Source organism: Rhizobium phaseoli (assembly GCF_003985125.1).
In the GTDB taxonomy this organism is placed as follows: Bacteria; Pseudomonadota; Alphaproteobacteria; order Rhizobiales; family Rhizobiaceae; genus Rhizobium; species Rhizobium phaseoli.
Map to the genome: position 1 here is coordinate 1 of NZ_ML133571.1, position 224,039 is coordinate 224,039.

General features: G+C 61.6%; 219 protein-coding genes, 7 tRNA genes and 6 pseudogenes (1 of these 232 running past the window's edge). 91 read left to right on the plus strand and 141 right to left on the minus strand.

The annotated features are described in order from the left end of the window. Positions 1-292: pseudogene (locus EFD56_RS32925) on the plus strand (hypothetical protein); the annotation flags it as partial. 31 nt (positions 293-323) lie between these two features. Here the strand turns inward: EFD56_RS32925 and EFD56_RS13485 are convergent. Next, positions 324-977 (minus strand): invasion associated locus B family protein, encoded by a 654-nt coding sequence (locus EFD56_RS13485; protein WP_004680220.1) that lies wholly within the window; start codon positions 975-977, stop codon positions 324-326. A 288-nt stretch (positions 978-1,265) separates the two neighbouring features. Between EFD56_RS13485 and EFD56_RS13490 the strand changes: the two genes are divergently transcribed. From EFD56_RS13490 to EFD56_RS13500, 3 genes are all read left to right on the plus strand, one after another. Next, positions 1,266-3,068, plus strand: coding sequence for an extracellular solute-binding protein (locus EFD56_RS13490; RefSeq protein ID WP_126905520.1), 1,803 nt, complete (start codon positions 1,266-1,268; stop codon positions 3,066-3,068). Between the two features lie 63 nt (positions 3,069-3,131). After that, complete coding sequence (locus EFD56_RS13495) at positions 3,132-3,803, plus strand: DsbA family oxidoreductase (protein ID WP_004680222.1); 672 nt, start codon at positions 3,132-3,134, stop codon at positions 3,801-3,803. A gap of 7 nt (positions 3,804-3,810) precedes the next feature. Beyond that, a complete protein-coding gene (locus EFD56_RS13500; RefSeq protein ID WP_126905521.1) occupies positions 3,811-4,368 on the plus strand; it encodes a GrpB family protein in 558 nt (185 codons plus the stop codon). A 13-nt stretch (positions 4,369-4,381) separates the two neighbouring features. Here EFD56_RS13500 and EFD56_RS13505 read toward each other — a convergent pair whose 3' ends face one another. From EFD56_RS13505 to EFD56_RS13515, 3 genes are read right to left on the minus strand one after another with little or no spacing between them, the layout of a single operon-like run. Then, positions 4,382-4,849, minus strand: a complete 468-nt coding sequence (locus EFD56_RS13505) for an OsmC family protein (RefSeq protein WP_126905522.1) — start codon at positions 4,847-4,849, stop codon at positions 4,382-4,384. Positions 4,850-4,865: 16 nt separating this feature from the next. Continuing rightward, positions 4,866-8,369 (minus strand): transcription-repair coupling factor, encoded by a 3,504-nt coding sequence (gene mfd / locus EFD56_RS13510; RefSeq protein ID WP_126905523.1) that lies wholly within the window; start codon positions 8,367-8,369, stop codon positions 4,866-4,868. After that, positions 8,366-8,671 carry an FAD assembly factor SdhE gene (locus EFD56_RS13515; protein ID WP_004680228.1) on the minus strand — a complete coding sequence of 102 codons (306 nt, stop codon included), beginning with the start codon at positions 8,669-8,671 and terminating at the stop codon, positions 8,366-8,368. Before EFD56_RS13515 ends, mfd begins: the two co-directional genes overlap by 4 nt. A gap of 92 nt (positions 8,672-8,763) precedes the next feature. Here EFD56_RS13515 and recG point away from each other — a divergent pair, with 92 nt between their 5' ends. Further along, positions 8,764-10,869 carry an ATP-dependent DNA helicase RecG gene (gene recG / locus EFD56_RS13520; protein ID WP_126905524.1) on the plus strand — a complete coding sequence of 702 codons (2,106 nt, stop codon included), beginning with the start codon at positions 8,764-8,766 and terminating at the stop codon, positions 10,867-10,869. 80 nt (positions 10,870-10,949) lie between these two features. Here the strand turns inward: recG and EFD56_RS13525 are convergent, their stop codons facing one another. The 14 genes from EFD56_RS13525 to pcsA all read right to left on the minus strand — a co-directional run bounded on the left by EFD56_RS13525 (position 10,950) and on the right by pcsA (position 27,250). Next, positions 10,950-11,657: a DUF502 domain-containing protein gene (locus EFD56_RS13525; RefSeq protein ID WP_037118645.1), complete on the minus strand. Its 708-nt coding sequence runs from the start codon at positions 11,655-11,657 to the stop codon at positions 10,950-10,952. A 135-nt stretch (positions 11,658-11,792) separates the two neighbouring features. Beyond that, positions 11,793-13,619: a glutamine--fructose-6-phosphate transaminase (isomerizing) gene (gene glmS / locus EFD56_RS13530; protein WP_126905525.1), complete on the minus strand. Its 1,827-nt coding sequence runs from the start codon at positions 13,617-13,619 to the stop codon at positions 11,793-11,795. A 198-nt stretch (positions 13,620-13,817) separates the two neighbouring features. Beyond that, a complete protein-coding gene (glmU, locus tag EFD56_RS13535; RefSeq protein ID WP_126905526.1) occupies positions 13,818-15,179 on the minus strand; it encodes a bifunctional UDP-N-acetylglucosamine diphosphorylase/glucosamine-1-phosphate N-acetyltransferase GlmU in 1,362 nt (453 codons plus the stop codon). A 74-nt stretch (positions 15,180-15,253) separates the two neighbouring features. Further along, positions 15,254-16,039: a FadR/GntR family transcriptional regulator gene (locus tag EFD56_RS13540; protein WP_004680233.1), complete on the minus strand. Its 786-nt coding sequence runs from the start codon at positions 16,037-16,039 to the stop codon at positions 15,254-15,256. A 16-nt stretch (positions 16,040-16,055) separates the two neighbouring features. Then, positions 16,056-17,024, minus strand: coding sequence for a galactofuranose ABC transporter, permease protein YjfF (gene yjfF, locus EFD56_RS13545; RefSeq protein WP_126905527.1), 969 nt, complete (start codon positions 17,022-17,024; stop codon positions 16,056-16,058). 6 nt (positions 17,025-17,030) lie between these two features. Further along, positions 17,031-18,035 carry an ABC transporter permease gene (locus tag EFD56_RS13550; protein WP_016733027.1) on the minus strand — a complete coding sequence of 335 codons (1,005 nt, stop codon included), beginning with the start codon at positions 18,033-18,035 and terminating at the stop codon, positions 17,031-17,033. Next, positions 18,032-19,552 (minus strand): galactofuranose ABC transporter, ATP-binding protein YtfR, encoded by a 1,521-nt coding sequence (ytfR, locus tag EFD56_RS13555; RefSeq protein ID WP_012483773.1) that lies wholly within the window; start codon positions 19,550-19,552, stop codon positions 18,032-18,034. Before ytfR ends, EFD56_RS13550 begins: the two co-directional genes overlap by 4 nt. Positions 19,553-19,671: 119 nt before the next feature. Beyond that, positions 19,672-20,634, minus strand: a complete 963-nt coding sequence (gene ytfQ, locus EFD56_RS13560) for a galactofuranose ABC transporter, galactofuranose-binding protein YtfQ (protein WP_004673778.1) — start codon at positions 20,632-20,634, stop codon at positions 19,672-19,674. A gap of 144 nt (positions 20,635-20,778) precedes the next feature. Further along, the gene (locus EFD56_RS13565; RefSeq protein ID WP_004673779.1) at positions 20,779-21,855 is read right to left on the minus strand and encodes a BMP family ABC transporter substrate-binding protein; all 1,077 of its coding nucleotides are present in this window, start codon (positions 21,853-21,855) and stop codon (positions 20,779-20,781) included. Positions 21,856-21,908: 53 nt separating this feature from the next. Further along, positions 21,909-22,829: an ABC transporter permease gene (locus EFD56_RS13570; RefSeq protein WP_126905528.1), complete on the minus strand. Its 921-nt coding sequence runs from the start codon at positions 22,827-22,829 to the stop codon at positions 21,909-21,911. Beyond that, the gene (locus EFD56_RS13575) at positions 22,826-23,911 is read right to left on the minus strand and encodes an ABC transporter permease (protein WP_004673781.1); all 1,086 of its coding nucleotides are present in this window, start codon (positions 23,909-23,911) and stop codon (positions 22,826-22,828) included. Before EFD56_RS13575 ends, EFD56_RS13570 begins: the two co-directional genes overlap by 4 nt. An 11-nt stretch (positions 23,912-23,922) precedes the next feature. Further along, entirely contained in the window at positions 23,923-25,491 is a 1,569-nt protein-coding gene (locus EFD56_RS13580) for an ABC transporter ATP-binding protein (RefSeq protein WP_126905529.1), read from the minus strand. Positions 25,492-25,530: 39 nt separating this feature from the next. Further along, complete coding sequence (locus EFD56_RS13585; RefSeq protein ID WP_126905530.1) at positions 25,531-26,511, minus strand: quinone oxidoreductase family protein; 981 nt, start codon at positions 26,509-26,511, stop codon at positions 25,531-25,533. 10 nt (positions 26,512-26,521) lie between these two features. Further along, positions 26,522-27,250 (minus strand): phosphatidylcholine synthase, encoded by a 729-nt coding sequence (pcsA, locus tag EFD56_RS13590; protein ID WP_016733022.1) that lies wholly within the window; start codon positions 27,248-27,250, stop codon positions 26,522-26,524. Between the two features lie 337 nt (positions 27,251-27,587). Here pcsA and EFD56_RS13595 point away from each other — a divergent pair, with 337 nt between their 5' ends. After that, entirely contained in the window at positions 27,588-28,400 is an 813-nt protein-coding gene (locus EFD56_RS13595) for a ferredoxin--NADP reductase (protein WP_126905531.1), read from the plus strand. Between the two features lie 49 nt (positions 28,401-28,449). Here the strand turns inward: EFD56_RS13595 and EFD56_RS13600 are convergent, their stop codons facing one another. The 8 genes from EFD56_RS13600 to EFD56_RS13635 all read right to left on the minus strand — a co-directional run bounded on the left by EFD56_RS13600 (position 28,450) and on the right by EFD56_RS13635 (position 38,981). Next, positions 28,450-29,064 (minus strand): GntR family transcriptional regulator, encoded by a 615-nt coding sequence (locus tag EFD56_RS13600; protein WP_126905532.1) that lies wholly within the window; start codon positions 29,062-29,064, stop codon positions 28,450-28,452. Between the two features lie 389 nt (positions 29,065-29,453). After that, entirely contained in the window at positions 29,454-33,335 is a 3,882-nt protein-coding gene (locus EFD56_RS13605) for a beta strand repeat-containing protein (protein ID WP_126905533.1), read from the minus strand. 593 nt (positions 33,336-33,928) lie between these two features. Further along, the gene (locus EFD56_RS13610) at positions 33,929-34,684 is read right to left on the minus strand and encodes a helix-turn-helix transcriptional regulator (RefSeq protein ID WP_126905534.1); all 756 of its coding nucleotides are present in this window, start codon (positions 34,682-34,684) and stop codon (positions 33,929-33,931) included. A 249-nt stretch (positions 34,685-34,933) separates the two neighbouring features. Continuing rightward, positions 34,934-36,136, minus strand: coding sequence for an ABC transporter permease (locus EFD56_RS13615; RefSeq protein WP_126905535.1), 1,203 nt, complete (start codon positions 36,134-36,136; stop codon positions 34,934-34,936). Continuing rightward, positions 36,126-36,842: an ABC transporter ATP-binding protein gene (locus EFD56_RS13620; RefSeq protein ID WP_004673788.1), complete on the minus strand. Its 717-nt coding sequence runs from the start codon at positions 36,840-36,842 to the stop codon at positions 36,126-36,128. Before EFD56_RS13620 ends, EFD56_RS13615 begins: the two co-directional genes overlap by 11 nt. A gap of 12 nt (positions 36,843-36,854) precedes the next feature. Beyond that, complete coding sequence (locus EFD56_RS13625) at positions 36,855-38,147, minus strand: efflux RND transporter periplasmic adaptor subunit (RefSeq protein WP_126905536.1); 1,293 nt, start codon at positions 38,145-38,147, stop codon at positions 36,855-36,857. Between the two features lie 241 nt (positions 38,148-38,388). Beyond that, positions 38,389-38,763: a GFA family protein gene (locus EFD56_RS13630; RefSeq protein ID WP_037115182.1), complete on the minus strand. Its 375-nt coding sequence runs from the start codon at positions 38,761-38,763 to the stop codon at positions 38,389-38,391. A gap of 8 nt (positions 38,764-38,771) precedes the next feature. Beyond that, a complete protein-coding gene (locus EFD56_RS13635; protein WP_004673790.1) occupies positions 38,772-38,981 on the minus strand; it encodes a hypothetical protein in 210 nt (69 codons plus the stop codon). Between the two features lie 377 nt (positions 38,982-39,358). Between EFD56_RS13635 and EFD56_RS13640 the strand changes: the two genes are divergently transcribed. Further along, positions 39,359-39,541, plus strand: coding sequence for a hypothetical protein (locus EFD56_RS13640; RefSeq protein ID WP_004673791.1), 183 nt, complete (start codon positions 39,359-39,361; stop codon positions 39,539-39,541). Between the two features lie 67 nt (positions 39,542-39,608). Here the strand turns inward: EFD56_RS13640 and EFD56_RS13645 are convergent, their stop codons facing one another. The 5 genes from EFD56_RS13645 to EFD56_RS13665 form a co-directional block, all read right to left on the minus strand. After that, positions 39,609-40,688, minus strand: coding sequence for an ABC transporter ATP-binding protein (locus EFD56_RS13645; RefSeq protein WP_126905537.1), 1,080 nt, complete (start codon positions 40,686-40,688; stop codon positions 39,609-39,611). An 18-nt stretch (positions 40,689-40,706) separates the two neighbouring features. Beyond that, positions 40,707-41,756: a carbohydrate ABC transporter permease gene (locus EFD56_RS13650; RefSeq protein ID WP_012483760.1), complete on the minus strand. Its 1,050-nt coding sequence runs from the start codon at positions 41,754-41,756 to the stop codon at positions 40,707-40,709. Continuing rightward, a complete protein-coding gene (locus EFD56_RS13655; protein ID WP_126905538.1) occupies positions 41,753-42,790 on the minus strand; it encodes a carbohydrate ABC transporter permease in 1,038 nt (345 codons plus the stop codon). Before EFD56_RS13655 ends, EFD56_RS13650 begins: the two co-directional genes overlap by 4 nt. A 10-nt stretch (positions 42,791-42,800) precedes the next feature. After that, positions 42,801-44,060, minus strand: a complete 1,260-nt coding sequence (locus tag EFD56_RS13660) for an ABC transporter substrate-binding protein (protein WP_126905539.1) — start codon at positions 44,058-44,060, stop codon at positions 42,801-42,803. 169 nt (positions 44,061-44,229) lie between these two features. Then, on the minus strand, positions 44,230-46,749 hold the full coding sequence (locus EFD56_RS13665) for a hypothetical protein (protein ID WP_126905540.1): 2,520 nt from the start codon (positions 46,747-46,749) through the stop codon (positions 44,230-44,232). Positions 46,750-46,938: 189 nt separating this feature from the next. On the opposite strand from EFD56_RS13665, the gene EFD56_RS13670 reads away from it, so the two are divergent. Then, positions 46,939-47,991, plus strand: a complete 1,053-nt coding sequence (locus EFD56_RS13670) for a LacI family DNA-binding transcriptional regulator (protein WP_064818206.1) — start codon at positions 46,939-46,941, stop codon at positions 47,989-47,991. A 21-nt stretch (positions 47,992-48,012) separates the two neighbouring features. Then, entirely contained in the window at positions 48,013-48,540 is a 528-nt protein-coding gene (locus tag EFD56_RS13675; protein ID WP_126905541.1) for an NADPH-dependent FMN reductase, read from the plus strand. A gap of 28 nt (positions 48,541-48,568) precedes the next feature. On the opposite strand, the gene EFD56_RS13680 is transcribed toward EFD56_RS13675, so the two are convergent. From EFD56_RS13680 to EFD56_RS13700, 5 genes are read right to left on the minus strand one after another with little or no spacing between them, the layout of a single operon-like run. Further along, positions 48,569-49,312: an ABC transporter ATP-binding protein gene (locus EFD56_RS13680; RefSeq protein WP_126905542.1), complete on the minus strand. Its 744-nt coding sequence runs from the start codon at positions 49,310-49,312 to the stop codon at positions 48,569-48,571. Continuing rightward, the gene (locus EFD56_RS13685; protein ID WP_126905655.1) at positions 49,309-50,163 is read right to left on the minus strand and encodes an ABC transporter ATP-binding protein; all 855 of its coding nucleotides are present in this window, start codon (positions 50,161-50,163) and stop codon (positions 49,309-49,311) included. The genes EFD56_RS13680 and EFD56_RS13685 overlap by 4 nt, the downstream gene beginning before the upstream one ends. A gap of 1 nt (position 50,164) precedes the next feature. Next, positions 50,165-51,067 carry an ABC transporter permease gene (locus EFD56_RS13690; RefSeq protein WP_126905543.1) on the minus strand — a complete coding sequence of 301 codons (903 nt, stop codon included), beginning with the start codon at positions 51,065-51,067 and terminating at the stop codon, positions 50,165-50,167. Then, positions 51,064-52,092, minus strand: coding sequence for an ABC transporter permease (locus tag EFD56_RS13695; protein WP_037115188.1), 1,029 nt, complete (start codon positions 52,090-52,092; stop codon positions 51,064-51,066). The genes EFD56_RS13690 and EFD56_RS13695 overlap by 4 nt, the downstream gene beginning before the upstream one ends. A 20-nt stretch (positions 52,093-52,112) precedes the next feature. Then, entirely contained in the window at positions 52,113-53,708 is a 1,596-nt protein-coding gene (locus tag EFD56_RS13700) for an ABC transporter substrate-binding protein (protein ID WP_126905544.1), read from the minus strand. A 132-nt stretch (positions 53,709-53,840) separates the two neighbouring features. On the opposite strand from EFD56_RS13700, the gene EFD56_RS13705 reads away from it, so the two are divergent. The 3 genes from EFD56_RS13705 to kdgD all read left to right on the plus strand — a co-directional run bounded on the left by EFD56_RS13705 (position 53,841) and on the right by kdgD (position 56,554). Then, a complete protein-coding gene (locus tag EFD56_RS13705; protein ID WP_037138774.1) occupies positions 53,841-54,551 on the plus strand; it encodes a FadR/GntR family transcriptional regulator in 711 nt (236 codons plus the stop codon). A gap of 65 nt (positions 54,552-54,616) precedes the next feature. Beyond that, positions 54,617-55,591 (plus strand): mannonate dehydratase, encoded by a 975-nt coding sequence (locus EFD56_RS13710; RefSeq protein ID WP_126905545.1) that lies wholly within the window; start codon positions 54,617-54,619, stop codon positions 55,589-55,591. Between the two features lie 36 nt (positions 55,592-55,627). Further along, the gene (gene kdgD / locus EFD56_RS13715) at positions 55,628-56,554 is read left to right on the plus strand and encodes a 5-dehydro-4-deoxyglucarate dehydratase (RefSeq protein WP_126905546.1); all 927 of its coding nucleotides are present in this window, start codon (positions 55,628-55,630) and stop codon (positions 56,552-56,554) included. 79 nt (positions 56,555-56,633) lie between these two features. Here the strand turns inward: kdgD and EFD56_RS13720 are convergent, their stop codons facing one another. The 4 genes from EFD56_RS13720 to EFD56_RS13735 form a co-directional block, all read right to left on the minus strand. Next, positions 56,634-57,845, minus strand: a complete 1,212-nt coding sequence (locus EFD56_RS13720) for an ABC transporter ATP-binding protein (protein WP_425376306.1) — start codon at positions 57,843-57,845, stop codon at positions 56,634-56,636. Next, positions 57,731-58,579: a carbohydrate ABC transporter permease gene (locus EFD56_RS13725; protein WP_037138761.1), complete on the minus strand. Its 849-nt coding sequence runs from the start codon at positions 58,577-58,579 to the stop codon at positions 57,731-57,733. Before EFD56_RS13725 ends, EFD56_RS13720 begins: the two co-directional genes overlap by 115 nt. Further along, entirely contained in the window at positions 58,572-59,510 is a 939-nt protein-coding gene (locus tag EFD56_RS13730; protein WP_037115190.1) for a carbohydrate ABC transporter permease, read from the minus strand. The genes EFD56_RS13725 and EFD56_RS13730 overlap by 8 nt, the downstream gene beginning before the upstream one ends. A gap of 79 nt (positions 59,511-59,589) precedes the next feature. Continuing rightward, a complete protein-coding gene (locus tag EFD56_RS13735; protein ID WP_126905548.1) occupies positions 59,590-60,894 on the minus strand; it encodes an extracellular solute-binding protein in 1,305 nt (434 codons plus the stop codon). 199 nt (positions 60,895-61,093) lie between these two features. Here EFD56_RS13735 and EFD56_RS13740 point away from each other — a divergent pair, with 199 nt between their 5' ends. From EFD56_RS13740 to EFD56_RS13750, 3 genes are read left to right on the plus strand one after another with little or no spacing between them, the layout of a single operon-like run. Then, complete coding sequence (locus tag EFD56_RS13740) at positions 61,094-62,293, plus strand: ROK family transcriptional regulator (RefSeq protein ID WP_126905549.1); 1,200 nt, start codon at positions 61,094-61,096, stop codon at positions 62,291-62,293. Between the two features lie 34 nt (positions 62,294-62,327). Next, positions 62,328-63,428 carry a Gfo/Idh/MocA family protein gene (locus EFD56_RS13745; RefSeq protein WP_126905550.1) on the plus strand — a complete coding sequence of 367 codons (1,101 nt, stop codon included), beginning with the start codon at positions 62,328-62,330 and terminating at the stop codon, positions 63,426-63,428. 17 nt (positions 63,429-63,445) lie between these two features. Beyond that, on the plus strand, positions 63,446-64,087 hold the full coding sequence (locus EFD56_RS13750) for a ThuA domain-containing protein (protein ID WP_126905551.1): 642 nt from the start codon (positions 63,446-63,448) through the stop codon (positions 64,085-64,087). Positions 64,088-64,245: 158 nt separating this feature from the next. Here the strand turns inward: EFD56_RS13750 and EFD56_RS13755 are convergent, their stop codons facing one another. Next, the gene (locus EFD56_RS13755; protein ID WP_126905552.1) at positions 64,246-64,725 is read right to left on the minus strand and encodes a DUF2938 domain-containing protein; all 480 of its coding nucleotides are present in this window, start codon (positions 64,723-64,725) and stop codon (positions 64,246-64,248) included. A gap of 101 nt (positions 64,726-64,826) precedes the next feature. Further along, positions 64,827-65,339, minus strand: a complete 513-nt coding sequence (locus tag EFD56_RS13760) for a MarR family winged helix-turn-helix transcriptional regulator (RefSeq protein WP_016732996.1) — start codon at positions 65,337-65,339, stop codon at positions 64,827-64,829. Positions 65,340-65,383: 44 nt separating this feature from the next. Between EFD56_RS13760 and EFD56_RS13765 the strand changes: the two are divergent. Continuing rightward, positions 65,384-66,906: pseudogene (locus EFD56_RS13765) on the plus strand (FAD-dependent oxidoreductase). Between the two features lie 46 nt (positions 66,907-66,952). On the opposite strand, the gene EFD56_RS13770 reads toward EFD56_RS13765, so the two are convergent. From EFD56_RS13770 to EFD56_RS13780, 3 genes are all read right to left on the minus strand, one after another. After that, entirely contained in the window at positions 66,953-67,189 is a 237-nt protein-coding gene (locus EFD56_RS13770; RefSeq protein ID WP_064825228.1) for a hypothetical protein, read from the minus strand. Continuing rightward, entirely contained in the window at positions 67,189-67,359 is a 171-nt protein-coding gene (locus tag EFD56_RS13775; RefSeq protein WP_164517744.1) for a hypothetical protein, read from the minus strand. The genes EFD56_RS13770 and EFD56_RS13775 overlap by 1 nt, the downstream gene beginning before the upstream one ends. A 115-nt stretch (positions 67,360-67,474) precedes the next feature. Further along, positions 67,475-67,732, minus strand: a complete 258-nt coding sequence (locus EFD56_RS13780) for a DUF982 domain-containing protein (protein ID WP_012483739.1) — start codon at positions 67,730-67,732, stop codon at positions 67,475-67,477. A gap of 412 nt (positions 67,733-68,144) precedes the next feature. On the opposite strand from EFD56_RS13780, the gene EFD56_RS13785 reads away from it, so the two are divergent. Then, the gene (locus tag EFD56_RS13785) at positions 68,145-68,981 is read left to right on the plus strand and encodes a nickel-binding protein (protein WP_004671070.1); all 837 of its coding nucleotides are present in this window, start codon (positions 68,145-68,147) and stop codon (positions 68,979-68,981) included. Between the two features lie 190 nt (positions 68,982-69,171). On the opposite strand, the gene EFD56_RS13790 is transcribed toward EFD56_RS13785, so the two are convergent. Further along, positions 69,172-69,462, minus strand: coding sequence for a DUF982 domain-containing protein (locus EFD56_RS13790; RefSeq protein WP_126905553.1), 291 nt, complete (start codon positions 69,460-69,462; stop codon positions 69,172-69,174). A gap of 866 nt (positions 69,463-70,328) precedes the next feature. Here EFD56_RS13790 and EFD56_RS13800 point away from each other — a divergent pair. Next, positions 70,329-72,119 carry an ABC transporter ATP-binding protein gene (locus tag EFD56_RS13800; protein WP_126905555.1) on the plus strand — a complete coding sequence of 597 codons (1,791 nt, stop codon included), beginning with the start codon at positions 70,329-70,331 and terminating at the stop codon, positions 72,117-72,119. Between the two features lie 178 nt (positions 72,120-72,297). Then, entirely contained in the window at positions 72,298-72,582 is a 285-nt protein-coding gene (locus EFD56_RS33695; protein WP_406549984.1) for a hypothetical protein, read from the plus strand. Positions 72,583-72,744: 162 nt separating this feature from the next. Here the strand turns inward: EFD56_RS33695 and EFD56_RS13815 are convergent, their stop codons facing one another. Beyond that, positions 72,745-74,151, minus strand: a complete 1,407-nt coding sequence (locus EFD56_RS13815; RefSeq protein WP_085742472.1) for an adenylate/guanylate cyclase domain-containing protein — start codon at positions 74,149-74,151, stop codon at positions 72,745-72,747. Between the two features lie 265 nt (positions 74,152-74,416). On the opposite strand from EFD56_RS13815, the gene EFD56_RS13820 reads away from it, so the two are divergent. After that, positions 74,417-75,148, plus strand: a complete 732-nt coding sequence (locus EFD56_RS13820; protein ID WP_085742471.1) for a hypothetical protein — start codon at positions 74,417-74,419, stop codon at positions 75,146-75,148. A gap of 15 nt (positions 75,149-75,163) precedes the next feature. Here EFD56_RS13820 and EFD56_RS13825 read toward each other — a convergent pair whose 3' ends face one another. Then, positions 75,164-76,657 (minus strand): FAD-dependent monooxygenase, encoded by a 1,494-nt coding sequence (locus tag EFD56_RS13825; RefSeq protein ID WP_126905556.1) that lies wholly within the window; start codon positions 76,655-76,657, stop codon positions 75,164-75,166. Between the two features lie 341 nt (positions 76,658-76,998). Further along, positions 76,999-77,169 carry a hypothetical protein gene (locus EFD56_RS32605; protein ID WP_010009475.1) on the minus strand — a complete coding sequence of 57 codons (171 nt, stop codon included), beginning with the start codon at positions 77,167-77,169 and terminating at the stop codon, positions 76,999-77,001. Positions 77,170-77,436: 267 nt separating this feature from the next. Here EFD56_RS32605 and EFD56_RS13830 point away from each other — a divergent pair, with 267 nt between their 5' ends. The 4 genes from EFD56_RS13830 (at position 77,437) to EFD56_RS13845 (ending at position 79,876) form a co-directional block, all read left to right on the plus strand. Then, positions 77,437-78,060, plus strand: a complete 624-nt coding sequence (locus tag EFD56_RS13830) for an outer membrane protein (RefSeq protein WP_010009474.1) — start codon at positions 77,437-77,439, stop codon at positions 78,058-78,060. 248 nt (positions 78,061-78,308) lie between these two features. Continuing rightward, a complete protein-coding gene (locus tag EFD56_RS13835) occupies positions 78,309-78,590 on the plus strand; it encodes a hypothetical protein (RefSeq protein ID WP_064827521.1) in 282 nt (93 codons plus the stop codon). 362 nt (positions 78,591-78,952) lie between these two features. Next, positions 78,953-79,270 carry a hypothetical protein gene (locus EFD56_RS13840; RefSeq protein WP_085742469.1) on the plus strand — a complete coding sequence of 106 codons (318 nt, stop codon included), beginning with the start codon at positions 78,953-78,955 and terminating at the stop codon, positions 79,268-79,270. Between the two features lie 120 nt (positions 79,271-79,390). Then, entirely contained in the window at positions 79,391-79,876 is a 486-nt protein-coding gene (locus EFD56_RS13845) for an SOS response-associated peptidase (RefSeq protein ID WP_126905557.1), read from the plus strand. A 198-nt stretch (positions 79,877-80,074) separates the two neighbouring features. Here the strand turns inward: EFD56_RS13845 and EFD56_RS13850 are convergent, their stop codons facing one another. The 3 genes and pseudogenes from EFD56_RS13850 to EFD56_RS13860 all read right to left on the minus strand — a co-directional run bounded on the left by EFD56_RS13850 (position 80,075) and on the right by EFD56_RS13860 (position 82,015). Beyond that, on the minus strand, positions 80,075-81,010 hold the full coding sequence (locus tag EFD56_RS13850; protein ID WP_085742467.1) for a sialate O-acetylesterase: 936 nt from the start codon (positions 81,008-81,010) through the stop codon (positions 80,075-80,077). 184 nt (positions 81,011-81,194) lie between these two features. Continuing rightward, complete coding sequence (locus EFD56_RS13855) at positions 81,195-81,383, minus strand: hypothetical protein (RefSeq protein WP_004677932.1); 189 nt, start codon at positions 81,381-81,383, stop codon at positions 81,195-81,197. Between the two features lie 158 nt (positions 81,384-81,541). After that, positions 81,542-82,015 (minus strand): annotated as a pseudogene (locus EFD56_RS13860) (hypothetical protein). 318 nt (positions 82,016-82,333) lie between these two features. Between EFD56_RS13860 and EFD56_RS13865 the strand changes: the two are divergent. The 11 genes from EFD56_RS13865 (at position 82,334) to EFD56_RS13915 (ending at position 91,414) form a co-directional block, all read left to right on the plus strand. Further along, the gene (locus EFD56_RS13865; protein ID WP_126905558.1) at positions 82,334-83,671 is read left to right on the plus strand and encodes a site-specific integrase; all 1,338 of its coding nucleotides are present in this window, start codon (positions 82,334-82,336) and stop codon (positions 83,669-83,671) included. Further along, positions 83,668-84,342: a hypothetical protein gene (locus EFD56_RS13870; protein ID WP_126905559.1), complete on the plus strand. Its 675-nt coding sequence runs from the start codon at positions 83,668-83,670 to the stop codon at positions 84,340-84,342. The genes EFD56_RS13865 and EFD56_RS13870 overlap by 4 nt, the downstream gene beginning before the upstream one ends. A gap of 92 nt (positions 84,343-84,434) precedes the next feature. Continuing rightward, positions 84,435-84,665, plus strand: coding sequence for a helix-turn-helix transcriptional regulator (locus tag EFD56_RS13875; RefSeq protein WP_126905560.1), 231 nt, complete (start codon positions 84,435-84,437; stop codon positions 84,663-84,665). Then, a complete protein-coding gene (locus EFD56_RS13880; protein WP_126905561.1) occupies positions 84,658-85,107 on the plus strand; it encodes a hypothetical protein in 450 nt (149 codons plus the stop codon). Before EFD56_RS13875 ends, EFD56_RS13880 begins: the two co-directional genes overlap by 8 nt. Further along, positions 85,104-86,681 carry a TOTE conflict system archaeo-eukaryotic primase domain-containing protein gene (locus EFD56_RS13885; RefSeq protein ID WP_126905562.1) on the plus strand — a complete coding sequence of 526 codons (1,578 nt, stop codon included), beginning with the start codon at positions 85,104-85,106 and terminating at the stop codon, positions 86,679-86,681. Before EFD56_RS13880 ends, EFD56_RS13885 begins: the two co-directional genes overlap by 4 nt. Before the next feature lie 711 nt (positions 86,682-87,392). After that, positions 87,393-87,992: a hypothetical protein gene (locus tag EFD56_RS13890; RefSeq protein WP_126905563.1), complete on the plus strand. Its 600-nt coding sequence runs from the start codon at positions 87,393-87,395 to the stop codon at positions 87,990-87,992. A gap of 187 nt (positions 87,993-88,179) precedes the next feature. Continuing rightward, positions 88,180-88,926, plus strand: coding sequence for a phage terminase large subunit (locus tag EFD56_RS13895; RefSeq protein WP_126905564.1), 747 nt, complete (start codon positions 88,180-88,182; stop codon positions 88,924-88,926). A gap of 71 nt (positions 88,927-88,997) precedes the next feature. Next, the gene (locus tag EFD56_RS13900; RefSeq protein ID WP_245440587.1) at positions 88,998-89,639 is read left to right on the plus strand and encodes a hypothetical protein; all 642 of its coding nucleotides are present in this window, start codon (positions 88,998-89,000) and stop codon (positions 89,637-89,639) included. A gap of 11 nt (positions 89,640-89,650) precedes the next feature. Continuing rightward, on the plus strand, positions 89,651-90,376 hold the full coding sequence (locus EFD56_RS13905) for a hypothetical protein (RefSeq protein ID WP_126905566.1): 726 nt from the start codon (positions 89,651-89,653) through the stop codon (positions 90,374-90,376). A gap of 3 nt (positions 90,377-90,379) precedes the next feature. After that, positions 90,380-90,880: a hypothetical protein gene (locus tag EFD56_RS13910; RefSeq protein ID WP_126905567.1), complete on the plus strand. Its 501-nt coding sequence runs from the start codon at positions 90,380-90,382 to the stop codon at positions 90,878-90,880. A gap of 3 nt (positions 90,881-90,883) precedes the next feature. Then, entirely contained in the window at positions 90,884-91,414 is a 531-nt protein-coding gene (locus EFD56_RS13915) for a hypothetical protein (RefSeq protein WP_126905568.1), read from the plus strand. A 7-nt stretch (positions 91,415-91,421) separates the two neighbouring features. Here EFD56_RS13915 and EFD56_RS13920 read toward each other — a convergent pair whose 3' ends face one another. Together EFD56_RS13920 and EFD56_RS13925 are read right to left on the minus strand one after the other, a co-directional pair. Continuing rightward, complete coding sequence (locus EFD56_RS13920; protein ID WP_126905569.1) at positions 91,422-92,459, minus strand: PIN domain-containing protein; 1,038 nt, start codon at positions 92,457-92,459, stop codon at positions 91,422-91,424. Between the two features lie 185 nt (positions 92,460-92,644). Further along, positions 92,645-92,720 (minus strand) — tRNA-Lys (locus EFD56_RS13925). Between the two features lie 278 nt (positions 92,721-92,998). Here EFD56_RS13925 and EFD56_RS13930 point away from each other — a divergent pair. Then, positions 92,999-93,748: a cytochrome c biogenesis CcdA family protein gene (locus tag EFD56_RS13930; RefSeq protein WP_016732978.1), complete on the plus strand. Its 750-nt coding sequence runs from the start codon at positions 92,999-93,001 to the stop codon at positions 93,746-93,748. A gap of 46 nt (positions 93,749-93,794) precedes the next feature. After that, the gene (locus EFD56_RS13935) at positions 93,795-94,757 is read left to right on the plus strand and encodes an AEC family transporter (protein WP_085742465.1); all 963 of its coding nucleotides are present in this window, start codon (positions 93,795-93,797) and stop codon (positions 94,755-94,757) included. Here the strand turns inward: EFD56_RS13935 and EFD56_RS13940 are convergent. Genes EFD56_RS13940 through cysG form a run of 5 tightly spaced genes read right to left on the minus strand, consistent with a single transcriptional unit; the run spans position 94,725 to position 99,929 of the window. Next, the gene (locus EFD56_RS13940) at positions 94,725-95,936 is read right to left on the minus strand and encodes a UbiH/UbiF family hydroxylase (RefSeq protein WP_085742464.1); all 1,212 of its coding nucleotides are present in this window, start codon (positions 95,934-95,936) and stop codon (positions 94,725-94,727) included. The genes EFD56_RS13935 and EFD56_RS13940 overlap by 33 nt on opposite strands. A gap of 37 nt (positions 95,937-95,973) precedes the next feature. Further along, entirely contained in the window at positions 95,974-96,486 is a 513-nt protein-coding gene (locus EFD56_RS13945) for a DUF934 domain-containing protein (protein ID WP_085743628.1), read from the minus strand. 10 nt (positions 96,487-96,496) lie between these two features. Next, positions 96,497-98,167: a nitrite/sulfite reductase gene (locus EFD56_RS13950; protein ID WP_085742463.1), complete on the minus strand. Its 1,671-nt coding sequence runs from the start codon at positions 98,165-98,167 to the stop codon at positions 96,497-96,499. 8 nt (positions 98,168-98,175) lie between these two features. After that, positions 98,176-98,490, minus strand: a complete 315-nt coding sequence (locus tag EFD56_RS13955) for a DUF2849 domain-containing protein (RefSeq protein WP_004677892.1) — start codon at positions 98,488-98,490, stop codon at positions 98,176-98,178. Between the two features lie 2 nt (positions 98,491-98,492). Further along, the gene (gene cysG, locus EFD56_RS13960; RefSeq protein ID WP_085743627.1) at positions 98,493-99,929 is read right to left on the minus strand and encodes a siroheme synthase CysG; all 1,437 of its coding nucleotides are present in this window, start codon (positions 99,927-99,929) and stop codon (positions 98,493-98,495) included. A gap of 266 nt (positions 99,930-100,195) precedes the next feature. On the opposite strand from cysG, the gene EFD56_RS13965 reads away from it, so the two are divergent. Further along, entirely contained in the window at positions 100,196-100,783 is a 588-nt protein-coding gene (locus tag EFD56_RS13965) for a deaminase (protein WP_085742462.1), read from the plus strand. A 20-nt stretch (positions 100,784-100,803) separates the two neighbouring features. Beyond that, positions 100,804-101,643, plus strand: coding sequence for a nucleoside triphosphate pyrophosphohydrolase (gene mazG / locus EFD56_RS13970; protein WP_085742461.1), 840 nt, complete (start codon positions 100,804-100,806; stop codon positions 101,641-101,643). Between the two features lie 547 nt (positions 101,644-102,190). Here the strand turns inward: mazG and hflX are convergent. The 6 genes from hflX to EFD56_RS14000 all read right to left on the minus strand — a co-directional run bounded on the left by hflX (position 102,191) and on the right by EFD56_RS14000 (position 109,758). Then, the gene (hflX, locus tag EFD56_RS13975) at positions 102,191-103,516 is read right to left on the minus strand and encodes a GTPase HflX (protein ID WP_085742460.1); all 1,326 of its coding nucleotides are present in this window, start codon (positions 103,514-103,516) and stop codon (positions 102,191-102,193) included. A gap of 77 nt (positions 103,517-103,593) precedes the next feature. Continuing rightward, on the minus strand, positions 103,594-103,836 hold the full coding sequence (gene hfq / locus EFD56_RS13980; protein WP_003539403.1) for an RNA chaperone Hfq: 243 nt from the start codon (positions 103,834-103,836) through the stop codon (positions 103,594-103,596). Between the two features lie 111 nt (positions 103,837-103,947). After that, a complete protein-coding gene (locus EFD56_RS13985) occupies positions 103,948-104,811 on the minus strand; it encodes a D-amino-acid transaminase (RefSeq protein ID WP_085742459.1) in 864 nt (287 codons plus the stop codon). Positions 104,812-104,930: 119 nt separating this feature from the next. Further along, on the minus strand, positions 104,931-106,295 hold the full coding sequence (gene ntrX, locus EFD56_RS13990) for a nitrogen assimilation response regulator NtrX (protein ID WP_004674822.1): 1,365 nt from the start codon (positions 106,293-106,295) through the stop codon (positions 104,931-104,933). Continuing rightward, positions 106,285-108,555: a sensor histidine kinase NtrY-like gene (locus EFD56_RS13995; RefSeq protein ID WP_085742458.1), complete on the minus strand. Its 2,271-nt coding sequence runs from the start codon at positions 108,553-108,555 to the stop codon at positions 106,285-106,287. The genes ntrX and EFD56_RS13995 overlap by 11 nt, the downstream gene beginning before the upstream one ends. Positions 108,556-108,768: 213 nt before the next feature. After that, complete coding sequence (locus EFD56_RS14000) at positions 108,769-109,758, minus strand: potassium channel beta subunit family protein (protein WP_085742457.1); 990 nt, start codon at positions 109,756-109,758, stop codon at positions 108,769-108,771. Between the two features lie 304 nt (positions 109,759-110,062). On the opposite strand from EFD56_RS14000, the gene EFD56_RS14005 reads away from it, so the two are divergent. The 3 genes from EFD56_RS14005 (at position 110,063) to EFD56_RS14015 (ending at position 112,185) form a co-directional block, all read left to right on the plus strand. Next, positions 110,063-110,740, plus strand: coding sequence for a cupin domain-containing protein (locus EFD56_RS14005; RefSeq protein WP_085742456.1), 678 nt, complete (start codon positions 110,063-110,065; stop codon positions 110,738-110,740). Positions 110,741-110,846: 106 nt separating this feature from the next. Beyond that, complete coding sequence (locus EFD56_RS14010) at positions 110,847-111,941, plus strand: flavin monoamine oxidase family protein (RefSeq protein WP_085742455.1); 1,095 nt, start codon at positions 110,847-110,849, stop codon at positions 111,939-111,941. Between the two features lie 73 nt (positions 111,942-112,014). After that, positions 112,015-112,185 carry a hypothetical protein gene (locus tag EFD56_RS14015; protein WP_164736828.1) on the plus strand — a complete coding sequence of 57 codons (171 nt, stop codon included), beginning with the start codon at positions 112,015-112,017 and terminating at the stop codon, positions 112,183-112,185. A gap of 134 nt (positions 112,186-112,319) precedes the next feature. On the opposite strand, the gene ntrC is transcribed toward EFD56_RS14015, so the two are convergent. From ntrC to dusB, 3 genes are read right to left on the minus strand one after another with little or no spacing between them, the layout of a single operon-like run. Further along, positions 112,320-113,771 carry a nitrogen regulation protein NR(I) gene (gene ntrC / locus EFD56_RS14020; protein WP_012483696.1) on the minus strand — a complete coding sequence of 484 codons (1,452 nt, stop codon included), beginning with the start codon at positions 113,769-113,771 and terminating at the stop codon, positions 112,320-112,322. Next, the gene (locus EFD56_RS14025; protein ID WP_085742454.1) at positions 113,768-114,922 is read right to left on the minus strand and encodes a two-component system sensor histidine kinase NtrB; all 1,155 of its coding nucleotides are present in this window, start codon (positions 114,920-114,922) and stop codon (positions 113,768-113,770) included. Before EFD56_RS14025 ends, ntrC begins: the two co-directional genes overlap by 4 nt. Next, on the minus strand, positions 114,919-115,938 hold the full coding sequence (gene dusB, locus EFD56_RS14030; protein WP_085742453.1) for a tRNA dihydrouridine synthase DusB: 1,020 nt from the start codon (positions 115,936-115,938) through the stop codon (positions 114,919-114,921). The genes EFD56_RS14025 and dusB overlap by 4 nt, the downstream gene beginning before the upstream one ends. Positions 115,939-116,081: 143 nt before the next feature. Here dusB and EFD56_RS14035 point away from each other — a divergent pair, with 143 nt between their 5' ends. Further along, the gene (locus EFD56_RS14035; RefSeq protein WP_126905570.1) at positions 116,082-117,299 is read left to right on the plus strand and encodes a bifunctional 2-C-methyl-D-erythritol 4-phosphate cytidylyltransferase/2-C-methyl-D-erythritol 2,4-cyclodiphosphate synthase; all 1,218 of its coding nucleotides are present in this window, start codon (positions 116,082-116,084) and stop codon (positions 117,297-117,299) included. Further along, positions 117,296-117,799 carry a CinA family protein gene (locus EFD56_RS14040; RefSeq protein ID WP_183819584.1) on the plus strand — a complete coding sequence of 168 codons (504 nt, stop codon included), beginning with the start codon at positions 117,296-117,298 and terminating at the stop codon, positions 117,797-117,799. Before EFD56_RS14035 ends, EFD56_RS14040 begins: the two co-directional genes overlap by 4 nt. Positions 117,800-117,816: 17 nt before the next feature. On the opposite strand, the gene EFD56_RS14045 is transcribed toward EFD56_RS14040, so the two are convergent. The 15 genes from EFD56_RS14045 to EFD56_RS14115 form a co-directional block, all read right to left on the minus strand. After that, on the minus strand, positions 117,817-118,269 hold the full coding sequence (locus tag EFD56_RS14045) for a type II toxin-antitoxin system RatA family toxin (protein WP_037138625.1): 453 nt from the start codon (positions 118,267-118,269) through the stop codon (positions 117,817-117,819). A 9-nt stretch (positions 118,270-118,278) separates the two neighbouring features. Further along, entirely contained in the window at positions 118,279-118,857 is a 579-nt protein-coding gene (locus EFD56_RS14050) for an AAA family ATPase (RefSeq protein WP_010006876.1), read from the minus strand. A 244-nt stretch (positions 118,858-119,101) separates the two neighbouring features. Continuing rightward, complete coding sequence (lipA, locus tag EFD56_RS14055) at positions 119,102-120,073, minus strand: lipoyl synthase (protein WP_012483690.1); 972 nt, start codon at positions 120,071-120,073, stop codon at positions 119,102-119,104. A 46-nt stretch (positions 120,074-120,119) separates the two neighbouring features. After that, the gene (locus EFD56_RS14060) at positions 120,120-120,368 is read right to left on the minus strand and encodes a GlsB/YeaQ/YmgE family stress response membrane protein (protein WP_012483689.1); all 249 of its coding nucleotides are present in this window, start codon (positions 120,366-120,368) and stop codon (positions 120,120-120,122) included. A gap of 15 nt (positions 120,369-120,383) precedes the next feature. Then, complete coding sequence (locus tag EFD56_RS14065) at positions 120,384-120,638, minus strand: GlsB/YeaQ/YmgE family stress response membrane protein (RefSeq protein WP_003573335.1); 255 nt, start codon at positions 120,636-120,638, stop codon at positions 120,384-120,386. 96 nt (positions 120,639-120,734) lie between these two features. After that, positions 120,735-122,198 (minus strand): dihydrolipoyl dehydrogenase, encoded by a 1,464-nt coding sequence (gene lpdA, locus EFD56_RS14070; RefSeq protein ID WP_085742451.1) that lies wholly within the window; start codon positions 122,196-122,198, stop codon positions 120,735-120,737. Between the two features lie 17 nt (positions 122,199-122,215). Further along, a complete protein-coding gene (locus EFD56_RS14075; protein ID WP_085742450.1) occupies positions 122,216-122,797 on the minus strand; it encodes a GNAT family N-acetyltransferase in 582 nt (193 codons plus the stop codon). A 2-nt stretch (positions 122,798-122,799) separates the two neighbouring features. Then, positions 122,800-123,441, minus strand: coding sequence for an SGNH/GDSL hydrolase family protein (locus EFD56_RS14080; RefSeq protein WP_085742449.1), 642 nt, complete (start codon positions 123,439-123,441; stop codon positions 122,800-122,802). Between the two features lie 19 nt (positions 123,442-123,460). Further along, complete coding sequence (locus EFD56_RS14085) at positions 123,461-124,819, minus strand: pyruvate dehydrogenase complex dihydrolipoamide acetyltransferase (protein ID WP_085742448.1); 1,359 nt, start codon at positions 124,817-124,819, stop codon at positions 123,461-123,463. A 15-nt stretch (positions 124,820-124,834) separates the two neighbouring features. Beyond that, the gene (locus EFD56_RS14090) at positions 124,835-126,232 is read right to left on the minus strand and encodes a pyruvate dehydrogenase complex E1 component subunit beta (protein WP_085742447.1); all 1,398 of its coding nucleotides are present in this window, start codon (positions 126,230-126,232) and stop codon (positions 124,835-124,837) included. Positions 126,233-126,248: 16 nt separating this feature from the next. Beyond that, positions 126,249-127,295 carry a pyruvate dehydrogenase (acetyl-transferring) E1 component subunit alpha gene (gene pdhA, locus EFD56_RS14095; RefSeq protein WP_012483684.1) on the minus strand — a complete coding sequence of 349 codons (1,047 nt, stop codon included), beginning with the start codon at positions 127,293-127,295 and terminating at the stop codon, positions 126,249-126,251. A 145-nt stretch (positions 127,296-127,440) separates the two neighbouring features. Further along, positions 127,441-127,761 carry an FtsB family cell division protein gene (locus tag EFD56_RS14100; RefSeq protein ID WP_004678648.1) on the minus strand — a complete coding sequence of 107 codons (321 nt, stop codon included), beginning with the start codon at positions 127,759-127,761 and terminating at the stop codon, positions 127,441-127,443. A 136-nt stretch (positions 127,762-127,897) separates the two neighbouring features. Then, entirely contained in the window at positions 127,898-129,172 is a 1,275-nt protein-coding gene (eno, locus tag EFD56_RS14105) for a phosphopyruvate hydratase (protein ID WP_037138602.1), read from the minus strand. Between the two features lie 141 nt (positions 129,173-129,313). Next, positions 129,314-130,159, minus strand: a complete 846-nt coding sequence (gene kdsA, locus EFD56_RS14110; protein WP_085742446.1) for a 3-deoxy-8-phosphooctulonate synthase — start codon at positions 130,157-130,159, stop codon at positions 129,314-129,316. Next, a complete protein-coding gene (locus EFD56_RS14115) occupies positions 130,156-131,052 on the minus strand; it encodes a VOC family protein (protein ID WP_085742445.1) in 897 nt (298 codons plus the stop codon). The genes kdsA and EFD56_RS14115 overlap by 4 nt, the downstream gene beginning before the upstream one ends. Positions 131,053-131,247: 195 nt before the next feature. Between EFD56_RS14115 and lexA the strand changes: the two genes are divergently transcribed. Then, positions 131,248-131,967, plus strand: a complete 720-nt coding sequence (gene lexA, locus EFD56_RS14120; RefSeq protein ID WP_004678639.1) for a transcriptional repressor LexA — start codon at positions 131,248-131,250, stop codon at positions 131,965-131,967. Here the strand turns inward: lexA and EFD56_RS14125 are convergent. After that, a complete protein-coding gene (locus EFD56_RS14125) occupies positions 131,948-134,380 on the minus strand; it encodes a ComEC/Rec2 family competence protein (RefSeq protein ID WP_206513418.1) in 2,433 nt (810 codons plus the stop codon). The two genes, lexA and EFD56_RS14125, sit on opposite strands and share 20 nt — an antisense overlap. A 291-nt stretch (positions 134,381-134,671) precedes the next feature. Between EFD56_RS14125 and gltA the strand changes: the two genes are divergently transcribed. Continuing rightward, entirely contained in the window at positions 134,672-135,961 is a 1,290-nt protein-coding gene (gltA, locus tag EFD56_RS14130) for a citrate synthase (RefSeq protein WP_004678636.1), read from the plus strand. Between the two features lie 35 nt (positions 135,962-135,996). Here gltA and lpxB read toward each other — a convergent pair whose 3' ends face one another. The 18 genes and pseudogenes from lpxB to EFD56_RS14220 all read right to left on the minus strand — a co-directional run bounded on the left by lpxB (position 135,997) and on the right by EFD56_RS14220 (position 154,793). After that, positions 135,997-137,166, minus strand: a complete 1,170-nt coding sequence (gene lpxB, locus EFD56_RS14135; protein ID WP_126905572.1) for a lipid-A-disaccharide synthase — start codon at positions 137,164-137,166, stop codon at positions 135,997-135,999. Further along, a complete protein-coding gene (locus EFD56_RS14140) occupies positions 137,163-138,044 on the minus strand; it encodes an LpxI family protein (protein ID WP_037138587.1) in 882 nt (293 codons plus the stop codon). The genes lpxB and EFD56_RS14140 overlap by 4 nt, the downstream gene beginning before the upstream one ends. Before the next feature lie 3 nt (positions 138,045-138,047). Beyond that, complete coding sequence (gene lpxA / locus EFD56_RS14145; RefSeq protein ID WP_004678632.1) at positions 138,048-138,866, minus strand: acyl-ACP--UDP-N-acetylglucosamine O-acyltransferase; 819 nt, start codon at positions 138,864-138,866, stop codon at positions 138,048-138,050. Then, positions 138,863-139,330, minus strand: coding sequence for a 3-hydroxyacyl-ACP dehydratase FabZ (gene fabZ, locus EFD56_RS14150; RefSeq protein ID WP_004678630.1), 468 nt, complete (start codon positions 139,328-139,330; stop codon positions 138,863-138,865). The genes lpxA and fabZ overlap by 4 nt, the downstream gene beginning before the upstream one ends. Further along, complete coding sequence (gene lpxD, locus EFD56_RS14155; RefSeq protein WP_064827494.1) at positions 139,323-140,390, minus strand: UDP-3-O-(3-hydroxymyristoyl)glucosamine N-acyltransferase; 1,068 nt, start codon at positions 140,388-140,390, stop codon at positions 139,323-139,325. The genes fabZ and lpxD overlap by 8 nt, the downstream gene beginning before the upstream one ends. A gap of 50 nt (positions 140,391-140,440) precedes the next feature. After that, positions 140,441-142,780: an outer membrane protein assembly factor BamA gene (bamA, locus tag EFD56_RS14160; RefSeq protein WP_016732951.1), complete on the minus strand. Its 2,340-nt coding sequence runs from the start codon at positions 142,778-142,780 to the stop codon at positions 140,441-140,443. 196 nt (positions 142,781-142,976) lie between these two features. Continuing rightward, on the minus strand, positions 142,977-144,101 hold the full coding sequence (rseP, locus tag EFD56_RS14165; protein WP_064818156.1) for an RIP metalloprotease RseP: 1,125 nt from the start codon (positions 144,099-144,101) through the stop codon (positions 142,977-142,979). 37 nt (positions 144,102-144,138) lie between these two features. Beyond that, on the minus strand, positions 144,139-144,969 hold the full coding sequence (locus EFD56_RS14170) for a phosphatidate cytidylyltransferase (protein ID WP_016732949.1): 831 nt from the start codon (positions 144,967-144,969) through the stop codon (positions 144,139-144,141). Then, on the minus strand, positions 144,969-145,712 hold the full coding sequence (locus EFD56_RS14175) for an isoprenyl transferase (protein ID WP_037138581.1): 744 nt from the start codon (positions 145,710-145,712) through the stop codon (positions 144,969-144,971). The genes EFD56_RS14170 and EFD56_RS14175 overlap by 1 nt, the downstream gene beginning before the upstream one ends. A gap of 37 nt (positions 145,713-145,749) precedes the next feature. After that, positions 145,750-146,310 carry a ribosome recycling factor gene (frr, locus tag EFD56_RS14180; RefSeq protein WP_085742443.1) on the minus strand — a complete coding sequence of 187 codons (561 nt, stop codon included), beginning with the start codon at positions 146,308-146,310 and terminating at the stop codon, positions 145,750-145,752. Positions 146,311-146,380: 70 nt separating this feature from the next. Further along, positions 146,381-147,103, minus strand: coding sequence for a UMP kinase (pyrH, locus tag EFD56_RS14185; protein WP_004678616.1), 723 nt, complete (start codon positions 147,101-147,103; stop codon positions 146,381-146,383). A gap of 96 nt (positions 147,104-147,199) precedes the next feature. Next, entirely contained in the window at positions 147,200-148,126 is a 927-nt protein-coding gene (gene tsf / locus EFD56_RS14190; protein WP_126905573.1) for a translation elongation factor Ts, read from the minus strand. A gap of 239 nt (positions 148,127-148,365) precedes the next feature. Beyond that, complete coding sequence (rpsB, locus tag EFD56_RS14195; RefSeq protein WP_008526906.1) at positions 148,366-149,133, minus strand: 30S ribosomal protein S2; 768 nt, start codon at positions 149,131-149,133, stop codon at positions 148,366-148,368. Positions 149,134-149,366: 233 nt separating this feature from the next. After that, positions 149,367-150,473 carry a type 2 periplasmic-binding domain-containing protein gene (locus EFD56_RS14200; protein WP_085742442.1) on the minus strand — a complete coding sequence of 369 codons (1,107 nt, stop codon included), beginning with the start codon at positions 150,471-150,473 and terminating at the stop codon, positions 149,367-149,369. Then, complete coding sequence (locus EFD56_RS14205) at positions 150,473-151,090, minus strand: 5-bromo-4-chloroindolyl phosphate hydrolysis family protein (protein WP_085742441.1); 618 nt, start codon at positions 151,088-151,090, stop codon at positions 150,473-150,475. The genes EFD56_RS14200 and EFD56_RS14205 overlap by 1 nt, the downstream gene beginning before the upstream one ends. Before the next feature lie 7 nt (positions 151,091-151,097). After that, a complete protein-coding gene (locus tag EFD56_RS14210) occupies positions 151,098-152,666 on the minus strand; it encodes a substrate-binding domain-containing protein (RefSeq protein ID WP_085743626.1) in 1,569 nt (522 codons plus the stop codon). A gap of 14 nt (positions 152,667-152,680) precedes the next feature. Further along, positions 152,681-153,756, minus strand: a pseudogene (locus EFD56_RS14215) (toxic anion resistance protein). A gap of 200 nt (positions 153,757-153,956) precedes the next feature. Further along, positions 153,957-154,793 carry a cell envelope integrity EipB family protein gene (locus EFD56_RS14220; RefSeq protein ID WP_037138571.1) on the minus strand — a complete coding sequence of 279 codons (837 nt, stop codon included), beginning with the start codon at positions 154,791-154,793 and terminating at the stop codon, positions 153,957-153,959. 136 nt (positions 154,794-154,929) lie between these two features. Between EFD56_RS14220 and EFD56_RS14225 the strand changes: the two genes are divergently transcribed. The 4 genes from EFD56_RS14225 to EFD56_RS14240 all read left to right on the plus strand — a co-directional run bounded on the left by EFD56_RS14225 (position 154,930) and on the right by EFD56_RS14240 (position 157,875). Continuing rightward, positions 154,930-155,400: a RidA family protein gene (locus EFD56_RS14225; protein ID WP_004678601.1), complete on the plus strand. Its 471-nt coding sequence runs from the start codon at positions 154,930-154,932 to the stop codon at positions 155,398-155,400. Then, entirely contained in the window at positions 155,397-156,116 is a 720-nt protein-coding gene (locus EFD56_RS14230; protein ID WP_126905574.1) for a glycerophosphodiester phosphodiesterase, read from the plus strand. The genes EFD56_RS14225 and EFD56_RS14230 overlap by 4 nt, the downstream gene beginning before the upstream one ends. A gap of 78 nt (positions 156,117-156,194) precedes the next feature. Next, entirely contained in the window at positions 156,195-157,385 is a 1,191-nt protein-coding gene (locus EFD56_RS14235) for a GNAT family N-acetyltransferase (protein ID WP_126905575.1), read from the plus strand. A 58-nt stretch (positions 157,386-157,443) separates the two neighbouring features. Continuing rightward, positions 157,444-157,875: an HIT family protein gene (locus tag EFD56_RS14240; protein ID WP_126905576.1), complete on the plus strand. Its 432-nt coding sequence runs from the start codon at positions 157,444-157,446 to the stop codon at positions 157,873-157,875. Between the two features lie 76 nt (positions 157,876-157,951). On the opposite strand, the gene clpA is transcribed toward EFD56_RS14240, so the two are convergent. From clpA to EFD56_RS14270, 6 genes are all read right to left on the minus strand, one after another. Continuing rightward, positions 157,952-160,441: an ATP-dependent Clp protease ATP-binding subunit ClpA gene (clpA, locus tag EFD56_RS14245; protein WP_126905577.1), complete on the minus strand. Its 2,490-nt coding sequence runs from the start codon at positions 160,439-160,441 to the stop codon at positions 157,952-157,954. A 10-nt stretch (positions 160,442-160,451) separates the two neighbouring features. Beyond that, positions 160,452-160,805 carry an ATP-dependent Clp protease adapter ClpS gene (gene clpS / locus EFD56_RS14250; protein WP_012483661.1) on the minus strand — a complete coding sequence of 118 codons (354 nt, stop codon included), beginning with the start codon at positions 160,803-160,805 and terminating at the stop codon, positions 160,452-160,454. 276 nt (positions 160,806-161,081) lie between these two features. Next, the gene (locus EFD56_RS14255) at positions 161,082-161,453 is read right to left on the minus strand and encodes a phasin family protein (RefSeq protein ID WP_010021895.1); all 372 of its coding nucleotides are present in this window, start codon (positions 161,451-161,453) and stop codon (positions 161,082-161,084) included. 273 nt (positions 161,454-161,726) lie between these two features. After that, a complete protein-coding gene (locus EFD56_RS14260; RefSeq protein WP_010021897.1) occupies positions 161,727-161,930 on the minus strand; it encodes a DUF3126 family protein in 204 nt (67 codons plus the stop codon). Between the two features lie 139 nt (positions 161,931-162,069). Further along, on the minus strand, positions 162,070-162,903 hold the full coding sequence (gene cysE, locus EFD56_RS14265) for a serine O-acetyltransferase (protein WP_004675925.1): 834 nt from the start codon (positions 162,901-162,903) through the stop codon (positions 162,070-162,072). 128 nt (positions 162,904-163,031) lie between these two features. Then, the gene (locus EFD56_RS14270; protein WP_126905578.1) at positions 163,032-163,817 is read right to left on the minus strand and encodes an alpha/beta fold hydrolase; all 786 of its coding nucleotides are present in this window, start codon (positions 163,815-163,817) and stop codon (positions 163,032-163,034) included. A gap of 158 nt (positions 163,818-163,975) precedes the next feature. Here EFD56_RS14270 and EFD56_RS14275 point away from each other — a divergent pair, with 158 nt between their 5' ends. Both EFD56_RS14275 and EFD56_RS14280 read left to right on the plus strand, forming a co-directional pair. Then, complete coding sequence (locus tag EFD56_RS14275) at positions 163,976-164,221, plus strand: zinc-finger domain-containing protein (RefSeq protein WP_010024961.1); 246 nt, start codon at positions 163,976-163,978, stop codon at positions 164,219-164,221. Positions 164,222-164,249: 28 nt separating this feature from the next. After that, positions 164,250-165,398, plus strand: coding sequence for an FAD-dependent monooxygenase (locus tag EFD56_RS14280; protein ID WP_126905579.1), 1,149 nt, complete (start codon positions 164,250-164,252; stop codon positions 165,396-165,398). Between the two features lie 36 nt (positions 165,399-165,434). Here EFD56_RS14280 and EFD56_RS14285 read toward each other — a convergent pair whose 3' ends face one another. Continuing rightward, positions 165,435-166,625, minus strand: a complete 1,191-nt coding sequence (locus EFD56_RS14285) for a cystathionine beta-lyase (RefSeq protein ID WP_085742435.1) — start codon at positions 166,623-166,625, stop codon at positions 165,435-165,437. 353 nt (positions 166,626-166,978) lie between these two features. Between EFD56_RS14285 and EFD56_RS14290 the strand changes: the two genes are divergently transcribed. From EFD56_RS14290 to EFD56_RS14305, 4 genes are all read left to right on the plus strand, one after another. Further along, on the plus strand, positions 166,979-168,004 hold the full coding sequence (locus EFD56_RS14290) for an amino acid ABC transporter substrate-binding protein (RefSeq protein WP_012483657.1): 1,026 nt from the start codon (positions 166,979-166,981) through the stop codon (positions 168,002-168,004). Positions 168,005-168,098: 94 nt separating this feature from the next. Beyond that, positions 168,099-169,301: an amino acid ABC transporter permease gene (locus EFD56_RS14295; protein ID WP_085742434.1), complete on the plus strand. Its 1,203-nt coding sequence runs from the start codon at positions 168,099-168,101 to the stop codon at positions 169,299-169,301. A gap of 1 nt (position 169,302) precedes the next feature. Continuing rightward, a complete protein-coding gene (locus EFD56_RS14300; protein WP_126905580.1) occupies positions 169,303-170,457 on the plus strand; it encodes an amino acid ABC transporter permease in 1,155 nt (384 codons plus the stop codon). Positions 170,458-170,483: 26 nt separating this feature from the next. Continuing rightward, complete coding sequence (locus tag EFD56_RS14305) at positions 170,484-171,257, plus strand: amino acid ABC transporter ATP-binding protein (RefSeq protein WP_016732937.1); 774 nt, start codon at positions 170,484-170,486, stop codon at positions 171,255-171,257. 62 nt (positions 171,258-171,319) lie between these two features. Here the strand turns inward: EFD56_RS14305 and EFD56_RS14310 are convergent, their stop codons facing one another. Further along, entirely contained in the window at positions 171,320-171,952 is a 633-nt protein-coding gene (locus tag EFD56_RS14310; protein WP_126905656.1) for a hypothetical protein, read from the minus strand. A gap of 467 nt (positions 171,953-172,419) precedes the next feature. Between EFD56_RS14310 and EFD56_RS14315 the strand changes: the two genes are divergently transcribed. From EFD56_RS14315 to EFD56_RS33570, 6 genes and pseudogenes are all read left to right on the plus strand, one after another. Continuing rightward, positions 172,420-172,860, plus strand: a complete 441-nt coding sequence (locus EFD56_RS14315; protein ID WP_010015252.1) for a DUF3597 domain-containing protein — start codon at positions 172,420-172,422, stop codon at positions 172,858-172,860. Positions 172,861-173,009: 149 nt separating this feature from the next. Continuing rightward, on the plus strand, positions 173,010-173,321 hold the full coding sequence (locus tag EFD56_RS14320) for a hypothetical protein (protein ID WP_012483651.1): 312 nt from the start codon (positions 173,010-173,012) through the stop codon (positions 173,319-173,321). A 203-nt stretch (positions 173,322-173,524) separates the two neighbouring features. Continuing rightward, complete coding sequence (locus EFD56_RS14325; RefSeq protein ID WP_016732934.1) at positions 173,525-173,857, plus strand: hypothetical protein; 333 nt, start codon at positions 173,525-173,527, stop codon at positions 173,855-173,857. Between the two features lie 270 nt (positions 173,858-174,127). Next, positions 174,128-174,313: a hypothetical protein gene (locus EFD56_RS14330; RefSeq protein WP_126905581.1), complete on the plus strand. Its 186-nt coding sequence runs from the start codon at positions 174,128-174,130 to the stop codon at positions 174,311-174,313. A gap of 757 nt (positions 174,314-175,070) precedes the next feature. After that, positions 175,071-176,921: a M10 family metallopeptidase C-terminal domain-containing protein gene (locus tag EFD56_RS14340; RefSeq protein WP_126905582.1), complete on the plus strand. Its 1,851-nt coding sequence runs from the start codon at positions 175,071-175,073 to the stop codon at positions 176,919-176,921. Between the two features lie 222 nt (positions 176,922-177,143). After that, a pseudogene (locus EFD56_RS33570) lies at positions 177,144-177,212 on the plus strand (NIPSNAP family protein); the annotation flags it as partial. 4 nt (positions 177,213-177,216) lie between these two features. On the opposite strand, the gene EFD56_RS14350 reads toward EFD56_RS33570, so the two are convergent. The 4 genes from EFD56_RS14350 to EFD56_RS14365 form a co-directional block, all read right to left on the minus strand. Next, entirely contained in the window at positions 177,217-177,564 is a 348-nt protein-coding gene (locus tag EFD56_RS14350; protein ID WP_004675939.1) for a YciI family protein, read from the minus strand. 25 nt (positions 177,565-177,589) lie between these two features. Further along, positions 177,590-177,859, minus strand: coding sequence for a YjiS-like domain-containing protein (locus tag EFD56_RS33700; RefSeq protein WP_016732930.1), 270 nt, complete (start codon positions 177,857-177,859; stop codon positions 177,590-177,592). Between the two features lie 339 nt (positions 177,860-178,198). After that, positions 178,199-178,275 (minus strand) — tRNA-Arg (locus tag EFD56_RS14360). 57 nt (positions 178,276-178,332) lie between these two features. Beyond that, entirely contained in the window at positions 178,333-178,638 is a 306-nt protein-coding gene (locus EFD56_RS14365; RefSeq protein ID WP_004675942.1) for an ETC complex I subunit, read from the minus strand. A gap of 98 nt (positions 178,639-178,736) precedes the next feature. Between EFD56_RS14365 and EFD56_RS14370 the strand changes: the two genes are divergently transcribed. Together EFD56_RS14370 and EFD56_RS14375 are read left to right on the plus strand one after the other, a co-directional pair. Next, positions 178,737-178,973 carry a hypothetical protein gene (locus EFD56_RS14370; protein ID WP_126905583.1) on the plus strand — a complete coding sequence of 79 codons (237 nt, stop codon included), beginning with the start codon at positions 178,737-178,739 and terminating at the stop codon, positions 178,971-178,973. A gap of 339 nt (positions 178,974-179,312) precedes the next feature. Further along, positions 179,313-179,389 (plus strand) — tRNA-Pro (locus EFD56_RS14375). Between the two features lie 71 nt (positions 179,390-179,460). Here the strand turns inward: EFD56_RS14375 and EFD56_RS14380 are convergent. Together EFD56_RS14380 and EFD56_RS14385 are read right to left on the minus strand one after the other, a co-directional pair. Continuing rightward, on the minus strand, positions 179,461-179,943 hold the full coding sequence (locus tag EFD56_RS14380) for a DUF192 domain-containing protein (protein ID WP_126905584.1): 483 nt from the start codon (positions 179,941-179,943) through the stop codon (positions 179,461-179,463). 1 nt (position 179,944) lies between these two features. Further along, a complete protein-coding gene (locus EFD56_RS14385; protein WP_004675946.1) occupies positions 179,945-180,523 on the minus strand; it encodes a cold-shock protein in 579 nt (192 codons plus the stop codon). A gap of 194 nt (positions 180,524-180,717) precedes the next feature. Here EFD56_RS14385 and gloA point away from each other — a divergent pair, with 194 nt between their 5' ends. The 5 genes from gloA to EFD56_RS14410 all read left to right on the plus strand — a co-directional run bounded on the left by gloA (position 180,718) and on the right by EFD56_RS14410 (position 183,200). Continuing rightward, positions 180,718-181,158, plus strand: a complete 441-nt coding sequence (gene gloA / locus EFD56_RS14390) for a lactoylglutathione lyase (RefSeq protein WP_126905585.1) — start codon at positions 180,718-180,720, stop codon at positions 181,156-181,158. A gap of 167 nt (positions 181,159-181,325) precedes the next feature. Continuing rightward, positions 181,326-182,402, plus strand: a complete 1,077-nt coding sequence (locus EFD56_RS14395) for a YcbK family protein (RefSeq protein WP_126905586.1) — start codon at positions 181,326-181,328, stop codon at positions 182,400-182,402. A gap of 198 nt (positions 182,403-182,600) precedes the next feature. Beyond that, positions 182,601-182,675 (plus strand) — tRNA-Glu (locus EFD56_RS14400). A gap of 73 nt (positions 182,676-182,748) precedes the next feature. Further along, positions 182,749-182,823, plus strand: a tRNA-Glu gene (locus EFD56_RS14405). A gap of 302 nt (positions 182,824-183,125) precedes the next feature. Beyond that, a tRNA-Glu gene (locus EFD56_RS14410) sits at positions 183,126-183,200 on the plus strand. Between the two features lie 47 nt (positions 183,201-183,247). On the opposite strand, the gene recJ is transcribed toward EFD56_RS14410, so the two are convergent. From recJ to EFD56_RS14435, 5 genes are all read right to left on the minus strand, one after another. Then, positions 183,248-185,050: a single-stranded-DNA-specific exonuclease RecJ gene (recJ, locus tag EFD56_RS14415; protein WP_126905587.1), complete on the minus strand. Its 1,803-nt coding sequence runs from the start codon at positions 185,048-185,050 to the stop codon at positions 183,248-183,250. Positions 185,051-185,130: 80 nt separating this feature from the next. Continuing rightward, positions 185,131-185,373, minus strand: a complete 243-nt coding sequence (locus EFD56_RS14420) for a hypothetical protein (RefSeq protein WP_126905588.1) — start codon at positions 185,371-185,373, stop codon at positions 185,131-185,133. Between the two features lie 205 nt (positions 185,374-185,578). Next, complete coding sequence (locus EFD56_RS14425) at positions 185,579-186,904, minus strand: homoserine dehydrogenase (RefSeq protein ID WP_126905589.1); 1,326 nt, start codon at positions 186,902-186,904, stop codon at positions 185,579-185,581. A gap of 61 nt (positions 186,905-186,965) precedes the next feature. Further along, positions 186,966-188,183 carry an LL-diaminopimelate aminotransferase gene (locus tag EFD56_RS14430; protein WP_029531151.1) on the minus strand — a complete coding sequence of 406 codons (1,218 nt, stop codon included), beginning with the start codon at positions 188,181-188,183 and terminating at the stop codon, positions 186,966-186,968. Between the two features lie 221 nt (positions 188,184-188,404). After that, a complete protein-coding gene (locus EFD56_RS14435; protein ID WP_004671231.1) occupies positions 188,405-188,818 on the minus strand; it encodes an SHOCT domain-containing protein in 414 nt (137 codons plus the stop codon). A gap of 146 nt (positions 188,819-188,964) precedes the next feature. On the opposite strand from EFD56_RS14435, the gene EFD56_RS14440 reads away from it, so the two are divergent. Continuing rightward, complete coding sequence (locus tag EFD56_RS14440; protein ID WP_225881647.1) at positions 188,965-190,827, plus strand: PHA/PHB synthase family protein; 1,863 nt, start codon at positions 188,965-188,967, stop codon at positions 190,825-190,827. Positions 190,828-191,035: 208 nt separating this feature from the next. Beyond that, entirely contained in the window at positions 191,036-192,379 is a 1,344-nt protein-coding gene (locus EFD56_RS14445; RefSeq protein ID WP_126905590.1) for a DUF2778 domain-containing protein, read from the plus strand. A 39-nt stretch (positions 192,380-192,418) separates the two neighbouring features. On the opposite strand, the gene EFD56_RS14450 is transcribed toward EFD56_RS14445, so the two are convergent. Then, complete coding sequence (locus EFD56_RS14450) at positions 192,419-193,576, minus strand: pyridoxal phosphate-dependent aminotransferase (RefSeq protein WP_126905591.1); 1,158 nt, start codon at positions 193,574-193,576, stop codon at positions 192,419-192,421. Here EFD56_RS14450 and EFD56_RS32610 point away from each other — a divergent pair. From EFD56_RS32610 to EFD56_RS14480, 7 genes are all read left to right on the plus strand, one after another. Next, on the plus strand, positions 193,535-193,708 hold the full coding sequence (locus tag EFD56_RS32610; RefSeq protein WP_004671237.1) for a hypothetical protein: 174 nt from the start codon (positions 193,535-193,537) through the stop codon (positions 193,706-193,708). The two genes, EFD56_RS14450 and EFD56_RS32610, sit on opposite strands and share 42 nt — an antisense overlap. Positions 193,709-193,786: 78 nt before the next feature. After that, positions 193,787-194,545 (plus strand): DsbA family protein, encoded by a 759-nt coding sequence (locus tag EFD56_RS14455; protein ID WP_004671239.1) that lies wholly within the window; start codon positions 193,787-193,789, stop codon positions 194,543-194,545. A 151-nt stretch (positions 194,546-194,696) separates the two neighbouring features. Further along, positions 194,697-195,134 carry a type II 3-dehydroquinate dehydratase gene (gene aroQ, locus EFD56_RS14460; protein WP_004671242.1) on the plus strand — a complete coding sequence of 146 codons (438 nt, stop codon included), beginning with the start codon at positions 194,697-194,699 and terminating at the stop codon, positions 195,132-195,134. A gap of 20 nt (positions 195,135-195,154) precedes the next feature. After that, a complete protein-coding gene (gene accB / locus EFD56_RS14465) occupies positions 195,155-195,628 on the plus strand; it encodes an acetyl-CoA carboxylase biotin carboxyl carrier protein (protein WP_012483635.1) in 474 nt (157 codons plus the stop codon). A 4-nt stretch (positions 195,629-195,632) separates the two neighbouring features. Further along, complete coding sequence (gene accC, locus EFD56_RS14470) at positions 195,633-196,988, plus strand: acetyl-CoA carboxylase biotin carboxylase subunit (RefSeq protein ID WP_016732915.1); 1,356 nt, start codon at positions 195,633-195,635, stop codon at positions 196,986-196,988. Positions 196,989-196,995: 7 nt separating this feature from the next. Further along, complete coding sequence (aat, locus tag EFD56_RS14475; RefSeq protein ID WP_037138427.1) at positions 196,996-197,610, plus strand: leucyl/phenylalanyl-tRNA--protein transferase; 615 nt, start codon at positions 196,996-196,998, stop codon at positions 197,608-197,610. Between the two features lie 62 nt (positions 197,611-197,672). Beyond that, positions 197,673-198,617, plus strand: coding sequence for a DUF2167 domain-containing protein (locus tag EFD56_RS14480; protein WP_064818096.1), 945 nt, complete (start codon positions 197,673-197,675; stop codon positions 198,615-198,617). A gap of 86 nt (positions 198,618-198,703) precedes the next feature. Here the strand turns inward: EFD56_RS14480 and EFD56_RS14485 are convergent, their stop codons facing one another. From EFD56_RS14485 to gatB, 5 genes are all read right to left on the minus strand, one after another. Next, the gene (locus tag EFD56_RS14485; RefSeq protein ID WP_004671254.1) at positions 198,704-199,144 is read right to left on the minus strand and encodes a DUF2155 domain-containing protein; all 441 of its coding nucleotides are present in this window, start codon (positions 199,142-199,144) and stop codon (positions 198,704-198,706) included. Positions 199,145-199,257: 113 nt separating this feature from the next. After that, positions 199,258-199,656, minus strand: a complete 399-nt coding sequence (locus tag EFD56_RS14490; RefSeq protein WP_004671258.1) for an NADH:ubiquinone oxidoreductase subunit NDUFA12 — start codon at positions 199,654-199,656, stop codon at positions 199,258-199,260. Positions 199,657-199,758: 102 nt separating this feature from the next. Further along, entirely contained in the window at positions 199,759-200,232 is a 474-nt protein-coding gene (locus EFD56_RS14495; protein WP_126905592.1) for a GNAT family N-acetyltransferase, read from the minus strand. A 3-nt stretch (positions 200,233-200,235) separates the two neighbouring features. Then, the gene (locus tag EFD56_RS14500) at positions 200,236-200,739 is read right to left on the minus strand and encodes a GNAT family N-acetyltransferase (RefSeq protein ID WP_012483631.1); all 504 of its coding nucleotides are present in this window, start codon (positions 200,737-200,739) and stop codon (positions 200,236-200,238) included. Positions 200,740-200,741: 2 nt separating this feature from the next. After that, the gene (gene gatB, locus EFD56_RS14505) at positions 200,742-202,244 is read right to left on the minus strand and encodes an Asp-tRNA(Asn)/Glu-tRNA(Gln) amidotransferase subunit GatB (protein WP_012483630.1); all 1,503 of its coding nucleotides are present in this window, start codon (positions 202,242-202,244) and stop codon (positions 200,742-200,744) included. Positions 202,245-202,387: 143 nt separating this feature from the next. Here gatB and EFD56_RS14510 point away from each other — a divergent pair, with 143 nt between their 5' ends. Then, the gene (locus EFD56_RS14510) at positions 202,388-202,699 is read left to right on the plus strand and encodes a DUF1294 domain-containing protein (RefSeq protein ID WP_064821917.1); all 312 of its coding nucleotides are present in this window, start codon (positions 202,388-202,390) and stop codon (positions 202,697-202,699) included. Positions 202,700-202,703: 4 nt separating this feature from the next. Here the strand turns inward: EFD56_RS14510 and EFD56_RS14515 are convergent, their stop codons facing one another. Further along, positions 202,704-203,210, minus strand: a complete 507-nt coding sequence (locus tag EFD56_RS14515) for a GNAT family N-acetyltransferase (protein WP_126905593.1) — start codon at positions 203,208-203,210, stop codon at positions 202,704-202,706. A gap of 298 nt (positions 203,211-203,508) precedes the next feature. On the opposite strand from EFD56_RS14515, the gene EFD56_RS14520 reads away from it, so the two are divergent. After that, positions 203,509-203,766, plus strand: coding sequence for a YjhX family toxin (locus EFD56_RS14520; RefSeq protein ID WP_004671262.1), 258 nt, complete (start codon positions 203,509-203,511; stop codon positions 203,764-203,766). 50 nt (positions 203,767-203,816) lie between these two features. On the opposite strand, the gene EFD56_RS14525 is transcribed toward EFD56_RS14520, so the two are convergent. The 4 genes from EFD56_RS14525 to EFD56_RS14545 all read right to left on the minus strand — a co-directional run bounded on the left by EFD56_RS14525 (position 203,817) and on the right by EFD56_RS14545 (position 206,802). Then, positions 203,817-204,092 (minus strand): hypothetical protein, encoded by a 276-nt coding sequence (locus EFD56_RS14525; RefSeq protein ID WP_126905594.1) that lies wholly within the window; start codon positions 204,090-204,092, stop codon positions 203,817-203,819. 107 nt (positions 204,093-204,199) lie between these two features. Continuing rightward, positions 204,200-205,681 carry an Asp-tRNA(Asn)/Glu-tRNA(Gln) amidotransferase subunit GatA gene (gene gatA / locus EFD56_RS14535; protein WP_064831001.1) on the minus strand — a complete coding sequence of 494 codons (1,482 nt, stop codon included), beginning with the start codon at positions 205,679-205,681 and terminating at the stop codon, positions 204,200-204,202. A 59-nt stretch (positions 205,682-205,740) separates the two neighbouring features. Further along, complete coding sequence (gatC, locus tag EFD56_RS14540) at positions 205,741-206,028, minus strand: Asp-tRNA(Asn)/Glu-tRNA(Gln) amidotransferase subunit GatC (protein WP_064825188.1); 288 nt, start codon at positions 206,026-206,028, stop codon at positions 205,741-205,743. A gap of 69 nt (positions 206,029-206,097) precedes the next feature. Then, the gene (locus EFD56_RS14545) at positions 206,098-206,802 is read right to left on the minus strand and encodes a metal-dependent hydrolase (RefSeq protein WP_126905595.1); all 705 of its coding nucleotides are present in this window, start codon (positions 206,800-206,802) and stop codon (positions 206,098-206,100) included. A 116-nt stretch (positions 206,803-206,918) separates the two neighbouring features. On the opposite strand from EFD56_RS14545, the gene ruvX reads away from it, so the two are divergent. Further along, the gene (gene ruvX, locus EFD56_RS14550) at positions 206,919-207,413 is read left to right on the plus strand and encodes a Holliday junction resolvase RuvX (protein WP_037138415.1); all 495 of its coding nucleotides are present in this window, start codon (positions 206,919-206,921) and stop codon (positions 207,411-207,413) included. Here the strand turns inward: ruvX and EFD56_RS14555 are convergent. The 3 genes from EFD56_RS14555 to EFD56_RS14560 all read right to left on the minus strand — a co-directional run bounded on the left by EFD56_RS14555 (position 207,350) and on the right by EFD56_RS14560 (position 208,642). Next, a complete protein-coding gene (locus EFD56_RS14555) occupies positions 207,350-207,682 on the minus strand; it encodes a DUF6105 family protein (RefSeq protein WP_012483622.1) in 333 nt (110 codons plus the stop codon). The genes ruvX and EFD56_RS14555 overlap by 64 nt on opposite strands. Further along, complete coding sequence (locus EFD56_RS32615) at positions 207,679-207,852, minus strand: hypothetical protein (protein WP_164736829.1); 174 nt, start codon at positions 207,850-207,852, stop codon at positions 207,679-207,681. Before EFD56_RS32615 ends, EFD56_RS14555 begins: the two co-directional genes overlap by 4 nt. 130 nt (positions 207,853-207,982) lie before the next feature. Beyond that, entirely contained in the window at positions 207,983-208,642 is a 660-nt protein-coding gene (locus EFD56_RS14560) for a TetR/AcrR family transcriptional regulator (protein WP_126905596.1), read from the minus strand. 236 nt (positions 208,643-208,878) lie between these two features. Between EFD56_RS14560 and map the strand changes: the two genes are divergently transcribed. The 7 genes and pseudogenes from map to EFD56_RS14595 all read left to right on the plus strand — a co-directional run bounded on the left by map (position 208,879) and on the right by EFD56_RS14595 (position 216,388). Further along, positions 208,879-209,715, plus strand: a complete 837-nt coding sequence (gene map, locus EFD56_RS14565; protein ID WP_004673840.1) for a type I methionyl aminopeptidase — start codon at positions 208,879-208,881, stop codon at positions 209,713-209,715. A gap of 7 nt (positions 209,716-209,722) precedes the next feature. Beyond that, positions 209,723-210,547 carry a RadC family protein gene (gene radC / locus EFD56_RS14570; protein ID WP_126905597.1) on the plus strand — a complete coding sequence of 275 codons (825 nt, stop codon included), beginning with the start codon at positions 209,723-209,725 and terminating at the stop codon, positions 210,545-210,547. Between the two features lie 101 nt (positions 210,548-210,648). Then, entirely contained in the window at positions 210,649-211,836 is a 1,188-nt protein-coding gene (locus EFD56_RS14575; RefSeq protein ID WP_126905598.1) for an alpha-hydroxy acid oxidase, read from the plus strand. 7 nt (positions 211,837-211,843) lie between these two features. After that, positions 211,844-211,987 (plus strand): annotated as a pseudogene (locus EFD56_RS14580) (JAB domain-containing protein); the annotation flags it as partial. Between the two features lie 98 nt (positions 211,988-212,085). Further along, positions 212,086-213,492: a Si-specific NAD(P)(+) transhydrogenase gene (sthA, locus tag EFD56_RS14585; RefSeq protein ID WP_064818089.1), complete on the plus strand. Its 1,407-nt coding sequence runs from the start codon at positions 212,086-212,088 to the stop codon at positions 213,490-213,492. 159 nt (positions 213,493-213,651) lie between these two features. Next, positions 213,652-214,455, plus strand: a complete 804-nt coding sequence (locus EFD56_RS14590) for an endonuclease/exonuclease/phosphatase family protein (RefSeq protein WP_126905599.1) — start codon at positions 213,652-213,654, stop codon at positions 214,453-214,455. A gap of 157 nt (positions 214,456-214,612) precedes the next feature. Then, entirely contained in the window at positions 214,613-216,388 is a 1,776-nt protein-coding gene (locus tag EFD56_RS14595) for a B12-binding domain-containing radical SAM protein (protein ID WP_126905600.1), read from the plus strand. 93 nt (positions 216,389-216,481) lie between these two features. On the opposite strand, the gene EFD56_RS14600 is transcribed toward EFD56_RS14595, so the two are convergent. The 5 genes from EFD56_RS14600 to EFD56_RS14620 all read right to left on the minus strand — a co-directional run bounded on the left by EFD56_RS14600 (position 216,482) and on the right by EFD56_RS14620 (position 220,677). Beyond that, on the minus strand, positions 216,482-216,904 hold the full coding sequence (locus EFD56_RS14600; RefSeq protein ID WP_126905601.1) for a nuclear transport factor 2 family protein: 423 nt from the start codon (positions 216,902-216,904) through the stop codon (positions 216,482-216,484). Positions 216,905-217,058: 154 nt separating this feature from the next. After that, a complete protein-coding gene (gene tig / locus EFD56_RS14605; protein ID WP_126905602.1) occupies positions 217,059-218,546 on the minus strand; it encodes a trigger factor in 1,488 nt (495 codons plus the stop codon). 203 nt (positions 218,547-218,749) lie between these two features. Beyond that, positions 218,750-218,834 (minus strand) — tRNA-Leu (locus EFD56_RS14610). A gap of 152 nt (positions 218,835-218,986) precedes the next feature. Next, positions 218,987-219,577, minus strand: a complete 591-nt coding sequence (locus EFD56_RS14615) for a GDYXXLXY domain-containing protein (RefSeq protein ID WP_126905603.1) — start codon at positions 219,575-219,577, stop codon at positions 218,987-218,989. Beyond that, positions 219,574-220,677, minus strand: a complete 1,104-nt coding sequence (locus tag EFD56_RS14620) for a DUF2157 domain-containing protein (protein WP_126905604.1) — start codon at positions 220,675-220,677, stop codon at positions 219,574-219,576. The genes EFD56_RS14615 and EFD56_RS14620 overlap by 4 nt, the downstream gene beginning before the upstream one ends. Before the next feature lie 899 nt (positions 220,678-221,576). Here EFD56_RS14620 and EFD56_RS14625 point away from each other — a divergent pair. The 3 genes from EFD56_RS14625 to trmFO all read left to right on the plus strand — a co-directional run bounded on the left by EFD56_RS14625 (position 221,577) and on the right by trmFO (position 223,701). After that, a complete protein-coding gene (locus EFD56_RS14625; RefSeq protein ID WP_004678838.1) occupies positions 221,577-221,723 on the plus strand; it encodes a DUF1127 domain-containing protein in 147 nt (48 codons plus the stop codon). Positions 221,724-222,022: 299 nt separating this feature from the next. Continuing rightward, a complete protein-coding gene (locus tag EFD56_RS14630) occupies positions 222,023-222,166 on the plus strand; it encodes a DUF1127 domain-containing protein (protein ID WP_004678841.1) in 144 nt (47 codons plus the stop codon). 98 nt (positions 222,167-222,264) lie between these two features. Next, the gene (trmFO, locus tag EFD56_RS14635) at positions 222,265-223,701 is read left to right on the plus strand and encodes a methylenetetrahydrofolate--tRNA-(uracil(54)-C(5))-methyltransferase (FADH(2)-oxidizing) TrmFO (protein ID WP_085742405.1); all 1,437 of its coding nucleotides are present in this window, start codon (positions 222,265-222,267) and stop codon (positions 223,699-223,701) included. A gap of 20 nt (positions 223,702-223,721) precedes the next feature. Here the strand turns inward: trmFO and EFD56_RS14640 are convergent, their stop codons facing one another. Continuing rightward, on the minus strand, positions 223,722-224,039 hold the 3' portion of the coding sequence (locus EFD56_RS14640) for a hypothetical protein (RefSeq protein ID WP_037117799.1). 150 nt of this gene lie beyond the right edge of the window; only the last 318 of its 468 coding nucleotides appear in the window; its start codon lies beyond the right edge, outside the window — the gene reads right to left on this strand; the stop codon is at positions 223,722-223,724.

Sequence of the window (224,039 nt, forward strand, 5' to 3'; positions counted from 1 at the left end):
TGCTCACCTCTTGATAGCTACGCTCGCCATTCCCGTAAAACTCAACAACAGACTGCTTGAAAGCCAGGCTGTATTTGGACATGCAAAACCCCCGAAGGTGGATGTCCAACTTTCGGGGGTCAGTTCACTCTCCCAGCGAGGCCTTTTTCTTTTTGGCAGCAAATCCGGCTTTTGTTTTTCGTTGGGAAGCCCCTCATCCGGCTGCCGCCACCTTCTCCCCGTAAACGGAACATACAACCGAGGCGCACAGCCGAGCCAAAACAACAGTTTACCAACAAAAAACCCGGCCTGAGGCCGGGTTTCTATTCGATATGGCAGCAGGATTACTGCGCCTTGGCGGCCTTCTGGGCGTCTTCCAGCTTCTTGCGGGCTTCCTCGGCCTTCTTCTGCATGCCTTCCTGCAGGCTGCGCTGCGTGTCGGCGAGCTTGGACTCGGTAACCGGTTCGCCGTCATAAGCGCCGGTGAAGCCTTCGAGCGAGATCTTGATCGGGTTCGGGGCGCGGCGGAAGTTGATCGAGGTGAAGATCACGTCGCTGCCCTTCTTGAGGCTGGCGATCATCGCATCGGTCAGCGGGATTTCGGCAGTGCACTTGTCCGGTAGGCAGACGGCGTAATCGAGCTTCTGACCCTTGCCGCCATCGATCTGCATCATGATGCCGGGGGGAATCAGGCGCGCGGTCGGAACGGAAACCTGCAGGAGCTTACGGTTGATCTTGCCGGTGACCGAGATCAGGCCGACGGCCGTGACGAGCTGGCCACCATTGGCGAGGATCAGGTTCTGGACGACACAGATGTCGTTGTCTTCCTGCTTGCTGCAGGTCTTGTACCAACCAAGCTTGGGACCGCCGACGCCCTGAGCCGGAGCCTGTGCCCCCGCATCCTGGGCGAAGGAGGAGACCGGAGCCGAAGCGGCGCCGAACATCACTGCCAGAACGGACAGTGCTGCCCGCATTTTCTTTTCAGACTTGAACATCATAACGAATTCCGTCTCCTGATATCCGTTCGGGGCAGCGACCTGCCGCCCCAACCATCGGGTCGTTCGGCACTCCACCTCATGGAAAAATGAGGCAAATGCATGACCCCGAAACTTCGGGTTCACCTGTTACATTGCAGCGTTCAAGATATCCAGCATTTCTTTGGCAATTCGCGCAGCTATTTCATCGCCCGTGCCAAAGAAATCGCGCCCGCGTGTTGGAATCGGTCGACCCCATGCTAATCTCCGGCGTGAATCGTGCCCATTTTCGCGGATTTCAAGGATTGCCGAATGCTCCGGATCGTCGTCCCCCTCGTCCTCTCGCTGCTCTGCGGCACCGTCGCCGCCGAACCGCTGCACGGCATTGCGATGCATGGCGCGCCGGCCCTCCCGCCTGACTACAAACACTTCCCCTACGTCAATCCCGACGTCAAGAAGGGCGGCAAGATCACCTATGGCGTCGTCGGCACCTTCGACAACCTCAATCCATTCATTTTGAAGAGCATGCGCACGACAGCACGCGGCATGTGGGACCCGGACTATGGCAATCTCGTCTACGAATCGCTGATGCAGCGCTCCAGGGACGAGCCCTTCACGCTTTACGGTCTGCTGGCAGAAACGGTCGAATGGGACGACGACAGGAGCTTCATCCAGTTCAACCTCAATCCGAAGGCGAAATGGGCCGATGGGCAACCGGTGACGCCCGAGGATGTGATGTTCAGCTTCGAGCTGTTGCGTGACAAAGGCCGCGTGCCTTTCTCCAACCGCCTCAAGGTCGTCGCCAAAATGGAAAAAGTCGGCGAACACAGCGTGCGCTTTACCTTCAATGACAAGGCCGACCGAGAGACGCCTTTGATTTTCGGCCTTTTCCCGGTACTGCCGAAACATGCGATCGATCCCGAAGCCTTTGACCGCACATCGCTGACTCCGCCGGTCGGTTCGGGTCCCTACAAGGTGAAGACGGTGAAGCCTGGGGAAAGCGTCACTTATGAGCGCGACCCCAACTACTGGGGTAAGGACATTCCTGCCAAGGTCGGCACCGACAATTACGATCAGATCACCGTCCAGTATTATCTGCAGGACACGACGCTGTTCGAGGCCTTCAAGAAGGGCGATGTCGACATCTATCCCGACGGCAATCCTGGCCACTGGGCCAATGCCTATAGCTTCCCGGCAGTCACCTCGGGCGCTATCGTCAAGGACGTGTTCACGCCGAAACTGCCGAGCGGCATGCTCGGCTTCGTCTTCAACACACGCCGACCGATCTTTGCCGATCCGAAGGTGCGCGAAGGCCTGTCGCTGGTGTTCGATTTCGAATGGGCGAACAAGAACCTCTATTCCGGCGCCTATAAGCGCACGCAGAGCTTCTGGCAGAATTCCGAGCTTTCGAGCTTCGGCGTTCCCGCCAATGCCGCGGAGCTTGCGTTGCTCGGGCCGATCAAGGATAGAATCGCGCCTGATATTCTCGACGGCACCTACAAGCTGCCGGTCACCGACGGCTCCGGCCGCGACCGCAACGTGCTGAAGCAGGCGGTCGAGCGGTTGAAACAGGGCGGCTATACGATCCAGGGCGGCAAGATGGCCGATGCCTCGGGGCGCCAGCTCGCCTTTGAAATCATGACGCAGAATGCCGACCAGGAGAAGCTCGCCGTCGCTTACCAGCGTTCGCTGCAGGCGATCGGCATCGCCGCGTCGATCCGCACGGTCGATGATTCGCAGTATCAGAGCCGCACGAACAGCTTCGATTACGACATGATCATGAAGTCGTTTACCTCTTCGCTGTCACCTGGAAACGAGCAGCTCGGCCGCTGGTCTTCGGTTGCCCGCGCGCGCGAGGGCTCGGACAGCTTTGCCGGCGCCAACGATCCCGATCTCGACACGCTGATCGACCATCTGTTGAGGGCGCGCTCGGCGGAAGATTTCACGGCGGCGGTGCGCGCCTACGACCGGCTGCTGCTATCGAGCCACTACGTGCTGCCGCTTTATCATATGGACCAACAATGGGTGGCGCGCAGCAAGCGCGTCGGCCATCCCGACACCGTACCCCTTTACGGCTATCAGCTGCCGATATGGTGGGATACAAGCGCCCAATAGAAGCGGCCGAACGCCTCGGCCCGATGTCTCCTTTGGAGACACACAGAAATAAGGAAGATCATCATGGAGCGTATCACCATCGACGTCGTCTCGGATGTCGTCTGCCCGTGGTGCTATCTCGGCAAAGCGCGGCTGGAGCTTGCCATTGCCGAGGTGCAGGACGAGATCGGCGTCGACATCAACTGGCGGCCGTACCGGCTCAACCCCGATTACCCCAAGGAAGGGGTCGACCAGAAGAAGGCGCTGGCCGAGAAGCTCGGCGGCGAGGAGCGCGTGGCGCAGGCGCATAAGATGCTGACCGATCTCGGCCGCGAGGTCGGCATCGCCTTCGATTTCGAAGCGATCAAGATCGGACCGAACACGCTCGATGCGCATCGGCTGATCCATTGGGCGATGATCGAAGGCCGCGAGGCACAGGACAAGGTCGTCGCGGCGCTGTTCAAGGCCAATTTCGAGGAAGGCCGCAATGTCGGCGACCACGCGGTGCTGCTCGATATCGCTGAAAAGGCCGGCCTCGACCGCTCGGTTATCGCCTCGCTGCTCGCCTCCGACGCGGATCGTGATTTGATCGTCGCCGAAATCAAGGCGGCGCAGGAAATGGGCGTCAACGGCGTGCCCTTCTTCATCTTCGACCAGCAATATGCGGTCAGTGGCGCGCAGACACCCGATGTTCTGGCGGGTGCGCTACGCGATATTGCCAAGGCGAAGGCCGAAGCGCGGTCGGGGCTCAACTGAGGCGCCGATGCGCATCGAGATTAAAGAGCCGCAACAAAGCTGGATAGAAGATTTCGCAGCGCTCAAGCGCGCCATCATGCGCGCAGCCCCTGCCGGAGCCTATCTGCATCACATCGGATCGACGGCCATCCCCGGCCTTCCCGCGAAGGATATCATCGATATCCAGTTGACCGTGAACGATCTGGCCGACGTCGATGTCGAGGCATTCGAACAGGTCGGTTTCGAGCACAGGCCAATCGTCATCGACCACTGTCCTCCGGGAGCTGAGCTGGCGGAAGGCGAATTGTGCAAGGCCTTCTATCGCAGCAGAGGACGCCCGGCCAATCTGCACATCCGCGAAAAAGGCCGTTTCAATCAGCGCTACTCTCTTCTCTGTCGCGACTTCCTGCGAGCCCATCCGACGGCCGCGAACGCCTATGCGCTGATCAAACAGCGGCTCGCCCAACGCTTTGCCGATGACGTCGACTTCTATTACGACATCAAGGATCCGGTGTTCGACATCATCATGGACGGCGCCAATGAATGGGCAAGACTGATCGGCTGGTCAGAACCGCCGGCCGACTGAACGGTATCAGCCTTCAGCCCAGAACCGGAATGCAGCGCACCTCAGTCTTCACCGAATTGGCGATGAAGCATTCATCGTGGGCACGATGATGCAGGGCTTCGAGCTCGCTCAGAGAGAGCTGCTTGTCGCCGGAGAAGACGACATGCGGGCGGAGCGTCACCACGGTCATGGCGAGGCGGCCTTCGGCATTCTTCTCCATCACACCCTCGGCGGCGTCGGCGTAGCTGTCGACGCACAACCCCTTCTTGGCGGCGATCGACAGGAACCAGAGCATGTGGCAGCTGGAGAGCGAGGCGACGAAAGCCTCCTCCGGATCGACAGCGTCTTCGGCAGAATAGGGCAGCGGAACGACATGCGCCGATGAGGACGCCCTCACCCCGATGCCGCCGTCGAAGGTCCATCGATGGGCGCGGCTGTAGCGATTGTCGATGAAGGTCTCGCCGCTCCGCTCCCAGTTGATCGTTGCGCCGTATGTCGCCATCGCGGTCTCCCTCGGTTTACTTCGCCATCTCGGCCAGTTGTGTCATGATCACGGCGGCGCCCTGTAGGCGCTTTTCCGGTGTCGGCAGGTCGCGGGTCAGGAACAGGCTGTGATCGGGGCGGATCTTCGCCATCGTGCCCTGCTTGCCGATATAACCGACGAGATTTGCCGGGTTGGGGAATTCCTTGTTGCGGAACTGAACGACCACGCCCTTCGGGCCGGCGTCGAGCTTCTCGACATTGGCGGTGCGGCAGAGCGACTTGATGTAGACGATCTTGAGGAGATGCTGGACTTCGATCGGCATCGGCCCGAAGCGGTCGATCATCTCGGCGCCGAAGCCGTCGATCTCCTTGAGCTCGGTGAGTTCGCCGAGACGGCGGTAAAGCGCCATGCGCAGATGCAGATCGGGAACGTAGTCTTCCGGGATCATCACCGTCGTGCCGACGGAGATCTGCGGCGACCAGCCGGTATCGTGGATCTCGTCGACGCCCTTGACCTCGGCGACCGCCTCTTCCAGCATCTGCTGGTAGAGTTCGAAGCCGACTTCCTTGATGTGGCCGGATTGCTCCTCGCCAAGCAGGTTGCCGGCGCCGCGGATATCGAGGTCGTGACTTGCCAGCTGGAAGCCGGCACCGAGCGTGTCCAGCGACTGCAGCACCTTCAGCCGGCGGTCGGCCGTTGCCGTCAGCACCTTGTTCACAGGCAGGGTGAACAGCGCGAAGGCGCGCACTTTCGAGCGGCCGACGCGGCCGCGCAGCTGATAGAGCTGGGCAAGGCCGAACATATCGGCGCGGTGGACGATCAGCGTGTTGGCGGTCGGCACATCAAGGCCGGATTCGACGATGGTGGTCGACAGCAGCACGTCGTAGCGGCCTTCATAAAAGGCGTTCATGATGTCTTCGAGTTCGCCGGCCGGCATCTGGCCATGAGCGACGGCGACCTTCAGCTCCGGCACGTCGGACTGCAGGAAGGCATGCACATCGGCGAGGTCGGCAAGCCTCGGACACACATAGAAACTCTGGCCGCCGCGATAGTGCTCGCGCATCAGCGTCTCGCGGATGACAAGGCTGTCGAAGGGCGAGATGAAGGTGCGCACCGCCATGCGGTCGACCGGCGGCGTGGTGATCAGCGACAGTTCGCGCACCCCGGTCATCGCAAGCTGCAGCGTGCGCGGGATGGGTGTCGCCGACAGCGTCAGAACGTGCACGTCGCTCTTCAGCTCCTTCAGCCGCTCCTTGTGCTTGACGCCGAAATGCTGCTCCTCGTCGATGACCAGCAGGCCGAGATTGGCGAATTTGATGCCGGCGCCGAGCAGCGCATGGGTGCCGACGACGATATCGGTCTTGCCTTCGGCGACTTCCTTCTTGGTCAGCGCCAGATCCTTGGCGCCGACAAGGCGGGAGGCCTGCTGGACACGAACCGGCAGGCCACGGAATCGCTCGGAAAAAGTCTTGAAATGCTGGCGGGCAAGCAAGGTCGTCGGCACGACGACGGCAACCTGGACGCCGTTCATCGCGGCGACGAAGGCGGCGCGCAGCGCCACTTCCGTCTTGCCGAAGCCGACGTCACCGCAGACCAGGCGATCCATCGGCCGGCCAGCGCCGAGATCGGAGCGAACGGCGTCGATGGCATTGTCCTGGTCCTCGGTCTCGTCATAGGGGAAGCGGGCGGCAAATTCGTCGTAAAGTCCGTCCGGCGTCGTCAGGACAGGCGCATGGCGCGTCAGGCGCTCGGCGGCGATGCGGATCAGGGCATCGGCCATATCAAGCAGCCGCTTCTTGAGCTTGGCCTTGCGCATCTGCCAGGCGCCGCCGCCGAGCTTGTCGAGTTGCGCGTCAGTCCCCTCGCCGCCATAGCGCGAGAGCAGGTCGATGTTTTCGACCGGCAGGAAGAGTTTGGCCTCATCGGCATATTGCAGCTCGAGGCAGGCATGCGGGGCGCCTGCCGCCTCAATGGTCTTCAGCCCGATGAAGCGGCCAATGCCGTGTTCGGCATGGACGACGATCGAGCCTTCGTCCAGGCCCGCGACCTCGGCAATGAAATCGGCGGCGCGCTTGCGGCGTTTGGAGCGGCGCACCATGCGGTCGCCGAGAATATCTTGCTCGCCGATGACGACGAGATCGCCGGCCTCGAAGCCGGATTCGAGATTGAGCACGGCGGCCGCCGCCTCGCCTTTGCCCAGCGTGGCGAGATCTTTCAGCGCCTCGACCGGCTTGACCTTTTCCAGGCCATGCTCGTTCAACACCTGCAGCAGGCGCTCCAGCGAACCTTCGGTCCAGGCGGTTACCAGCACCTTCGCCCCGCCGGCGCGCCGGTCGGCGATGTGCTTTACGACGACGTCGAAAATATTGACGCGTTCGGCGTCACCGCCGCCTTCGGCATTCGAGCGGGCCCAGCGCTGGCCCTGGCGGGCCTCGATATTGACGACCCGCCTCGCCTCGCCCTCGATCTCGTTGAACGGGCTGATGCGGATCGCGCCGAGCGCGTCGAGGGTTTTGGCGAAAAGCTTGCTGTCGAGATAGAGCTGGCCCGGCGTCACCGGCTTGTAGGGCGTGCCCTGCGCCATCTGGCCCTTGGCCGGCTGGCCGGAATTCAGGCGGGCGTCGAAATAATCGAGGACGAGCTTGGAGCGCTCCTGCGCCGCCTCACGCACCGTGTGGTCGGTGACGACACGGAAACCGCTGAGATAATCGAAGACGGTATCGAGCTTCTCGTAGAACAGCGGCAGCCAATGCTCCATGCCGGGATAACGGCGACCTTCGGAGACGGCGAGATAAAGCGCATCATCGCGCGTCGTCGCGCCGAAAGCCGAGAGGTAGTTCTTGCGGAAGCGGCTGATCGTATCCGGCGTGAGCGTCACCTCGCTCATCGGATTGAGATCGAGTGAGCGCACTTGGCCGGTGGTGCGCTGGCTCGCCGGATCGAAGCTGCGAATCGATTCCAGCGTGTCGCCGAAGAAATCGAGGCGGACTGGTTCTTCCGACCCCGGCACAAAGACATCGAGGATGCCGCCGCGCACGGCATATTCGCCGACCTCGCGCACGGTCGCAACGCGGTCGAAGCCATTGCGCTCCAGGCGCCCAGCCAAATCGTCCATGCGCAGCTGGTTGCCGGGACGGGCCGAAAAGCTCAGGCTTTCAATGACATCCTGCGGCGCCACCTTCTGCAGCATGGCATTGGCGGTGACGAGCACGATGGCCGCATGCGGCTTTTTGCGATGGGCGATGAGGCCGCCGAGTGCGGCAAGCCGGCGGGCCGAGGTATCGGCGCTCGGCGAGACGCGGTCATAGGGCAAACAGTCCCAAGCCGGCAGGGTGAGAACCGGAATGTCGGGGGCGACGAAGCCCAGCATCTGCTCGAGATCGGCCATGCGGTGGCCGTCCGACATGACATAGGCGACCGGCTCTCCCGTGCGGGCGAGTTCGGCGAGCAGCAGCGGTTCGAGGCCGGCAGGCACATTGCCGATCGTCAGCGGCTCGGCAATGGCCGCAAGCTTCTTCGCATCGAAACCAGGGATCATTCCGGCGTCCTGAGGGGCTTGTCGAAATCGGGCGTATAGGCGGCAAGGCGGGCAAACATCGGTGTCTGAAAACGCTCAGGCACCGGCCAGGTTCCCATGATCCAGCGGACCAGGTCATTATCCTCTTCGGCCATGATCGTCTCGAACTCGTCGAGCTCTGCGTCCGAAAGCGTCGCGATCTCGGCTTCGGCGAACTGGCCGAAGACCAGATCCATCTCGCGGATGCCGCGATGCCAGCAGCGGAAAAGGATCCGGCGGCGGCGCGGGTCGAGACCGGCACTCGTGAGCGTGACACCTGTCATGGCATTACCTTCCTGTTGATGCGCCTCTATAGACCCTGGAAAGCGGCTTGTCAGCCTTGCCAAGGCCGCATTGTTCATCGCATTTTGACCGCATGCGCCCCGCCATTCTCGATCCGCTGTTTTCCCCCATTTCGGGCCTTCCGGGCGTCGGCCCGAAGATCGCCGAACTGCTGGTCAAGCTGCTCGGTCGCGAGGCGCCGGAGGATTGCCGGGTCATCGATCTTCTCTTCCACGCGCCCTTTTCGCTGATCGACCGGCGCAACCAGCCTGGGATCGCCCGCGCGCCGCAGGGTGCGATCGTGACGATCACCGCGCGCGTCGACCGGCACCAGGTGCCGCCGCGCGGCAAGAGCAATGTCCCCTACCGCGTCTTCCTGCATGACGAGACCGGCGAATTGACGCTGGTCTTCTTCCGCGGCCAGGCGGCGTGGCTGGAAAAACAGCTGCCGATCGACGCGGAGGTGACGGTCAGCGGCAAAGTCGACTGGTTCAACGGCCGTGCCTCGATGGTGCATCCGGACTATATCGTCAGGGCTGATGAAGCGGAGAACCTGCCGCTCGTCGAGCCGATCTATCCGCTGACGGCGGGGCTTTCGCCGAAGACTTTGCGCAAGATCATCGACGCCGCCCTGCCGCGTTTTCCCGAGCTGCCGGAATGGATCGACCCGGTGCTGGCGCAAAAACAGGGCCTGCCGTTGATCCGCGACAGTTTCCATATGCTGCACGAGCCGCGCGACCCCTCTGATATAGACTCGCAGGCCCCCGCCCGGCGGCGGCTTGCCTATGATGAGTTCCTCGCAGGCCAGCTTTCGCTCAGCCTGGTGCGCCAGAGGCTGCGCAAGGTGGCCGGCCAGCCGGTGCAGGCGACGGGCGCGGTCAGCGGCAAGATCCTGAAGACGCTGCCCTTCTCACCCACATCGAGCCAGAACGAGGCGATCGCCGAGATTCTGAAGGACATGGCCGGCACCGAGCGCATGCTGCGGCTGCTGCAGGGCGATGTCGGTTCCGGCAAGACCCTGGTGGCGCTGATGTCGATGGCAGCGGTGATCGAGAGCGGCGGCCAGGCGGTGCTGATGGCGCCGACCGAAATCCTGGCGCGCCAGCACCACGCGACAATCTCTAAATTCGCCGCCTCCGCCGGCCTCGACATCGAGGTGCTGACCGGGCGCACCAAGGGACGCGAAAGGGAGGAAATCCTGGAGCGCATCGCCTCGGGCGCAGCGCAGATCGTCATCGGCACGCATGCGCTTTTCCAGGACACCGTCACTTACGACAAGCTGATGCTAGCCGTCGTCGACGAACAGCATCGTTTCGGCGTGCATCAGCGCCTCCGGCTGACCGCCAAGGGCATCTCGCCGCACATGCTTGTCATGACTGCGACGCCGATCCCGCGCACGCTGGTGCTCGCCGCCTTCGGCGATATGGATGTTTCTAAGCTCACCGAGAAGCCGGCCGGCCGCAAGCCGATCCAGACAATTACGGTGCCGATGGAGCGGACCGGCGAAATCGTCGGTCGGCTGCAAAGCGCACTTGCCGAGGGCAAGAAGGCTTACTGGATCTGCCCGCTAGTCGAAGAATCCGAAGAGCTCGACCTGATGTCGGCCGAGGAACGGCATGCGACACTTGTTGCCGCGCTCGGCCTCGATATCGGCCTCATCCACGGCCGCATGAGCGGGCCGGAGAAGGATGCGGCCATGATGGCGTTCAAGAACGGCGAGACCCGGCTGCTCGTCGCCACCACCGTCGTCGAGGTCGGCGTCGACGTGCCGGATGCGACGATCATGGTGATCGAGCATGCCGAACGCTTCGGCCTGGCGCAATTGCATCAGCTGCGCGGCCGGGTCGGACGCGGCGACGAGGCCTCGACCTGCATCCTGCTCTATAAGGGGCCGCTCGGCGAGACCGGCCATGCCCGGCTTTCGATCATGCGCGAGACCGAGGATGGCTTTCGCATCGCCGAGGAGGATCTGAAGCTGCGCGGCGGAGGCGAATTGCTCGGCACCCGTCAGTCCGGCACTCCGGGATTCCGCATCGCCAGCCTCGAGGCGCATGCCGACCTGCTGGAGATCGCCCGCAAGGATGCGGCCTATCTCATCGAGCGCGATCCGGAGCTCACCAGCGAAAGAGGACAGGCGATCCGCACCCTGCTCTATCTCTTCCGCCGCGACGAGGCGATCCGGTTCCTGAGGGCGGGATAAAGTATGCCGCGGCGCGCTTTAGTCTTCTTTCCATGCATGTCGTTATCCCAAAACCGCCAAATACTCTTGGGCGGCATGCATCAATCCGCTTTTGAAACCGCTACCGGCTTCGGCCGCGGCAGATGCTTCGGCTTCGGCTCGGATGGCGTGTGTCCGGGGGCGACAAGCCCGCCCGAAATCAGGAATTTGGCGGCGTCTTCCGGGCTCATATCGAGCATGACGATTTTTTCACGCGGCACGAAGACGAGGAAGCCGGCCGTCGGCACCGGCGTCGGCGGCAGGAAGACGGCGACCATATCCTGGCCCATGGCGTTGAACTTCGAGGCGATCTCGCCCTTGGCGTCGGTGGCGACGAAGACCAGCGCCCATAGGCCCGGGCTTGGATATTCGATAAGGCCCACCTTCTTGAAGGAGTTCGCCTGCTCCTTCAGCACGGTTTCGAAAATCTGCTTCACGCTTTTATAGATCGTGCGCACCAGCGGCATACGCTGCACGATCGATTCGCCGAAACGGACGATGCTCTGGCCGATAAGGTTTTTGCCGAGGAAGCCGACGACGGTGATGAGCACGACGGCGATCAGCAGGCCGAAACCGGGAATGGCGAAATTGAGATAGCTTTCCGGATTCCAGCGCGCCGGAATATAGGGCCTCACCCAGCTGTCCGACCAATGGATGAAGGTCCAGGTCAACCAGATGGTAATCGCGATCGGCGCGCAGATGATCAGGCCTGCGAGAAAATTATTCCTCAGCCGGGTCGCGACCGGCATTCTGGGGGCGTTGTCGGCCATCTCTTCCTGATGAACTCCATCTCAGTCCTGGACGGGCCGGAACGCCGGCCCTTCCCCCTTGTCCGCACACCAAAATTGCCAGAATTCGGGGCGTCGCACAATATGTTTCGGCGCGAAGATCCCGCCCCTAGAGGCTTATTCCACGGTGACGGATTTCGCCAGATTGCGCGGCTGATCGACATCGGTGCCCATGAAGACGGCGGTGTGATAGGCGAGCAGTTGGATCGGCAACGAGAAGATCATCGGCGCGATGATTTCATCGACGACAGGCAGAGTAATCGTCGCCATGGTCGGCAGTTTCGAGGCCGCTGCACCCGCTTCGTCGGTGATGAAGATGATGCGGCCGCCACGGGCTGCGACCTCCTGCATGTTGGAGACGGTCTTTTCGAAGAAGCGGTCATAGGGGGCGATGACGATGACAGGCATGTTCTCGTCGATCAGCGCGATCGGACCGTGCTTCAGTTCGCCGGCGGCATAGCCTTCGGCGTGGATATAGGAGATTTCCTTGAGCTTCAGTGCGCCTTCCATGGCAAGCGGGAAGCTGGTGCCGCGGCCGAGATAAAGCACGTCCTTGCATTTCGACAGTTCCCGCGACAGGCTTTCCATCTGCGGCTGGATGAGGTTCAGCACCCGGCTCATGACGCGCGGCATTTCGGCGAGATGGCGCACCAGCGCCCTCTCCTCCTCAGCGCTGACCGTGCCGCGCGCCTTGCCGGCGCCGATCGCCAGCGACGCCAGCACGGCGAGCTGGCAGGTGAAGGCCTTGGTTGAGGCGACGCCGATTTCCGGGCCGGCCATGATCGGGAAGACGGCATCGGATTCGCGGGCGATGGTCGATTCGCGGACATTGACGACGGCGCCGATCTTCAGCCCGTTGTCGCGGCAATAACGCAGCGAGGCCAGGGTATCGGCGGTTTCACCGGACTGCGAGATGAAGAGTGCCGCCTGCGAGGGCGAGAGCGGCATTTCGCGGTAGCGGAATTCAGAGGCGACGTCGATCTCGACCGGCAGGCGGGCATAACGCTCGAACCAGTATTTGCCGACGAGACCGGCGAGATAGGCGGTGCCGCAAGCCGAGATCGCCAGGCCAGTCGCCGCCTTGAAATCGATCGCTGCGGCATTGGCGCCGATCGTGTTCTCGGCGAAATCGACGTAATGGCTGAGCGCATGGGAGATCACCTCCGGCTGCTCGTAGATTTCCTTTTCCATGAAGTGGCGGTGATTGCCCTTGTCGACCACATAGGCGGTCGCCTGCGAGATCTGGCGGGCGCGTTTGACCGGTTTGCCGGCGAAATCCAGGACCGAGACGCTGTCGCGGGTGATGACGGCGCAGTCGCCGTCGACGAGATAGGTGATCTCATTGGTAAAGGGCGAAAGTGCGATGGCGTCCGAACCGAGGAACATCTCGCCGCGGCCATAGCCGACGGCAAGCGGCGGGCCGGAGCGGGCGGCCATGATCGTGCCGGGATCGGCCTTGAGCATGACGGCCAACGCATAGGCGCCGGTCACCCGGTTCAGCATCTTCAACATGGCGGCGCGCGGATCGAGGCCCTCGCGCAAATATTTTGCCATCAGCTGGGCGACGACCTCAGTGTCGGTCTGGGTTTCGAAGACCGAGCCCTCCTCGGTCAGTTCGTCGCGTAGCTCGGAGAAGTTTTCAATGATGCCATTATGGACGACGGCGACACCTTCGACGAAATGCGGATGGGCATTGGTCTCGTTCGGAACACCGTGGGTCGCCCAGCGCGTATGGGCGATGCCGACTGTGCCGGGCAGCGGTTCGGCGTCGAGGCGCTTTTCCAGATTGAAGAGCTTACCCTCGGCGCGGCGGCGATCCATCACGCCCTCGTGGATCGTGGCGACACCGGCGGAATCATAACCGCGATATTCGAGACGCTTCAGCGCATCGACCAGCCGCCCGGCTACAGACTGAGTTCCGACGATCCCCACAATTCCGCACATGCAATATCCCCAACTCGAGCATTTACGCGAAAATGCTCTCCTGTTTTCTCCGCGCAATTTCCGGACGCAAAAACCGCTACGCACTTTTGCTGGAATTGCTTTTGGCCCCGATAACGAGGCCAGTTCTAACGATTTCCGCTTATTTCTCAATGGCCTCGGCGGTCACTTTCAATTTCCGCCGGTTACGCAAAACGTCCCTCAGGCTTTCGCCTTCTTCGCCGCTTTGATGGCGAGCGCGCGTTCGCGCAGCAACTTCGCACGCTCGGGCTTGATCTCCTGGCGGGCGCGACCGAGCGCCAGCGCATCGGCCGGGACGTCGGCGGTGATAACGCTGCCGGAGCCGACATAGGCGCCGTCGCCGATCTTCACCGGCGCGACCAGCGACGAGTTGGAGCCGATGAAGGCGTTTTCGCCGATCACCGTTTCGCTCTTGTTGACCCCGTCATAATTGCAGGTGATCGTGCCGGCACCGATATTGCTGCCGGCGCCGACGACGGCATCGCCGATATAGGTGAGGTGGTTGACCTTGGCGCCCTCGCCGATCCGGCCGTTCTTGACCTCGCAGAAATTGCCGACCTTCGAACCATTGGCGAGATCGGCCCCCGGCCGCAACCGGGCGAAGGGGCCGACGGTGGCGCCCTCACTGACATGCGCGCCTTCGATATGCGAGAAGGCGTGAATGACGGCGCCGCTGTCGATCACTGCGCCTGGACCGAAGACAACATTCGGCTCGATCAGCGCATCCTGGCCGATAATGGTGTCATAAGAGAGGAACACTGTTTCCGGTGCGATCATGGTGACGCCTGCCAGCATCATCTCGCGGCGGCGACGCTCCTGCCAGAAGCGCTCGATGACGGCGAGTTCGGCGCGGTTGTTGCAGCCGGTCATCTCGATTTCGGGCGCATCGACGGCGGTGACGCGCCCGCCGAGCGAGCGGGCAATCTCGACGAGATCGGTCAGATAGAATTCGCCCTTGGCATTGGAATTGCCGATGCGCGAGAGCAGGTCGAGCGCCTTGCGGCCGTTGATCGCCATCAGTCCGCTGTTGCACCAGGTCACAGTGCGCTCGGCATCGGTCGCATCCTTCTCCTCGCGGATGGCGATGAGTTCGCCATCCTTGACAAGCAGGCGGCCGTAGCCGGTCGGGCGGTCGGTGTGGAAACCGATGACGACGATGTCGCTGCCATCGGCAAGGCCCTGGCGGGCGGCTTTCAGCGGCCCATCAGTCTGCAGCGGCACGTCGCCATAGGTGACGAGGATATCGTCATAGCCCTTGGCGATCGCGTCGCGGGCAGCCAGCACTGCGTGGCCGGTGCCGAGGCGATCCTTCTGCAGGTAGGATTCGATGCCGACGCCGTCGATGCTGGCAGCTTTTGCCACCTCTTCGGCATCGCGGCCGACGACAAGGGCGACGGAGGAAATGCCGGCGGAGGCGACGGCCTCGACGACATGGGCGATCATCGGCCGCCCGGCGACCGGATGCAGCACCTTCGATTTCGAGGATTTCATCCGCGTGCTGTCACCGGCAGCAAGGATGACGGCAAGACAAGTACGTTCCATGATCGGCTCCGCGAATCCGCGCCATGAGGCGGCTTTGTTGCCTCATACTGCATAATTCCTGAAATCGGAATCGATTACTTCGGTGAAATTTCGGGTGAAAGCGGTTCCGTGGCGGCAGGAGAGTCGCTGGTCGCGAAGGCTTCGCGCACATGATCGCGGCCGTCCAGGATGACGACTTCCATCGCCCGGCGCGCGGCGGCGCTGTCACCGGAAGCGATGGCATCGACGATGCGCATATGGGTCTCGGCAATATTGGCAAACCCATTTTCGGAGGGCGGCGTGCTGATGCGGAACATGCCGACGAGAGCCGCCTCGATGAGGCTGCCGAGGGTCCGCATGAAGGGATTGTGCGAGGCTTCGGCGAGCGCCAAGTGAAAGTGCAGGTCGGCCAGCGCCAGGCTGTCGGCCGTGTGGCCGCTCGCGGCCATCTCCTCGGCCAGCCCGCGCAGCGTCTCGATTTCCTCGGCATTGGCCCGCTCGGCGACGAGGCCGGCGGCGAAGGGTTCGACGGCAAGGCGGATATCGTAAAGCTGCAACAGGAATTCTTCCGTCACATCGTTGTCGAAGTGCCAGGCGATAATCTCGCTGTCGAACATGTTCCAGAGGTTCTTCTCGGTCACACGTGTGCCGACGCGCGCCTTGGCGACGACCATGCCCTTGGCGGCGAGCGTCTTCATCGTCTCGCGCAAGACCGTGCGCGACACCTTGAAGCGTTGCGCCAGTTCCGTATCGCCCGGCAGGATCGAGCCGACGGGATAGGTGCCTGCGACGATCGCCTTGCCGAGCTCGTCGACCACCTGCGCGTGGCTCGTCCGGGTCCGGCGCCCTGTCTTGCGTGTCTCGATCAATTTGTTGCGCAAGCGAACCGTCTCCTCCTCAGGCATACCTCTTGTTCAGACTGGAAAGGAACAGGATCGCCTTCTGCATCAGGATGAATGCAAACAGCAGAAGGCCGATCAGGATCTTCGTCCACCAGCTCGACAGCGTGCCATCGAAGGTGATGTAGGTCTGAATGAGCCCCTGGATCAGGATACCGATCAAGGTTCCCGCCACGAATCCCGCTCCGCCGGTCAGCAGCGTCCCTCCGATGACGACCGCCGCGATGGCGTCGAGTTCGACTCCGACCGCCGCAAGAGAATATCCAGCAGAGGTGTACAGCGAAAAAACGATTCCGGATAGGCCAGCGAGAAAACCCGACAGCGCATAGATCTGGATCGTCGTGCGGCCGACCGGCACGCCCATCAGCCGCGCCGTCTGCGGACCGCCGCCGAGCGCATAGACATTGGTGCCGAAGCGGGTGCGGTGGGCGATGAAAATGCCGGCGGCGAAGACGAGAAGCATGATGGCGCCGATCAGCGTCAGCCGCCCGCCTCCGGGCAGCCGCCAATAGAGGCTCGTCAGCGTCGAATAATAGTCGTGGTTGATCGGAATGCTGTCGATCGAGAGCACGAAGGCGATACCGCGCGCCAGGAACATGCCGGCCAGCGTGACGATAAAGGCCGGCATTTCGAGATAATGGATGATCGCGCCCATGACGGCACCGAAAGCGGTGGTGATGACGAGGACGAGGGCGAAGGCGAGCAGCGGATGGATCGACGTGTTCTGCAGGATGACGGCAAGAAAGACGCCGGTAAAGGCGATGACCGAGCCGATCGACAGATCCATGCCGCCGGAGATGATGACGAAGGTCATGCCGACCGCGGCAATGCCGAGAAAGGCGTTGTCGGTCAAAAGATTGCCGATAACGCGCGTCGACAGCATGTTGGGATATTGCAGCGTGCAGCCGGCATAGGCGAGCACGAAGATGACGATGGTCGCAAGCAGCGGCAGGTATTTGGAGTTCATTTTCGGCTACTCCCTTCCGCCCTGCCGGCGGCTGGCGAAGATGGCGAGCGACTGCACCGCCGGCGACTGGATGACGAGGATCACGATAATGATGACCGCCTTGATGATCAGGTTGAATTCGGGCGGAAAGCCGGAGGACAGAATGCCGGTGTTGACCGCCTGGATGATCATCGCGCCGATCAGCGATCCCAAGATGCTGAATCTGCCGCCGAGCAGCGAATTGCCGCCGACGACGACCGCGAGGATGGCATCGAGTTCAAGCCAGAGACCGGCATTATTGGCGTCGGCGCCCTTGATATCGGCTGCGACAATGATGCCCGCGATTGAGGCGCAGAGCCCGCTCAGCATATAGACGGCCATCAGCAGCACCGGCGTCTGGATGCCGGAGAGCGTGCTGGCGCGGCGGTTGATGCCAACGGCCTCGAGCAGCATGCCGAGCGCCGTGCGCCGGACAAGCAGGATGACGAGCAGGCCGACCAGCAGCCAGATGACCACAGGCATCGGCAGGAGAGCCATGGAACCGCTGCCGAAGAAGATCAGACCGTCATCGTTGAAGGTCAGGATGGCGCCTTCGGTGATAAGCTGGGCGATGCCGCGGCCGGCTACCATCAGCACCAGCGTGGCGATGATCGGCTGGATGTTGAGGATCGCCACCAGGAAACCGTTCCAGACACCGCAGGCAAGCCCGATCACAAGCGTCAGGATAACGGTGTAAGCAACTGAATTTCCTGACACAATCGATGATGCAGCAACGGCGCCGCAGATGGCGATGACGGCTCCGACGGACAGGTCGATGCCTTTGGTGGCAATCACCAGCGTCATGCCGATCGCCAAGAGCGCCACCGGCGCGCCGCGATTGAGCACGTCGATCAAGCTGCCATAGAGGCGTCCGTTCTGAACAACCACATTAAAAAACTGCGGTGACGTTATGAAATTCAACAGAAGAATGACAACGAGCGCGATCAATTGCGGCGCCAGGCGATAGGCCAGCGCATTTCGGGAGGATTTCATGCTTCCTCCTTGTGCTCGGCGGCGGCAATGGCATCGACGATGGCGGCGGCGGTGATGCGCTCGCCTGTCAGTTCGGCGATATGCTGCCTGTCGCGAAGCACGATGACGCGTGAACTATAGGCGACAAGCTCTTCAAGTTCCGAGGAAATTACGATCAATGACATGCCTTCGGCGCAGAGCTGTTCGATGAGCCGGATGATCTCGGCATGGGCGCCGACATCGATGCCGCGGGTCGGCTCGTCGAGGATGAGAAATTTGGGATTGGTCGCCAGCCAGCGGGCGAGGATCGCCTTCTGCTGATTGCCGCCGGAGAGCAGGCGGATCGGCTTTTCGCGGTCGGTGGTGCGGATGTCGAGCGCCTTGATATAGCGGTCGGCGAGCGCATTCTGCTCGGCACGCGACAGCGGCCGGGTCCAGCCGCGGCGGGCCTGCAGCGCCAAGGCGATATTTTCCCTGATCGACAGATCGCCGACGATGCCGTCGGTCTTGCGGTCCTCGGGGCAGAAGCCGAAGCCCTTTTCGATCGCGGCGCGCGGGCTGGAAAGAGTTGCGGGCTGACCGTCGATCGTGGCGCTGCCGCTATCGGCATGCTCGACGCCGAAGAGCAACTCGGCGGTTTCGGTGCGCCCCGAGCCGAGCAGACCGGCGATGCCGACCACCTCGCCCGCACGCACATCGAGATCGAAGGGCTTGACCTTGCCGCGTTTGCCGTAGCCGGCAAATCTGTAGCGGACTTCGCCCGCCGCAATGCTGTGTTCCCTGACCGTCTCTTCGGCCTGGGCGAGTTCCCGGCCGAGCATCATGGCGATCAGGCCCTGGCGCGGCAGATCGGCGGCGTCGCGGGTACCGACGAGCTTGCCGTTGCGCAGCACGGTGATGCGATCGCTGATCGCATAGACCTGCTCGAGGAAATGGGTGATGAAGACGATGCCGAGACCGCGCTTCTTCAGATCCTCGATGATGCGGAAGAGCAGCGCCACTTCCTGGTTGTCGAGGCTTGCCGTCGGCTCGTCCAGTATCAGCACCTTGCCGGAGAGATCAACGGCGCGGGCGATGGCGACCACCTGCTGGACGGCGACGGAGAAGCGGCTGAGCTCGGCGGTGACGTCGATGTCGATGCCGTAACCGGCAAGCAGTTCGCGCGCCTTGCGGTTCATCGCACGCACGTCGGTCATGCCGAATCGCCGCGGCTGGCGTCCGAGAAAGAGATTTTCGGCGACACTCAGATTGGTGAGGAGGTTGACCTCCTGATAGACGGTGCCGATGCCGAGCTTCTGGGCGGCAAGCGTATTGGCCGGATTGATTTCATGGCCATCGAGCACCAGGCTGCCACCGTCACGATGATAGGCGCCGGTGATGCATTTGATCAGCGTCGATTTTCCCGCGCCGTTCTCGCCGAGAAGCGCATGAACCTCGCCGCGGCGCAGCGTGAAATCCACCTTATCCAGGGCAACGGCGCCGGGGAAGAATTTCGATATGGCCGAGGCAGCGAGAATAGTCTCGTTATTGTGAACCATGAGGGCTGCTGTTTCCTGATATTGCGCCTTGCGCCTGCGCCAAAACCGGGCATGACGCCCGGCCGGCACCGGCAGTTCCGCACCGGTCCATGATGGACCGGTGCGGTTCCAGGTTCAAATCAGTAGCCCTGACCCTTCTTCTCTTCGTAGACCTTCATCGGGTTGTCGGCCGGCGTATAGAGCTTGGACTCGGTCTGGATCCACTTCGGCGGAGCCTTCTTGTCCTTCAGATAGGCATCGAGCGCATCGAAGGCAGGGCCGGCCATGTTCGGCGTCAGCTCGACCGTGGCATTGGACTCGCCTTCGGACATTGCCTTGAAGATATCCGGCACGGCGTCAATCGAGACGACGAGGATATCCTTGCCGGGCTTCAGGCCGGCTTCCTTGATCGCCTGGATGGCGCCGACAGCCATGTCGTCGTTATGGGCGTAGAGCGCGCAGATGTCCTTACCGCCATTCTCGGCCTTCAGGAAGCTTTCCATGACTTCCTTGCCCTTGGTGCGGGTGAAGTCGCCGGTCTGGCTGCGAACGATCTTGAGGTTGTCGTGGCCAGCGAGAGCCTCTTCGAAGCCCTTCTTGCGGGCGATGGCCGGCGAGGAACCGGTCGTGCCCTGCAGTTCGACGACGTTGCACTTCTTGTCGCCAACAGTCTTGACCAGGAAGTCGCCAGCGACCTTGCCTTCATGGACGAGGTCCGACGTCACAGCTGTCAGGTAGAGATCGTCGGGAGCCTTGATGGTGCGGTCGAGCAGGATGACCGGAATCTTGGCTTCCTTGGCTTCCTTCAGAACATCGTCCCAGCCGGTTTCGACAACAGGGGCGATGAGGATGGCGTCGACGCCCTGAGCAATGAAGGAGCGCAGCGCCTTGATCTGATTTTCCTGCTTCTGCTGCGCATCGGCAAATTTCAGATCGATGCCGCGCTTCTTGGCCTGTTCCTTGGTCACGGTCGTTTCAGCCGCGCGCCAGCCCGATTCCGAGCCGATCTGCGAGAAGCCGACGGTCAGGCCGCCAGCCGAAGCCGAACCGAACATGCAGGCAGCAAGAATCGTGGCACTCAAAAGTGCAGTCTTCAATTTCATGATTTCCTCCCAATGCCGCATCTCGCGGCGCAGTGTCAAAAAATCATATAGTATTACTTTTGTAAATCGGAATCTTTGCAAGCACTGCGAAAAAAAAGAGCGCCCACAAGGGGCGCCCTTCGCAACCACGAATTGATCTGCAGCTTATTGCGCCGGCAGCTTGTCGTCGACGCCTTCGACGTAGAAGTTCATGCCGAGCAGCGTGCCATCATCGGCCTTCTCGCCGGCCTTCAGCCAGGGCGTCCCGTCCTGCTTGTTGATCGGGCCGGTGAAGGGATGCAGCTCGCCCGACTTGATCTTGGCTTCGGTTTCCTCGGCCATCTTCTTCACGTCGTCAGGCATGTTGGTATAGGGCGCCATCTTCAGGATGCCGTCCTTGAGGCCGTCCCAGCTCTGCTCGGACTTCCAGGTGCCGTCGAGCAGCGCATGAACGCGCTTGGAGTAATAGGCGCCCCAGGTATCGACGATTGCCGTCAGCTGCGCTTTCGGGCCTGCGGCAATCATGTCGGAGGCCTGGCCGAAGGCGTGAATGCCGCGCTCTTCGGCCACCTGCATCGGCGCCGTCGTGTCGGTATGCTGCGTCAGCACGTCGACACCCTGGTCGACCATGGCCTTGGCGGCATCGGCTTCCTTGCCGGGGTCGAACCAGGTGTTGACCCAGATGACCTTGAGCTTGAAGCTCGGATCGACCGACTTGGCGCCCTGCTCGAAGGAGTTGATGCCCATCACCACTTCCGGAATCGGGAAGGAGGCGATGTAGGCGGCACCGTGATTCTTCGAGGTCTTGGCGGCGATCTGGCCGAGGATGTAGCGGCCTTCATAAAAGCGCGAATTGTAGGTGGCGAGATTGGGGCCGGACTTGTAGCCGGTGCCGTGCTCGAACTTGACTTTCGGGAACTTGGCGGCAACCTTGACCGTCGCATCCATGAAGCCGAAGGACGTCGTGAAGATCAGCTTGCAGCCGGAACGGGCAAGGCGCTCGATGGCACGCTCGGCGTCCGGGCCTTCCGGGACGTTTTCGAGGTAAGGCGTTTCGATCTTGTCGCCGAATTCGGCCTGGACCTGCTGGCGGCCGAGATCGTGCGCCTGCGAATAACCGCCGTCGGTGTGCGAACCGACATAGACGAAGCAGACCTTCGTCTTATCAGCAGCCTCTGCGGCGGAGGAGATGCCGATCACGGCGGCAGCCGAGGCGGCAAGGGCGAATGCATATTTCTTCATGGTGACCCCTGTTGGTTTGAAGTTATTCCGGAAACCCGTCCTTGTGTTCTTGTTTATCGCTCCGGCACGAAGGCTTTTCCAAGCGACGCGGGCGTATTGATCAACGTCGTGCGCCGATTATGGGAAATGATGATGAGAACCACAATAGTCGCAGCATAAGGCAGCATCGACAGAAACTGCGCAGGAATGCCGAGACCGAAAGCCTGCGCGTGCAGCTGCAGGATGGTGACCGCACCGAAGAGATAACCGCCGGCAAAGACCCGCCACGGCCGCCAGGAGGCGAAGACCACCAGCGCCAGCGTGATCCAGCCGCGGCCGGCCGACATGTTCTCCGCCCACTGCGGCGTGTAGACAAGCGACAGCTGGGCGCCGGCAAGACCGGCGCAGGCGCCGCCGAACATTACCGCCAGATATCGTGTGCGGATGACGCCAATGCCGAGCGCATGGGCCGAAGCGTGACTGTCGCCGATTGCCCTCAGCTTCAGCCCGGCCCGGCTGCGGAACAGGAACCAGCTGACGCCGACGACGAGCGCGATCGACAGATAGAAGATCAGATCCTGCCTGAAGAGTACCGGGCCGACGAGCGGGATATCCGACAGGACAGGAATGACGATCTCTTCCAGGCGGATGCCGGGAACGCTGACATAGGCCTCGCCGAGCATGCCTGACACACCGAGGCCGAGAAGGGTGAGCGCCAGTCCTGTCGCCACCTGGTTTGCCACCAGCGTCAGCGTCAGGAAGGCGAAGAGCAGCGAGAAGAGCGCACCGGCCGCAATGCCACAGACAATCCCGACATAGGGCGAGCCCGATGCCTGCGCGCCGGCAAAAGCAGCGACCGCGCCCATGATCATCATGCCTTCGACCCCGAGGTTCAGAACGCCGGAGCGCTCCGTCACGAGTTCGCCGAGGGCTGCGATGACGAGCGGCGTCGAGGCGGTAATCACCGTCAGCAGAATGGCTTCGAAGATGCTCATGCCACGCCACCCCTGACCCGCGACCAGACGATGCGGATTTTATAATAGATTAGCGTATCGCAGGAGAGCACGAAGAAGAGCAACAGGCCCTGGAAAACACGGGTGACCTTGTCGGAAACGCCGAGCGACAGCTGTGCCGCCTCGCCGCCGAGATAGGTCAGCGCCAGCACCAGCCCCGATGCAATGATGCCGAGCGGATTAAGCCGCCCGAGGAAGGCGACGATGATGGCGGTGAAGCCATAGCCCGGCGAGATCGCCGGCTGCAGGTGGCCGATCGAGCCGGAGACCTCGGCGATCCCGGCGAGGCCGGCGAGAGCGCCGGAGAAGAGGAAGCTGAACCAGATCATCTTCTTCGAGGAGAAGCCGGCAAAGCGCCCCGCCCGCTCCGACTGGCCGAGCACGACGATCTCGAAGCCCTTCAGCGTGTAGCGCAGCATGAACCAGACGCCGATTGCCGCGACGATGGCGAAGACGAAGGCCCAATGGGCCCGGCCGGATTCTTCCCAGATCGCCGGCAGCACCGCTTCCGGCGCGAAATCACGCGAGACCGGAAAGTTGAAGCCCTTCGGATCGCGCCAGGCGCCGCGGATCAGCCAATCGAGGAAGAGCTGGGCGATATAGACCAGCATCAGCGATGTCAGGATTTCGTTGGTGTTGAAATGCGCCTTCAACAGCGCCGGAATGGCGGCGAACAACGCGCCGCCGAGCGCACCAAGAACCAGCATCAGCGGCAGCACGAGCGGCGAATGCCAGTCGTAGAAGACAATCGGCAGATAAGAGCCGGTGATGGCGCCGATGGTGAACTGACCCTCGGCGCCGATATTCCAGTTGTTCGAGCGGTAGCAGACGGCAAGGCCGACCGCGATCAGGATCAGGGGTGCCGCCTTGATTGCCAGCTCATGCAGCGACCAGACCTCGAGCAGCGGCTCGACGAAGAAGGCGTCCAGCGCCTCGACCGGGTCCTTGCCGAGCATGGCGAACATGATGGCGCCGAAGGCAAGCGTCAGCACAAGCGCCAGCAGCGGCGAGACGAAGGTGTAGAGCTTCGAGACATCGGGGCGTTTTTCGAGTTCAATGCGCATGGGCTGCCTCTTTAATGCGCATTGGGCGCCTCCGGGGCATGTTTGCCGTCATGCAGGCCGCCCATCAGCAGGCCGATCCTTTCGCGCGTCAGTTCGCCGGCCGGATAAGGCCTGGAAAGGCGGCCTTCAGAGATGACCGCGATATCGGTCGCCACCTCGAAGATCTCGTCGAGATCCTGGCTGATGACGACGACGGCGGAGCCGGCCTTTGCGAGATCGACCAAGGCCTGGCGGATGCGGCTTGCAGCCCCCGCATCGACGCCCCAGGTCGGCTGGTTGACGACGAGGACGGCCGGCTGCCGGTCGAGCTCGCGGCCGACGATGAACTTCTGCAGATTGCCGCCGGAGAGCGAGCCTGCGGCCGGATCATCGCCGCTCTTGCGCACATCCATCGCTTCGGAAATCCGCCGCGCGGCAGATTTCACAGCACCTTGGCGGATGATGCCGAGCGCGCCGAGAAAGGCCTTGCGGTCCGACTGGCTGCGGGCGAGCACCAGATTGTCCGACAGTTTCATGGCGGAAACGGCGGCATGGCCATGCCGCTCCTCCGGCACGAAACCGGCGCCGAGCAGGCGGCGGGCCGTGATGCCCTCGGTGCCCACCGGCTTCTTGCGGATGACGATCGCCTCGGCCGACGCGACCGGATATTCGCCGGACAGTGCATCGAAAAGTTCGCTCTGGCCATTGCCGGCGACACCGGCGATGGCAAGGATTTCGCCCGAGCGCACGGCCAGGGAGACATCGCGCAGCGGCATGGCGAAGGGCGTGCGCGCGGCGACGGACAGGTTGGCGACGGCCAGCTGCACCTCGCCCTTATCCGAGCGCTCGGGATGAGTGACGGTCGCCACTTCGCTGCCGACCATCATGCGGGCAAGCGACGAGGGCGTTTCCCGCTTGGGATCGCAGGCGCCGGTCACCCGGCCATGACGCAGCACCGTGGCGCGATCGCAGATGCGCTGCACCTCTTCCAGGCGATGGCTGATATAGAGAACCGAGCGGCCTTCGGCGCGCAGCTTGAACAGCGTTTCGAACAGCCTGTCGGCCTCCTGCGGCGTCAGCACCGAGGTCGGCTCATCGAGAATGATCAGCTTGGGGTTCTGCAGCAGCGCGCGGACGATCTCGATCCGCTGGCGCTCGCCGACCGAGAGATCGGCGACATGGGCATGCGGATCGAGTGGCAGACCATAGGCGATGGAGAGCGCCCTCGCCTCCTCGGCGATCTTGCCGATCGGGATGGTATCATCGAGCGATAAGGCGATGTTCTCGGCGACGGTCAGCGCCTCGAACAGGGAGAAATGCTGGAAGACCATGCCGATGCCGAGCTTGCGGGCCTCGCCCGGCGAGGCGATGGCGACCGGCCTGCCTTGCCAGAGGATATGTCCGCCCGTCGGCTCCAGAACACCGAACAGCATCTTCACCAGTGTGGATTTGCCTGCGCCATTTTCGCCGAGAAGCGCGTGAATTTCGCCCGGCGCGATATCGAGATCGATTTCATTGCAGGCGGCAAAGCCACCGAAAAACTTCGTCAGCTTCTGGACGGATAACAACGCACCGGAATCCGGCACATTCAATGGCGACACGTTCCCCTCATTTCTTCTGCCGATCGGTCCGTTCGGATCTCATGGAATCAGCAGCGTCGTTCCTGTTGTTTTTCTTGTCTCCAGATCCGCGTGAGCCCGCCCAACCTCACGCAACGGATAGGTTTGATTGACATTGATACGCACTTTGTTGCTTTGCACAACATCAAATAGCGCTTTCGCGCTGTCGATGAGTTCCTGGCGTGCGGCGATATAGGTGAAGAGCGTCGGCCGCGTCGCAAACAGCGAGCCTTTCTGCGCCAGCTGAGAAAGAGTGAAATTCTCGATCGGCCCGGAGGACTGGCCGAAGGAGGCAAAAAGCCCACGCGGCTTCAGGCAGTCGAGCGACTGTGGAAAAGTATCGCGGCCGATCGAATCATAGACGACGTCGACGCCCTTGCCGCCGGTGATCTCGCGGACACGCGTCACGAAGTCATCGGTCTTGTAGTTGATCACGTGGTCGTAGCCATGGGCGAGCGCCAGCGCGATCTTGTCTTCAGAACCCGCCGTGCCGATGACGGTGGCGCCGAGCGCCTTTGCCCATTGGCCAGCGATCAGCCCTACGCCGCCGGCGGCCGCATGGAACAGCAGGACCGTTTCGGGGCCGACCTTGAAGGTGCGGTTCAGAAGATATTCGGCGGTCATGCCCTTCAGCATCATCGCCGCAGCCGTTTCGAGTTCAATGCCGTCGGGCACATGCACGAGATGGCGCGTCTCGATATTGCGCTCGGCGCTATAGGCGCCATCGGCGCTCGCATAAGCGACACGGTCGCCAAGCCTGAAATCGGTAACACCGGGGCCGACGGCCGTTACCGTGCCGGCGCCCTCCTTGCCGGTGACGAAGGGAAGATGTGGCACCTTGTAGGAACCATTGCGAAAATAGACGTCTATGAAATTGAGGCCGATCGCAGCCTGCCGGATCTGCACCTCACCGGCCGCGGGCGGCGGAAGGTCGATCTCGACATAGTCGAAAACCTCCGGTCCACCCGTCCTTGAAAATGAAACCGCCTGCGTCTTCGTCATTTGCCTGTCCTCAAGCTTCGCGTCCCAGGGCGGGGAAGAATTGCAGCACCGCACCGATGACGTAAAGATAGATCCCGGTCACGATAAAGAGAATGAGCGCCCATTCGGGCGTATCGAAGTGCATCAGCAGCGAAAGAATTCCGAGGGCCGACCACAGAAAAAAGACGCCGAGATTGAGCGGGCGCAGCCGTTTGACGCGGACCGGGTGGAGGAAATTGATCGGCAGGAAGGTCAGCACCACCGAAACGATAACGACGGCAAGTGCCGTCGTCGCGCTCGCATGGATAACGAACAGGGTGAAGACGATCATGTTCCAGACGACGGGGAAGCCGGAGAAGAAATACTCCTCCGTCTTCATGCCCATGTCGGCATAATAGATGGCGCTGGAGACGACAATCATGCCCGCCGCGACAAAGGACCAGGGCTCGCCGATCATGCCGCTCTGATAGAGCGCGAAGGCCGGCAACAGCACATAGGTGACGTAATCGATGATATTGTCGAGCGTATCGCCCGACCAGTTCGGCAACACTTCCTTGACACGCACCTTGCGCGCAATCGGCCCGTCTATGCCGTCGACGAGAAGGGCAAGCCCCAGCCACCAAAACATGTCGATGAAGCGATGCTCGGCGGCCGCGACGACGCCGAGAAAGGCAAGGAACGAGCCGGAGGCCGTCAGGATATGAACGGAAAAAGCGCGCATCTCCGCGTAAGGAACACGCTTGTAGTTGAAAATCTTCATATTCCCCGACCGCCCTATCGCGCTCGCCCCGGCAAGCGTCTTTTTTTGCCACCGGCACCGATCCCGTCGCTGAATCGGTTCCCGTAGATCCTTGTTGTCGCACCGATTTCGCCGAAAACCGGCGTCCATATCGGGCACGCCGCACTAATATGCATCCTTTGCCGGGCTTCGCCAGCGGGAAATGAGACATTCCCTGCCAGCCATTGAATCTGACAATGACATGCATATTTCCCTTCAGGAGCGCTGCGTGGAATGGAATGCCTTTAATTCGAGCCCGATATGTAATATCTGCCTCGCATCCGATAGTTCATCCGACGAAACGGGATCCTCTACCGCAATGAACGCGCCTGCAAAGACCGAAGACTTCGCCTCGTCCATCCCCGCCGGCGTCTACGCCGAGACGGTGCTTGCCGTGACGCATTACACCGACCGGCTCTTCCGTTTCACGATGACCCGGCCGCAGGGCTTCCGTTTCCGTTCCGGCGAGTTCGCGATGATCGGCCTGATGGTCGAAGGCAAGCCGGTCTTCCGCGCCTATTCGATCGCCAGCCCCGCCTGGGCCGAAGAGCTCGAATTCTTCTCGATCAAGGTGCCGGACGGCCCGCTCACCTCGCATCTGCAGGCGATCAAGCCTGGCGACCAGGTGCTGATGCGCAAGAAGCCGACCGGCACGCTGGTGCTCGACGCGCTGACCCCCGGCCGCCGCCTCTACATGTTCTCGACAGGAACGGGCATCGCGCCCTTCGCCAGCCTGATCCGCGATCCCGAGACCTACGAAAAGTTCGAGGAAGTCATCCTCACCCATACGACCCGCGATGTCGCCGAGCTGAAATACGGCTTCGACCTCGTCGAGGAAATCCAGAACGACGAGCTGCTCAAGGAAGTCGTCGGCGACAAGCTGCGCCATTATGCGACCGTCACCCGCGAAGACTTCGAATATCGCGGCCGCATCACCGACCTGATCTCATCCGGCAAGCTGTTTACCGATCTCGGCGTGCCGCCACTCGATCCGGCAATCGACCGCGGCATGATCTGCGGCTCCTCGGCCATGCTGAAGGACACCAAGGAACTGCTCGAACAGGCCGGCCTCAATGAAGGCGCCAACAGCAAACCCGCCGAGTTCGTCATCGAACGCGCTTTCGTCGGCTGATCTTTGCCGACGTGCATATCTGACAACGGCTCCGGAGACGGGGCCGTTTCTATTTGGCGGCGAGATAGTCGATCAACGCCACCATGGTAACGCGTGCCTCCTCCACCCTGCCCTGCTGAATGGCGCGAATGACGGCGACATGCAGCGCGATGGCGCGGTCCATGCGCTCCGGGCTTGCGGTGGAGTACCAGAGGCGACGCGAATGCGTCTGCACCGGGCCGAGTGCTGCCACGATGAAGCCGTTCGGACAGGCATCCTCGAGGATTTCGTCGAAAGCCTTGTCGGCGGCAAAGAATCCGGCGAGATCGCCGGTCACCGCGCATTCCTCCATGGCGCGAGCGCAGTCGCCGAGGCGATCGCGCTGCTCATCGGCCGCATGTTCGGCGGCCAATGCGGCCGCGATCGGCTCCAACTCGCGGCGCACCTGCATGACATTGCCATGGTCTTCAGGCGCGATCTCGGCCACCTGCAGCCCGACACGCGGCTTCACCAGGATCAACCCCTGCCAGGCAAGCTTCTGGATCGCCTCACGCACCGGCGTGCGCCCGTGGCCTGCCAGATCGATCAGCTGCTTTTCGGTAACGAGCGCGCCCGGCTTCAGCGCCAGCGTGACGATCAGATGCTCAAGCGTGAGATAGGCACGATGGCTTTGTGACGTCTGCATGCTGGAGATCCACCGCCCGAGGCTGATATATCACATAGTGGCACGGCGAAAAACCGAAGACAACATAGAAATATCAGAACAGAGACAAATAGATAACAGCGGTGATGGTTTCGAGGACCAAGGCATCGACGCCACGACCGAACTCATTTCACTGCCCACCCTTCACCATGCTTCGCCTTGAGCCGAGCATCCACACCGTATCCGCCAGCGACAGTGGCGTGGATCCTCGGCTCAAGGCCGAGGAGGACAGAGAGCGGGGTTGGCGCTCTTCCCAAACGCACCCCGACGGAAAGAGCCACGTCGCGTCCGGCGACGCCTGAGGCTTCTTGGAGTTTAATTTGAGCACAACGCAACCGCTATTCCTGCGGCTGCGTTGCCTCAGGCCAAACTTAACTGAACAGAGTTCCAGAAACCTGCGTGCCATCCGCAAGGTAGAAGGACTCGATGCTATTTGCTCCGGCATACCAATCTTGCAGGATCACAGTGGCGTTTTCATAACCTGTGCCGGGCGTCGCGTCGGCATGAGATTGAAGAACGAGATCGTTCCCTATTCTGATGTTATCCAGATCCGCGAGAGACTGGACCCTATCCAGATACACGGCGTCACTTCCGTCGACGCCGGTGTCCTTGATCGTCGCCGAAAGAACCATGTTCACATGGTAGGTATCGCCGTCGTTGCCGCCATCTGCAAAGCCCTGGCCCGATATCAGGTTCAGCGTATCGCTGCCGTCGCCGCCATAGAGGTGGAAATCGCCTGCGCCGCTAAAGAGCGTGTCTTCGCCGCTGCCGCCATGAAGCTGATCGTTGCCGCCACCACCGTTCAGCGTATCATTACCAGCTCCGCCAGTGATGATGTTGTCGCCGGCATTACCGGTCAGGGTCGCGTTGCCGGTACCGGTGAAGGTCAGCTTCTCGACGTTGGCGTCGTTCGCCATCGAATAGGTTGTCAGCGTGGTGCGAATCTCGTCCGTACCTTCTCCGGCACCCTCCGTGATCGTCACGCCCTGAGCGTCGACGAGATAGATATCGTCTCCTGCTCCTCCGACGAGGGCGTGCCCAGAAGTGGAAGAAGCCAAGGTGTCGGCGAAGGAAGAGCCGACGACTCTCTCGAAATTGGCGAGAACGTCACCCGCCGCATCACCACCGCTGACGACATTGGTTGTCAGGTTGACGTTTATCGCATCACTGGAGAGCGAATAATCGATCGTATCCAGGGTGCCTGCTGCGCCATTCAGATGGTCTGCCGAAGCTGAGCTGAAGAAGGTGTCATCGAAGTTCGAGCCCGTGAAGACTTCGATGCCGTCGAAAGTGTCGCCGGCGGCATCGCCTGCATGAACCCCGGTCTTCAAATCGAGAGTGACTGCCGCCGCCGCATTGGCATAGCTGGCGGTATCCGTGCCTGCACCGCCGATCAGTTGGTCGGCTCCCGCGCCGCCGATCAGCGTATCGTTGCCCGTTCCGCCTGTTATGACGTTGTCGCCCACGTTGCCGGTCAGGGTCGCGTTGCCGGTGCCGGTGAAGGTGAGATGCTCGACATTGGTGTAAGCCGCCATCGAGTAGGACGTCGCGCTGGTGCGGATCTCGTCATCGCCGGCGCCCGACGATTCGGTGATGACCGTATTCTGCGAGCTGACGACATAGGTATCGTTGCCGCCGCCGCCCTGCAGCGTCTGGGTGCTCGTCGCGGTCGAGCCGAGCGTATCTGCGAAGGCCGAGCCGATGACCTGCTCGATGCTGATAAGCCTGTTGCCCTCGGCATCGCCGCCCGATGCGATCGTCGTCACTCCGCTCGCCCCAAGGATCACGTTGATCGCTGCCGCCGAGCTGGAATAGCTGACGGTGTCGGTGCCGACGCCGCCGTTGAAGGTGACGGCCGTGCCGTTGCCGACGAAGGTGTCCTTGGAGTTGGAGCCGACAAACGTCTCGATGCCGCTGAAAGTGTCGCCGGCGGCGTCGCCAGTGTTGGCCCCGGTCTTCAGATTAACAGTAATTGCGGCCCCTGCATTGGCATAGCTGGCGGTATCCGTGCCTGCACCACCAACAAGTTGGTCGGCTCCAGCGCCGCCGATCAGCGTATCGTTGCCCGTTCCGCCTGCTATGACGTTGTTCCCGCTATTGCCGGTCAGGGTCGTGTTGCCGCTGCCGGTAAAGATCAGCCGCTCGACATTGGCGAACGCCGCCATCGAGTAAGATGTCAGCGTGGTGCGGATTTCGTCAGTGCCTCCGCCGGCGGCCTCCGTAATCGTCACACCTTGGTTGCCGACGACATAAATATCGTTCCCCGCTCCTCCGACGAGGGCGTGCCCTGATGTCGAAGAGGCCAGGGTGTCGGCGAAGGCAGAGCCGACGACCCGCTCGAAGTTGATCACAACGTCACCCGCCGCATCGCCACCGCTGACGACGTTGGTCGTCAGATCGACGTTTACCGCATCACTGGAGAGCGAATAGTCAATCGTATCAGTGCCTGCTGCGCCATTCAGAGTGTCCGCTGAAGCTGAACTGAAGAAGGTGTCGTCGAAGCTCGATCCCGTGAATACTTCGATGCTGTCGAAGGTGTCGCCGGCGGCGTCGCCTGTATGAACCCCAGTCTTCAGATTGAGAGTGATCGCAGTCGCCGCATTGGCGTAACTGGCGGTATCCGTCCCTGCGTCGCCGATCAACTGATCGGCTCCGGCACCGCCAATGAGGATGTCGTCACTGGTGCCGCCAATCAAGGTATCGTTGAAGTTCGATCCCGCGAACGCTTCGATGCTACTGAAGGTGTCGCCGGCGGCGTCGCCGGTATGGACCCCGGTCTTCAAATTAAGAGTGATCGCAGCCGCCGCATTGGCATAGCTGGCGGTATCCGTCCCTGCGCCGCCGATCAGTTGATCGGCTCCGGCGCCGCCTATGAGGATGTCGTCGCCATCACCGCCGGTCAGAATGTCATTGCCGGTGCCGCCAGTGATGATGTTGTCGCCGGTATTGCCCGTCAAGGTCGCGTTTCCGGTGCCGGTGAAGGTCAGACGCTCGACATTGGCGTAGGACGACATCGAGTAGGATGTCGCGGTGGTGCGGATCTCATCATCACCGCCCCCCGCAGCCTCGACGATGCCGGTGACCGCCGATCCGACGACATAGGTGTCGTTGCCGGCACCGCCCTGCAGCGTGTAACTGAACGGGGAAGTCGAGCCGAGCGTGTCGTTGAAGGCAGAGCCGATGACCTTCTCGATGTTGACGAGGCTGTTGCCCTGAGCATCGCCGCCCGATGCGACCGTCGTCACACCTGGACCCGCAAGGGTCACGTTGACGGCTGCCGCCGAGGCGGAATAGTCGACGGTGTCGTCGCCGGCGTAGCCGTCGAAAGTGATCGTCGTGCCGTTGCCGACGAAAGTGTCGGCGTAAGCAGAACCACTAAGCACCTCGATGCTGCTGAAAGTGTCGCCGGCGGCCTCGCCAGTATAGACCCCAGTCTTCAGATTAAAAATGATCGCACCAGTCGCCATGGCATAGCTGGCAGTGTCTGTCCCTGCACCGCCGATCAGTTGGTCGGCTCCCGCGCCGCCGGTCAGAATGTCATTGCCGGTGCCGCCAGTGATGATGTTGTCGCCGGTATTGCCCGTCAAGGTCGCGTTTCCGGTGCCGGTGAAGGTCAGACGCTCGACATTGGCGTAGGACGACATCGAGTAGGATGTCGCGGTGGTGCGGATCTCATCATCACCGCCCCCCGCAGCCTCGACGATGCCGGTGACCGCCGATCCGACGACATAGGTGTCGTTGCCGGCACCGCCCTGCAGCGTGTAACTGAACGGGGAAGTCGAGCCGAGCGTGTCGTTGAAGGCAGAGCCGATGACCTTCTCGATGTTGACGAGGCTGTTGCCCTGAGCATCGCCGCCCGATGCGACCGTCGTCACACCTGGACCCGCAAGGGTCACGTTGACGGCTGCCGCCGAGGCGGAATAGTCGACGGTGTCGTCGCCGGCGTAGCCGTCGAAAGTGATCGTCGTGCCGTTGCCGACGAAAGTGTCGGCGTAAGCAGAACCACTAAGCACCTCGATGCTGCTGAAAGTGTCGCCGGCGGCCTCGCCAGTATAGACCCCAGTCTTCAGATTAAAAATGATCGCACCAGTCGCCATGGCATAGCTGGCGGTATCCGTCCCTGCACCGCCGATCAGTTGGTCGGCTCCCGCGCCGCCGGTCAGAATGTCATTGCCGTCGAGGCCGGAGATTTGGTCATCTCCGGTCGTGCCATTCAGAGTGTCATCGCCCGACGTTCCCGTAATAACTGCCATTTTAGCCCCCTGGCGTTTCAAATATCGAAAAAGAGGTTATTCGTCCCGAAACACGTACTCGACGTGGTTGCGGATTGCTTCATGAGATAGGAGAGGACCGTTCGATCGGTCGTGCGGATGAAAACCTCCGCGAACATGCCGGGCTAAGATCCGAGCGCAAACTATTGATTAGGCATATAATGCGCCACTTAAAGTGGCTCAGACAATTCCGATACCCGTCAGGCCGCTTCCTATCCAAGCACCGCATCCTCACCAGCACAGTTGCCGCAATCGTTACGGCGATAGAAATCCTGATGCAACTTTTAATTTTAAATCTTGACAGCGCACGAAACTTATGCCTGCCGCATTTCAACCCCAACCGATGATCACCGAGTTGAACCGCTATTTCCGATTGAGGTCAGATTCTTACGGCCACCTTCTCTCAACAAATGAGAAATTCGGGTGCAGCAAAATTTCTTCATCCCCGAAAAATATCCAATAATGTTTTGCATAGTCCGCCGCGGCAAGCGCCGACGCCAATTCATGCAGCAAGATTGGAATCTTGTCGGCGAGCTGGGACAAAGGCGAACCTGTTCTCCACGCACTCTTCCCGGCTATTTCATAACAATCGAAGTCGGAATGATGCCGAGTGCAATTGCGAGATAGCCGGCGTGACGCGGCCCGCGCGCATCGAGTTTTTCCGTGGCGGAATTCAAGGCGGCTCGCACGGCGGTACCGGAAACCGAACGCATGTCGCCGATCTGTTTGATTTCATAGCCGGCAACATAAAGCGCCAGATAGTCGATTTCCTTGGTGGTCAATGCTGAAACGCGAAACGCCCGAGCTGCGGGTTTTATCTCGATCTCCGCTGTCCGGAGCTGGATGGCTTTGCCGATCTGAACGAGCGATGGCAGAGTGCGGCCCTTGAACGTCTCCCAATCGTCCCCCTCAAGATTTGATGTGGCGCTGAACAGCGCCCGCCCCGCCTGGGCATCAACAAGAGGTATGGAGACGCCATTATTGCCGACGCCATGGCGTTCGGCTTCCGCGAGGAAGGACGCGGTTTCCTTCGACGCAGACCTCAAATGGTTCCAGTCCACCGGTTGAGATGCTTTGCGTGCGGCGATCTCGATGGGGTCGCTCCGAAGATACTCCTTCGACTGATAGAATTTCTTCCACCTGTCGGAATACGTCGCTGCAACGAGCCGCTCATTGGCCACGCGGCCAGGAATGAAGAGAGCTTGGTAGGCAAGATTGGCAGCTCCGACCATGACTCGCAGCTGATGGACAATTGCCGAAAGATGGCCAATTTCATGGAGGTTGCGGATGCAGTCTAGTGCTTCGTGCAGGATACGCTGGTCGGCGGGCATTTTCTTCCGAAATCAATATTTTTTAATCAGCGGCAGACCGAGGCGGTCCGCAAGCTTCTGATACACATTCATTACAACGAGGATTTTACAGTTTGGGTTGTATTTATCCAGTCTGCATTATTGCGATGCAGAATTGGCAATTGTCAGGCGAGACCGCGGAGGGAGTCTCGAGCACTCGGGCAGCTATCCATCCAGCCGGCTGATGGCGAGAGCAATCAATGCATCCTGCGAGGACCCATTCATCGCGCGTCACTCATGCCGCAGCGCCTCGATCGGATTCAGCTGGGCTGCCCTTCTCGCCGGGAAATAGCCGAAGATCATGCCGATTGCGGCGGAGAAGAGGAAGGCGACGGCGACCATCATCGGGCTGAAGACGAAGGGGACTTTCAGGAAAGTCACCGCCACCAGGCCGAGGCTGAGGCCGAGCACGATGCCGGTGATGCCACCGAAGAGCGAGAGCGCCACCGCCTCGACCAGGAACTGGGTCAGCACCTGGCCTTCGAGCGCGCCGATCGCCAGGCGAATGCCGATTTCGCGGGTGCGCTCGGTAACGGAGACCAGCATGATATTCATGATGCCGATGCCGCCGACGAGCAGGCTGATGGCGGCGACGGCGCCAAGCAGGCCGGTCAGAAGCGTCGTTGTGCCGGTCATCGCCTCGGCGATCTGCGTCATGTCGTTGACGTTGAAATCGTCCTGCCGGCCGGGAATGATCTTGCGGCGCTCGCGAAGCAGGTTTTCGACATCGGCCTGCACCTTGGCCGTCGACACACCGTCGCGCGCCGAGATGATGATCTGCGGCACGTTGCTGTTGCCGCTGATGCGCCGCTGGAACACCTTGACCGGCATGATCACGACATCGTCCTGATCGGTGCCCATGCCGGACTGGCCGCGTTTGGCAAGCACGCCGATCACAGGGCATGAGACCTTGCCGACGCGGATCTGCTGGCCGAGCGGGTCGGCGGCCCCGAAGAGCTGCGAGCGCACCGTCTCGCCGATGATGCAGCGGGACTGGCCGCGCTCCTCGGCGGGGGTGAAAGTGCGGCCGAGCGCCAGGTTCCAGTCCTGGGCGATGAAATAATCGTTGGTGGTTCCGGAGACGCTGGTCGAATGGTTCTGGCCGCCTGATATAACTGTCGCCGTCGACTGGTTGAGCGGCGCTACTGCTCTCAAGCCGCCGATCTGGCCGCGGATGGCGGCGACGTCCTTGACGCTGAAACGCTTGGCCTCGGAGCTGGCGCGTCCGGGGCCGAACTGGCCGGGGCGGACGAACAGCATGTTGGTGCCGAGCCGCGACAGTTCGGTCGAGACCTGCGCGGTCGTGCCGTTGCCGATCGTCACCAGCGCAATGACGGCGGCAACGCCGATGACGACGCCGAGCACTGTCAGGAAGGAGCGCAGCATGTTGCGGCTGATGGCGCGCAGCGCGAGTTTCAGCGTCTCAAAGAACATGATCCGCCCTCCTCCGATGCTCCACCTCGGTCTCGAGCTTGCCGTCGACAAAGCGCAGCAGCCGCTCAGCATAGGCGGCGATATCCGGCTCATGGGTGACCATGACGATGGTGATGCCCTGCTCGCGGTTCAGCCGTGTCAGCAGATCCATGATCTCGACGCTGGTCTTGGTGTCGAGGTTGCCCGTCGGCTCGTCGGCGAGCAGCAGCGCCGGTTCGGTGACGATGGCGCGGGCGATGGCGACGCGCTGCTGCTGACCGCCGGACAGTTCTTGCGTTTTGTGGTGCTCACGCCCGGTGAGGCCGACCAGCGCCAGGGCCTCACGCGCCCGTTCACGCCGCTCGCGCACCGCCATGCCGCGATAGATCAATGGCAGCTCGACATTCTCGACCGCCGAGGTGCGCGGCAACAGGTTGAAACCCTGGAAGACGAAGCCCAGCATGTGGCGGCGCAACAGCGTCAGCTGGCCGCGGTCGAAGCCGGAGGTCGGGATGCCCTGGAAGACATAGTCACCCGATGTCGGCACGTCGAGGCAGCCGAGGATGTTCATAGCCGTCGACTTGCCGGAACCGGATGGCCCCATGATCGCGACGAATTCGTGGGCCTCGATCGCCAGATCGACGTGGTCGAGGGCGCGGATCGCCGCCTCGCCCTCGCCGTAGATTTTCGAGACCTGCCTGAATTCGATGAGCGGCGGGCTTGTCATCCGTCTCTCCGCCTAGTTCGTCCGTACCGCGGCGTCGGTGACCAGCGCGTCGTTTTCCTTGAGCTCGCCGGAGACGACCTGGGTGAACTGCCCGTCGGACGAGCCGACCTGGATGATCACAGGCGTGGAGCGGCCGTCGCGCAGCACCCAGACGCGGCGCTCCGTTCCCGTCAACGTCTGGGCCGAGTTGCCGCCGCGCCGGCGTGGCGGGCCGAAGATCCCGAGAATACCGCGACCGCGTCGCTCGGCCTGCGGCGGCGCATAACGCAGCGCGGCATTCGGCACCATCAGCGTGTCCTCGACGGCCTCGACGGTAATGTCGGCGGTTGCCGTCATGCCGGGACGCAACAGCAGGTCGGCATTGTCGACGGAGAGGATCGCCTTATAGGTGACGACATTGTTGACCACTTCGGAGGCGAAGCGGATCTGTTCGATTTCGGCGGGGAAAGACCGGTCGGGATAGGCGTCGACCGTAAATTTCGCCTGCTGGCCGACGGCGATCTTGCCGACATCGGCCTCGTCGACATCGACCTGCAGCTCCATCTTCTTCAAATCGCCGGCGATGGTGAAGAGGATCGGCGCCGAAAGCGAGGCGGCGACGGTGGCGCCCGGGTTGACGGAGCGGGTGAGGATGACGCCGTCGATCGGCGAGACGATCTTCGCCTTGGCGAGATTGACCTCGGCCAGCTGCAGGTCGGCCTCCGAGGCGAGCACCTCGGCTTCGTTGATCTGTTTGGCGGCGACGGCGGAATCATATTTGTAGGTGGCGTCGTCGAGACTCTGCTGGGTGGAGACATTGCTCCTGACCAGGCTCTTCAACCGCTCCAGCGAGGTGCTTGCCGATTCGAGATCAGCATTGGCCTTGGCGACATTCGCCTTGGCCGAATTGACCTTGGCGCGCGAACTTTTCACATCCGCCTCGAGCTTGTTGGTGTCGAGCAGCGCCAGCACATCACCCGCCTTGATCGTGCTGTTGTAATCGACGTTGACGTCGCGGACGGTGCCAGACAGTTCACTCGATATATCCACCTGCTCGGTCGGTTGCACCGATCCGGTGGCGGTGACGAGCACTGTCAAATCGCCACGTTTGGCCGGCTGTGTCGTGTAGCTCACTTCACTTTGCCCGCGGCCGGCATAGAAATAAGCGGCAGCCGCGGCGGCAGCGATGAGGATCAGCAGGATGAACAGGCGTCCGCGCCAGCGGCTGCGCTTGTCCCGCTTTCCGGATGCGGCAAGAACCCCAGCGAGGTCGGGCGTGGTGCCCGCCTTGGCTCCGGTTTCGTTGCCGCTCACGATTTTGTTCATGTCATCCTCGATCAGTCAGTGACGCCTCGGCCCTGCAGTGAACTAATCACACCGCAGATGAACCGGGAATTAGCGTTGCCGCCGAACTGGCACGGAATTGCGGGCGGGTGAAATGAAATATTGGTAAAAAGTCAAGTTTCGAGGCGACGGAGTTGGTCGCGCGAAACTGCAAGGCAGTTTCCCAATAATGACATCCGGAAAACCACAGAGCTGACGCGTGACAAACCGCACCCCTCGCCGGTCAATCGGCATCCTCGGCATATTGATCCGCGCCCGGCAACTCCCGCAGCCAGGCTTCGCGCCGCTTGATCCAGAGTTCATAATCCGGTTCAAGGTCGGTCGGGGGACTGTCGAGGGAACCGAGCCGGACTTCCACCAACTTCTCCTGCAGGCAGAAGAGCCTACCGCCGCAGGCGGGGCAGAAACTACGGCCGGCGAAAGTGGCGATCTGACCGGTGTGGGAAAAGGCCGGGCGCGGCCAGACGGCAAAGAAGACGAAGGCGGAACCGCTCGATTTGCGGCAATCGGCGCAATGGCAGAGACCGACGCGGAGGGGCTCACCCTCGACGCTATAGACAACCGCCCCGCAGAGGCAGCTTCCAGTTCGCCTCCTCATCACGGCCGTCAAGAATCGAGACTGGTGGGAAGCCCTGGCGGGCGCCGCTTTGCCGCCATCAGCAGATCGAGTTCGGTGGCGGAGGGGCCGAACTTCTCATAGAGACGCCTGGCCTCCTTGTCGTCCAGCCGGTATTTTCTGGCGAATTCGCTGAAGCTGTAGGGGCGGCCACGCAGAACTCTTCGCGCCGGGGTCGCCGTTTTCGGTGCGTCGGTCATGGTTTTCTCCTTTCATCAGCTACCCTTTAACTTAGAGCGGTCCAGCCATTTGGAAAGAGTCGAGAGGCCGCTCCGAGGCCGTGAAGCGGGGTGGATGCGGCTGATTTCCTGGAACCTTTTCGCCTATACCCGGTTTTCCGAGCGAGGTTGCGGGCCGCGCCAAGCGGACGCGGCGGTGCTGGAGAACATCGGGATTTTTCCGCTTTCTCCCGGTGGCCGACGAAACGGCAGGCGAGCTCCCTACCCGCCCGGTCCGCTTCCTCATCCCTCGTTTCAGCATGAGATCACGAAATATTAAAATTCGGAACGCACGCGCCGGAGCGTGGTTGTCAACACGAGGTCGACGTGGCCTCAGTTCAAAACCAAGGAGAAACCAAATGGCAAACCAAGGTGGAACCCACGAACAGCACGTCAAAGCCGGGCAGCAGAGTCATAAGAACGACTCCAATACCCGCAGCGCCTCTTCAGGCGGCCGCGACGCGCAGTCCAGCGGAACCCGCGGCGGCAGCCATGAACAGCATGTAAAGGCTGGTCAGCAAAGCCACAAGAACAGCCACTAGCTAAAGCTGTCCTGATGTGAAAATTCGGCCCGCGCCCTCCATTCCGGCGCGGGCTTTTTTCAGGTTCTCAAGACAACCGTCGGCCATCCTCGCCGAAGAGATGCAGCACGGCGGGGTCGAGATGGATCGGCAGGCTGTCGCCGGATTTCATCTGCTGCTGGCCGGCGAAGACCGCGATCAGTTTTTTGCCCGCCGCTTCTGTGTGGACGACGGTTTCAGAACCCAGTTCCTCGACAAGGGTGACCCGCGTGTCCAGCCGGCCTGCGGCGGCCGCATCGGCAAGCGTGATGTGCTGCGGGCGGATGCCGATGCTGACCCTCTCGCCTGCCGGGCGCGTCTCCCCGGCAATGACCGACAGACGATGGCCGCCGACGGTTTCGACCTCGGCAAAACCGTTCTCGTGGCCGACGATCGAGCCTTCCAGGAAATTCATGTGCGGCGCGCCGATGAAGCCGGCGACGAAGCGGTTGGCCGGCTTGTTGTAGAGTTCGAGTGGCGTTCCCACCTGTTCGATCCGGCCGCCTCTGAGCACCACGATCCGGTTTGCAAGCGTCATTGCCTCGACCTGATCATGGGTGACGTAGATCATCGTCGCCTTCAGCCGCGCATGAAGAGCGGCGAGCTCGGCGCGCATGGAAACGCGCAGTTCGGCGTCGAGATTGGACAGCGGCTCGTCGAGCAGGAAGGCATCCGGCCGGCGGACGATGGCGCGGCCGATCGCAACGCGTTGGCGCTGGCCGCCGGAAAGCTGGCCCGGACGGCGCTGCAGGAAAGGCTCGATCTCCAGCATGCGGGCGGCATCGGTGATACGGGCCTCGATCTCGGCCTTGGCCACCTTGGTATTCTCGAGGCCGAAGGCCAGATTTTGCCGCACGCTCATATGCGGATAGAGCGCATAGGACTGGAAGACCATGGCAAGGCCGCGATCGGCGGCGCCGATTGCGGTGACATCCGTGCCGTCGATGGCGATGCTGCCGCCTGTGGGCTTGTCGAGACCGGCGATTAGCCGCAGCAGCGTCGATTTCCCGCAGCCGGACGGGCCGACGAAGGCGATGAACTCGCCGTCGTTGACCGCAAGCGAGACATCGCGAATGACCTCGACGGCGCCGAAATTCTTGACGATGTTCCTGAGCTCGAGCCCGCTCATGCATTCTCCTGTTTCATCTTATTTCAGTCCGGAGCCAGCGATGCCTGTGGTGATGAAGCGCTGCAGGAAGACGAAGATCAGCACGACGGGAATCATCGAGACGACGGTCATGGCGAGGATATAGTGCCATTGCACATTGAGCTCGCCGGCATAGACGTTGAGGCCGACCTGCAGCGTATAGAGCTCCTTGCGCGACAGCACGATCAACGGCCAGAGGAAGTCGTTCCAGCGCCAGACAACCGAGAAGATCGCCAGCACTGCGAGAGCCGGCGCCGACAGCGGCAGGATGATGCGCCAGTAGATCTGCCATTCGCTGGCCTTGTCCATGCGCGCCGCGTCGATCAGCTCGTCCGGGATGGTCAGCATATATTGCCGCAGCAGAAAGACCCCGGTCGGGGTGGCGACCGTTGGCAGGATGACGCCCCAGAGGCTGTCGAAGAGGTTCAAGCTGCCGATGACGGAATAGAGCGGTACGACGATGACCGAAAGCGGCACCATCAGCGTTGCCAGGATCATCAGCATGACGGCGGTGCGGCCGGGGAACTGGTATTTCGAGAGCGCAAAGGCGGCCATGGAATTGACCAACAGCGTGATCGCCGTCGCCACAACTGTCACGAAGACGGAGTTGCGCAGGAACAGGAAGAAATCGAAGCGCTGGAACGGTTCGGTGTAGTTGCCCGCGGCGAACTCGACCTTACGCACGGGCGTGCGGTCCTTGATGTTGACCTTGACGATTTCGCCGGGCTGTTTCGGATCGACCATCTGGCCGATGATGCCGATGCGGCGGACTTCGGCGAGCACGCGGCTGCTGCCATCCGGCATTGTCACCTTATAGAGCGGCAACGGCTTGTCCTGGCCGGGCACGACTGCCTGCTCGGTAACATACGGCAGGAAGGACGGCGGGAATTCGGCAAGGGCGGCCGGTGTCTTGAAGGAGGAGAAGACCAACCAGACGGCCGGGCCGAACATCAGGAAGACGCCGGAGATCAGCCAGATCCAGGTGACGACGTCGGTCCAGTGCCAGCCGCGACCGCGGCGGCGCAGGAGAAAAGTGCCGACAGCGCTCAATGGCGTTTCTCCTTCTTCTCGTTGCGGCTGCTTGCGGCAAGCTGGATCAGTGTCAGGATGACGAGCACGATGCCCATCAAGATCGAGGCGGCCGACGCAAGCCCCGGATTGCGCAAGGAACTCGCAAAACCGGTCTCGTAAATATACTGGGTGATGTACATGCTGCTGGTGCCAGGCCCGCCGCCTGTGAGCACGAAGACCTCGTCGAAGATCTGCACGGCGCGGATCAGCGCCAAGACGAGGACGACGATCAGGTTCGGCATCAGAAGCGGCAGGGTGATGCGCCGGAAAATGCGGGTCGGGCTCGCCTTGTCCATGGCGGCGGCTTCATAGAGGTCCTTCGGGATTGCCTGCAGGCCGGCGAGCAGGATCAGTGCGTAAAAGCCCATATGCGCCCAGACCGACACGAAGACCGCGAAGAAAAAGGCCCAGAAACGATCGCTGAGCCAGGAAAAAGGCTCGAAGCCGAAGGGACTCAGCGCATAGTTCAACAAGCCCTGGCGCTGCAGGATCCATTTCCAGATCAGGCCGACGACAACGGGCGACAGCAAGACGGGAAAGAAGAAGACTGCGCGCCAGAAGCCTCGATTGGAAAGTTCGCGGTTGAGGATCAACGCCGTTGCCAGAGCCGCGACCAGCATCGCGCTCACCTGGAAGACGACGAAGACGGCGGTGTTGCGCACGGCCGCCCAGAAGGTGTCGGCGGCGCAGGTCGAAGGGTCGAGATAGGAACCGCAGTCGAAGAGGATGCGATACTGCTCGGCTCCGACATAGGTTCTGTTCTGCAGGAAGATGGCGCTACCGCTTGTCGTCGAATAGATGAAATTGATGACCAGCGGGAGCAGCACGAAGACGCTGAAGATCAGCATGTTGGGCGCCAGGAAGACGCCCGCCATGCCGTTCAGCCCCGTCAGCTTCTGCCAGGCGCGCATGGGAATATCGATGACCCCCATGACAAGCCGGACAGGTGCTGCGAGCGCCTGCCGAAGACCGGCCTTTGCCGGCGCGTTGGAAGAAACCGTCTCGTCCGCCATCCGTTCTCCGTCAGTTGGCGCCGACCTTTGCCTTGATGTCCTCATCGATGCGGGCATAGGCGTCGTCGAGCTTCAATTCGCCGGCGATCACCTGGCTGATGCGGGCGACGATGGCGCTGTAATAGGCGTCCGACCACTTCCAGCCCGGAAGCTTCATCGCGGGTGCCGCCGTCTGGGCGGCGGATTCGACGAAGGCCTTCAGCGCCGCCTTCACATGCGGATTGTCGGTCTTGAAGTCCATCTGGCCGGCGGCCACGCCTTTATGCGCCGGAATGAACAGGCTGCGCTCGGCAAATTCCTTCTGCACGTCGGCGCCTGCCAGGTAATCCATCACCTTGGCGACATCCTTCGGGTTCTTGGTGTATTTGACGGCGACGAGGCCGGCGCCGCCCTGCATGCCGGTGCAGGCGGCCGTGCCGCAGGGGCTTCCCGCCATCACCCAATCGAAGCTGTCGCCGATTTTCTGGGCAAAGCCCGAGAGCTGCCAGCTACCCGAGTAATAATAGGCAAGGCCGCCATTGATGAAGTCTTCGGCCGCGGCGCGATAGGTGGTGCCGGCGGCGCTGACCCAGACATCCTTGTTGACGATTCCCTCTTCGTTCCACTTGACGAAGCGGCTGAGGAACTCCTTGGACCCCTGATCGATCGGCGCCGGTTTGCCGTCTGCGGCGATGTAGTTGGCGCCGTAGGAGATATTCGGGCCGGAGACGCGGTGACCGGAGCGGTCGATCGCCATGGCGAAGACTTTCTGGCTGTCCGCGACCTTTTTGGCGGCGGCGGCCCAATCGTCCCAGGTCGCCTTCGGGCCGGGGATTTCGACGCCGGCCTGCTCGAACAGCGTCTTGTTGACGAAGCCGCCGGTCAGCGTCAGCTGCGTCATGAAGCCGGTGATGGCGTTCGAACCATCGGGGCGCATCCAATCGGCCTGGGCGCCGAAATTGTCGTCCCAGTATTTCGCGTCGGCCAGCAACGGACGAAGATCGAGCCAGTGCTGCGCCTGTGCCTTCAGATTGGTGACGCGGGCGATATCCGGCCCCTTGCCGGCTTCGAGCTGCACCGGCAACTGCTCCTTGACGACGTCGTAGGAAACCTCGTCGAGAATAACGTTGACATCGGGATTGGCCCTGGAGAAGCGCGACAGCAGGTCCTTGATGACCTCGCCTTCGCCGCCGTCGGAATACCACATGATGCGCACATCGCCGGCGTGGGCGGCGACGGAACTCAAGAGAACCGCAGCAAAAGCCGCGCCGATCGATTTCATTCTAGTCATTTTCTCCTCCTCCTGACCGATGAATTCCTACAGCGCCGCGCGTCTCTTCGGACGCGCAAAGGACGCTGTAACACTTTGAATTGCTGCATAATTTTAATCCTTAAATCGATTCCGATTTAAGGAACTGTGCAGCAGGTCCGGCCGGTCCTCCACCCACCGGACATGTCGTCTACGAGGCCGCTCGCCGAGGCTGCCTGCCCGGTATCTCAAGATGTACCGCGTCTCCCCTGACCGACCAGTCCGAGGGACGAAGTATGCGGCCTTCGGCGCGCACGGTGCCATCCTCCTCGAAGACGACCTCGCCGTAATCAGGATCAATGACGATCAATGCGCCCTCGCCGTCCGGCCGGGCCGAGAGCGCCGCGAATCGACCCCGCATGCCATCCAGGCCGCCCTCACGACCGAGATCGGAGAGGCGGACGATCCAGCGGCCCTGGCGGCCGGAGAGCCGCAGCTCGACATCCGTGGTCGGGCCGTGCTTCACCGGCTCCAGCGGTCCGTTGCCGATCAGCATGGCAAGACCGCCGCCGGAGCGGGCCAGCGCCATATTGTCCTCGACCGTCGTGTCGTCGAAGGCTTCGAGCGGGAACCAGGCATGGGTGAAATCCGGCTGGCCCTCGTGAATGGCAAAATCGAGGATGGCCAGATCGCGATACTGATGCACACGCGGCAGCGTCCCACAGCCGCCCCAGAAGCTGGGCCGGCCGTAACCGAACTGGATGGTTTCGCCGGGATGATTGATCCAGATCTGCGCTTCCGGCCGTTCGCCGAGGCGCAGGTGCAGCACCGTCTCCTGATAGCCCCAGGCGCCGGAGCGATAATGGGCGATGGTGCCGAGCGCGGTGTCACGCGTCTTGTAATGATAGAGGGAAGCGAACCGGTTCTCGCCCTGAGAGAAGGTCCACTCCTGCGCGTCGTCGGAGCGGTGCTCGGCGATTTCAGCAAGCGCATCCGGGAAACGGAGGCCGTGATCGCGGATGCAGACGGCAAGCTGCGGCAGTGCGTGGACGCGCCGGCCGTACCAGCCGCGGCCCCAGAGCAGCCGGGCGATGCCCGAGAGTTCGACCGAGCGGCCGGGACGCAGCGTATGCTCGTAGGAGCGGCCCTGGCTGCCGGTCAGCATACCATGATGGGCCGAGCGGGCGACGATCTCCATCAGGCGGATGATGCTGGCATTGGCGCGGGCACGGATCGTCTCATCCGGCGCGCAGGCGGCAAGGGCCGTCAGCCCCTTGAGGTCGATCGGGAAATAGGGAACGGAATTCCACTCGGCCATCTCCCAGCGCTCGAAATGATCGAGCCAGGCGCGAACCCGCTCTTCGCCGACCTTCATCTGCTCGGCGCCGGTGCGGCCGGAACGGACGAAAATGGCATCGGGGAAAAGCCTCCCGCCGAGATAGGCGGCGGTGTGGAAGAGCAGCGCGTGATTTTCCGAAAAATACCACTGAACGTCGTTGCCCGGCTCGTCCATCCAGTAGCGGTAGCTGAGAACGGCCTGCTCGATCCTGGCGAGCAGTTCCGGTGACAGAAGGTCGCTCCAGCGCGTATAGGCAAAGAGCAGCGGCACCAGCACGAAATCCGCGCAGTCGTGGCAATCCTCGATGACGGGCAGCATGGCCGAGATCATCGCCTCGGTCTCCTCGCCGCCCTGCCCCAGCGCCAGACGGGCGAAGGCGCAGACTGTATCGGGCTCGGAATGGGCGGCGACTTCGGCCAAAGCCTCGGCGACCCGGTCCGCCAGCGCAGCGGGCGCCGCCCCCTGGCGTTCGGGATGACAGATCTCGACGCCGAGCGTGCGGCCGACGGACAGCGCGCCGGTTTGGAAGGTGATGCGGAAATGGCGGAAATCGGCGGGCATGTGCGCCGAGCTGCCGAGCGCCAGCTTGGTTGCGCCTTTCTCCAGCGCGAAATCATAGTCGAAGCGCTCGACCGACATGAAGTCGCCTTCGATCTCGACATGGCAGCGCAGCGCCCGCGGCAACGGCGCCGGAAACAGGATCGTCACGTCCTCGCCGAGATAGGCGGTTCGGTCGAAGCGCATGCCTTCGAGGATCGCCTCCAGCCCGTCCGCCTCATCGGCGGTGATCGGCACGGGAAGTGATGTTTCGACTTCCGGCCCGTCGAGATAGTCCAGCTGGAAATAGAAGCGGGCGTCGCGTTCGGCGAGATCGTCGAAATAGACGCGGATCTCGTTGAGGCCGGCGGCAAGCTCCACCTCGAAGGTCTGTTGCGCTTCGAGATTGCGCTCGTAAGGCGCCATGAAGCCCTGTTCACGGCCGTTCACGAAGAGGATGGCGCCGCCGCAGGTCGACAGGCGGAGGTTAGCAGGCCCACCCGTGCGCGCATCGAGAAAGGTGCGCGCCCAGCAGCCGATGCGCGTCGGGCGAAACCAGAAGCCGGAGAGATCGACGCGCGGCGAGGCAAAGGCCAACCACCAACGGACAGGCTCGAGTTCGGCTGCCGGCAGCGGCCGCCGGCCGGAGAAGGCTTTCTTGAATTCGGTGCGGCAGGGATATTCATGCGGAATGAAGTTCTTCGTCTTGGTGACGAAGAAGAAGGGATCCATCCTGCCTTCCATCGGACGGTCGGCGACATCGTAGCGCGCCTGCGAGAGATGGCCGAGCTGCCAGTAGACGATCGGGCTGTTTTTGCCAGTGGCGCGACGGAGATAAGGTTGCTCAGCGACCATGTTTCAGATCGCTCCGGCCGTGGAACTTCTGACAAAACGCCGACGCGTGGACGGGCGGTCAAGCCGCATCTTCAAAGCCTCCCTGCTCTGCCTGGTGTCGCGGACTCCTCATTGGCAATTGTGCATAGGCATTCCATTTGCGCAATCTGAAAGATTTTTGCATAAAGGAGTGAGAGCGAGGAAAACGACATGGCCCCGGATCAGAAGAAAGGCAGGCGTACGCGCCTCGACGACATCGCCGCAAGATGCGGTGTGTCGATCAGTACGGTGTCGCGGGCGCTCGCCGGTGAAAAGGGCGTCAGGCCCGAAATCCGCAAGCTGGTGCTGGAAACGGCAAGTGCGGTCAGCTACGCCCTGCCGGCGAGCGTTGCCGGCAAGAAGATCATGCTCGTCGCCTCCGGCGCGGCGATGATCGACTATGTCCGCAACCAGTTCACCCTCTACGTCCTCGAGGGCCTGAATGCGCGGGCGGCCGCCCTCGGCATCGAGATGGCGATGCGTCCCGTCGCCGACAGGGCGGACGAAGCCCGCGTCATCGCCGAGATGCGCGACGATCCTGGCTTTGGCGGCATGCTGATCCTGACGGTTGACGAGGAGGAAATGCTGGCAGCCGCCGCGGGCCTGGGAAAACCGGTCGTGCTGGTCAATACCGACGATCCCTATATGCGGCTTTCGAGCGTGACGCCCTGCAACCGCTCGGCCGCCTTCATCGCCGCCGAGCGGCTGATCAAGGCCGGGCATCGAAGGATTCTCTTCATGCTGCGGCCGGGACGACGGACGATCGAGCGGCGCCTGGAAGGCTGGCGCGACGCTCTGCTGCATCACGGGCTGAAGGCCGATGCCGGGCTGGTGCTCGAGGTCGACGACTGGCTGCCGGAATTGGGCGCCGAGGCGATCACCCGTCTCGTCCGCGATCAAGGCCTCACCTTCACCGCCGTCCTGACGGCGGGCGACAGCCTTGCCAATGGCGCCGTGCGCGGATTGCAGGCGATGGGATATGCCGTGCCGCAAGACGTCTCCGTCATGGGCATCGACGACCTGCCGCAATCGGCCTTTCTCAATCCGCCGCTTTCGACAGTGCATATTCCGATGCGCGAACTCGGCGCCACCGCGCTCGATCTGCTGCGCGACATGATGCTCGGCCTTGCAGCGCCGCGCCGGCGCGTCGAGCTCGCCTGCCATCTCGTCGAAAGGGGCAGCGTCGCAACGGTCAACCCTTCAAAAGCCGCCGAGCCCGTCTGAACAGGAGCTAATGCCGCCATCATGAAATTCCTGGCCATATCAGGAAGCGCCCGCCGGGCCTCGACGAACACCGCCCTGCTCCGTGCCCTGCAAGCGGCTGCAGAAGCGGCCCATACGGTTTCGGTCTATGACCGCGTGGGGGAACTTCCGGTATTCTCGCCCGATCTGGAATTGAACCCGCCGCTTGCCGTGTCGGCTCTTGCCGAGGCGATCGCGGATGCGGATGGCCTGATCCTGGCAAGCCCTGAATATATCCGATCGATCCCGGGCGGGCTGAAGAACGTCATCGACTGGCTCGTCTCCCGCAACGAAGTGATCGGCAAGCCGATCGTGCTCGCGCACGCGTCGCATCGCGGCGATGACATGCTGGCCCAGCTTCGCGTCGTCCTCGCCACGCTCAGCGAACGATTCAACGAGGAGCTTTTCCTGCGGATTCCTTTGATGAAGCTTTTCCCGGAAGAGATTGCCGCGCGTCTTTCCGCGCCTCGACATCAGGAGGAGATGCGCGGTTTCCTCGACGCTTTCGCACGCCTTTGCGGATCGGCCTGACGTCCGGTTCCCTTCTCTGCGCCGCCTTTCACGCTTCCATGAAGCTCGCCTCGAACAGCTCGCGCGCATAGGCATCATGGGTGATGCCGGCCTGCAGATCCGCCTTGCTGAGTTCGTCGACGAAGCCGCCATTCTTCATGATCAGCACCCGGTCGCAAATATGGGCGATGACCGCGAGGTCGTGGCTGACGAGCAGATAAGTCAGTCCCTTTTCCTCGCGCTGATCGGCCAGCAGATTGAGGATTTCTGCCTGGACGGAGACGTCGAGCGCCGATGTCGGCTCGTCGAGCAGCAGGATCGGCGGCGACAGGATCAGCGCCCGGGCGATGGCCACGCGCTGCCGCTGGCCGCCGGAAAGCTCATGCGGAAACCGGTTTGCGAAGCTGGCCGGCAGGCCAACCTGGATCAGTGCCCTTTCGACCTTCGACCAGATATCGGAATGGCCCATGGCGCGCAGCGGCTCGGCAAGCGCCGTGCCGATGCGATGACGGGGATGCAAGGATCCGTATGGATCCTGAAACACCATCTGGGCCGACGTCAGTTCCTCGCGGGAGCGCTTCTTGCCGATCGGTTTGCCGCCAAGCTCGATCTGGCCTGTCCAACCAGCCTCCATGCCGGCGAGGCACCGCAGCACCGTCGATTTGCCGCAGCCGGATTCGCCGACGATGCCGAGCGTCTCGCCGGGGTTGACCTGAAAGCTGATACCCCTGACGACATGGTTGCTTGATTTGCCGGAGGAGAAAACGACGTCGAGATCACGAACATTGATCATTGCGCCGCCTCCAGATCGAGTTTCGCCCGGTCGAGAACTGCAAGCCGGCGGACGGGGTTCTTCGGGTCGGGCAGCGCCGATATCAGCCCGCGCGTATAGGGATGGCGAGCCTCTTCGAGACTGCTCAGCGTCTCGACGATGCGGCCGGCATACATGACGATGATGCGCTCGCAGAAGGCCGCAACCATGCGGATGTCGTGGCTGATCAAAAGCAGGCCGGAATTGTTCTCGCGCACCAGCTCGTCGAGCAACTGCAGCACATCCTTGCGCACGCTGACATCGAGCGCCGAGGTCGGTTCGTCGGCGATGACGAGTTTCGGCCGCGCCAGCAGCATCATGGCGATCATCACGCGCTGGCCCATGCCGCCGGAGATCTGGTGGGGATAAAGCGCCATGACCCGATCGGGATCGGTGATGCGCACACGCTCCAGCATGGCGCGGACGGCATCCTGTACCTGCTTGCCGCGAAGGCCGAGGTGAAGACGGGCAGCCTCGGCGATCTGCTTACCGATCGACAGCACCGGGTTCAGGGAATAACGCGGATCCTGCATGATCAGCGCGATGTCCTTGCCGCGCAGCGCTCCCATCTGACGCTCGGTCTTGCCAAGCAGCGAGCTGCCGGCCAGATCGAGGCGTTCGGCGGAGACGATCGCGGCCGGCGGCAACAGCCGCATGACGGCGCGCCCGGTCGTCGATTTGCCGGAACCGGATTCGCCGACGATGCCGACGCGTTCACGCCCGACGTCGAAACTGACATTGGAGACGGCGGGTACTGCGCCCCGTCCGAAGCGGACGGTCAAATCCTTGACGGATAAAACGGGGTGAAGATCTTGCATGTCACGATCTTTCATTTCACGATCTGGCATGGCGCGGATCCAGAATGTCGCGCAGAGCATCTCCGGCGATGTTGAAGGCAAGGCTCGTCAGCAGGATGGCGACACCCGGCATGACAGCGACCCACCAGTAATCCAGCATGAACTTGCGGCCGTTGGAGATCATCGCCCCCCATTCGGGCGCCGGCGGTTGGGCGCCGAGCCCGAGAAAGCCGAGCGAGGCCGCCGTCAGGATGATGCCCGCCATGTTGAGGGTCAGGCGAACGATGACCGAGGGAACGCACATCGGCGCAATATAGAGAAGCAGGATGCGGATTGGCGAAGCGCCGTACAGGCGGGCGGCGACCACATAATCGGCATTTCTGACGACCAGCGCTTCGGCGCGGGCGAGTCTGGCGATCGGCGGCCATGCGGTCAGCGAGATCGCGATGATTGCCGTGGTCAGGCCGGCGCCGAGTGCAGCGGCAAAAGCCAGCGCCAGGATCAGCGACGGGAAAGACAGGACAATATCGGTCGCCCGCATCAGCAGCGCATCGGTGCGCCCGCCGAAGAAGCCGGCGACGACGCCGATCAACAGGCCGATCGGGCCGACGATCAGCGAGATCGACAGCACCGTCTGGATGGTGATGCGCGTGCCGAAGATCAGTCGGCTCAGAATGTCGCGGCCGAATTCGTCGGTGCCGGCCCAATGCGCCAGGCTCGGGGCCTGCAAGGCATCGCCGAGCGACTGCACGACCGGATCATAAGGCGCCAAAAGCGGCGCGAAGACCGCGATCAGGCACAGCAGGCCGAGGATGACGAAGCCAGCAAGGCCAAGCGGCTCGTGCGCCAATTTGCGGCCGGCGCGCGCAAACGAGGCCGCAACGCGGGTCGAGACACTTGGCGGGCGGATTTGAATGTCAGTGCGGATGGCGTCGCTCATCGGGCCGCCTCGCGCATGCGCGGATCGAAGACGGCGTAAGCGACGTCGGCGAGGAAGTTTAACAGCATGAAGATGAATCCCACGATGATGGTGCCGGCCACGATGGCGTTCATGTCGCCGATCATGAGGGCGTTCGTCATGTATTGGCCGATGCCAGGCCAGGAGAAGACGATCTCGGTGACGACAGCGCCTTCCAGCAGCCCGCCATAGGAAATCGCCAGGATGGTGATCAGCTGCACCGCAATGTTCGGCAGGACGTGGCGCCAGATCGTGCCGAAGGGGCTCACACCCTTGGCACGGGCGGCGATGACATAGTCCTGGCTCAACTGCTCTAGGGTGAAGCTGCGTGTCATGCGGGTGATATATGCCATTGCCGCGTAGGCGAGGATGATGGCGGGTAGAATGATATGGCCGAGCGCATTCCAGAAGATCTCCGTCTCGCCCTGCAGCAGGCTGTCGACCAACAGCAGCCCGGTTCGAGGCGTAACGAGGCCTTCGTAGAAGACATCGATCCTGCCCGGTCCGCCGACCCAATTGAGGCCGGCATAGAAGATGACCAGCCCGACGATGCCGAACCAGAAAACCGGGATCGAGTGCCCGACGAGGGCGACAACCCGGGCGATCTTGTCGATCAGGCTGTCGCGGAACAGCGCCGCGACCAGGCCGAGCGGCACGCCGACGAAGGTCGAAATAATCACCGCCAGCGTCGCCAGTTCGAAGGTCGCCGGAAAGGCCTGGGCGAGGTCCGACGAGACGGGATTGCCGGTGAGCACCGCCGTGCCGAAATCACCATGGGCAAGCCCGTTCAGATAGAGGAAGAACTGCTGATAGATCGGCAGATCGAGCCCCAGGCGCGTCCGCATTGCCGCATAGGCGGCGGGATCGGCGAGTTCGCCGACGATCGCGCCGACCGGATCCGTGGGCAGGACGCGGCCGATCACGAAGGTCACACATAAGAGGATGAACAGGCTGACGAGCAGATGCGCCAGGCGTCGGCCAAATTCGGCGACAGAGAGTTCCTTCATGATCGGCTGCCTCGGGAGTATTACTGGGTTTGAGACTTCGTGACGTTCTCGAGGCGCGTCAGCTGGGTCGGATGCCCGACATAGCCCTCAACCTTGCTCGACAGGACGATCGGCTCGAAGCGCTCGAACATCGGCAGCACGGCCGGCTTCTGTTCGACGAACATCTTCTGCATCTGAACATAGAGCTCGCCGCGCTTCTTCGGGTCCGGCTCCATCGAAGCTTTGGCCGTCAAAGCCGTCAGTTCCGGAATGTCCCAGGCCGAGCGCCAGACGAAATTGCCGGCATTGTTGGCTTCCTTCGAATTGTCGGGGTTCGACGAGAACTGTTCCATCGAGCCGAGCACATTCGGCATGTAGGCGCTGGTCTGCGGGATCAGCAGATCGAAATCCCGGGCGCGGTGGGCGGCAATGATTTCCGAGCCATTGCCCTGCTGGATGTCGATCTTGATGCCGACCTGGGCAAGTGAAGCCTGGATGGCGGTCGCCAGGTCGATGCGCGGCGTCTGGGCGATCGTCTTCAGCGTCAGCGAGAAGCCGTCTTTATAACCGGCCTCGGCCAGCAGCTGCTTGGACTTCTCGACGTCGAGATGCCAATCGGGGCTCGGGATCGCATATTCGAAGTTCTCCGGCACGGGCACGGTTCTCGCCCGTCCGTAAGGCCCCATGATCGTCTTCTCGATGCCCTTATAGTCGATGCCGTAAGCGATCGCTTCGCGGACCTTGGGATTGGAGAGATACTGATTGCCGGCATTCATCGACAGCACGTAGAAGCCGCCTGTGGGGATGCGCTGGATGGTAAAACCCTGCTTGTCCTTGAAGGTCGAGAGATCGGCTGCGGTCAGCGCACTGGCGATATCGATGTCGCCGCGCTCGAGCATCAGCCGCTCGACCTGGCTTTCAGGAACATGGCGAACGATGACGCGCTTCATCTTCGGCGCGCCGGTGACATAATCCTTGTTGGCATCAAGGATGACGAGTTCGTTCGGCGACCAGCGGTTCAGGGTGAACGGGCCGGAACCGGCCGAATGCGTGCGCATCCAGGCATTTCCCCAGTCGTTGTCGGTCACATGCTTCTGCACTTCCACGCTGTCGACGACGCTGGTGGTCGATGCCGCGAGGCGGTAGAGCAACATCTCAGCCGTCACCTGCCCGGAAAAATCGATGCGCACCGTCTTGTCGTCGGCCGCCGTGACGAGCTTGTCGACATTGGTCTTGTCGTAGCCGATGCGCTTGAGGTTGGCGGCGGCCGCCTGATCGAGCTTCAAAAGCCGGCCAAGCGAATAGACGACGTCCTTTGATGTGACAGGATTGCCGGAGGCGAAATTGGCCTGGCGCAGCGTGAAGGTGATGCCTTTATCGTCAACCTTCCAGCTGTCGGCGAGCTGCGGCACGATCTTGCCGTCAGGCGTGCTGTTGACCAGCCGGTCGTAGAGGTTCGACATGATCTCGACCGCCTTGCCTTCCGTCGCCTGATGCGGATCGAGCGACAGGACCTGGGCCAGCGATGTGCCGATCACCAGCTGATCCCCGGGCGTGGCGGCGTGCGAGAGCGGTGCAGCGATCGTCAGCGCGCCGACGACGGCGCCGACGAACAGGCCTTTAGAAAAATGCTTCATTGTCACTCCTCCCTGGATTACTATAATAGACATATTATGTCGTCCGTATGTCGTATTATGATTTATCGAAGTCCAAATCGATTTGCAAGAGCCGTGCGGAAGACTTGAGGCGAAGGAACTGGGGAACACAGAATGACGACACTCGGCCGTGGGCGGCAAAGACTGGCGCAGCAGGTCATCGATCAGCTGCGGGCGCAAATCGAGACGGGGAAACTGCGTGTCGGCGACCAGCTGCCGACCGAACCGCAGCTCGAATCGACCTTCGGCGTCAGCCGCACCGTGGTGCGCGAGGCCATCGCGGATCTGAGGGCGGCGGGTTTCGTCAGACCGGTCCAGGGCAAAGGCGTTTTCGTCGCAGATCCGAAGGTCCATTCGTCGATGTCGTTGACGCCGGTGGAAATCAAGAGCATTCCGGAAACCCTTGAGTTGCTGGAGTTTCGCATGGCGACCGAGGGTGAGGCGGCAGCCATTGCCGCCTATCGCCGCACTGCCGAGCAGGAGGCCGCGATGCGCGAGGCCAACCGCAAAATGGCGCAACTGATCGAGAGCGGCCAGCAAACCGTCGAGGCGGATTATGCCTTTCACATGGCGATCGCCGCCGCCACCAACAACCGATTCTATGTCGACGTGCTGCGGCATTTCGGCCCGCGCGCCATCCCGCGCGGTCAGTTTCCGACGCTGCCCGAAGCCAATGATCGCGACTATCTGCAAAAGGTCTATGCCGAACATGTAGAGATCCTGTCGGCGATCGCCGATCAGGATCCGGACCGCGCCCGCCAGGCGATGCGCGCCCATCTGATGGCGAGCCAAAGGCGTTATCGGATGCTTGCGGAGCAGCAATAGGGCTCGACACCTTCAAAAATTCATATTATGTCATATGACATTGATGAACTTTGAGAGGGTCTCTGATGTATCTGGGAACACAGGTGGCGGCGCGCGACGATGACGATTATCGCATCTTCGCGCAATTGGGCGTGAAGCATATCAGCGCCGATCCGCCGGGCAAGCCGAGCAGCTGGACGCTTGCCGACATCGAGCGTCACCGCGACAAGGTCGAAAGCTTCGGCCTGATCCTCGACATGATCCAGCTGCCCCTGCCCTCGCAGCCGATCGAAAAGGCCTCCTATCCCGATATCCTGCTCGCCGGCCCAGAGCGCGACCGGCAGATCGATGCCGTCTGCCAGATGATCGAGAATGTCGCGAGGGCCGGCATTCCGGCGGTGAAATATAATCTCAACCTGATCGGCATTCCCCGCACCCCGGATGAGCCGGGTCGCGGCGGCTCAATGAATGCGAGCTTCCGCTGGGAGAAGACTGATCAGCAGGCAGCACCCGGCCTTGCCGGCGTACTCTCCGAAGACGAAAACTGGGAACGGATCGATTATTTCCTCGAACGGGTCGTCCCGGTCGCCGAAAGCAACCGCGTCCGCCTCGCCTGCCATCCGCACGATCCCTATACGCCGCCCGGCTATCGTGGCGTCACCCGCGTGCTCGGCACGGTGGAAGGCCTGAAGAAGTTCGTGCTGATGCGCGAAAATCCCTATCACGGCCTCAATTTCTGCCAGGGATCGATCGGCGAGATGCTCGACAATCCCGGCGAGGAGATCGACGACGTCATTCGCTGGTTCGGTCAGCGCAACAAGATCTTCAACGTCCACTTCCGCAATATTCGCGGCGGCAAGCTTTCCTTCATGGAGACCTTCCCCGACGAGGGCGACATGGACATGGTCCGCTCGGCCCGGATCTACAAGGAAGTCGGCTTCAAATACATGCTGATGCCCGATCACGTGCCGACCGTCAGCGGCCAGGACCCGTCCGCCACCGCATTCGCCTTCTGCTACGGCTATATCGCAGCACTTCTGCAAGTGCTCGAGAGTGCCTGAGGCCGCCAGATTTCAACACGTAAGGAATAGGACTTGATGATGAACCCGATTGAATTGAAGAAGGCCGTCGGCAGTGGTCTGCTCTCGTTTCCGGTCACCCATTTCGACGACCAGCTGAAATTCGACGAGGCGAAATATCGCCGCCATGTCGAGTGGCTTGCCGGTTATGACGCCGCGGCGCTGTTTGCCGCCGGCGGCACCGGGGAGTTCTTCTCCCTCAACCCGTCCGAAATCCCTCAGGTCGTGCGCGCCGCCAAGGCATCGGCTGGCAATACGCCGATCATCTCGGGAACCGGCTACGGCACGTCGCTCGCCATCGAGATCGCACAGGCGGCCGAAAAGGCCGGCGCCGACGGATTGCTGCTGCTGCCGCCCTATCTGATGTTTGCCGAACAGGCCGGCCTGATCGCCCATGTCAAGGCGGTCTGCCAGTCGGTCGGTATCGGCGTCATCGTCTATAATCGCGACAACGCCATCCTGACCGCCGACAGCATCGCGCGCCTTGCGGAGGAATGCCCGAATCTGATCGGCTTCAAAGACGGCGTCGGCGATGTCGACAAGGTCATCGAAATCACCACGCGACTCGGCGACCGTCTCGTCTATGTCGGCGGCATGCCGACCCACGAGGTCTATGCGCAAGCCTATTTCGCCGCCGGCGTGACCACCTATTCCTCGGCGGTCTTCAACTTCGTCCCCGCCCTCGCCCAGCGCTTTTACGGGGCGCTCCGAACCGGCGACCAGGCGACCGTCGACGAGATCCTGAAGGGTTTCTTCTTCCCCTTCGTCGCGCTCCGCAACCGCAAGAAGGGCTATGCCGTCTCGATCATCAAGGCGGGCCTGCGGGTGCTCGGTCAAAACCCAGGCCCGGTGCGGCCGCCCTTGACGGATCTCACCCAGGAAGAGCTCCCGCTGCTGGAGAAGATCGTGCAGGCCAACGGCGTCTCACGGATCGCCGCAGAATAAAAGTTGACGATTCAAGCCATGAAGAAACCGCCGGGCTCACCTCCGGCGGTTTTCCGTTGCCTGGTCGGCTAAAGCGCGCTTACAGCGCCACGCCGCTGCCGCGGTCGAAGACATGCACCTGGTCGCTGGCAATGCTTGCCTCGAACACTGTGCCGTAGCGGGCGGGGTATTCGCCGTCGACGATGGCCGTGACCTGCTGGCCGGCGAGATCGAAGACCACATGGGTCTGGGCGCCGGTGGGTTCCACCAGCATGGTGCGGCCGGCAAGCGGCGTGCCGGCCGACAGGCCGGGAACGAGATGTTCGGGGCGCAGGCCGATGGTGACGGCCTGGCCGGGCCTGACCCGACGGTCGGGGGCGATACGGATCGCCGTGCCGTCTTCGAGGCGGGCGGCGGGCGCGCCGTTTTGACCTTCCACCGTGCCGTCGAGCATGTTCATCGCCGGCGAGCCGATGAAGGCGGCGACGAAGAGGTTGGCCGGCTTCTTGTACAGTTCGAGCGGCGTGCCCGACTGCTCCACCCTGCCCTGATTGAGCACGACGATGCGGTCGGCGAGCGTCATTGCTTCGATCTGGTCATGGGTGACATAGATCGAGGTCGTCTTCACCTTCTGGTGCAGCGTCTTGATCTCCGAGCGCATCTGCACGCGCAGTTTCGCATCGAGGTTGGAGAGCGGCTCGTCGAACAGGAAGACGGCCGGATTGCGCACGACGGCGCGGCCCATTGCGACGCGCTGGCGCTGGCCGCCGGAAAGCTGTGCCGGCTTGCGGTCGAGCAGCGCGGCAAGATCCAGCATGCGGGCAGCCTCGGCAACGCGGGCCTCGATCTGGGGTTTGGCGACGCCGGCGAGCTTCAGGTTGAAGCCCATGTTTTCGGCGACCGTCATATGCGGATAGAGCGCATAGGACTGGAAGACCATGGCGATGTTGCGCTCGCGCGGCGTCATGGCGTTGACGATATTGCCGCCGATGGCGATCTCGCCGTCGGTGATCTCTTCGAGGCCGGCGATCATCCGCAGCAGCGTCGATTTTCCGCAGCCGGACGGGCCGACCAGGGCGACGAATTCGCCATCCTCGATATGAAGCGAAATGCCGTGGATGACGTCGACGGCGCCATAGGCCTTGGTTACATCGTGCAGTGAAACGGATGCCATGATTGCAGCTCCAATAGTTCGGCTCAGGACTTGACGGCGCCGGCGGTCAGCCCGGCGATGATGTGCCGCTGGGCGACGAAGAAGACGATGATCGTGGGAAGGATGGTCAGGGTGATGAAGGCCAGTACCAATTGCCATTCCGTGCCGTATTCGCCGCGATAGACCATGATGCCGAGCGGCCAGGGATATTTCGATTCCGAGTTCAGCATGATCAGCGGCAGGATGTAGCTGTTCCAGCTGCCGACGAAGGAGATGATGCTGACGGTGGCGACGATTGGCCGGGAGAGCGGCAGCGAGATATGCCAGAAGAACCGGAGATAACCGCAGCCATCGACGAAGGCCGCCTGAAACAATTCTTCCGGAAGGTTGCGGAAATAGTTCCGGAACAACAGGATGCTCATGCCGAGGCCGAAAGCCACCTGCGGCAGCACCACGCCCCAATAGGTATTCAACAGCCCGAGATCGCGGATGCGGATGAAGAGCGGCAGGATCGCGGTCGCTGCCGGAAACATCAGGCCGAGCAGGAAATAATTGAGCAGGAAGGACGAGCCGAAGAAGCGCACATGGGCGAAGGCGAAGGCCGCCATCGACGAGACGATCAGCGTCAACAGTACGGTGAGTGCTGCGATGATCAGCGAATTGCCGATCTGCAGCCAGTAACGCTCGCCGAACAGAATGTCCGTATAGTTCGCCCACTGCCACTCGGTCGGCAGGCCGAAGGGATTGGTGCGCAGGTCGCCCAGCGTCTTGAAGCCGCCGAGCGCCGTCGTCAGCAGCGGGATCAGCACGATGGCGGCAATGAGGGTCAGCGACACGTAGAGATAGATGCGGGTCGAGGCGCGCATGCGGATGGAAGAGCTCATATCAGTCATGGCGCATGAAGATCCTTTTGTAACCGAAGGCGAGCGTCACGCAGATGATGAAGAGCACGACGCCGACGGCGCTGCCGAGACCCACCTGCATGCGCATGACGCCATAGGTGTAAAGAAAGGTGACCATTGTCTGGGTGGAGTTGGACGGGCCGCCGCCGGTGAGCGGCATGATCATGTCGAAGAGCTGCAGCGAACCGACGACGGCAAAGAAGATGGACAGGCGCAAGGTCGAACCGAGCAGCGGCAGCGTGACATAGCGGAATTTCTGCCAGCCGGTGGCGCCGTCGATCTCGGCCGCCTCAAGCACGCTCTTGTCGACCGATTGCAGGCCGGCGATGAACAGCATCATGTGAAAGCCGAAATATTTCCAGACGATGACGCCGAGCACCGCGTAGATCGCCACATCCTTATCGGCGAGCACGTAAGGATTGGCGAAGCCGAAGAAGTTGGAAATGGCGGCAAACAGGCCGTAATCGCCGTCATAGACGAAACGCCAGATCAGGCCGGCGGCAACATCGGCCAGCACATAGGGCAGGAAGAAGATCAGCCGGTAGCCGACGACGCCAGGAATGCGGTGGGCCAGCATGGTGGCAAGCCAGATGGCGAGCGGCACCTGGATGCAGATCGAGATGACGATGATCAGACCATTATTAACGAGCGCCTGGGTGAAGGCGGCATTGCGGAACAGCACCTGGAAATTGCGCAGCGCGATGAACTCGGTCGGCGTGCCGTAGCCGTTCCATTTGTAGAGGCTGTACCAGGCCGCCTCGCCCATCGGCATGATGACGAAGAGCGTGAACAGCAGCAGCGCCGGCGGCAGAAACAGCAACAGCACCGTCAGCCGGTCATGGGCGACCGAGCTTTTCCGGTTTGCGGCTCGTCTTGCCGGCCTTGCGGCTGATGTCATCGCGGGGACTGAAATATTGGCCATGGATCCTGCTTTCGTTCGTCGGCAGCAATGCCGGCGCTCCACTCGATCGGGAGCGCCGGGAAGGCTCTGCGGGCGCCGGTTATTGTTCCAGCTCGAAAGCGTCCTGGATCATCTGGGCGCCGTCCTTGGAATTCATCTGGCCGGAGACGATTTCCACCGAGACGTCGTTGACGACACGGCCGACAGCCGCGCCGAGATCCTGGTCGAAGAAGTTCTGATGCCATGTCGAACCGGCCAGCTGTTTGGCGGATTCGGCCAGCAGCGGGTTGACGACGCCGTCATCGGCGCCGACGGCAACGGGAAGCAACATGCCTGATTTGGCCATCGCCCGCTCGTTCTCGGCATTGGTCAGGAAGGCGAGGAAATCGATCGCTTCCTTGGAGGCCTTCTTGGTGACGGCCCAGCCGTTCAGGCCGCCGAGCGTGTCGGTGGGCTTGCCAGCGCCGCCCTCGACCGTCGGGAACACGAAGCGGCCGATATTGTCGGGGGCGAGGCCCTTGCCGTCTCCGGCATTCTTGCGCTGATTGGCTTCGGTCGCTTCGAAACCGAGGATCATCGCAGCCTTGCCGTCACCGAAAACGCCGAGCGTCTGCGGCCAGGTGGCGCCGAGATAGCCGGGCTGGAAAGGCTCGAGCTTGCCGAGTTCGGCGAGATCGTCGCCCGCCTTGATGATGGCAGGATCGAGGAAACCTTCGCCCTCGCCGTTCTTGGCCGCTTCGAAGACCTTCTGGCCGCCTTCGCGCATGACGAGATAGCTCCAGTAAAAATGGATCGGCCATTTCTCGCCGCCGCCGCCGGCAATCGGCACGATGCCGGCCGCCTTGATCTTCTTCACCGCAGCGAGGAAATCAGTCCAGGTCTTGATGTCCTCAGCCTTGACGCCAGCCTTGGCAAACAGCGCCTTGTTGTAGAAGAAGCTGACCAGACCGACTTTGTAGGGAACGGCCCAAGTCTTGCCGTCGAAGGTCAGGCCATCGACCGAGGCCGGCGTATAGGCTTTGCGCAATTTGCCGCCATCGGCATCGAGAGCTGCCGTCACATCCTGCAGCGCGCCGGTCTCGGACTGCTGCTTCAATACGCCGCCGCCCCAGCTGAAAAAGAAATCCGGCACGTCGTCGGATTGCAGCAGCGTGGGAAGCTTGGCCTTGAAGGCCTCGTTTTCGAGGAACTGCATCTGGATGTCGACGTCGGGATGCTGGGCTTCGTATTTCTTGACGATGTCTTCCCAGGCCGCAACGTTTTTCGGGTCGAGCTCGAGATGCAGCCATTTAACCACCGTCGTCGCGGAGGCGGCGCCCGCTCCCGCCAGCAACATGCCGGCTGCCGCTGCCATGGATACGATGTGCCTGCCACCGAAAGCGGCGTTTCTCAGCATAAAATTCATGATTTTCCTCCCAGGGGACCTATCCTCACAATTTTTCCCCTATGCGGATTAATTCACCGGAGCTTTTGCCGGATGTCAACCCAAGTGCCGCTATTTTTACCAAATGCGCTTGACAGGCCCGTGGGATTGCCTGCTATTTATTTCGTAACCCGTTAAAAATATTGGCTTCCGCCCAACGAACGATGCCGGCTAGTTTTTCATGAAGACCGCAGATCCAGAATTGATGCGCGCGATCAATCGCTTGAACGTGCTCGATACCGTCCGGCGCCATGGTCCGATCTCGCGCATCGAGATCAGCGAACGCACCGAGCTTTCCACCACGACCGTTTCCGCCATTACCGCCTCGCTGCTCGACGATGGGCTGATCCTGCCGCGTCACGAAGGCGATATCCGCAACGAGGCGGTGCGTGGGCGACCGCGCGTGGCGCTGGAACTCAATCCGGATGCCGCCCGCGTCGTCGGCGGCAAGATCGCCGCCAACCGTATGGTTTTCGTCGTCACCAATTTCCGCGGCGACGTGCTGTCGAAGCTCGCTCTGCCGATCCGCATCGACCGGCAGCCGATCGGAGTCATTGCCGATCTCGTCGAGGATGGTGTGCGGCGCTGCGTCGTCGATGCCGGACTGTCGCTCGAAGATGTCGACAGCGTCTGCCTCGGTTTTCCCGGCGTCATCGAGCACCGCACCGGCTACATAAGAAGCAGCCCGATCTTCCGCGACACCAATGTCGATTTCGCCGCCGAGATGTCGACGCGGCTGTCGACGCCGACCATCGTCGAAAGTGACGCGCATGCCATCACGCTCGGCCATCACTGGTTCGGGAAAGCCCGCGATCTCGAGGATATGGTGTTGATTTCATTGGAGCAGACGCTGGGTCTCGGCGTGCTGCACGGCAACAGCCTGTTTCGCGGCGCCGGCGGCCTCAGCCACAATCTCGGCGACCTCGTGCTCGGCAAAGGACCGAACGGCGTCGTGCGGCTCTTCAGCCAGGCCGGCGAAAGCGCCATCCTCGGTGAACAGCAGGCCGATGGGCGTTTTGCCGAAGCGATCCGGCTCGGCCGCGGCATGACGCATGCCCAGGCGCTGATCAAGGCTGACGACGACCGGCTGATCAGCGCCGCCATCCGCGCCGGCGAAGCCGTGGGCTTGACCATCGCCAATATCGTCACGCTGTTTGCGCCGCCGCGCGTCATCCTGGTCGGATCAAGCCTGGCGCTCGGTGAACCCTTTTTGAACAGTCTGCGCGATGCCTATGCGCTCGCCATCCCGCCCTCACTGAAGGGGGTAAGCGAACTCGTCTTCGACGATTCGAGCGATGATTTCTGGGCGCAGGGTGCGGCCGCGGTGGCGCTCTACGAACTCTACGAATCGCCCTGGAGCACCACCGGGCCGGCGCTCTGACGGGCGTCACAAATCAAGATCAATGGAGGAATTCATGGAGAGAGTCGGTATCGGCATCATCGGATGCGGCAATATTTCGGGCGCCTATCTCAAGGCGATGGCATCCTTTCCCATTCTCGACATTCGCGGCGTCGCCGATCTCAACCGGGACCTAGCAGAGGCCAAGGCGCGCGAATTCAACGTTCCGGCGAGGACGGTCGAAGAGCTCTTCGCCGATCCTAAGGTCGAGATCATCGTCAACCTGACGATCCCGAAGGCCCATGTCGCCGTGGCGCTGCAGGCTCTCGAGGCCGGCAAACACACCTATTCGGAAAAGCCGCTCGGGATTAATTTCGCGGAAGGGAAAAAATTGGCCGAGGCGGCGCGCGCCCGCAATCTGCGCATCGGCGCGGCTCCCGACACCTTCCTCGGTGGCGGCCATCAGACGGCCCGCGCCTTGATCGACCAGGGCGTCATCGGCCAGCCGGTCGGCGGCTCGGCGAGCTTCATGTGCCCGGGCCATGAGCGCTGGCATCCGAACCCGGCCTTCTACTACGAAGTGGGCGGCGGGCCGATGCTGGACATGGGTCCCTATTACATCACCGACCTCGTCAACCTTCTCGGGCCGGTCGCTCAAGTCGCCGGCTTTGCGACGACGCCGCGGGCCGAACGGTTGATCACGAGCGAGCCGCGCAACGGTGAGCGCATTCCCGTGCATGTGCCGACCCATGTCGCCGGCATGATGGCTTTTGCGGGCGGCGCCGTCGTGCAGATCGCCATGAGCTTCGACGTCGCCGGCCACAAGCATGTGCCGCTCGAGGTCTACGGCACCGAGGGGACGCTGATCGTGCCCGATCCCAACAAATTCGAAGGCCCTGTCGAATATCTCAGGAAGGGCGGCCAATTCGAGGATCAGCCCCTCACATCCCCCTATGCCGATGGCAACTATCGCTCGCTCGGCGTCGCCGACATGGCGCATGCGATCCGCTCCAACCGGCCGCATCGCGCCAATGGCGATCTGGCACTGCATGTGCTGGAGGTCATGGAAGCGTTCCACACCGCGTCTGCAACCGGACGTACGGTCGCGATCTCAACGGCGGTGGAGCGCCCTGCCCCCCTATCGCAATCCATCGTCGACGGACGGCTGGCGAAATAATTTCAGGAGGAATGACTATGCGTGAAGCACTGATCGTCTGGGGCGGCTGGAGCGGCCATGAGCCGCAGGAATGCGCCGAAATCATTAAGGGGATGCTCGAGGAGGACGGCTTCAAGGTCTATCTCGAACACGGCACCGAAGCGCTGGCCGACCCTTCCGTGCATGACCTCAGTCTCGTCGTGCCGATCATGACGATGTCGAAGATCGAGAAGGAAGAGGTCAAGAACCTCGCCGCCGCAATCGAGAGCGGCGTCGGCATCGCCGGTTATCACGGCGGCGCGGGTGACGCCTTCCGTGACTCGGTCGACTACCAGTTCATCATCGGCGGCCAGTGGGTGGCCCACCCCGGCAACATCATCGACTATACCGTCAACATCACCCGGCCGGACGATCCGCTGATGGAGGGGATTGCCGATTTCCCCTATACGTCAGAGCAATATTACATGCATGTCGACCCCTCGAACGAGGTGCTGGCGACGACCAAGTTCACCGGCGAGCACGCCTACTGGATCGACGGCGTCGTCATGCCCGTCGTCTGGAAGCGGAAATATGGCAAGGGCCGGGTTTTCTATTCCTCGCTCGGCCACCAGGCCAAGGAATTCGACGTTCCGGAGATGAAGACGATCTTCCGCCGCGGCGCGAACTGGGCGGCGCGGTGAAGCACGGTTCGGACCGGCAAAGATGCCCCTCATCCTAACCCTCTCCCCGTTCTGACGGGGAGAGGGGACGTGCCCTGCGAGAGTCTGCGGGGGACCGATAGATCTCCCCGCAGGCGGGGAGAAAGTGCCGGCAGGCGGATGAGGGGCGGGCCGCAATCTCAGCGCAGAATCAACGCGGTCCCGTAAAGCCCCAGCGCAAACACCGTATGCGCAAGCAAGTTGAAGCTCCGGACCTTCATCGGCTTCGGATGTCTGGAAGCAGCCCAGCCGAGACCGAGGCCGGGCTGCAGCAGGAACCACCCTGCCCCGACGGTGACGATGCCGAAGATCCAGGCGGGGAGAAATGTCGGGGCGGCGAGCCAGCCCTGCCCCACGATGATCGCGAAGATCACGCCGTAGAGAATGCCGACGGCGTAGTGGCTGATCCAGCCTAGTGCCAATTCATGCTCATAGGGCTCGGCATCGGCAATGTTCTCGTGAAAGACCTTGCCGCGGCGAAGATGCCAGAACCAGCGGCCGACCGGCGCCCAATTGGCCGGCGGCTGGCCAAAGACCTTGGCGAGCACGATCGCCCAGAGGTCCATGAGGATGGTTGCGCCGGCGCCGATCGCCAGGCCGCGCCACAGAATATCGAACATCGGGAATCACCGGAAAGCGTTGACGGGAAGAGGCGCCAGAAGATCATCGCAAGCGCTTCGGCGCAATGGCTTCGACGCAAGCAAGGAGGCCCCCTTCTCCGTCAATCGCCCTCTTCCTGAGGCTTCGTCGCGCTGCCGCCGATGTCGCCGCTGATATCATTGGCGAACTTGCGCATCAGCCGCACCAGTTCATTGAAGTCGTGTTCGTCCCAGCTTTCGAAGATTGCGCGGCCGAGCTTTTCGCGTGCGGCGTCGATGCGGTCGGTCATCGCCTTGCCTTTCGGACTGATGACCGCCTCGCGCACGCGGCGGTCGGCGGCGCTTCCGCGGCGCTCGATGAGATCAAGACTTTCGAGCTTGGCGACCTGGCGGCTGACGGTGGTGTAGTCGCGCCCGGCGCGGTCGGCGAGTTCGACCACGCCGATGGGACCCAGCCGCTCCACCATGACCAGCAGCGGAAACAGGGCGCGATCGAGCGAAATTCCCGCCTCGCGGACCATCTGCTCGTCACGCTGGGGTCGGTTCATGACGCTGACGATCTCGATCAAAGCGCCATGCAGTTCGCGCAGCTTTCTGGATATATGTGTATTTTGCACATTATTTCTTGACGCCATGCCGATTCTCCTATTATGTGCATAATACACATATGGAGATGGCGATGACAGAAAAATCGACAGTCGACGTACTGATATCAGGCGCCGGTGCGCCGGTGCGGCGGGGCTGACGCTGGCGATCGAGCTTGCGCGGCGGGGTGTATCCTTCCGCCTGATCGAGAAATCGACTGACCCGTTCCGCGGCTCGCGCGGCAAGGGCATTCAGCCGCGAAGCCAGGAGATATTCGAGGATCTCGGCATCCTCGACCGGATCGTTGCGCGGGGCGGCGCCTATCCTCCGCAGCGGGAATATCGCGGCGACGGAAGCTTCGTTGAATCTGACGCCATGCTGCGCGAGGAGCCGACGCCTGCCGAACCCTATCACCTTCCGCTGATGGTCCCGCAGTTCCTCACCGAGGGGGTGATGCGCGAGCGCCTCACCGAGCTGGGGCACCGGCCGGAATTCGGATGCGAGCTCACCGGCTTCGAACAGGACGAGGCGGGCGTGACGGCGCGGATCAAGGGCCAATCCGGGGAAGAGACCATCCGCGTCCGATGGCTGGTCGGCGCGGATGGCGGTCGCAGCCTGGTGCGCCGCGCCCTCGATATCGGCTTTCCCGGCAAGACGCTCGGCGTGCGCGCCATCGTCGCCGATGTCCTCCTGACCGGGCTGGACCGCGACGCCTGGCACCGCTTCGGCGAAGGCGACATGCAGCGCCAGCTGGCACTTTGCCCGCTGGCGGGTACCAATCTGTTCCAGATCCAGGGGCCGGTCCCGCTCGACGGCGAGATCGACCTGTCGGCTGCGGGCCTGACGGCGCTGGTGAGCGAGCGCTCCGGCCGCAACGATATTCACGTGCAATCGGTCTCCTGGGCATCGGCCTTCAACATGAACGCCCGGCTTGCCGATCGCTATCGGCTCGGCCGCGTGTTTCTCGTCGGCGATGCCGCGCATACCCATCCGCCAACCGGCGGCCAGGGCCTCAATACCAGCATCCAGGATGCCTATAATCTCGGATGGAAACTGGCTGCGGTCACCGCCGGCGCCGCTGATCAGCTGCTCGACAGCTATGAGGAAGAGCGCCGCCCGATCGCCGCGGCGATGCTCGGTCTTGCGACCAAACTTCTCGACGCGCTGAAACGCGGTGACGTCAGGCGTGGCCGCGAGGTCCATCAGCTCGATATCGGCTACCCCGATTCCGCCCTTGCGCTGGAAAAGCCGGAGCGGAACGGCGGCCTGCTGGCCGGTGACCGCGCGCCCGATGCGCCGCTCAAGGGTGCGGCCGGCCAGCCGGTGCGTCTGTTCGACCTCATCAAGGGTCCGCACTGGACGCTGCTCGGTTATGAGCCGGAGCAAGCGGCCGTGCCGCCACGCCCGGGATTGCAGATCCACAGGATCGGCCGGCGCGGCGATGTCATCGACGAAGGCGGGCATTTCCGCGACGCCTATGCGCTGGCGCCCGGCGACTGGGTGCTCGTGCGTCCGGACGGCTATATCGGCGCCATCGTCGCATCCGATGAAGCTTCAGCGCTGGAGACCTATCTCACGACTGCCGGCCTTGGCCCGGTTGCGAAGCAACCGTCATGACCGCCGCGGTCGCGCCGATCGCAACAGACGTCGTCGCAGGCATATTTCAGAGTGAATCGCGTTCGTATCGCGGTGTCCAGCCGCGGGCCATTCCGCGGCTCATCACGCTTTCCGCCAGTGCCAGCTGCCGGCGCAGATGCCTGCAGTCGTCGAGAAGCGAACGGATCGCCGCCTTGGCATCGTCGTCATGCCAGGCGAGCACGGCTTCCACTTCCCATGCGGGATCGGGGCAAGCCGCATCGGAGCAGGCCGGATCGGGCCCGAATGTCTTTGCCGGCTGCATCAGTTCAGCGCCAGCGGCAACTGGACCGGCCGCGGCAAAGGCGGCAGCGGCCGGCTGAGTTCGACCTTTTTCTGCCAGGCGGCGCGACGCTGCTGATCCCGTTCACGGGCCGCGCGGGAGGCTTCGACGAGGGCCAGGGCGTTGGCGATCACCTGTTCCGTATGTGTCATGACCATCTCCAGTGTTCCTGCTTTGTTCTAATTTAGACCCTAATCCGCGGAAGTCAAGCGTGACGAGACCTTCTCGTGGAACCGGGAGGGACGGAGATTGGGATGTGGCCGCTGTTCAGTCGGCCGCCTCGATGACGGCGATGCCCGCCTCCTGCGCAGCCCTGACGAAGGCGGCCCGCACATGATCCGGCGGCAGGTCGCCGATGATCGCATCCAGGCAGGCTTTGACGGCCTCGAGATATTCCTCGCCGTCATCCACCGGCCAGTCATGGAGGAGCGTGCGCGCGGCATCCCACACAGAGTTAATAACGGCATAATGCCCGAGCCCCATCGAGGCCAAGCCGACCGGTCGAAAATGTGCCGTCTGTCTCACTTTGCTACAGCTTTTCCTAATTTCGGCGAGCTAATCGATAACATGCAATTTGCGTGCCGTTGGCAGCGGCCTTTCGATCTTGGCCATCATGGCCACGACAGACATTTCTCTCCAGCCAGGATCCGGCGAGCGAGGCTTGAGAACAGGAAACGCCTGAAACCTCTCGAGGGGGGCCGGAAACCTGCCACCAGTCATTAAACGACAGATTATGGTAAATATCAGACTAACACACCGGGCCTACTCATTAAAACTATCCATTTTCTTGCATATTCTAGCGGAGATTCAGCAACGCGATGCTCTTTGCAAGCAACATACCGCGATGAGCGCGTTTAATTGTCCGGAAGGTGGACGGGAACGCATCCAGATCGTACAATGCCGTCTCTTGCACGCGGCGGATCTGGGAGGACGCGCGATGCCCATCTTCATGGACCGGCACTTTCTCGAAGGGACCTCGCCCGCCGAGGTCGCTCAGGCACATCGCATGGATATCGACATTCAGGATCAATACGGCGTCAAGTTCCTCACCTACTGGTTCGACCAGCGGCGCGGGACGGCCTTCTGCCTGGTGGATGCGCCCGATATGGCAGCCGTCCAATGCGTGCATCGCGAGGCGCACGGCTTTGTCGCCAATGAGATCGTCGAGGTGGCCCTGTCGGCGGTGGAGGCCTTTCTCGGCCGCATCAATGACCCTGATCCCGCGCCCGGCCAATCCACGCCGCAAATGGATCCCGGCCACCGGGCGATCCTGTTTACCGATATCGTCGGCTCGACCGAGATGACGGCGCGCCTCGGCGACCGCATGGGGACAGAGCTGGTCCGGGCCCATGACGCGATTGTGCGCCGGTGCCTCGGCAAAAATTCAGGCCGCGAAGTCAAGCACACCGGCGACGGCATCATGGCGGCCTTCGCGGCGACAACGGCAGCCGTCGAATGCGCCATGGCGATCCAGCAGGAATTCCAACATTACAACAGCGGCAACAACGCCCAGCCGATCCATATCCGCATCGGGCTCGATTGCGGCGAGCCGGTCGAGGACAGCAACGACCTCTTCGGCTCGACCGTGCAGCTGGCGGCCCGCCTCTGCGCGGCAGCCGCCAGCGACCAGATCCTGGTGTCGGAGAATATTTTCCGGGAATATGGCGCGAGCGACCTCTTCGCCCACGCGACACGCCGCCGTCTCAAGGGATTTTCCAAGCCGATGCTGGCCTTCCGATGCGAATGGGCCAACGACAGCCAGCACATGAGCTAACGCCGCGTGAGCTAGCGCTACGTGAGCTAGCGCTATGTGAGCTAGCGCACCGGCCCGAAAATCGATCCCCATTCGGGCCGGTGCGCGTCGCCACGCGCCATGACAAGCGCGCCGCCGATTTCTCGCGGTGGCCGAACCCGCCTCGTTGCGGCCGCGGCTGCGCCCTTATCCGTCGCCTGTCTGTGTGAGATCAAGCCGTGCGGATCGTTCGATCGTTCATCAACTCGAATTTCGCGGCGCCTTCGGCCTTCGCCAGCACGCCCGACATCTTCAAAAACCGCCGGAAATTCTCCCTCGCCGCATTCAGCGGGAACCGGCCGCTCGCCGTATCCCTGCACGCCTTCAGCAGCGTGTCATATGCCAGACCTCGCTTGTCCTGCGGCCACTCCTCCAGAAAATCGAAGATTTCGTCGAGATTCGTGATCTCTGCGACGAAATGTTGACGGCGAAGAAAAACCGGCTCGAACTGAGCTTCTGGCATAGTATCCTCCCATTTATATTACTTTTTTATGGGATAATATTACTGAAAAAGCTTGAATAATTCAACAACAAATCAAGTTTGGTTCGCCAGCAAACATAGTGCAACTGCTTCCATAATGACAGAATAGTGCAATGAAATCGGCCGGACATAAATGTGCAACGCCTGCCATCAGATGCGCGTGATCGCGTCCACCTCCTCGCAAAGGCATGGGCCGCCATGCTAGATTGCGCACGAGGATCAACCTTTGCGTGACATGCTTTGGAGGAGACGCAGATGAACCGAGTTATCCGATTGGCCGCAGCCGGAGCGCTGATCGGCCTTTCCGCCATCGCATCTTCCTGCACCTCGCCTGCGAGGCACGACAGGGAGGATTTTCAATATCAGTTGAATACGTCGAGGAACCCGGCTTGCGCAGGTGGATTCAGACCCAGCAACGCTCGCTCCTGCAGCTATTGAAGCCCAGAGTTTGGCAGTGCCTGCGCGCAACACCAAACGGCTGATACCGCAGGATGCAAGCTCATAAGCTGTGTCGTTTCCGCATCACTGTCTGCAGGGTTGTAAAAATCCGCTTGGCAATGGCGAATTGCTCCGCTACATAACGCTCACCGCTTCAGATCGAACACTTCAGATCTAACATAGGGAGGCGTTGCATGACACCAGCATTCATCGACAGCTTCCCGCATGGAATGTCCCGACGCTAGGTCAATTCCATTCGCGGCCCGCCCCGAGCGCGCCCGACATGCGGTTTTTTCATCCTTCATAGCCCGATTGATCTGACGGGATCATTTTGTCTCCCGCCCGGGCTGTGGCATCTCACTCTCGATTTTTGAGGACCGGTTGCCGAAATCCGGGCCGGGCAGGTTAAAATGACTCGCAAGAAGCTCGATTTTCGCGCCGATGCCTATCGTCAGGTGCTCGGCTTTGTTTTTCAGCACTGGCGCTATCGGCCTGCCTTGGTCGGCGCGATCATCGTGCTGGTGGTCTCAAGCACGCTGGCCGAAGTCATGGTGCCGGTGTTTTCCGGCCGCATCGTCGATGCCATTGCCGGCACCCAGGCAGCCGATAGCGCCCTTAGCGCCTTTGCCGTCGTCGTGGTTCTCGGCCTCACCAGCGTGGTGTTGCGCTGGTTCATCTTCAACGGCATCATCCGGCTGACGCTGCGCATCATGGCCGATGTGGTCAATAACGGCTTCCACAAGGTGCAGCGGTTCAGCACAGACTGGCACGCCAACAGCTTTGCCGGTTCGACCGTGCGCAAGATCACCCGCGGCATGTGGGCGCTCGATTCGCTCAACGACCTGTTGCTGGTCGCGCTGCTGCCCTCCATCGTCATGCTCGTCGGCGCCAGTCTTGTGCTCGGCAGCTACTGGCCGGTCATGGGCCTGTTCGTCGCAACGGGATCGCTGATCTATATCGGCGCGACCGTGGCGCTTTCCATGGGCTTCGTGTCGCCGGCAGCGCGGCTTGCCAATGCCTGGGACACCAAGCTTGGCGGCGCGCTCGCCGATGCCATCAGCTGCAATTCGGTAGTCAAGGCCTTCGGCGCCGAAAGCCGCGAAGAATTGCGCCTGCGCCACGTGCTGGCCAAATGGGACAGGCGCACGCGGCGCACATGGAAGCGCGGCACATTGAGCGGCACGATCCAGGGCTTCATGATGGTTTCCATGCAGGCGGGCATTCTCGGAACGGGCCTCCTCATGTGGCGGAAGGGGCTGGCGACACCAGGCGACATCACCTTTGTGCTGGCGATGTTCTTCGTTCTGCAAGGCTATCTGCGCAATGTCGGCCAGGACATCCGCAACCTGCAGCGTGCCGTCAATGACATGGAAGAGCTGGTGCTGCTCGACAAGATGCCGCTTGGCGTCGAGGACAAGCCGGATGCCGGGCCGATTGCGATCGATACGGGCGAGATCGTCTTCGACCGCGTCATCTTCCAGTATGGCGCTCATCCCGATCCGCTTTATGAGGACTTTTCGGTCGTCATCAAGCCGGGCGAGCGCGTCGGTCTGGTCGGGCATTCGGGTTCGGGCAAGACGACCTTCGTCAAGCTCATCCAGCGCCTCTATGACGTGAATGCCGGCGCCATCCGCATCGACGGACAGGATATCGCCGACGTCAGGCAATCAGACCTGCGCGGCCAGATCGCCATCGTGCAGCAGGAGCCGATCCTGTTCCATCGGACGCTGGCGGAAAACATCGCCTATGGCCGGCCGAACGCCTCGCGCCGCGAGATCGAGCAGGCGGCGAAACAGGCCAATGCGCACGGCTTCATCGTAGGCCTCCCCAAGGGCTATGAAACGATGGTCGGCGAACGCGGCGTCAAGCTGTCGGGCGGCGAGCGGCAGCGCGTCGCCATTGCCCGCGCCTTCCTCGCCGATGCGCCGGTGCTGATCCTCGACGAGGCGACGTCGAGCCTCGACAGCGAGAGCGAAGTGCAGATCCAGCAGGCCATGGAACGGCTGATGGTCGGCCGCACGACGCTGGTCATTGCCCACCGCCTGTCGACGGTGCGGGCGCTCGACCGGCTGCTGGTCTTCGACAAGGGCAAGATCGTCGAAGAGGGCGACCACCAGGCGCTGATCCGGCTCAATGGCGGCATCTATCGGCGGCTGTTCGAACGGCAGGCGCTTGAGCTGACCAAGGGTCTGGTGGCCTGAACCGAAGACGCCAGGGCGGATGCTCTGGCGTCTTCTTGCATGGCCCGCAGCGGAGCTCACCGTGGCCGGAGAGCTCCCGAACCGTTCAGAGAACGGCGTCGACAAAGTCGGGTTGGATATTCGCGGCGAATTCCCTGACCTCGCCTGATATGCAACTCCGGAATGCTCGCAGTTTGGGATGATCCTGAGTGCCGATCGCATAGACAAGATCGTATCCCCACTCCACGTCCAATCTCGCTTTCGGGAACAACGCAACGAGGCGGCCCTGGGCAAGATCCTCAGCCACCAAGACGCTTCGCCCAGAGCCACGCCTTCGCCGCGGATGGCGGCCGCGGCATCGTTTCTCTTCGGCGACGCGTTGAGCCTGACCTTTGCCGCTGGCGTGGCCTTGATTTTGTCCGGCCTGGCCTTGGCCGTTTCCAACACGCGAACCGGCCCACGGAAGGTCGTGACACGCCAATAGGCAAAGCGACTTCGTTCCCCTCCGCTCCACGACCACGGGGGCGGCTTGGCCTGCCTTCGGGGCAGGCCTTTTTCTTGTGGGCGGCCCAGGGCACAACAAGGGCACGACATATGAGCGAGGGTTGCCGCGGCCGGCAAAGGGTGCCGTGATCAGCGACGAAGCTCACGACAGGGCGAAGATCCTGACCTCCCTGCCGATGCCCTGGAGTTCCGCCATCCGGGACGCCGATCTGATGCCGCTGTCACGCAGGATCTCCGAGACATTGACATCCTCGACGATCGCTTCCGTCGTCATGATCACATTGGGGTCGGCAAGGCCCTGGACGCGCGAGGCGATGTTGACGGTCTGGCCGAAATAGTCCTGACGGTCGTTGAGGTTGACGGCGAGGCATGGCCCCTCATGGATGCCGATCTTCAGGAGCAGGTCTTCGCTGCCGTGTTCGGCATTCAACCGGCGCATCGCTTCGCGCATTCTGAGCGCGGCCGCCACCGCGCGGTCCGGGCTCGGGAAGGTCGCCATGACAGCATCGCCGATCGTCTTGACGACGGCGCCCGCCTCGGTGGCGACGATCTCGTGAAGAACGCGGAAATGCGCCCGCACCAGATCGAAGGCGGCGAGATCACCGACACGCTCATAAAGCGCGGTCGAGCCCCTGAGATCGGTGAATAGGAAGGTCAGGCTGGTGATCTTCAGGCGCTGGTCGACGTCGAGTGTATCGGTTCGGTAGATGTCGCGGAAGCTCTGGTTCGTCAGCAGGCGCTTGGCCGTCAGAAACGGCCGCCGGCGGCCCAGGAGGTCATGGAGGTCATCGCCGGCGATGCAGACATTCGGCACCACCCGGCGATCGGTATGATTCTCAAGCGTCAGCCGCAGCAGGCCGGGACGCATCGTCACGGTTTCGTTCAGCGCATGCCCGCGGCTGATGACCATCGAGAGGTTCTGGCGTTCGCTGGTGGGTTCGCCCTGCACATCGATGAACTGCGCCGAATGCGTCACCGCATCGAAGATGATGATGAATTGCGCCGGCAGCTGCAGCGAGACGAAAGCCTTCTCGCCCGGCGCCAGCTCGATCATCTCCAGAAGAATGGGTTCAAATTTCGCTTCCAGATCCTCCGGCAGGTCGACGCCGGAGCTGAAGAAGATCTGGCGGTAATATTCGAGCGGCGGCAGCCGGTCGGGCTCGTGGGCGGCAATCCTGCGCACACGCGGACTGACGGTGAAGGTGACCTCGACCATCTCGTCGAGCGTGGGTTCGTATCCGGCCGCACAGAGGGCGCAATGATAGGTATCCTGCACGACCCCTTTGAGCGTTGCGCCGCTGTCAAGGACGCCGCCGCATCCCGGACAGAGCACATTCCAGGTCATCTCGAACGCCCCTATGCGGGCGGCGTGGAGAAAGGCGGCGATGGTTTTCTCTTCATCGAGAGAATGGTTTTCGGCGAAAGCCAGCGCATTGATGCGGTTGAGATCGCGATCGGCGCCATGCCTGACGACGTTTTCGATACATTCGACCGTCTGCGGGTCAGCCGCCTGTCGCAGGGCGGCAAAAAGGACGTCCACTTCGCTCATTTAGATAGTCTCTACGCGCATGACAGGACAGACAACGCCAATGGCGCGATCATAACACGGCAACCTGCCAATAGAAATCGATCGGACCGCTTGCTTGCCGATTGACAGAGTTCCCCAGCCGAAATCGCCTGTCGGCTGCCCGTCACTCCGTTGCATCACCGTTTCAACAATTTGCAGCACAACGGCGAAAAAGTGCGAGCATCACCCCCTCGCCCTCCTCTACAATCGATCGGTTCGGCTCCGGCCGATCGACGAAGGAGAAGTGATGGATCGTCTTGAGGAGAAAGGGGCTCGATCGGCAAAGCCAGCGGAAAAAGCCGCTCATGCGGATGGTCTTGCCCGGGATATCACGGCGATCAAACTCGGTGACTGCCTGCTGGGCTATAAGGCCGTGCAGCGCCGGATGCGGGGCGGCCGCTGGAACCATTTCCGCGGTCGCATGCGCGAGATCGAACAATTGATCCGGAACCGCCATGGAGAGATCGTGCCGGAGGCGGACGACGCGCTGATCTATGTCGAGGTGATCGCCAGCCTCGCTTTCGTCGAGTTCAAGGAAGGTTTTGTCGAGGTGGTGCTCGGCTGGGCGGCCCGCTGGGTCCCCTGGGCTGGAAAGGCCGTGATAGAGGAAATCATCTACGAGCGGACCAAGGTGCGGTTTTCCCCGCTTTCCGCCGACGCGCTCGGCCATGCCCTGCATCTGAGCTATGCCGAACGCTGCGCGCTCGATATCCGCACCATCGGCGCCTTCGACGTGCCGAAGGCGAAAAGGGCAAAACTGCAAAAGGCAAAGCGGCGCCAGCGCGAGCTCAGCCGGAAAGAGAAGCAGCGCCGCGCCGCCGGCGCCGCTCCCAGAGCAGACTACCTCGCCAACTCCCTCAGCCAGTCCCGCCCCTGGGAGGCCTTCGGCATCAGCCGGCGGACGTGGGAGCGCCGCGGCAGGCCGATGCCAGAAAGCGAGGCGATCCCGGACGGCGGCTCGGTCCCGCTCGCCGCTTAACCGGCGCTGCGGCTCTCAACCGGACGGCCCGAACCAGGTGATCATCGCGTCGTAAAGGCCATCCTGCGTCCCCTCGCCGACCCATGCCACATATCCGTCGGGCCGGATCAGCACCGCGCTCGGCGCCGAGACTGCCCCGAGCGCCGGCAGCTCCCACGGACCGCCATAGCTCGCCTGAACCAGCCGGACGCGGCCTGACCATGGCGCGATATCGAGGCTGCCGGTTGCGGCGAGATTCAACAGCACCGGCCGCGCCTCTCTGAGCAGCGCAAAGACACGGATGGAGCCATCAGGCGTGACGAGGTCGAGGTCGGGCATGCGGCGGCCGAGCAGCGGGTGCCCCTCGCCGAGATCGTAGCGGAGGGCAAGACCGGACATTTCCCCGGCGAGCGTCTTGCGGGCCTCATCCAGTCCAAGGAGTTCCAGCACGATGTCCCTGAGCGCTTCGGTGCGGTCATCGGTGCGTTGCAAGGCGACCTGGGCCATTGTCGTGCGCAACACGCGGGCAGCGACCGGATGCCGCTCGGCGTGATAGGTATCGAGCAGCGCCTCAGGCGACAGTCCCTTCACCACCTGGGCAAGCTTCCAGCCGAGGTTCACCGCATCCTGGACACCGGTATTAAGCCCCTGCCCGCCCACCGGCGAATGCACATGCGCGGCGTCGCCCGCCAGGAAAACCCGGCCCTTGCGATAGGCTGCCGCCTGCCGCGACATGTCGGTGAACCTGGAAATCCACTTGAGGCCATGGATTCCAAAATCCGTTCCGCAGGCGGCAATCAGCGCTCGCCTGAGATCACCGAGCGTCGGCTCGCCTGCCGCAACGGCACTCGTTTCCGTCACCATGACGTTGATCGGGCCTTCGCTGGCAAAGACAACCTTGCCGTCCCGGATTTCATAGTCCTCGCGGCCAAAGGCATGCATGCCGAGCGCGGTGCGATGGACGCCGAGCGGCGGCTCCTCCTCCATCTCGGCCTCGGCAAGAATATTGCTCGTCGTCGCGTCCCATCCGGGAAACTCAATGCCGGCCAGCTTGCGAACCAGGCTGCGGCCGCCATCACAGCCGACGAGATAGGCTGCGCGGATTTCCGAAGCGTCGGAGAGTTCGATGGTCAGGCCGGAAGCGTCCTGCATGAAGCCTGTCAGTTCGCAGCCGCGATAGATCACGACCGGCAACTCTTCGACCCAGCCGGCGAGAATGCGCTCGATATGCTTCTGCCGCAGTGCCAGCCCATAATTGTGCCGCGTCGGAAAATCGCTGATATCAAGCCGCGTGACCGCAAATCCGGTGACCTGGGCGATCTGACCCTCGGCCAAGAACCGATCAACAATGCCGCGCTGATCGAGAACCTCGAGCGTGCGCGCACTGAGGCCCCCGGCACGCGAACCGACGATCTCCTGGTTCAAGCGACGCTCGACAATGGCGACATCGATGCCCGCCAAGGCCAGTTCGCCGGCCAGTATCAGCCCGGTCGGCCCTCCTCCGGCAATCACGACCGCATGTTCCCTCATCCGCAAACTCCTCTGCTCCGACTGCCGGGATAACGTCTCGGCATTCCGGGCCGAGCTGCCCGGCTGGGTATTCCAGTTTGATCGCGTCTGCTCAGGTGCCGAATTCCCCTGTCGCAGGTTGTTCCCCCTATAAGCATTAGCTCTCTACTGGTGGGAAGGACTTGCGACAGGATTTCCGCCTTGCCTTCCAAAGCCCTTTTCGTTGCCGCTTGTGCAGTTTTCCTGGCGTAGAACCCGGACGCTTCAACACGACCAGAGCGGGTCAGCGCCGGGTTTGGCAAAACGCCTTCCGTTTCACCATTCGTTCTCGGGGCGACCAGATATAGCTGGGATGGTGCCGATCACTGCGGAGCTGTGGCCTTTTGCGGAATGGTCTCAGCCGCCGGCCGCTCCGAGGGATCGGCGGGGTGGCCGTAGATCGTGTAGGCAGCACCAGCCAAAACGCCCAAGACAATAAGAGCGAGCACGTACAACATCATTCCGCGGATTGCGGTTTTGGGCGTCTCTTCCATAGCGAATCTCCAAAATTGCTCAGTCGTCAAAGTGAATGCGAGCGCATTTGGTTCCGGGTTCGGAGTTCCCGGAAAGGCAAATCGACGATCCGTGTAACCCGCATCAGGACAATTTCTGGCGACGCCGGCTTCGGCCGGCCCTCTCCCGGCTACAAACAACTTGTACGAGAGCGTACAATTTCGGGAGTGTGTCCTTGTTGCTACAGCCTTCTGTTGTGCAGCCGTTATATCATTCAGTCCTAATGCAATGCCATGGAGAGTACGAAAATGAAGCTAACGATCGCCACTGCCTTTCTCGCACTTGTCGCTACCACTGCGTTCGCGGCCGATGTCGTTCAGGACGTCCCAACGGCACCGGTTGCGGCGGCACCTGTTTTCACCTGGTCGGGTCCTTATTTCGGTATCGATGGCGGCGCCGGTTGGTTGAACGGTGATTTCAGCGCCGGCGGTGCCTCCGCCGATGAGGATTTCAACGGCGGCGTCTTCGGCGCTTTCGCAGGTTACAATTTCCAGTTCGATAACATTGTCGTGGGTATCGAAGGGAATATCGAACACAATTGGAATGAAGAGGACGCGCTCGGCGCAGACGTCGGGACGGATTGGGCTGGAGCCGTTCGCGGTCGTGTTGGCTACGCCTTCGATAAGGCGCTGATTTACGGCGCAGCCGGCTGGGCCGCCACGCGCGGTTACGTCGATGCGCCCGGCTTCGACAAGGAAACCGAGACGTTCAACGGCTACACCGTCGGCGCCGGCGTCGACTTTGCCATCACGAACAACATCTTCGCCCGCGGCGAATATCGCTACAACGACTACGGCGAAAAAGACATCCTGGGCGTTGATGTCGACCTCGATCAGCACGAACTGAAGTTCGGTATCGGCGTGAAGTTCTGATAAGAGTTTCTCGGATCGTTAGCATCAGAGCCTCGCCGTTTTCGGCGGGGCTTTTTTTATTCCTCCCAGTGACGTTGGCAGCGATCTGCAGATCGTTACCAGCGGGGCGTCCTCGATCCCAATCTATTGCAAGGCCAGCTTGATATTGGTGTAAATTTTGATGCCGAGAAATTGTACTATTCACTCTCAGACGCGATGAGATAATGCTCTCACGTTCGGCTGCCGGGCTATTTGGGTGAGGGCTTCGCGTGGATATCAAGACTATGCTTGGCGAGATCGCTGACCAGGGCGGCAGTGTCGAGGTCTTGGAAGATCACTATTCCCCCTGCGATAAAGAGGCGGAATTGCTTGGCCTGATCAAAAGAGAGAGTAATGGTGGCGGTTTTGGTTTCACCGAAATGCTCTTCTTGACGAACAAAGGGCGACAATACCTTGGAACAGGCGTCGTGACGCCGCCAGTTCAGATCTCGGCCAAAAGTGCAGTCACTCGTTTTCTCCGTAGACTTACGCGTCCGACCCTGGCTAGATGAGGCTCCCGCCATCCCTGTCATCAAATGATGGGTCAATCATCTCGCGGAATGAAAGAGATCCTGCAGCGGAACGAGGGCCGGCCGGGGCAGAACCGGAACCAATCGTGTAAGGAATTTTCGCCTCACAAATTTTTCTGCTAGGCAACTGATTTTATGGTGAAAGCGTCGGGATTCGAACCCGAGATTCACTGATTCAAAATAGGCCGGCACGAGAGCCGGTGGCCTTGACTGGATCGCCGAGGAGGGCAAGGCCTACGCCGCACCGGAGCGCGCCGAGGCCGGCGGTATCGCCGGGCGCGGAGAGCCGTTCATGCTAGGTTAATGCCTATTAACCCAGACTCGCGGGCTGAAAGGATACGTCGATGAAAAAGCTTTTCCCCGCAGTGGCAGCGACAGTCTTGGCTGCATGTTTCGCTCTGCCGCTAAACGCCATGCCGATCGTCGTGCCGAAAGCGGTCGCTGTGCACACCGCCGACGTCGAGCAGATCAGGCACCGTCATCACGGTAATGGATATGCGTATGGTCACTGGAAGAAACACCACCGATACGCTTACCGCGACTGCCGGTACTACGGCTCCTGCTACCGTCCGCGGTATTATGGCAGCCGCGACGATTACGGCTATCGCGACTATTACCGTTATCACCGCCGGTCAGGTGTGAGTGTGTATTTCAACTTTTAGCCGGCCGTACCCGAGCCACTTGAGTCGTCGGGTCTCACCAGCCGGTCTTTTGGTCAACTCCTGGAACCCCCGTTCCGCTGAGACGAGCCGACTGGTTGACGCCAGCCACTCGTATGATCGTTGAATGAGAGCGCGGGAGGATCCCTCGCGCCTCGTAAAGACATCGCCTCGAATGAGCTATTCCAAGACGCTTACCGGTCGCGCCGCTGCCTGGTGCCGGTTAGCGGCTTTTTTGAATGGCAGGACGGGATTTACAAGAAGCAACCCTACGCTGTTGCTGTGAAAGACCGTTCGACGTTCGCGCTGGCTGGCATCTGGGAAGAATGGCGGCACCCGGCCGGCATCGATATCCGGAGATTCGCTGTCGGCACCTGCCAATCAAACGAGATGATCTCGGCAGTCCACAATCGTATGCCAGTTGTTCTTCGTCCCGAGGATTACAAGCGCCTGCTGTCTCCAGATCCAGACCCACGCGGAATGATGAGACCATTTGATGCCAAAGCGATGACGATGTGGCCGATCGCGCGCCGCGTAAGCACCGCCAGAAGAATTGGACCTGTGGCCCTACGTCGGGTTGATCTCAGCACAAGGCGGGCGCCGCAGTAGGATTACTAAGTTCAGGTAAATTGACGATTTTTTGAACCATGTCATCCTGCTACCTAATCCGCCCCCTCGGTGCCGCATCTCTGAAGGTGGCATCAGCCTGATACAAGATGCCTCGTTTTGCGGGGCATCTTTCTATTTCGGACCCCCAGTAATTCCGGAAGATTTCGGACGGACCAGAGAGTGCAATCGCCGACAAGACTATCGCGAGCTTTCCAGGCGGCTCTCGCCACGCAGAAGGTTCAACCAGGCCCGCGAGACTTTCTCCGCCCCTGTGCCCCCAATATGGCAATCGTCGTAGCGGTCGTCTCCATCGAGTAGCGCGTCGGTATTTGCGCCTTCCCGGATACCGTGGCCGCTTTTTGACAGCGCCATTTGCGCCCGTACGATCGGATTGTCGGGTATATGCTCCTTGAAGCCGCCGTTGCTCGGTTCAAGGCATTTCGATGCGATCGAAATGTAAACGGGCGCCTCGACGCCGTGCTGACGCAATGTGTCGACCATCGACAGGAAACGTTCTTGATAGGCCTCGGCAGTGGTGCCCAAAACGAAATCCGCCTCTCCTTGCACCCAGAGGACGCTCGTTACCCGATAGCCGGTATCCTGAAGCTTCTTCAGTGTATCGATCAGCACAGCGTTGAGGTCACCGCCTGCCGCCCATCGGGCGACCTCAGATCCGGAATAGGCGAGAGGTGCGAGGATGACGCTGTCGTTTTGTCCCGATGCGATCAATTCGTTTCCGAGCAGCGTCCAGTACTCTCCCTTGGTATCGGTCGAGCCAAGAAGCGGCGAAGCTGCGATGAAGCACCGTCCGTCAAAGGCGTTTACGACGCGAGCGCCATACTCTGACCGGTGCCGTTGCCCGCCGTCGTTGGCCGCATTCGATTGGCCAAGAAGCAGCAAGACAGCAGTTCGATCTGTTTGCGCCGGGCAGACCACGGAGGTTTTTGATTCATCTCCGATGAGCCTTTTATTGTCGTCAAAAGTATAACGACTCGGAGGCGGCGGCTTCTCTCCCTCAACCGTTCTCTTGAGCGAGGAAAGCTGCGGCCAAGGAAAGATCTCATGTCTCGCACTCATGCCGCCAACCACGTAAAACGCAATTAAGGTTAAGCCGACTGCTATGATTTTGCTCACGTCGCTACCCTTTACGCATTATTAGACGGAATGAAAGCTATGACAGATTAAGTATGATCCATCAATGAAAGTTCCTGTAACAACAACGCCGTGCGACTGGAGGAATGTCTTTTGTCTGATATCGTACGATTCTAGTTACAGATCAGTTGCCCTAACATCGCCACTGAGGAATTTGAGCGGAAGATCAGGGCCAGTAAGCAGCGTCCTGATCGGCGCATTCCTCGGGGCTCAGTTCATTCCCTAACTCGCGCCAGTAGATTGGAGCGATCTTGTCGCAGTAGGTCTTGGGGTCCAGCCCAAACGGCTGGCGGCCCGAGCGGCAGTGCAACCTTATGCGTTGAAAGAACCGTTCGCAGAATTCCTCTTTGGTCATGCAAATAAACTTCGCTGGGCCGAAGATCGTTTCAACTGAACGTGCAGCAGCGCGGAACCTACTGGGCGGCGGCAACGGGAGATGTCCGGTGCGGAGCATAATCCTCCGGCCTGATCGACGAAGCGCGCTGGGAGCCCCGTAAGAGGCAGGGCGGAGCATCAGCGCCGGGTAGAGAGGTTCCAGAATTCACAGAGCAGATCGAGGAATTCGCGAAGATCACGGGCGGCTTTGAGCTTGCGCCGCTTGCTGGCACCTGGGCCGACGATTTCACCGAGGGAGTAGCCCTCGCCACATATCCGGGACACCAGCCAGTCACCCTTCTCACCAAGCAGGGTCCGCATGACCGCCGCCATCTACCGGCTCCGCACCGTAATCGATCGCCCGCGTGCTACGGCACATCGCCTCCCACATGGCGCGGAACCTCGTCGCTGCGGCGAGCTGAGCGGCGTCGATCCGGCCGCGCGAGGCCAGCATCGTGATGGCGCTTTCCTTGATGTTGACGATCAACGGAATGGTTCGGGGGTTGCCGCCTCACCGTCATGCGCCGGGGCGTAGTACGGATTCGCGACCGTCACCGCCCGCAATGAGCAATGCGGATCGGAGGACGGCTTTCTTTTCGACGGCGCGGGGATGAACCAAGAATGACATGATCTATCGGAGCTGCGCAAAATGCGCAAAAATCTCGATTCGCCAGCAGTGACCGTTTCCGGCCTCCGTAGTTATCGCTTGTTTTTCTTGGATATTTGGTGAGAGCGTCGGGGTTCGAACCCGAGACCTACTGATTAAAAGTAGGCAGGTACGGGAGCCGGTGACGTTAGCCTAGAGCTTGCTCCCGCTGGTATTTAATTGAAGATGCTAGCTTTTCTGGAAAATTCAGGTTAGTTTAGAGCTGGAGCGCGCGGGCTAACGCCGGAGCGCGCGTTAGCTGCAAGTTAGCCCGGAGGCCAGCCGTGAGCAAGCAGACAGAGCCGAAGAAGAAAATCACCCGCGCCGTGTTGGAGAACGCCCAGCCTCACGAGGACGGCAAGACGACGCGCATAATCTGGGACAGCCGCCTAACAGGCTTCGGCCTGCGCATTCGGCCGAGCGGCGCCAAGGCGTTCGTCTATGTCTATCGCGCCGACGGAAAGCCGAAATGGGCGACCCTCAAAGCGACTAGCGCCGACGATGCATTCGATCAGGCGACCGAGATGGCCAATCAGTACCACCGGGGGAAGGACCCGGTTGCTGAGCGGGAAGAGGCGCAACGCGAGGCGGGCCGCAGGAACAATGCCGCCACCGTGGGCTTCATGCTCGATCTCTTCGTGGCCGAGCACGCGAAGTCTGAGTTGGCCGAGAAGACGGCGGACGAGTACGAGCGGACGGCGAACAAGATCCTCAAGCCGGAGATCGGCAAGATCAAGCTGGCGGCGCTGACGATGGAGGACGTACACTCGCTCTTCGCCAGGCTTAGCAAGCGCCCGCGCCAGCGCCGCAGTAAGAAGCCCAGCCCGAATGCCAAGCCCCTACCCCCGGCCAAGGCGCAGGCCGAGGGCGCCATGCGGATGCTGCGGGCAGCGCTCAACTGGTCGCGCAGCAAGAAGAAGGCCTCGCTCTACGGCAACGCATTACCGCCGCCGCTGGACTTCAAGGAGCTTGGGCTGAAAGGCACGAAGCGGCGGACGAGGCTTTTTACGGAGAACGAGGTCGCCCGCCTTCTGGCGGCAACGGACACGATGGCGGCGGAGGGTCGCCTACAGCCCTCTACGGCGCTAGCCCTCCGGCTCATCTTCGCGCTCGGGGCGCGGGCGGGCGAAGTGTGCAAATTGCAGTGGAGCTACATCGATCGCGAGGCCGGGCTGATAATTTGGCCTAAGACCAAGACCGGACAGCTGGAGAAGCCCATTACGCCCGAAGTGGAGCGGCTGCTAAACGCTGCCCCCCGGTTCGTTGGCTCGCCTTGGGTCTGCCCGGCGACTGACACTGAGCTGCCGCTGCGCGTGGACGTTCTGGGTTCTGCCTTCAAGCGCGTTATGAAGGAGGCCGAGGTGACCGGGGGTTACGGGATTAGCTCGCATACCATCCGGCACTGGTTCAGTACGAAGACCTACACGGACTCTGACCTACCCATGGCGGTAGGTATGGCAGTCGTCGGACACAAGTCGGTCGCCACGGCTATGCGCTACACCCACGTCAGCCGTGAGGTACTGGCCGAGGCGGCGCGGTCGGCGGCGGCGCGGCGCGAGCGCAACGTGGAGGCAGCGGCGAAGAAGGGTAAGGTGGTGCCGATGAGGGGAGAGAAGGAATGAGCATGGACCCCGCACCTCCGGCATGGGAAATGGTTTGCTATCCGGAGCGAAAGAGGCTGCTACGCCGCGCCACCAACGAGGAGCGGCAGGCGGCGGCTGCAGATCACGAGGCGGAGAACCGGAGGCGCATAGGCGCACTCGCCGACTGGGTCCTTGCTGAGGGGTTAAAGGAGGCAGCCGATGATGCTGACGAATTCGAGCGGTTCTTGGTCGACGAGACGCAGCGCATGCGCCCCGACGAGTTGGATGTCCTGCAGCGAGCCGTATGCGACCGGACAGGCCGGAACAGTCTGATTGCGAAGGCGATGCGCAGCAGCCCTACGTCTGCGTTTCTCGAGACAGTTGCCCAGCTCGTCGAAAATAATGCCCTCTCCAATGCCGCAGGACAGCACAAAGCCAAGAAGGGCAAGATGGAGCATTTAACGGACGAACAGATTGAGTATGCCGAGTTGCGCCTAGCCATAAGGCGGCTCCTGCTCGAAACGTATCGTGGTGCGGCCACGCCAACGGCAATCGCGAACCGGACAAATGACGTGGCGAGGTACCTGCTCGGCATGAGCGAACCTGAGGCCAGGGCGGCGTGGAAGCAGTACGATAACACCGACAACCGCGATCTGCCGAAGCTTCGCTGGACTCTGCGCTCGGGGAAAATTCCAACGCGCGGTGAGTAGGGGTTTTTAAAGGCCCTCGTTTTGGACCAAGCGCCTGCCAGCTAACCTACGCTCGTTACCAAGAACGGTAATGTTCTCGGAAGGAGAAGGCAATGGTCCATGTGACGGACAAATACGCTGCTGGCGGGAATGAGCTTGTTCCGCCTGCTACCGCAGCAAAAATTCTCGGAGTATCGTCTGAAACTTTACGTTGGTGGCGCTATCGTAGAGAGAGGCTGCCTTGGGTTGTAATTGGCGGCAGAAGGGTCATGTACCGCAAGGCTGACATCGACGCCTTTATCGCGGCCGGACGGGTTGATCCGCTGGAGGCCGCCAATGGCTAAAAAGAATAAGGGCCGGAAGCGGGGTGGTAGCCGCTCCCGAGCCCGTGACAATTGCAGTAGCAACAGGGCCAATAATACCGTGCCCCCCGGTGCCGGTAAACCCCCGCTGATAGGCCACAATCAGGACATTGAGGATCTGCTGGGGCTACATAGCGATCGCCGCGAGAACGGCGAATGGGTGTCCTTCCATGAGAACGACTTCATGGAGGAATGCCCGTTTTGCCTCACCGAGGCCTTGCGCCTATTGGTGTGGGCGCACACCTATGGTTTTCTGCTGGAAAACGAGGCCGACCTCGGAGAGGCGCTGGCGTTTGACGATTCAACACTGCGTGTAATCCGCTTCTATCACCGACAACTCGGCTGGGGCGCTATATTCACCTGCTCCCGGTGCGACACGCACGGCATTCACCTCTCCTCCCAACCAGAGGAGAGCAGCGAATGAGCACTCTTCAGAACGACACCATTGATAACGACAGGCGCTCACATGCGCAGCGCCTTTGCGAACTGTTCCGTGGCGCTGAGGAACGCCACGGCACCTACGATCAAACCCGGCTGCGGCTGGTCGGCTCCAAGATGGAAATGAAGGATGCCTCTGGCAATGGCCCGCGTGATTTAGGCGGGCCGCCCACTCCCGAGCTATGGGAGCAGCACCTTGCCGGCACCCGCCCCCTCGGCATAAGTCCGCTGCGCGAAGACGGTATGTGCCGGTGGGGTGTAGTCGACATCGACGTCTACGGCGGCGGCCTGGATCATGGCGCGCTTGCCGGCAAAATCCGGCGCGCGGAGCTACCGCTTGTCCTGACCCGTTCGAAGAGCGGCGGGGCGCACCTTTGGCTGTTCGCCACTCAGTGGTTAGCGCAGACAACAATGAATGCGGCGCTCGTCGCTATGGCCGATCGGCTTGGCCACGCCGAAGCGGAAACATATCCCCCGGCGACTGGCGTCGGCAACTGGATAAATATGCCAGCGTGGGCCGGTACGGAGCGTTGCGGCGTTAAGGCCGGGGGGCTCGATATGACGGTCGCGGAATTCATCGCCGTTGCAGAAGAGAACCGCCAACCTCCCCAAGCCATCGCCGCGCTGGCCGCCAGTCGAAAGGCGACCGCCGATAAGGAGGCAGCATCGGCGACGACGAGCGCGCGTGTATTGCGCAAGCTGACGGAGCGAGCCGCCGAGATCGCAGGCATGATCGATGGGCGAAAGCGCGCCCTGCACGACACGGCATTTCTATTCGGCAAATACGTGCTCAAGGGGCGTATCGATGAAGCTACGGTGGTGGGTCGCCTCGTGGCCGCCGGTGTCGAGGCGCGGCTGGAACATCACATAGCCGAAAGCCACGTGCGCAACGGCCTGGAGGCCCGACTGAGAAAGCGCGGACAGGATGATGACGACGCCGATGATGATGGCCGGTTTCCAGAAATAGAGAAGATTGTCATCATCACCGGCCATGATGAGCCGATGTGGCGGGTGACGGTCGCGGACTACGGCGACATAACGCTGCCGTCTAGAGAGGTCTGGAAGAACGACCTTTTCAACTTGCGCTGTGCTGAAAGGCTGCGGGTCGGCTTCAAGCGGCTATCGGTGAACGCGTGGGCGGATCGGCTCAATGTGGCATTGCGGGTGGCAGAGTCTGAGGCCGCCCCCAGGGACGAGTCCCCCGAATACGTATTCCGCATGGCGCTGCAAGATTTCTGCTTCGACCGGCACATGGCGGATGTGCTCGAGGAGATCGTGCTCGGCAAGCCCTACCACGATGACGACAACGACAAGATATGGTTCCGGTTCGGCGACCTCTACGCGCGGCTGTGCATGCATCCGGGCTCGCCGTTTCGCGGGTGGTCGCGCAATAGGCTCGGCGGAATGTTGCGAGCCATTGGGCAAGACGGCGTTGATGTTTTCACGACGACGAAGCGCATCGGCAAGAAAATCACTGAGGTCCGGTGGGTGCGCAAGACCCTTTTCGATGGGCCTACCGAGGTGCCCCTACCCCGACCACCAGCGCCAGAGCCGATATGACGACGGGCAGCATGTTAAAGGCGACACCAGGGAAAGACGCTACGGCGGCGCGGGAGGGCTTTAAACCCTTGTCGCGCCCTAGTCGTTTTGGCGACTATAAGGTCGCCACCGGTAAAGCCGCCGTAGGAGCCCGCCTAGGAGCTTGGAGCGCGGCGGAGCGTAGGCTAGAGGGCGACCCCCGCGTGAGAGCTGGCGGTCGTGCCAGGGTCGGCGGCGCTCGTGTCGCGCCCGAAGGGCCAGGGCTAAGGCGGCGCGGACGGCGGATAGTGACCGGCGGGCTAAAGCCGGGGGGCTATAACGCGCATGATCGAGCGTACGTACGAACGCATGAGCGTATATACGCGCCGCGCGTAGGACTTTAACGGCTTTAAGCCTTTACGCATACGTTTTATGGAGCGTTTCCAAAGGGTTGGGACAAAGGTGTTATTGGCGGAAGCGCCTTTTGCGGACTTTAGAGCCCCCGGTCTCCTGCCAGGGCGGTTATGACACTGTTACCTTCCGCCGACTTCTTTCCCGCGTCATCGCCCTTTGCTCTAGGCGCATCGACTCTCCGCGATTGCAACCTCCTTATATAACATTAGTAGCCTAACCCATAATAAAACCCTTTAATTCAAGGGCTTAGCACGCTAATATTCAACCTATAGTTGCTACAGCTAACGCACGGCTAATCAAAGGTAATCCGCCGCTCCCTTTAGCGAGTTATTCGCCGCCATGGCAAAACGAGGACCCGAATGCACCGTATGCCAGCACCGCGAGCGGGCTGCGATAGACCTTGCACTGGCCCGCAACGTGCCATTCGCCGTGCTCGCCCGGCGCTACAAGATCGGCTCTGACTCTCTCCGTCGCCATGCGAAGAACCATATGCCGCCTCAACTCCGCGCTCAGCTTCTGGCCGGGCCGGAACTGCCGATGGACATCGACCGGCTGCGAGACACGGAGTCACAGAGCCTGCTCTCCAACATCGTGGCGCTTCGGCACAGGCTCTTTGCCATGATGGACGCCGCCGAGGAAGTGCAAGACACGGCGGCGGCTCAGCGCGTCGCGGGCCAACTGCACCGCAACTTCGAACTGACGGGCAAGCTGCTTGGCGACCTGAACACCGGCACCACCATCAACAACAATGTCCTTATTTCGCCTGTCTATATCCAGATGCGGACCGAACTGGTCAAGGCGCTGCGGGGCTTCCCGGACGCGCGCGAGGCCGTAGCCCTGGTGCTCCAGGGGCTGGAGACGCGGTTCGCCGAGGGCATGGTGATCGACCATACCTACGCCAGCGGTCCCGTGCTCGGCAGCGGGGGTGGCGGCTCATGACGAACCTTCCAAGGCTCCACTTTCGAGTACCAGCGCCGCCCCGCCGCGCGCTGCGTGCAGGCAGGCCGGCAGCGCCGACGCGCAGGTCTCCGGCTGGTTTCCCTACGCGTTGTTTCGGGTCCCCTCCTTCGTATGTGCCCGACGAGCGCCGGTCTGCCACCATTCATCGTTCGCGGGGGCCGCGCCGATGCTAGCCCGCGATATGGCCCGCGCACTGGACCCCGTCGTTATGGCTCGCGAATGCGGCATAGAGCCGGACCCTTGGCAGGCCAACCTGCTGCGCGCCAACCCCCGGCGCTCCATGCTGCTGTGCTCCCGCCAATCGGGCAAGTCCACCGTCGCGGCCTTTCTCGTCATCCAGACGGCACTCTTCGTCCCGGCGGCGCAAATCGTCGTCGTTAGCCCGACGCAGCGCCAATCGAACGAGCTTTTCCGCACCATCGTCGGCTTCCTCAGTCGGCTTCCGGGTGCGCCGCGCCCCACCGCCGAAAGCAAACAGGGCACCGAGCTATCGAACGGCGCACGCGTCCTCTCGCTGCCGGGCACAGAAAAGACCATCCGCGGAATTGCCGGGGTGGACCTCGTCGTCATGGACGAAGCGGCCCGCGTCGAGGATGCGCTGTTGACGGCAGTACGCCCGATGATGGCAACCAAGCCCGATGCCCGCCTGATCGCCCTTACGACGCCAGCGGGCAAGCGCGGCTGGTTCTACGAAGCGTGGGTCGGCGACGATCCCTCATGGGAGCGCGTGAGGGTTCCGGCGAGTGCCTGCCCCCGGATCACGCAGCAATTCTTGGACGAGGAGCTGAAGGCCCTCGGCGCGATCAAGTTCAGCGAGGAGTACGGGCTGGAATTCCACGATCCCGAGGAAGCGGTCTTCCCGCTCGCCATTATCGAAGCAGCATTCACGCAGGAGGTCAGAGCGCTATGGTAGCACCAGCGATAGGCCGGGGCGGCAGAGGACCATGGCAGCGCACGCCTGTCACGCCGCTCAGCCGCTTCATCATGGGTGTGGACCTCGGTCAGTCGAACGACCCCACGGCCATATGTGTAATTCACCATACGGTGACGCCTACGGGCGACTGGGCCATCTCCTACGGCGACCACGTCAGGCCCAACGTGTCGCGTGAACGGAGTGAAACCCGGTTCGACGTACGCGCCCTGGAACGCGTGCCGCTGGGCACTCCCTATCCGCAGGTGGTGGCGCGCGTGGGTGAACTGCTGAACCGCCCGCCGCTCCGCGACGACTGCGACCTTGTCGTGGACGAGACGGGCGTCGGTCGCGCCGTGTCGGACATATTCGAGTCCGCCGGGATGCGGCCGCAGCGGGTCGCGATCACAGCCGGCAACGAGATCACCAATCCCGAGAATCGCCGCTGGCACGTGCCGAAGGCGCATCTCATCAGCACCGTGGACGCGCGGCTTCACGTTGGCGAGTTGCGCTTTGCCGCAGAACTGACGGACGCAGGGGCGCTCGCCGAGGAATTGAAGGACTTCCGCCGCACGGTCAGCGCCGCAGGCCGCGCGAGCTTCAACGCCCGCGAGGGCAAGCACGACGACCTCATTCTCAGCATCGCCATCGCTCTCTGGTGGGCCTCGCGCTCTCGGACAAGCGGGGGCCAAGCCGCCGTTTCCGGTTTCTACTGAAGGAGAAGACTATGAAGCTCAGACCACCGCAGGATATTCACGAGGCTACCGTCGAGCAGCACTATGCCCGCGCCCCCAACGGTGAGGTGGAGAGAGATGCGTCGATCGCCACTCTCGCAGTCGCCATCCGCACCACCCGCCTGAACAGCGAGAACCTCGCGGCCTATGCCGATACCCTCTCCAAGGATCGGCTGCTGTCGCCGGAGGCCGCCCGCCTCAAGCTGAGGGACAATGCCCTTAAGCTGGCCGAAGCGACGGCGAAAAAGCTCGACGAGGCAAAGGCGCTGGTGCAGCGGCAAATCGAGGAGATCGACGCTCTCACCAGCACACCCCCGGCTCTTCGCGATCAGCTATCCGCCGGGCTGGAAGCCGAGATCCGGGCGCGGCTAGCCACCATGTCGGAAAAGGCCAGAGATGATGCTATCGGCAAGGCATTCGCCGAGAAGGACAAGACCATCATCGCCGCCGTACTGCGCGGCCCTGCCCTGCTGGTCGGCTTGACTCAGGCCCGCCACGACATGGCCCGCCACCGCTACCGGGAAACGTTCCACCCCGAAGAAACCGCCCGCCGTAGGCGGCTCGCTGCCGCGCTTGAGGCTACCGAGCGCAGCGGCCATTCGTTCATCGGCTACATCGCCACCGCCACGACCGGCGCGGCCACTCAGATCGCCGAAGCCTCAGCCAACGCACAGGCCGCCGAGCAGGCAATCAAGGCCGCTATCGCAGAGCAGGAGTAGACCATGAAAGTAGATATCGATCTTGAGAGCGTGCTGACAAGCGCGCAGGAAATGCCCGAGGAAATCGCCTCGCTTGAGGACGTTCCGGAGGGTCTGCGGGGATTCTACCGGCAGAACGGTGACCGTCTAAAGCTGGACCACGCACAGCGTGACGCGCTGATGGCGAATGTCTCCAGGGCTCTGGAGGATCACCAACTACGCGGAGAAAACGCTCAGCTGAAGGACGAGAGCAACCGGCGGCGGGTGGTCGAGACGGTGCGGGAGCAGCTAGGGCGGTACGTCAAGCCCGAGCTTATGCCCGGTGCCGTCGCCCTGTTCATGTCGCAGCACAAGTTCGGCCTGAAGAACGGCAAGGTCGTCGTCGTAGGGCGGCGCGGACGCGAGGAAGCCGAAATGGCGGCGGTCAACTGGATCGCCGATGAGGGAGAGGCCTACGCCGCGCCGGAACGCGCCGAGGCCGGGGGCTTTGCCGCCGAGGTGGCCCGCCTGAAGAACCTGCACTGAGCGATGACTCAGCAGAGGGGCCGCCCTCCGAGTCGCATAAGGGCTGACCGCGACCCCGACCGCGCATCTAGAGTCACGCCCGACGATCCGCTGCTCCGCACCGAGAAGGCTCTGCGGCTGGTCTATGGCGTCATCCTCCCCCGGATGCACAGCGAGCGGATTGTTGGCCCCGGCCTGGCGCGGGCAAGCTGGCAGAAGCAGTTCGTCCTAAACCACGCGGTATTCCAGCAACTCGCGGCCGAACTGGGCGAGGAATGGATGAATCTCGTCCGCGACGCTGACAAGAGCGATGTCAACGCCCGCCGGGTGGAGCGCCGCCACATGGAAGACGCTGCCGAGGAGATTGTCGCCGTAGTGAATGCACTACTGCAGCCGCTCAGGGAGGTGGTCGTGCGCCGGGCGGCAGGCATGAATTGGAAGGCTATTGCCGAAGCCCTACCCCACCGCGCGTTCTTCTCCATCCAGGACGACCACGCCACCGCGCTACGCCGCGTGTGGGACAAGGCCGGGGATGCTGTCAGGCGGCTTATCTGAGGAAGGATCAGGTATCCAGCATGTCCCACTCGTCGCCAAGCACCCATCGCAACGCGCTCAGCTTCCCGTTAATCATGCCCCATTCAAAATTGTCCCACGGCCCGCAGTTCTCGATCCCGATTTCCGCTTCCGTTTTCCGCGCCGCCGCCTGAGCCAGCTTCCAAGTGCCCTCTGTAGTCATGCGCCTGCGCTGGACCGGCTTGGCGGCGCGCCACTCCTCATCACTGACCACTTTCTCTCGGCCACGCTCTATGTTGATCCTGAGGTTCTGGTGGCGGTTGTACCAAACTTGCCTGTACAGCAGGTGCTCGGCTTCGAGGATTTCGGAGAATCCGCGCACCTGCGTCGCGCCGTAGAGCTGAAGATCGTAGTTCGCCAGAAGATCCTCATCGAGGTCGTTAAGCAGGTCGGCCAGCGAAACCCAAAAGCGAGAACGCACTCCGTCGAACAACGGCAGGAGGTCGACATGGGGCTTACGGTGGTCGCCGCCCTCTTGGCTGAAGTCGGCCTTATTGTGAGTTATGAAGGCGAACTCGTCGCCTGCGCTGCCTGCTTGTTCAATTTCGTTGGCGTAAGTCTCGATGATAATGGCGTCTCCGATGCTGTTCTTCGGTCGGTGGAACGGAGCGACACCGTTTAGCGCCCGGTCAGCGGCGCGGGCCTTGATGGCCTCTGTGGTGGGCACTACCTTGGCAGCAAAGAGCAGTCGCTCGATCCGCTCGATGGATTCATTGACCGCCTCGCCTTTATAAACGGCCGAGTGATCCGCCTCGTTGAGTGCTTTGATGGTTGCTTCTACGTCTTTCTCGTCCCCAAACCGCCGAACGGCGTCCCGGACTAGACTGAAGTGAGACTGGAGACTGCGCTTCGCATCGGCGGCCACACGATCCTTGTTCCGGGCGAACTCGTCCAGAACCACCTGCGGCACAATGAGCTCGAAATCTTCATGACCGAGAACGTCCTCAAGAGCCGCGATGATCGGCTGGCTCCTGTAATCCTTGGCGAGATCCAACCAAACGCACGTATCGACGAGAATGCGAAGCATGGAATCATCCTTTCAGGGAGGCAGCGTAGATAACGCGGAAAGGATTCGGAAGAAGAACAACGGCTTGAGGTTCGAACTAGCCCCGGACCGCGCACGCGAAACGTTAGCGTCGCGTTAGCCTGACCGAAGCAGCCGCTAACGCGCTATTAGTAGGGCTCGCAAAGCACTGTTTTTAAACGATTTAATGGTGAGAGCGTCGGGGTTCGAACCCGAGACCTACTGATTAAAAGTCAGTTGCTCTACCGGCTGAGCTACGCTCTCCCGCTCCGCGGGTGAAAAGCACCCCGGCTGGAAGTGGGCGGAACATAGGCAGGCGACCCATTGCGGTCAACCGAAAAATTCGGCTTTTTCCTGTGATAGGCACATTTCTTGCGGGCACAAGGGTTATCCCTCGTGTGGCACAAACATTATCCCTTGCGCGTGCAAGGCTTATCAGTTGCGCGTGCGACAACTGAATTCATGCATACGCAAAAAGGTGATTGGCAATGGCGGCCTCGCAAAGCTAGGAACAGGGCGCAGATTGCAGCCGGAGAGAATGCGTGTCGATTGCCGATATTTCCCTGTGGAGCGCGTTGATAGCCGGGGCGCTTTCCTTTCTTTCGCCCTGCGTGCTTCCCCTTGTCCCGCCCTATCTCTGCTATATGGCCGGCATTTCAGTCGATCAGTTTCGTGGCGGCTCCGCGGTGGCGGTGGCGCCCGACGTCAGGCGCGGCGTGCTGTTCTCCGCGCTGTTTTTCACGCTCGGCTTTGCCACCGTCTTCGTGGCGCTCGGCGCCGGCGCTTCCAGCATCGGCATGGCGCTTCGCCAGCATCTCGACCTGCTCTCCAAGATCGGCGGGCTGATCATCATCGTCATGGGGCTGAATTTCCTCGGTCTCTTCCGAATCGGGTTTCTCGGCCGCGAGGCGCGCTTCCAAAGTGGCGGCAAGCCGGCGACGCTGACGGGCGCCTATGTCATGGGCCTGGCCTTCGCCTTCGGCTGGACGCCCTGCATCGGCCCGGTGCTCGGCGCGATTCTCGGTGTCGCCGCCTCGCGCGAGACGGTCGGCTCCGGCGCCGGGCTGCTGGCCATCTATTCGCTGGGTCTTGCCATTCCCTTCTGGATCGCCGCCGGCTTTTCCGGCGCCTTCATGCGCTTCCTGTCGCGCTTCCGCCGCCATCTCGGCACGGTGGAAAAGGTGATGGGCGTCTTCCTCATCCTCACCGGCCTCGCCTTCCTGTTCGGCTGGGTCAGCGATGTGGCGATCTGGTTCCAGCAGACCTTTCCGATCCTGATGCAAATCGGCTAAACCGGTCCTCCCTACCCGCCGTTCATTCCCGCGTACTGGAAGACCTTTGGCCGACATCATCAGCCTGCTCCTGCCGTTCTTCGGTCTGATCCTGATCGGGTATGCCGCCGCCAAAGCGACGAAGCAGCCGGCCGAGACGCTCGGCTGGCTGAATAGCTTCATCATCTACGCCGCCCTGCCCGCCTTGTTCTTCAAGCTCGTCTCGCGCACGCCGATCGAAGAGCTGACGCGGGTCGACTTCATCGTCACCGATATCGCCGCGACCTATGCGGTCTTCATCCTGCTCTTTGCCATCGGCCGTTTCGTGCGCGGCAATGCGCTTGATGACTGCACCATCCAGTCCTTTGCCGGCGCCTACGGCAATATCGGCTATATGGGGCCGGGCCTGGCGCTGCTGGCGCTCGGCGAAGGTGCCGCCGTGCCGGTGGCGCTGATCATCTGTTTCGAGAATGCGCTGCATTTCATCGTCGCGCCAGCGCTGATGGCGGCGGCCGGCGACGACAAGCGTTCAGCAGGCCGGCTTGCCGCCGATATCGCCCGCAAGGTGGCGCTGCATCCCTTCATCCTGTCGACGGCGGCAGGCTTTGCGGTGGCTGCCCTGCATCTCGACCAGCCGCTGGCATTTCAGCGCCTGGTCGACTACCTCGCCCAGGCGGCGGCGCCCTGCGCGCTCTTTGCCATGGGCGTGACGCTGGCGCTGCGGCCGCTGAAACGGATTCCGGCGGAGATCGGCTACATCGTGCCGGCCAAGCTGATCCTGCATCCGATCGTGGTTTTTCTGGCGCTGACTGCTGTCGGCGGTTTTGAGCCGGTCTGGATCCAGGCGGCGGTGCTGCTCGCCTCATTGCCGACGGCGACCAACGTCTTCGTCATCGGCCAGCAATATGGCGTGTGGCAGGAGCGCGCCTCGGCGACGATCCTGATCACGACGGTGCTTTCGGTGGCGAGCGTTTCGCTGTGGCTGATCGCGATCCGCTCAGGCCTTCTTTCGCTTCAGCTTTTCCCTTAGGGAATCGGGAATATCGCGAAAACCGCGGCCGGGCTCGATGCCCTCGCGCATGACGAGGTTGCGTAGCGGCGGAATGGCGGAGAGGATATGCAGGCCGGCGGCGCGCAGCATCTGCACCGGCAGGAAATCCGAGAGCAGCGAGCGGTTGAGGAGGTCGACACTCGCCGTACGCGTCATGATGTCGGCGCGGCGCTTGCGGTCGAAGCTGTCGCCGGCATCGGCGGGCACCGGCAATTCCGCCCTGTCGCAGAGAATGTCGGTCAGCGCCATGATATCGCGCAGGCTGAGGTTCAGCCCCTGCGCCCCGATCGGCGGGAAGACATGGGCGGCCTCGCCGATCAGCGCCGTACGCCCCTTGCCGAAACGATGGGCCATCATGCCGGACAGAGGCCACAGCTGGACGCCCTCCTCCACATCGACTTTGCCGAGCATGGACTGCATCTGCGCCTCGACAAGGCGGCCGAGTTCGGCAAGCGGCAACTCCATGCGGGCGGCCGCCTCAGCGGGATCCTGCACCCAGACGAGGCTCGAACGGCTCCCCGGCAGCGGCACCTGGGTAAAGGGGCCGTGTTTGGTGTGGAATTCGCTCGAGATGTTCTGGTGCGGCAGGGAATGGGCAAAATTCAGCACCATGGCGGATTGCGGATAGGACCAGTTGCGCACGCCGATCCCTGATGTTTCGCGCAGCTTCGAGCCGCGGCCGTCGGCGCCGACGGCAAAATCGGCTGCAAGCGTCTCGCCTCCGGCAAGCGTGATCGACACTCGCTCGGCCGAGATCTCGATCGATTCGGCCATATCGGTGAAACGGGTGATATTGCCCTCGCCGGCCGAGGCCTGTTCGAGGATCTCAATCAGCGCCTTGTTGGGGAAATTATAGCCGAAGGCATCGAGGCCCACTTCGGCGGCGCGGAAGGTGGTGGTCGGCGCCCGCAGCAGCCGGTCGGTGCCGTCGATGATGCGCATGCTGGTCAGCGGTGCGGCCGCCGGGCGCAGCTTGTCCCAGAGCGTCAGCCGATCGAGGAAGCGGATGGATTGATCCATCAGCGCCGTGGTGCGCCGGTCCTCCCTCGTGGACAAGGGAGCCACCAGCGCCACATTGCGGCCGCCGCGGGCAAGCGCGATTGCGACGATCATGCCGGCGAGCCCGCCACCGATCATCGCGATTTCAAATGTCTTCATGCTATTGTTCCGCCATCGCAAGAGGCGGATCGGCCGCTTATGCGGCCGGCTTCGCCTGACGGCGCCAACTATAGCCCTTGCCGGCTTCGGCGTCACGCACCGCCGGCTGATAATGATGGGGAATGGCGGGAAGACGGTTCTCGGCAAGCCGCTTCAGCGCCGTGGCGTTGCTGACCGAGAAGCTGTCGATGCCGACGCGCAGCATCAGCGGCACCTGGTCGATCAGCACGTCGCCGACGGCGCGCAGCTCGTTGGTATAACCCAAGCGCTGGCGCAGCAGCGAGGCATGGCTGAAGGCGCGGCCGTCGTTGAAGGCCGGGAAGGCGACGGCGATAATGTCAAGGCGAGAGAGATAGGGCTCCAGCCGGCGCACGTCATCGGCGGGCTTGATCAGCACGCCGAGGCCGACATCATTGCTTTCATCGGCTCTGGCGATCAGCTCGTCGAGGCCGAGCAACGGCTTCTGCTCTCCTGTTACCTTCACCTCGTCGGTCTCGATTACCCAGGGATCGTTCTCGACAAAACCGGTTTCTTTCCAGATCTTGGTCATCATCCCCTCCTTATGCCGCTTCCGCGGCCGAGCCGTATAGCGCAGTCTTGAAGGGCTGCGGCCCGACGCGGCGATAGGCGGCGAGGAAGGTTTCGGACGGATCGAGGCGCAGGCCGAGATAGGTGTCGACGATCGTCTCGATCGCGTCGGTCACCCGGTCCGGCTCGAAGCCGCGGCCGATGATTTCGCCGATCGAGGTATGCTCGTCGCCGGAGCCGCCGAGCGTGATCTGGTAGAGCTCGGCGCCCTTCTTCTCCACCCCGAGCAGGCCGATATGGCCGACATGGTGATGGCCGCAGGCATTGATGCAGCCGGAGATCTTGATCTTCAGTTCGCCGATCTCGGCCTGGCGTTCGGGATTGCCGAAGCGGCGGGAGATTTCCTGCGCGACCGGAATGGAGCGCGCATTGGCGAGCGCGCAGTAGTCCAGCCCCGGACAGGCAATGATATCGGTGATCAGGCCGGCATTGGCTTCGGCGAGATCGATGGCGACGAGGCCGCGATAGATGGCTTCGAGATCGGCCAGCGCTACGTGCGGCAGGATCAGGTTCTGCTCATGGCTGACGCGGATTTCGTCGAAAGCATATTCCTCGGCGAGATCGGCGATCGCATCCATCTGCGCGTCGGTGGCGTCGCCCGGAATGCCGCCGATCGGCTTCAGCGAGATCGTCACCATGCCGTAATCGGGGTTCTTGTGCGGCTGCACATTCTGCTGGACCCAGCGGGCGAAAGCCGGATCGGCCTTCTTCCAGCGGGCGAGGTTTTCCCAGCCCTCGGCACGCTGAGGCAGGTCAGGCAGCGCGAAATAGGTGGCGATCGCCTCGACATCCTGCTCCGGCAGCCTCAGTTCGCTGTCCTTCAGCGCCGCAAATTCGGCCTCCACCTGGCGCGTCAGCTCCTCGGTGCCGGTTTCGTGCACCAGGATCTTGATGCGGGCCTTGTACTTGTTGTCGCGGCGGCCGTGCAGATTGTACACGCGCACGATCGCCGTGGTGTAGGAGAGCAGATCCTCCTCGGGCAGGAAGTCGCGGATCAGCTTGGCGATCATCGGCGTGCGGCCCTGGCCACCGCCGACATAGACGGCAAAGCCGATCTCGCCCTTGTCGTTCCTCTTCAGGTGCAGGCCGATATCATGGACCTGAATGGCGGCACGGTCGCGCTCGGCGCCGGTGACGGCGATCTTGAACTTGCGCGGCAGGAAGGAGAATTCCGGATGAACCGACGACCACTGGCGCAGGATCTCGGCATAGGGTCTGGGATCGGCGACTTCATCGGCGGCTGCACCCGCGAAGTGATCGGCCGTCACGTTTCTGATGCAGTTGCCCGAGGTCTGCAGCGCATGCATCTCGACGCTGGCGAGGTCGGCCAGCGCATCGGGGATTTCCGACAGCTTCGGCCAGTTGAACTGCAGGTTCTGGCGCGTGGTGAAGTGGCCGTAGCCGCGGTCATAGGTGCGGGCGATATGGGCGAGCATGCGCAGCTGGCGCGCGCTCAGCGTGCCATAGGGAATGGCGATGCGCAGCATATAGGCATGAAGCTGCAGATAAACGCCGTTCATCAGGCGCAGCGGCTTGAATGCATCCTCGGCAAGCTCGCCGGACAGGCGGCGCTGAACCTGGTCGCGGAACTGCTCGACGCGCTCGCTGACAAAGGCATGGTCAAATTCGTCGTAACGGTACATCGTCTTCCTCAGACTGCAATGAATTCGGGATCGGCAGGAGCGTAGCCCGGTGCGTATTCCATGGTCGGCCCCTGGGCGCGAATGCGCTCACGCAGGCGCAGCGGCCAGAGAATGCCGTTGGTTTCCTGAACGTCGACGACGGCGACGTCAACCACCTCGTTGTCGGCATAGGATTTCTTGCCGATCGCTTCCAGCGCGTCGACGGCTTCGTTATGGCGGGCGACAAGCGCTTCCTGCAGCGAGGTCGACCATTTCCCGTTAGCATCCAGCCAGACGGCAATGCCATCCGTCAGCCGGTTGGCCGTCAGAACCTTGTCTACCATATTCAGCTCCTTGCAAGTTCCTCGAGCCGGGCGTTTGCGCGCACCAGCGGCTCGGACAGTTCGAAATTGGCGCCGGCGACCGCGTCGCCGATAATGACCATGACCGGCCCGGTCAACTCATCGCGGTGCTGCAGATCGGGCAGATCGGCAAGCGTGCCGTGCAGCAGACGGCGCTCCGCGCGGCTGGCATTTTCGATGACGGCGACTGTCGTTTCGGCGGGAATGCCGGCCTGCATCAGCCGCTCGGCGACGGAGGCGGCAACCGTGCGGCCCATATAGACGGCGATCGTCGCGCCGGAGACGGCAAGGCTTGCCCAATCGGGCAGCACGTCGCCGGTGAGATCATGGCCGGTGGTGAAGACCAGTGAGGAGGCGACGCCGCGCAGCGTCAGCGGCAGTTCGAAATCGGCGGCAGCGGCGAAAGCCGAGGTGATGCCGGGCACGACCTCATAGGTGACGCCGGCAGCACGCAATGCGGCCATTTCTTCCCCTGCCCGGCCATAGACCAGCGGATCGCCCGACTTGAGGCGGACGACGCGCTTGCCCTGGCGGCCGAGCTCGACCAGAAGCTCGTTGATCTCTTCCTGCGATTTCGAATGGCAACCCTTGCGCTTGCCGACCGACAGCCGCTCGGCGTCACGGCGGCCCATGTCGACGATCGCCTGCGGCACAAGCGCGTCAAAGACGATGACATCGGCTTCCATCATCACGCGCTGGGCGCGCAGCGTCAGCAGATCCTCAGCCCCAGGACCGGCGCCGACCAGCCAGACGTGGCCGGCGACCTTGTCCATCGCGCCCAGCAGCCGGTCGGCGGCCTGACGGGCCTGCGACAGGTTGCCGTTGGCGACCGCATCGGCGACGGCGCCGGAGAAGAAGCGGCGCCAGAAGACACGGCGGGAAACGCCGCGGGGCACGAGCTGTTCGACCGCCTTGCGGTAGCTCGTCGCCAATCCGGCCAGGCGCCCAAGCGAGGGAGAGAGAAGCTGGTCGATCTGCGCGCGGATCATCTGCGCCAGAACCGGCCCCGCCCCTTCGGTACCGATCGCAACGGCGACCGGGGCGCGATTGACAAGCGCCGGGGTGAAGAAATCGCAGTAATCGGGCTGATCGACGGCATTGGCCGGAATGCTTGCAGCGCGGGCAGCACCGACGATCTCGCGGTCATCGGCTTCATCGCCGGTGGCGGCAAAGACGAGGGCCGCCCCCTCAACCTGCGCGGCGGAAAAGCCCGCACGCACGGTCTCGATGCGATTGGCGATCAGGAAGGCATGATAATCGGCTTCCGGCCGCTCTGCATAGGCGACGATCCGCGCCCGCGTGTTGAGCAGCAGCCGCACCTTGGCGAAGGCTTCGTCGCCATTGCCGAAGACAGCCGTCTTCTGGCCTTCCACGCGAAAGAAGGCTGGAAATACCGAAAGCTGCTCAGTCTTGGGAGACATCATCAATCCACTTCGAAGTTGCCAGAATATGCCCGTGATCGACAAGGGATTGAAGGAACAGAAATTCGAAAGCCCCAGTAAGCGCGTATTCTTTTGCTCGCACCATCGGCGATTTGAGAAAAGTCAACCGTGCTGACGAAACCCGCCTGTTCCCACTCTCTTTGTTGCGGTGCAGTATAAAGCCTGTGATAAACGGCGTCCACCGGCGTTTGGCGCATTTCGCTCGCGCCTCCAAGGCGATAGACTAGGAAAAACCGGAGACGCCAATGCCTGACAAGACCATCGCCGCCCGCCTGCTTTCGGTCATCGAGGATGATATCCTGCCGCTCACCGAACACGGCGTTTCGCTTGGCAACAAGGTGTTCGGCGCGGCGATCCTGCGCAAATCCGATCTGTCGCTCGTCGTCGCCGAGACCAATAACGAGCTGGAGAATCCGCTCTGGCACGGCGAGGTGCATACACTGAAGCGCTTCTACGAACTTGGCGACAAGCCGGCGACCAGGGATTTGATCTTTCTGTCGACGCACGAACCCTGCACCATGTGCATGTCAGCGATCACGTGGGCGGGTTTCGACAATTTCTACTATTTCTTCAGCCATGAGGATTCCCGCGATGCCTTCGCCATTCCGCATGACCTGAAGATCCTGAAGGAGGTCTTCGGGCTTGAACCCGGCGGCTATCGCAGGCAGAACGCCTTCTGGAACAGCTTTGCCATCGCCGATCTCATCGAGACCGAGGAGGCTCCGCTGAAGGAGGCGCTGAAAGCGCAGGCCGTTCGCATCAAGGCGCGCTACGATGCGCTTTCCACCAGCTACCAATCGTCAAAGAGCGCCAACGATATTCCCCTCAACTGAGGATGCTGAACCGAGGCACCATGGAACCTTCAAAAGACATTTCGCGGCTGATCGAGATCATGGCGGCATTGCGCCATCCCGAGACCGGCTGCCCCTGGGACATCGAGCAGAATTTTCAGACGATCAAGCCCTATACGATCGAGGAAGCCTATGAGGTCTCCGACGCGATCGAGCGCGGCGATATGGACGATCTCTGCGACGAGCTGGGCGACCTGCTGCTGCAGGTGGTCTTCCATGCCCGCATGGCCGAGGAGGCCGGCGAATTCTCCTTCGGCGACGTGGTCAATGCCATCACCACCAAGATGATCCGCCGCCACCCGCACGTCTTCGCCCGGTCGGAAGCGGATACACCGGACGCGGTGAAGATCCAATGGGACGAGATCAAGCAGGCGGAAAAACGCGAACGGGCCGAGCGCCGGTCACGGCGCGGGATTACCGAGGATTTCAAGGGCGGCTTCTTGGGCTCGGTACAGCGCAGCTTCCCGGCCTTGACGGAAGCGCTGAAACTGCAGGAACGCGCCGCCAAGGTCGGCTTCGACTGGTCGGCGCCGGAGCCAATCCTCGACAAGATCGAGGAAGAGATCGGCGAATTGCGGATGGCGCTTCGAGACGGCGACCGGGCGAAGGTCAGCGACGAGCTCGGCGATCTGATCTTTGCGGTGGTGAATATCGGCCGGCATGTGAAGGCTGATCCAGAACAGGCGCTGCGCGGAACGAATACGAAATTCCGGCGTCGGTTCAATCACATCGAGAATGTTCTTGAAGCGGAAGGCGAGACGCTGGAGGCGGCCAGCCTGGAACGGATGGAGGAGATCTGGCAGGCGGCGAAGGCGATTGAAAGAGCGCTCGGGGCTGAGTAGGTCCAGCCGAGTTTGGCGAGAAGCCAACCCACTCTCCGTCGTCCTCGGCCTTGAGCCGAGGACCCATGCCACGACTGCTGGCGAATGCGGTGTGGATGCTCGGCTCAAGGCCGAGCACGACGGAGGGTGGGCTAAAGTTGCTGGAGATAGCTCACCTGAGCGCGAGCGAAGGGCAGTGAAGTATGTGCCGTGCGGCACTTTCATCCGACCCTTCGGGCCACCAACCAGCGTCGAGCCACAGGTCTCGAGCCATTGCCGGTACGGCTGAATAAAGCAAGCCGAGTTTGGAGAGAAGCCAACCCCACTCTCCGTCGTCCTCGGCCTTGAACCGAGGACCCATGCCACGACTGCCGGCGAATGCGGTGTGGATGCTCGGCTCAAGGCCGAGCATGACGGAGGGTGGGGCTTAAGTCGCTGGATATAGCTCACCTTGGGCGCAAGCGAAGGGCAGCATGAAGGGCGTACCGTGCGGCCCCCTCATCCGACCCTTCGGGCCACCGACGGGGGTCGAGCCACAGGTCTCGACCCGTCCTTCGAAGAGAATGCGTCACCGCTCCCAATCTTCCCGCGGCGGCTTCGGCCCGTTGCCGATGCGGCGTTCGAGTTCGGCGGCTTCGGTTTCGGAGAGCCGCAGATCGAGGGTGATCGAGCCGTCTTCATTGTCCTCGCGGCCGTCGACGATCGCATGGTCGTAGAGCCAGGGCAGCAGCGCCAGCTTGTCGACCGGAAGGCGGATGGTCGTTTCGGTCATCACGCCGGAAAGCCGGCGGCTGATCTCGTCCATCAGCGTATCGACGCCCTCGCCGCTGACGGCCGAGACCGCCACCACATTGCTGGCGCCGGCAGCCTTCTGCACCATGGCGTCGTGGACCTCGGGCTCCAGCCGGTCGATCTTGTTCCAGACCTCGATCAGCCGCTTGCCGGCTTCGGCCTCATCGATGCCGAGATCGCCGAGGATGCGCATCACGTCGGAGCTCTGCGCCTGGTTGTCGGGATCGGACATGTCGCGGACATGCAGGATGAGATCGGCTTCCAGCACCTCTTCGAGAGTCGCTCGGAAGGCGGCGACGAGATGGGTCGGCAGGTCGGAGATGAAGCCGACGGTATCGGACAGGATGACCGTGCGGCCATGCGGCAGCTTCATGCGGCGCAGCGTCGGGTCGAGCGTGGCAAAGAGCATGTCTTCGGCCAGCACGCCGGCGCCGGTGATGCGGTTGAACAGCGTCGATTTGCCGGCATTGGTATAGCCGACGAGCGCCACGATCGGATGCGGCACCTTGCGGCGCTTGGCGCGGTGGAGCTGGCGGGTACGCACGACCTGCTCCAGCTCGCGTTCGAGCTTGATGATGCGGTCCTGAAGCAACCGCCGGTCGGCTTCGATCTGGGTTTCGCCGGGGCCGCCCATGAAGCCGCCGCCGCCGCGCTGGCGTTCAAGGTGGGTCCAGCTGCGGACCAGCCGGCCCTTCTGATAATTGAGGTGCGCCAGATCGACCTGCAGCGTGCCTTCCTTGGTGGAGGCGCGGCGGCCGAAGATTTCGAGGATGAGGCCCGTCCGGTCGATGACCTTGGCGTTCCATTCCTTTTCGAGATTGCGCTGCTGCACCGGCGTCAGCGGATGATCGACGATGACGAGACCGGAATCGCGCTCGTCGAGCAGCGCCTTGATCTCCTCGATCTTGCCAGTGCCGAGCAGCGTCGCGGGCCGGGGATCATTGACCGGCACGACCTGGCCGTTGACGACATCGAGTTCGATTGCCTGGGCAAGGCCGGTCGCCTCTTCCAGCCGGCTCTCCGGCGTGCGGGTCGAGGCCGATTCGGTCTGGCCGCCGCGGCTGCGCGACTTCAGAACCGGCACGACGACGGTCGCGCGCATATCGTCCCTGTGCTTGGCTGCCTCAGGGATGATCGAATCGTTCTTGGTATCGCGTGTCGAAATGAGGGCAGATCCTGTTAGGACGCGGCTTCTTCACTCTCGAACATCTGCATCGGCTGACCCGGCATGATCGTCGAGATCGCATGCTTATACACCAGCTGCGAATGGCCGTCACGGCGAAGAAGAACACAGAAATTGTCGAAAGAGGTAACAACGCCCGTGAGTTTCACGCCGTTGATCAAAAAGATTGTCAGGGAAATCTTTTGCTTGCGAACAGTATTGAGAAATAAGTCCTGCAAATTCTGAGAACGTTCCGCCATCGCGCCGCTTCTTTCTTTATTGCCGACCTGATCTGGCCGGTAGAATATTAATCAACCTCTCCATGCAAGACCGGCGGCACCCTCATTCCACCTGTCCAGCAAATCTTGGTATCAAATCGCAATCTTTTCCGCAACGTCGAAAAAGGCTTCGCGGATTTTCTGCGAGACGCTGCCGGGATGACCGTTGGCGATGGTCTGGCCATCGACGGAAACCACCGGAAAACAGATACTTGTGGCTGCCGTCAGGAAAACCTCGCGAGCTGCGAGCATCTCTGAAACGGAGAAATTCCGCTCGGCGATCTTCAGGCCCAGCCGGGCTGCGACATCGATCAAGGTGGTGCGGGTAATGCCGCGCAGAATGCCGTGTTCGGCGGGCCGCGTCATCAGGATTCCGTCCCGGTCGACGATCCAGACATTGGTCGCCGCCCCTTCCTTCACCATGCCATCGGCGTCGACATAGATCGCCTCCTGGGCACCGGCTTCCTTGGCCTGCTGGCGGGCCATGGCGTTCGGCAGCAGGCCGACGGACTTGATGTCGACGCGATCCCAGCGGTTGTCGGCAACGGTGATCGCCTTGATGCCGTTGGCATTCTTGGCCGCGATGATCTTGGGATCGGTGCTCTTGGCGGTGACGACAAGCGAAGGCGGCGTGCCCTCGGTCGGGAAGACATGATCGCGGCGCGCGACGCCGCGGGTCACCTGCATGTAGAAAAGCCCGTTGCGGACATGATTGCGGCGCAAGGTCTCGCGAATGACCTGCATCAGCGCCGCCCGGCTCATCGGCCAGGCGATGCGGAGCTCACCGAGCGAACGGTCGAGACGATTCAGATGGCGTGTGAGGTCGACGATATAGCCGTGGCGGACCTCGCAGACCTCGTAGACGCCGTCGGCGAACTGATAACCGCGGTCCTCGATATGCACGCTCGCATCAGAATGCTTGACGTAGCGGCCGTTCACATAGGCGATTCTCGGCATGGGAAACCCTGGTCTTCCGGGAGCAATATGAGGGATGGCGCGGCCTCTGCCGCGCCTGTCAGATCAAAAGTGGAGCATGATGTTGCCCGAAAACCGCTGACACTTTTCGGCATTATGCTCTAGACGCCGAGCGACTTCAGCTTGCGGTGCAGCGCCGAACGCTCCATGCCGACGAATTCGGCGGTGCGCGAGATATTGCCGCCGAAGCGGTTGATCTGGGCGATCAGGTAATCCTTCTCGAACATCTCGCGGGCTTCGCGCAGCGGCAGCGTCATGATGTGATAGTCGTTCTTGGCAGACACCTTGGGCAGCATGTCGCCCAGATCGGTCGGCAGCATGTCGGCGGTGATCGGCGCATCCGGCCCGTCGGTGCGGGCTAGGATCATCAGCCGCTCGATATTGTTGCGCAGCTGGCGGATATTGCCCGGCCAGTCATGGGCCTGCAGCACCGCCATGGCGTCGTCGCCGATGCGGCGCGGGCGAATGCCGGCCTGTTCGGAAATCTGGCGCATCAGCTGATCGACGAGGAACGGAATGTCCTCGCGCCGCTCGGCAAGCGCCGGCACGCGCACCGGCACGACGGCGAGGCGATGATAGAGATCCTCGCGGAACCAGCCTTCGGCGATGCGGCTTTCGAGATTATAGGCGGTCGAGGAGATGATGCGGACATCGACCTTGACGCGCTTGGAGCCGCCGACCCGCTCGAACTGCTGATCGACCAGCACGCGCAGGATCTTGTTCTGCGTCTCGCGCGGCATCTCGCCGACCTCGTCGAGATAGAGGATGCCGCGGTGGGCTTCCTCGAGCGCGCCGATTTTGCGCGCCTGGCCGGGCGTGCCCTCGGTGCCGAACAACGCCACCTCCATCCGATCGGGCGTGATGTTGGCGGCGTTCAGCGCCACGAAAGGGCCGTTGGCGCGCGTCGACTTCTTGTGGATCATCCGCGCCACCAGTTCCTTGCCGGAGCCGGAGGCGCCGAGAATCATGATGCGGCTGTTGGTCGGCGAGACCTTCTCGATCGTCTGGCGCAGCTGCGACACGGCGACCGAGGTGCCGATCAGCTCCAAGGCATCGCCGGTGCGCCGCTTCAGCTCGGAAACCTCGCGCTTGAGTTTAGAATTTTCCAGCGCCCGCTCGGCAATCAGGATCAGCCGGTCGGCCTTGAAGGGCTTCTCGATGAAATCGAAAGCGCCGCGCTTGATCGCGGAAACGGCGGTCTCGATGTTGCCGTGGCCGGAGATCATCACGACGGGCAGATCGGGATGGCGGGTCTTGATCTCGTCGAGCAGCGACAGGCCGTCGAGCTTGCTGCCCTGCATCCAGATATCGAGGAAGATCAGCCGCGGCACGCGGTCGGAGATTGCCGCCAGCGCGCTGTCGCTGTCATGGGCCGTGCGCGTTTCGTGCCCCTCGTCGGAGAGAATGCCGGAAACGATCTCGCGAATATCGTGCTCGTCATCGACGACGAGAATATCAGAGGCCATAAACGCTTTCCTTGTCATTGGCTGCGGGAGAGGCGGGCGTCGGATCCCGGCGTGGCAGATGCACGCGGATCATGGCCCCCCTTCCCCGGTCAAAATCGGCGGGCGCATCGTGCAGCTCGAGCTGCCCGCCATGTTCCTCGATGATCTTCTTGACGATGGCGAGGCCGAGGCCGGTGCCCTTCTCGCGCATCGTCATATAGGGTTCCAGGATGCTGTGGCGGTTCTCCACCGGCAGGCCGCGGCCATTGTCGATCACATCGACGGTGAAGCGGTCGCGTGCGGCATCGAGGGCGGCGCGCACGAGAATCTTGCGCTCGTCGCGTTCGTCGCTCGGCACCGCCTCGATCGCTTCCACGGCATTCTTGATGAGATTGCCGAAGGCCTGGCCGAGCATGCGGCTGTCGAACAGGCCCTCCAGCGGCTGGTCGCCGAACTCCTGCCCGAAGGTGACGTGATGGTTGCCCATCTCGCGCAGGAAGATCGCGTCGCGCAGGATATCGCGCAGATCGCTCGGCTCCTTGGTTGGCTTCGGCATGCGGGCAAAGGCAGAGAATTCATCGACCATGCGGCCGATATCGCCGACCTGGCGGATGATCGTATCGGTGCACTGGTCGAAGACGGTCCTGTCGTCCTGGTCAATCTGCTTGCCATAGCGGCGCTGAATGCGCTCGGCGGACAGCTGGATCGGCGTCAGCGGGTTCTTGATCTCATGGGCGATACGCCGCGCCACGTCGCCCCAGGCGGTCGAGCGTTGGGCGATGACGAGGTCGGTGATGTCGTCGAGCGTGATCACGTAGGATTCGCTCATGTCGCGCACTTCCTCGCGGGTGACCTGGACGCTCAGCGTCCTGACAGTGCCGCCGCGCACCAGCGCGATCTGCTTGCGGAAATCGCCGCGATGGCGCACCGCCGCCTCGGTCAGCACCTGATCGACCTCCGGCGCGATATCGGCGAGCAGCTTGCCGAGCATCGCGTCGGCCGGCAGCGACATCAGCGTTTCCGCTGAGCTGTTGACGATGGCGATGCGACGGTCCTGCTCGACGCCGATGACGGCGGCGGTCACGCCCGACAGCACCGCTTCGATGAAACGGCGACGGTCGTCGACCTCGTCCTTGGCCTCGAGGATCTCGTCGCGCTGGGTGCGGATTTCCGAGATCATCTTGTTGAAGGTGCGCGACAGATTGGCGACGTCGCCATCCACGGCATGCACCGGCACAACGATATCCATATTGCCCGAGGCGACGCTGTCGGCCGCGGTGATCAGCAGCCGGATCGGCCGGACGATGCGGTCGGCGACCGCAATGGCCGTCCAGATCGCGGCCAAGAGCACGATCAGCGCAAAGCCAATATAGAGAACGGCGAAGGCGATCTGCAGCGAGAAGCGGTTGGCCTCCATCGAACGATATTCGGTGGCGTTCTCCTCCATCATGCGCATGGCGCCCATGACCTTGGGATCGACGGCGCGCACCGTATAGAGGAAGGTGCCCTGGATGGCATCGAGCTTGATGATGGCGCCGACAAGGTTGGTGACGCCGGGCGGGATCAGCGTCGGCTGGCCCGCCGCCGCCTTTTGCAGCGCGTCCTGCGGAATGGCCGGTAATGGTTTTTCGGTGGCGATGTCGGCCTGAACCTTCACCGAGCCGTCGCTCTCGACCAGGAAGGCGCCGAGCAGGCCGCGCCCCCTCGCCTGGCGGGTCATCAACTCGGCAAACCCGGTCCGGTCGAGGCTGTAGAGGGCGCGGTTGCGCTCCAGGTCGTTGGCCATGGAAACCGTCTGCCCCTGCAGGTAGCTGGCGTTCTCCATCATATAGGCCTGGCCGATATTGCGCGACGAGCTGACGATCGACTGGGTGCGCAGCGCAAACCAGCGGTCGAGGCCGGCATTGAGCGTAATACTGGCGAAGATGGCGACGAGAATCGCCGGCGTAATCGCAACGATGGAGAAGAGCACGACGATGCGGATATGCAGCCGCGCGGCCGCCCTGCCCCGGGTGCGGGCCTTGAGCAGCCTTGCCACCTCGCGGCCGATCAGCGCCAGCAGCGTCAGCACGAAGAAGGAATTGACGATCACCGAGGTGATGACGACATGCGAGGTCGGCGCGATCGGCGTCAGGCCAAGCAGTATGAAAAGCGTGATCGTGGCGCAGAGAAGCGCGCCGCCGGCGAGCACGAGGCCGGGCACGGCGAAAAGGGCGCGGCGATCGGTCACCGTCGTCACCGCCTCGCCCGCCGCCGCCGGCGCTACCCCATCCTGCGTCATTCGGCCTCTCTTCAGGCGGCGCCCGCCGCCCTCGCCATCCGATCGAAACCAAAGAACGCCGGCTCAGAAAGCCAGCGTCGGAACGACTCGATCGGGAGCGAAATGTCCAAAACCTTTGCGTGACCTTTAAGCAACGCATTGTGGCGAAAATGCAACGCGCGCCCTCACATTGTCAAGCCGCAGTGGAGCTCCGGCCGGCTTCACACGCATGCTTCAGAAGCGTCGCGGGCCCTCTGGCTTGTTTCCTGCAATCGCATCGATCCGCTCCATCACCTCAGGTGTCATCTTGTGCCGGTGCGAAAGGGCCGCAAGGTTGTCCTGCAGCTGGCTGGCGCGTGAGGCGCCGAGAATGACGGTGGAGACGTTGCGATTGGCGAGGCACCACAGAAGGGCCAGATGGGTGATCGACAGGCCGACTTCGTCGGCGAGTTTTGCGAGCTGACCGACCTTTTGGAGCTGGGCGCGGCCGGCGTCGCTCGACCACTTCTCCTTCAGCCATTCGTAGCCCGGCAAGTTCATGCGGCTGTCGGCCGGCACGCCGTTATTGTATTTGCCGGTCAGAACGCCCGAGGCGAGCGGCGACCAGATGGTGGTGCCGAGTCCGATGAGGTCGTAGAGCGGCAGATAATCGGATTCGACTTTCTGGCGTTCGAAGATGTTGTACTGCGGCTGCTCCATCGTCGGCGGCGTGATGCGCAGGTCCCGGGTCACGGCGTAGGCTTCGGTCAGTTGTTGCGCCGACCATTCCGATGTCCCCCAATAGAGCACCTTGCCCTGGGCGACGAGATCGTGCATCGCCCGGACCGTTTCCTCGATCGGCGTGTCGATGTCGGGGCGATGGCAGAAGTAGAGGTCGAGATAGTCGACCTGAAGCCGCTTCAGCGCGGCATGGCAGGCGTCGGTCACATGCTTGCGCGACAAGCCGCGCTGCGTCGGCTTCTGGCCTCCCCAGAAAACCTTGCTGGAGACGACGAAGCTGTCGCGACTCCAACGGAGCGCCTTCAGCGCCTCGCCCATTACGATCTCGGACTTGCCGCTTTCATAGCCTTCGGCATTGTCGAAGAAGTTCACCCCGTTATCGTAGGCAAGCCTCATGAGGTCGACGGCGTCACCGCCGTTCACCTGCTTGCCGAAAGTGACCCATGAGCCGAAGGAGAACTCGCTCACCTGCAGGCCCGACTTTCCTAAACGACGATATTCCATCATGCAGCTCCCGCAAATTATGAACATGTGCCGGCCGGTACCCGGCCTCGACGTCACACGATCGATCAACGACCGATCGGCTTAATCTATGGCATGAACGACAATATGCGAGCCTCGGCGCAACAAGCTGCTTAAACCGGCCCCGAGAAAGACGCTCAATGCGGTTTTGAGGCCTCCTCGATATTGGCTCTCATTTCCTCGACCGATTGCGTCCCGGTAAAGTTCTTGCCGTTATCGAAGAATAACGGTGAGATGAAGTCCGGTGGCGTCAAGTTTCGGGTGGTGCTGACGATGGAGAAAAACGATGCGTCTGAATGATGATTTCACCAAGCCGACGGTCGTCCACGCCGCGAAACTGGATTGGGTCGCCAGTCCGGCTCGAGGGGTCGATCGCCGGATGCTTTATCGCGTCGGCGAGGAAGTGGCTCGGGCGACCTCGATTGTCCGCTATGCCGCAGGCAGCGTATTTCCGTCTCATACCCACACGGGCGGTGAAGAAATATTGGTGCTCGACGGGATATTCGAGGATGAACACGGTCGCTTCCCGGCCGGATCATACTTCCGCAATCCGCCGGGGACGTCGCATGCACCCGCATCTGCTGACGGCTGCACCATTTTCGTCAAGCTCTGGCAGTTTCGCGAGGGCGACGAGGCGCAAATCGTGCGCAGACCGGGTGAAGGAGAGCCTGGACTTCAAAACGATGCCGTCACCGCAACGATCCTGTTCGATGACGGTCATGAGCAGGTCTATCTTCAAAGGTGGGGTCGCAGCGCCTCGATCAAACTTTCGAATCATCGTGGATTGGAGCTGCTGGTTCTTGAAGGCGAGCTGTCCGTTGGAACGGAGCGACTTCGATCCCAGAGCTGGATGCGGCTGCCTGGAGGCGAAAACCTGCTGGCGAGCGCTGGTCCAGAAGGTGCCTATGCCTGGATCAAAGACGCACCGTTGCAGCACGCCGATGTTCTGAAACTGCCATCCTAGCGGGTTACGTCTTTGACTGGACGCCAGCATGCGCGGCCCTGTAAATAAAACCCGCGCTGAAATTCGCCCGCTTCCTGCATTCTGATGGCGGGCCAGAGGTAGTTTGATGAAAAGATGCCAAGTCGCTGTCGTCGGCGGAGGGCTCGCCGGGCTCTGCGCGGCACAGGCCCTCAATTCGAAGGGCATCGACTTCCTGTTGCTTGAAGCAAGGGATCGGCTGGGCGGCCGCATCCTGACATCAGACGAACATGGAATTCCTTCCGACGACGGGTTCGATCTCGGTCCCTCCTGGTTCTGGCCGATGATGCAGCCTGATATGGCCGGGCTCGTCCTGGAACTGGGGCTCCCGTCGTTCTCGCAAAATAATGATGGCGATGTGATATTCGAGCGAATGTCGCGGGAAGGACCGCAAAGGTATCGCCCTGTCGAACAGCAGGGAAAATCGCTTCGACTGACCGGCGGTTCGGCGGCGCTGGTGAGAGCTTTGGAACTTGAGATCCCGGCCGACAGAATTCAACTCAACAGCTGTGTCTCGGCCATGGCGCTTTCCGGTGACGGCGTCGAGATTTCCTTGAAGGCTGCAGACGGCATGGCCGCGGTGGTCCACGCGCAGCAAGTCATTTGCGCCCTGCCGCCTCGATTGCTTGAGGCAAACGTGACGTTCACGCCGCAGCAAGAGCAATCCACCTTGGCGCGCTGGCGCGATACGCCGACCTGGATGGCGCCGCACGCCAAGTTTTTCGCGATCTATGATCGGCCCTTCTGGCGTGACGGCGGATTGTCGGGAACGGCCCAGAGCATGGTCGGGCCGATGGTCGAAATGCATGACGCGACGCTGGCGAATGGAAAGGCAGCGCTCTTCGGCTTCCTCGGCGTCGGCGCGGATCAGCGGGCGGCATTGGGTGACGAGGCATTGACGAAAGCCTGCCTGGCTCAGTTCGGGCGAATTTTCGGCGCTGACGCATTGGAACCGCGTGCCACAATTTTGAAGGACTGGGCAGCCGATCCATTCACTGCAACCGTCCGCGATCGCGTCGCGGCCGGACATCTGTCGGCCGAGGATAAGGATTGGGTCCGCGGACCGTGGGCCGAGCGACTGTTCATGGCCGGCAGCGAGACGAGTGCGACTGAACCCGGCTTCCTTGCCGGCGCCGTTGCCGCCGCGAGACGGGCTGTATTGACGATTGTCTCGCCACGCTGATCTGGGAGGGCTACCTCCTCAACGGCCTCCAACCTCATTTCGAGCGCAACGGCGGTGGCGGCATGCGGAACGGATGAGCAACATCCTGATGAAATCGAGCACCTTATCGCCCGATGACCAGCCATCTCATCCACCGGTTATCCACAGCTTATCCACAGGCGCGGTGGCGGCGAGCGCAGCAACTTCAATGACATTTGCCCGGCAGCAAACAATAGCTCGCAAATACTATGTGACCGTCAAATGACACTGCGCTTTTGTTTGCCGGCGCAGATACAAACGATGACGGGGCTGGGATAGATTTGGTTTTGTTCCCGACCGTGGCGGCGGATACTGGGAGGAGGAGGCGGTGGGCAAACGAGGAGCCCACCGCCTTTTTTATCAGGCGGTGCGGGAGCTTCTGTAAACAGAAACGCCGAGCTCCCTGATCTTCTTGCGCAAAGTGTTGCGGTTGAGGCCGAGAAGATCGGCCGCCTTGATCTGGTTGCCGCGCGTTGCCGTGAGCGCCGCAAGGATCAACGGGTATTCCATCTCGGTCAGCACACGGTCATAGAGGCCGGGCGGTGGCAGGTTTTCGCCGAAGCCGGCGAAATAGGTGCGCATATTCTCCTCGACGGCTTGCGCGATCGTCATTGAGCCGTTGCGGATTGGCCCCTTGTCGATCGGGCTGTCGGGCACATCGGAGCGCAGCTCGGCATCGATGATCTCGCGGGTGATGACATCCTGCGGATAGAGCGCCATCAGGCGACGGATGAGGTTTTCCAGCTCGCGGACGTTGCCCGGCCAGGCATAGGCCTTCATCAGTTCCAGCGCCTCCTGATCAAAGCGCTTGGAGCCGAGGCCTTCCTTTTCGGCCTGCTGGATGAAATGGCGCACAAGATCGGGAATATCCTCGGCGCGGTCGCGCAGCGGCGGCAGACGCAGCGGCACGACATTGAGGCGGTAGTAGAGGTCCTCGCGGAAGAGGCCCTGATTGATCGCCTGCTTCAGATCCTTGTTGGTGGCGGCGACGATGCGCACATCGGTGCGGATCGGCGTGCGGCCGCCGACGGTGGTGTATTCGCCCTGCTGCAGCACGCGCAGCAGCCGGGTCTGGGCGTCCATCGGCATGTCGCCGATTTCATCGAGAAACAGCGTACCGCCTTCGGCCTGCTCGAAACGGCCGGTCGAGCGGGTTTGCGCGCCGGTGAAGGCGCCCTTCTCATGGCCGAAGAGCTCGGATTCGATCAGGTCGCGCGGGATGGCCGCCATGTTGATCGCGACGAAGGGGCCGTTGCGGCGCTTGCCGTAATCATGCAGCGCGCGGGCGACAAGCTCCTTGCCGGTGCCGGATTCGCCGGTGATCATCAGTGTCAGATCCGTCTGCATCAGGCGGGCAAGTACACGGTAGATTTCCTGCATCGCCGCCGACCGGCCGACGAGCGGCATGCCGTCCTGCATATCCTCTTCCAGCTTGGCAGGCTTGCGCTTCGGCTCGGCGAGCGCGCGGCCGATGATGCCGATCAGCTCGGTGAGATCGAAGGGCTTCGGCAGATAGTCATAGGCGCCCTTCTCCGAGGCCTTGATGGCGGTCATGAAGGTGTTCTGCGCGCTCATGACGAGAACCGGCAGATCGGGACGGGCCTTCTTGATGCGCGGCAAGAGGTCGAAGGCGTTTTCATCAGGCATCACCACGTCGGTGACGACAAGATCACCCTCGCCCGCCGAAATCCAGCGCCAGAGGGTAGCGGCGTTGGAGGTGATGCGAACATCATAGCCGGCGCGGCTCAAAGCCTGGTTGAGCACGGTGCGGATCGCCGCATCATCATCTGCAACGAGGATCGTGGCTGTCATCGAGAAGGTCCTGTCGAGCTTGCGGAAGAAGCATCCTCGAGCGAAACGTCCTTCGACGCCGGCATGAGAACGCGGAAAGTCGTGCGGCTGTTCTGGCTGTCGCATTCGATGATGCCGCCGTGATCACCGATGATCTTGGCAACCAGCGCCAGGCCGAGGCCGCTGCCGTTCGTCTTGGTGGTGATGAAGGGATCGAAGAGATGCGGCAGCAGATCGGCGGGAACGCCGGGGCCGTTGTCGTGAACGCAGAATTCCAAGGGCAGCGAGATCTTTTCGCGGGTGCCGGCGACGGAAAGACGAATGCCGGGGCGATAGGCGGTCGTCAGCATGATCTCGCCGTCCGGCCGATCGCCGACCGCTTCGGCGGCGTTCTTCACCAGGTTGAGGAAGACCTGGACGAGCTGGTCGCGATTGGCATAGACGGCCGGCAGCGATGGGTCATAGCTCTCGGTGACGCGGATGTTGCGGGCAAAACCGGCCTTGGCGACGGCCTTCACATGATCGAGCACGGAATGGATATTGACCGGCATGCGATCGACCGGACGTTCGTCGGAAAAGACTTCCATGCGATCGACCAGCGAGACGATGCGGTCAGTTTCGTCGCAGATCAGCCGGGTGAGCGCCCGGTCGTCGTCGACCGCGGACTGCTCGAGCAGCTGCGCGGCGCCGCGGATGCCGGAGAGCGGGTTCTTGATCTCATGCGCCAGCATCGAGGCGAGACCGGTCACCGAGCGGGCGGCGGCGCGATGCGTCAGCTGCCGGTCGATCTTGTCGGCCATCGATCGCTCCTGAAAGACGATGACGACGGCGCCGGGCTCGCTGATCACCGGGGCGACGTAGAGGTCGACGAGCTTGTCCTGACCGAGCCGTGGCGAGCTCAGATCGACGCGATATTCATTGACCGGCGCCTTCCGCTCGCGCACCTGGTCGATCAGGGCGAGCAGCGGGCTGCCGAAGGGAATGAAGGTCGAGATCCGGTAACGCGCGAGATGCGAGGCGCTGGCGCCGAAAAATGCCTCCGCCTCCCAATTGGCGAAGGCGACGAAGCCGGATTCGTCGACCATGACAACCGGGTTCTGGATGGCGTTCAGCACGGCCATGGCGACGGTTCCGCCGGTCTGATCGGGCGGAGATATCGTATCCTTCGTCATGCCGCCTCCCGGCTGTCGACAAGAGCTGCATCAAGCGCATCATAAAGGCGTGCGGCCACCTCGCCCGGATCGCGCGAGGTCATGATCGCAGCCTTCTCGCCGCCGGCAAGCGCTGGGGCAAAACGCTCGAGATACCCGCCGAGATGCTTGCGGGCATGGCGGATCGCCACCGCCTCGCCATAGAAATCGAGCATCATCCGGTAATGTTCGACGGCGATATCGGCAATGTCTTCGCGTCGCGGCTCCGCCGCACCGGCAAGCACGCCGGCATGCCACGGCCTGCCCTGGCAGCCCCGGCCGATCATGACGGCATCGGCGCCGGAACGGCGCAATATTTCCTGCGCATCTTCCGCGGTCTCGACATCGCCATTGGCGATCAGCGGGATGGAGATGACGTCGCGGACGGCACGGATCGCATCCCAATCGGCGCGGCCTTCGTAGAATTGCATGCGGGTCCGCCCATGAATGGTGACGAGCTGGATGCCGGCGGCTTCGGCGCGGCGGGCAATGTCGGGCGCGTTGATGGAATTCTCGTCCCAGCCGAGACGCATCTTCAGCGTCACAGGAATATCGACGGCCTTGACCGTCGCCTCGATCAGGCCGAGCGCGTGATCGGGATCGCGCATCAGCGCCGAGCCGGAATAACCGCCGATCACCTTTTTTGCCGGGCAACCCATATTGATGTCGATGATATCGGCGCCATGATCGGCAGCGATCTTGGCTGCCTCCGCCATCCAGTGCGCCTCGCGGCCGGCGAGCTGCACCATATGCGGCCGGAAGCCGGCCGCCTTGAGCCGCGACCAGGATTCGGCGGTGTCATTGACCAGCTCGCGGCTCGCCACCATCTCGGTGACCACGAGCCCGGCGCCGAAGCGCCAGGCCAACTCGCGGAAGGGCATGTCCGTCACGCCGGACATCGGCGCCAGCACAACCCGGTTCCGCACGGATACGGATCCGATTCGGAAAGGCGCTGCGAGGTCCTTGGAAATCAAATGATTATCTTTCAGGCACACCATGTAACTGCATTATTTTTAGCCACAGATCGATGGCTTTGCCAAGAGGGCTCGGATCGGAATCGATATTTTTCGGACAGATGCTGGAAAAGGCCCAAGCAAGAGGTTAGAGCACTCCGGTCAATTCCGCATATTTTAGGGGATTTATGCTGCAAATGCCGTCCAAGCAACCGATATCGGCTGGAATTGTCATCGTTGCCGCCGGCCGCGGCGAGCGTGCCGGATCCCTCAAGGAAGGCCCCAAGCAATATCGCCCGATCGGCGGCAAGCCGGTTATCGTCCATACGCTTGAAAACTTCATGACATGGGAGCCGGCGACTGCGATCGTCGTCATCATTCATCCCGATGACGAGGCGCTGTTTGCCAAGGCATTCCGCCATATCATTTCGGCAACGCCGATCGAAACGGTGCATGGCGGCCCGACCCGGCAGCAATCGGTGCTTGCCGGCCTTCGATACCTCAAGGACAAGCATGTCAGCCATGTGCTGATCCACGATGCGGTGCGGCCTTTTTTCGACCACGCGCTTCTCGACCGCATTGCCGAAAACCTTGGCAACGGCGCGCTAGCAGTGCTGCCGGCCATGCCGGTCACCGATACGCTGAAACGCGCCGACGGCGCCGGCACGGTGCTGACGACTGTATCGCGCGAGCAGCTTTATGCGGCGCAGACGCCGCAATCCTTCGCCTTCGACACCATTCTCGACGCGCATGAGAAGGCGGCGGCGAGTGGACGCGGCGATTTTACCGACGACGCCTCGATCGCCGAATGGGCGGGCATTCCGGTGACGATCGTCGAGGGCACGACCGACAACGTCAAGCTGACGGTGAAGAAGGATATCACCATGGCCGACGACAAGCTGTCGGCCTCGCTGCTTCCCGATGTGCGCACCGGCAATGGCTACGACGTGCACCAGCTCGAAGCGGGCGACGGCGTGACGCTCTGCGGCGTATTCATTCCGCACGACCAAAAGCTGAAAGGCCATTCGGATGCCGACGTGGCGCTGCATGCGCTGACCGATGCGCTGCTTGCCACCTGCGGCGCCGGCGATATCGGTGATCATTTCCCGCCATCCGACCCGCAATGGAAGGGAGCGGCCTCGCGCATCTTCATCGAGCATGCCGCGCAGATCGTGCGCGAACGCGGCGGCACGATCATGAATGCCGATGTCTCGCTCATCGCCGAGGCGCCGAGGGTCGGGCCGCATCGCGAGGCCATGCGGGCGAACCTGTCGGAATATCTCGGGATCGATCTCGAGCGCTGCTCGGTCAAGGCGACGACCAACGAGACGATCGGCTTCGTCGGCCGGCGCGAAGGCATCGCGGCGATCGCCACGGCGACCGTCGTCTATCGCGGGAGGACATGATGGGCCTTTTCCCTGCTGATATCCTTTCGGCGGCAGAGGCGATCATCCGTGACTTCACCGCGGCGGGGCTGATGGTGTCAACCGCCGAATCCTGTACCGGAGGGCTGATATCAGGCGCGCTGACGGAGATATCCGGCTCATCCGCCGTCGTCGACCGCGGCTTCGTCACCTACACGAACAGCGCCAAGATCGAGCAGCTCGGCGTGCAGGCGCAAACGCTGCTGCGCTTCGGCGCAGTCTCTGAGGAGACCGCCCGGCAAATGGTGCACGGCGCCCTCTTCCGCTCGCGTGCCGACATCGCCGTCGCCGTCACCGGCATTGCCGGCCCCGGCGGCGGATCGGCCGAAAAACCGGTCGGCTTGGTGCATCTTGCCGCCAAATCGCGCGGTGGCGCCCTCATCCATCGGAAAATGCTCTATGGCGACATCGGCCGCAGCGAGGTTCGGATGGCCACGGTCAGGACGGCGCTGGAGATGGTGCGTTCGCTGCTCACGGGCTGAGGAGCCTGCAACCGCCGTCAGACCGGAGCGTAGATCTTGCCGGCGCGCGTCTCGAAGGCTTCGGTGAACATGCGGAAGGCGCGGTCGAACATCGAGCCCATCAGCGCGCCGAGAATGCGGCTCTTGAACTCGTAGTCGATGAAGAAATCGATCGTGCAGCCGCCGGACGGCGTCTCGGCAAAATGCCAGCGATTCTCGAGATACTTGAACGGGCCATCGATATATTTGACCTCGATCACCCGCGCGGCCCGGTTCAAAAGCACCTGGGTCGTGAAGGTCTCGCGGATCGCCTTGTAGCCGACAGTCATGTCGGCCACGAGCAGGATCTTGCCGTCACGCTCCTTGCGGCTCCTGACCGACAGCGCCTCGCACAGCGGCAGGAACTCGGGATAATGTTCGACATCGGCAACGAGATCGAACATCTGGTCGGGCGTATGCGGAACGGAACGGTGGGTTTCGAATTGCGGCATAGGCGGCAATTAAGCGGGCCGGCCGAGAAGATCAAGAAGCTCGCGCATCTGGCGATGGGATTTTAGCTGGAGAATCGGCATTTCAGGGCCGTGCTCTGCGATCCCGGCGGCATGATCTCGAAGTGCCGCCTCGATTAACGGGACCGCATCGCGCTCGAAGTTCCAGATATAGGAAAGCGCATCGAGCGAGAGGCTTTCATGGCAGCCGGCAGGCAGTTCGGGGCGATTTCGCCCTAGATAACGCAATGCTCTTGAGATGGCGCCGTACAGACAGACATGCCTTGGCGGGCGAAGCCAGATGACCGCCTGCGCGCGCGGCAGGCGGAGATGGAAGGAGCTGAGACCGGTTCCATCCATGATCCAGCGCTCTCCCGCCACGGCCTTGGCGATAAAGCGATCGATCTCATCGCGCGGCCTCTTTCTCCAGCCCGGCAGCCAGTAGAACTCGCAGTCCATGGAGATGTAAGTAAGGTCGAGCGCTCGCGAGAGCCGCTTTGCGAGCGTGCTCTTGCCGCTGCCGGGGCAGCCAATCACCAGGATACGGTCGGCTGCGGCCAGCATCGAATTCAACCCGGATGTGACATTCATCTGCGACCGCCCAAGGAAAAACCGCGATGAAAACCGCTGCGGTCAGTTTGCTAATTACCCTTGCTCTCTACTCGGCGTCATCCTCGACCTTGTGCTGCCTTGTGCCGAGGATCTGCTGCCCTATCGACTAGAGGCAGATGCTCGGGACAAGCCCGAGCATGACGAAAGAGAGGTTGGCTGGCATTGTCCACCGGCCATCTGACCGCAGCGAAGATTTTCAGAGCCGCTTAAGCAAGCGCAAACCTTACTCAGCTGCAACCAGAAGCTTCTTCTCACGCGCCGCACGCAGCCGCGCAAAGTCGTCGCCGGCATGGTGGGAGGAGCGGGTCAGCGGGCTGGAGGCGACCATCAGGAAGCCCTTGCTGTAGGCGACCGTCTCGTAGGACTTGAACTCGTCCGGGGTGACGAAGCTTTCGACCTTGTGGTGCTTGCGGGTCGGCTGCAGGTATTGGCCGATCGTCAGGAAGTCGACATCGGCGGTGCGGAGGTCGTCCATCAGCTGGAGAACTTCGTTGCGCTCCTCGCCGAGGCCGACCATGATGCCCGACTTGGTGAACATGGTCGGGTCGAGTTCCTTCACCCGCTGCAAGAGCCGGATGGAGTGGAAGTAGCGGGCACCGGGGCGAACCGTCAGATAGTTGCCGGCAACCGTTTCCATATTGTGGTTGAAGACGTCAGGCTTGGCGGCGACGACGCGCTCCAAGGCACCCGGCTTCTTCAGGAAGTCCGGCGTCAGGATTTCGATCGTCGTTGCCGGCGAGGCGGCGCGGATCGCCCAGATCACCTTTTCGAAATGTTCGGCGCCGCCGTCCTCAAGGTCGTCGCGGTCGACGGAGGTGATGACGACGTGGGAAAGGCCCATCTCCTTGACCGCCTTGGCGACGTTCTCCGGCTCTGCCATGTCGAGCGCGTTCGGTTTGCCGGTCGCGACATTGCAGAAGGCGCAGGCGCGGGTGCAGATCTCGCCCATGATCATGAAGGTGGCGTGCTTCTTGTCCCAGCACTCGCCGATATTCGGGCAGCCGGCCTCCTCGCAGACGGTGACGAGCTTGTGCTCCTTCACGATCGCCCGCGTCTCGGCATAACCCTTGGAAGTCGGCGCCTTGACGCGGATCCAGTCCGGCTTGCGCATGACTTCCGTATCCGGCCGATGCGCCTTCTCCGGATGGCGCACGCGCTTGGCGTCGGGATTGATCGTGTCGAGAATTGTCACCATTGCAGTTTCAGCTTTCTACCGCCTCTACGCGGCAAATCTCCAGGACCTAGCGCCGCACCAGCCGCGCAAGGAATATCAGCAGGCAGGCGCCAAGGAAACCCGTGACGAAATAACCGAGCCGTCCGCCGGCGAGCTGGACATGGAACTGGGCGAGGATGGCGGTGGCGACGACCGAGCCGACGATGCCGAGCACGATGTTCAGGAAAATCCCGTACCGCGCCTCCATCAGCTTGCCGGCGAGCCAGCCTGCAAGGCCGCCGATGATGATTGCCGAAATCCAGCCCACGCCTTCCATGCCTGCCCTTACCCCTTAAGCGACCGCCCTGGCGATCAGCACCACGATGATGGCGCCGACGGTGGCGTGGATGATCTGCACGACCAGCGCGTTATCAATACCCAGCGAAATGCCGAGCGCGCTGAACAGATAGCCGCCGACGAAGGCGCCGATGATGCCGCTGAGCAAGCATCGGATCAAGCCGCCGCCACCGACGACCAGACTTGCAAGAAAGCCTGCCACCAGACCGATCAGCAAAAACACCAGCAACGCTTGCGTCTCCATAGACATGAGGATTTCCTTTCGTTTTATCCACCCTGGGCGATGAACTCGTCGCCACGGGAGGACGGCTCGCCGCCTCGGGATAGAGGGCAGCCCTGGAAATTATCAAGCGTTCAGCACACGGCCATAGGCATCGAGCACGGCTTCCTTCATCGTCTCGGAGACGGTCGGATGCGGGAAGATGGTGTGCATCAGTTCTTCCTCGGTCGTTTCGAGGTTCATCGCAACGACGAAGCCTTGGATGAGTTCGGTGACTTCAGCGCCGACCATGTGGGCGCCGAGAAGCTCGCCGGTCTTCTTGTCGAAGATCACCTTCACCATACCCTGGTCTTCGCCGAGCGCGATAGCCTTGCCGTTGGCGGCGAAAGAGAAGCGGCCGACGCGGATGTCGCGGCCCTGCTCCTTGGCCTTGGCTTCGGTGAGACCGACGGAGGCGACCTGCGGATTGCAATAGGTGCAGCCCGGAACCTTGCCCTTGTCGGTCGGATGAACATTCGGCAGGCCGGCAATCTTCTCGACGCAGACCACACCCTCATGCTCGGCCTTGTGCGCCAGCATCGGCGGGCCGGCAACGTCGCCGATCGCATAGATGCCGGCGACATTGGTCTTGCCGTAACCATCAGCAACAACGCAGCCGCGGTCGGTCTTGATGCCAAGCGCTTCGAGACCGAGATTTTCGATGTTACCCTGGACGCCGACGGCCGAAATCATCCGATCGGCGGTGATCTGCTGCATCTTGCCATCTGACGTTTCGACATGGGCGGTGATGCTGCCCGCGCCCTTCTCGACCTTCGTGACTTTGGCGCTGGTGAAGATCTTGAGGCCGCGTTTTTCCAGCTGCTTGCGGGCGATGGCGGTGATTTCCGCATCCTCGACCGGCATGATGGTCGGCATGACTTCCACGACCGTGACGTCGACGCCCATCGAGCGGTAGAAGCTGGCGAATTCGATGCCGATCGCGCCCGATCCCATGACGATCAGCGACTTCGGCAGCGCGTCCGGTTTCAGTGCCTCGAAATAGGTCCAGATCAGCTTGCCATCAGGCTCGATGCCCGGCAGCGCGCGCGGACGGGCGCCGGTGGCGATGATGATGTGCTTGGCGGTATAAGTGCCCTCGCCCTTGACGTTCTTCGGCAGCGGATGCTGCGGCTCGACCACAGGCTTCGACGACTTGCCGACGACGATCTCGCCGGGCTGAGCCCCGGTCGAAGCCTTGGTGAGCTTCCCCTCGCCCCAGATGATGTCGATCTTGTTCTTCTTCATCAGGAAGCCGACGCCGGCATTGAGACGGGCGGAAACGGCGCGCGAGCGGCCGACGACGGCCTTGGCATCCGGCTTGACCGTGCCTTCGAGAACGAGGCCGAAATCCTTGAAATGATTGGCGTGATCGAGCACCTCGGCCGAGCGCAGCAGCGCCTTGGTCGGGATGCAGCCCCAGTTCAGGCAGATGCCGCCCATATGCTCGCGCTCGACAATCGCCGTCTTGAGGCCGAGCTGGCTGGCGCGGATGGCGGCGACATAGCCGCCCGGACCGGAGCCGATGATGATGACGTCGTAGGATTCAGCCATGTGTGTCCTGCCCTTTGTTACGCTGCGCTGCGGGTCATGAGCACCCACGCGTGGCTCTTGCTGTTATCGAAGAGCGGCACGGCATCGGCGCGCGCAGCCTCCAAAAATCCGTTTCTTCCATAAAGCGACAAAGCCGCTTCGTTATCACTTGCGGTGATCAGACTGACGGGCCGGCGATCGGCCCTGTCGATCTGATCCTCCAGCAACCTTTTCCCGATGCCGATGCCGCGCAGATGGCGATAGACGCCGAGACTGCCGATGAACCAGCTTCCGACCACCGTCTTCTGCAAGGCGAGCATCGGCTCGGTCGCCGCAATCGTCGCCTCGATATCGCCTATGCCCTCATCCAGCGCATGACCGATCGCCACGCCCGCGACTTCGCCATAGACCTCGGCGATGACGGCATCCCGCCAGCCGCCGACGCCTTCCTCCTCGCTCATCTTCCGCCTGCCGCATTCCAGCGGCGTGTCGCTAGCGCCATTCGCCACATCGGCGAACCACAGCCAGGAGGCAAAACCGTGCGACGCGATATCCGCCAGGATCGCCAGCTCCGAAGCATCCCGCCGTGACGCCTGCCGCAGCGCGACGAAGGAAGCCATGCTCAGATCCCCAGCATCATCCGGACGATCGATTCCAGCCCGCGTCCGAGCGCACGGGTGTTTTCCGCATCGAGATGAATGCCGTCGATCGGCGTGGTCTTGGCGGCGGAATTGCCATCGAAGAAACCGCAGCCGAGTTCGTCGGCGAGATCGCGGTAAAGCGTTGCGAGCTTTGCCGATTCCTCGATGCCGCCGGGAAAGGATGCGGCGAAGGGCACGTTACCCGTCGCGCAGATCGCCGGCGGTGCTACGATCAGGATTTCCGGCCCGTCGAACTCGAAAGGCCAGGCATGATTGCGGATCAGCCGCACGAGGCGGCTGATGCCCTGGCAGGCGGCAAAGGCCGAACCAGCCACGACCGGCTTCATGTCGTTGGTGCCGAGCAGAAGGATGACGAGGTCGAGCGGCGCATGCGTCTGCAGAATCGTCGGCAGAACGCGCGCACCGTTGCGGTCGCAATCGGCGAGGTGGTCGTCGAAAGCGGTGGTGCGACCGTTCAGCCCTTCGGCAATGACGCGCGCCTCGCTGCCGAGCGCTGCCTGAAGCACGCTCGGCCAGCGATTCTTGTACTCATGACGGCCGATCGTCTCGGCGTCATAACCCCAGGTCAGCGAGTCGCCATAGCAAAGAACGGTCTTGGTCATTTCCGCCTCCGCTTCGCTATCAGACAAGCATGCCCATCGGGTTTTCGATGTAGCCCTTGAAGGCCTGGAGCAACTCGGCGCCGAGCGCGCCGTCGACGCAGCGATGGTCGGTCGAGAGCGTGACTGACATCACCGTGGCGATCGCCATTTCGCCGTTCTTGACGACAACCCGCTGCTCGCCGGCGCCGACCGCGAGGATCGTTGCATGCGGCGGATTGACGACGGCGGCGAAGTTCTTGACGCCCATCATGCCCATGTTCGACACCGAGCTGGTGCCGCCCTGATATTCCTCGGGCTTCAACTTGCGGTCCTTAGCCCGCTTGCCGAGATCGCGCATCTCGTTGGAGATGACAGACAGCGTCTTCTGCTCGGCCTTGCGGATGATCGGGGTGATCAGGCCGCCGGGGATCGAGACGGCGACGCCGACATCGGCGTGCTTGTGCTTGACCATGTTGCTGTCGGTCCACGACACGTTGGCGTCGGGAACATCGCGCAACGCCAGCGCCATGGCCTTGATCACCATGTCGTTGACCGAAAGCTTGTAGGCCGGAGCGTTGTCCTTGCGCGGCGCCGCATCGTTCAGCTGGGCGCGCAGCGCCATCAGCGCGTCGAGCTCGCAATCGACGCTGACGTAGAAATGCGGGATCGTCTGCTTGGATTCGACCAGGCGCCGGGCGATCGTCTTGCGCATGCCGTCATGCGGCACGAGCTCGTAGGAGCCCGGCTCGAACAGCTTGAGCACGGCTTCCTCAGAAGCGCCCTTCGGCGCTGCGGCGGCCGGAGCGGCAGCTGCGGCGGCCTGCGGAGCAGCAGCGGCCGGTGCGGGCGCTGCCTTGGCGCCACCGCCGGCAACGGCGGCTTCGACGTCGCTCTTGACGACGCGGCCATGCGGGCCGGAGCCTGCGACCGCCGAAAGGTCGATGCCGGCCTCCTTGGCAAGCCTGCGGGCAAGCGGCGAAGAGAAGGTGCGGTTGCCGCTTGACGAAACCGCCGCGGGTGCGGTGGCAGGCGCCGGTGCAGCAGCCGGAGCGGACGGGGTCGGAGCCGGTGCAGCCTCGGCCTTCGCAGCCGGGGCGGCGTCAGCCTTTGCCGGAGTGGCGGAGCCGGCGCCGCTTGCGGCGGCGGCGACATCCTCGCCATCGGCGGCAAGAACGGCGATCAGCGCGTTGACCTTGACGCCTTCGGTGCCTGCGGCAACGACGAGCTTGGCGACCGTTCCTTCATCGACGGCTTCGACTTCCATCGTCGCCTTGTCGGTCTCGATCTCGGCGATCACATCGCCAGACTTGACCTTGTCGCCTTCCTTGACCAGCCACTTGGCCAGATTGCCTTCTTCCATGGTCGGAGAGAGGGCGGGCATCGTGATATTGATCGGCATCGAGATACCCTCCCCTTATTTGTAGCAAACAGCCTTCACCGCATCGACGACTTCGCCGACGTTCGGAAGCGCCAGCTTTTCGAGATTGGCGGCGTAAGGCATCGGCACGTCCTTGCCCGCAATCGTCAGGATCGGCGCATCGAGATAGTCGAAGGCCTGCTGCATGACGCGGGTGGCGATTTCGGTGCCGACGGAGGACTGCGGATAACCTTCCTCGACGGTGACCAGGCGGCCGGTCTTCTTGACCGATTCGATGACCGTCGGCAGATCCATGGGGCGGATGGTGCGAAGGTCGATCAGTTCGACGTCGATGCCGATCTTTTCGAGTTCGGCAACCGCCTTCGTCGCATAGGTCATGCCGATGCCGAAGGAGACGACCGTGACGTCCTTGCCCGAACGGTGAATGCGGGCCTTGCCGATCGGCAGGACGAAATTGTCGAGCTTCGGCACATCGAAATGCTGGCCGTAGAGAATTTCGTTTTCGAGGAAGATGACCGGGTTCGGATCGCGGATCGCAGCCTTCAGCAGGCCCTTGGCGTCGGATGCCGTGTAGGGCATGATGACCTTCAGACCGGGGATCGCGCTGTACCAGGCCGCATAATCCTGGCTGTGCTGGGCGCCGACGCGGGCGGCAGCACCGTTCGGGCCGCGGAAGACGATCGGCGCGCCCATCTGGCCGCCGGACATATAGAGTGTCTTGGCGGCCGAGTTGATGATGTGGTCGATCGCCTGCATGGCGAAGTTGAAGGTCATGAATTCGACGATCGGGCGAAGGCCGGCCATGGCGGCGCCGACGCCGACACCGGCAAAGCCGTGTTCGGTAATCGGCGTATCGATGACGCGGCGAGGGCCGAATTCCTGCAGCAGGCCCTGGGTGACCTTGTAGGCGCCCTGATATTCGGCGACCTCCTCACCCATGACGAAGACGTCGTCGCTGGCGCGCATTTCCTCGGCCATGGCGTCGCGCAGCGCTTCGCGCACAGTCATTGACACCATTTCGGTGCCGGCCGGGATTTCCGGGTCGTTCGGAACCGCAGCCTTGGGCTCGGCGGGGACGGGAGCAGCAGCCGAACCGGTATTTGTCGGCTTTTCTTCCTGAGCAACCTGCGGAGCAGCGACCGGAGCCGGCTGAGCAGCAGCAGGAGCGGCGGAAATCGCGTCGGCCGATTCGCCATCCTGCAGCAGCACGGCGATCTTGGTGTTGACCTTGACGCCTTCGGTGCCGGCATCGACGAGCAGCTTTCCGATGATGCCTTCGTCGACGGCTTCGACTTCCATCGTCGCCTTGTCGGTTTCGATTTCGGCAATCACGTCGCCGGAGGTGACCTTGTCACCTTCCTGCTTCAGCCATTTGGACAGCGTGCCTTCTTCCATCGTCGGAGAGAGGGCGGGCATGAGGATATCGATAGGCATGGGTTCCCTCCCCCGATTAGAGCAGAATGTCGGTGTAGAGCTCGGATGCATCCGGCTCCGGATCGGCCTGGGCGAAATCGGCGCTGTCGGCGACGATGTCGCGGACATCCTTGTCGATCGCCTTCAGATCGTCCTCGGAGGCCCAGCCCTTTTCGATCAGGCGCGCCTTGACCTGCTCGATCGGATCCTGCTCGGAGCGCATCTTCTGCACTTCTTCCTTCGTGCGGTACTTCGCCGGGTCCGACATGGAGTGGCCGCGGTAGCGATAGGTCAGCATTTCGAGGATGATCGGACCCTTGCCGGAGCGGCAATGTTCAAGCGCCTCGTCGGCGGCCGCCTTGACGGCGCGCACGTCCATGCCGTCGACCTGGATGCCGGGGATGCCGAAGCCGGAGCCGCGCAGCGAGTAGTTCGATTGCGCGGTGGCGCGGGCCGTCGAGGTGCCCATGGCGTAGCGGTTGTTCTCGACGATATAAACGATCGGCAGCTTCCAGAGAGCCGCCATGTTGAAGCTCTCGTAGACCTGGCCCTGGTTGGCGGCGCCGTCGCCGAAATAGGCAATCGAGACATTGCCGTTGCCGCGGTAATGATTGGCAAAGGCGAGACCGGTTCCGAGCGAAACCTGGGCGCCGACGATGCCGTGACCGCCGTAGAAGTGCTTCTCTTTCGAGAACATATGCATCGAGCCGCCCTTCCCGTGGGAATAGCCGCTGCGGCGCCCGGTCAGTTCCGCCATGACGCCGCGGGCTTCCATGCCGGTTGCCAGCATGTGGCCGTGGTCGCGATAGGCGGTGATGACCTGGTCGCCTTCTTTCTGCGCCATCTGCATGCCGACGACGACAGCTTCCTGACCGATATAGAGATGGCAAAAGCCGCCGATAAAGCCCATGCCGTAAAGCTGACCGGCCTTCTCCTCGAAGCGGCGGATCAGTAGCATCTCGCGATAGGCCTTGAGTTCCTCATCCCGATCGAAGTCGGCTACCGGGCCTCCATTCGATGCTTTGGCTGCTGGTTTTGCTGCAGTTTTGCGGCTGGAAACGGTCGCGGTCTTTCGCGGCGCCATTCAACCCTCCCTATGGGTTTGTCGTTTCTCGATGGCGCGTACCATAGGGAAGAAATATGACCACAGCAATGCCATAATTGCATGGCTCGTATTCGGCACTAAACTATTGGAAATACGTCAGTAATTCCAATTAACCGAATTCCAGTTAATTGGAATAATGATTGAATATGACGATCTCGTCGGCGCGCGACATATTCAGCTGATAGCGCGCCTTTTCGTCCAGCATATCCTTGTCGAGCGAACCGTCACTGAGGAGCGCGACCTGACTTTCCAGATGTTCGCGCTTCGCCTTCAATACCGCAAGCTCTTTTTCGCGCGCGACGCGCTGACGCTCGAACGTCTCCGTCGCCCGCAACCCATAATCGCCATGGACGCAATGATAACCGAAATAGGAAAGGAAGGCGACCGTCATGGCCGGAATGACGAAGCGGCCGAGCTTTCTCTTCTTATGATGCTTTGTCCACATACACGTATGCTCTTGAACGCATTACCAATTCGTTCAGCATAATGCGCAGAGATTAACCGTTCGTTGACCGTAAAAATCAGGCAATAAAAAACCCGCGCCGGGAGGGCGCGGGTTAAGCCGTTGACGTCAGATCCGATCAGCCGCGGATGATCGAGCGGCCGGCATATTGGGCCTGGGGCCCGAGGCCTTCCTCGATGCGGATCAGCTGGTTGTACTTGGCGAGGCGGTCGGAACGCGACAGCGAACCGGTCTTGATCTGGCCGCAGTTGGTGGCAACCGCGAGATCGGCGATGGTCGAATCCTCGGTCTCGCCGGAGCGGTGGGACATGACAGCGGTGTAGGCCGCCTTGTGCGCCGTATTGACCGCATCAAGCGTTTCCGTCAGCGAACCGATCTGGTTGACCTTGACCAGGATCGAGTTGGCGACACCCATGCGGATGCCGTCGCGAAGACGGGCGGAGTTGGTGACGAAGAGATCGTCACCGACGAGCTGGATCTTCTTGCCGGCCAGATCGGTCAGCGCCTTCCAGCCGTCCCAGTCGTCTTCGGCCATGCCGTCCTCGATCGAGATGATCGGGTACTTGGCGGCGAGTTCGGCCAGATATTCGGCCATGGCGCCCGATTCGAGCGTGCGACCTTCACCTTCGAGAACGTATTTGCCGTCCTTGAAGAATTCCGTCGAGGCGCAGTCGAGGCCGAGGTAGATATCCTCACCCGGCTTGTAGCCGGCTTTCTCAACCGACTTGACGATGAAGTCGAGGGCTTCCGAAGCGCTCTTCAGGCCCGGTGCGAAACCGCCTTCGTCGCCGACATTGGTGTTGTGGCCCTGGGCTGCAAGTTCCTTGCGCAGTGTATGGAAGACTTCCGAACCCATGCGCACGGCTTCGGCGATCGTATCGGCGCCGACCGGCAGGATCATGAACTCCTGGAAGTCGATCGGATTGTCGGCATGGGCGCCGCCGTTGATGATGTTCATCATCGGCACCGGCAAGAGGCTCGCCGAAGCGCCGCCGACATAACGGTAGAGCGGCAGGCCGGAGGCCTGGGCGGCCGCCTTGGCGACGGCAAGCGACACGCCGAGGATGGCGTTGGCGCCGAGACGCGACTTGTTCGGCGTGCCGTCCAGTTCGATCATGATGTTGTCGATCTGGATCTGGTTTTCGGCGTCGATACCGCCGACCGCGTCGAAGATCTCGGTGTTGGCGGCCTCGACCGCCTTCTCGACGCCCTTGCCGAGGTAGCGCTTGCCGCCGTCGCGCAGCTCGACCGCCTCATGAGCGCCCGTCGAGGCGCCCGAGGGAACGGCGGCGCGGCCCATGCTGCCGTCTTCGAGATAGACATCGACTTCGACGGTGGGGTTGCCACGGCTATCGAGAATCTCGCGGGCGATGATATCGGTGATTGCAGTCATGGGTTCTTCCTGCTCGGTGGGTGATCAATCGTTCGAAGCCTGTCATAATCGAAGGCGTGCAAATTACAATGCCGCAATTTCCAGCCTTCGAAACGGCTTCCCGACGTGGCCTAAACCACGATCATGTCAACCTGTTGGACGTCAGGCCTTGGCAACCGCGTCAAACGCAAGCAATTTCTCAAGCAGCCGCGGCATGTCCTTGAGATAAACCATGTTCGGGCCGTCGGACGGCGCGTTGTCAGGGTCCTGATGGGTTTCCAGGAAGACGCCGGCAATACCCGTCGCCACGGCTGCGCGCGCCAGCGTCTCGACGAATTCGCGCTGGCCGCCCGAGGATTCGCCCTGCCCGCCGGGCTGGGCGACGGAATGGGTCGCGTCGAAAATGACCGGCGCGCCCATCGCCGCCATGATCGGCAGCGAGCGCATGTCGGAAACCAGCGTATTGTAGCCGAAGGAGGCGCCGCGCTCGCACAGCAGCACGTTCGGATTGCCGCTGGCATTGAGCTTCTTCAGGACGTTCTTCATATCCCAGGGGGCGAGGAACTGGCCCTTCTTGACGTTGACGACGCGGCCGGTCTTGGCGGCGGCGATCAGAAGATCCGTCTGGCGGCAGAGGAAGGCGGGGATCTGCAGAACGTCGATCACCTCAGCCACCTCGGCGCATTGCTCGGCGGTGTGGACGTCGGTCAGGACGGGAAAGCCGAATTCCTTCTTCAGGTCGGCGAAGACCTCCATGCCCTTTTCAAGCCCGATGCCGCGCTCGGCCGAGAGCGAGGTGCGGTTCGCCTTGTCGAAGGAACTCTTATAAACGAGGCCGATGCCGAGCTTTGCGCAGAGCTCCTTCAGCGTGCCGGCGACCATGAAGGCGTGATCGCGGCTCTCCATCTGGCAGGGGCCGGCAATCAGTGACAGGCGGCCGGTATTGGAAAAGGTGACCTGGCCGTTGCCTTCGCCGATCTTGACCTCGGAATTGGTATCAGTGCTCATCGTGGTTCCTCGAAGGCAAAAAGCGCGCCCTGCCCGGGCGTGGGCTTCACCAGAATGCGATTGTTCTTGCGTGTGTATGTCACTCCGTTAGCAGCCAAATGCGCTTCTGTCACGGCAAGATCGGTGACGGTGAAAAGGATTGCCTGGCCGCGCAGGCCACGATCGGCGGCGGAAACGACAAGCTCGAAATAGGCCTCCAGCCCTTCCGGCGTCATCAAGCTGATCTTGGCATTCGAGGCCGCGATCTCCACGCCGAAACCGGTTTTCTCTACTGCCGTTTGCCCGACCGCAAGACCAACGAAGGCGGAAAATGCCGCCGGGTCCGGCGTACAAACCGCGATTTCGGCAATGCCGGTCACACCATTGGCATGTGTCTCCAGCGCGGCGCGATCGGCGGGGAAGGCATTGATGCGCTGACAGGTGAAGAGAAAGAAGTCGGGAGCGCGCAGATCTCCTGAAAAGGCCAGTTTGAAGCTGCCGACGCTTTCCGAACCATCGGGCATCCGCAGGGGCCGGCTGAACTGCAACATCTCGCCGGCACTCGCGCCGCTGCCGACGAATCGCCGATGATCGAGGCCGGCATCCTCGGTGAGAAAGGCCAGCGCCGAAAGTCCCTCCTCGCCGCAGCGGAAGCGGAAGGCGCGGTTGCGGGCGATGAAGACATTGCCCTGGCGGGCCGCTGTCTCGCTCTCCTCGACGCTCGTAACGCCAAGCGGCTCGATATAGGTCTTGTCTGCGAAGAAGACGCAGGCATTCTCCGTTCCGAAGGGATGACGCGCATCGGCGGCGACGGTGAAGCCGAGTTTGCCGAGCCTTTCGCGCGCCAGTTCGATATCGACGACCGGAAGTACGACGTGATCCAGCGGATGCGGCTTAGCGGAATGTGCGCTCATGATATCCCTCCTGACACGTCAAGAGATGTGCGACAGCACTCCCCCCAATGCAAGAGTGTGTGCCAATCCGGCGAATGAAAATAAAAATCTCAACGAGTTGGTGCGAAGTTTTACGGAAATTTAGCTACTTGCGGAACACATATGGAACATATAGTGTCTGTTCTGGATTTGTTTCAATCACGGGGTCTGACGTCGATGCTCACGCGCAAACAACAGGAGCTTCTCCTTTTCATTCATGAGCGCATGAAGGAATCGGGCGTTCCCCCCTCTTTCGACGAGATGAAGGATGCCCTGGATCTCGCCTCGAAATCCGGCATCCATCGTCTGATCACGGCGCTTGAGGAACGCGGTTTCATTCGCCGCCTACCGAACCGGGCCCGGGCACTGGAGGTGATCAAGCTGCCGGAAGCCTATAGCCCCAGTCTTCAGCCGCGCCGCGGTTTTTCGCCGAGCGTCATCGAAGGCAGCCTCGGCAAGCCCCAGCCGGTCGCCGCCCCCGCTGCCGCAAAGCCGATTGCCGACAACGGCAACTCCGTCTCCGTGCCGGTCATGGGCAGGATTGCCGCCGGTGTTCCGATCTCGGCAATCCAGAACAATACGCACGACATCGTCGTCCCCGCGGATATGCTCGGCTCGGGCGAGCATTACGCGCTGGAGGTCAAGGGCGATTCGATGATTGACGCCGGGATCTTCGACGGCGACACGGTGATCATCCGCAACGGCAGCACCGCAAGTCCCGGCGATATCGTCGTCGCCCTCGTCGACGACGAGGAAGCGACGCTGAAGCGTTTTCGCCGCAAGGGTGCCTCGATTGCCCTCGAAGCCGCCAACCCGGCTTACGAGACCCGTATTTTCGGACCCGACCGGGTCAAGGTGCAGGGCAAGTTGGTCGGCCTCATTCGCCGTTATCACTGACAGCAGACGGGGCGGCTTCGGTAAAACTGTCTTTGCGCCAGTCATAGGCCCGATGGCGCATCCATGGGCGGGACAAGGCATTGAATGCGGTTGCGATCTCGAGTCCCGTCTGCGCAAAACGCAATTCGACGGAACCGGTCCTGCGCAGCGTCTCGCCGGTGAAGAGGCTCGCACCCGAGCGGCAACGGTCGAAACGCAGGCGCACCGAGGTCACGACGATCTCGCCGACTTCGCAGGCCGGGCCGAGATAGGCGGCGTTGTCGATGACTGCGACGACATGGCCATTGCCGAGCCTGGCGATACACCAGGCTTTCTTGACGCAGGAAAACCGATTTGCCTCACCGCCGGCTGCGGCGGCCACCATTGCCGTCCTCGCTTCATTCTGCTGATCGCGCGAAAGCTTGACGCGGCGGTCCTCGCCCTGCGGCGGGATGGCAGGGCCATCCAGCATTTTCGGCGGGTGATGCGTCGGCAGGACCAGCGCTCTCTGCCACTGGTCGAAGATGAAGTCCGGCGGGTTTTCGCGGTTTGAAGCCATTGCCGTCGCCGCGACGAGCCCCACGAGACCACCATCCTCGGAAATCACCAGATCCGGCGGCCGGGATCCCGGCAGAATGAGCAGGATGAGCGTCGCGACGGCGAGGATCGATGTGCCGGCCTGCCGTAACCGGGTGCGAAGCAGCGTCAGCAGCAGAAAGCCTGCCACGGCCACGACGAAATACCAGCCGGGCAAGCGGCCGAAGCCGATATCACCGCCCCAGCCGGACACCGTCTTGGCGACCGCGATCACCAGATCGAGGCCGAAGCCGACCACCGTCCAGAGCGGAGCGTCCAGCCCGAACGGCATGAGCAACATGGCCAACAGCCCCGCCGGCATGACGATGAAAGAGATGATCGGCATCGTCGCAAGGTTTGCCGGCAGGCCATAAGCGGTCAGGCGATGAAAATGCTCGATCGAAAACAGCGCCGTGGAAAAGCCGCCGATCAGCGAAGTCAGGAAGACGCCGCCGAAGAAACCGGCGACCGCCGCAACCGGCTGCAGGACCGGCAGCTTCAGCAACGGGTTTTCCCGGATGCGCCGGTCCTTCCATTGCTGATAACCCGATACCAGCGCCAAAGTCGCGGCAAAGGACATCTGAAAGCTTGGCCCCAAGACCTCGGAGGGTGAAATGGCGATGATGACCAGCGCCGAGAGAACGACATTGCGCAGGCTGATCGACGGCCGATCGAAGAAGACGGCAATCAGCATGATCGCCATCATGATGAAGGCGCGTTCGGCCGAGACGCCGAATCCCGAGATCAGGAAGTAGGCCGTGACGGCTATGAGCGCGCCGGCGGCGGCGATCTTCTTTGTCGGATAGGCTTGAGCGACACCAGGAAAGAGGCTGAGCAGCATCCGGAAGCCGACGAAGAAAATGCCGGCCGACAGCGCCATGTTGAGGCCAGAGATCGCGACGATATGAGCAAGGCCGGACTGGCGCAGCGCCTCCGTCGTTTCCTTCGAGATGGCGCGCCGCTCGTCAGTCACCAGAGCGGCGGCAAAAGCGCCTGTGTCGCCGGGCAAAATTGAGCGTATGCGATCGCCGATGCCGCTGCGCAACCTATAAAGCCATTCGAGCAGAGCGTCGGACGTCGATGTCACAGCCGGCGGGCCCGCCTGCAAATCGACTTTCTCAGGGGCACCGTAGAAGAAGCCGTTAGCGCCGATGCCATCGAAATAGGCACCGAATGAAAAGTCGTTGAGGCCAGGAAGCGCTGGCCCTGCCGGCGGCGTCAACCGCGCTCGGCCGGTGATGATGTCGCCGATCTCGAAAGGCATATCGGCGCCGCGGGCGATTACGGTTATGCGCCGCGGCGGCCGCTTCACTTCCGGTGCCTCGGTGCCGGTGACGGCAAGAATATAGCGCCACCGCCCGCGGTCGTCGCCTTCGCGCCGCTCGACGCGGCCGGTCACCGTCGTCGTCACGGATGAATCGAGGATGACCGTCGAGGCCCGCCAGCTTTCGAACTGCGCGCAGAGCATGCCGCAGGCCACCAGGGCAAGCGCCAGGAACATCGCCCGCAAGGCCGGCCGGCTGCGGCCGGCGACAAGCCCCGCAAGCATCAACACCGACAGGCAGAGCAACGATGGAACGAGAGGAACATCCGTTGCAGCAAGAAACCAGAATGCCGCGCCGGCGCCGAGGAAGACCGGCGAGAACAGGAGCAAACGGCCGTGGTCGACCTCCTCGCTCAGCATCCGGCCGCCGGCACGCAGCGATTGTGCCATTGCCGCCGGCAGCCGGTGGCGCACTGACATCGCCGACTGGGTTCTTGCCGGACGCATCACCGCGGCAGGGGCAGGAAAGTCCGCGGAATCGGCAAGACCGACGTCCGCTTGCGGCCGCAATTCGACTGTTGTCAATTCCTGCATGCGCGGCCCGAAGTCACCCTGCCCAGGCATTCAGAATGCAACCTCCGGGCAAATCCGGCAAGCATAATCGATTGAAATGCGAGGGAAAATCGCAAATGCGAAAAGACCAGTCGAATCATCGGTTTCCGCTATGCGTGCGGCTCATCGCTGCAGTGCCTAAAAGGTGATGCCGCAATGCACAAAATGCCGCCACGGTAACTTGGCATTAGCTTCGCGATCATATAGCTATCGGTGAGGACGCTTAACCCCTATGGCGCTTTTGTGGCGCCACCGACATTTCGGAGGATCAGCATGACGGATCAAAGCGCAACAATAAAAATCGGTGACAAATCGGTCGACCTCGCCGTCAAAAGCGGCACGATCGGTCCAAGCGTCATCGATATCGGTGCCCTCTACAAGAACACCGCTTCCTTCACTTATGATCCGGGCTTCACCTCGACCGCATCCTGTGAATCGAAAATCACCTATATCGATGGCGACGAAGGTGTGTTGCTGCACCGCGGCTACCCGATCGAGCAGCTCGCCGAACATGGCGACTTCCTCGAGGTCTGCTACCTCCTGCTCTACGGCGAACTGCCAACGGCAGCGCAGAAGAAGGACTTCGACTATCGCGTCACGCATCACACCATGGTGCACGAACAGATGAGCCGCTTCTTCACCGGCTTCCGCCGCGATGCGCATCCGATGGCCGTCATGTGCGGCTGCGTCGGCGCGCTGTCGGCCTTCTATCACGACTCGACCGATATCACCGATCCGCACCAGCGCATGGTCGCCAGCCTGCGCATGATCGCCAAGATGCCGACGCTGGCCGCCATGGCCTATAAGTATCACATTGGCCAGCCCTTCGTTTACCCGAAGAACGACCTCGACTACGCGTCGAACTTCCTGCGCATGTGCTTTGCCGTTCCCTGCGAAGAATACGTGGTCAATCCGGTGCTTGCCCGCGCCATGGACCGCATCTTCATTCTGCATGCCGATCACGAGCAGAATGCATCGACCTCGACCGTCCGCCTTGCCGGTTCGTCGGGCGCCAATCCCTTCGCCTGCATCGCGGCCGGCATTGCCTGCCTCTGGGGCCCGGCACATGGCGGCGCCAACGAAGCGGCGCTCAACATGCTGACCGAAATCGGCACGGTCGACCACATCCCGGAATATATCGCCCGCGCCAAGGACAAGAACGATCCGTTCCGCCTGATGGGCTTCGGTCACCGCGTCTACAAGAACTACGATCCGCGCGCCAAGATCATGCAGAAGACGACGCATGAAGTGCTCGGCGAACTCGGCATCAAGGACGATCCGCTGCTCGAAGTGGCAATGGAGCTGGAGCGCATCGCGCTCACCGACGAATATTTCATCGAGAAGAAGCTCTATCCGAACATCGACTTCTATTCCGGCATCACGCTGAAGGCGCTGGGCTTCCCCACGACCATGTTCACCGTGCTCTTCGCGCTCGCCCGCACCGTCGGCTGGATCGCCCAGTGGAACGAGATGATCGAGGATCCGGAACAGCGCATCGGCCGTCCGCGCCAGCTCTATGTCGGCGAACCGAAGCGCGACTACATCCCGGTTTCGAAGCGCTGATCGCTTCAGACCAATCGGCTCAAACGAAAACCCGGTCAGAAACGACCGGGTTTTTTCTTTTTCAGCACGTCGAGAAGCATTTCGGCGGCATGTTCGCCCGGCGGCTTTTCGGTCTGCATGCGCTGCCAGATCAGCTCATAGCCTTCCTTCATCGCCTTAAGCTGGTAAGTATCCGCCGACAGCCTTTCCATCCAGCGGGCGAGGCTTGCGCCGCGAACGATATCGTTCAGATATTCCGGAACGACCGCGTAATCGGCAATCAGGTTGGGAAGCGCGCCCGTCCAGGTCTTGATGCCCGATGTCAGCAGCCGCATGATCCAGTCGACCTTGTAGGCGGAGACGACGGGAACGTCGGCAAGCGCCAGTTCGAGGATGACGGTTCCAGATGCCGCCATGGCTGCATCGGCCTCGACGAAAGCCTTCCACTTCGCCTCTGCGCCGACAACGATCTCCGGCATGACGGCCCATTTCGCCGTCAATTCGCGCACAAGCCCTTCCTTGTGTCTCATCGTCGGCAGGATAAAGCGCATCGGCCCATTACGGGCGACAAGTTCGCTTACCGCCACCTCGAAATGTGGCAGCAGCTTCTGGATTTCCGAGGAACGTGAGCCGGGGAGAAGCAGGATTGTGCCGTTGCCGGGCCGTCTTCCGGCGCGCAGGCGTCGGGTCTCCCGGAGCGCAGGGTCGGCGGTCAGGCGATGCCCCACATAGGTGGTTGCGGGTCCGTCGAGGCGCTGCATTGTCGCCGGTTCGAACGGCAGGACGGCGAGCACGTGATCGACATAGGCAAGCATGCGCTTGGCGCGATATTCCTTCCAGGCCCAGACACTCGGACAGACATAATTGACGACGGGCAAATCCGGCAGCGCCGTGCGGACACGTTTTGCCACGCGATGGGTAAAATCCGGGCTGTCGATGATGAGCAGGATATCAGGCCGTGCGGCGATGATTTCCGCCGTCGTCCGGCGGATCAGGCCAAACAGTTTCGGCAGCCGGCTCAGCACCTGGGTGATGCCCATGATCGACAGCTCGGAGAAATCGAACAGAGATCGCAGGCCCTCCGCCTGCAGCCCCTCGCCGCCGACGCCGACAAGTTCCACCGGTCCGCCATGGATTCGCTTCAGCGCGGCGATGAGGTCGGCGCCGAGAAGATCGCCCGACACCTCACCGGCAATGACGGCAATCTTCAGCGGCGCGCTGTTCATTCCAGCCCCCATCCCGGCAGGTCGCGATCAAGGCCGCAGACGAAAAGCCCGGCCTCGTCGGCGGCGCGGATGACGGCGGCGCGATCGAGGACCAGCGAGCGGCCGGCTTCGACGGCTATGCCGGCAAGGCCGGCTTTGCCGGCGTTCAGCACCGTGGATAGGCCGATCGCCGGCAAGTCGGCGCGAACATCTTGCTGCGGCTTGCAGAGCTTGACGAGCACGCCGCGGCGGCGCGCCGAGATGCGGCCAGCGGCTCGGAGACCCGCGACGCGGTCAAGCATCTCATCGGTGCCCTCAAGACCTTCAAGCGCGACAATGCGCCCGCCGATGCTGACGGCGCCCTGCCCGACATCCAGCCGGCCGAGCGTCTCGGCGGCTTCGGCGGCACGGTTGATATCGCGCCGATCGTCCTCGCCGGGTGCTACGGCGCCGAGCGGACCGACGGAAGCCAAGAGGTCGGGGGCGATCTCATGGGCTCCGACGACGCGTCGGCCGTTTCCCTCGATCAGCCGGATCACCATCTGCAGGACCGTATCGTCGCCGCCGGAGAGCAGGGTGCGGATCGCGGCCGGCACCTTCATCAGAATGCGCAGTGTCGGACGCACCTCGCGCCATTCCGGCCGGCGGCGCACGCTGCCCGACATCACCACGCGGCCGATCCCATAACGATTGAGAAGACCATCGAGGGCGGCGAAATCGCCGATGCCGATAATGGCATGGTCGTAGCCTTCCCAACGTCGGTCGCTTTCGTCCTTCAGGGCAACGATCACAGGATTTTCACCCGCTGCGCGTGCGGCTTCCGCGACATAGGAAGGCAGAAGGCCGCCGCCGGCGATGATCGCCAGCCGGCCCGCCGCGGTGTCGCCTGATAAAGCCACGGACTAGCCCTTCTGACCCCGGGTCGGCGAAGACAGGGCGCGATCGCTATCGGCGGCGATGAAATCCAGGATCTGCATCACCTCTGGGCAATCGGCATATTCCTCGCGGATGGCGGCAGCGTTTTCACGCACGGAGGCCGTTCCCTCGAAGATCGCCTTGTAGGCGCGGCGCACCCTGTGGATGACGGCGCGGTCGATGCCGGCGCGCGTCATGCCGACGACATTGAGGCCGCTCAGCAGTCCGGGATTGCCGTTCAGCATGCCGTAGGGAATGACATCGTAGCTCACTGCCGACAGACCGCCGACGAAGGCCTGGCGGCCGACGCGGGTGAACTGGTGAACGGCCGAACCGCCGCCGAGAATGACGCGATCCTCGATGACAACGTGACCGGCGAGCATGACGTTGTTGGACATGATCACGTGGTTGCCGACCCGGCAGTCATGCGCCACATGCGAATTGGCCAGGAACAGATTGTTGTCGCCGACGATCGTCTGGCCGCCGAAATCGGCCGTGCCGGTGTTCATCGTCACGCCTTCACGGATCGTGCAGTTGGCGCCGACCGAAAGCGTTGTCTCTTCGCCGGCGTGATGCACGCTCTGCGGATCGCCGCCGACCACCGCCATCGGGAAGATGCGCGTGCCCTTGCCGATGACGGTCCGGCCGGTGACGATCGCATGTGACAGCAGCTCGACATTTTCATGCAGGACGACGTGCGGCCCGACATGGCAGAAGGGACCGATCTTCACGCCCTCACCGACCGTGGCCCCGTCTTCGACGACGGCCATCGGGTGAATGCGGGCGCTTTCGGCAATCGTACTCATGCCTGATCCTTACGAACGATCATCGCGCCGATATCGGCCTCGGCGACAAGCGCGCCGTCCACCTTGGCGTCGCAATGGAATTTCCAGATATTGCCGCGCTGCTTGTGCTTCTTGACGTGGAATTCGACGCGATCGCCGGGCACGACCGGCTTGCGGAAGCGCGCATTCTCAATGGTCATGAAGTAGACAAGGTTGCCGGGCTGGCCTTCCTTCTTGGCACAGATCGCACCCGCCGTCTGCGCCATGCCCTCGATCAACAGCACACCCGGCATGATCGGCGACTCCGGAAAATGGCCGGTGAAATGCGGCTCGTTCACAGTGACATTCTTGATGCCGATCGCGGCGTTGTCGCCATCGATCTCGATGATCTTGTCGACCATCAGGAACGGATAGCGATGCGGCAGCAGCTTCATGATCTCGATGATGTCAGCCGAAGAAAGCGTCGTCGTGGCTTCCTCAGTCATTTTCCTTGCCTCCAGGGTTCCGCCCGCGCAACTTGGATTTCGACACTTGTTGCGCCGCCTCTCTCAGATAGTCTTTCAGCGGACGAGCCGGTACGCCGCCATACTGCCCGCCAGCGGCAAGATCGGTCATGATACCGCTTTTGGCAGCGATCTGCACGCCGTCACCGATCGTCACATGGCCCTTGATGCCGGCCTGGCCGCCGATCTGCACGCCATTGCCGATCTTCGTGCTGCCGGCGATGCCGACCTGCGCGACAATGGCGCAATGGCGGCCCATCTGGACGTTGTGGCCGATCTGGACCTGGTTGTCGATCTTGGTCCCCTCGCCGATGACCGTATCGTCCATCGCGCCGCGGTCGATCGTGGTATTGGCGCCGATCTCGACATTATCCTGAATGATCACTCGGCCGATTTGGACGATCTTGATCATGCCGCGCGGACCTGGCGCATAGCCGAAACCGTCCTGGCCGATACGAACGCCGTTGTGGATGATGACGCCGTTGCCGATCAGCGCGCAAAGAATGCTGGCGCCGGCAGCAATCGAACAATCGCGGCCGATCTTGACGCCCGGACCGATAACGGCTTGCGCGCCGATGCGAGTGCCTTGGCCGATTTCGGCATGCGCGCCAATAACCGCCAGTGGCTCGACGATCACGCCTTTTTCCAACTTGGCGCTCGGATCGATCACCGCGCTCGGCGCGATCCCGCTTTCATCCGGTGAAATGGCGACCGGACGCAGCGCTGCCGGGTAGAACAGGCCGCCTGCCATGGCGAAAGCCGCATGCGGATTGGACGACAGGATAATCGGGATGTGCGGAGGTACGAGGTCGGCGAGCGCTTTGTCGCAGATTACCGCCGAAGCCTGGCAGGTCAGCAGCTCGTCCCGGCTGCGGCGCGACAGGATGTAACAGACGTCGCCCGCCTGCGCCCGGTTGATCGGAGCGACGGAGTGGACGATGACATCGGCATGATCGGGATTGGCGAGTTCCGCCCCAAGAAACCCTGCCAGCTCAGCGAGCTTCAGACCTTCATGGGGCAGAAAAAAATAGTTTTGCTCCATCGGCAATGCTCCAGAACGGAATTGAGTCTTACAGTTCCGGACTGCCGATATCAGAATTGGTTGTTGATGCCAAACTTGAAGTTCTGCGTCTTGTCGAAGTCTTCCTTGAGGACCGGGATTGCGTAATCCAGACGCAATGAACCGAAGGGAGACTGCCAGACGACGCCGACGCCGACAGAAGCGCGCAGCGAGGCGTCTTCACCCTCGATGCCGTCACCCCTGAGGTCGACGTCGTTGCCGAACAACGTGCCGGCATCGGCGAAGACCGCGCCGCGCAGATTGAAGTCACGCGGGAAGCCCGGCATCGGGAAGGTTGCTTCGGCCGACGCGGTGAAATACGTCGTGCCACCCAGCGGATCGTCGTTGGTGCCGGCAACGCGCGGGCCGATACCCTTGTTTTCGAAACCGCGAATGTCGCCGTTGGTCAGCGTGAACTGGTCGAAAACGTTCAGATGCTCGCCGAAGCCGACGACATAACCAGCCGAAGCCGAAACCGAGCCGATGATATCGGCGTCGTCAGCGAGGAGGTGGTAGTAACGGGCCTTGCCGTAGATCTTGTAGAACTGCGAGTCTCCGCCGAGACCGGCAATTTCCTGCGTCGCCGTCGCGTAAATGCCTTCGCGCGGCAGGACGGTGTCGTCGAGCGTGTTGTAGGTCAGCGTCTGCGAGATGGAAGACCGCGTCCACGGGCTGTCCTCGACAAGGTGCTGATACGGTGCCGACAGATCGGAAAGATCGTTATTGTCAGCGTCATACTTCATCTGCTTGTAGTTATAGCGGAAGGTCGTCGCCAGATCCTCGGTGATCGGCGCGGTGACGCGCAGGACGACGCTGGTTTCCTCGTAATCGTAGTTGTCGTTGCTCGACGTTTCGCTGTGGTTGACATCGAAGCCCGCCGCCAGACGATAACCGAGGAAGTAGGGCTCGGTGAAGCTGACGCCGTAGGCGCGCGAACCTTCCTGACCGCCGCCGGCCGAGATGCGGATGTACTGGCCGCGACCGAGGAAGTTCTTCTCTTCGATCGACGCTTCGAGCAGCAGACCGTCACCGCCGGCGGCATAACCCGCGCCGACGCCGAACGAACCGGTGGACTGATCCTGCACGTCGACGACCACCACGACACGATCCGGCGAGCTGCCTGGCTGGGTGGAGATATTGACGGAGGAGAAATAGCCGAGCGCTTCGAGGCGGCGCTTAGCCTTGGTGATCATCTGCTGATTGAAGGCGTCGCCTTCGCTCATATCGAATTCGCGGCGGATGACGTAATCGCGCGTGCGGCTGTTGCCGCGGATTTCGATGCGCTCGACATAAGCGCGTTCGCCCTGGTCGACCAGATATTCGACACCGATCGTGTTGTTGTTGAGGTCGCGGTTACCGCGCGGCGTGACGCGCGCGAAGGGATAACCGGCAGAGGCCACCTGATCGGAGATGGCTTCGATCGACTTCTGCACCTCCTTGGCGCTGTAGACATGGCCTTCCTTCGTCCGCACTAGCGGCAGCAGCTGATCCGAGCCGACGCCTTCGACGGTCGACTGAACGGTCACCGGTCCGAAGTCGTAACGCTGACCTTCTTCGATGTTGAAGGTGAGCGTGTACTTGTTGGTTGCCTCGTCGAAGCTTGCATCGGAAGAGACGATGCGCATATCGGCATAGCCGCGATTGTAATAGAACTGACGCAGCGCTTCTTCATCGGCGTGAAGCTTGTCTTCGTTATAGACGTCCTTGCGGGTCAGGAACGAAAGGAAGTTCGAACGCTTGGTATTGATGACAGCAGCCAGACGGCCGGCGCTGTAAGCATTGTTGCCGACGAAATTGATCGAATCGATCTTGGTGCGGTCGCCTTCGTTGATGACGAAGGCGAGATTGACGCGACCTTCGCCGAGCGGCACCACCTGCGTCGTCACCTCGACTTCGCTGCGGCCGGTGGCGGCATAGGCTTCCTTGATCGCCTGGATGTCGGACTGGATCTGCGTATCGCTGTAGGGACCGGCAGCATGAGTCTGGACGATCGTCGCGAGCTTGTCGTCCTTGATCTTGCGATTGCCATTGAAGACGACCTGATTGACGAGCTGGGCCTCCTGGACATTGACGACGAGCGTGCCGCCGGAGACCGAAATCTTGACGTCGGAGAAGTAACCGGTGCCGTAGAGCTGCTTGACCGAGTTATCGATATCGGTGTTCGAAAAACTCTTGCCGGGCGTGATCGTCAGGTTCGACCGAACGGCTTCCGCGCCGACGCGGCTGGCGCCGCGCACATCGATGCGCTGGATGACCGCGGCCTCGGCAGCCGTAGCGGAAACGAACGTCAAAGCGCCTGCGCCCGAAGCAACAACACTAGCAGACAGCGCAACCGCCGATACTGCGTTCAAAAACTTTGAACCAGCCTTCATTTCACCTATTACCTTTTTTCCCTCGTACCCGTCCCCGGGAGAACCCGATTCCGGTCACGTGTGTCGTTTTACCCGCTTTTGACATACAAGCAAGGGAGGGCGTTAATTTCTGTTTACTTCATTTCGAAGCGTGACCCATTCGCCACTACAGCCTTGAAACATCGTAAATAAATAGTAATTCCCTTGCCTTGCGCGTTTACCCTGAGCTCAGGCTTATGTCGTTCCAGGTCGTAAATACCATCAATGTCAGTATCATTGCCAAGCCGATGCGAAACGCGATTTCCTGAGCCTTGGCGCCCAGGGGTCTGCCCCTCACCGCCTCCACCGCATAGAACATCAGGTGGCCGCCATCAAGTACCGGAACGGGCATCAGGTTAAGCAATCCTATCGAAACTGAAAGGGTCGCAGCAAGCTGCAGCACGGCGCCGATACCGAGGCTTGCCATCTGGCCGGACGCCTGCGCCACGCGGATCGGCCCACCCAATTGGTCGGCCCGCATCGATCCGGCGAAAATATTTGCGATATATTTGAAGGTGCCGGTGACGATGCCTGCGCTTTCGATCACGCCTTCCCGCACCGCCTCAAGCGGCGTGTAGTTCCGCAGGCGGAAATTGCCCGCTTCCTTGTTGGTGACGATGCCGATCTGGCCGAGTTCGATCTTGTTGCCGAATTGATCGGTCCGGTCGGTCCGCTGCGGCACCATCGGCACATCGAGCTTCTGGCCGCCGCGCTCGACCGTCACGACGATTTTCTGGCTCGGGCGAATGGCGACATAGCGGCGCACGTCGTCGAAGGTCTCGACCTTGCTGCCGTCGATCGCAACCAAAAGATCGCCGGGAAGGATGCCGGCCGCCGCCGCCGCTCCGCCCGGTGTGACTTCGGCCACGACGGGATCGGCGATCATGCGGCCGTAAACCGAGAAAAGAACCGCGAAAATGGCGATTGCCAGCAGGAAGTTGGCGATCGGGCCGGCGGCGACGGTCGCGGCGCGTTTCCACAGCTTGGCGCCGGCAAAGGAGCGCGCCCTGTCCTCCTCGGACATGGCGGCTACCTTCTCGCTGTCGGGCTTGCTCGAGGCGTCCTCGTCGCCGAAGAAACGAACGTAACCGCCAAGCGGGATCGCCGAAATCTTCCAGCGGGTTCCATGGCGGTCGTTGAAGCCGAATATCTCCGGGCCGAAACCGACCGAAAAGGCGAGAATGCGAATGCCGCTCCAGCGCCCGACCAGATAATGCCCCATCTCATGCACGAAGACGAGCAGCGAGAGCACGAGGATGAAGGTGACGACATTCCCCATCAGAAATGTATATAGGCCGCTCATCACTTCCTTGAGTTCCTTCCGTCAGCCTGCAGTGTCATCAGAGGGCGAACAGTGCCGCGCCAAGAGACGTCATTCCTGCCCCCTTTATCAGCGAAAAAAGCCCAGCAAGCAATAACGCCGAAAAACAGGCGAAAATCAGTCCGTCGACACGATCCATGACGCCGCCATGGCCGGGAATGAGATGGCTTGAATCCTTGACGCCGAATTTTCGCTTGATGAAAGATTCAAACAGATCGCCCGACTGGCTGCAAACCGACAGAACGAGCGCCACGACGGCGGCGATGGCTTCCGCACCCGGCAGAAGAAAATGCATAAGGGCCACACCGGCAACGACCGCCGAAACGGCGCCGCCGATAGCGCCGGACCATGTCTTTCCGGGCGAGATCGACGGGGCGAGCTTTGGCCCGCGAAGAGCCCTGCCGACGAAGTAGGCGAGGATATCGGTCGCCCAGACGACGGCGAAGACGAAGAGCATGGCATAAAGGCCCGGCCGATCGTCGCCTCTGATCGCGGCGAGCGCCACGCTGGTGGCGCCGGCATAAAACAGGCCGGCCGGGAACCAGCGGCTCGTGCCGTGCAGGATGATCAAGGCGATCCCAACGGCGGTCACGCCGGCCAGCATGCCGGCGGCGAACTCGAAATTGCCGACAAGCACCAGGAAAGCGATCGCCGCCTCGCCGATCCAGCCGACGACATTGGCAACCCAGTCACGGGCGACGCCGGTTATTTTCGACCATTCATAATAGATCAATAGACCGATCACGGCCGCCAGGACGCGGAAGGCGAGGCCGCCATACCAGGTGGCGGCAAGAACGATGACTGCGAGAACCAGCCCTGACGCGATGCGCAGTTTCAGTTCCCGCTGCATCAGGTGCCAACCGCGGCTGCCTGCGACGACAGGCCGCCGAAACGCCGGTCGCGGGAGGCGAATTTTTCAAGCGCCGAGCGGAAGATTTCCGGGCTGAAATCCGGCCAATATTCCGGAACGAAGATGAATTCCGAATAAGCGGCCTGCCACAGCAGGAAGTTGGAAAGCCGCTCCTCGCCGCTGGTCCGGATGATGAGATCCGGATCAGGGATACCCGCCGTGTCGAGACGGGCGTCGATCAGCGCAGGCGTGATGTCCTGCGCCCTCAGGCGACCGGCCTCGACGTCCCTGGCCAGGCTCACCACGGCGCGGGAGATTTCATCGCGCGAGCCGTAATTGAAGGCGATGACCAGCGTCAGCGCCGTATTGTCCTTGGTCGTCTCCTCCGCTTCTAGCAGCAGGCCGAGGATATCGCTGCGCAGGCTGTGGCGATCGCCAATCACCCTGATGCGCACATTCTGGCGATGCAACTCGGCCAGGTCACGGCGGATGAAAGCCTTGAGCAGACCGAGCAGATCGGAGACTTCAGCCTCGGGCCGGCGCCAGTTCTCCGAGGAGAAGGCAAAGAGGGTCAGATATTTTATGCCAGCCGCGCCGGCCGCGCGCACTGTCTCGCGCACAGCCTCGACGCCCTTGCGATGGCCCATCGTGCGCGGCAGACCACGCTGCTTGGCCCAGCGGCCATTGCCATCCATGATGATGGCAACATGCTCTGGCACAGTCAAAAATACAGATTCCGACATTTCCCGTCCGGTCTTTCCAGGCAAAGGCACAGATCCACTAGACCTGCATGATTTCCTTTTCCTTCTCGCCAAGCAAGCGGTCGATTTCGGAAATCGTCTCGTCGGTCATCTTCTGTACGCGTTCCGACTGTGCACGGCTCTCGTCCTGGCCGATTACGCCATCCTTTTCGGCTTTCTTGAGGCCATCCATGCCGTCGCGGCGGACATGGCGAATCGCGACCTTGCTCTTTTCGGCATAGTCGTGAGCCACCTTGACGAGCGATTTGCGACGCTCCTCGTTCAACTCCGGCAGCGGGATGCGAAGGCTCTGGCCGTCGACAATCGGGTTGAGGCCAAGGTTGGATTCGCGGATGCCGCGTTCGACGGCGCTGACCATCGACTTGTCCCAGACGGAAACAGTCAGCATACGCGGCTCGGGCACGGTGATGTTGGCGACCTGGTTCAGCGGCACGCGCGAACCATAGGCCTCGATCGTCACCGGATCGAGGATGTTGGCCGAGGCACGGCCGGTGCGCAGCGATGCGATGTCGCTCTTGAATGCGGAAACCGCGCCATCCATGCGGCGCTTCAGTTCCTTGATATCGATACCTTGACTCATGTTGATGCTCCCGTCTCAAGCATGATGCCGAAAAGCGTCAGCGGTTTCGGACACCATCATGCTCTAACTATCAATTGTCGGAGACGATGGTCTTGAGGCCATCGCCCTTCAAGATTTCGGCAAAACCGCCCTTCTCGTGGATCGAGAAGACGATGATCGGAATGGAATTCTCTCTGGCGAGCGCCACAGCGGCAACGTCCATCACCGCAAGCCCTCTGTCCAGCACTTCCTGGTGCGTCAGACGATCAAACCGCGTCGCGTCGGGATATTTCTTCGGGTCGGCGCTATAGATGCCGTCGACCTGCGTGCCCTTGAAGATGGCTTGCGCACCCATTTCGGCGGCGCGGAGTGCCGCGGCGGAATCGGTGGTGAAGAAGGGGTTTCCGGTGCCGCCGGCAAAGATCACCACGCGTCCCATTGACAGATGATAGAGGGTCGCGCGCTGCGAAAAGCTCTCGCAGATCTCCGGCATGGAGATGGCCGAAAGCACCACCGTGTCGATGTTGAGCTTGCGCAGCGAGGTCGCCAGCGCCAGCGCGTTGATGATGGTGCCGAGCATGCCCATATGGTCGCCGGTCACCCGGTCGCCGCCCTTTGATGCCACCGCGACACCACGGAAGATATTGCCGCCACCGACGACGACGCCGACTTCCACGCCCATATGCCTTGCCTCGGCGATATCCGATGCAATGCGGTCCGCCACCGCGACATCGATCCCGAAACCCTGAGCACCCATGAGCGCTTCGCCGGAAGCCTTGAGCAGAACGCGTTTATAGACAGGCTCTAAAGACATCTTGGCTCCTCGTAAATTGCCGTGAATGCCCGATACACGAAGGGCACCGCGTTGTCACGCGATGCCCTTCTTGTTTTCCCAATTATGGCTGGAAGATCAACCCTTGACGGCAGCCGCGACTTCGGCTGCGAAATCGGTCTCTTCCTTCTCGACGCCTTCGCCGAGCAGAAGACGGGCCATGCCGGCAACTTCGATCGGAGCGCCGACGGCCTTTTCAGCTTCCTTGACGGCAACTGCGACGGTCAGGTCAGGATTGATGACGAAAGCCTGCGACAGAAGGGCGACTTCCTCGAAGAACTTGCGCATGCGGCCTTCCACCATCTTCTCGATGATGTTGTCCGGCTTGCCGGAAGCGCGCGACTGCTCGATGAAGACGTTGCGCTCGCGCTCGGCGACGGCGGCATCGACTTCCTCCGGGCGGATCGCCAGCGGCGCGGTCGCGGCAATATGCATGGCGACCTGACGGCCGATTGCGTTCAGGGCTTCCTTGTCGCCGGTCGACTTCAGCGCGACGAGAACGCCAAGCTTGCCGAGACCGTCGGAAACGGCATTGTGGATATAGGTGGCAACAACGCCGTCCTCGACGGAGAGAGCGACCGAGCGGCGCAGGTTCATATTCTCGCCGATCGTTGCGATCGCATCCTTGATCGTGTCGGAAACCGACTTGCCGGATGCCGGGTAGGTCGCGGCCGCAACGGCCTCGACGCTGCCGTTCGTGGAAACGGCGACCTTGGCGATGCCGCGGACGAGATCCTGGAAGGCGTCGTTGCGGGCGACGAAGTCGGTTTCGGAGTTGACTTCGACAACGACGGCTTTGGTGCCTTCGCTCGAAACGCCGATGAGGCCTTCGGCAGCGGTACGGCCAGACTTCTTGTCGGCCTTGGCGATGCCCTTGGCGCGCAGCCAGTCGATCGCCGCTTCCATGTCGCCATTGGTTTCGGCAAGCGCCTTCTTGCAGTCCATCATGCCTGCGCCGGTCTTTTCGCGCAGTTCCTTCACCATTGCAGCCGTAATCTCGCTCATTATCTTCCTCTTGTCGGTTCAAACGGTGGGCCGCAAAGCGCGGCGCGGCACCGGATTGAGGCACGAAATGTACCTGTATGTATGACAGCGTGATGAAGACGCGTCATAACGAAAACTTATCTGGCGAAGGATGACGCCTCCGCCCTGAAACAGGTAAGGCCGCCGAACTTCGATGAGTCGCGAGCGGCCTTCCCCAGTCCATGCAAGCTTTGGCGGAGTTTTCGATCCGCCCGCTTTCATCAGCCTTCGGCTGCTTCTTCGAGAGCCGGCTCGACCGGAACTTCGGAGGATGCGCCGAGATCACGGCCGGAAGAGCTCTGCTGACGCGCGATGCCGTCGATGGCAGCGCGGGAGATCAGCTCGCAGTAAAGAGCGATTGCGCGCGATGCGTCGTCGTTGCCCGGGATCGGATAGTCGATCAGGTCGGGATCGCAGTTCGAGTCGATGATGGCGACAACCGGGATGCCGAGGCGCTTGGCTTCGTCGATCGCGATCTTTTCCTTGTTGGTGTCGATGATGAACATCAGGTCGGGGGTGCCGCCCATATCGCGGATACCGCCGAGAGCCTTGTCGAGCTTTTCACGCTCGCGCTCTAGGTTCAGACGTTCCTTCTTGGTGAAGCCCTGGGCTTCGCCGCCGAGGATCTCATCGAGCTTGCGCAGGCGCTGGATCGAGTTGGAGATCGTCTTCCAGTTCGTCATCATGCCGCCGAGCCAGCGCGAGTTGACGTAGTACTGGGCCGAGCGCTTGGCGCTGTCGGCGATGATCTCGGACGCCTGGCGCTTGGTGCCGACGAAGAGAACGCGACCGCCGCGAGCAACGGTGTCGCTGACGACCTGAAGGGCGCGCGACAGCATCGGAACGGTCTGGGCCAAATCGATGATGTGAATGTTATTCCGATCGCCGAAGATGTACGGCTTCATCTTCGGGTTCCAGCGGTGCGTCTGGTGGCCGAAGTGGACGCCTGCCTCAAGAAGCTGGCGCATAGAGAAATCGGGCAATGCCATGCCTTTTTATCCTTTTCCGGTTGAACCTCCGCAAGGCGAACAGCATCCTCTTCGAAGATGCCACCGGGCGGAACAGCCCGGATTTCTCCCGGACGGCCCCATGCCTTACGTGTGGAATGCCGGTGCCCTTACATCCCGTTCGGCATAAAAGCAAGGAAAACATTCCATTCAGCACAAAAACAAGGATTCCGCCGCGCGACACGATGCTTGCCCTGCCCTGCAGATGCCGCCGCTCAGCTTGCCGGTGTCGACAGCAGCGACAGCATGACGCCTGCATCCGGCATCGGCAGAATGGCGTCGACCTCGGCCGGCAGCATGCTGCCGATGGCGCTGTCGGCATCGCCGGTCGCTGTCCCCAAGGGACCGCGGAAGCCGTGTTTGGCCCAGGCAAGTTCCTGCAGCCGCGGGCTGGTCAGAGCCTCGATCAGCCGGTTTGCGTTCTCGTCGACGACGATCAGCGGATGCGCGGAATAGACGGTCGGACGCGGATAGAGCACCACCGGCTTTGCACCCGTGCTCGACTTGATGCGATCCCAGCGGGTGGGATCGGCGAGGATCCATTCAACCAGCTGATTCTCATAGCCGACAATCATCGGCTCGCCGCCGAGCCCGCCGGCCAGGTACTGGTCGAAAAGCTTTCCCGACGACGGCGATTTGAAGCCCATGTTGCGGAAGATCGCCTGCACCTTGCCGCCGAACGCGGCGAGATCGGCCGATGTCGCGACATTGCCGCTGAAAAGGCTGAGCACCAGGCCCGCGAACATGAAGCCGGAATTGGAGCGGTTGGGATCGGTCGAGACGATGCGGGCGCGGCCATAGAGCGAATTGACGCCGAGCTTCGACCAGTCGGCGCCGGCAAGAATCGCATCGAGCAGCGCCTTCAGATCGAGCTGATGATGACCTTCGCCGGTCACCGTCACCAGTCCGGCCTTCATCAGCCCGTCGACCACGGGCTGCCAGGAATAGACGACGATGGGCGTATTCAGCACGACGCGGTCGTTGCGGATACCGATGCCGTTCTGCCGTGCGATATCGACCATGATCGAAGAGGACGGCCACAGAAATTGCGGATGCTGCGACAGCAGCGCCTGTTCGCGCACCATCTCGACGGAGCCGGCGACGCGGCTATCCATCGTCACTCCGTAGGCGCCGAGCGCGCTGATGACGTCGGGATCGGCGAGGAAGGCCTCCTTCTCGCCGCCGACGAAGCCAAACAGCGTTGTGCGGCTGCCCAGCAGGCCCTGCCATTCCGGGCGGTCCCTGACGGCGAAATAACCGCCGGTGCCGGCGATTCCCGCTCCGAGCAGTCCCACTCCAAAGGCGCGACGAGAAAGGGCCATCAGCGTCCGATATCCTCTTTGAGCGATGCCTGGATCAGGCGCAGATCAGTGTCGAGCGTGCCGAGTTCCTCGTCGACGAGGCTGTCGGCGTAATGAACGAAGGCCTCTTCGAGCTTCACCAGAACGCCGCGCACCTCCCCCAACTGCTTCGGGTCGGGAACGCGTTTGGCTTCGATCACGGCAAACCCTTCCGCCACCTCGGCGGCGCGCGGCAGATAATAGGAGAGAAACCGGCGCACGGCATTGGCGCTTTCGGGCTTGGCCTCGACCTTGCGAAAGACGTCGGCGGCGATCTCGGCAAGGTGCCGGACAGCCTTCGCCGCCGGCTTGTCGGCGATCGCATCGGCGGCGCTCTCCAGCCTTTCAGCAAAGGGAACGGCCGCCTCCAGGAGGTCGCGGGCAAAGGCGACGCGCCCGCTGCCGATGCGCTTCAAATCGAGTCCTTCGAACAACCGGCGCGGCGCCAGCAGACTGACGAGCCCGGCAAAGACCAGAAGGGCGATGATAGCGGCAATCCAGAAGGGCATGCCGGCGACAAAGCTCAACAGCGGTACGGTGATGGCCGCCGCCAGTCCCGCCACGATCCAGTTGCCGTCATTGCCGAGCCAGTTGCGCATGCCTGTCCTAATTATAACCGCGCGCGGTACGGAAGGCGGTGGCGAGATCCGAACCGCCGTCGAATACGCGCGCCGAGGTCTGCTTGGCAAGGGTGTCGAGCTGGTTCTTGTCGGCGTCGCCGAATGTGATGCCGAAGATCGGTACACGCGGCTCGATCGTGTTCCACTCGCTCATGAAGGCCTGGCTTTGATCATCGGACCTGCCGTCGGTCATGATGACGATGGCCGGCAGATAGGTCGAGAGCCTGTCGGTTCTGGCGATCTGCTGCAAAGCCCGTTCGGCGCAGGCATACATGTTGGTACCGCCATTCGCCTTCTGCCTGGAAACCTCGTTCAGCAGCCCCTCCTGCTCCAGGGGATTTCCGCTTGCCGTGAACATGTTGCGCACGCTGCTGTCGAAGGGAATGACGATGATCTGGTCGGCCGGCGACCATTGCACCAGCACCCTGCTCGCCTCATCAGGCGTCAGCAGGAAACGCATCGCCTTCTGCAGCTGGTCCTCGCCGTTCCCCTGCATCGAGCCGGAAAAATCGAGGCAGAGGGCGGTCAGCGACGGTTTGCGCAGCGCTGCCTGATAAAGGGTGAGCGCCTGACGGATGACGCCCGGCTCCGGCATGCGGATCGCCGTCACCAGCCGGGTCGGATCGAAATTCCAGTTTGGTTCCGGTTTTGGGGCGACGCCGGTCAGCGGAATACGTCGGCCGGTATCGGCAACGCGTTGCTGCACCGGGCCTGAGCGGAGATAGGTCAGCAGATCGTTGAAGAAGGTCTGGACCTCGGGCCCGCGGCCATGATCGACGAAGCCGATCGGCGAATCCGCCATAGCCACGCCATCGGCCGGATAGATCGCGTAAAGCGGCTCCTGCGACAGGGCGGCAAGTTTGTCGTTGGTTTCCTTCAGCACCGCCTCGTAATTCCACATCGCGTCGTAGAGCGTGCCCTTGCCGGCGGAATCGACGTAGAGATCGGCAAGCCAGCCGGAGGAGCCGGACGAGCGCACAACACCTGAAAGCAGCGCCCGGACGCTGTCCTGAACGTTTTTGTCGTCGAGATCGCCCGGTTCGATTACCGGCTTGTTGCCGAGTGCGCTCGACAGCATGGCGAGATAGGCGCTGGCGCCCGAATTCGATTGTGTCGCCGAGGTCATCAGGAACCTCAGCGATCCATTTTCGACTGCAGCGAGAATGTCCTTCATGAAGACATCCTTGCCGATCCAGCCGAGCTGCTCGGCCTTCGACCTGCGCACCCCCAATACCACCGGCGTCTGCGCAATCGAGGTCAGGTTCTTGACGCGGCGCCTGGTGTCGAACATGTCGACCCAGACGCTCGAGGCCGGCCAGACCGCATCCTGGGCGACGCCCTCGTCGCTCTGCAGCGCCAGGCCGATATCGAGCGTGCCTTCGTATTTGAAGGTACAGATGGCATTCTTCTGATTGCAGAATTCCTCGACGATCGGCTGGAGGACGGTGTTTTCCGAGCCCGACACGATCGAGAACTCCGGCCCCTGGCCGAAGGGATTGCAGCCAGCAAGGGGGAGAGCGGCAAGAAGTGCCAGGCCCGAAAGCAGCGCTCGCATCGTCATCCTGTCGATCACGCCTGAGTCATCGCCTTCTTGAGGTCGATCGTCATCTGCTCCATCTGCTGCTCTGCCTGCGCCCGCTTCCGGCGTCCCTCCTCCTGAACCCGAAGCACGCCTGATATCGTATCGATCAGATCCTTGTTCGCCTTGGCGAGCGTCTCGATATCGACGATGCCGCGCTGCGACTGCTGTTCGATTGATATCGCCTGGTCCTTCATCATCTCGGACGCCTGGCGGATCATATCGTTGGTGGCGTCCGTCACCGCCTTCTGCAACTCGAGCGCCGATTTCTGCCGCGTCAGGCCGAGCAGGATCACCATCTTCTGCTTCCAGGCCGGCACGGTCAGCGCCGAGGTCGCCTGCAGGTTCTCGATCAGTGTCTCGTCGCCCGACTGGACGATGCGGATCTGCGGCAATTGCTGGATGCCGAGCTGGCGCGCCTGCTGCAGGTAGAAGACCCGCTTTTCCAGCCGGTCGAGCGCCTGTAGGCTGTCCTGATAGGTCTGCGCCTCCAGCATGCCGCCGCCGGGGCCGGTCGCTGCCGCTTCGGCCTGCGCCTTCAGCATCGGCAGTTCGGTGCTGCGGAAACGCTCGGCGAACGTCTGCCGGCCTGCACATAGGCATCGAGCCGCATGATCGATTGCTTGGTTTCCTCATGCAGATCGTCGAGCAGCGCGATGTCGCGCCGCAGCGTATCCTTGTGTCTGTCGAGCTCCAGGCCGATCCGATCGATCTGGCCGGCCACGTCCTCGAACTCCTCTTTGAACCGTTCGAGCCGCGCTTTGGCTGAAAGGAATATGCGGCTGAGAAAGCCCTTGTCCTTCAGGGATGCCGGATCGAGGTTCTTCGACTTGATGATGATGTCGGTCAGCAGGCGGCCGATCTCGCCAAGATCCTTGTTGCGGACCTCGCGCAGGATCCTGTCGGCATAATCGCTGACCGACTGCTGGGCGCGGTCGCCATAGACCGAGATGGCGGCGCGGTCGGTGATGTTGATGCCGTCGGAAATGCGGGCGATTTCCGCCGGATCGGCTGCAACAACCGGCAGGGCGGCGTTCTGAACAGTCGCGAGATCGGTTTCGGCCATAAGGCGGGCTTTCCAGGCTTGCGGCGCGTCGTCGTCTGGAGGCCTATTTTGCAATTACAGGCCCCGTCGCGATGGACTGGCCGCTGGGATCGCACCGATCCGAAGAGCAGGACGACAGAAGGCGACTCAATCATCGCTGGTCGCCCACACAATAATGAACTTTATGATACAGTTTTATGACAGTGGAAAAGAGCCGCAGCTTACTGACAAGCCTCGGCCTTGCGCTCGAGCAGTTCCAGCTTGGCAAGCTTGCCGGTCAGGACGAAATCGCCGTAATCCATCGTCAGGTCGCGGGTGATGCCGTTCTCATAGAGCTTGAAGGACATGCGATAGACCGGCAGCGAATCGGATTTCGCATTCTCGTTGAAATAGGCAATCGTCACCGGCCAGAACGCGGTCTTGGAGAAGGCGCCGGCATTGCCGGCATCGGCCTCCTCGGCAACCGGCGTCTGCTGCTTGCCGACGATCGTCGTCGTCACCAGCGCCTTGTCGCCGTCATCGGAACCATCGAAGACGCGCGCCTCGAAGAAGCGCTTGCCGTCTTTGGCGTTCTGGATCACGTCGAGCATGTGCTCCGTGGGAAAGCGGCTTTCGGCCAGCTGCAGTTCGCGGTTCGCCGGCTGCTTGAGATCAACCTTGACGCCATCGGGCTGATCCTGAGCGGCACCGTTGACCTCCTTGTCGAGCTGCTCGTCGGTGAAGGATTTGGTGTCGAAGGTGAACTTGCCGTCCTTCAGGTTCTCGAAGGTCGTCGTCTGCTGGTCGCTGACACGCACGCTGTCGCCGGTGTCGATTTGCGTCACGAAGCGGAAATTCGTGGTGAAGCCCTGGCAATAGTTGCCGTCGAACTCATAGACCATGCGGCCGAACATGCCGGCGATGCCGGAGCGGTCCGAAGCGTCCTTCAATTCCAGATCGTAGACCGCGCGATGGGCGATGAGGCCGGTCGCGGCCGCAGCGCTCGCCGCAGGCGCCCCCGCCCATGCATTGGCGGATACGCTGGCAAGAAGCAAAGCGGCAAGCGACGATCGGAACATTCATTCACTCCTGTTGGACTCGGCCGCGATGTTATATGAACTCTTTCGGCCAAATCGAGGCTCGAAGCTGTCATAATAAAGATTCTAGTCTTGATGCATAATTTTTGAAACATTGACAACAAAAGCGGAGACGAAAATGTCCAATGAAATTGCAGCGCGGCTGACTGAGATGGGGATAACCCTGCCCGAAGCCGCAGCCCCGGCCGCAAATTACGTTCCCTACGTCATCAGCGGCAATCTTCTCTACATTTCCGGCCAGCTGCCCCTCGAAGGCGGCAAGGTCGCCATATCAGGCCATCTCGGCAAGACCGTCGATGTTGCGAGTGGCCAACGCGGCGCCGAGCTCTGCGCCATCAACATCCTCGCCCAGGCGAAGGCGGCACTTGGCGGCAATCTCGGCCGCATCCGCCGGGTGATCAAGCTGAACGGCTTCGTCGCCTCGGCGCCCGACTTTGTCGAGCAGCATCTCGTCATCAACGGCGCGTCCAACCTGATAGCCGGCGTGCTCGGCGAGGCCGGCAAACATGCGCGCGCCGCCGTCGGCATGGCCGCCCTGCCACTGAACGCCGCCGTCGAGATCGATGCTATCATGGAAATCGCAGAATGACGAATGCGGCCTGGATCAAGGACGTGCCGGTCGCCCATCGCGGCTATCACGACCTCAATAAGCTCGTCTGGGAAAACACGCTTTCGGCCTTTTCGCGCGCCGTCGAAGCGGGCTTTGCGATCGAATGCGATCTGCACTACGCCTCCGACGGCGTGCCGATCATCTTTCACGACGAGGACCTGCAGCGGCTCTGCAATCTCACCGGCGACGTCCGCGAGCGCACCTCCCGCGAGCTCGGGCTGATCGCCGTCGGCGGTACCGGAGACAAGGTGCCGACGCTCCGCCAGCTGCTCGATCTCGTCCGGGGCAAGGTGCCGCTGGTGCTGGAGCTGAAGGGCCGCGAGGCCGACGACGAGGGCTTTGCCGAGGCCGTTCTCGAGGTGCTTGAGGGTTATGAGGGCAAGGTGGCGCTGATGAGCTTCGACCACTGGCTGCTGCGCGATCTGAAGGCGCTTGGCTCCCCTTACCCGCTCGGGCTGACCGCCAACGGCAACACACCGGAGGAGTTCGCAACGCACGCCAAGGCGATGGAGATCGGTCTCGATTTCATCTCCTATTATTATGACGACCTGCCGAACGCCTTCATATCAGGCGAACGCGAAAAGGGCATTCCCGTCATCACCTGGACGGTGCGCGACGAAGAGGCGCGCCGGCGGACCTTCGCCAACGCAGACCAGATGACCTTCGAAGGCTTCGACCCGCGTGTGGCGGTTTGACGCTCGCTTTTTGGCCAAGATCATGCGCAGATTGAGCGAGAGCCGAACCGTCCCTCCACCAGGCTTCGCATTTGCCCCATGAACGATGACCTCACCATTCGCGTAGAACGCTCCTTCACAGCGATATCCCCGGAGAGCTGGTCCAGGCTTTCCGGGGCATCGAAGAGCGGCACTGCGATCGCTTACAATCCCTTCGTCTCGCACGCCTTTTTGTCGTCGCTGGAAGAATCCGGTTCGGCCGCCGCCGAGACCGGCTGGCTCGGCCATCACCTGCTGCTCGAGACCGATCGCGGCGAGCTGATCGGCGCCCTGCCCGGTTACCTCAAGAACCACAGCCAGGGCGAATATGTCTTCGACCATGGCTGGGCCGACGCCTTTGAGCGGGCCGGCGGGCGCTACTATCCCAAACTTCAATGCTCTATCCCATTCACTCCGGCGACGGGTCCGCGGCTTCTCGTCGCCGAGGGGCTACAGCGGCTGCCGATCCAGAGCGCGATCGCCGAAAGCCTGAAGGAGGTCGTGCGCCGGCTCGGCGTCTCCTCGGCCCATGTCACCTTCGTGCCTGATGAAGAGATCGGCGTCTTCGAGATGGACGGCTATCTACACCGCACCGACCAGCAGTTCCATTTCATCAATGACGGCTATGCCAATCACGAGGAATTCCTCGAAACGCTCGCTTCGCGCAAACGCAAGGCTTTGCGCAAGGAGCGCCGGGCCGCAGTCGAAAACGGCATCAGCATCGACTGGCTGACCGGCCGCGACCTGACGGAACGCATCTGGGATCAGTTCTTCAATTTCTACATGGATACCGGCGGGCGCAAATGGGGCCGGCCCTACCTTACCCGCAAATTCTACTCGCTGATCGGCGAGCGCATGGCCGACGACATCCTGCTCGTCATGGCCAAGCGCGACGGGCGCTATGTCGCCGGCGCGATCAACTTCATCGGCGGCGATACGCTCTACGGCCGTCACTGGGGCTGCATCGAGGATCATCCCTTCCTGCATTTCGAGGTCTGCTATCATCAGGCGATCGATTTTGCCCTTTCGAAAGGGTTGAAGCGTGTCGAGGCCGGAGCCCAGGGCGAACACAAGCTCGCCCGCGGCTATCTGCCGGTGACGACGCATTCGGCCCATTACGTCGCCCATGCCGGCCTTCGCCGGGCGATCGGCGATTATCTCGCCCGCGAGCGCGCTGATGTCGAACAGATGAGCGAGCTGCTGGCCGAGCACAGCCCCTTCCGCAAGGGCGAGCGCCAGCAGGAGGATTGACGCCGCCCTGCCGGCCGCGTTACCCCGATCAACGACTGCATGAAGAGGAGATTTCGCGATGACCAGCCAGGCCGCCTATGACGACAACAACATCTTCGCCAAGATCCTGCGCGGCGAAATTCCCTCGCACCGCATCTATGAGGATCAGCATACGGTCGCCTTCATGGATGTGATGCCGCAGGCGCCGGGCCATGTGCTCGTCGTTCCGAAGGCGGCTTCCCGCAATATTCTCGATGCCGATCCCGCCACCCTCGCCCATGCCATCACCGTCGTTCAGAAGGTCGCCAAGGCGCTGGACGAGGTCTTCGATGCCGATGGTGTATTCATCGCCCAGTTCAACGAACCGGCCGCCGGGCAGACGGTGTTCCATCTGCATTTCCACGTCATCCCCCGCCATGAGGGCGTGGCGCTGAAGCCGCATTCCGGCAAGATGGAAGATGGCGCGGTACTGGCAGCCAATGCCGAGAAGATCAGGGCGGCGCTGGCGTAACTCGATTCCGCCGATTTCAACCGAAACGAAAAAAGGCCGCAGTGACGCGGCCTTTCTCCTTTTCAGTGACCAGATCTCACTTTTTGCGCGGAACCTTCGGAACCGTGCTTCCCTTCTTCGGCGCGTCGCGAACTTCAGGCTCGGCCCGCGGCACCGTCTTGGCACGGGTCTTGCGGGCCGTCTTCGTCTTCAGTTCGCCGTCGTCCTCATCATCGGCTTCGGGATGCACGACCTCGGCTTCCGGCTTCGGTTTGATCGGTGCCGTATCCGGTATGGCTTCCAGCAAGATGCCGGGCTTGCCGTCTTCCTTCGGGCCGACGGTGACATTGACGACGCCGCCCTTCTTCAGCTTGCCGAAGAGGATTTCGTTGGCCAGCGGCTTCTTGATCGTGTCCTGGATGACGCGGGCAAGCGGGCGGGCGCCCATCTTCTCGTCGTAACCCTTTTCGGCAAGCCAGGCGATCGCGTCCTCGTGCAGGTCGAAGGTGACGTTCCGTTCGGAAAGCTGGGCCTCCAGCTGCATGATGAACTTCTGCACGACCTTGTGGATGACCGCCGTCGGCAGCGCCGCGAAGGGGATGATCGCGTCGAGACGGTTGCGGAACTCCGGCGTGAACAGACGGGTGAGCGCCTCCTCGTCCTCGCCGGTCCGCTTGGACGAGCCGAAGCCGATCGCCGCCTTGGCCATTTCGGACGCGCCCGCATTCGTCGTCATGATCAGGATGACGTTGCGGAAGTCGATCTTCTTGCCGTTATGGTCAGTCAGCGTGCCGTGGTCCATGACCTGCAGCAGGATATTGTAGATGTCGGGATGCGCCTTCTCGATTTCGTCGAGCAGGACCACGCAATGCGGGTGCTGGTCGACGCCATCGGTCAAGAGGCCGCCCTGGTCGAAGCCGACATAGCCGGGAGGTGCGCCGAGCAGGCGCGACACCGTGTGCCGCTCCATATATTCCGACATGTCGAAGCGCAGCAGCTCGACGCCGAGCGACGAGGCCAGCTGCTTTGCCACCTCGGTCTTGCCGACGCCGGTCGGGCCGGAGAAGACATAGGCGCCGATCGGCTTGTTCGGCTCGCGAAGGCCGGCGCGCGCCAGCTTGATCGAGGTCGACAGGGCTTCGATGGCGATATCCTGGCCGTAGACGACCGAACGCAGTTCCTGCTCGAGATTGGCAAGCACCGCTTCGTCATCCTTGGAGACGGTCTTCGGCGGAATGCGCGCCATCGTCGCGATCGTCGCCTCGATCTCTTTTTCGGTGATCAGCTTGCGGCGCTTCGACGGCGGCAGCAGCATCTGGGCCGCACCGGTTTCGTCGATCACGTCGATCGCCTTGTCCGGCAGTTTGCGGTCGGAGATGTAGCGGGCCGAGAGTTCGACGGCCGATTTGATGGCGTCGTTGGAATAACGCAGGTGATGATACTCTTCGAAATAGGGCTTCAGGCCCTTCATGATCTCGATTGCATCGTTGATCGACGGCTCGCTGACGTCGATCTTCTGGAAACGACGCACCAGCGCCCGGTCCTTTTCGAAGAACTGGCGATATTCCTTGTAGGTGGTCGAGCCGATGCAGCGGATCGCGCCGGAGGACAGCGCCGGCTTCAAAAGGTTCGATGCGTCCATCGCCCCGCCCGAGGTAGCGCCGGCGCCGATCACCGTGTGGATCTCGTCGATGAACAGCACGGCACCCGGATATTCTTCCAGTTCCTTGACGACCTGCTTCAGGCGCTCCTCGAAATCGCCGCGGTAGCGCGTGCCGGCAAGCAGCGTGCCCATGTCGAGCGAGAAGATCGTCGCATCGGCGAGCGCTTCGGGAACCTTGCCCTCGACGATGCGCTTGGCGAGGCCTTCGGCGATCGCCGTCTTGCCGACGCCGGGATCACCGACATAAAGCGGATTGTTCTTCGAACGGCGGCACAGGATCTGGATGGTGCGGCTCACCTCGGCGTGACGGCCGATCAGCGGATCGATCTTGCCGCCCTTGGCCTTCTCGTTGAGATTGACGCAATAGGCCTTCAGCGCGTCCTGCTGCTTCTTGGGGCCGCCTTCTTCCTCGCCGCCACGTGCCGTCGGCTTGCTCTCGGCTTCCTCTTCGGCGCCGCGCGGAGGGCGGGCCTCGGAAGCGCCAGGCCGCTTGCCAATGCCGTGAGAGATGTAGTTGACGGCGTCGTAGCGGGTCATCTCCTGCTCCTGCAGGAAATAGGCGGCATGGCTCTCGCGCTCGGCGAAAATCGCGACGAGCACGTTGGCGCCGGTCACTTCCTCGCGGCCGGACGACTGCACATGGATGACGGCGCGCTGGATGACACGCTGGAAGCCGGAGGTCGGCTTCGAATCCTCGTCATATCCAGTGATCAGGTTGGACAGTTCATTATCGACATATTCGACGAGCGTCTTGCGCAGCGCGTCGAGATCGACATTGCATGCACCCATGACCGCGGCCGCATCGGCATCGTCGATCAGGGCGAGCAGCAGATGCTCGAGCGTCGCATATTCGTGATGCCGCTCGTTGGCAAAGGTCAGTGCCTGATGGAGCGCCTTCTCTAAACTAGGCGAAAATGTTGGCACGTTCAGATCCTCACTTCTTTTCCATGACGCATTGCAGCGGATGCTGGTGCTGCCGGGCGAAGTCCATCACCTGGCTGACCTTCGTTTCCGCTACCTCGTATGTGAATATTCCGCATTCGCCGACGCCGTGATTGTGGACATGGAGCATGATGCGGGTGGCACTTTCACGATCCTTCTGAAAAAAACGCTCCAGAATATGAATGACGAATTCCATGGGTGTGTAGTCGTCATTCAAAAGCAGCACGCGATAGAGGTTGGGCTTCTTGGTCTTCGGCTTCGTGCGCGTGATGACCGAGGTTCCGCGATTTCCGTTGTCCCCGTTCCTTTCGCCGTTGTTCTGCATCCGGATCGGCTTTGCGATCATTGTCATTCATTCCTCAATCAATCCGGCGGAGCATGGGAGGGTGCTTTTCCCACCGAATATCTGAAACACTAACTTAGTTCATAATAGGCCGATTTTAAGCCCCCTGTCAGACACTGCAATCAAGAAATACCGGCATGCACGGGAAAGACTAAAAAAGTCCCCGGCCGATCCAAGCGGACGCTGTGGCGAAAGTGGAAACAAAAAAAGACCGGCTACAGATGCGCAGCCGGCCTCGGTATTTCAATATGTCGCGCAGGTTGCGCCGTTGCAATCAACTCATGCGGCAGCAGGCGTTGCCGGCGGCACCTGCCTGCCCGTCTTGGCGACGGCAGCGGCGATCGGAGCCTCGTAGGGCTTGTAGGCGGACTTGGCGAGATCGGCGTACATTTCGCCGAGCTTGGTGGCTTCGGAAACGAAGCTTTCATAGCTGGACTTGACGTAGCTGGTCTGCAGTTCGAATACGGCCTCGAAGCTCTTGGCGCCGGCCAGCGTTTCGAAATGCGTCACCGCATCCTGAAAGGACTTCTTCGAATATTCAGCAGCTTCGGCAGCGATTGCCTGAAAGCCCCTCGCCGTATCGGAATAGGTTCTCAGCGCCGTATCGACGGCTTCCTTGCTCTTCTTGTTTGCATCGTCAAAGTTGAACATGACCGTCCTCCGTTGGGCTGTGGGATGGCGGCAGGGTAGCTGCAACGCACAAAGAGTCAAGTAGTCTTGTGCGATGCAAAACAACCTTAAGGTTGCATGACAATAATAAAACAAAGGCCGCGCGCCGGGGCACGTACGTCTTTAACTGATTTTGCTAATATATATCAGATGACCGCAACCGCAGATTTCAAAAAAATTTTGTTTGAGCAGCGAAAAAACAAAAAAACCGGGCGGATTGCACCGCCCGGTCCTGTTGAAACTTTTCGAACGCGATCAAAGATCGACGTCGAGGATCGCCATCGAAAAGTTGTAGGAGCGGTCGCCGTCCTCGTCATCGATATAGACGACGCCCAGAAATTCTTCGCCGAGATAGACTTCCGCGGAATCGTTCTTGCGCGGACGCGCCTTGACGATGATCTGCGGGTTGAACATGCGCTTGAAATAGGCGTCGAGCTTCTTGATTTCTTCAGGCTTCACTCTGTCATCTCCGTAAGCGGTCTTGATTGGCCGCTTCTTGCACAGGAAAAGCAGCGGTGTAAAGGCGGGCTGCCGCTTGGGCAGTGGCTGTCCCCGCTCGGTTCCCGCCGGCTTTTCCTATCCTTTTTCCAACAGGCGCTCAGATATCGGCGCCGATCACCTGGTCCATGTTGCGTGACGGCTCGGAACAACCGGCCTCGCCGACGACCTTGGCCGGCACGCCGGCAACGGTCTTTTTCGGCGGCACGGCCTTGAGCACGACGGAGCCGGCGGCGACCCGCGAGCAGAAGCCGATCTCAATGTTGCCGAGGATCTTCGCGCCGGCGCCGATCATGACGCCGCTGCCGATCTTCGGATGGCGGTCGGCCCCCTCCTTGCCGGTGCCGCCGAGCGTGACGCCATGTAGGATCGAGACATTGTCGCCGACAACGGCCGTTTCGCCGATCACGAGGCCAGTGGCATGATCGAGGAAGATGCCCTTGCCGATACGGGCGGCCGGATTGATGTCGGTCTGGAAGACGCTGGAGGAGCGGCTCTGCAGATAGAGCGCGAAGTCACGCCGGCCGCGGTTCAGCAGCCAGTGGGCCAGACGATGCGTCTGCAGCGCATGGAAACCTTTGAAATAGAGCACCGCCTCCATGAAGCGCAGGCAAGCGGGATCGCGGTCATAGACCGCCTGGATATCGACGCGCAGGATCGAGCTCCATTCCGGCCAGTCGGCGAGCATTTCCTCGAAGGTCTGGCGCAGGAGGATCGCCTGCATGTCGGGGTGATCGAGGCGTTCGCAGATGCGGTGAATGACGCATTCCTCGAGCGAACGGTGATTGATCACAGTCGAATAGAGAAAGGCGGCGAGAACCGGGTCCGTTTCGGCGGCAGTGCGGGCTTCCTCGCGCAGGCTGTCCCAGATGGGATCCATCACTTTCAGCGGATGGCCTGTCTCAAAAGCACGAATGTCTGTCTTGGCGACCATCGCCGCTCTCCTCGTTACCAACAGGAATGCCGTCTTCGCAATGCCAGTATATAGTGGAAAACGCCCATAACATAAATGGGTGCCGTCACCATGGTTTTTTAGCATGGTTTAACGACATCACGATGATGTCAGCCCGCGGCGACCCTTGCGTAGAAGGCCAGCACCGCCTGCTTGAAAATCTTGTCGCCGACGGCGAGCATATGATCGCGGCCGGGAATATCCAGCGCCTCGGCCTCGGGCATCAGTGCCGCCAGCTGCTGCGGCGAACCGGCGATATCGTCCTTGGTGCCGACGCCGATCAGCGCCGGCATATCGAGTTTGGCCATGTCCGAGCGGGCGACGAGATCGCGGGAGCCGCGAATGCAGGCCGCGAGCGCAGTGCGATCGCTCTTTGTCTGTTCGGCGAAGGCGCGGAACATGCGGCCGCGCTCATGCGCGACGACGTCCAGCGACGGAGCCAGCAGCGCATCGGCAATCGGGTCCCAGTCGCCGACACCGTCGGTCATGCCGATGCCGAGACCGCCGAGCACCAGCGAGCGGACGCGATGGGGATTGGCGAGCGCGGCAAAGACGGAAATGCGCGCGCCCATCGAATAACCCATGAGATTGGCTTCGGCGATGCCGAGATGGTCGAGCAAGGCGATCGCATCGGCGGCCATGACCCATGGACGATAGGCTTCGGCATCATGCGGCTTGTCGCTCGCGCCATGGCCGCGATTGTCGATGGCAATCACCCGGTAGCCGGCATCGCCGAGCGTCTTCAGCCACCCCGGATTCACCCAGTTGACATTTGCCGTCGAGGCAAAGCCGTGAATCAACAGGACCGGCACACCGGAGGGATCGCCTTCGTCGAAAAAGGCGAGCTGCAATCCGTCATGAGTGAAGCTCGAAAATGCGGGCGTGTTCAGGTTCATCGGGTCTTCCTTTTTGGCGCGACCATAATCGAGCCGCCTGCCAGCGTGAAGCCAAAAACCGTGGCTGAAAACTGTGCTTGCCGCGGCGCTTTGGCTCTACACATTTACGGCGAAGGCTTATAAGGTCCGCGCACCTTTCAAAGCATTCGGAGAGCGACATGGCCGGCCACAACATTCCTCACTTCCAGAACGACGGCGGTCATCGCGTCATCGAAGTCGGCGTCAAGGAATTCATGTGCACGGGCGCTTCGGTTCCCTTCGATCATCCGCACATCTTCATCGACATGGGCGACGACAACGAGAAAGTCTGCTCCTACTGCTCGACGCTCTATCGCTTCAATTCCTCCCTCAAGCCCAGCCAGACCAATCCGGCCGGCTGCGTTTTCCATGTGAAGGCGGCGTAACCCGACCAGAATCCGGATCGGACAGGCAATGCCGGTCGAACATGCCGTCATCATCGGTGCCGGAATTGCGGGGCTGACGGCTGCGCTGTCGCTTTCGCGCCGGGGCATCAGCTCGGAGATTTTCGAGCAGGCGGACGAACTTACCGAAGTCGGCGCCGGATTGCAGCTTTCGCCGAATGCCTCCCGCATTCTTGCCGACCTCGGCATCCTGGACGGGCTTTCGAGGATCTGGCTCGAACCGGAGAGCATCCGACTGATTTCGGGCAGTTCGCTGCGCCAGCTTGCGGCAGTGCCCACCGGCGAATTCGCGCGGCAGCGCTGGGGCGCGCCCTATGGCGTCCTGCACCGCACCACCTTGCAGGAAGCGCTGCTTGCCGCGGTCAAAGCCGATCCGCTCTGCCGGCTTCGCCTCGGCATGCGTATGGAAGCAGGTCCGCCGCCTGCGGAACGGCCGGCCGATGTCGTGATCGGCGCCGACGGCGTCTGGTCGAAGCTGCGGCAATCTATTGCGGGCAGCCCCTCGCCGCGTTTTTCCGGCAATATCGCCTATCGCTTCACCATTGCCGAAGATGAAGCGTCGGATTTCCTGGATCGGACAAGCGTTTCCGCTTTCCTCGGCGGGTCGGCGCATCTGGTCAGCTATCCGCTGAAGGAGTCCGGCAGCTTCAACATGGTGGCAATCACCGCCGGCAACATTGCGCCGCAGGCCTGGCAAAGCGAACCGACGGCAGAACAACGCGCACAGCTGCGGTCACGTTTTGCCGGCTGGAACACGGCGATCGTCTCGCTGCTCGAAAGGCAGCGGAAGCTGACCTTCTGGCCGCTGTTCGAAACCACCTCGGGCGCGTGGCAGGACGGCAGGTCGGTTCTGATCGGCGACGCTGCTCACGCGATGATGCCCTTTGCCGCCCAGGGAGCGGCGATGGCGATCGAAGACGCCTATGAACTTGCCGCGTTTCTTTCGGATCGTCCCGTCGTCGAAGCGCTGGCGCTCTTCGAAAGCCATCGCGTGCCGCGCATTGCCAAGCTTCGCCAGCGCGGCGCCTTCAACAAGTTTGCCTATCATGCGAGAGGGCCGATCCGGATCGGCCGCGATCTCGTGCTCGGGCTGAAGCCGCCGCAAAGCCTGGCGGCGGATCTCGACTGGATCTACGGCTATCGCGCCACGCAGCCATAGAGCGCCGCAACCGACGGCGGCGCTCCACGCCCGCCCTCAGACGGCGCTTGCCGCCGCAAACCCGCGTTCGATATCGGTCTTGAGGTCGGCCACATCTTCGATGCCGATCTGCAGGCGGATGACCGCACCGTCGGTCGGGGCCTTGGCGACCTTGCGGTCGTTGAGATAGGCGTGCAAAGCGAGGCTTTCGAAGCCGCCCCAGGAATAGCCGAGGCCGAAGATCCGCAGCGCATCGAGGAAGGCATGCGCCTTTGCCCTGGACTGCTCGGGACCATTGGCGGCAAGCACGAAGGAAAAGATGCCGCTGGCCCCCTTGAAATCGCGCTTCCAGAGATGATGGGAGGGGAAGCTCGGCAGCGCCGGATGCAACACGCGCGCGACATCCTCCCTGCCCTCCAGCCATTCGGCGATAGCAAGCGCGCTTTCATAATGACGCTCCAGGCGCAGACCCATGGTGCGCAATCCGCGCAGGATCTGGTAGGCGTCATCGGGTGCGCCGCAGATGCCGAGCACCCCGTTCGCCTCCTTCAGGCGCTCCCAATGCTCGGCATTGGCCGACACCGTTCCGAGCAGAATGTCGGAATGGCCGGACGGATATTTCGTCGCCGCGTGGATGGAGATATCGACGCCATGGTCGAGCGGCCGGAAATACAGCGGCGTCGCCCAGGTATTGTCCATCATGACGACGGCGCCGTGGCGGTGGGCAACCGCCGAGATCGCCGGAATATCCTGCATCTCGAAGGTGTTGGAGCCGGGAGCCTCGGTGTGCACGATCTTCGTGTTCGGCCGGAACAGCGCTTCGATGCCCGCGCCGATCGACGGGTCGTAATATTCCACCTCGACGCCGAGGCGCTTCAGCATCGTGTCGCAGAAATGACGGGTCGGACCGTAAACCGAATCGACGACGAGAGCATGGTCGCCGGCGGCAACGAAACCCAGGAACGGAATGGTGACGGCCGCAAGCCCCGAGGGAACGAGGATGGTGCCGGCCGACCCTTCGAGCGCGTCGATCGCCTCGCAGAGTGCATCCGTGGTCGGCGTGCCGCGGGTGCCATAGGTGTATTTCTGCGAACGTGTCTCCATCGTCCGCGCATTCGGAAACAGCACCGTCGAAGCATGCACGACCGGCGGATTGACAAAGCCGTGATAGTCGAAGGGATCATTGCCGATATGGCTCAGGCGGGTGTTGATGCCGACGTTCTGCAGCAAGCTGTTTTTGTCTTTCATGTCGGGAATAGCCTTTGGCGAGGGGACGCGAAAACGAGACTTTTGGACGCCCCGCCGCCTCCGGTCAACCCCTTGGGATCGGCGTCGGATCACATCGAAAAGTATGATTTTCGCGTTATTTTTCCGCAATCCGACGCCCATTTCGTGACCAGCCGCCCATGAATGCGGCGCAATTGACCAAAATTCTGAATTTTGCCGCAATTATTGATGGCGACACTTGACCATGGTGACATTTGCGACTGTGATAGACCCACTCGCGCCGGGAGGGTGTCGAGACAATTGGGGAGGCGGACGCAACGTTCGGACACGCACTCCCCACAAATAAAGATAAGACAACGGAAAAGGTTGGGAAAATGAAGAATAAGCTCCTGTCCGCCGCCATCGGCGCAGCGGTTTTGGCACTTGGCGCACCGGCAGCCTCGGCCACCACTCTCGGTGACGTCAAGGCGAAGGGTTTCGTACAATGCGGCGTCAATACCGGCCTGGCCGGCTTTGCCGCACCCGACGCTTCCGGCAATTGGGCCGGTTTCGACGTCGATTTCTGCAAGGCCGTCGCTTCCGCCGTTTTCGGCGACCCGACGAAGGTGAAATTCACCCCCCTCAGCGCCGCCAACCGCTTCCCGGCGCTTCAGTCCGGTGAAATCGACGTTCTGGCCCGCAACACGACCTGGTCGATCAATCGCGACACCGCTCTCGGCCTGAACTTCCGCTTCGTCAACTATTATGACGGCCAGGGCTTCATGGTCCGCAAGAGCCTCAACGTGAAGTCGGCGCTCGAGCTCTCCGGCGCATCGGTCTGCGTCCAGTCCGGCACAACCACCGAGCTCAACCTCGCCGACTACTTCAAGGCCAACAACCTTCAGTACAATCCCGTCGTCTTCGAAAAGCTGGACGAGGTTAACGCCGCGTATGATGCCGGCCGCTGCGACGTCTACACGACCGACCAGTCCGGCCTCTATTCGCTGCGTCTGACGCTGAAGAACCCCGACGAGCATGCGATCCTTCCGGAAATCATCTCCAAGGAGCCGCTGGCGCCGGCTGTTCGCCAGGGTGACGACCAGTGGTTCGACATCGTCAGCTGGGTCGGCTATGCCATGATCAATGCTGAAGAGTTCGGCATCACGCAGGCGAATGTCGACGACATGAAGAATTCGCCGAACCCCGACATCAAGCGCTTCCTCGGCGTCGAGGCCGACACCAAGATCGGCACCGATCTGGGCCTGACCAACGAATGGGCCTACAATATCGTCAAAAATGTCGGCAATTACGGCGAAGTCTTCGAGCGCAATATCGGCCAGGGCAGCCCGCTCAAGATTGCTCGCGGCCTCAACGCCCTGTGGAACAAGGGCGGCATCCAGTACGCTCCGCCGGTTCGCTAACCGGCCGCGCAGGAAAGCCGGAAAGGCGGGCAACCGCCTTTCCTCCTCCAATAAAAAAGCTCCGAAAAGGAGCATAATGGGGAATTGGCCAAGCATGACGCATCAGGCTTTGGATTCAACACGTTTATCCAGGAGCGGCTGGAGCTTCCAGTCCGCCCTCTACGACCCGACAATTCGGGGCATTTTCTTCCAAGTTCTCACCATCGTGCTGCTGGTCGTCTTCGTCTGGTGGGTCGCACACAACACTGCCGTCAACCTGGCGCGCGCCAACATCGCGTCGGGCTTCGGCTTTCTGAACGGCCGCGCCGGCTTCGAGGTCGGTCAGTCGCTGATCGCCTATTCAAGCGATTCGACCTACGGCCGGGCGCTGGTTGTCGGTCTTCTGAATACGATCCTGATCGCGGTCACCGGCATCATCACCGCCACCATCATCGGCTTCATCATTGGCATCGGCCGCCTGTCGCACAACTGGCTGATTGCCAAGCTATGCACGGTTTATGTCGAAGTCTTCCGCAATATCCCGCCGCTGCTCGTGATTTTCTTCTGGTATTCGGGCGTTCTGGCGGTCCTGCCGAATGCGCGCGAGTCGCTTCATCTGCCACTCGGGGCGTATCTGAACAACCGTGGCCTTTCCTTTCCCAAGCCGATTTTCGGCGACACTTTCTGGCTTGTCGGCGTCGCCTTCGTGGTCGCGATTGTCGCCGCCATCGCCACGGCCCGATGGGCCCATCGCCGGCAGGCGGCCACAGGTCAGCAGTTCCATACGATCTGGGCTTCGATCGGCCTGCTGATCGGTCTGCCGCTAATCGCCTTTCTGGTCGCAGGGGCACCGCTTTCCTTCGATTATCCGATTGCCGGCAAATTCAATCTCACCGGCGGCTCCGTCGTCGGGCCTGAGTTCATGTCGCTGTTCCTGGCACTATCGTTCTACACCGCTGCCTTCATCGCCGAGATTGTCCGTGCGGGCATCCGTGGTGTGCCGAAGGGACAGACGGAAGCGGCAGGCGCGCTGGGGCTTCACCCCTCGTCGATCACCCGTCTGGTCGTCATTCCGCAGGCCTTCCGCATCATCATTCCACCGTTGAGCAGTCAGTATCTCAATCTGACAAAGAACTCGTCGCTGGCGATTGCCATCGGCTTTGCCGATCTCGTCGCCGTCGGCAGCACGACACTCAACCAGACCGGTCAGGCTGTCGAGGTGATCCTCATCTGGATGGTCGTTTACCTCAGTCTCAGTATCGTGACCTCGCTTTTGATGAACTGGTTCAATGCCAAGATGGCGCTGGTGGAGAGGTAAGATGAGCAACAGTTTCGTCAGAACCGCCATACTGGCGCCGGAGCCACCGCCCGCAGGAGAGAAAGGCATGGTTGCGTGGGTTCGCCGCAACCTGCTTGCGACGCCAAAGGACATGGTCCTTACCACCCTGGCGGTCGTCTTTATCGCCTGGGCCCTCCTGCACGCGGTCGATTGGCTCTTCGTGCAGGCGGTTTGGAGAGGCCCGGACCGCACCTTCTGCGCCACCGCCGTGCAAGGCGGCATCCAACCGGATGGCTGGAGCGGTGCATGCTGGGCCTTCGTCAATGCCAAATTCGACCAGTTTATTTACGGACGCTATCCACTCGACGAGCGCTGGCGCCCGACCCTGGTTGGCATTCTTTTCGTACTCCTGCTGGTGCCGATGCTGATCCCTTCAGCACCCCGCAAGGGCGTTAACGCTCTCCTGCTCTTCGGTGCGCTGCCGATTGTTTCCTTCTTTCTGCTTTACGGCGGATATGGCCTGGAAATCGTCGAGACCCCACTCTGGGGCGGACTGCTGGTGACGCTGGTGCTCTCCTTCGTCGGCATTGCCGTCTCCTTTCCGCTGGGTATCATCCTGGCGCTCGGAAGGCGCTCGCAGATGCCTGTTATCCGCACGGTCTGCATCGTCTTCATCGAAGTCGTCCGCGGCGTGCCGCTGATTACGGTGCTGTTTATGGCGAGCGTCATGCTGCCGCTGTTCCTGCCGGCCGGCTGGACGGTGGACAAGCTCCTGCGCGCGATCATCGGTGTATCGATCTTCGCCTCCGCCTATATGGCGGAAGTCATACGCGGCGGCCTGCAGGCCATCCCCAAGGGCCAGTTCGAGGGGGCGGATTCACTTGGGCTCGGCTATTGGCAGAAGATGCGGTTGATCATCATGCCGCAGGCAATCAAGCTGGTAATCCCCGGCATCGTCAATACCTTCATCGGCATGTTCAAGGACACTTCGCTGGTTTCGATCATCAGCATGTTTGACCTTCTCGGCATTGTTCGCCTCAACTTCGTCGATCCGAATTGGGCCACCGCAGTAACGCCGTTAACGGGGCTGATATTCGCCGGCTTCTCCTTCTGGCTTTTCTGCTTCGGCATGTCGCGCTATTCAGCATTCATGGAACGTCATCTCGATACCGGCCACAAACGACAAAAACGCTAGAACGATAAGAATGAGGGAAAATAGTCATGGCTGAAGCCCCAGCAAAAAAGCTCACCGTTTCCGCAACGGAAGTGGCGGTCGAGATCATCAACATGAACAAGTGGTACGGCGATTTCCACGTGCTGCGCGACATCAACCTGAAGGTCATGCGCGGCGAGCGCATCGTCATCGCCGGCCCGTCGGGCTCCGGCAAATCGACAATGATCCGCTGCATCAACCGGCTGGAAGAGCATCAGAAGGGCCAGATCATCGTCGATGGCACCGAACTCACCAACGATCTCAAGAAGATCGATGAAGTCAGGCGCGAAGTCGGCATGGTGTTCCAGCACTTCAACCTCTTCCCGCATCTGACGATCCTGGAAAACTGCACGCTGGCGCCGATCTGGGTGCGCAAGATGCCGAAGAGGCAGGCGGAAGAGATCGCCATGCACTTCCTGAAGCGCGTCAAGATCCCGGAACAGGCCAACAAATATCCGGGTCAGCTTTCCGGCGGCCAGCAGCAGCGCGTGGCGATCGCGCGATCGCTGTGCATGAACCCGAAGATCATGCTGTTCGACGAGCCGACTTCGGCGCTCGATCCTGAAATGATCAAGGAAGTGCTCGACACCATGGTCGGTCTTGCCGAGGAAGGCATGACCATGCTCTGCGTCACCCATGAGATGGGCTTTGCCCGCCAGGTCGCCAACCGCGTCATCTTCATGGACCAGGGCCAGATCGTCGAACAGAATTCGCCGGCCGAGTTCTTCGACAATCCGCAGCATGAACGCACCAAGCTGTTCCTCAGCCAGATCCTACATTAAGTCTCGCGCTGAAGCTTTCTGAAAGACCCGCCGCGCCTCCAGGTTCGGCGGGTCTTTGACGTTCAACGGGAGGCCGACGCCTGCAAGAGGCTGCAGAGACCGGCAAGACCTGAATCAGAGCTGCCAGAGGAGATATCGACGCAACGGATGAGCATCTTGCGCCGCTGGTCGGCAGGCATGGCGCGGAAGGCATCCAGCGTGCGGGCCTCGGCAGCGTCGGCCGCATCATCAGACGCAGCGGTCGCCCCCTCTCTACGGTTCACGCCGCCGATGGCAAAATTAGTGTTGTTGAAGCTTCCGCCGCCAACCGAAGCCGCGGCTTTGGCATCGATGCCGTTGGAGCCGCCGGTCCGTGCGTTGATAGCAGCGTTGACGCCGCGACCGCCGCCGAGCGAGGCTTTGGTGCTCGTCCCAAGACCGTCGCTGCCGCCGATTGCAGCATTGACGTCGGCATCGATACCGCGACCGCCGCCAGCGCTGGCGCTCGCATCCGCATTGATGCTCGAGTTGTCAATGGACGCATCGGCCGGTGCATCAACACCGTTTCCGCCGCCGAGGGAAGCCCCGACATCGGCGCTGGCGGTATTCCCCGCGTTCACAGACACGCCAATGTCGAGCGCATGTGCCTGACCTGCCGGCATGGCAAGGGCCGCGCAGACCGACGCAAGCAGGGCGGCTGGCAGTCTAAAGTACATATCAGTCATGATCTTCCTCCGTTCCATGTGCCGAACAACGAAGTCCGACAGCCGAAATCGAGGAACGCGCGTACCTTCGATCGATCGGACGCCTGCTCTCCAGGACGCCCATGCCAAGCCAACGTGAAGGGGTCGCTAATGTTTCCCGTCGGCGCCTCCTGAACCGGCGCGAAGGGCGACAATAACCAATTGTGGTTATCGCCAAGCAAGCGGTACGGAAACGACTGTGCCAAAAGCAGACGTCCGAGGCAAATTCCGGCCTGTATAACGGCCGTGGCGAAAGTTTTAAGGATTGGCCCAAGGATCGTTTCCAATAAGGCGGAAGCCCGGTCGCTCACGTTGGCTGCGGTTATGTCGATCTTTGCTGCCTCCATTGAGGCGGCAAAAATAACCTTCCGCGCTTCTGGATATGCCTTGCAGGAACTCCATGTTCAGCATGTTCTATTTTACGAGGCCGGAGGTCAGGAATGGGAATTTTCGACAAAATCAAACATGCAATCTTCGGAGAAGCCAAAGCTGCCGAACCCGCTGCCGTCAATGCGCCAAAGGCAGCGTCGGTCCAGGCTCCCGTCTCGCCGTCGCCTGCGCCCAGCCAGGCGCCGACGGCTTCTCCAACGCAGAGCAAGGCGGCTCCAGCACCGGCGGCAGCAACCGTCGATATCGTCCCTATCCTCGACGCGGCTGCGAAGAAAAGCGGCCAGAAACTCGATTGGCGGCACTCGATCGTCGACCTGATGAAAGCCGTCGGGATGGATGCGAGCCTGGCTGAGCGCAAGGAGCTCGCCGCCGAACTCGGCTATACCGGCGATAGCGGCGATTCCGCGAAGATGAATATGTGGCTGCACAAGGCGCTGATGAAAAGGCTGTCGGAAAATGGCGGCAAGGTGCCGGCCGATCTCCTGGATTGATCCACCAAGATAACGGACGACAGCCGCCACGCCGCGGCGGTCGTCATCCGGCCACGTCCTGGCAGTGCCTGCCTCTTGCCCGCGGGCGTTGAAACCAATAACCTCCCAACGGAATACTTCAATGATCGATCAGGGGAGAACTAAATCCAATGAGATTGATGGCAGTCGTTGGCGTTGCACTTAGCTTGGGCTGTATTGCGGCCGCAGAATCTCCTACAAACTATCGATCCTACAGCGGTGTTCTGGTCGATACCGACCCCGTCCTCCTAGCTCGATACGACAAAGCCCTGCGCTGGTGCGTACCGGAGGCCGGCTCATGGCAGCGCGGCTCGCCGGATCCGCAAAGCCTGCATTACAACGCGGCGCTCAGAAGCTGCCTCTACAGACACGGCTTCGTCGACCGAGGCGTCTACGCCTACCCCATTCCCAAGGTTTACTTCGATCATTTCCTTGATCGCTGAGATGAGCTCAAGCTGGCGACGGCTGGCATGCGATCACAATAACGATTCCGAAATTCCGGCCGTAGCTGCGGCGATCCGCAATAATCATATTGCTTCTACCTCTGGGGAAATCCTTGTGATTTCGCGCGAGGTCTTTCTGGCGTCACACGAATCGAAATAAACATCGGACGCCGATCATTAGGCAATTAGGGAATAGAATAATAATGCGCGTTCGTACCATAACGATATTCATTGCCATGGGACTTCTGACTGCCTGCGTGCCGACGCGCCAGGACTATGATGCATACGTCACATTGCTGCAGGGCAGCTCAAGAGCAAAAAATGAAGCAGTTAAAGATTGCGTGAGGGGCTTCGATGGAAAGTCCACTCGCAACCTCGGTCTTTTGACAAACACATCGGACAAAGACGCTGTGCGCGTTGGTTGCGATCGTTTTATCGCGGCGGTCGTTTCCGGTCGCGCCACCTACGACGACGTCGTTGACATCAAAGGCCAACGACTCACTTCCAAAACAATCAAAATTTTCCAAGGTCGCTAAACGAGATCGCGCGGCGCTTGCGGCCTCGAGGTCGCGAGCCGCCGACAACTCGTCCGGAGCAATGCCGTCGCCCAGAAAGCGACGGGCATCGTGCACTCGTAGCCGATTGCCGTCTCATCTGAGATGGCATCACCAATCTGAAGTGTGAGGTGAGATGACTTACGAGAAATAGCAGGAGGTCCGGAACTGCTGGCGTGGTTCGGCCAGAAGCCGACCTTTCATGACGCGGAAATATCGAGTCTCTCGCTCAACCGCACTGGGGTCAGCAAGTTGACGATTCACGGCTGGATTGGCACCGATGATGTTGATCAAGAAGGATACCGCATCCTTGACAAGCATGCAGTCGTCACTTTCGCCTTCGAAGATATTTTGGACCTGCAGCTGGACGGCTTCAAGGGACCGCTGCGGCAGTTAGTCCGTCGTCAGCAGGCCGCCCAGAACGGAACGTCACGGTGAGGAATCCTTGCTTCTCGACTTTGGCCTAATCCATAGCCTGTCCCGGCGTTTCTCCTGCACATCAGTCGGCAACGGGTTTGGGCGGCGAGCAATTGACCGGGGTGATCCGAGCACTGCGAGTGCTGCATGTTCATGGTCGATCCGAAGAGATCGGCTGCTTTGCGGATAACTGGGCCGTGGTCCGGCCCCGCTTGCGTGAGTGGTTGACGCGGCTCTTTGCGGCATGCCTGCAGCAGGGTTCCGAGTAGCTCGATCGCAGTATCGGGCTCGCCAAATGAGAGCATTGCCTTGTCGCCCATGCCTTTGATCGGGGCTTATTTTGGCGTTCGAGGTACGGGTGATTCGGCGGTCCTCCCTCTCCTCACCAGCGCAATTAGTATCACTTTTTAGGCCGAAACAGCCCAAAATAGCTAGATTCTGAAAAAAATGTCGATTCTGCCTTTCGTGGGAGGAAGACAGTCTCGCCCACCAATTTTTCATAATATTTTCAATGGACCAATATCCCTATAGTTGTAGAAAGAATATTTCGCGGCGTGCGAGATATATATATTGTCCCAATTTGGGCGACTCGAAATTCAGCAAATATTTCAAAATGTAATAAAGGATCGATTTTGATATTGTGGCAGCAATATGGCTATTGTTCTCAAGCACTTACTAAAGCACTACTGTTGCGCCCTCCAACACGTCGCCTTATAACCCGTCGCCGTAACGAAGGATTAACTAAAAATATTAACTGGCAACGGTTGAGGAACAAGACATGACAACATACTACGTATCGGCGAGCAGCAGCGGCGGTAACGGCAGTGCCACTTCTCCCTTTAGCACGATCAATCAGGCGATGGCGGCGGACCTTAAGCCAGGCGACGAGGTCGTGGTGCGCGCGGGCGTCTATAACGAGTCGGTGAACATGTACAAGGATGGTTCCGCCGCCGGCTACATTACCTTGCGGTCGGAGGTACCGGGTGGAGCGGTGATACACTCGGCATCGGGCGGCGCAAATGGTATCAACATCACTGCTAACTATGTGGCGGTCCAGGGCTTCGAGGTCTACGGGAGCGATTCGCACGGTATTGTTGGTGATGGCGTCCACCATGTGAAGATCTCCAACAACGTATCCCACGACAACGGTGCGTCCGGCATCGCCTTCGCCGGATCCGACTTCATCACGATCGAAGGGAACGAGACTTACAAAAATGCGAGTGCCGGCTGGTTTTCAGGCATCTCTCTCTATCAGAACCGGAATATCACCGGGGCGCCGGACGATGGCAGCTTCCGCAACATCATCCGGAACAACATCTCGCACGACAACGTCACGAAGACGGGTGCGCACACCGATGGCAACGGCATCATCATCGACGACTTCCAGAGCACGCAGACGAGCGGTCATCCGAACTACACGTTTAAGACCCTGGTCGACAACAACCTCGTCTATGAGAACGGCAGCAAAGGCATCCAGGTTACCTGGAGCGACTCCGTCACGGTGCAAAACAACACCGCATACCACAACAATCAGGACCCGCTGAACGACGGCACCTGGCGCGGCGAGCTCAGCAACGCGCAGTCGAGCAACAACACCTGGGTCAACAACGTTGCCGTAGCCGACCCGTCGGTGAACAATAACAACACTGCAGTCGATAACACGTCGTACGGCGGCTACAGCAACAAGAACGTCGTCTGGGCCAACAACATGACCTTCAACGGCACGGCCGGCCAGGCATCGGTCAAGACCGATGGCGGCAACGCTATGCCGAGCACGGCGGACGGCAACAAGCTCGGCGTCGACCCGCATTTCGTCGGTGCATCGAGCGGCGACTTCCACCTCGGCTCCGGCTCGGGGGCAATCGACAGCGGAACCACCAAGTACGGCATCAGCTCGGTCGATCTGGACGGCGACGCTCGCGTCGTTGGAACTGTCGATATGGGTGCCTATGAATCGGGCTCCGGCTCGGCACCATCGACCCCAACCACGCCGACACAGCCGGTAGCGCCAACCACGCCGACGGAACCGACAGCTCCCACCACGCCGACAGCTCCAACCGCGCCGACAGCTCCAACCGCGCCGACAGCGCCGACAGCGCCGACAGCTCCAACCGCACCGACGACGCCGACCACATCGACGAAGGTATATACCGGCACCGAGGGTAACGACTACCTGCCACACACCGGTCAGTCCAACGGCGGTAACGAAACCTACAAGGGTCTCGGCGGCAATGACGTGTTGAAGGGCGGCGCCGGCTCGGACGTCCTCATCGGTGGTGTCGGAAAGGACATCATGACCGGTGGCACCAGCTCGGATACCTTTAGCTTCAAGGCACCGACGGAGACGGGGTCCGGCTGGAGCCGCGACGTCATCACCGACTTCCAGCATGGCGTCGATAAGATCGACCTCTCGGCAATCGATGCGAATGGCTCTGCGCAGGGCGATGCAGCCTTCCATTTCCAGGCGCAGGAGAATGCCCTGTTCGACAAGAAGGCTGGCGCGCTCGCGTGGCACTACGAGGACGACCATACCGTTATCCAGGCCGATTTGAACGGCGACGGTGTTCATGACTTCGAGATTCAGCTGCAGGGCCACGTCCAGCTGGGCGCAGGTGATTTTCTCCTGTAACCAATACCCGTTGTGGCGGTCAACCGATCGCCACAACGATCGTGCCAACAATACGGCGGAGCCAAAAACCGCCGCATGGCGCTAAACTTAAGCGCGTGGATGAGTATGCTGCGAGGGCGTCGCCCGAGCGACGATCCCATCCACGCGCTTCATTTTTTCGACGAGTGTCAGCTGGCCTTCCGGTGCCGCTTTGCGCGGGCGACAGCGGTCGCCGTCCATCTCTCTTCCAGCAACGATCTGACCTCCGAATGGCCGTCGCTGGCGGAGCGCGAGCATAAATGGGCCGAGTTCTAATCTAAAAGCCGGCGGTCTCGCGAACTTCGATCGCCCCCATCCGAGCGAGCGAGTCCCGCTCCGCGATCTCCATTGCCTCCGCAAGGTTCTTCGCTTCGATGAGCAGGAAGCCACCCAAATGCTCCTTGGTCTCTGCAAAGGGCCCGTCGGTCCAACTCGCCTTGCCGGCGCGAACGCGCAATGTCTTTGCGGTCTTTGGGTCGGCAAGAGCGTTGGAGGCGAGATAGTGGCCTGAACGTTGGAGTTCTTCATTGGAAGCTAAGGACTCCCGGTCGATCTCGGCCCATTCCTCCTTGCTGGCGGCATCAACAAGTGTTTGATCGATGTAGAAGAGACAAAGGTAGCGCATCGATTCCTCCATGGTGCTGTCGATGTTAGTCGCAGTTGAACGCCGCGATTCGATAAAAATGCTGCCAGTTCAGCTTATGGTGAGAGTTGCTTGCCGCTCTCCGATCTTTCCGGAGATCTGTGGGAGGCTCCAAGCCGATGTCACGGAGAAGGCGAGAGTCAAACCGCGAGAGCTCGCTCAAGCTTCGGCGGCACCTTCGCTGATGCTTCAGCAGCATCCGAACGGCTTGCAAAGTGCCTACGATACTGAGGTGCAGCAACTGTAGTTCGGCTTCGGAATGCTTAGTGGCAGCCATACTTGCCTCTCCTTTGACTGGCTCAAGGCGCTCCGTCTTAATCGAACAGGATCAGTCGAGATCGACACGCTAGTTTCAGGAGATTGATGCGTGCGGGAGCGAGGTCATGCCGCTTGCTGCCGAGAGAATCGCGATTGCTCTTGCCAGCGGAGCGCGCCGAGGTCGGCCATCGCAAGACGAACCGCTGCTCCAGGGCAGCGCCTGGACGAAGCTGGCGAGGGCTGCAACAGTGGGACTGGGAAAAAGACGTGGGTCGATGAAGGTCGATCGCCGGCCGGCAATCCCGGCCCGTATCTCAAGCTGTCATGGCTTTCCGAAAACAGAAACTTAGAGAATTGATGGCGACCCCTGCAGGAATCGAACCTGCGACAACCTGCTTAGAAGGCAGGTGCTCTATCCAGCTGAGCTAAGGGGCCGTCCGGCGGCCGCGTTTACGAAGCGCGACCGGATGCGGCATATGTGGACGAGAAATCTCAATGCGTCCAGGGCTGCGTGCGGGTATAGCGGAAATTGTCGGGATAGGCCACGACCTGGCGCGCCGGCTCCTTCGGCGCGATGACGCGATATTCGATGCCGTTGCGCTGGGCATAGGCCTCGGCAAGCGCCTGCGTTTCAAAGGTGAGTTTTACCTGCTGGCGCATATCGCCCGAGGAGGTGTAGCCCATGATCGGATCGATCTTGCGGGGGGATTCCTGATCGAATTCAAGCACCCAGAGATGGGTCTTGGCCTTGCCGGACTGCATGGCGGTCTTAGCAGGACGATAGATCTTGGCAGGCATGACTGCGGCATCTCCGAATATGCGGGGACAGCGCCCGCCTTTCATGGTCTCAATCCCGTCGCCGGGCCTCGCTTCGTCGCCAAGGATGGCGCGAAGAGATGAATTTTGCTTATCCGCGAATCCCCGTTTTTTCAAGAAAAAAGGCAGATCAGCAGCACCACAGGCATCGCCACCCTAGCGAGACGGCAGTGCAGCAGGGAATAGAAGGCAACCGGCAGATCGGGCGGCTGCGGACGTTCTTGACTCATGCCCCCTCTGCCATCTGCTTCCAATACACCGATTTCCAGACGGTTGCGCAATATTACCGGCTGTCTCATGTTGTGATTGCAACCTGATTGCCGCAACCAGCCGCGGGAACTAGTTTACGGCCCAATCGACTTCAGTGGGTTTGCACGCATGATGAGACGCTCGGCAGAGTTCAATGCCATTGTAATAGGAGCCGCCATTACCGCGTTCTTCTATGTCGCCATCAGCTATGCCCAATACATCGGCCTGCTCGACGGCGGCTAAGGCGGAACCTTACCGGCGCCACATTGCGCCACGCGGCCGAATTGACGGCACTTCGAGATTTTCGGTGTTGCGTCCACTGGCCCGGTGAGAAATCTCCGCGTAGAGCTGGATTTATGGGTTGCTAGGGCGAAGTGAACCGTGTATTCCCCCTGCCAATCACGGCACGGAGTGTAGCGCAGTCTGGTAGCGCATCTGGTTTGGGACCAGAGGGTCGGGAGTTCGAATCTCTCCACTCCGACCATTCAATACCCTGATATCCTTGATTTCCGATAGCCGCGCCGCAGCCTGCGGGCGCGCGAGCTTTGAGCGCCGTCACTTCGCCTTTGTCGTCGTGGCGCTCATGATCCTGTCGCCCACCTTGATTCCCAATTTGCCGACAATGCCGGCATTGAGTTCGACGACGTATTTCACCGGGCTCATCGAATCGATGATGTCGCGCGAATAGGGCGTTGCGTTTTGCTTGATGTGGCGGATCGTGCCGGCATTGTCGGCAAAGAGCATGTCGAGCGGCAGGATGGTGTTTTCCATCCACATGGCGACGCGCCGCGGCTCGCCGAAATCGAAAATCATGCCGGCGTCATCGGCCATCGTCTTGCGGAACATCAGTCCCTGGGCGCGCTGGTCGGCGGTCACCGCGACCTCGACGGTGAAATGCAGCGTCTTGCCGGCGGCCGTCTGGATGAGCAGCGGCTCCTTGTCGAACCGCATCGGCTCCTCGGCCAGGGCCGGTAGGGCGACCAAGAAAAAAAGCGCCGTAATGGCGCTTCTGATCGCATGAAGGACGAGCCCCCGCATCTCAGTGCGACCGGCTTGCCGGGCTCGGAATATCGGGATGAATTTCTGCGGCCATCAGGCCCTTTTCGCCGTCGCCGAAGCGGACGAGAACCACCTGACCGGGGCGCAGCTCCGTCAGGCCGAAACGGCGAAGCGTTTCCATATGCACGAAGATGTCTTCCGTGCCCTCGCCGCGCGTCAAGAAGCCGAAGCCCTTGGTGCGGTTGAACCACTTGACCAGCGCACGCTCAAGCCCGCTCGTGGCGGTGACCTGCACATGGGTTCGTACCGGCGGCAGCTGCGAGGGATGAACCGCGGTCGACTGATCCATCGAAAGGATCTTGAAAGCCTGGTAGCCGCGCTCGCGACGCTGGATCAGGGCAACGATGCGCGTTCCCTCGAGGATCGTCTGGTAACCGTCGCGGCGCAGGCAGGTTACATGCAGGAGGACATCCTGCATACCATTGTCCGGTACGATGAAGCCGAAGCCTTTGGCGACGTCGAACCACTTGACGACACCGGTGATTTCAACAAGATCGACCGTCTCTGACGACAGCTCGTCGAGATCGGTGTATTCGTTCGATGAAATCCTATCAGCCATAGTCGCCAGCCCCTAAATACGCGTCACACTGTTACGGTTAACTGATTCTTGAAATCAAGATTAACATCTTGGTAACGGATAAGCGCAAGTCCTAGTTTTCGGTTATTCCCAGCTGCACATTTTATGATGATGACTTGCCCGAAGCTGACCACGGCTTGCCGTTCAGGGCCAGCCCCAATAAAGGAGTAGATAGAATGCGTTATCTTCATACAATGGTTCGCGTCAAAGACCTGGACGCTTCGCTCGCCTTTTATACCACCCTGTTCGGGCTGGAGGAGATTCGCCGCCACGAAAACGAGAAGGGCCGTTTCACCCTGGTTTTCCTGGCTGCCCGCGACGATCTCGAACGTGCGCGCAGCGAAAAAGCGCCCTGCCTCGAGCTCACCTACAACTGGGATACAGAGGATTACGGCGGAGGACGCAACTTCGGCCATCTCGCCTATGAGGTCGAAGACATCTATGCGATCTGCCAGAAGCTGATGGACAACGGCATCACCATCAACCGGCCGCCGCGCGACGGCAACATGGCCTTCGTGCGCTCCCCCGACGGCATTTCGATCGAAATCCTGCAGAAGGGAAGCCCGCTTCCAGCCGCCGAACCCTGGGCGTCCATGGGCAATACCGGCGCCTGGTAAAGGGCTTTTGCCGCAAGGCTTTTGCGAAGCTTGCGGCTTTTGCGATTTCGGGTCCGGCCGGCGCCTTGGCGCTTGCCGCGATCCGGCCCGGCAGGCAATCTCCAGCCGACTCGACGCGGAAAAGGGCGATTTTTGGCCGTTTTCTGCATCAACTGGAGACTGGTTGCTTGCGTAACAATGAGATGCGGATGCCCGCAACGGGCGCTTTGCTGATCGCCACCTCGCTGCTGGCGCTGTCCGGCTGCGCATCGGACAAGAAGGCGCTCGATTCAGCCGCCGCGGTTCCGGTGGTTCCGGCAACAGCGGCCGCAGCGCCCGAGCTTGCCGGGGCAGCGCCCGCGAAATCTGCGCCACGCTCGGTCTACTCCGATCCCCGGCTCGTCAATGTCTCCGGCGCCCAGGCCGCGCCCCAAGGCGTGGCGGCGAATCCGAATGCCGTCGTTCCGCCGGCCGATCCGGCAATGGCAGCGCCTGCCAATATCGGCGGACTGGTGATGCAGTCGACACGGATCAACGCCCAGGCAATGAGCATCTTTTCCGATCACCAGCCGCTGCCGCAAAACAACAGCACGTCCACCATCATCCAGCCGCAGGCCTATGCGCCGACTCAGGGCGTGGCACCGACAAGAAGCAGCGTCTACAGCCAGCCTGCCGTGCCCGCACAACCGGAGACGCCGGTGCTGCCGCAGCAATCCTCGGAGAACGCCGGCATGCAGCCTGCGCCGGTTCAAACCGCCTCGATGGCGACAAGCGGCATTCCGGCCTCGACGACCAATGCGCTCTACAGCGCGCCGAAGCAGAACCTGCTCGGCAGCCTGTCTGGCCTCCTGCACAAGGCCGCCCTGCCCGGCATGACGCGTGTCGCGCCGAACGGGCTGCATGTCCAGAACGATCGTGTCGAGGTCGGCTGCTTCAAGCCCGACCTGTTGAAAGTGATCAAGACGGTCGAGAACCATTTCGGCCGACCCGTCATCGTCACCTCGGGCTACCGCGACGAACAACATAACCGCCTGGTCGGCGGCGCTGACGAATCGATGCACAAGAGCTGCGAGGCCGCCGACATCCAGATCGACGGCGTGTCGAAATGGGATATCGCCGCCTATATCCGCTCCTTGCCCGATCGCGGCGGCGTCGGCACCTATTGCCACACGGATTCCGTCCATCTCGACACCGGCAAGAGCCGCGACTGGAATTGGGGCTGCGGCGGCAAACGCGCCCCCATGACGACCGCCAGAGCGATCTGATATCGCCCGCATGGAATGGCATCCCGTAACGTCAGCTTGGTTTTCCACGCTTCCGGCAAGCCATACAAGCCGTTGATTCGGCAGTGGTAATATCCAATGCTGGCACCGCGAAAATATCTGTCATTTTTTTGAAAAAAATCGAATTTGCCGCTTGCGGCTTTTGAAGGTGCTGACTATAAGGGCGCCACCACGAAGGAAGCGCCCTTCGTCTATCGGTTAGGACACCAGATTTTCATTCTGGGAAGAGGGGTTCGACTCCCCTAGGGCGTGCCATTATCTCCATATCGAAGTTATCGCATCCGCTTGCAGAAGTCGGTATGCGCGCCTATTTTAACAAAACCGGCCTGCGCCCTTCGTCTATCGGTTAGGACGACAGATTCTCATTCTGTAAAGAGGGGTTCGACTCCCCTAGGGCGTACCACATTCGGGTTAGAGCCTTCTCTTTGGCGAGCGCGCGCCGCATCAAATCCGATTCATAGACGAGGCGACCGCTGCCGGCATGTCCTCGAGGCGGCAGGTCTGGCAAGGCGTCGCGCAGAGCTCCTGTCGGCGGCGCGTGGTGCCGCCCAAACGATCCGCCAGGCTTGAATTCCTCCGGTCCGCCATACCGTTCGCCGCGATTTTCCACAGCCGCAAAAAAAACGGCGAAAACGATGATTTTTTCGCGCCTTGGCGCTTGCGGCTTTTGAAGGTGCTGACTATAAGGGCGCCACCACGAAGGAAGCGCCCTTCGTCTATCGGTTAGGACACCAGATTTTCATTCTGGGAAGAGGGGTTCGACTCCCCTAGGGCGTGCCACTTTCCCCATTTCGAATTCCTCGTCATCAGCATTTTTGCGTGGCCTTCTATTTTGCCGGCGCGGCATCGCAGACGCGCATCTGGATACGGCGGGCGCCCTGGTAATGATCGGCGCCGAGCGTACCCGCCACATGCAGGCTGGCGCCGCGTGAATTGACGAGAAGATTGCCGAGCGCCGTATCGGCGGCGCGGAAGGCGATTCCATCGAGCCGCGTCCCGTCCATTGCCTCCAGCGTCACCTTCACATGTTTCTCACCGACCAGACGGGCGTCGCGCACACGGTGCGCCGGCACGGCAAAGAGCGGCTGGGCGTGGCCGGAGCCATAGGGCCCAGCCGCCTCCAGGCGGTCAATGAGATCGAGCGTGGCACCGCTGGCGCCGATCGCCCCGTCGATCTTCAGCGTCTCATTGGCGACGAGATTCGCGACCGTCCTTGCCGCCTTTTCGGTGAAGAAGGTTCTGAGCCTGCCGAGATCGGCGCGCTCAACGGTCAGCCCGGCGGCCATGGCGTGGCCGCCGCCCTTGACGAGCAGCCCCTCGTCGACCGCCGCCCGCACCATTCTGCCCATGTCGAAGCCGTTGATGGAGCGGCCCGAGCCTGTGCCGCGACCGGAGGGATCGAAGGCGATCGCAAAGGCCGGCCGTTTGAACTTTTCTTTCAGCCGTGCCGCGAGCAGCCCGACGATGCCGGGATGCCATTTCTCGTGGGCGGTGACGATGACGGAGGCGCCCTCGCCGTCGCCATATTCGGCCAGCGCTTCGGCTTCCGCCTCCTGCAGCATCATGGCCTCCATGGCCTGGCGCTCGCGATTGAGTTCGTCGAGGCGCTGGGCGATGATTTCAGCTTCGCCGGCATCGTCGAGCGTCAACAGGCGGCTTCCGAGTGCGGCATCGCCGATTCGTCCGCCAGCATTGATGCGCGGGCCGATCAGGAAGCCGAAATGATAGGGTGTCACCGGGCCGGCGAGCCCGGCCTTGCGGAAGAGTGCGGCAAGCCCGGCATTGCTCTGGTGACGGGCGGCGACCAGCCCCTTGACCACATAGGCCCGGTTGAGCCCCTTCAGCGGCACGACATCGCAGACGGTCGCGAGGGCGACGATGTCCAGCCATTGCAACAGGTCGAGGGCCAGGATGCGCTTGTTTCCGGCCGCGCGCAGTAATCTTAACGTCGCCACCAGCACCATGAAGACGACGCCGGCCGCGCACAGATGCCCCTGCCCCGAGAGATCGTCCTCGCGGTTCGGGTTAACAAGCGCGTGGCAGGGCGGCAGCTCATGTGTCACCTGGTGGTGATCGATAACGACGACATCGATATTGCGTGCGGCGGCAGCTGCAAGCGCCTCGTGACTGGTGGAGCCACAATCGACGGTGACGATCAGCCGGGCGCCATTGTCGATCAGCTGGTTGATCGCCGCCGGATTGGGGCCGTAACCTTCAAAGATCCGATCGGGAATGTAGATGTTCGCCTTGACGCCGAAATGGCTGAGAAAGCGGAACATCAGCGCCGATGAGGCCGCGCCGTCGACGTCGTAGTCGCCGAAGATCGCCACGTTTTCGCCGCGCTCGATCGCGCTCACGAGGCGGGTCGCCGCCTTCTCGCAGTCGGTCAGCGTGTGGGGATCGGGCATCAGGCTGCGGATCGTCGGATCGAGAAATTCGATCGCCTCGTCCACCGGGACGCCGCGCCCGGCGAGGACGCGAGCGATCAGATCCGGCAGCCCGTGAACCTGCGACATGGCGAGCGCCCGATTCTGGCCGGCCTGATCGAGCCGCGCAACCCAGCGATTGTCGAGCGCGGATTTTTCCACGCCGAGAAACGCGCGCTGTACCGGATCGACGAGATCTGCCATGCCAAACTCCGCTGATGTCATCTGTTCTTTCTACAGGAGCAGCGGAGATAACATAGCGATGGACTTGCAGACACGGATTTTTACCAGAAGATCGCCCAGACGATCATGGCGATGCCGCCGATTTGCACCAGCAGGAACGATAAGAGCGTCAGCAGAATGGCCCAGTTGCGGCCTTCGGTTTCTTCGCCGTCAATGTCATCGGGAATATCGTCGCGATTGTCGCGATGGAGCGGCTTGAGAACTTCCTCAGGCACATCAGGATGGTTTGGCGGCACCTCGCTCGAGAAGCCATACCCCTTCCCGGCATGGCTGTCCTTGCTCATGAAATTCTCCACGCCGACGACTCACCATCTGTGGTTTTATTTATATCAATATTTGCGCATTTGTTAATATAGACTTCCGTACGGGTGGGTTGCACGATGAACAGAAAAAGCCGCCCCGCCATCGCGAACTGCCGCGAAGTTGATGTCCAACTTTCGCGGGTAGTTCAAGAAGACAGGGCGGCTCGTGTTCCCGAACCGGAAAGGATCAAGCTTCCTCTTTCGGCCGCTCGATGCGGATGACCTGCGGCTCGCCGAAGAGATAACCTTCCGACTTGATCGAGGCCACCGCTTTGCGCACCGATTCCTCCATCGTCGCATGGGTAACGAGAATGATTGTCTGGTGGTGCGACGGCGCCAGATGCTGCTTCGAGCGCTGAACGATCGATTCGAGCGAGATGTGGTTTTCGGCCATGCGGGTTGCGACGCTTGCAAAGACGCCGGTGCGGTCGAGTACCGTCAGGCGGATGAAATAACCGCCCTCATGGCTCTGCATCTGCGCTTTACGGTAGGGCTCCAGCGCCTTCGCAGGATGCCCGAGCGCCGGCACGCGCTGGGCGCCCGGCTGGCTCTTGGCGATATCGGCGATGTCACCGAGCACAGACGAGGCTGTAGCATTGCCGCCGGCGCCGGGGCCGACCATCAGCAGTTCGCCGAGTACGTCGGATTCGATCGCCACCGCATTGGTGACGCCGTCCACCTGGGCGATGACCGAATCGACCGGCACCATGGTCGGATGCACGCGCTGCTCGATACCGGTATCGGTGCGCTGGGCAACGCCGAGCAGCTTGATGCGGTAGCCGAGTTCGGCCGCGGCATTGATATCCTCGATCGAGATGTTGGTGATGCCTTCGAGATAGATGTCGTCGGCCGCGATGCGATTGCCGAAGGCGAGCGTCGTCAGGATGGCGAGCTTATGGGCGGTGTCGTTGCCTTCGATATCGAAGGCGGGATCGGCCTCGGCATAACCCAGCCGCTGCGCTTCCTTCAGGCATTCGGCGAAGGAAAGCCCTTCCTTCTCCATCTTGGTCAGGATGTAATTGCAGGTGCCATTCATGATGCCGTAGATGCGCGAGACGGCATTACCGGTCAGCGATTCACGCAGCGCCTTGATGACGGGGATGCCGCCGGCGACCGCCGCCTCGAAGTTCAGGAGCGAGCCCTTCTCTTCGGCGATCGTCGCAAGCTCGACGCCGTGATAGGCAAGCAGCGCCTTGTTGGCAGTCACCACATGGAGACCACGCTGGAGTGCGGTGCGCACCGAGACGTTGGCAGGGCCTTCGGCCCCACCCATCAATTCGACGAAGACGTCGATATCGCCCTTCTCGGCGAGATCTTCCGGCCGGTCGAACCAGGTGACGCAGGAAAGGTCAATGCCGCGGTCCCGTGTCTTATCGCGCGCGGAGACCGCCGTGATGGTGATCGGACGCCCGCAGGTGACGGCAAGCTCGTTGCTCTTCTGCTGAATGATGCGGACAAGCGAGGCGCCAACGGTGCCCAAGCCCGCAATGCCGATTTTGAGGGCATCTGCCATGGATCGATCCTGAAATGTCTGTGTGGCGGCAGCCGCGGAAAGCGGCTGCCGAGAGTTGAGATTAGCGGTGAGCGTTCAGCGAAATGACGTTATGCATCGTCTCGTCCGCCGTCGACATGAACTTTTTGATGTTGCGCGCAGCCTGGCGGATGCGGTGTTCGTTCTCGACAAGCGCCAGACGAACGTAATCGTCGCCCTGTTCGCCGAAGCCGATACCCGGGGCAACGGCAACGTCGGCCTTCTCGACCAAGAGCTTGGAGAATTCCAGCGAACCGAGATGACGGAACTTTTCCGGGATCTTCGCCCAGGCGAACATGGTCGCAGCCGGCGGCGGCACGTCGAAGCCGGCCTTGCCGAAACTTTCGACCATGACGTCGCGGCGGCGCTTATAGACATTGCGGACTTCCGCAATGTCGGAACCATCGCCATTCAGCGCGTGGGTCGCCGCCACCTGGATCGGCGTGAAGGCGCCGTAGTCGAGGTAGGACTTGACGCGGGTCAAGGCGGCGATCAGCCGCTCGTTGCCGACGGCAAAACCCATGCGCCAGCCGGGCATGGAGAAGGTCTTCGACATCGAGGTGAACTCGACCGTCACATCCATTGCGCCCGGCACTTCGAGAACCGACGGCGGCGGCGCGCCGTCGAAATAGATCTCGGAATAGGCAAGGTCGGAGAGCACGATAATGTCGTGCTTCTTGGCGAAGGCGATGACGTCCTTGTAGAAATCGAGCGTCGCCACGAGAGCGGTCGGATTCGAGGGATAGTTGAGGATCAGCGCCAGCGGCTTCGGGATCGAATGCCGGACGGCGCGCTCGAGCGGCGGGAAAAAGCTCTCATCCGGCTCAACCGACATGGAACGGATCACACCGCCCGCCATCAGGAAGCCGAAGGCGTGGATCGGATAGGTCGGGTTCGGGCAGAGGATGACGTCGCCGGGCGCGGTGATCGCCTGCGCCATGTTGGCGAAGCCTTCCTTGGAGCCCAGGGTGGCGACCACCTGCGTATCCGGGTTGAGCTTGACGCCGAAACGGCGGGCGTAATAGGCGGCCTGGGCGCGGCGCAGGCCCGGAATGCCCTTGGAGGACGAATAACGGTGAGTGCGCGGGTCCTGCACGACCTCGCACAGCTTGTCGACGATCGCCTGGGGAGTGGGAAGGTCAGGGTTTCCCATGCCGAGATCGATGATATCGGCGCCGCCCGCTCGCGCGCTTGCTTTCAAACGGTTGACCTGTTCGAAAACATAAGGCGGCAAACGCCGGACTTTGTGAAACTCTTCCATTTCATTCCCCATGGAAAGGCGGCATTTCGGGCCGCAGTCGAAGTTCGTTCCGTCTTCCGGCGGCTGCGACACGAACTTCAGAATCGCAGCGCCGTATTCATCAGACCCAAGCCACGCGGCAAATCTTTGACGAAAAGGCCGCGCAAGGCGCATTATCAGGAAAATCGCATCTTCCGATCCTTGCCGAAGGCTTTGCGTCCAAATCGCTTGAAAGGCAAGGTCTATTTGGAGATTTCGGAGAGCGTCTGCTCGCCGTGCTCGGCGGCCAGGCGGCGCATTTCGGCGACCTTGGCCTGATATTCGGCTTCCGAGATCGCGCCGGCCTTGCGCCGGGCGGCAAGCGCGGTCAGCTGATGCTGCAGCTCGGCCGCCTGCTCGTCGCTCATCTGGACATTGGCGGCCGTCAGCGGCGCGCCGAAATTCGGATAGCCGTCCGGCGACTTCGACAGGCCACCTTCGACCGCATCGCCCTTGGTGGCCGGCATGACGACGGCGGTCGGCGCAGCGCGCTTGGCAGCGGCCGCGGCCTTCTCCTCCGCCGTCAGATTGCATCCGGCAAGGGCCATCGCCGCCGCGGCGCAAATCAATGCGGTGCGGTTGAAGGTTGCGATCCGCCGAATGCCGTTCTTCGTCATGCCTCAAAATCCAGTTCTGACTGCCTCGACTGTTAAATTTGTCGCAGCCACAAAGCAATAGCACGAGCCGATGCGGGTGGAACTTGTTTTCTCGTTCGATCACGATGTACAACGAACGGATAAAAAGGGTGCTGCCGCCGGAGGAAATGGTGACCGACAGCAAGCAGGAGAGTGGCGGCCAGAAAAATGGCGGCAAGGCCGGTTTCGACACAACCGATCTCGATCCCTATGTGTTGAAGGATCCCGAGACCATGGCGATCAATTTCGCCCGGGCGCTCGAAAATCTCGGGCAAGCCGCTTCGGCCTGGCTTGCGCCGCGCGAACGCGGCGAGATCACCGAAACCGCCATCGATCCGATGGCCGACATGGTCAAGACGCTGTCCAAGGTCAGCGAATACTGGATTTCCGATCCCCGCCGCACCTTCGAGGCGCAGACGCAGCTGATGTCTTCGTTCTTCGGCATCTGGATGCGCTCGATGCAGCGCATGCAAAGCATGAGTGGGGGCGAGCCCCTGCCGCCCGAGCCCGACACCCGCAAGGACAAGCGCTTCTCCGACGAGGACTGGCAGAAGAATCCGTTCTTCGATTTCCTCCGCCAGGTCTATTTCGCCACCAGTGACTGGGTTGAGAAGCTGGTGTCGGAGACCGACGGCCTCGACGAGCACACCAAGCACAAGGCCGGCTTCTACGTGAAGCAGATCACCGCCGCGCTTTCGCCGAGCAACTTCATCCCCACCAATCCGCAGCTGTATCGCGAGACGATCGCCAGCAACGGCGAAAACTTGGTGCGGGGAATGAAGATGCTCGCCGAGGATATCGCCGCCGGACATGGCGATCTGCGCCTTCGCCAGACCGACATGACGAAATTTGCCGTCGGCCGCGACATGGCGCTGACGCCGGGCAAGGTGATCGCCCAGAACGACATCTGCCAGATCATCCAGTACGAAGCCTCGACCGAAACGGTGCTGAAGCGGCCGCTGCTGATCTGCCCGCCCTGGATCAACAAATTCTATATTCTCGACCTCAACCCGCAGAAATCCTTCATCAAATGGTGCGTCGACCAGGGGCAGACCGTCTTCGTCATTTCCTGGGTCAACCCGGATGCGCGCCACGCCGAGAAGGACTGGGCGGCGTATGCCCGCGAAGGCATCGATTTCGCGCTCGAGACGATCGAGAAGGCGACCGGCGAGAAGGAGGTCAATGCCGTCGGCTATTGTGTCGGCGGCACGCTGCTGGCGGCGACGCTGGCCTTGCACGCCAAGGAGAAGAACAAGCGCATCAAGACCGCGACGCTTTTTACCACCCAGGTCGACTTCACCCATGCCGGCGATCTCAAGGTCTTCGTCGACGAGGAGCAGCTTGCCGCGCTTGAAGAGCATATGAAGTCAGCCGGCTATCTCGACGGTTCGAAGATGTCGATGGCCTTCAACATGCTGCGCGCTTCCGAGCTGATCTGGCCCTATTTCGTCAACAGCTACCTCAAGGGGCAGGAGCCCCTGCCCTTCGACCTGTTGTTCTGGAACGCCGATTCAACCCGCATGGCGGCGGCAAATCATGCCTTCTATCTGCGCAACTGCTATCTCCGCAATGCGCTGACGCAGAACGAAATGATCCTTGACGGCAAGCCTGTGTCGCTGAAGGACGTAAAGATCCCGATCTATAATCTCGCCACCCGCGAGGATCACATCGCCCCCGCCAAATCCGTCTTCCTCGGCAGCCGGTTCTTCGGCGGCAAGGTGGAATTCGTCGTCACCGGCTCGGGACATATCGCCGGCGTCGTCAACCCGCCCGACAAGAAGAAGTACCAATTCTGGACGGGCGGCCCAGCCAAGGGCGAGTACGAAACCTGGCTTGAGCAGGCGAGCGAGACGCCGGGATCGTGGTGGCCGCATTGGCGGGCCTGGATCGAGACGCATGACGGCAGACGCGTTGCGGCGCGCAAACCCGGCGGCGATGCGCTGAATGCGATCGAGGAAGCGCCGGGCAGTTATGTGATGGAACGCGTCTGACAGATACCGGCCCCATCTCTTTTTGAGACGTCATGAGAAAGCGCAACACCGCGTAAACAAATTAGAAACCATAATTCGTCATCCTTGCGAAACAGTCGGATGTCGCAAGCGGTCTAAATTCGGCCAATTTGCGCCATTACCGGCCCCGGCGAAATGTAGACAGTCAGTGCCGCCGGCCTGCGTAGCGAGTTTGAAAGACGAGTTTAGTATGGCGTTTGCGGTCGGGGCGTTTGATGGCGCCACCTCTCTTGGCGGATCTGCTTTTCGTTCACGCAGATCTCGCGGTTTTCTTTACGGCGTCGTTGGCGCCGGACTTCTGACCTCCACATGGCTGATCGCGACCTTCGCGACAATGCATTCGATCGGCGCACCGGTTTCGCCGTCCGAGAGCTTTACGCATGTCGCGTCGGCGTCGAAGCCCAAGCGGGCGACGTCTCACGAACGACTGATTCACGTTGGCAAAGCCGATCGGCTGGCCGCCTTCGATGCCAAGCCGGTCGTAGCCCTGACGACTCATCTCATCCAATCGCATGCGCAAAAGACCAATGCCGCCGCAGCGGCATCGCTGGCGCTCGCAAAGAATCGCCTTGTGAACCCTGCCGAACCGCCGGTCGCCGTTGCCGCAGCAACGCCTTCCGACACCGCGAAATTCGTCAAGGACGATAGCGTCACGCAGCCGGTTGAGCTTGCCCGGGCGGAGGCGGAAGAGAACGAGGATGACCGCATCATCATTCCGTCCAAGGAAGCCGTCGCTGCCGTTGAACTTCCTGCCCTGCTCGCCCTTGCCGATGCCGGGCCGCAGCAGATTGCGCCGGCCCCGGTCGAGCCGGCCGCGCCCGCCGTCAAGACGGCGTCGCTGCCGCAGGAAAAGCCTGCGCCGGTAGAAGTTGCCGAGGCCGAAGAGCGGCAGCCCTTCGATCTCGTGCTGGCGCCGGACACCGGTTCCGTACCGCTGCCGATGGCACGTCCGGACGGCCTGATCGGCAAACCGGCCCCGGGCTCCCAGAGAGCGCCGCGTTCGGCCGAGCCCGTCCTTGCCTACGCCAAACCGAATTCTGTAATCGAAGACGACGAGGACGACGCAGTCCCGCGTTACGACAAGCCGGTCTTCTCGCCGAAGCTGCGCGCAGGCGTCGCCATCTACGACATCGAGAACAGCACCGTCTATCTGCCGAACGGCGAACGGCTGGAGGCCCATTCCGGCCTCGGCAAGATGCGCGACAATCCGCGTTACGCCAACCAGAAGATGCGCGGACCGACGCCGCCGCACACCTATATCCTTACCATGCGCGAAGCTCTTTTCCATGGCGTCGCGGCGATCCGGCTGACGCCGGTCGAGGGTTCGGATGCCATCTATGACCGCGTCGGCCTGCTCGCCCACACCTACATGCTCGGCAAGAACGGCGATTCCAACGGCTGCGTCTCCTTCAAGGATTACAAGCGCTTCCTGGCCGCCTACAAGCGCGGCGACATCAAGCAGCTGGTGGTCGTGCCGCGGCTGAACAACAAGCCGGCTTCGACGCTTGCCTCGCTGTTTTCATCGCGCGGCTGATGGATATGAAGACAAGCAGCTGCTTGTCCTCGCGGAACGCTACTTCAACCAGCCAGCAATTCGCTCCACCGCCTCGGCGATCTCCGCCTGCGAGCCCGCATAGGATAGACGCAGGGTGCGATGCCCCTCCAGCGGATCGAAATCCAGGCCCGGGGTTGCGGCGACGTTGATTTCGGCGAGCATGCGTTTGGCAAAACCCATGCTGTCATTGGTGAAGCGGGAAACATCGAGATAGGCGTAGAAGGCGCCGTCCATCGGCGAAGCCGGTGTAAGGCCGATCTTCGGCAGGCGGTCGAGCAGCAGGTCGCGGTTGGCGGCATAACTTGCTTTAACGCGATCGAGCTCGTCGCCTGCGCCAAGAGCGGCGGTGGCGGCGATCTGGGAGAGTTCGGGCGGGGAGATGTAGAGGCTCTGCGCCACCCGCTCGATCGGCCGCACCAGGCGTTCGGGCAGCACCATCCAGCCGATTCGCCAGCCGGTCATGCAATAATATTTAGAGAAGGAGTTGATGACGATCACCTCGTCGGTCAGTTCGAGTGCGCTCGCCTCCTCGCCGGCGAAAGTCAGCCCGTGGTAGATTTCATCGGAAATGAAGGCGATGGAATGGGCCGCGCAGTAATCCGAAAGCGCCTTCAGCCCCTCGCGGCCCGTCACCGTGCCGGTCGGATTGGCGGGGCTGGCGAGCAGCGCACCCTTCAGTCTGACACCGCTTTCTTTCTGCACCGCCTCGAGGCTCTCGGGGGTAAGGGTGAAATGGGTCTCGGCCGTCACCGGCACCTCGACGACCTTCAGACCCAGGGCGCCAAGAATATTGCGATAGGCGGGATAACCCGGTCTTGCGATCGCCACCGCATCACCGGCATCGAAAAGCGACAGAAAGGCGAGATTGAAGCCGGCCGAGGAGCCAGTGGTGACGGCGATGCGCGCGGGATCGATCTCCAGGCCGTGCCGATCCTTGTAGTGCCAGGCAAGTGCAGATTTCAGCCGCGCCGTTCCCAGCGCATCGGTGTAACCGATCCGGCCCTCGGCAAGGGCTTCGCGCGCTGCTTCGAGCGCCGCCCGCGGTGCCGGATGCGAAGGCTGGCCGACCGCCATCGAGATCACGGGATGGCCGCCGGCGCGCCGTTTCGTCGCCTCGGCCAGGACATCCATGGCATGAAAAGGCTCGACTTCGCTGCGTTTGGATATGGAAAACAAGATCGTTTCTCGCTCGACTTCTTCAATGGCGGCCCGACAATTGCCGCATTAATCGGCTCATCACAATCCCGCGAGCGTGACGCGGGGATGAAAAATTCCTGTTTGAGCAGAACCAAACGCACCGTACCTTGACGCGACGCATTCAAGTCCATTAACCCGGCGACGGTCTTCTCGACAGAGAGAGGCCACATCGCCGATGACGAGGATAACATGGCATTTTTCCCGAAAACCTTCACCGCGCTGGCGCTTGCTGCATCGATTGCCCTTCCGTTTCCGGCAGCAGCGCTCGACGACCAGCAGAAGAAGGAGTTCGGCGAATTCATCAAGCAGTACCTGATCGAGAATCCCGAGATCATGCTCGACGTCCAGGAGGCACTGCAGAAGAAGCAGGAAGCCCAGCGGTTGGTGAAAGCCAATATGGCGATCCAAGAGAACACGACCGACATCTTCGATTCGAAGAACGACGTTGCGCTCGGCAATCCGAAGGGCGACGTCACCGTCGTCGAGTTCTTCGATTATAATTGCAGCTACTGCCGCCATGCGCTTCCCGACATGCAGGCAATGCTGAAAAAGGACAAGAACGTCCGATTCGTGCTCAAGGAATTTCCGATCCTCGGGCCGGATTCAGTCGCCGCCCACAAGGTGGCGGACGCATTCCGCAAGCTGGCGCCGGAGAAATACGCCGATTTCCACGTCGCCCTGCTCGGCAGTGAGGGCCGCGCCTCGGACGAAAGCGCGATCGCTGTCGCCGCCTCGCTCGGCGTCAGCGAAGACAAGATCCGCGCGGAGATGGCGAAGAGCCCGAATGACGGCATCGTTCAGGCGACCTACCAGCTCGCCTCCAGCCTCGGCATTAGCGGCACGCCCTCCTACGTGATCGGCAACGAACTAGTGCCGGGCGCAGTCGGGCTCGACGATCTCGAAGCCAAGGTCAAGAATATGCGCAGCTGCGGCAAGACCGCCTGCTGAGCAAAGCGAGCATCTCATCAAGTCGCCAAAATCGAAGCGTTTCAGCCATGTGGACAAATGTGGCGCGATTCCGGCTGGCCAATCCGTAAGGGCTTTCATTCGGCCTTCGCGGAGTCTATAGGTTGCCGTCGTGCATTTTACGGAACATTCGATGACGCAAACGATTTTTGTCCTGAACGGCCCCAACCTGAACATGCTGGGTAAAAGAGAGCCCGGCATCTATGGCGGCAAGACGCTGAAGGACATCGAGGCGGACTGCAAGGTCGCTGGCCGCGAACTCGGCTTCGATATCGATTTCCGGCAAAGCAACCACGAAGGTACGCTTGTCGATTGGTTTCACGAGGCCGACGAAAAGGCCGTCGGCGTCGCCTTCAATGCAGGCGCCTATACACATACCTCGGTCGCGCTGCACGACGCGATCCGCGCCATTTCCATTCCCGTCGTCGAGCTCCACATATCCAACGTTCATGCACGGGAAGAATTCCGCCACAAGTCGATGATCGCGCCGGCATGCAAGGGCGTGATTTGCGGCTTCGGGCCTCACAGCTACATCCTGGCGCTGCATGCGCTGAAGAACATCACGGCATAAAAAGAAGACAGGGCAACACCATGGCTGAAAAGAAATCGGGTATCGATCAGGCACTGATCCGCGATCTCGCCAACATCCTCAACGAGACGGATCTGACGGAGATCGAGGTCGAACAGGACGATCTGCGTATCCGCGTGTCGCGCACCGGCGCGACGCAATATGTCCAGGCGCCGATCGCAGCACCGGCCTTCGCAGCCCCGGCAGCAGCCGCCGCTCCGGCAGCAGCCGGCGCAGCCCCGGCCGCACCGACCCGCAACCCGGCCAATGTCGTCAATGCGCCGATGGTTGGCACCGTCTATATGGCGCCGGCTCCGGGCGCGCGTCCCTTCATCGAAATCGGCGCCACGGTCAAGGAAGGCCAGACGCTGATCATCATCGAAGCGATGAAGACGATGAACCAGATCCCCTCGCCGAAGTCGGGCAAGGTGACCGAAATTCTCGTCGATGACGGACATCCCGTCGAATACGGCCAAGCCCTCGTCGTCATCGAATAGGCCCATGCCCATGATTTCGAAAATCCTCATCGCCAATCGCGGGGAAATCGCCCTTCGCGTGCTCCGGGCCTGCAAGGAGCTCGGCATCGCTTGCGTCGTGGTGCATTCCACCGCCGACGCCGATGCCATGCATGTGCGCCTTGCCGACGAAAGTGTGTGCATCGGCCCGCCCTCCTCGCGCGAGAGCTATCTCAATATCCACCAGATCGTCGCCGCCTGCGAGATCACCGGCGCCGACGCCGTGCATCCGGGCTATGGCTTCCTCTCCGAGAACGCCAAGTTCGCCGATATTCTCGACGCCCATGGCATCACCTTCATCGGGCCGACGGCTGATCACATCCGCATCATGGGCGACAAGATCACCGCCAAGACGACGGCGCTGGAACTCGGCATTCCCGTCGTTCCGGGCTCGGACGGCGAGGTAAAGACCGAAGAGGATGCGCTGCGGACGGCCGCCGAAATCGGCTATCCCGTGCTGATCAAGGCGACCGCCGGCGGCGGCGGACGCGGCATGAAGGTCGCCAGGAGCGAGGCCGACCTGATCGAGGCCTGGTCGACGGCGCGCACGGAAGCGGCAGCGGCCTTCGGCAACGATGCCGTCTACATGGAAAAATATCTCGGCAAGCCGCGCCACATCGAAATCCAGGTTTTCGGCGACGGCGAAGGCAATGCCATCCATCTTGGCGAACGCGACTGCTCGCTGCAGCGCCGCCACCAGAAGGTCTGGGAAGAGGCGAATTCGCCGGCACTCAACGTCGAGCAGCGCATGAAGATCGGCCAGATCTGCGCCGACGCCATGAAGAAGCTGAAATATCGCGGCGCCGGCACGATCGAATTCCTCTACGAGAACGGCGAGTTCTATTTCATCGAAATGAACACCCGCCTGCAGGTGGAGCATCCGATCACCGAAGCGATCACCGGCATCGACCTTGTGCACGAGCAGATCCGCGTCGCTTCCGGCGGCGGCCTGTCGGTGACGCAGGACGAGGTGCATTTTTCCGGCCACGCCATCGAATGCCGTATCAATGCCGAGGATGCGCGCACCTTCGTGCCCTCGCCCGGCACGATCACGCATTTCCATGCGCCGGGCGGCCTTGGCGTGCGCATCGATTCCGGCGCCTATCAGGGTTACAAGATCCCACCCTATTACGACAGCCTGATCGGCAAGCTGATCGTGCACGGCCGCACCCGCGTCGAATGCATGATGCGGTTGCGCCGTGCGCTCGATGAATTCGTCGTGGACGGTATCAAGACGACGCTGCCGCTATTCCAGGAACTCGTCTCCAATCAGGATATCGCCAACGGCGACTACGACATCCACTGGCTGGAACACCACCTCGCCAACACACCGGCGGCATAGGACAGGAATGGCAGGATCGCGCAGGAAGTCACCAGGCATCACCCCTGACATTCTCCTGCGCGCCTATTCCATCGGCCTCTTTCCGATGGCGGAATCCGCGGACGACCCGGAGATCTTCTGGGTCGAACCGGAGTTGCGCGGCGTGTTGCCGCTCGATCATTTCCATATATCGAAGAGCCTCGCTAAGACGGTGCGCCGGAATCCTTTCGAGATCCGTTTCGACCACGCCTTCGAATCGGTGATCGCGGCTTGCGCAGAGGAGACGTCGGGTCGCCCGAGCACCTGGATCAACCAGACAATCCGATCGCTTTATTCGACGCTCTTCGACATGGGCCACGCCCATACCGTTGAAGCCTGGGACGGCGATGAACTGGTCGGCGGCCTCTACGGCGTCTCGCTCGGCTCGGCCTTCTTCGGCGAAAGCATGTTTTCACGCCGCACGGACGCTTCGAAGATCTGCCTCGTGCATCTGGTCGACCGGCTCAGGAACAAGGGCTTTACCCTGCTCGACACCCAGTTCACCACCGAGCATCTGAAGACATTCGGCGCGATCGACGTTCCGAAGGCCGATTATGCCCTGCTGCTTGCCGCCGCGATGGAATCGCCACACCTGAAGTTTTAAGCACGTTCGTTTCATCCCTGCGTTGATTTTCCGGCCGATTTCAGTAGCTTCCGGAAAATACAATGGGGGATAGAATTTTGAGACGATATTTCGCGGCGGCGATGCTTTTCGCCCTACTTGCAGCTCAGGGCGAGGCACGCCCCTATCAGGAGATGTTTCCTGGCAGAACCGATTTTTCCGAGGCGGAAAAACCGTTACTGGAAAAGCTCGATTTTCAGCAGGGTGCGATCAAGCTGCCTGAAGCGAAGGCGACGCTCAATGTGCCCGCCAACTTTTACTATCTCAGCCCCGCCGACACGAAGACGGTGCTTGTCGATATCTGGGGGAACCCTCCGGCGGCGGCTGATGGAATGCTGGGGATGATCTTCCCGGCAAAATACGCGCCGACCGATCCGGAATCCTGGGGATCGATCGTGGAATACAGCGCGGACGGTTATGTCTCAGACAGCGATGCCGCCACGACGAATTACGACGAACTGCTGCAGAACATCAAGGATTCGATCAGCGAAAGGAATCCTGAGCGCGAAAAGCAGGGCTTCCCGAAGATCACCCTGGTCGGCTGGGCATCGGCCCCACACTACGACAAGCCGGCGCATGCAATGCACTGGGCGCGCGATCTGATTTTCGGCAACGACACGCAAACCGAGCACACGCTGAATTATTCCGTGCGGGTATTCGGTCGCGAGGGTGTTTTTGAATTCGACTTCGTTGCCGGACTCGGACAGCTGAAGGAGATCGAGGAGGTCATTCCGACGGTCACGAAGCTCGTGCAGTTCGACAAGGGAATGGCCTATGGCGACTATGTCGACGGCGACAAGATTGCGGCCTACGGCATGGCGGGAATGATCGCCGCAGGCGCTGGCGCCAAGATTGCCGCAAAGGTAGGGCTGCTCGCCCTTGCCCTTGCCTTCTTCAAAAAGGCCGGCATCCTCGTCGTCGTACTGGCCGGCGGTGCGCTTCGCTTTGCCAAGGGCCTTTTCACAAGGAACAAAACGCCGACCGCATAGGGGCGCAAACGCATCAAAGAGTTGCCCCGTCCCTCGCGCGTCTCAAACAGGCGCGCGGACGCTGCGGTTCTGTCGCCGGGAACGTGTTAACGCGCGGTCGCCTTGGTGCCGTCAGGCGCCGGGACGTCGGAGCTGGTCTTGCAGTCCTTCAGCCAGACGTCATAGATCGGGTGCTCGACGGCATTGAGACCGGGGCTGGCGGCAAACATCCAGCCGGTGAAGATGCGGCGGATCTTGCGGTCGAGGGTGATCTCGTCGACCTCGACAAAACCGTCGATCTTCTGTGCTTCCGCCTGATCGCGCGAATAACAGGCCTTCGGTGTCACCTGGAGTGCGCCGAACTGCACCGTCTCGTTGACATAGACGTCGAAGGTGGTGATGCGGCCAGTAATCTTGTCGAGGCCGGAGAAGACGGCAACCGGATTTTCGATCCGTGCGGCATTTGCCGCAACTGGCGGAAGCAGAGCCGAGAGCGCCAGCAGCGATCCGGCGGCACGCAGGACCATGTTCCGCGTGAAGAGCTTCATGTACCCGTCTCCAGATAATTTTTCAGTTTCATCCGCGGTCAAGCGCGGCCAACCTGCGGGTAAAGGGCAATTGTGGCCAAAAGCCGGGCTTGAGGATCGCCCGGTCAGCCGTCTCAGTTGCCGGGCGTCCAGGCGTCGTAATCGCCGGTGACGCGCGGACGCTCGCCGGGAACCGCAAGAGAACCCGGCGGGCGGTAAGCCTGTGGCGATCCGGTGAGGTTGGGGCGATGCGTCTTCTGCCATTCCTTGGCGACGTAATTTTCCTTGGACGGAGGAACATCGGTGCGATGGTGCATCCAGCCGTGCCAGCCCGGCGGAATGGCGGAGGCTTCGGCATAACCCTTGTAGATCACCCAGCGCTTCGGCAGACCGTAGGAGGACATGCCGCCTTCATAATAGACGTTGCCGAATTCATCCTCGCCGACGCGCTTGCCGAAACGCCAGGTCGCAAAACGCGTGCCCATCGTCTGACTGTTCCACCAGGTGAAGGTCTGAACCAGAAGATTCCACATGTCTTTTCCTTGTGCCCGCCGGTGCGGACCAAACCAGAATTCGTTTTCTCGCTTATGCCGTCGTCAAGCCGAATTGTCCAGCGATTCCACGACAGCCGAGGGTCATTTCAAGACCATCTTGAAGCCCAGATGCGAAGGCTTGAAGCCAAGCCTTTCATAGAAACGATGGGCGTCCTTGCGTATCGCATTCGAGGTCAATTGCACAAGGCGCACGCCGCGGCCTTTTGCCTCGGCGATGGCGAATTCGATCATCCGGGCGCCGATCCCCTGCCCGCGCATATCGGAGCGCGTCTGCACCGCCTCGATGATCATCGCCGAAGAGCCGCGGCCGGTCAGTGAGGTCGTCATCATCGTCTGGAACGTGCCGACCACCTCGCCGCTAACCTCCGCAACGTAAAGCATCTGGTTCGGCGAAGTCTCGATCGCTGTGAAAGCCCTGGCATAATCGGCAAAGGCCTCAGGATCCGTCGTATCGCCGTGACCGCCGAGCGCATCGGCGGCAAAGATTGCCACCAGGGCCCGCAGATCGTCCTTCCGCGCCTGACGAACGAGAATATCAGGCACCTCGACCTGCATGGCTCAGTGGCCCTCGATCGGTTTTTCGAAAATCAGTGCCGGAATGCCGGATTGCCCGGGCCCGCTATACTCGTTGCGGCCGACCTCGATGAAGCCGTGCGCCTGGTAGAAGGCAATCGCAGCCGCGTTTTGCGGCTCGACTTCGAGACGCATGATTTCGGCATCGGGAAAGCAGGTTTCGAGCTCGGCGAAGATGTCGCGGCCGATGCCCTGGCGCTGCAGCGCCGGGCTGACATAGAGGAGGTGCAGCATGACCGTTTTCGTCAATGCCTGCGACATTGCCGCATAACCCACGCCGCCGATCTTACGGCCGTCGTCGGCAACGAGGAATTCGGCATCCTTGCGCACCAGGCGCGCCTTCAGCGCCGCCGGCGTAAAGAGATGGGCGATCAACTCATCGACCTTGGTCTTGCCGTGCAGATCGTCATAGGTGGCGTGAAAGCTCTCCACCAGAAGCGCGCGGACCTTCTCCAGGTCGCGCTCGCCGGCGGTGCGGACGAAGTACACGGCTATTCCTCGATGCCGAGCTTCGCCTTAACGAGCGCCTGGACGGCCTGCGGATTGGCTTTGCCGCCGGTCGCCTTCATCACCTGGCCGACGAACCATGCGGCCATGGTCGGCTTTGCCTTGACCTTTTCCACCTGATCGGGATTGGCGGCGATAATCTCGTCGACTGCCTTTTCGATCGCGCCGGTATCGGTCACCTGCTTCATGCCGCGCGATTCGACGATCTCGGCGGGATCGCCGCCTTCGGTCAGCACGATCTCGAAGAGGTCCTTGGCGATCTTGCCCGAAATGGTTCCCGCCTTGATAAGGTCGATGATGGCGCCGAGCTGGGCCGGCGAGACCGGCGTCTGCTCGATGTCCTTGCCGGTGCGGTTCAGCGCGCCGAGCAGGTCGTTGATCACCCAGTTCGCCGCCGTCTTGCCGTCGCGGCCCGCGGCCACAGCCTCGAAATAGTCGGCGATCGCCTTTTCGGAGACGAGCACGGAGGCGTCGTAGACCGACAGACCGAGCTCGCGCACGAAGCGTTCCTTCTTATCGTCCGGCAGTTCCGGCAGATCGGCCGCCAGCGCCGTGACGAAGGCATCGTCGAACTCGAGCGGCAGCAGGTCCGGATCGGGGAAATAGCGATAGTCGTGCGCATCCTCCTTGGAGCGCATCGAACGCGTCTCGCCCTTGTTCGGGTCGAAGAGCCGCGTCTCCTGCTCGATCGTGCCGCCATCTTCCAGGATGCCAATCTGGCGGCGGGCTTCATATTCGATCGCCTGACCGATGAAGCGGATGGAGTTGACGTTCTTGATCTCGCAGCGCGTGCCGAAAGCCTCGCCCGGGCGGCGGACGGAGACGTTGACGTCGGCGCGCATCGAGCCCTCGTCCATGTTGCCGTCGCAAGTGCCGAGATAACGCACGATCGAACGCAGCTTGGTCATATAGGCCTTGGCTTCGTCGGATGAACGCATATCGGGCTTGGAGACAATTTCCATCAGTGCCACGCCGGATCGGTTCAGATCGACATAGGACATGGTCGCATGCTGGTCGTGCATCGACTTGCCGGCATCCTGTTCCAGGTGCAGGCGCTCGATGCCGATCTCAATATCCTCGAACTGGCCCTGGCGGTCCGGCCCGAGCGAGATGACGATCTTGCCCTCGCCGACGATCGGATCCTTGAACTGCGAGATCTGATAGCCCTGCGGCAGGTCGGGATAGAAATAGTTCTTGCGGTCGAAGAGCGAGCGCTTGTTGATCTGAGCCTTGAGGCCGAGACCGGTGCGGACCGCCTGCTTGACGCATTCCTCGTTGATGACGGGCAGCATGCCGGGCATGGCGGCATCGACGAGCGACACGTTCGAATTCTGCGGCTTGCCGAATTCCGTCGAGGCACCGGAGAAGAGCTTCGAATTCGACAGCACCTGGGCATGGACTTCCATGCCGACGATGACTTCCCAGTCGCCGGTGGCGCCGGGGATGAAGCGTTTCGGATCAGGCGTGCGGACGTCGACAAGGGTCATCTGATACTCTTTGCAGGCTGTTCTTTTCCACCGGTGAGGTAAAGGAAATGGCGTGCCGGTGCAAGGCTTTCGCCATAAGCGCAGTATGGTTCGGCGGCCCCGGCGATATTTGGGAGTTAACCGGGACACGATAGAGTTGCCGGATGACGATGACCGATATCATCAAAATGGCCGCATTGTTTCTGGCGCTGAACCTCTTGGTCTTTTGGGTCTATTTCCTGGACAAGCAGGCGGCACGCGACGGCCGGTGGCGCATAAGCGAGCGCACTCTTCTGCTGCTTGCGCTGGTCGGCGGCAGCCTCGGCGCCGTGGCGGCACAGCAGTTGTTGCGGCACAAGACGCGAAAGGAACCGTTCCGTTCGATCCTAACGGGAATCCTGGTCACGCACGGCGCATTGGCTGCGGTGCTGATCTTATCGCCGCAATGGCGCCTGTACCTTCTCCAGAGCCTTTGAAACCTCAGAATTCCTGTCCGTATCCGCGGCCGTCGGAGACGAGCTGCTTCGTCAGCCCGACGGAGGGCACGTCGCGGTCGAGCTTCGGATTATAGGCGACCGAGAGCCAGTGGATGCTGTAGCCGTGTTTTTGAAAGAAGCCGATCGCCTCGGCGTTGCCGGAATGTGTCTGCATCGTCGCCTTGTCGAAGCCCTGTTCGGCAATCTCCTTTTCGATGCGCCCGAGAAGCGCCGAACCGAGCCCCTGGCCGGTGAAGACGGGGTCGATCCAGAAATCCGAGATGATCTCATCCAGGCCTTCGCGCGCCGCCCAGCCGGCAACCTGGCCGTTCTGTTCGACGACGGTGATGGTCAGCCAATCATTTTCCACGAAGTTGCGAAAGGCGCTGCGCGCTGCGTCGATCATCGCGTGCGATTCGCCGATCGACGCCATCGCCTTTTGCCAGGCCCTCAGCCCGATCTCACTCAACAGTTCCGCTTCCCCGTCGCGGGCATTGCGAATGTGGATCAACGACACCTCCGCGTTACTCCGCAACTAGACCATTGAGTCGGGAAATATTCCAGTGCCCGCAGCGGGACGATGGTTGGAAACTGCGGTTTTCGACCGGTTTGATCGGCGATCACGATCTTGACCGCCTTTTGCGCGCGAAATAAGAAGCTCTTTATGTTGAGCCAGTCACAGACCCGGTAAAGGCCCTGCCCGCAAGTCCGCTTGCGCGCATGGGCCCGAAAAAACGAAGCCCTGACGTTCGAAGGAACGCCAGATCGTTTTTGTGCGCCCTGCCGGGCGCTATACCGGATCTCAACATATGGATATTTCCCGCACGGAGCAGCGCATCCTGCATCTCATGGCCCAAGGCGGCCGCATCGAAATTTCCCGCGACGACGACAGGAAAATCGAGAACGTCAGTTGTTTCACCCGAGACGGCTGGCTCTATCCCGGCGTCGACCTCGATCTCTTCCGCAGGCTGAAGCGGCTAAAGGCGATCAAATCGTCAGGCGGCCAGCCCTACCGGATCACCGAACGAGGGCTGACGTTGGTCAGATCACAGCTAGACAACAGATAATCGGGCAATCTACCTGATCGCGCCTCAACCGGCGCGGTCAGGGCTCGGCCTTAAACCTTCGGGGACAATACCGCTCGCATCGCCGCCCATTCGTCGGCCATCGTACGCGTGCCGCGCGTCTTGCCGGCGCGGCGATACCAGTAATCGGCATTCCAGTCGTCGCCTTCGATGCGATGGCAGAGAGCATGGCCCCAATCGAACGGCTGTTCGCCTTCGTGGCGCTGACAAATATCATGAACCGCCTGCCAATCCGCGCCCATGGAGAAACTGCCGGCAGCAAGACGATCGATTGCCTCGATCAATCGCGCAAGATCATTGATCGCCATAAGACCTCCTCCGCTGTTCGGCTATCGATCAGCCAAGCATGCGGCAAAACCAACAATGCCAATCATTTCGTGGTCGGCGTCGGCGATCTTTCGCATCGTTAGGACCGTTACCACCACTTGGCCGGCGTAAATTTTCCGGCGGCCTGTTCGATGACGTAAGCGGTCTTAAAGAGGGTTTCCTCGTCGAAGGGTTTGCCGATCAGCTGCAGGCCGAGCGGCAGGCCTTTGTGGTCGAGGCCGGCGGGCACGGCGATGCCGGGCAGGCCGGCCATGTTGACCGTCACCGTAAAGATGTCGTTCAGATACATCTTCACCGGATCGGCGGCGAGGTCCTCGTCGGCGACGCCGAAGGCAGAGGATGGGGTGGCCGGGGTCAGGATGGCATCGACGCCGGCGTCGAAGGCGAGTTCGAAATCGCGCTTGATCAGCGTGCGGACCTTCTGGGCGCGGATGTAGTAGGCATCGTAGTAGCCGGCCGACAGCACATAGGTGCCGATCATGATGCGGCGCTTGACTTCCTGGCCGAAGCCGGCGGCGCGCGTCTTCTCGTACATGTCGACGATATCCTTGCCGTCGACGCGCAGGCCGTAACGCACGCCGTCGTAGCGCGCCAGATTCGAAGATGCCTCGGCGGGGGCAACGATGTAATAGGCAGGAAGCGCATATTTGGTGTGCGGCAGCGAGATATCGACGATCTCGGCGCCGGCATCCTTCAGCCAGGCAATGCCCTGGCGCCACAGGCTCTCGATCTCCTCAGGCATGCCGTCGACGCGATATTCGTTCGGGATGCCGATCTTCATGCCCTTCAGCGACTGGCCGAGGGCGGCCTCGTAGTCCGGCACGGGCAGATCGACTGAGGTCGTGTCCTTGGAGTCGACGCTTGCCATCGACTTCAAAAGGATGGCGGCATCGCGCACATCGCGGGCGATCGGACCGGCCTGATCGAGCGAAGAGGCGAAAGCCACGGTGCCCCAGCGCGAGCAGCGGCCATAGGTAGGCTTGATGCCGACGGTGCCGGTGAAGGCGGCGGGCTGGCGGATCGAGCCGCCGGTATCGGTCGCGGTGGCGCCGGCGCAAAGATGCGCGGCGACGGCCGCGGCCGAGCCGCCGGAGGAGCCGCCCGGAACGAGCTGCTGGTTGGAGCCCTCAGCCCGCCAGGGATTGATCACCGGGCCGTAGTAGGAGGTCTCGTTGGACGAGCCCATGGCGAATTCGTCCATGTTCAGCTTGCCGAGCATGACGGCGCCGTCGTCCCAGAGGTTCTGCGTGACGGTTGATTCATAACGCGGCTCGAAGCCGTCGAGGATATGGCTGCAGGCCTGGGTGTGGACACCGACGGTGGCGAAGAGATCCTTGATGCCGAGCGGAATACCTTCCAGCTCGCCGGCCGTGCCGGCGGCGATGCGCTCGTCCGATTTCCTGGCCATAACGCGGGCCAGATCGGGCGTGACCTTCACATAGGCGTTCAGCCGCTCATTGGCCGCATCGATCGCCGCGATATAAGCGTCGGTGAGTTCGATTGCGGTGATTTCCTTGGCGCGCAGCTTGCGGCGGGCTTCGGCAATGGTCAGGCTGGTGAGTTCGCTCATCGTGTTTTCGCTTCAGATCTTTAATAAGGCAACAGAGTCGGAAAGAGGCTTTCGACGCCCTATTCGACGACTTTCGGCACCAGGAAGAAATTATGGTCGGTGACAGGCGCGTTGGCGACGATATCGGCCGCCTTGTTGCCATCGGTCACCGCATCGGCCCGCTTCTTCATCGCCATCGGAGTGACCGACGTCATCGCCTCGACGCCGTCGACATTGACTTCGGAGAGCTGCTCGACGAAGCCCAGGATACCGTTCAGCTCGCCGACCATGCGATTTGCCTCATCCTCGGAGACGGCAATACGGGCAAGTTTGGCGACACGCTTCACGGTGGCAAGATCGACGGACATGGCATTCTCCGAATAGGATTTTTCCTACCCGCTATAAAGGCCATGTCCGCCCGGTGCAACGGGGTTTCGTCAGATCGTCAGGCTCTCGGCAGGCTTCAGCGCCTTCACCTGCGTCTTCGATCCCTCCATGCCGTCGATGAACTTATCGGCGGTCTGATCGATGATCGGGAAGGTGCCGAAATGGCAGGGGATGGCGGTCTTGAAGCTGAAATAACGCTGGCAGGCGAGTGCCGCCACCGCGCCGCCCATGGTGAAGCGGTTGCCGACCGGGACGAAACCGATATCGGGTTGGTGCAGTTCGTTGATCAGCCCCATGTCGGAGAAGATGTCGGTGTCGCCCATGGCGAAGATCGAGGCCTCATCGTCGAAATGCAACATCAGGCCGTTGGCGTTGCCGAGCGCATGCGAGACGCCGTCCTCAGTGATCTGGGCGGAGGAATGCAGCGCATTGGTGAAGGTCGCCGAGAAGCCGCCGAGTGTGATCGTGCCGCCGGTATTGCCCATCTCGATCCTGTCGACGCCCTTGGAACCCAGCCAGGCGGCGAGATCGGCATTGGCGAGAACGACGGCGCCGGTTTCCTTGGCGAGGGCGATCGTATCGCCGACATGGTCGCCGTGCCCGTGCGTCAGCAGGATATGGGTGATGCCTGAAGAAACATCCTTGATGTCCTGGCCGGCAAAGGAAGCGTTATGATTGAGGAATGGGTCGAGCAGGATCTTCGCCTTGCCGGTTTCGATGCGAAAGGCGGAATGGCCGAGCCAGGTGATCTTCATAAAATCTCTCCCTTATTCGATGATGCAAAAGCCTATTTGGATGGTATGGACATATCTCATGCGCGGGCGAAGAAAAGCCGCGGCGACTTCAATTTCTTTTGACGGGATGAAATGGAATGACTGTGCTGACCATCGAGGAAATGGCCGCGACCCTCGCCCCCGGGCAGGCAATCGCCGGCCTCGATCTCGGCACCAAGACGATCGGGCTTTCGATGTCCGATCTCGGACGGCGTTTCGCCACGCCGCGACCGGTGATCCGCCGTGCCAAATTCACCATCGATGCGCAGGCGCTGCTGGATTTCGCGGCAAAGGAAAAGGTCGCTGGTTTCGTGATCGGACTGCCGATGAACATGGACGGATCGGCAGGCCCACGCGTGCAGGCGACGCGCGCCTTCGTGCGCAATATGGAGCAGAAAACGGCGCTGCCCTTCGTCTATTGGGATGAGCGGCTGTCGACAGTCGCCGCCGAACGGACGCTGCTCGAAATGGACGTCTCGCGGGCCAAACGCGCCGAACGGATCGATTCGGCGGCGGCCAGCTTCATCCTTCAGGGCGCGCTCGACAGGCTTTCCTTGCTGGCAAGGTCTGATGGAGATGAATTCAGCGCCTGACGCGCCTGCCACCAAGCCATGATCGGCTTGCGCTTCCTGAAGCCAAGGATAGCGAAGACGACGAGACTGTCGACGGCGATTGCCCGGGCAACGAGCGGCGGGATGGCCTCCGGCGGCATGCCGAGCGCCTCGCCGTAGATCTGGAACGTCAGGTCATGGATCTGGCGCGTCAGCATCAGGAAGCCGAAATTGATGTCGTAATAGGAGAGCCAGTACCATCCGCCCAGAAAGACGATGGGGCCGGCCCAGAAGATCAGAAACCACCTCATGCGGCCTCTCCTCTTTGCTTGCGCACGACGGGCAGATCGAGCGAGACCACCCAGGTCGACAATGCCATGGTGCAAAGCACCAGCGTCGGAATGGCGATATCCAGCGCCAGGACTGCGAAGAACATTATTGCCGTCACCAGGAACACGGCCCTGGCGATCTTGCTTCCCATGGACGTCAACTCGGGACTCTCACTCGTACCATCTCTGCTGATGGCACAGTGTCGGCTTAACCCGCCCCACGCAACGTAAACCATTTGTTAAGGTTAACGCCGGACCCGCCTCCTGTGGATAACGCGAATGTCAGCCATAGACGCCGCGCACGAGACGCTTCAGTGCCGTCGCCGCCTTCTCCCAATCCTTTGATGTCTTCAGTGAAAGGCCAGCGCACTGGCCGCCGGCCGCCCCTGCAAGCACCAGGTGTTGGATCGCTGCGATGACGACCGCGTTGACGGCGGTCGCGTCCACGCCCTTCGGCGGCGCCAGCGAACCGCGCATGCGATCCAGCCAGAGGGCGAGCGCTTTCGAACGTGCCTCGGACAGCCGCCTCACCTGCTCGGTATTTTCCGAGACCTCCCAGGCAAGGATGCGACGCATTAGCGGATCGTTTCTCAAGGCGTCGAGCAGAAGCAGCGCCAGCCGCTCCATCAGATCGCCGTAAGTGAGCAGGAACATGCCGCCGGCATCTTCCGGAATGCGATCCCTCACCCATGTGCCGAGATCGGCGCCGATCGCCTCGACCAGACCGTCAAGACCGCCATAATAGCGATAGATCAGCTGCTTGTCGCACCCGGCGCGGCGGGCGACCGCATTGATGCCGAAATTCTGGAAGCCTTCCTCCGCCAGCAGGCCCTTGGCGGCGGCAAGGATGGCGCGCTCGGTGGCGCCGCGATCGCGCACGCGTCGCTCCGGCTCGCCACCGGCTCCGGGCGAACTATCAAGATTTACCGCTTCATTCAGCATGACCGACCCTTCCCCGCTGTCACCAATCGGTGAGTAGCGGGGAGACTTTCTCCAATCAATCCTATCCCTTTGGGAAGATTGTGGATATTTCGGTCGGCACGATTAATTCGGCGGGCAATGGCTGCGGAAGGCGGCCAAATCCCTTCAGAAATCTTGCCCCGACAGTTGATCGCGATGGACGAACCCGTCATAGCTGCATTATGAACAAAGCTAATATTCTCCGCTAAGGCCCTGCAATGGTGAACTATATCGAAGCCTCTTCCGCGCCGCCGAAGAATACCGGCGCCATCCGGCTTTACGACACGCAAGCATTCGACGGCATGCGCAAGGCATGCCAGCTGACCGCCCGCTGCCTCGATGCGCTGGCCGATATCGTCAAGCCGGGCCTGCTGACTGACGAGATCGACCGGTTCGTCTTCGATTTCGGCATGGACCACGGCGCCTATCCGGCGACGCTGAACTATCGCGGCTATACCAAGTCGACCTGCACCTCGATCAATCATGTGGTCTGCCACGGCATCCCGAACGACAAGCCGCTGCGCGAAGGCGATATCGTCAATATCGACGTCACCTTCGTGCTCGATGGCTGGCATGGCGATTCCAGCCGGATGTATCCCGTCGGCACGGTCAAGCGGGCCGCCGAGCGACTGCTCGAAGTAACCTATGAATCACTGATGCGCGGCATTGCCGCGGTCAGGCCCGGCGCCCGCACCGGCGCGATCGGCGAAGCGATCCAGACCTATGCGGAGGCCGAGCGCTGTTCGGTGGTGCGCGATTTCTGCGGCCATGGCGTCGGCCGGCTGTTCCATGATTCGCCGAATATCCTGCATTACGGCCGCGCCAATGAGGGGCCGGAACTGCGCGAGGGCATGATCTTCACCATTGAGCCGATGATCAATCTCGGCCGGCCGCATGTGAAGGTGCTGGCTGACGGCTGGACGGCGGTGACCCGCGACCGCTCGCTTTCGGCGCAATACGAACATACGGTCGGCGTCACCGCCGACGGCTGCGAAATCTTCACGCTGTCACCTGCCGGGCTCGATCGGCCCGGACTGCCGTCGCTTGCCAGGTAACGAGCCGATGGCGAAGGGGCCTGCTGCGACATCTTCCGACGACGAGCTGCCTTTCGCGACTGAAGAGCCGGTTGCCGACGAACGTTCGTTCTTCGGCGGCCGGCCGCAAAACCCAACTGCGCCGAATGCCCGGACCGCCCTGCACGCCTCACTCTCCACACCGGAACATTACCACGGTCACCGCGAGCGGCTGCGTGACCGCTTTCGCGAACAGGGCGACACGGCGCTTGCCGACTACGAAATCCTCGAGCTTCTGCTTTTCCGCCTGATCCCGCGGCGCGACACCAAACCGATCGCCAAGGCACTGATTGAACGGTTCGGCTCGCTTTCCGGCGTTTTTGGCGCGCCGGCGGCGCTGCTGACCGAGGTCAAGGGCGTTGGCGAGAATGTAGCCCTCGACCTGAAACTGATCTCGACGGTGGCCCACCGGACGCTGAAAAGCGAGATCAGAAGCAAGCAGGTGCTGTCCTCCTGGTCCTCGGTCATTCAATACTGCCACGCCGCCATGGCGCACGAGACCCGCGAACAATTCCGCATCCTCTTCCTCGACAAGCGCAATGTGCTGATCGCCGACGAGGTGCAGGGCCGTGGCACGGTCGACCATACGCCGGTCTATCCGCGCGAAGTGGTCAAGCGCGCGCTCGAGCTTTCGGCAACGGCGATCATCCTCGTCCACAACCACCCGTCCGGCGACCCGACGCCCTCACGCGCCGACATCGACATGACGAAGGTGATCATCGAGGCGGCCAAGGCCCTCGACATCACCATCCACGACCACATCATCATCGGCAAGGACGGCCATGTCAGCCTGAAGGGGCTGAAGCTGATCTGATAAGCAAGGCCGCAGTTGACAGCAGTCGGTGGTGCGCGATTGTATGCAATCAGCCCCCAATCGCTGAACAATGCCCGCCGGGGACCGAGAAGATAAAGCTCATGACGATCCGCAGCGGTAATACTGATCGATCGACCCGGCTCTGCCGCGACGTGCTCTGCCTCGACGACTTCGAAATCAAGGCGCGGCGACATCTGCCGAAGCCGCTGTTCGGTTATATCGCCGGGGCAACCGAGACCAACGCGTCGCTGCGGCATAACGCAGAGGCCTTCCAGGCCTATGCCTTCCGGCCACGTGTGCTTCGGGACGTCTCGACGCGCAGCACCACAACGAGCCTCTTCGGCAAGACGCATGCCGTACCGTTCGGCATCGCACCGATGGGGATCAGCGCGCTGATGGCCTATCGGGGGGACATCGTGCTCGCGCAAGGCGCGGACCAATCGGGAATCCCGATGATCATCAGCGGTTCGTCACTCATCCCCCTGGAAGAGATCGCTGCGGCCTCCCCGCAGGCATGGTTTCAGGCCTATTTGCCCGGCGAACCCGATCGTATCGATGCTCTGATCGATCGCGTCGCGGCGGCCGGCATCGACACGCTTCTGCTGACCGTGGACACGGCGACGCTGCCCAACCGTGAAAACAATGTCAGGGCCGGGTTTTCGACGCCTCTGCGTCCCGGTCTGCGCTTGGCATGGCAGGGTATCTCGCACCCGCGCTGGACCACCGGCACATTCCTGCGCACGATCGCCCGGCACGGAATTCCGCATTTTGAAAATTCCTACGCCACAAGAGGCGCGCCGATCATCTCCTCGAACGTCACGCGCGATTTCGGCAAGCGTGACCATCTCAACTGGAGCCATTTGGAACGGATACGCAAGCGGTGGTCAGGCAAGCTCGTCGTCAAGGGGATCATGCATCCCGAGGACGCGGCACGGGCTGCCGATACCGGGGCGGATGGAGTGATCGTCTCCAATCATGGCGGGCGCCAGCTCGACGGCACCGCATCTCCCCTTCAGGTCCTTCCGGAGATTGCGGCACGTGTCGGAGATAGCATTGCCGTCATGGTCGACGGCGGCATCCGGCGTGGAACTGATATCATGAAGGCATTGGCGCTCGGCGCCTGTTTCGTGTTCGTGGGCAGGCCGTTCCTTTATGCGGCGGCAGTCGCAGGGCTACCGGGTGTACTTAGGGCGGCGGATATCCTGAAGACGGAACTCTATAGCAATATGGCGTTGCTCGGCGTTACGAGAGTGGGCGATATTTCCGCGGACTACATCACCCGCGCATGAACAATCGTCGCGCACGGACATCGATATGACGAAGGTGATCATCGACGCCGCGAAGGCCCTTGATATCATCGTCCATGACCAGATCATCATCGGCAAGAACGGCCATGTCGGCCTAAAGGGGCTGACGCTGATAGAACACAGATCCGGCTGAATCGGCGTCGTAAAACAATCTGTAACATTGACCGGCTACCGATAGAGGAGCGACATTTTTGTCGCAAAATGATTCCATTTCCAATCCGAGGCTAGAGGATGTTTCAGTACGATCTCGTTGTGGTGGGTAGCGGTCCCGCAGGGCGCCGCGGCGCGATCCAGGCTGCAAAGCTCGGCAAGAAAGTGCTCGTCATCGAGCAGGGCAAGCGTGTCGGCGGCGTGTCCGTTCATACCGGCACCATTCCCTCGAAGACGCTGCGCGAGACGGCGCTCAATCTTTCCGGCTGGCGCGAACGCGGTTTTTATGGGCGATCCTACCGCGTCAAGCAGGAAATCAGCGCCGAAGACCTTCGCCGTCGCCTGCTGATTACGCTCAACCATGAAGTGGAAGTGCTCGAGCATCAGTTCGCCCGCAATCGCGTGCACCATATGCGCGGCAAGGCGAGCTTCGTCGACGCATCGACGCTGCAGGTCGTCAAGGATGACGGCGAGATCACCCAGGTCAGCGCCGCCAGCGTGCTGCTTGCCGTCGGCACCAAGCCGTTCCGCCCGGATTACATGCCCTTCGACGGCAAGACGGTTCTCGACAGCGACGAACTGCTCGACATCCAGGAATTGCCGCGCTCGATGATCGTCATCGGCGCCGGCGTCATCGGCATCGAATATGCGACGATCTTTAGCGCCCTCGACACCGCCGTCACCGTCATCGACCCGAAGGCAACAATGCTCGACTTCATCGACAAGGAAATCGTCGAGGATTTTACCTATCAGCTGCGCGACCGCAACATGAAGCTGCTGCTCGGCCAGAAGGCCGACAGGGTCGAGACGCTCGAAAACGGCAAGGTCGAGCTGACGCTCGACAGCGGCCGTCGCCTGACCACCGATATGGTGCTTTTCGCCGCCGGCCGCATGGGGGCGACCGACACGCTGAACCTGGAGGCGATTGGCCTGGAGGCGGACAGCCGCGGCCGCCTGAAAGTCAATCCCGAGACGTTCCAGACATCGGTTGCCAACGTCTATGCCGCCGGCGACGTCGTCGGCTTCCCGAGCCTCGCCTCGACCTCGATGGAACAGGGCCGCATCGCCGCGCGCGTGGCGATCGGCGCAGTCGCCAAGGAGCCGCAGAAATATTTCCCTTACGGCATCTATGCCGTGCCGGAGATTTCGACCTGCGGCCTGACCGAAGAGGAAATGAAGGAGCGCGGCATTCCTTATGAATGTGGTATTGCCCGCTTCCGCGAGACCTCGCGCGGCCACATCATGGGCCTTGATACCGGGCTTTTGAAGCTGATCTTCTCGCTGAAGACGCGCCGCCTGCTCGGCGTGCATATCGTCGGCGAAGGCGCCACCGAGCTGGTGCATATCGGCCAGGCAGTGCTCAATCTCAAAGGCACGGTCGAATATTTCGTCGAAAACACCTTCAACTATCCCACACTCGCCGAAGCCTACAAGATTGCCGGCCTCGACGCCTGGAACCGGATGGGCGACATCAAGTCGGAACTCTAAAGCATGTCGCGCAAAAGTGTGCAGCGGTTTTGCGGCAACGACATACGAGAAAACAAAGACCTAGAGCGCAAGGAGCGAATCTGAAAGATCGCGACGCGCTTTAGGGCCCGCAGCAGTGCCGGCGTTTGAATCCGGCTGCCAAAACGGAGCCAAAGGACATTGCGGATCATTTCGCTGAACGCATGGGGCGGCAGGCTGCACGAGGCCCTGATCGCCTATGTCAGGCAGGCCGATCCCGACGTGCTGTGCCTGCAGGAGGTGCTACGGGCGCCGGGTGCGGCCCCGGGATGGGCGATCTATCGTGATGCGAAGGCGGAACTGCCGCAGCGCCCCAATCTCTTCGAAGAAATCAGCGCCGCCCTGCCCGGCCATGACGGTTTCTTCTGCCCGACATCGAGAGGTGAACTCTTCGACGGCGACACCACCATCGCTGCCGCATTCGGATTGGCGACCTTCGTGCGCAAATCATATTCCGTCATCGCCCAGGGGCTGGATTTTGTGCATGGCCATTATTCCTGCGATGGCTGGGGGCAACATCCGCGGCCGCGGAATGCCCATTGCATCCGCCTTTTCAGCCACCGGCATGCTTCCAGCGTGACGATCGCCCACATGCACGGCTTGCGGGACCCTGCGGGCAAGGGCGATACGCCGGCGCGCGAAGAGCAGGCTTCGGCGCTGGTCGGTCTCATCGAACGGGTCTGGCCCGGCGACGAAGGGCTGGTGGTCTGCGGCGATTTCAACGTGCTCCCCGGCAGTACGACCTTTGAGATCCTTGCCCGATTAGGCCTTTCCGACCTCGTCACCGCAAATGGCCTTGTGGACACGAGAACCTCCTACTATCTGAAGGAGGGCCGCTTTGCCGACTACATGCTGGTCACGCCGGAGGTGAAGGTTGCCAGGTTCGAGGTGGTCGAGGCGCCCGAGGTCTCCGACCACCGCGCATTGCTGCTCGATATCATGTAGTATATTGAGGATTGTGCGTCGCACGAAACTGGTTGCATGCAGCGACGCTATGCCTTCGCTTTTATATCTCCATACGACATCGATACGCCGTGCCTGATTTTCGCCTTCAGATCCGCATTGCCTCCGGGCAACGGTTTTTAGAGAAAGATAGATACTCTTGTCCCATGTCTTGGAGCCAGCGCACAGGCGTTTTCAGCTCATCCTGATCAAGCCGTCGCATTACGACGACGATGGTTACGTCATCCGCTGGTGGCGGGCGATGATCCCGTCCAATTCGCTCGCGGCTCTCTACGGCATCGCCGCCGAATGCGCCGAGCGCCAGGTGCTCGGGCCCGATACCGCGATCGACATCACCGTGATCGACGAGACCAATACGCGCATCGATTTTCCTCGCCTGCTCGCCCAGTTCAAGCGTCACGGTAATTTCGGGATGGTCGCGCTGGTCGGCGTCCAGTCGAACCAATATCCGCGCGCGCTCGATATCGCCCGCCCCTTCCGCAATGCCGGCCTGCCGGTTTCGATGGGCGGCTTCCACGTGTCCGGCTGCCTCTCGATGCTCGACGGCCAGGCGGTCGGGCTCGACGCCTGCCGCGACATGGGCATCTCGATGTTCGCCGGCGAGGCCGAGGGCCGGCTGGAGATGGTGCTGCGCGACGCTGCCAGCGGCGCGCTGAAGCCGCTCTATAATTTCATGAACGACCTTCCGGGCATCGGCGGCACGCCGGTGCCCTTCCTGCCGAAGGATAATATCCAGCGCACGCTCGGCCTCAGCACCAGCTTCGATGCCGGGCGCGGCTGTCCCTATCAGTGCTCATTCTGCACCATTATCAACGTGCAGGGGCGCAAGTCGCGCTTCCGCTCGGCCGACGATGTCGAAAAGCTGGTGCGGATGAACTGGGCGCAGGGCATCCATAAATTCTTCATTACCGACGATAATTTTGCCCGCAACAAGGATTGGGAGGCGATCTTCGATCGGCTGATCGAGCTCAAGGAGCGGGACGGCATTCCGCTCGGCCTGATGATCCAGGTCGACACGCTCTGCCACAAGATCCCGAACTTCATCGAAAAATCCCGGCGCGCCGGCGTCACCCGCGTCTTCATCGGCCTCGAAAACGTCAATCCTGATAATCTGACCGCCGCCAAGAAGAACCAGAACAAGATCACCGAATACCGCAAGATGCTGCTCGCCTGGAAGGCGCAGGGCATCATGACGCTGGCCGGTTATATCTTGGGCTTCCCCGCCGACACGCCGGAATCGATCCGCCGCGATATCGCGATCATTCAGGAAGAGCTGCCGCTCGACGTGATCGAATTCTTCATCCTGACACCGCTGCCAGGTTCCGAGGACCATCAGGTCCTGTGGAAGAAGGGCGTCGAGATGGACGGCGATCTCAACATTTACGATGTCGAGCACGTCTGCACTGCGCACCCCAAGATGAGCAAGCAGCAGTGGGAAGACATCTACCACGAGGCATGGTCGGTCTATTATTCGCCGGATCACATGAAGACGCTGCTGCGGCGTGCCGTGGCGACCGGCGTGCCGCTGGCAAGGCTCGTCAAGGTTCTCGTGTCCTTTGCCACCACTGTGCCGCTCGAAAACGTGCATCCGCTGCAAAGCGGCCTTCTGCGCCTGAAGACGCCATCGGAGCGACGCCCCGAACTGCCGCGCGAAAATCCGCTGCTCTTCTGGCCGCGCTTTGCCTGGGAAACGTTCAGCAAACATGCTTCTCTCGCCGGCACGATCATCGGCCTGACGATTTCGGCCTTCCTGATTTCGCGGGACGCCAAGTCGAAGGCCTATATGGATCAGGCTCTGACGCCGGTCGCCGACGACGAGGAAGAGACTCTCAGCCTGTTCACCAAGACATCGGGCGGAACCGCAGCCGTCAGCCATGTCAGGAAAGTCGCGCAACTGACACGGGGCGCGAATTGAGCTGCAATTCACGCAACGGCGGCTGAGGCCTTCGAACGGAAATGATGGACGCCATCACAGTCGAAGCCGGTTGGCTCCGACTGTGACTTCCGTTTAGGCGATCTGGATGATCTGGCTCGTCTCGGCCACTTGCAGCGTGTCGACGAATTCGACGATCTTGACCGGCTTCCCATCCCTGAAATGAATCTTGTCGACGTATTCCGTGTAGAAGCTCACCCCCGATGGGATGTGCCTGACCTCGCCTTCGCGATGGGCGAAGACAATATGCTCGTCCTCGTCCACATAGATGCCGGTTGTGTTGACATTGGATAGATCCCACACAGTGATGAGCTGCGCTATCACTTGGCGAAAAGCCTGCCCGCCCACTTCAGTCGAAAGAGGCGACAACCGTGTATTGCCGGCCATCCGGAAGGTACAATCATCGCCGATCAGCGCCAGCGTACCCTCGATATCGCCGCGACCGCGCACAGCATAGATTTCCTCCACCAGTTTCTTCATGTCGTGTTTTTCGGTCATATTCAGGTTCCTCCCACCACCAGCAAATCTGCATCGGATTATACTTCATTTCAACTATTTGTTGTTGCAGATGAACGATGAACCGCCGGATGGCCGAAAAAGAAAAGGCCCCGCGCGATGGCGGGGCCTTTCAAACGTCTGAACCGGGAAGCGATTATTCGGCGCTTTCGTCGGCAGCCTTCTTCTTCGGAGCAGCCTTTTTCTTCGGAGCGGCAGCTTCCTCGCCTTCGCCAGCCTCGGCGGCTTCGGCCTTGGCAGCAGCCTTCTTCTTCGGAGCGGCCTTCTTGCTCTCGGCCTTGGCTTCGCCTTCTTCCTCGGCGAGCAGCTCTTCCTTCGTTACCTTCTTGTCGGTGACGTCGATTTCGGTCAGCAGGTGATCGATGACCTTCTCTTCGAAGATCGGCGCGCGGATCGAAGCGGCGGCACCCGGCTGGCTGCGGAAGAATTCGAGGATCTGCTTTTCCTGGCCGGGATACTGGCGCAGCTGATCGTAGATGGCGCGCTGCATTTCGTCTTCGGTCACTTCGACACCGGCCTTTTCGCCGATTTCGGAGAGAACGAGACCGAGGCGGACGCGACGCTCTGCGAGCGTCTTGTATTCCTCACGGGCCTTCTCTTCGGTGGTATCTTCGTCCTCGAAGGTCTTGCCGGACTGGGCGAGGTCGTTGTTCACCTGGCTCCAGATGCCGTTGTATTCGGCGTCGACGAGCGAAGCCGGGGTCTCGAACTTGTACATCTCGTCGAGCTGGTCGAGGATCTGACGCTTCAGCTTCTGGCGGGTCAGCGAGCCGTACTGCGATTCGATCTGGCCGCGGACGATCTCCTTCAGGCGATCGGCGGATTCGATGCCGAGCTTGGAGGCGAGTTCGTCGTTGATTTCGACAGCGCCGGGGGCTGCGACATCCTTGACCGTGATGTCGAAGGTCGCTTCCTTGCCGGCGAGGTTCTTGGCCGGGTAGTCAGCCGGGAAGGTGACGGTGATGGTCTTCTCTTCGCCGGCCTTGACGCCGACGAGCTGGTCTTCGAAGCCGGGGATGAAGCGGCCGGAACCGATCACCAGCTCGGCGCCCTGGTCGGTGCCGCCTTCGAAGGCTTCACCGTCGACCTTGCCGACATAATCCATGGTGACGCGGTCGCCGTTGGCGGCCTTGCCGGTCTTGCTCTCGTAGGAACGGGCGCTTTCGGCAACCTTCAGGACCTGCTCGGTGACTTCGTCATCCGAGATGTCGATGACTTCGCGCGTGACCTTGATGCCCTTGACGGACTTCAGTTCGATCGGCGGCAGCACTTCATAGGAAAGCGTGAATTCGAAATCCTGCTGCGCGGAGAGGATCTTGTCGGCTTCATCCTTGTCTTCCGTCATGGCGATTTCCGGCTGCGTGGCCGACTTTTCGCCGCGGCTGGACAGGATGGCGGTCGGCTGTTCGCGGACGATCTCGTTGACGAGCTCAGCCATGATCGACTTGCCATAGACCTTCTTCAGGTGAGCTGCGGGGACCTTGCCCGGACGGAAGCCGTTGATGCGGATCTTGTCCTTCACATCGGCAAGACGCTCATTCATCTTGTCTTCCATGTCCTTGGCCGGGATAACGACCTTGATTTCGCGCTTCAGCCCTTCAGCGAGCGTTTCGATAACCTGCATGTCTTCCTACCTTCATGTCGTGGCGGCCGTGCCCAGACGCCGTTCGTTTCCTTGAGCACGACGCCGGCTGCGTGCCGCGCGTGGCTTTTCCCAATTCCTGTATCATTCCGCCAAAAGGGGAACGGCACTCACTTCCGAGTATTCGGAACAACCTTCGGTCATTCGGGGACAACCAAGTTCTTAGTCTCCCCCTGCAAACAGCCTGGTGCGGGTAGAGAGACTTGAACTCCCACGCCTTGCGGCACCAGAACCTAAATCTGGCGTGTCTACCAATTTCACCATACCCGCGTCCACAGAACCGCATGCCTATGCCTGCGCATGAGGCCTTCCGGAGCGCGGCGTCTCTATATCACCCGATTTGGTCGAGGCAAAGGAAAAATGAACGGCAAATGACAGGGATTTGCGGCCTAAAAGCGCCCCTGCCCCGAAGGCTTGCGGGATCAGTAAAGCGGTTCGTCGTAAACCGGCTTGCCATCGACGAGCAGGCTGCGGATCTGCGCGCTTCCATCAGGCGAGACGCGCACCGCGATGGCGACGTTGCCGTCATTGCGGGCCTCCTCCAGCGGTTTACCCTGACCTTCGGGGACGTAATAACGCTCGATGCCGTATTCGACGCGGATGCTGTCGCCCGCAGCCAGTCCGCCACTATAGAATGGCTGGCTACGCAGGATCACCGTCTCCGGCTGCGGCGGCAGCGTGTCGAAGGACGATTCGGTCACCGTCCAGAAACCGTCCGCCTGCTTTTTCAACCGGACCCACAGCGTGCGCTCGCCGGGTTCGGCCGGAATGCCGCCGGAAACCGTCTGCACCGGCACGGTGGAAATGTCGTAGTTGAGGACGACATAATCGCCGCGCAGGAAATCGCGCGGATCGACCGGGGCCGTCTTCAGCAGCACGTCGGCGCCATTGCCGAGAATCGACGCACGGCTCTGGATGATCGTGCCGAGGATTATGGTCTGCAGGCCGGCGACGATGACCGCCGAAAGCAGGTAGCCCTTGCCGGACTGCAGCCTTGCCATCAACGAACTCATGCGCGCGCCTCCCGTGCATTTGCGGAAAAGCGCCGCTCGAGACGGATGACGATCCAGGCGACCAGCGCGACCACGAGACCGGAAAACAGGAAAAGGCTCGACGTGCCGAGGATCGAACCGACGGTGACGGAAGCGAGATAGAGCATCTCCGCGGCAAAAGTCGTATAGGCGAGGTAACGCACGGCGCCATTGTTCCTGCCGTGCAGCGCGATCGCCAGCACGGCGGCGGCAAGTGTCGCCAGACCGAGCACGACCAGGCGCCATCCCTGCTCGATCTCGATATGCAGGAGCAGGAAGCCGATTGCAGCGACGAGGAAGCTGTAGAAAGCCGGGGCCGCGCCGGCACTCCTGACCAGAGGCGCGATACGGGGATGCGGCAACGCCGACAGCACGACGCCCGCCATGCCGCCGACGGCGAAGGCGAGCGCCACCGCCATCTCCTCATAAAGCGTGTAGAGCCATGCAAGCCAGCCGATCAGCAGCAAATAGGCGAGATGACGCGCTCGCGCCGCGTCGGTGTAGCGCACCAACGCAATGACAATCACCGCCATGACCGGCGCCATCCAGGGATCAAGCCCGATCCAATGCGTATCATGGTTCTCGAGGTAAACGGCGAAGGAGGCCCAGGAGAGAAAGCCTGCAACGACCACCACCGCGCCCGAACGGAAGAGGATCGCCGAGACCGTCGCGATGGCGAACCAGAGATACATCACCGTCTGCTCGTCGCCGGAGAGATGATACAACTGCCCGACCAGCGAAATGGCGCCGCCAAAGCTCATCGCGCCGATGACCAGCAGGCCGCTTGCGGCGGCGGCCGCACCGCGGGCAAGCATCAGGGCGGCGGCAATATGCACCGCCCAGATCAGAGCGAGGATGGCGCCGACGCGAACGAGGCGCGGAATGGCCTCCCAATTGGAGGCGACGACTAGCAGAACGGCCGCAGCAAGCAGCACCGCCGCCAGCGCCATCAGCACCCGGCCGAGGCTGAAGCTGGCCGGGCGACTGTCATATTCGGCGAGAAGCGCGCCGGCCGTTTCCTCTCCAAGCAGACCCTTGCCCACCCAGAGCGAGAGATCCCGCTCCAATCTGCCGCGATACATGCTTCCACCCCTCAGTTCCGCGACGCTCGCTCCGGCGCTGCGGCTTCCGACATTTATAGACGCAGCAGACGGCTTCGCAAACGCCTCAGGGCTAAATATGCGAATTCCTCACTGGTCTAATTTGGGTCAGATGTTAACCGGGCGCTAACGTCGAAACTGCTAGTATGAGCATATGATTGAACAGCTATGCGCATATCGCATAGCAATTATGTATTTATTGCACTGCAAAAAATCAATTAGTCATACTATTTACCGAGGTATCGAAGCACGGGGATGGCGCCCCTGCCCGGCACTGCCGGACGCCCGCGGATTGTTTGTCCGTGACGAGATTCGCAGCCGCGCACTCCTCCTCCCAAGCGCGCTGCGATGGACTGGCAACACTCCTCCTCCCAGTTGCCAGTCACTATAATGCGCCCGCCGGATCCTCCCCCGGCGGGCGTTTTATTTGATGACAATATAATACGCAAGTTCAAGTGGTTAGCACATGCTGGGCGGGCTGCGCCGTGCCACCGGAAAAGCAAGGTCCACCGGATTTTTCTTCACCTCAAACCGCAGCGCCGCGTTCGTGATCGCGCCGCTTTGCGGGGCCATCGCAACGATTGACAGCTTGTCCAACCGGCGACCAACCGCCTGTCCAGCGCATAACCCGCCAGAGGCTGGGGTATTTCCTCATCGCAACCTCTCGCCGCTTCAAAGGTCGAGTATTCCCTCAACTCACTTTGCCTATTCGTTGGCCAGACTGCGGTAAGATTGTGGAAAGCATTGCATACGTCGCATAGGTGACCTGAAAACTTGGCTGTTTTCCTTCTTCGCACCGCAACATATATTCCGGTCATCAAATAGAGGTCAGCGCCGATGGGTGGCTGCTGGCAGATCAAACCCTCGGAAAGGGGCTTAACATGAACATCACTCGCTCTTTCAACAACTGGCGCAAGTATCGTCAGACGGTCACCGAACTCGGCCGCATGACCAACCGCGAATTGCATGACCTCGGAATCGACCGTTCGGACATCCATCGCGTCGCCCGCGAAGCTTCTTCGCGTTAATTCAAAGGTTTCTGCTTCCTCCCAAGCAGATCCGCCCAAGCTTAAAACGCCCGCTGTACCGCAGCGGGCGTTTTCGTTTACGGCGATTGCCGGCCGTCGCGGTTGCAGGATCTTCCCGGTTCCTTGGCCCGCTCAAAAAATGTTCACCGCTTATTTCTCAAGCATCATATTGCACATTTGCATGGCAGACGCCTTTTATTTGCACTGCACAATGAGAGGGTTTTCGCCTATATAAACATCAACCGCAGAGAGACAGGCGATCCCGCCGTCCAGCGGACATTTGTTCGAGGAAGATGACAATGAACCCGATCCGCATTGCAAAGAGCTGGCTCAGCTACCGCCGTACACTCAACGAACTTGGCAGCCTGTCGAACCAGACCCTGTCCGACATCGGCGTCAGCCGCTACGACATCCGCAATATCGCATCCCGCTCGTTCCGCTAACAGCGGTAACCGGCACGATGCTTCAAGACGGCGCCATCAGGGCGCCGTTTTTGATTCCAGGTGTTGGATCGTATCTGCCGACATGATATCAGCCCGGAATGAACACGATCTCCTATCCTCCTATTCACGTCGTCGGCGGCGGGCTTGCCGGTTCGGAAGCCGCCTGGCAGATCGCCAGCTCCGGCGTTCCCGTCATTTTGCATGAAATGCGCGGCGTGCGCGGCACGGATGCGCACAAGACCGATGGTCTCGCCGAACTCGTCTGCTCCAATTCCTTCCGGTCCGACGATGCGACCAGCAATGCCGTCGGCGTCATCCATGCGGAGATGCGCATGGCAGGCTCGCTGATCATGGCTGCCGCCGACCGTCACCAGGTGCCGGCCGGCGGCGCGCTCGCCGTCGATCGCGACGGTTTTTCCGAAGCTGTGACCAAGGCAATCCACGATCACCCGCTGATCACCGTCGTGCGCGAGGAAATCACCGGCCTGCCGCCGCGCGACTGGGACCTCGCCATCGTCGCCACCGGGCCGCTGACGGCGCCGTCACTTGCCAGCGCCATCCAGGCGCAGACGGGCGAGGATTCGCTCGCCTTCTTCGACGCCATCGCGCCGATCGTCTACCGCGACAGCATCGACATGGATATCTGCTGGTATCAGTCGCGCTACGATAAGGTCGGCCCCGGCGGCACGGGCAAGGACTACATCAACTGCCCGATGGACGAGGCGCAGTACAATGCCTTCGTCGACGCGTTGATCGCGGGCGACACTGTCGGCTTCAAGGAATGGGAAGGCACGCCCTATTTCGACGGCTGCCTGCCGATCGAGGTGATGGCCGAGCGCGGCCGCGAGACGCTGCGCCACGGGCCGATGAAGCCGATGGGGCTGACCAACGCGCATAATCCGACGGTCAAGGCCTATGCAGTTGTGCAGCTACGCCAGGACAATGCGCTCGGCACGCTCTACAACATGGTCGGCTTCCAGACGAAGCTGAAATACGGCGCGCAGGCGGACATCTTCCGGATGATCCCAGGCCTGGAAAGTGCCGAATTCGCCCGCCTCGGCGGCCTGCATCGCAACACCTATATCAACTCCCCGACATTGCTCGATCCGTCGCTGACGCTGAAGTCGCGGCCCGGCCTGCGCTTCGCCGGCCAGATCACCGGCTGCGAGGGTTATGTGGAAAGCGCCAGCGTGGGGCTGATGGCCGGCCGTTTTGCCGCCGCCGAACGCAAGGGCGAAGCGATCTTGCTGCCGCCGGCAACAACGGCGCTCGGCTCGCTGCTCGGTCATATCACCGGCGGCCACATCGTCACCGACGAAGAGCCCGGCAAACGGTCGTTCCAGCCGATGAACATCAATTTCGGACTGTTTCCGGAGCTTGAGCCCGGTTCGATCGTCAAGCCCGAGGGCGTCAAACGCTTTCGCGGCAAGGACAAGACGATCATGAAACGGCAGTTGATCGCCCGTCGGGCGCTTGCAGACTGCGCCGCCTGGCTCGGCCAGACATCGAGGGCCGTCGAAAGCGCCTCTGCATAATTGCTTAAACCAGCAGCACTCTACTGTTTGTTCGCCGCGGAGATATTGCCCGGCGGCAGATCCTTATCCGGCTCAGCAATATAGTTGCCGAGCAGCCAGAGCGCGACTTCGGACGCCTCCTTGGGCGAGGCGAATTCGAACTTGCCGTTGTGATTGGGGGCGTCGAGAAAATCGATCGCCAGTCCCCTGCCCGTCTCCGAGCTTACCACGCGCACACGGCCGGGCTCGATCAGATGGCAGGAGAAGTGGCGCGCCATGTTGCGCATCAGGCCAGCCTTGTTGTCGTGGAGACGCACGAAGATCGCCTGGCCGTTCTCAGTCGCCTGCAACTGGCGGAT

Excerpts from the sequence above, each read along its gene's own strand:
- EFD56_RS13485 (WP_004680220.1), bottom strand. The coding sequence starts at position 977 with ATGATGTTCAAGTCTGAAAAGAAAATGCGGGCAGCACTGTCCGTTCTG.
- EFD56_RS13490 (WP_126905520.1), top strand. The coding sequence starts at position 1,266 with ATGCTCCGGATCGTCGTCCCCCTCGTCCTCTCGCTGCTCTGCGGCACC.
- EFD56_RS13495 (WP_004680222.1), top strand. The coding sequence starts at position 3,132 with ATGGAGCGTATCACCATCGACGTCGTCTCGGATGTCGTCTGCCCGTGG.
- EFD56_RS13500 (WP_126905521.1), top strand. The coding sequence starts at position 3,811 with ATGCGCATCGAGATTAAAGAGCCGCAACAAAGCTGGATAGAAGATTTC.
- EFD56_RS13505 (WP_126905522.1), bottom strand. The coding sequence starts at position 4,849 with ATGGCGACATACGGCGCAACGATCAACTGGGAGCGGAGCGGCGAGACC.
- mfd (WP_126905523.1), bottom strand. The coding sequence starts at position 8,369 with ATGATCCCTGGTTTCGATGCGAAGAAGCTTGCGGCCATTGCCGAGCCG.
- EFD56_RS13515 (WP_004680228.1), bottom strand. The coding sequence starts at position 8,671 with ATGACAGGTGTCACGCTCACGAGTGCCGGTCTCGACCCGCGCCGCCGC.
- recG (WP_126905524.1), top strand. The coding sequence starts at position 8,764 with ATGCGCCCCGCCATTCTCGATCCGCTGTTTTCCCCCATTTCGGGCCTT.
- EFD56_RS13525 (WP_037118645.1), bottom strand. The coding sequence starts at position 11,657 with ATGGCCGACAACGCCCCCAGAATGCCGGTCGCGACCCGGCTGAGGAAT.
- glmS (WP_126905525.1), bottom strand. The coding sequence starts at position 13,619 with ATGTGCGGAATTGTGGGGATCGTCGGAACTCAGTCTGTAGCCGGGCGG.
- glmU (WP_126905526.1), bottom strand. The coding sequence starts at position 15,179 with ATGGAACGTACTTGTCTTGCCGTCATCCTTGCTGCCGGTGACAGCACG.
- yjfF (WP_126905527.1), bottom strand. The coding sequence starts at position 17,024 with ATGAACTCCAAATACCTGCCGCTGCTTGCGACCATCGTCATCTTCGTG.
- EFD56_RS13550 (WP_016733027.1), bottom strand. The coding sequence starts at position 18,035 with ATGAAATCCTCCCGAAATGCGCTGGCCTATCGCCTGGCGCCGCAATTG.
- ytfR (WP_012483773.1), bottom strand. The coding sequence starts at position 19,552 with ATGGTTCACAATAACGAGACTATTCTCGCTGCCTCGGCCATATCGAAA.
- ytfQ (WP_004673778.1), bottom strand. The coding sequence starts at position 20,634 with ATGAAATTGAAGACTGCACTTTTGAGTGCCACGATTCTTGCTGCCTGC.
- EFD56_RS13565 (WP_004673779.1), bottom strand. The coding sequence starts at position 21,855 with ATGAAGAAATATGCATTCGCCCTTGCCGCCTCGGCTGCCGCCGTGATC.
- EFD56_RS13570 (WP_126905528.1), bottom strand. The coding sequence starts at position 22,829 with ATGAGCATCTTCGAAGCCATTCTGCTGACGGTGATTACCGCCTCGACG.
- EFD56_RS13575 (WP_004673781.1), bottom strand. The coding sequence starts at position 23,911 with ATGCGCATTGAACTCGAAAAACGCCCCGATGTCTCGAAGCTCTACACC.
- EFD56_RS13585 (WP_126905530.1), bottom strand. The coding sequence starts at position 26,511 with ATGACGAAGACGCAGGCGGTTTCATTTTCAAGGACGGGTGGACCGGAG.
- pcsA (WP_016733022.1), bottom strand. The coding sequence starts at position 27,250 with ATGAAGATTTTCAACTACAAGCGTGTTCCTTACGCGGAGATGCGCGCT.
- EFD56_RS13595 (WP_126905531.1), top strand. The coding sequence starts at position 27,588 with ATGAACGCGCCTGCAAAGACCGAAGACTTCGCCTCGTCCATCCCCGCC.
- EFD56_RS13600 (WP_126905532.1), bottom strand. The coding sequence starts at position 29,064 with ATGCAGACGTCACAAAGCCATCGTGCCTATCTCACGCTTGAGCATCTG.
- EFD56_RS13605 (WP_126905533.1), bottom strand. The coding sequence starts at position 33,335 with ATGGCAGTTATTACGGGAACGTCGGGCGATGACACTCTGAATGGCACG.
- EFD56_RS13610 (WP_126905534.1), bottom strand. The coding sequence starts at position 34,684 with ATGCCCGCCGACCAGCGTATCCTGCACGAAGCACTAGACTGCATCCGC.
- EFD56_RS13615 (WP_126905535.1), bottom strand. The coding sequence starts at position 36,136 with ATGTTCTTTGAGACGCTGAAACTCGCGCTGCGCGCCATCAGCCGCAAC.
- EFD56_RS13620 (WP_004673788.1), bottom strand. The coding sequence starts at position 36,842 with ATGACAAGCCCGCCGCTCATCGAATTCAGGCAGGTCTCGAAAATCTAC.
- EFD56_RS13625 (WP_126905536.1), bottom strand. The coding sequence starts at position 38,147 with ATGAACAAAATCGTGAGCGGCAACGAAACCGGAGCCAAGGCGGGCACC.
- EFD56_RS13630 (WP_037115182.1), bottom strand. The coding sequence starts at position 38,763 with ATGAGGAGGCGAACTGGAAGCTGCCTCTGCGGGGCGGTTGTCTATAGC.
- EFD56_RS13635 (WP_004673790.1), bottom strand. The coding sequence starts at position 38,981 with ATGACCGACGCACCGAAAACGGCGACCCCGGCGCGAAGAGTTCTGCGT.
- EFD56_RS13640 (WP_004673791.1), top strand. The coding sequence starts at position 39,359 with ATGGCAAACCAAGGTGGAACCCACGAACAGCACGTCAAAGCCGGGCAG.
- EFD56_RS13645 (WP_126905537.1), bottom strand. The coding sequence starts at position 40,688 with ATGAGCGGGCTCGAGCTCAGGAACATCGTCAAGAATTTCGGCGCCGTC.
- EFD56_RS13655 (WP_126905538.1), bottom strand. The coding sequence starts at position 42,790 with ATGGCGGACGAGACGGTTTCTTCCAACGCGCCGGCAAAGGCCGGTCTT.
- EFD56_RS13660 (WP_126905539.1), bottom strand. The coding sequence starts at position 44,060 with ATGACTAGAATGAAATCGATCGGCGCGGCTTTTGCTGCGGTTCTCTTG.
- EFD56_RS13665 (WP_126905540.1), bottom strand. The coding sequence starts at position 46,749 with ATGGTCGCTGAGCAACCTTATCTCCGTCGCGCCACTGGCAAAAACAGC.
- EFD56_RS13670 (WP_064818206.1), top strand. The coding sequence starts at position 46,939 with ATGGCCCCGGATCAGAAGAAAGGCAGGCGTACGCGCCTCGACGACATC.
- EFD56_RS13675 (WP_126905541.1), top strand. The coding sequence starts at position 48,013 with ATGAAATTCCTGGCCATATCAGGAAGCGCCCGCCGGGCCTCGACGAAC.
- EFD56_RS13680 (WP_126905542.1), bottom strand. The coding sequence starts at position 49,312 with ATGATCAATGTTCGTGATCTCGACGTCGTTTTCTCCTCCGGCAAATCA.
- EFD56_RS13685 (WP_126905655.1), bottom strand. The coding sequence starts at position 50,163 with ATGAAAGATCGTGACATGCAAGATCTTCACCCCGTTTTATCCGTCAAG.
- EFD56_RS13690 (WP_126905543.1), bottom strand. The coding sequence starts at position 51,067 with ATGAGCGACGCCATCCGCACTGACATTCAAATCCGCCCGCCAAGTGTC.
- EFD56_RS13695 (WP_037115188.1), bottom strand. The coding sequence starts at position 52,092 with ATGAAGGAACTCTCTGTCGCCGAATTTGGCCGACGCCTGGCGCATCTG.
- EFD56_RS13700 (WP_126905544.1), bottom strand. The coding sequence starts at position 53,708 with ATGAAGCATTTTTCTAAAGGCCTGTTCGTCGGCGCCGTCGTCGGCGCG.
- EFD56_RS13705 (WP_037138774.1), top strand. The coding sequence starts at position 53,841 with ATGACGACACTCGGCCGTGGGCGGCAAAGACTGGCGCAGCAGGTCATC.
- EFD56_RS13710 (WP_126905545.1), top strand. The coding sequence starts at position 54,617 with ATGTATCTGGGAACACAGGTGGCGGCGCGCGACGATGACGATTATCGC.
- kdgD (WP_126905546.1), top strand. The coding sequence starts at position 55,628 with ATGATGAACCCGATTGAATTGAAGAAGGCCGTCGGCAGTGGTCTGCTC.
- EFD56_RS13720 (WP_425376306.1), bottom strand. The coding sequence starts at position 57,845 with ATGGCAATTGGTACTGGCCTTCATCACCCTGACCATCCTTCCCACGAT.
- EFD56_RS13725 (WP_037138761.1), bottom strand. The coding sequence starts at position 58,579 with ATGACTGATATGAGCTCTTCCATCCGCATGCGCGCCTCGACCCGCATC.
- EFD56_RS13730 (WP_037115190.1), bottom strand. The coding sequence starts at position 59,510 with ATGGCCAATATTTCAGTCCCCGCGATGACATCAGCCGCAAGGCCGGCA.
- EFD56_RS13735 (WP_126905548.1), bottom strand. The coding sequence starts at position 60,894 with ATGAATTTTATGCTGAGAAACGCCGCTTTCGGTGGCAGGCACATCGTA.
- EFD56_RS13740 (WP_126905549.1), top strand. The coding sequence starts at position 61,094 with ATGAAGACCGCAGATCCAGAATTGATGCGCGCGATCAATCGCTTGAAC.
- EFD56_RS13745 (WP_126905550.1), top strand. The coding sequence starts at position 62,328 with ATGGAGAGAGTCGGTATCGGCATCATCGGATGCGGCAATATTTCGGGC.
- EFD56_RS13750 (WP_126905551.1), top strand. The coding sequence starts at position 63,446 with ATGCGTGAAGCACTGATCGTCTGGGGCGGCTGGAGCGGCCATGAGCCG.
- EFD56_RS13755 (WP_126905552.1), bottom strand. The coding sequence starts at position 64,725 with ATGTTCGATATTCTGTGGCGCGGCCTGGCGATCGGCGCCGGCGCAACC.
- EFD56_RS13760 (WP_016732996.1), bottom strand. The coding sequence starts at position 65,339 with ATGGCGTCAAGAAATAATGTGCAAAATACACATATATCCAGAAAGCTG.
- EFD56_RS13770 (WP_064825228.1), bottom strand. The coding sequence starts at position 67,189 with ATGCAGCCGGCAAAGACATTCGGGCCCGATCCGGCCTGCTCCGATGCG.
- EFD56_RS13775 (WP_164517744.1), bottom strand. The coding sequence starts at position 67,359 with ATGACACATACGGAACAGGTGATCGCCAACGCCCTGGCCCTCGTCGAA.
- EFD56_RS13785 (WP_004671070.1), top strand. The coding sequence starts at position 68,145 with ATGCCCATCTTCATGGACCGGCACTTTCTCGAAGGGACCTCGCCCGCC.
- EFD56_RS13790 (WP_126905553.1), bottom strand. The coding sequence starts at position 69,462 with ATGCCAGAAGCTCAGTTCGAGCCGGTTTTTCTTCGCCGTCAACATTTC.
- EFD56_RS13800 (WP_126905555.1), top strand. The coding sequence starts at position 70,329 with ATGACTCGCAAGAAGCTCGATTTTCGCGCCGATGCCTATCGTCAGGTG.
- EFD56_RS33695 (WP_406549984.1), top strand. The coding sequence starts at position 72,298 with ATGATCCTGAGTGCCGATCGCATAGACAAGATCGTATCCCCACTCCAC.
- EFD56_RS13815 (WP_085742472.1), bottom strand. The coding sequence starts at position 74,151 with ATGAGCGAAGTGGACGTCCTTTTTGCCGCCCTGCGACAGGCGGCTGAC.
- EFD56_RS13820 (WP_085742471.1), top strand. The coding sequence starts at position 74,417 with ATGGATCGTCTTGAGGAGAAAGGGGCTCGATCGGCAAAGCCAGCGGAA.
- EFD56_RS13825 (WP_126905556.1), bottom strand. The coding sequence starts at position 76,657 with ATGAGGGAACATGCGGTCGTGATTGCCGGAGGAGGGCCGACCGGGCTG.
- EFD56_RS32605 (WP_010009475.1), bottom strand. The coding sequence starts at position 77,169 with ATGGAAGAGACGCCCAAAACCGCAATCCGCGGAATGATGTTGTACGTG.
- EFD56_RS13830 (WP_010009474.1), top strand. The coding sequence starts at position 77,437 with ATGAAGCTAACGATCGCCACTGCCTTTCTCGCACTTGTCGCTACCACT.
- EFD56_RS13840 (WP_085742469.1), top strand. The coding sequence starts at position 78,953 with ATGAAAAAGCTTTTCCCCGCAGTGGCAGCGACAGTCTTGGCTGCATGT.
- EFD56_RS13855 (WP_004677932.1), bottom strand. The coding sequence starts at position 81,383 with ATGACCAAAGAGGAATTCTGCGAACGGTTCTTTCAACGCATAAGGTTG.
- EFD56_RS13870 (WP_126905559.1), top strand. The coding sequence starts at position 83,668 with ATGAGCATGGACCCCGCACCTCCGGCATGGGAAATGGTTTGCTATCCG.
- EFD56_RS13875 (WP_126905560.1), top strand. The coding sequence starts at position 84,435 with ATGGTCCATGTGACGGACAAATACGCTGCTGGCGGGAATGAGCTTGTT.
- EFD56_RS13880 (WP_126905561.1), top strand. The coding sequence starts at position 84,658 with ATGGCTAAAAAGAATAAGGGCCGGAAGCGGGGTGGTAGCCGCTCCCGA.
- EFD56_RS13885 (WP_126905562.1), top strand. The coding sequence starts at position 85,104 with ATGAGCACTCTTCAGAACGACACCATTGATAACGACAGGCGCTCACAT.
- EFD56_RS13890 (WP_126905563.1), top strand. The coding sequence starts at position 87,393 with ATGGCAAAACGAGGACCCGAATGCACCGTATGCCAGCACCGCGAGCGG.
- EFD56_RS13895 (WP_126905564.1), top strand. The coding sequence starts at position 88,180 with ATGCTAGCCCGCGATATGGCCCGCGCACTGGACCCCGTCGTTATGGCT.
- EFD56_RS13900 (WP_245440587.1), top strand. The coding sequence starts at position 88,998 with ATGGGTGTGGACCTCGGTCAGTCGAACGACCCCACGGCCATATGTGTA.
- EFD56_RS13905 (WP_126905566.1), top strand. The coding sequence starts at position 89,651 with ATGAAGCTCAGACCACCGCAGGATATTCACGAGGCTACCGTCGAGCAG.
- EFD56_RS13910 (WP_126905567.1), top strand. The coding sequence starts at position 90,380 with ATGAAAGTAGATATCGATCTTGAGAGCGTGCTGACAAGCGCGCAGGAA.
- EFD56_RS13915 (WP_126905568.1), top strand. The coding sequence starts at position 90,884 with ATGACTCAGCAGAGGGGCCGCCCTCCGAGTCGCATAAGGGCTGACCGC.
- EFD56_RS13920 (WP_126905569.1), bottom strand. The coding sequence starts at position 92,459 with ATGCTTCGCATTCTCGTCGATACGTGCGTTTGGTTGGATCTCGCCAAG.
- EFD56_RS13940 (WP_085742464.1), bottom strand. The coding sequence starts at position 95,936 with ATGAAGACATTTGAAATCGCGATGATCGGTGGCGGGCTCGCCGGCATG.
- EFD56_RS13945 (WP_085743628.1), bottom strand. The coding sequence starts at position 96,486 with ATGACCAAGATCTGGAAAGAAACCGGTTTTGTCGAGAACGATCCCTGG.
- EFD56_RS13950 (WP_085742463.1), bottom strand. The coding sequence starts at position 98,167 with ATGTACCGTTACGACGAATTTGACCATGCCTTTGTCAGCGAGCGCGTC.
- EFD56_RS13955 (WP_004677892.1), bottom strand. The coding sequence starts at position 98,490 with ATGGTAGACAAGGTTCTGACGGCCAACCGGCTGACGGATGGCATTGCC.
- cysG (WP_085743627.1), bottom strand. The coding sequence starts at position 99,929 with ATGTCTCCCAAGACTGAGCAGCTTTCGGTATTTCCAGCCTTCTTTCGC.
- EFD56_RS13965 (WP_085742462.1), top strand. The coding sequence starts at position 100,196 with ATGCCTGACAAGACCATCGCCGCCCGCCTGCTTTCGGTCATCGAGGAT.
- mazG (WP_085742461.1), top strand. The coding sequence starts at position 100,804 with ATGGAACCTTCAAAAGACATTTCGCGGCTGATCGAGATCATGGCGGCA.
- hflX (WP_085742460.1), bottom strand. The coding sequence starts at position 103,516 with ATGCGCGCGACCGTCGTCGTGCCGGTTCTGAAGTCGCGCAGCCGCGGC.
- hfq (WP_003539403.1), bottom strand. The coding sequence starts at position 103,836 with ATGGCGGAACGTTCTCAGAATTTGCAGGACTTATTTCTCAATACTGTT.
- EFD56_RS13985 (WP_085742459.1), bottom strand. The coding sequence starts at position 104,811 with ATGCCGAGAATCGCCTATGTGAACGGCCGCTACGTCAAGCATTCTGAT.
- ntrX (WP_004674822.1), bottom strand. The coding sequence starts at position 106,295 with ATGGCCTCTGATATTCTCGTCGTCGATGACGAGCACGATATTCGCGAG.
- EFD56_RS13995 (WP_085742458.1), bottom strand. The coding sequence starts at position 108,555 with ATGACGCAGGATGGGGTAGCGCCGGCGGCGGCGGGCGAGGCGGTGACG.
- EFD56_RS14000 (WP_085742457.1), bottom strand. The coding sequence starts at position 109,758 with ATGGAATATCGTCGTTTAGGAAAGTCGGGCCTGCAGGTGAGCGAGTTC.
- EFD56_RS14005 (WP_085742456.1), top strand. The coding sequence starts at position 110,063 with ATGCGTCTGAATGATGATTTCACCAAGCCGACGGTCGTCCACGCCGCG.
- EFD56_RS14010 (WP_085742455.1), top strand. The coding sequence starts at position 110,847 with ATGAAAAGATGCCAAGTCGCTGTCGTCGGCGGAGGGCTCGCCGGGCTC.
- EFD56_RS14015 (WP_164736828.1), top strand. The coding sequence starts at position 112,015 with ATGAGCAACATCCTGATGAAATCGAGCACCTTATCGCCCGATGACCAG.
- ntrC (WP_012483696.1), bottom strand. The coding sequence starts at position 113,771 with ATGACAGCCACGATCCTCGTTGCAGATGATGATGCGGCGATCCGCACC.
- EFD56_RS14025 (WP_085742454.1), bottom strand. The coding sequence starts at position 114,922 with ATGACGAAGGATACGATATCTCCGCCCGATCAGACCGGCGGAACCGTC.
- dusB (WP_085742453.1), bottom strand. The coding sequence starts at position 115,938 with ATGGTGTGCCTGAAAGATAATCATTTGATTTCCAAGGACCTCGCAGCG.
- EFD56_RS14035 (WP_126905570.1), top strand. The coding sequence starts at position 116,082 with ATGCTGCAAATGCCGTCCAAGCAACCGATATCGGCTGGAATTGTCATC.
- EFD56_RS14040 (WP_183819584.1), top strand. The coding sequence starts at position 117,296 with ATGATGGGCCTTTTCCCTGCTGATATCCTTTCGGCGGCAGAGGCGATC.
- EFD56_RS14045 (WP_037138625.1), bottom strand. The coding sequence starts at position 118,269 with ATGCCGCAATTCGAAACCCACCGTTCCGTTCCGCATACGCCCGACCAG.
- EFD56_RS14050 (WP_010006876.1), bottom strand. The coding sequence starts at position 118,857 with ATGAATGTCACATCCGGGTTGAATTCGATGCTGGCCGCAGCCGACCGT.
- lipA (WP_012483690.1), bottom strand. The coding sequence starts at position 120,073 with ATGGTGACAATTCTCGACACGATCAATCCCGACGCCAAGCGCGTGCGC.
- EFD56_RS14060 (WP_012483689.1), bottom strand. The coding sequence starts at position 120,368 with ATGGAAGGCGTGGGCTGGATTTCGGCAATCATCATCGGCGGCCTTGCA.
- EFD56_RS14065 (WP_003573335.1), bottom strand. The coding sequence starts at position 120,638 with ATGTCTATGGAGACGCAAGCGTTGCTGGTGTTTTTGCTGATCGGTCTG.
- lpdA (WP_085742451.1), bottom strand. The coding sequence starts at position 122,198 with ATGGCTGAATCCTACGACGTCATCATCATCGGCTCCGGTCCGGGCGGC.
- EFD56_RS14075 (WP_085742450.1), bottom strand. The coding sequence starts at position 122,797 with ATGGCTTCCTTCGTCGCGCTGCGGCAGGCGTCACGGCGGGATGCTTCG.
- EFD56_RS14080 (WP_085742449.1), bottom strand. The coding sequence starts at position 123,441 with ATGACCAAGACCGTTCTTTGCTATGGCGACTCGCTGACCTGGGGTTAT.
- EFD56_RS14085 (WP_085742448.1), bottom strand. The coding sequence starts at position 124,819 with ATGCCGATCAATATCACGATGCCCGCCCTCTCTCCGACCATGGAAGAA.
- EFD56_RS14090 (WP_085742447.1), bottom strand. The coding sequence starts at position 126,232 with ATGCCTATCGATATCCTCATGCCCGCCCTCTCTCCGACGATGGAAGAA.
- pdhA (WP_012483684.1), bottom strand. The coding sequence starts at position 127,295 with ATGGCGCCGCGAAAGACCGCGACCGTTTCCAGCCGCAAAACTGCAGCA.
- EFD56_RS14100 (WP_004678648.1), bottom strand. The coding sequence starts at position 127,761 with ATGTGGACAAAGCATCATAAGAAGAGAAAGCTCGGCCGCTTCGTCATT.
- eno (WP_037138602.1), bottom strand. The coding sequence starts at position 129,172 with ATGACTGCAATCACCGATATCATCGCCCGCGAGATTCTCGATAGCCGT.
- kdsA (WP_085742446.1), bottom strand. The coding sequence starts at position 130,159 with ATGAGCACTGATACCAATTCCGAGGTCAAGATCGGCGAAGGCAACGGC.
- EFD56_RS14115 (WP_085742445.1), bottom strand. The coding sequence starts at position 131,052 with ATGAGCGCACATTCCGCTAAGCCGCATCCGCTGGATCACGTCGTACTT.
- lexA (WP_004678639.1), top strand. The coding sequence starts at position 131,248 with ATGCTCACGCGCAAACAACAGGAGCTTCTCCTTTTCATTCATGAGCGC.
- EFD56_RS14125 (WP_206513418.1), bottom strand. The coding sequence starts at position 134,380 with ATGCAGGAATTGACAACAGTCGAATTGCGGCCGCAAGCGGACGTCGGT.
- gltA (WP_004678636.1), top strand. The coding sequence starts at position 134,672 with ATGACGGATCAAAGCGCAACAATAAAAATCGGTGACAAATCGGTCGAC.
- lpxB (WP_126905572.1), bottom strand. The coding sequence starts at position 137,166 with ATGAACAGCGCGCCGCTGAAGATTGCCGTCATTGCCGGTGAGGTGTCG.
- lpxA (WP_004678632.1), bottom strand. The coding sequence starts at position 138,866 with ATGAGTACGATTGCCGAAAGCGCCCGCATTCACCCGATGGCCGTCGTC.
- fabZ (WP_004678630.1), bottom strand. The coding sequence starts at position 139,330 with ATGACTGAGGAAGCCACGACGACGCTTTCTTCGGCTGACATCATCGAG.
- lpxD (WP_064827494.1), bottom strand. The coding sequence starts at position 140,390 with ATGGAGCAAAACTATTTTTTTCTGCCCCATGAAGGTCTGAAGCTCGCT.
- bamA (WP_016732951.1), bottom strand. The coding sequence starts at position 142,780 with ATGAAGGCTGGTTCAAAGTTTTTGAACGCAGTATCGGCGGTTGCGCTG.
- rseP (WP_064818156.1), bottom strand. The coding sequence starts at position 144,101 with ATGAGCGGCCTATATACATTTCTGATGGGGAATGTCGTCACCTTCATC.
- EFD56_RS14170 (WP_016732949.1), bottom strand. The coding sequence starts at position 144,969 with ATGCAGCGGGAACTGAAACTGCGCATCGCGTCAGGGCTGGTTCTCGCA.
- EFD56_RS14175 (WP_037138581.1), bottom strand. The coding sequence starts at position 145,712 with ATGTCGGAATCTGTATTTTTGACTGTGCCAGAGCATGTTGCCATCATC.
- frr (WP_085742443.1), bottom strand. The coding sequence starts at position 146,310 with ATGAGTCAAGGTATCGATATCAAGGAACTGAAGCGCCGCATGGATGGC.
- pyrH (WP_004678616.1), bottom strand. The coding sequence starts at position 147,103 with ATGTCTTTAGAGCCTGTCTATAAACGCGTTCTGCTCAAGGCTTCCGGC.
- tsf (WP_126905573.1), bottom strand. The coding sequence starts at position 148,126 with ATGAGCGAGATTACGGCTGCAATGGTGAAGGAACTGCGCGAAAAGACC.
- rpsB (WP_008526906.1), bottom strand. The coding sequence starts at position 149,133 with ATGGCATTGCCCGATTTCTCTATGCGCCAGCTTCTTGAGGCAGGCGTC.
- EFD56_RS14200 (WP_085742442.1), bottom strand. The coding sequence starts at position 150,473 with ATGGCCCTTTCTCGTCGCGCCTTTGGAGTGGGACTGCTCGGAGCGGGA.
- EFD56_RS14205 (WP_085742441.1), bottom strand. The coding sequence starts at position 151,090 with ATGCGCAACTGGCTCGGCAATGACGGCAACTGGATCGTGGCGGGACTG.
- EFD56_RS14210 (WP_085743626.1), bottom strand. The coding sequence starts at position 152,666 with ATGCGAGCGCTGCTTTCGGGCCTGGCACTTCTTGCCGCTCTCCCCCTT.
- EFD56_RS14220 (WP_037138571.1), bottom strand. The coding sequence starts at position 154,793 with ATGTTCCGATCGTCGCTTGCCGCTTTGCTTCTTGCCAGCGTATCCGCC.
- EFD56_RS14225 (WP_004678601.1), top strand. The coding sequence starts at position 154,930 with ATGTCCAATGAAATTGCAGCGCGGCTGACTGAGATGGGGATAACCCTG.
- EFD56_RS14230 (WP_126905574.1), top strand. The coding sequence starts at position 155,397 with ATGACGAATGCGGCCTGGATCAAGGACGTGCCGGTCGCCCATCGCGGC.
- EFD56_RS14235 (WP_126905575.1), top strand. The coding sequence starts at position 156,195 with ATGAACGATGACCTCACCATTCGCGTAGAACGCTCCTTCACAGCGATA.
- EFD56_RS14240 (WP_126905576.1), top strand. The coding sequence starts at position 157,444 with ATGACCAGCCAGGCCGCCTATGACGACAACAACATCTTCGCCAAGATC.
- clpS (WP_012483661.1), bottom strand. The coding sequence starts at position 160,805 with ATGATCGCAAAGCCGATCCGGATGCAGAACAACGGCGAAAGGAACGGG.
- EFD56_RS14255 (WP_010021895.1), bottom strand. The coding sequence starts at position 161,453 with ATGTTCAACTTTGACGATGCAAACAAGAAGAGCAAGGAAGCCGTCGAT.
- cysE (WP_004675925.1), bottom strand. The coding sequence starts at position 162,903 with ATGGTCGCCAAGACAGACATTCGTGCTTTTGAGACAGGCCATCCGCTG.
- EFD56_RS14270 (WP_126905578.1), bottom strand. The coding sequence starts at position 163,817 with ATGAACCTGAACACGCCCGCATTTTCGAGCTTCACTCATGACGGATTG.
- EFD56_RS14275 (WP_010024961.1), top strand. The coding sequence starts at position 163,976 with ATGGCCGGCCACAACATTCCTCACTTCCAGAACGACGGCGGTCATCGC.
- EFD56_RS14280 (WP_126905579.1), top strand. The coding sequence starts at position 164,250 with ATGCCGGTCGAACATGCCGTCATCATCGGTGCCGGAATTGCGGGGCTG.
- EFD56_RS14285 (WP_085742435.1), bottom strand. The coding sequence starts at position 166,625 with ATGAAAGACAAAAACAGCTTGCTGCAGAACGTCGGCATCAACACCCGC.
- EFD56_RS14290 (WP_012483657.1), top strand. The coding sequence starts at position 166,979 with ATGAAGAATAAGCTCCTGTCCGCCGCCATCGGCGCAGCGGTTTTGGCA.
- EFD56_RS14295 (WP_085742434.1), top strand. The coding sequence starts at position 168,099 with ATGACGCATCAGGCTTTGGATTCAACACGTTTATCCAGGAGCGGCTGG.
- EFD56_RS14300 (WP_126905580.1), top strand. The coding sequence starts at position 169,303 with ATGAGCAACAGTTTCGTCAGAACCGCCATACTGGCGCCGGAGCCACCG.
- EFD56_RS14305 (WP_016732937.1), top strand. The coding sequence starts at position 170,484 with ATGGCTGAAGCCCCAGCAAAAAAGCTCACCGTTTCCGCAACGGAAGTG.
- EFD56_RS14310 (WP_126905656.1), bottom strand. The coding sequence starts at position 171,952 with ATGTACTTTAGACTGCCAGCCGCCCTGCTTGCGTCGGTCTGCGCGGCC.
- EFD56_RS14315 (WP_010015252.1), top strand. The coding sequence starts at position 172,420 with ATGGGAATTTTCGACAAAATCAAACATGCAATCTTCGGAGAAGCCAAA.
- EFD56_RS14320 (WP_012483651.1), top strand. The coding sequence starts at position 173,010 with ATGAGATTGATGGCAGTCGTTGGCGTTGCACTTAGCTTGGGCTGTATT.
- EFD56_RS14325 (WP_016732934.1), top strand. The coding sequence starts at position 173,525 with ATGCGCGTTCGTACCATAACGATATTCATTGCCATGGGACTTCTGACT.
- EFD56_RS14340 (WP_126905582.1), top strand. The coding sequence starts at position 175,071 with ATGACAACATACTACGTATCGGCGAGCAGCAGCGGCGGTAACGGCAGT.
- EFD56_RS14350 (WP_004675939.1), bottom strand. The coding sequence starts at position 177,564 with ATGCGCTACCTTTGTCTCTTCTACATCGATCAAACACTTGTTGATGCC.
- EFD56_RS33700 (WP_016732930.1), bottom strand. The coding sequence starts at position 177,859 with ATGGCTGCCACTAAGCATTCCGAAGCCGAACTACAGTTGCTGCACCTC.
- EFD56_RS14365 (WP_004675942.1), bottom strand. The coding sequence starts at position 178,638 with ATGCCTGCCAAGATCTATCGTCCTGCTAAGACCGCCATGCAGTCCGGC.
- EFD56_RS14370 (WP_126905583.1), top strand. The coding sequence starts at position 178,737 with ATGAATTTTGCTTATCCGCGAATCCCCGTTTTTTCAAGAAAAAAGGCA.
- EFD56_RS14380 (WP_126905584.1), bottom strand. The coding sequence starts at position 179,943 with ATGCGGGGGCTCGTCCTTCATGCGATCAGAAGCGCCATTACGGCGCTT.
- EFD56_RS14385 (WP_004675946.1), bottom strand. The coding sequence starts at position 180,523 with ATGGCTGATAGGATTTCATCGAACGAATACACCGATCTCGACGAGCTG.
- gloA (WP_126905585.1), top strand. The coding sequence starts at position 180,718 with ATGCGTTATCTTCATACAATGGTTCGCGTCAAAGACCTGGACGCTTCG.
- recJ (WP_126905587.1), bottom strand. The coding sequence starts at position 185,050 with ATGGCAGATCTCGTCGATCCGGTACAGCGCGCGTTTCTCGGCGTGGAA.
- EFD56_RS14420 (WP_126905588.1), bottom strand. The coding sequence starts at position 185,373 with ATGAGCAAGGACAGCCATGCCGGGAAGGGGTATGGCTTCTCGAGCGAG.
- EFD56_RS14425 (WP_126905589.1), bottom strand. The coding sequence starts at position 186,904 with ATGGCAGATGCCCTCAAAATCGGCATTGCGGGCTTGGGCACCGTTGGC.
- EFD56_RS14430 (WP_029531151.1), bottom strand. The coding sequence starts at position 188,183 with ATGGAAGAGTTTCACAAAGTCCGGCGTTTGCCGCCTTATGTTTTCGAA.
- EFD56_RS14435 (WP_004671231.1), bottom strand. The coding sequence starts at position 188,818 with ATGACGAAGAACGGCATTCGGCGGATCGCAACCTTCAACCGCACCGCA.
- EFD56_RS14440 (WP_225881647.1), top strand. The coding sequence starts at position 188,965 with ATGGTGACCGACAGCAAGCAGGAGAGTGGCGGCCAGAAAAATGGCGGC.
- EFD56_RS14445 (WP_126905590.1), top strand. The coding sequence starts at position 191,036 with ATGGCGTTTGCGGTCGGGGCGTTTGATGGCGCCACCTCTCTTGGCGGA.
- EFD56_RS32610 (WP_004671237.1), top strand. The coding sequence starts at position 193,535 with ATGAAAAGGCTCGACTTCGCTGCGTTTGGATATGGAAAACAAGATCGT.
- EFD56_RS14455 (WP_004671239.1), top strand. The coding sequence starts at position 193,787 with ATGGCATTTTTCCCGAAAACCTTCACCGCGCTGGCGCTTGCTGCATCG.
- aroQ (WP_004671242.1), top strand. The coding sequence starts at position 194,697 with ATGACGCAAACGATTTTTGTCCTGAACGGCCCCAACCTGAACATGCTG.
- accB (WP_012483635.1), top strand. The coding sequence starts at position 195,155 with ATGGCTGAAAAGAAATCGGGTATCGATCAGGCACTGATCCGCGATCTC.
- accC (WP_016732915.1), top strand. The coding sequence starts at position 195,633 with ATGCCCATGATTTCGAAAATCCTCATCGCCAATCGCGGGGAAATCGCC.
- aat (WP_037138427.1), top strand. The coding sequence starts at position 196,996 with ATGGCAGGATCGCGCAGGAAGTCACCAGGCATCACCCCTGACATTCTC.
- EFD56_RS14480 (WP_064818096.1), top strand. The coding sequence starts at position 197,673 with ATGGGGGATAGAATTTTGAGACGATATTTCGCGGCGGCGATGCTTTTC.
- EFD56_RS14485 (WP_004671254.1), bottom strand. The coding sequence starts at position 199,144 with ATGAAGCTCTTCACGCGGAACATGGTCCTGCGTGCCGCCGGATCGCTG.
- EFD56_RS14490 (WP_004671258.1), bottom strand. The coding sequence starts at position 199,656 with ATGTGGAATCTTCTGGTTCAGACCTTCACCTGGTGGAACAGTCAGACG.
- EFD56_RS14495 (WP_126905592.1), bottom strand. The coding sequence starts at position 200,232 with ATGCAGGTCGAGGTGCCTGATATTCTCGTTCGTCAGGCGCGGAAGGAC.
- gatB (WP_012483630.1), bottom strand. The coding sequence starts at position 202,244 with ATGACCCTTGTCGACGTCCGCACGCCTGATCCGAAACGCTTCATCCCC.
- EFD56_RS14510 (WP_064821917.1), top strand. The coding sequence starts at position 202,388 with ATGACGATGACCGATATCATCAAAATGGCCGCATTGTTTCTGGCGCTG.
- EFD56_RS14520 (WP_004671262.1), top strand. The coding sequence starts at position 203,509 with ATGGATATTTCCCGCACGGAGCAGCGCATCCTGCATCTCATGGCCCAA.
- EFD56_RS14525 (WP_126905594.1), bottom strand. The coding sequence starts at position 204,092 with ATGGCGATCAATGATCTTGCGCGATTGATCGAGGCAATCGATCGTCTT.
- gatA (WP_064831001.1), bottom strand. The coding sequence starts at position 205,681 with ATGAGCGAACTCACCAGCCTGACCATTGCCGAAGCCCGCCGCAAGCTG.
- gatC (WP_064825188.1), bottom strand. The coding sequence starts at position 206,028 with ATGTCCGTCGATCTTGCCACCGTGAAGCGTGTCGCCAAACTTGCCCGT.
- EFD56_RS14545 (WP_126905595.1), bottom strand. The coding sequence starts at position 206,802 with ATGAAGATCACCTGGCTCGGCCATTCCGCCTTTCGCATCGAAACCGGC.
- ruvX (WP_037138415.1), top strand. The coding sequence starts at position 206,919 with ATGACTGTGCTGACCATCGAGGAAATGGCCGCGACCCTCGCCCCCGGG.
- EFD56_RS14555 (WP_012483622.1), bottom strand. The coding sequence starts at position 207,682 with ATGAGGTGGTTTCTGATCTTCTGGGCCGGCCCCATCGTCTTTCTGGGC.
- EFD56_RS32615 (WP_164736829.1), bottom strand. The coding sequence starts at position 207,852 with ATGGGAAGCAAGATCGCCAGGGCCGTGTTCCTGGTGACGGCAATAATG.
- EFD56_RS14560 (WP_126905596.1), bottom strand. The coding sequence starts at position 208,642 with ATGCTGAATGAAGCGGTAAATCTTGATAGTTCGCCCGGAGCCGGTGGC.
- map (WP_004673840.1), top strand. The coding sequence starts at position 208,879 with ATGGTGAACTATATCGAAGCCTCTTCCGCGCCGCCGAAGAATACCGGC.
- radC (WP_126905597.1), top strand. The coding sequence starts at position 209,723 with ATGGCGAAGGGGCCTGCTGCGACATCTTCCGACGACGAGCTGCCTTTC.
- EFD56_RS14575 (WP_126905598.1), top strand. The coding sequence starts at position 210,649 with ATGACGATCCGCAGCGGTAATACTGATCGATCGACCCGGCTCTGCCGC.
- sthA (WP_064818089.1), top strand. The coding sequence starts at position 212,086 with ATGTTTCAGTACGATCTCGTTGTGGTGGGTAGCGGTCCCGCAGGGCGC.
- EFD56_RS14600 (WP_126905601.1), bottom strand. The coding sequence starts at position 216,904 with ATGACCGAAAAACACGACATGAAGAAACTGGTGGAGGAAATCTATGCT.
- tig (WP_126905602.1), bottom strand. The coding sequence starts at position 218,546 with ATGCAGGTTATCGAAACGCTCGCTGAAGGGCTGAAGCGCGAAATCAAG.
- EFD56_RS14615 (WP_126905603.1), bottom strand. The coding sequence starts at position 219,577 with ATGAGTTCGTTGATGGCAAGGCTGCAGTCCGGCAAGGGCTACCTGCTT.
- EFD56_RS14620 (WP_126905604.1), bottom strand. The coding sequence starts at position 220,677 with ATGTATCGCGGCAGATTGGAGCGGGATCTCTCGCTCTGGGTGGGCAAG.
- EFD56_RS14625 (WP_004678838.1), top strand. The coding sequence starts at position 221,577 with ATGAACATCACTCGCTCTTTCAACAACTGGCGCAAGTATCGTCAGACG.
- EFD56_RS14630 (WP_004678841.1), top strand. The coding sequence starts at position 222,023 with ATGAACCCGATCCGCATTGCAAAGAGCTGGCTCAGCTACCGCCGTACA.
- trmFO (WP_085742405.1), top strand. The coding sequence starts at position 222,265 with ATGAACACGATCTCCTATCCTCCTATTCACGTCGTCGGCGGCGGGCTT.